The sequence below is a fragment of the Runella zeae DSM 19591 genome (genome assembly GCF_000423565.1).
GTDB lineage: Bacteria > Bacteroidota > Bacteroidia > Cytophagales > Spirosomataceae > Runella > Runella zeae.
In genome coordinates this window covers 1-230,686 of record NZ_AUIF01000010.1, presented here as the reverse complement: position 1 = coordinate 230,686, position 230,686 = coordinate 1, and the positions used below count along the sequence as shown (strand labels likewise).

Genomic DNA, 230,686 nt, shown 5'->3' with positions numbered 1-230,686 from the left:
TTCGTCCAAAAGCTGTTGGTTAAAGTCAATTGCCAAAACTTGGAAGCCAACCTCCGCAAGTGGAATACTTTGAAGTCCGTGTCCCGCTCCAAGGTCAATTGCGATTTTGTTTGATGTCGGTCTTATGAAGTTATCGGTAAGCAAACTTTTGAATTCGTTTGTCTTTGTATGAAAGTCACCTGTCATCCAAGAATAAAAGTGTCCAAGGTGGTTGTCATAATGTTCTTTTACTGTCATATTTCTACTTAATTGTTGGTCGTCCTAAAATGGCACATAACACAATATAGACGCAACCATTGCGCCTATACCCCAAATATACCCACTTTCAATAAAATATCCCTAGCGATATTATGCAAATTTTTCCCCAATTTGGGTAAAAAATAAAGAGACATAGCGTTTTTAGGGTAAAATCGCCATTTTGCTATTATGGGGTAGTTGAAAAAGTGTAGCTTTCAGCTAAGAATTTGGGGAAGATACTATAAAAATTTTTGCTCAGGAGTGCAAGCTTTATTGAGTAGCTACAAACCAAAAGTTTTGCGGATAGAAGTGATTCGGGATTGGAGGGAGTATTCCGCTATTAAAGAAAGAGAAGAAAGTGGCAGGATTGTGTTTGTGGATACTAGGGGGTTAATCCCTATTTTTAAGCAAAAGGGTTTAATTCAAATTCAGAATAATAGCAAAGCTATCATTCTGAATTTGAATTTTTGTGATTCCTGCGGTGATGTATTTAATGGCTGTGTATTGGGTTGAAAATCATTAGGTATTTTGGGACGATAAGCCCGCTAAGCAATACCAAGGGAAGATTCTATAAAAAATGATTTCAAACGGATGAATTTTTTCTTTTTATGTTGCGATACGGGGCCATTTCCATGCATAATGGATAATTAGACAAAGAAGAACGACTTGTATCACCGCGCCAACTACCATGTGTATCCAAGCCTCGCCTGCCAAATTAAACAATATAAAGGGAATATTTACCGCCGCAGCAATGATATTTGTCCAGCGATTTACGTTAGGCGGCAGGGCTACAGAAAGAAAAATCATCAGTGCCGGAATTGCCACTAAGGCGAGTGCTACCAACAAAAATCCTTGCGTAATATCAAATACAAACACCCTCCCTTTCAGAATATCGTCTATCTTACTCGGCATATATAAGTGGAAATAATCAAGATAGATAATCAGAAACATTAAACTCGTCCACAGCGTAGCAAGTTTCAATTTTACGTTGACTTTGATATCTTCCAATGAGTTTTGCGTATTCATAAATCATCATTTAAAAATTAAACCCAAAATGAAAACCCGGTTCTCCCAAAACAAATTTTGACCATTTGTCGTCTAGCTGCTTAAATCCTGCGGGCAGGGTAGTGTGATAAGCACGGTGGGTAATTGCAAGGGAGGGCTGAATAAAAAATCTATCCTTAAAAAGTTTGATGTGATAACCCACGCGGTAAGTATTGAAAATCTGAAATCCATTGTCAATTTTTTTGCCGTCATTATTTACAAAAATTTGCCAAGTAGGCATTACATTAAGTTCGGCATAGATACCTTTCCACAAAAACCGTTGGTAAGCCACCGAAACACCATATTCACGCACATACCCAGGAAATTTTTCTTCCGTCTTTCCGTATGATTTGTTGAAAAACGGGTGAATACCATTCGGCCAAGCATATTTCCAAGTTTTTGGTTCTAAGGTGATTACATCTTTTCCGGTAATACGATAACCTACGTTGAGCTGAGCGAAGTTGGGGGGATTGGTAGTAGCCAAATTGCCCAATAAAAATACAGTGCTGCCCACAAACCACCGTTTGTAATCACTGTCTTGTTTGTCATATTGGGCGTTTGCTTGTACACTACTCGCCCATACGAAGGCAAGTGCCATCCATAAAATACTCTTTTTCATGTCTGTTTTAATTGATGTTAAACGATGCTACAAAAGTAGATTAGCCATACGCTTAAAATCGTTCACTTAAGTTAAGAAAGGATTGGAGCCTTTGTGCTTGGTTGAAGGCTAAGGTTTGATTCTAAAGCTATCCTTGGAGGCCTGCTTGAGGTGCAGCCCGTATTGGCGGTAGGCTTATATTTGCATAATTTGAGTAGTCTTGCTTCGTATATTGTCAATGTCCTCAAAAAATGGTATTAAATTGGGGTCAATCCATTCAATCAAGTTGTAGATTGTAGTTCTGATTTGCAAAGCTTCATTGCAATTAATATTATGCCCCACAAAGCAGATGGGTTCACAGTGATTAACCCTGTTTCGGAAATCTTTTATTTTATCCAATTTGTCATAAATACTAGCCCTATTTTCGTTGGCGGGCTTGTTCGGAAAAATATGTATTGGTTGTCCTCCTACTAATGAGTAATGATGCGGGAGAAAAAACGCTAACCAAAATCCAAAAGTTTGATCTGATATTATTTTTCCGCTTGTTGAAGGAATACCTCGTCTTTGTAGCTTTGTTTCAGTTTTTTGCACACAAGTCCTCAAGAAGAAATGAGAGTTTCGCAACGAATTGTCTCGCATAAAACCTGTTTTCTGATTTATTATCCAGTCTGGATCAGTAAAGTGTGCAGCCAGAACAATGTTCAGCGAATTTCTTAGGACAACTTCAAACTGACTTAATATTGGGTGAAACGCCTGTGCCAATCTAATATTAGCAGTATAAAGCCTTTTCGCCCTGTTTTTGTTATTGTTAGTTGCTGTCAAATACCGATTGTATCTTGGTCTTGATAGATATTTACCTCGTAATTCAATTTTCATACTCGTTTGGAAATATCGGAAATTCTTGTTACATTTGTTCCATATAGACTTGGTCAAGCCTCTTTCTACGTCGTAGAAACGTAATCAAGTAAAAGAATCAAGGGGAACTCATTTATAAGTTCCCTTTTTTGTTTACTTAATTGGTTAAATAGTAGGTTCTCAAAAACTTACTGTCACCACAACATAGACGAACCTCTTTTCGCCTATCCCCCAAATATACCCACTTCCACTAAAACCTAACCAATATTTTTTAGGGTTCTTGTGGGGTTTGTTTTTCTAATGGGGTAAAGGCTAAAGAGGCATAGTATTTTGATAGCAAAATCGCCGATTTAGCTAATGATTTGGGAAAAATACCATCAAAAAATTCATTAAAAGGATTGAGGACTTATTGGTGGGCACTGACAAGCCTGCCCTACTAGAGTAGAGACGAAAAGAAAATTTGCTACTGACCCACTCCCTATTTAAAATAAAGCAAAGGGCGTAGTAAGACATCAAACTGAATATCCTCTTCTTCCTGCCAATGTCGCGCCTTTTGCTCTTCTTGCGCTCTCAGATGTTGCACAATTAATATCATTTCGTTGCCTTTTTTGCCTTGCTGTTCGGGGGGAAGTTGATTGTATTCTACTTGTTTGGTCCAGGAGAAAAGCTCTGTTTTGGCGTCGTAAACGCCTATCGGGATTTTTCGTTTACTGCGCACACATTTTTGTACAACCGTATCGGCTTCCGCGCGTGTGGCATAAGACATTTGATGGTATTTTCCTTTGGTTTTATATAAAATTGAAAAACGGTTCATGACGATGAAAGTTTTGGATGAGAATTTCCAAACAAGGCACCCAACGAGCATATCGCCAAGGCGTATTACAAGCGTGTGCTGATAAGTTTGGAATCAAATAAATGAAAAGAGCGTCCTAGATTTCTTGAAATAAATACGTGTTTTAGGAGCTTAGTGAATGAGAAAAGAAGGCTATCTCAGTAAGTAAAAAATGTAAAAAATAAAGAAGTCTCTATTTTTAGATTGTTTTGATGAATATATGTAAATATACGATTTTTGAGGGTATATAGTTCTTTTAGAGGTATTTTTTTTAGATGTATTACTGTTTTGTAATAAAAAAAGGAGTAAGTAAATATAAATATTCTTGTATTTTATTGAGATGTATGAATAACAAGGCTAAGGCCTAATAAAAAAACCTTGCTGATTCATAAATCATCAGCAAGGGAATAGAATGAGTTCCAATTCTTAATCGTCGATAGATTGATAAATCATCTGACGGAAAAGGTTGTTGAGGTTGTCGTTGCTACTTTGGGTTTGTTTCATAATCACACCGATGACTTTTTCTTTGGGGTCGGCAAAATAGTTGGTGTTGAAATAGCCACCCCACTCAAAAGTACCGGCGCTACCTTTGGCACCTTTTTCTTCACCGGCTTTGTTGAGAAGTCCAAATGCCAAACCATGGGAAGAGTTGGCTTTTTCTCCCCCTAAAAGTTCACCTACTTGATTGCTCAAAATGGTCTCGATGGTTTTGCGGCTCAAAAATCTTTTGCCTCCCAATTCGCCACCGTTGAGATACATCAATAAAAAAGTAGCATAATCTTTGGCAGTACTCGACAGACCAGCTCCTCCTGAGAAGAATGTTTTGGCGCCTTTGATAGGGTAGTCGGTATCATAAAAAGTATTGGGATAGCGCACCCATTTGCCATTTTGAGGCTTTTGGATAGCTACTAGCCGTGAAGCCTTAGAGTCGGGCAGATAAAAATAGGTGTCGTTCATGGAAAGAGGCTCGAAAAGGCGCTTTTTCAGAAACTCATCAAAAGGCATCCCCGACATAATCTCAATAAAATAGCCTAACACGTCTAGTCCTTCCGAATAAACATATTTTTCGCCCGGATGATGATGTAAGGGCAGTTTGGCTAGTTTCTTGATATTATCACTGATTTTGACGGGAGCAGTCGTAAACAAGTCCACAATGCCCGCTTTGTGATACAAGGCTTTGAATTTTTCGTCACTATCAATCACTCCATAGCCCAGGCCGGAAGTATGCGTAAGTAGGTGCCGTATCGTGATTTCCGATTTGACGGGCTCAGTAGTATATGTACTGTCTTGAAACTTAAAGGTTTTAAGAACAGTCTGGTTTTTAAATTCGGGAATATATTTTGAAATGGGGTCGTCGAGTTGGAATTTTCCTTCTTCCCAAAGCATCATCACGGCAGTAGATGTGATGGCTTTGGACATAGAGGCAATCCGAAAAATATCGTCGCGTTTGAGCGGGCGATTGGCTTCATTGTCGGCCATGCCAAATGCTTTGTGATACACAATCTTTCCATTGCGAACAATCAAGGCCACCACGCCGGGCACATTGCCTTGGGTGACGCTGTTTTGCAACACACCGTCGAGGCGCGATAATCTTTCAGCCGACATGCCGACGGTTTCGGCGGCGGCTTCAGCAAGGGGAGCAGAATTTTTGAGGGATTTGGTTTGGGCAAATACTTGGGAAGTAGCCACAAAGATACAAGACAAAAAGAGGGCGGAACGCTTCATAGTCAAGGCTTGAATATTTATAAAACTATCAAGTATGGGATGCCCTAATTTTACTGATGATGTGGGTAAATCTCACGGGATTGTGGATAAGTCTTAAAAAGAAATGGATGCGTAATCGCTACGCATCCATTTTTGATTATTGAAAAAGCCAACGAATTAGTATTTCGCTGGTTGATTGGGCTTAGGAGTGGATTTTTTGATAAACTCCCGAATATCTTCGTTGGCAGTTTGAAGGTCTTCTTTGCGCAGATACATCATGTGGCCGCTACGGTAGCCTTTCCAACTCATACGTGATTTGAGTTTGCCACTTGGGTCCATTTGCCACATATTGTACTGGGCATTGAAATAGTCGCAAGCACCGTCATAGTAACCCGACTGTACCAACAAATGCAAGTACGGATTTTGGGCCATTGCTTGGCGAAGGTTCTCGCCTGTTTGGTCGTTAGAGCGGTCCCAAGGACTTACAGGGCCAAACATATAGTATTTCAAATCTGTTTTGTAGTTTAGCTCATTGCGCAAATAGCTGTTGATAGCAGGTGTAAACGAATGTAGCCAAGAAGTAAGCTCGGAATTGAAATCGGGTTTATCACCGGCGTCTTTGCGGTCGATTCCTTTATAGCGTGAATCCAACCGGCCCACGGTGTAGCCTTCCTCGCGCAGCAGTTCTTTCCAAAAATACTGCAACGGCACGCTTAAATCATTTTGAAGAACTACTTTTTCCGAAACCCCAATATAGCGCGCCAACTTAGCGGCGATGGCTTTTTTCTTGGTAGGGTCTAAAAACCCGCCCATGCTCACGGCAGGCAGCAACTCATTGACGGCAAAATTTTCGACTTCAGGCAAAAATGCTGTCAAATCTTTTTGTTGAAGCTCAGGGCTAAGTTTTTTATGATACCATGCCGTAGCTGCACAATAAGGCACTCTGAGTGCCGCTTCGGATGCAGGTCCACGGTCGATACCGAGCGTAGTAGGTGATACAAGTATGACCCCGTTGATGTACATCCATTGGGCGCTTTGGAGTTCGAGAGCCAAGCCTGATACCCGAGTGGTACCGTAGCTTTCGCCGATAAGATATTTGGGTGATTCCCAGCGGTTGTTGCGAGTCACAAACGTCCGAATCCATTCCGCCAAATACTTGATGTCGGCATTGACCCCAAAAAATTTGGAAGTAGGAATGTCTTTACTCGTAGGGCGAGAGTAGCCGGTATTGACAGGGTCGATAAAAACAATATCGGCCACGTCCAAAATAGAATAAGGGTTTTTCTTATAACCGTATGGTTGTACAGGATAGCCTTCGTCGTCGATATTGAGAAGAGCGGGGCCAGTGTAGGCTAAGTGCATCCACACAGAGGCGGTTCCGGGGCCGCCATTGAATGAAATTACCAGAGGGCGGTTAGCTTTATCTTTGACGTCGGTTCTTTCATAATACATATAAAAAAGCCCCGCCATTGCTCTACCGTTTTCGTCCCACACAGGCATCATACCGGTAGTCGTTTTGTAAGGCACTTTTTGACCTTTGACAGTTACGTCATTTTCGGTTACTACAAAAGAATCTGGATTGAAAGGAATCGTTTCAGATGATTTTTCTTCTTTGGCGGCGGGGGCGGCTGCCGAGGGTGGTGGTGGAGCTTGTCGTTCAGATTGACGTTGTTGGGCATATACCCCCAAAAAATTGAGGCTGATAAGGGCGGAAAAAAGTAACGTTTTTTTCATAAAGGATTTAGTTTGTGAGTAAATTTTTAGGTAGAAATCGTTGATAATGAAGTTAGATGAGATTTTAAAGTTGCAATAAAATACACAAACTATCAAAATAAAAATGATATAGCCTTAATTCCAAAAAATGCCTTTATAGAGTGTTTTTGACGCGATTAAAGCAATGATTTCGTAGGGCGTTTAGCAGAGAAAGCCTACTTTTGTAGAATCTTTTTTTAGGGTTACAACTATGCAAATATACGACGTACTTATAGTAGGAGCAGGGCCTTGTGGATTGGCGGTAGGGATTGAAGCGGCCAAAGCAGGTCTGAGTCATTTGATACTGGAAAAAGGAAGTATTACGGAGTCGATTCGGCGCTATCCCAAACGGATGCGTTTTTTTTCGACAGCCGAAAATATCGAAATAGGGGGCATTCCTTTTCCTATTTCGGATGTAAAAGCCAATCGGAGCGAAGCTTTGCAGTACTATCGCAAGGTGTCGGCTTATTATCATCTCAATTTTCAGCTTTTTACGGAAGTCTCTCATGTAGAAAAAAAAGACGATTTTTTTGAAGTCTATACCTTACAAGGAGTGACTTACTATGCCAAAAAGGTGGTCATTGCGACGGGCTATTTTGATTTTCCTCGGCATTTGGGAATCTCAGGGGAGGATTTAGCGCATGTATCGCATTATTATGACGAACCCTTCTTGTATTCTTTTTCAAAAGTAGTCATCGTAGGAGCGGCCAATTCGGCAGTGGAGGCAGCATTGGAGTTGTATCGTCACGATGTAGATGTGACGATTGTTCACCGAGGAGAGGATTTTCGCCCAACAGTTAAATATTGGCTAGTACCTGATGTCAAAAATCGGGTGAAAGAAGGAAAAATCAAGACCCGTTTCAATAGTCTCACCAAAGCGATTGAAAATAAGCGTGTTTTGATTGAAAATACAACTACGGGTCAAGAAGAATGGCTAGAGGCGGATTTTGTGCTGATGCTTGTGGGTTACGTGCCAGATGCCTCGCTGTTAGAGCGCTGTGGTGTAGAGCTACAGCAGCCGAGTCTTGTACCGGTGTATGATTCCACTACTTACGAAACCAACGTGCCTGGGCTGTATTTATGTGGTACCGTAGTAGCTGGGATACATACCGAAAAGGTATTTATCGAGAATGGGCGTGACCATGCTGCTGCTATTGTGGATCACATAGCAGGACGCGAAATCAGAAAAGTAAAAGAGTTGATTGACCGAATTTAATAAAATCCTCCTCTGTCTAAAATAGGGGAGGATTATTTTGTAAAGTCTTCTACGAGTTGTTCGGCTTTGGCAAGTGCAGTGGGTAGGTCGTCATTGACCAAAATCACATCAAAGCGGTCTTGAAAAGACATTTCAAACTTTACTTTGAAGAGTCTTTTAGAAAGACTATCGGGGGTTTCGGTACCTCGTGCCATCAGGCGTTCTTTGATAGCTTCTTCGCTAGGAGCTTTTACAAAAATAGCCAAGGCACAATCTCCAAAATACTCTTTGAGTTTGAGGCCTCCTTTTACATCTACATCAAACACCACGTGTTTCCCTTCTGACCATAGCCGTTCGATTTCAGACTTGAGCGTTCCATAATATCCCCCAGGATATACTTCTTCCCATTCCACAAATTCTTTATTGTCAATTTTTTGTTTGAATTCGTCGGGAGTTAAGAAATAATAATCCTTGCCATGTATTTCGTTGCGACCGCGACGGTCGCGGGTACAGGCGGAGATTGAAAAGCCCAAGTTGTTGTACTTTTGGAGGAGGTGTCTTACGATAGTGGTCTTACCAGACCCTGACGGTGCAGAGAAGATGATGAGTTTGCCTTCCAAAACCTAAGAGATAATGTTGAGTTTTGATTTGATAGTAGCAATAAGATTGTCGGGACAAAGCCTTTTATCAACTTTTGCTTGAAGAGCCTCTTTGACGCATTTCTCAAGGTGATACATTTTGATACAATGCAGACAATCGTCCATATTTTCTCTAAAATGTTCTTTTTCGGCTTCTGAGGCTTCCCCGTCCAATACCGCCTGAATTTTTTTCAGACACTCTGTGTGATGTTCACAGTATTCCTTTTGATACTTCTTGTTTTCACCGGTGGAAGCTGACGCATGCATATCCAATACCATTGTAAAGGTTCAATTTTTTCTTTGAATCTTACTATTAAGATGTTTTTATGTAAAATACTTTTCCTACAAAAAAAGTTCAAAGAGATGCCCTAAATAAAATAATTGGAGCTCATCGAATCAACTTTCTCTTCACTAGTACTCATCAGTATTGTAGCCCATTGAAGAAGCATACACTTTGAGTTTGTCTTTGAGGAGATTCCGAGCGCGGTGCAGACGCGAGCGAACTGTACCAATCGGGATATCCAGAATCTTTGCCATTTCTTCGTAAGTAAAACCTTCAATGTCGCAAAGGATAATTACTGTACGAAAATCGACGGGCAATGAATTGAGCGCAGTGGCTACTTCATCGCCAATCATGTCTTGAACAGTCTCAACGCGTAAGTCGGTCGTATGGTCTACTTCAGCGGCTTCTTCCGAGTTGTAGGTAGTTTCTACTTCTTGGTAATCTACTTTTGAAGGTTCTTTACTACGCTTACGGTAGTCGTTGATAAAACTGTTTTTCAGGATTCTGAACAACCATGCTTTGGCATTAGTTCCCCGTTCGAAGGAAGAAATAAAGCGAAAGGCTTTTAAGTAGGTATCTTGGACGAGATCATTGGCGTCATCTTCGTCCATGGTGAGCCTAAAGGCAAAGTTGTACATGGAGTTTATGTGAGGCATAAACTCGCGATTGAATATATCATTTTTCTCCGCGTCGTTGTAAGACGTTTCTGAGGAGGCTAAAGGTATTTCTTCGATTTCTTCTGACATAATGACTGACATGGCTGCCGTAAATTTACGAATTTTAACAAATGACTTCCCTTCCTCGCAAATCTTCTTTCATCAATCAACAAAATCAACCTATGAAAGGTAATTTTTTTGGGATTAGTTGTACGGCACTTTTTCCCAAGTTGATTTGTTTAATATATACGACAAAAATCATTCCATTGATTTTTGTCATCTTTTTTTGGACAAAATGTCAGGATTGTGGATTAATTTCCTCTACCGAGAAAACATCTGAGCTAAAATCAAACTGAAGGTAGTGAAAATGACGCTACAGGCAATCTTGAGGAGAAGATAAGGCAATAAGTTTAAATTTCCGGTCTCAAGAAAAAATAACACAATATGGTGAACAGAAACCAATAACACGGTATATGACAAAAATGCAGACAGACCTAATTCTTTGATTGAAATTCTGAATCGCCCTTCTGCCAATTTTTGACTTAGTTGGTAGCGAATCACTATGGGTCTTAAATAAACCAATAAAAGGGTAGGGATAGCGTGTAAACCAAGGGTATTTCCAAAAGAATCGATAGTAATACCCGTCAAAAAACCAATAAATAAGAGAGCAGTAGTATTGATTTCGACTGGTAAAAACAACACGGCCCCCACATAGATAAAGCAAAAAGCGTAGTCGAACAATACCAAATGCCGTGCTACAAAAATGTGTAGTAGCACATACATAAGCCATTTGAGCACACTTCGAGCGATGTCGTTTGGATTCATTTACGTTTGGTATTCAAGCTTTCTTGAATGGATTCTTGTTGACTTTGGAGTTTGTTTTCTACAATATAAACGTACGACAGTTTTGAAAAATCTGTGGCAAGTTCAAGGTCTATATCATAAAATGCTTGGTCGGCCGATACTTTGAAATTTTTGATTCTACCTACTGCCACACCTGGAGGGAATACAGCATTTTGGTCTGAAGTGACGGCGGTGTCTCCTTTCATAATGGTTTTGTAGCGAGAAATATCCTTTAATTGGATAATCCAAGGAATGCTACTGTTTTCCCATTTTGCGGTTCCCATATCTCCGCTTCGGGGGAGTTTGGTAGAAATCATAAATTGGGAGTGAAGAATTGAGGTCACAACCGAATATTTTTCTTTACAGATTTTCACTTTTCCTACCACACCGGTTGAAGATACGACGCCCATGCCTACTTTGACGCCGTGTGCGTAGCCTTTGTCGATAGTAAGATAATTGTCGGCACGACGGATACTGCCGTCAATAACTTTAGCAATCGTAACGTATTTATAGCGGGCTGCAAAGGCAGAGTCGGCTTTGTAGCCTAGGGGTGCGTTGGAGGGATTTTGTTGTTGGAGTTTGATAAGAGTTTCGTTGAGGCGTCGGTTTTCTTCCACCAAATCCTCATTTACAGCCCTTAGGTTGGTGTACTGTTTTAGAGAATTTGAAATCTCTAAAGATTTAGCAGTCAGTGTATTGGCTGTATTAAAGTACTCTACACTCCAATAGTTGTTGTCATTGACCAGCAACCAAAAACTAAACACTTCGAGCAAAACGAAGATGATAAAGTTACGATTGCGACTTATAAACTCGAAGAGTTGGAGCATTGGGGTAGCAAGTAGATACTATTGGATATTGAGTATGATGCCCCATACTCAATATCCAATCATCCAAGCGTTATTATTGAATCAATACTGACTTGTACAGTTCTAGATTTTTGAGAATTTCACCAGTTCCTTTCACAACAGCCTTGAGTGGGTCATCAGCTACGTGAATAGGCAATTTGGTTTTGGTTGCGAGGCGTTTGTCTAAGCCGTGCAGAAGCGCACCGCCGCCTGTGAGGTGAATACCGTTGGTATAAATATCAGCCGAAAGTTCTGGAGGAGAAATTTCGAGCGCTTTCATGACAGCTTCTTCAATTTTAGAAATAGACTTGTCGAGGGCATAAGCGATTTCGCTGTAAGTTACCTTAATCTCTTTGGGGATACCAGTCATAAGGTCACGTCCTCTGATTTCAAAATCGGCAGGAGGTATATCAAGCTCAGGGAGAGCAGATCCTACTTCGATTTTGATTTGCTCTGCCGAGCGCTCCCCAATCAACAGATTGTGCTCGCGGCGCATGTAGTCTACGATATCTTTAGTGAAGACATCGCCTGCAATCCTGATAGATTGCTCACACACTATCCCCGATAGGGCAATGACGGCGATTTCGGTCGTACCTCCACCAATATCGACAATCATTGTGCCGTTGGGCTGAGTGATATCAATCCCAATCCCAATGGAGGCCGCAATAGGCTCATGTACCATGTATACTTCCTTCGCACCAGCGTGTTCGGCTGAATCTTTTACGGCTCTCTTTTCTACTTCGGTGATTCCAGAAGGAATACAAATAACCATGCGGTGAGAAGGCGTGAAGAAACGGCTATTAGGAGTAATCATTTTAATCATACCCCTAATCATCAACTCGGCTGCGGTAAAGTCGGCGATTACACCGTCTTTGAGCGGGCGAATTGTTTTTATATTTTCGTTTGTTTTTTCGTGCATTTGCATTGCTTTGTGACCAATCGCCAGCACCTTCCCGTTGTTCTTGTCCAAAGCAATGATTGATGGCTCATCTACCACAATTTTATCTTTGTGGATAATCAGCGTGTTGGCTGTGCCTAAATCAATTGCAATCTCGCTCGTTAAAAAATCAAATAATGCCATGATGAATGCTTTCGCAGAGTGATTGAAATTTTGTGAGCCGCAAAATTAAAGGAATTTATCGGCTTTTTGGCAGAATAGCGAGTAAGTAATTTTTTAATTAAAACCTTGAAAATGAGTCAAACGTTTTGATCCCTTTTACAAAATATGCCCAAATAATGCTTTTTCGTACGATTGGTAGTGGTCGTTGCTGTTTTTGGAACGGTAGATTTTGCTGGATTTTTTTTCGTTTTTGAGGAAGGGTTCCTAATACCCATTCATAAAATTTGAAATGAGCTTTGATTATTGCTAAAATATCTTTCCATTGTCCTTTAATAAGAAAACGAACAGACGATATCCCGTCTAGAACAAGTCTCAAAAAAATTGTTGACCAAAGATGTCTATCCAAATTTTTGTAGAGCATCGCGAGGCTATTGCGGTAGTTGAGGTAGGTTTTGAAAGGGCTAGAAGCAGGTAAGGTGCCACCACCTACATGCCACACTTTAGACAACGGATAGCAATACACTTGATAACCCACATGATGTAATCGCCAACAAAGGTCTATTTCTTCCATATGAGCAAAAAAATCCTCGTCAAAACCACCTACTTCATGAAATGCCGAAGCTCTAATAACCAAACATGCTCCTGATGCCCAAAAAATAGGGATGATGCTGTCGTATTGACCAGTATCAGTTTCACAAAAATCAAAAATTCGACCACGACAATAAGGATAGCCTAGCCAGTCTACAAATCCCCCACAAGCCCCTGCATATTCAAATTGGTCGGGGTTGTGATAAGCCAAAATTTTGGGTTGACAGGCGGCTATTGTAGGGTTTTCATCCAAAAATTGCACCATAGGAGTCAGCCACTGAGGCGATACTTCTACATCCGAATTTAACAAAACATAATAGTCTGCCGTGATTTCTTTTAAAGCTTCATTGTATCCACCGGCATATCCTTTGTTGGTAGAAAGCTGGAGAAGATGGATTTGGGGGTAATGGATTTTAAGCCATTGTACCGAATCATCCGTGGAAGCGTTGTCGGCTACGTATATCAAAAAGCCAGCTGAATGGCTTATAACAGACGGGAGAAACTTTTCAAGAAAGTTTCTCCCGTTATAATTAAGAATGACGATGGCGGTTTTAGACATATAAATCGAAGAAAACGAATAACGAGATCTATTCTAGGAAATACTCCCTATTAGTCTTGTTTGTTACTTCATAAATTTACTTAAGTCTAGCCCCGGGATATTGGGTAAAAGACCATCCGTTGATTGTTGAATATGCGCCTTTATTTGTTCCTCAATATTTTCGAGGGCTCTATTAGTGGCTGCCACAATCAAGTCTTGGAGCATTTCTCGGTCTTGAGGCTGTATAATATCTGGGTCAATCGTAAGGCTAATGATTTGTTTACGACCATTTACCGTCACTTTTACCATACCAGCTCCAGCTTCTGCCGATTCGGTGAGCTGCCCCAAACTTTCTTGTGCTTCTTTCATCTTCGCTTGGAATTCTTTCACTTTTCCAAGCATTCCCATCATATCTCCAAACATAAGTAGTTGTGTCTAATTTTCGTTTAGATGCAAAATTAAACAATTATCGCCAGTATGGCATTTCTGCCCCATTAATTAATAAAACACGATTGCTTCCATTGACATCGATCGTATAGATGCTTCGTGGCGAGGAATCATCGTTGTTGGTATTGGTAAGGATTATTTTGGCACCGGTGGGCGAAAAACGAGGTTCAAGGTCGTTGGTTCCCGCAGGCTTAGTTCCGGTTATAGTGACCGTAGTACCTGTACCTGTGTTAGCACCTGCTGATAGATCAGTAAAGGTATTGGAGGCAATGTCCATTAAATAAATACGGGAGTCTAGCATACGACCTTGAGGGTTTTCGAAGGCGCGAGCATCGCGAGTAAAAAGGATCTGACGACCGTCTACTGAAAATACGGGGTTCCCAACTCTACCCGATTGACGGTAGGTACGGATCGTGTCGGCATTTGATTCATTGTAAACAATAATTTGGTTATCGTAAATGCTACCACCGGTGGTTCTGACTACAAGGCGGCCGTTTAATTGTGCGGTCCAGTCACATCCTGCAAACAATCTACCCGCAGCTGCTTGATATACTACCCTAAGCCCCGTACCGTCGCTTCTGACCGAATAAAGACGATTATTGCTAGGATATAGCAATTGTGAACCATCTGGCGACCAGCAGAAAGAAAGGTCGGTAGGCGAAAGGCCTGCAATGGGTACGGTGGTTACTTTTCGAAGCCTAGTACCATTGACGCTCATTACATAAATATGTAAGTCCGTTTCGATATTAGAGATAAAAGCTATTTCTTGGCGATTAGGACTTACCACAGGACGCCAATTGCTACCATTTTGGGTTAATTGAAATTCTTCCACCCCATCTTTAGATGTAAAAATTTGGTATAGACCGTTGATTTTTTTACTGTAGACATAGGCTAAATCAGGGAATTGACGAGTCTTAAAAGACCAAGTTTCCCCGTATACATTGGTGTATCTATCTTTAACTACTACTTGCCAGTAGTAGGTGGTTTCGAAGCGTAAATCTTTAACCTGTAAAGAGTCTTCTTTGAGATTGGCGGCAATGAGCGTAGAAGGCTGCCCCTCTCTAAAGAAATAGACATCATAAGTAAGGGAGCTATCGGCTCTGTCGGGGTCAGTGGACTTCCAGCGTAATGTGATATTATTAGTTACATCGGTGGCATTGGTGAGTGGGTTGACTACCGATGGCTTAGTGGGCGGACGATTTTGAGTTTGATCATCGGTCAAGAAAAAATCAATAGTAGAAGTCCGGCTATCTTCGATATCGACGGTAGAAGCTTCTAATCGAAAACCTGATTTGGATGCTTGAATGGTATATTTGCCTACCAAAACGCTATCAAAGCTATAAAAACCTTCATTGTTGGTTTCGGCGGTACGCCCTGTTGGACTTAATCTAACAACCACATTTGAGACCGGTTGCCGGGTATCGTACAACACGACATTACCTTGCAGCTTTCCATAAAGTTTGGGTGTTACGAAAGTCTCTTCGGCGCATCCTAATAGTCCTGCTATACTTGCGGCGATTCCTAGCAGCGTCAGTAATAGTTTGGGAAGGAATGCGGTTTTGGTGATTTTCTTTATTGATTTAAACATTATTGTAATCTTTAGTGCTATAGTAACAAATGGGAAAGAGGAAATTAAGGTTTGACTTTTTTGGTCTTATTGATAGGCTTTCCTAAGTAAATAGAAAGTCCTAGATTAGCTTTCCAATAAAAATCATTGAAGGCACCGTACACCATTCCATCTAGCTTATCATTAAACATTTGGTGATGACTTAGCGATAGGTTGATTCCTATATTTTTGTTGACAAAATACTCTAAACTCCAGCCCACATTCCATTTGTAGAGGGGAGTATCCTGAAAACCAAAAGGAGAATTGCCTCGTTGAAAAGTAGCTCCAAGACCTCCAAAAAAAACAGGAGATAGTTTTTCAAAAGGCAAAGGGCGGAAGAGTGCATTTCCTTCAACAAAAGAGATGTTCTTTTTGAAAAAACGCTCACTGGCAAGGGTTCCGGCACCCACATTGGCTTCGATTCCCCATTTAGGTTTAAAATAATACTGTATTCCAAGACCATATGCGCCTTTGATGAGTGGCTGAGCGTAGTCACCTTTGTATCTGAGTATTCCTCCATAAGGCTGAATAGATAAAGCTGGACGTGTTACATTATTGATAGTACCTACCCAGTCAGTTTGGCTCATTTCTTTTTTTTCTGCTTCGTAAGCCGCTAAGATTTCTTTGGTTTGTGGGGATGTTTTTTCATCCGCTTGCCATAGGCCATCTCTGATACCTTCAATTACTAAGGCATAAATAGATTTTTCGATAGCTTCCGTGACAGCCAACTGAGACGGTTCGGTGGTAGTAAAACCTGTTTCGGCTTCAAGCAATCTTTTGAACTTTACATATCTAAAAATCCCTGCATTGGTAGATTGGGAGAAAATAGTTTTTGAAGTATAAACTGTTTTAAGGATTTTGCCAGATTTAGTAGCTACCGCCCTCAAGTATACTGTTACGCGGTCTTGGCGATACTGAGTAGAACCGCCACTGCCAAAATACCGTAATCCTGCTCCACCAGTGATAGTATTTGCGTCGTATGAGATAATACCTCCCTCTAGGATAATTCCCGCAAACAGCAGCGGAGGGAGATTTTCGGCTTCACTTTTAAACTGTGTGAGGCTAGAGCGAACAATTTTGCGTTCGTTGAGTAAGTTACTGACATTTTCCCGTTCGATTGGGATAAACCAGTTACTTTCTTCCATAGCCTTAATCATGATGTTGGTGGCTCCTTGCGTCACGGCAGTTGACCAGTTTGCTCCTGTTTCAGAAGGTTTGTATTGACCCGTCTGATCACGAAATTTGTAAACAGCAGCTACTAATTTTTCTTTAGGTACGGGTAGTTTTCGTAGGTCAGGTGTGATAGTTGTTTCTTCTCCTAAGCGTGCTCTTTGAGGTTTGGTGGGCTGGTGAAGAAAAGCACTACATCCTTCAAGTAGGAGAGCCGTAGCCAATAATCCTATTCCAAGAACACTTCTAAAAAATGGAATCATCTTTGGTTATATTAATTGATAATATCTTACTCTTTTAAAGAGGAATAGATGAGTAAGAAGAGAAAATACGAATTAGGAAATCTTTAAAAAGTTAATAGTAAGGGACGGTTATGACGGTCTCTCCTCCTTTATTGTCCACAATCTTGATGACTAGCCCATCGGCTCCTGGGTCAACATTGATAGTGAGGTCTCCATACTTGTAAGTGCCTGCTTCCAAAGAACCTTCTCCAAACTGATTTTGGGTGAGTTGGCGGGTAAGTTGGCTTAGTGTTTGACGGCTCAGTGTAGCCGCAAAATCAGCGACGGGGTCGGTAGTGGTTCGGGTGGTACTGGTCTGGTTTGGGTCCTTGTAGGTATCTTGTGCTTGAGCAGAGCTGAGCATCCATTGGTAATTGAAGGTGTTTCCACCAAAGGCCGGGTTCATGGGGCGATAGATAAATCCTTGGCCCATACAAAAAATGGGGGCAATGCCTAGTAGTAAAGCAAAAAGTAGTATTTTTTTCATCTGTTTAAATGGTTTGAGGTCAATAAACTCCCGTCCCTTTCTGATCTTGACTTCCGAGTTGATTTTGTATTTCTTGATAATTTAAAATGTATTGCAATACTGTTTCGTAGGCATTTTCGGCAAAATACTCTAAGGCGTCCATGCGTGGCTGCATGAATTGTTGCCATAGCAATTGATCATTTACCGAAATTTGAATGAGATTTGAGAGGCCAGGAGAAGGGAGCTCTTCAATCATGATGGTCAAATCATCTAATTGATTGAAGGCAATGGTGCTAGTTTGTGTAGAATCTAATTGACTAGAGTTCCATCTTTGATAGAACAGTTCGTAAAAGTCTCGACCTAATTTGGTACGACTATTGTCTAGCACTAAGCCAAGGCCAGCATCTTCGCCAATGGCTTTTTCTTGTAGCAATAAATTATTTGTCTCAGCTAGCCCTTCATCATTGATATTCTGTGCTAACCCCCTCATCTCAAACAGCCCCATACCGCTGAGCATCATCAATAAAAAAAGAAAGACACGTTTCACATTAATAATTATGAGTAATGCTAATTTGCATACCGCCTGATTGTTCAATCTTTAAAGGCAATACAGTGGGAGTAATAGTACCTGAACTCACGAGGCCGTTGTTATTGCCTAGTTGAGTTACTTCCAGGTTAGATTGATTAATATTGTTTGATAAAAGCAGGGAGTTGCCCGAACCTACTTGGGTTAAACTAAGGCCCCCATTACTTCCTATCAGATTAACATCCATATTATTACCCGAACCCTGTTGATAAGTATTTATTGTTGAGCCGGTGCCCGAAGTAGAAACAGAGAAGTTATTGTTACTCCCGTTTTGCAAAATATGAAACTCATTTTGAGCGGTTGGTGTAGAAGGAACAGAGCCTAGCTGATTAAGACCTAAGACAGCGGTTTGCTTATCTGTAGGGGTATTGTTTTTAATAAAATCAGACCATGATGCTTCTGACTGTGCTTGCGCCAAAATAGGTAGTGCAAAAACAAGGGATAAAAAAAACTTTTTCATTTGTATCCGAAGGATTGGTATTAGAATGATGGGAATATTATTTTAGGAGTGACTGGTCTGTTTAATAACCACTCTATTGTTATTGCCTATTTGATTGATAACCGCTTTGGATTTGCCATCATTACTAATGATAACCTGCGTATTGCCATTATCATCAATGAAGGTTTCGGTCGTCGTCTCTTTCACGCCGTCCTTGTCGATAGTCGTTTGAGTGACTTCGGCTATGTTTTTGTTTCCGGATTGTTGTATCTCTATCATGGCTTAAAAATAATATTAAAATATTATATCTACAGCATTATATTTCAACAATTTAGCTGCCCAAGCACTTTAGAACTTACATAAAAAGCTCAAAAAGCACTTAGGCAGCTTTGGGGTAACCTTTCTTTTTTAAGTATTCTTTTATAAAAAGAAAGGATTAATATCCTAATTTTTCAACTTTGAGGCTTAATTATATGCCATTTTGGGTGAAACCGCTTAAAACGTTACCATTACCAGTTTGGGTACTGTTAAAAGTATTGCCCGAGCCATTTTGGGTACCACTAAGAATATTCGAGTTACCATTTTGAGTAGCCGTGATGCTATTCATACTACCTAGCTGGTCGATTTCTGAGAGGTTCAAATTACCGGTTTGGGTCATCGTTAGGGAGTTCCCTTCGCCTTCTTGGAGGTATGTGGCAGCATTCTCGTTACCTTGTTGAGTTAGTTCAATTTCGTTAGAAGCCGCTGACCCAGTTGCAGTCTGAGAGGTACCGGCAGTATTGTCATCTCCAAATTGACTAATCGAAACATAATTGATAGCTTCAGAGGCAGTGGTATTTTGTCCTACAATTGCTACGTTACCATCACCCACTTGGTCAATAGTGGCTCCATTGGAAGATGTAGCAACTCCATCTTGTATGATTGTGGCATTGTTTAGGTCACCAGTTTGATAAATATCTGCGTCATTACTTGCCGAAGAGCCAGGCCCGTTGAAGCCTTGTAGTATAGAAGCAATATTAGTTTCTCCGTTCTGAATGGTAAGCGCGTCATTTATGGAACTCACATCGTCTGAAGTCTGAGTAATAATACTTTGATTAGACGTCCCTTTTTGTTGTACTTCAGCTATGTTTTGTCCCATGCTAAAAGATGTCTGAACGACTGTTGCCTCATTGAGGGTCACTGTTCCACCATCTCCGTCTTCTTGTTTGATGATAGCACTCTGCTGATATCCTCCCAAACTTATTCCTAAGTTAGTTTGAATTACTGTCGCGGTATTGCTTACGCCATCCTGAGTAATTTCTATTCCGTCTACCCCTACACCTGCTCCAGTTTGCGTAACAATTGCGATGTTAGTTTCTCCAATTTGATTAATAGTAGCATCATGACCACTTTCACTGATACCACTTTGAGTAATTACTGCTTCGTTGCTTGTACCGTTTTGAGTCAACGTAAGAGACTCAAATGCTGAGCCAGAAGTATTGTCAGAAGTTTGATCTAAAGTTACTTTGTTGGTATTGCCAGTGATAGTGATAGTAGCTTCATTGTTGCCTAGCAATGAAGACGTTTGGGTAGTAGTAAGCTGGTTTTCGTCGCCTGATATAGTAATATCAAGATTACTTTTTACGCCTGTTTGTGTGTGTGTGCCAATGTTCCCGGAACCGGTAATGGTGGACGTACCTGTGTTCTGACTGTAAGCAGCTAACGTAGTCAACAACGCTGCTACAGTAATAAAGACGTTTTTCATAGAGATGAGATTTTGCGTGAGTTTAACAAAGAAACAGAAAAATGATTAAACAAACTATTAAATAATATGCAAATATTAGACCTTCGAGGTTAGTACGCTAACCAAATATACGTAATATATACCAAAATGTATTGAATAATCAGAGCACTAATACCAATAATGGGCAATAATCAAGATGAAGTAGGATAGTAAAGACCCTCAAAAATAGGGCTAACAAAAATAAGAAATAATATCTGATAAAAAATACCAAAAAGACATTAATTTATCAAACGGTACAACACAGATGATTAATAAACAGTGATTTTTTGGTTGATTACTGGATATTCTTTGGTGTTTTGGACTCTAATTATGTAAGTGCCAGTAGGATAAGATGAGCAATCAAAAACAACGGGTGATGAGACGTTTAGAGGTTTAGATTTTAGTATAATTCCCTGAACATTACACAAATACGCTGTTCCTAATTGCTTTAAACTGGGGTCAGAGGATTTACCATTAATGATATATATATTGATACCTGGCTGTTCTAGGTTTATTCGGATGCCTTCACAGGGATCGATTACTTCAACAATATTTGAAAATGTGATTCTGCCTGTTAAATCTACCTGACGAATCCTGTAAAAAGTTTTGAGAGCGGGTTCGGTATCTATATAGTTGTAAGTTTGAGTAGCACCTGCTCCAATCACTGGTACACGTCCATAATCTTTATATTCAGTTCCGTCGGTGCTTTTTTGTACTATGAAGGAGGTAACTATACTAGTGGCTGGAATACTCCATGACAAACGTACTTGACATTGATCCATCTTGGCTGTTAGATTATTGACAATAACAGCATTAGACTGCCCTCGGCAGGTGCCGGGCGCATCCAACCGACGAAAACTCGGGGCGGACCCAAAATAAATATCATCTACGGTGAGTTGGGCCGCGTCTCCGCCACATACCATCAAGAAAAGGAGGCGGAATTTCCCACTTGCATCGTTAGCAATAGATGAGGTGTGATTGACATTATAAACACTCAATGCTTGTTTGGTAGGGTCAGAAGGGTAGGAAAATTGGTAGATTGATTTGCGAGTATTTTTTTCTATATCCCACAAATAGATCTGTATCTTTCTTGGACTATTTGATGCTTTTAATAACTGAAACTTAAATTGTAAAGTAATTTGCTGACCTACTGGAATTGCAAAGGCAGGAGTGGTAGCGGTGGCTGTATCCGAAACTTGAGGGCTAGTAATAAGGGCGCAATTGGCAGAAGCACTACTGCTAACTGGAGTAACATTGCAAGCATTGAATATCCAGCAATCTGCTTCAAGTGGGACTCTATCACATGCGTCAAAACCTTCAATTAGCTGGGCGATTGCTAGTTGACTGGAAAGAAAAAACAATATGCAAACAAGACGAGAAAACATTGGTGTGTCTTAAAATACAATATCAACAACGTATCAAAAATAAAAAAATAATCACATAGGTTTATGAACTTCTGGCCTTATTTATTGAACGGTGTAGCTTTCTCAAAAAAGAAGCACCGATTTTTTGAGATGTATCGGTGCTTCTTTAGAATTGAGAGAGACTTATTTATTCTGCTTTTTGATTTTGATTAGCAGAGTCAATGGCATATTGCTTTTCGGCTTCTGCGTCGCGAGCAGCGGCTTGAGGGGCATGCTCTTGGGCATACTTCTCATAATTAAGCTCTTTTTCGGCTACTGTTGTGGTCACAGGCTCCAATACCGCTTCGGCATTTTTCTCTACCGTAAATTTAACCGCATCCACCGCAGCTTGAGTACGTAGATAATACATACCTGTTTTGAGTCCTTTTTTCCAAGCATAGAAGTGCATCGAGGTCAATTTGCCAAAATTGGCATTTTCCATGAAGATATTTAATGACTGAGACTGACAGATGTAAGCTCCGCGATCAGCGGCCATATCCACGATGGTTTTTTGTTTAATTTCCCACGCTGTTTTATAAAGGTCTTTGAGGTGTTGTGGAATCTCGGCGATTTTCTGTACTGAGCCATTGTGAGCCATAAGTTTGTTTTTCATAGCATCATTCCAAAGGCCTTCTTTTACTAGGTCTTTTAACAAGTATTTGTTGACCACCACAAACTCTCCTGACAGTACGCGACGAACGTATAGATTGGAAGTAAATGGCTCAAAGCACTCGTTGTTGCCCAGGATTTGGCTGGTCGATGCCGTGGGCATTGGTGCTAGCAATAGAGAGTTACGTACGCCGTATTTTACAACATCCTTACGGAGTTGCTCCCAATTCCAATTGCTGCTTTTGGGGGTAATGCCCCACATATCAAATTGGAAAATACCCTGTGAAATCGGTGAGCCTTTCCAAGTTTCATAAGGACCGTATTGTTTGGCCAATTCCATAGAAGCACTCATAGCTCCATGATAAATCGTCTCATGAATATCTTCATTGAGGCGACGGGCTTCTTCTGACTCAAAAGGCATACGCATCATCAAAAAGGCATCAGCCAAGCCTTGAATACCAATCCCAATAGGGCGGTGGCGTTTGTTGCTACGCTCTGCTTCTACTACAGGATAATAATTAAGGTCAATGATTTTGTTGAGGTTGCGTGTTACTACTTTCGTAATTTCAAACAACTTCTGATGGTTAAAATGCAAGAATCCATCGGCGCCTTGCTCTACAAACTTGGGCAATGAAATAGAGGCCAAGTTACATACAGCTACCTCATCAGGAGAAGTATATTCCATGATTTCGGTGCACAAGTTAGAAGACTTGATGGTGCCTAGATTTTTTTGATTTGACTTGCGATTGGCATGGTCTTTATAAAGCATGTAAGGGGTACCTGTCTCAATTTGAGACTCCATAATCGCAAACCACAAATCTTGTGCTTTGATGGTTTTGCGGGCTTTGCCTTCGCGCTCATATTTTTCATAAAGCTGCTCAAACTCTTCACCGTAAGTATCTGGCAAACCGGGGCATTCATGAGGGCAGAAAAGTGACCACGTATCGTTTTTCTCAACACGCTTCATAAACAAGTCTGGAATCCACATGGCATAAAACAAATCGCGAGCGCGGAGTTCTTCTTTGCCGTGGTTTTTCTTTAAATCCAAGAAATCGTGAATATCAGCATGCCAAGGTTCAAGATAAATCGCAAAAGAGCCTTTACGCTTACCACCTCCTTGGTCTACGTATCGAGCGGTATCATTGAATACACGAAGCATGGGCACAATACCGTTAGAGTTGCCATTGGTACCTTTGATATAGCTTCCAGTGGCACGAATATTATGAATGCTTAGACCGATTCCACCCGCTGATTGTGAAATAAGTGCACACTGCTTAAGGGTATCATAAATGCCTTCGATACTGTCTTCTTTCATGGTGAGCAAGAAGCAGCTCGACATTTGGGGCTTGGGTGTTCCGGCATTGAAAAGCGTAGGAGTAGCATGAGTAAACCAGCGCTCCGAGAGGAGATTATAAGTCTCAATAACCGCGTCGATGTCGTCTAAGTGAATACCTACCGCTACACGCATAAGCATGTGCTGAGGTCGTTCGGCAATTTTTCCGTTTATTTTTAGAAGATAAGACTTCTCTAGGGTTTTGTACCCAAAATAGTCATATCCATAATCTCGGTCGTAAATGATAGTTGAATCAAGGAGTGCCGCATGTTTGCGAATCACATCGTGCGCTTGCTTTGAAATAAGGGCGGCATTTTCTCCAGTTTTAGGATCTGTGTACGTATAAAGAAGCTTCATCGTCGCTGAAAATGACTTCAGCGTATTTTTGTGCAAATTGGAGATAGCGATTCTGGCTGCTAAGATAGCATAGTCGGGGTGCTTTGTCGTCATAGATGCGGCTGTTTCGGCGGCTAATACATCTAATTCGGCAGTGGTGACACCATCATAAATACCGGCTACTACTTTTTTGGCTACCTCAATAGGCTGAACGTAAGCCGCTTCTAAACCATAGCACAACTTTTCGATGCGGGAAGTAATCTTATCAAATTTGACCGATTCGCGGCGGCCATCGCGTTTTATTACGTACATACAGCAAAATGTTTATGGGGTGATCAATCTATCTTTTAGGGTAAAGCAATATCAAACACAATAATATTCAAAGACACTGTTAAAGCGTGTTTAGCAGTGCCGTACAGTCTACAAAATTAAGAACCTTTCTGGTCTCCTTCCAAGTTAATGTGAGCCATTGATTGAGACGAAATTTGAAAAGTCTAATCAACGTATAATGTTAAGAAATCGTTAACGAATTTGTCCTTAGTGTTTTACACTAACTGACCACAGCTTGAGGTTCGTCGAAAATTTATAAGAAAAATTATCAAGCGTTATTTCCTCAAGCTCTTCAATTCAAAAGTAGGAGCAAGATATAGAATAATTGTTTACAATTGTAAACAAAGAATTCGGCCTCTCAAAATTTTTGCTAAGCTTTTTTTTAATTATTTATCAAACGGTATTTTAATTATCATACAATAAAATCATATCGCCAAATCGGAAGAATATCGCCCTTAAAGAAGGTGTTTCGTTCGAATGGTAGTTCTATAAATCCTTGTGAGTCAGTTAGATTGGCAAAGTCTCCAGAGCCATGTCCAGTGCTTGGTTTAGCCATGAGGGTTGCACCTTCTTGAAACAGTTTTACCTGTAAAAAGTAAGTAAGTGGAGAGTTGTAGGTATAATCTTCACTCAAAGCGGCATATATATTATCCAATGCGGGCAGACCGAGTGACTTGCGAAGCCAGGGGATAAAGTACCGACGTGCACACAAAAAAGAAGACACAGGATTGCCGGGCAGAGCAAACACGGTTTTGTTTTCTTTTTTTCCAAACCAAAAAGGTTTACCAGGTTGTTGGCTCACTTTATGAAAAATTTTTTTTACGCCTTCGGCTTCGAGGGCGTTAGGAATAAAGTCTTTCTTCCCTTGTGATACTCCGCCGCACAATATTAATACATCGTATTGAAGAAGAGCTTGCCCAATAGTGACTTGGGTTTGGGTGAGATTGTCGGGAATATGAATAAAATCAGCCTCAATCTGATAAAATTTGAGAAGGTCGGCGATACAATATACATTCGAACTTCTGATTTGATGAGGCAAAGGCTCTTGCGAAACAGGCACTAGTTCATCGCCTGAAGTGATGATTACGACCGAGGGCAGTTTTTTTACAACAACCTTAGAAGCGCCCACACTTGCTGCAATCGCAATCTCCGAAGGACCCAAAAGAGTGTGAGTACCGACGATTGGTTTGCCTACTACTCTATCTTCTCCCTGATAATGCACATTTTGACCTTTTTTGAGGCTATTAGCAAGATACGCAATCCCGTCTCTGATATCGAGGTCTTCATATTTTACTACTAAGTCTGTATTGATAGGCAATGTACTACCTGTCATCACTTCTATACAAGCATTAGGGTCTGAAAGAGTGTGCTGGGCTTCACCAGCGGTTTGAGTACTTTCAATTCGAAAATCACGTTGGCCGTTTTCGTAGCTTTCCCACCGAAGGGCGATTCCGTCCATAGTGACGCGGTCGAAAGGTGGGAAATCACGGTCTGCGATAAGGTCTTGAGCTAATACTCGGCGGTGCGCTTTTTCGAAGGAGATAGGTTCGGTTCCGAAATCTAGGGTATTTTCTAGAATGATGTTGGTAGCCTCAGTAACAGACGTTAGTTTCATCGAATCAATAGGGGTGCATTATGGGTTAAACAACTTAAATAAAGAACGGAAAATCTTCGGCTATTTAGTCTCTTTCATGAATAGGTGCCAACCGTAATCTGAGAGCAGAACCATCTCTATCCGAAAACACTGCTCTGATTTCGGCAACGATAGAAAGGGCAATTTCTTCGGGCGATACTGCGCCTATGTCCAGGCCCACTGGAGCATGGATACGTATCATATCGGCGTCGGTAAGGTGTATGCCTTCTTGGGCTAGCTCATTAAAGATTTTTTCAGACCGCACTCTTGGCCCCAACATTCCGATGTAAGAGGCCTTTGTTTGGAGAACTTTAGGGAGGTTGTATTTATCGGTTTTATAATCATGCGACATCAAAATGATAGCCGTATGGTTGTCAATCAAAATAGAATCAAAGTCGGCAGGTGCTACCAGCGCATCGGCAGTAGCAAAGAGTTTTTGCATCACTTTTTGAGGATTGGCTACCACAGTAGCTCGCCATCCGATTTCTTTTACTAAACGTGCCAAAGGAAGTACATCATATTGATGGCCCATCAATACCAAATGCACTTCAGGTGGGAGGATTTCAATAAACAACTCCATAGCTACTCCTCCCTCTAACATGAAAGATTTGGGGCCAGATTTGCCTTTTTGGAGTTGCTCTTGAATAGCCTCTTCTATTTCAAATTGTATTGTGCCAAAAACATTCAGACTATCAGAATCAGTATAGCGCACCACCTGTCCTGCTCCTAAACTCTCCCAACTTTCTTCTAGTCGCATGATAGTGAGCAAAACATGGGTCTGCCGGCGCTCGTTCATACAACTTTTCAGGATTTCGACAGGATTGTTGGAATCGCCTATTTTGAGGGGCGTAAGCAATACATCAATCACTCCATTACAGCCTAGTCCGACGCCGATTTGGTATTGGTCATCTTGGGTAGTATCGTAAGTCACCAAGCTTGCTTCGGATTTGGCCATGGCAAGGCGAGCTCGCTTTAGGGTATCTCCTTCAAGGCATCCACCACTGATCCCCCCCACCCATACACCATCGTCGGTGATGAGCATGCGCGCGCCAGTGCGTCGATAAGAAGAACCTTCTACGCGTACTACCGTGGCAAGGGCAGCTTTGTTTTTGGTCGGGTCAATGTGGTCATAAGCATTGATGATAGCCTTAATTTCTTTCATCTTAGTTGAGAAAATGTATTTTGGAAAAGGGAATTAATCGCCTTATATAACGCTTCAAAGCAAAAATAGGTTTTTCCGAGGGCTATCCAAATGACGAGTGTTAGTAATCTCAATTCCGTTAGCGATATTTGCGGCTAAAAGTTTATTTTTTTCCAACAAACATGAAATCAATCGTAGTGTATTGCGGCTCCAATGCGGGCAAACGCCCTGAATACCTTCAGATGGCAAAAGAAGTAGGAGAGGCTTTGGCTCAGAGAGGTATCAACTTAGTATATGGAGGCGGAAATCTCGGCCTGATGCGTGCCGTGGCCGATGGAACACTCTCTGGAGGAGCACAAGTGACGGGTATTATTCCTAATTTTTTGGCTCAACTTGAAGTAGCTCACCAAACTTTGACCGAGCTTCATTTTGTGGATACCATGCATGAGCGTAAAGCCAAGATGGTATCTCTTTCGGATGGGGTCATTAATTTACCCGGTGGCTATGGTACCCTCGACGAAATGTTTGAAATTTTGGCATGGGCACAGCTAAAAATTTTTCATGGACCCGTGGGGGTTCTTAATTATAAGGGTTTTTATGACCATTTATTGGCCCACATAAACGTAATGGTAGAAGAAGGCTTCTTAAAACCCGAAAACCGAGATTTGCTTATTGTCGCTGACAATATCGAAGAACTTCTTGATAAAATGCAGGCTTTTGCTCGTCAAGAAAGTAAGTTGGAGTTGAAAAACATACAGCAAGGGTAGGGCTAGAAATAGCCTTTCGCTGAACCTTCTTTTTTATATTACAAAAAGCCAAGAAAATGTCAAAAATCCTTCAAGAGATACTGGTGGGAATTGAAGTTTCTACTATTAAAGGAAGTCTCACCACCGAAATCAAAAATATTGAATTTGACTCGCGAAAAGTTACTGCTGGAAGCTTGTTTGTAGCCCAAAAAGGGACGCAAGTAGATGGACATCAGTTCGTTCCGAAGGTAATTGAAATGGGGGCGGTGGCTATCTTGTGTGAAAATCTTCCTGCGGAATTGTCCGAAGAAGTCACTTATATACAAGTAGCTGATACAGCACGGGCAATGGGTAGGATGGCGAGCAATTTTTATGATAATCCTTCCTCTAAACTAAAGCTGGTAGGGGTGACGGGAACCAACGGAAAGACTTCTTCTGTGACGCTTCTCTTCAAGCTATTTCGCCAACTTGGGTATCATACAGGATTGCTTTCCACGGTTCAAAATCAGATAGATGAGGAGGTGATTCCTTCTACCCATACTACGCCCGACTCGGTCAAAATCAATGAATTGTTGGCGGAGATGCTTAGGAGAGGTTGTACGCATTGTTTTATGGAAGTAAGCTCTCATGCAGTGGTGCAGGAGCGCATTGCAGGATTGACATTTGCGGGAGGTATTTTTACCAATATTACCCACGACCACCTCGATTTTCACAAAACGTTTGATAATTATATTAAAGCTAAAAAAGGTTTTTTTGACCAATTGCCAAAACACGCTTTTGCATTAGTCAACATCGACGACCGTAGGGGTGGGGTGATGGTTCAAAACACCGCTGCCCGTAAAGAAACTTATTCGCTACAGACGATTGCGAGTTTTAAAGGGAAGCTCTTGGCAGATAGCCTTTTTGGCCTTCAAATGGAAATCGATGGCAAGGAGGTTTGGTTCAAACTGATCGGCAAGTTCAATGCTTACAATTTACTGGGAGTCTATGGCGCTGCCTTGTTATTAGGCGAAGACCCCGAGCAAGTGCTGTTGTCGCTTTCGGCGATTATGCCGCCTCCTGGGCGATTTGAACAGGTAATGAGTGCCAACGAAATCGTGGGTATTGTGGACTATGCCCACACGCCCGATGCGCTACAAAACGTACTTGAGACAATCAATGACATCAGGGAAGGAGATCAACAAGTGATTACGGTGGTAGGCTGCGGAGGCAATCGTGATGCTGCTAAGCGCCCCGAAATGGCACGCATTGCTTGTGAATTGAGCAGCAAGGTGATTTTGACTTCCGACAATCCTCGTAATGAAGACCCGCTGTTGATTTTGGAACAAATGCAGGCGGGGATTTCGCCGATTGATTTCAAAAAGACCAAAACCATTGAAGACCGGCGTGAAGCTATCAGATATGCGGTGTCATTGGCGCAGCCGCATGATATTATCTTAGTAGCAGGCAAAGGCCACGAAACATATCAAGAAATTAAAGGTGTAAAACATCATTTTGATGACCGGGAAGAATTAAGAGCAGCGTTTGAAAATAGTTGATTGAGAGGGATGTTATCAGGGTTTCTGATAAAAAGTTAAAAGTGTCAATAAAATTGAAAAATTATAAAACTATTTTTCTGGTCGCAAACTATTTTCCTCCCTTCATCGTTTATGTGTTATAAGTTTATTTGCAAAAAGCTCTGACTCTCCCAAGTCAGGGCTTTTTTGTTTTAGGGCTTGGCACCGAAGGTCAAGTATGTCGGTTTCTTCAATCAAATTAGCATAACATCCCTAGAGGACTTAAATTTGTGCTTTCGCTGAAGATTTCGAAAGCTCACCAATGACTCACCTACCACTTGCTGATTTAGCTACGCGCCTCAAAGGCGAACTCTATTACGATACTACCATGCTGACGCTTTATGCTACTGATGCGTCGGCTTATCGCGAAATGCCACAAGCCGTGGCGATTCCCAAAGATTCAGAAGATATAAAAACCCTCATTGCTTTTGCTCGCGAGCATCGCACTTCCCTGATTCCCCGTACGGCTGGTACGTCGTTGGCAGGGCAGGTTGTGGGAAACGGAATCGTCGTAGATGTATCGCGTACCTTTACTAAAATATTGGAAATCAATTCCGAAGAACGCTGGGTACGCGTACAGCCGGGCGTAATCCGCGACGAACTCAACATGGCACTTAAGCCGTATGGACTGTATTTTGGCCCCGAAACCTCCACCGCCAATCGAGCTATGATTGGGGGAATGGTCGGCAATAATTCCTGTGGGTCTAATTCGGTCGTGTATGGCTCTACTCGCGAACATTTGCTAGAGGTAAAAGCTATTCTGGCAGATGGGAGTGAAGCGGTATTTAGCCGCATAAATTCTAAAGAAGGAGTCTCTACCTTTCCAACTCATGGACTAGAAGGGGCTATTTATGCTAAGACGGCCGAAATTCTTTCAAATCCTGAAAATCAGGAAGAGATTCGTAGAAACTTTCCCAAAAAGTCGATTGAACGGCGAAACACAGGCTATGCACTGGATATGCTACTGGATTGCGAACCTTTTACGGAGGGAGGGCCTGATTTCAACATGTGCCGTTTGATAGCGGGTTCGGAAGGTACGCTTTGTTTTTTGACCGAAATCAAACTCAATATCATTCCTCCGCCGCCCAAAGCACAGGGATTAGTATGTGTGCACTTCAATAGTATCGACGATGCGCTTCATGCGACGATTGTGGCCCTAAAATATAAACCACAGGCGGTAGAGTTGATTGATAATTATATTTTGGAATGTGCCGCCGAAAATGCCGAACAGCGTAAAAATGCCTTTTTTGTACAGAAAAAAATAGATGGTTCCTACCCTATTATATTGGTAGTAGATGTATCTCAAGCTACCAAAGAAGAAGTAGAAAAAGTGGCTGCTGCCTTGATTGAAGATTTGAAAGCTCAACATATGGGCTTCCATTATCCCCTGCTTCATGCCGAAGATACCAAAAAAATATGGACGCTTCGCAAAGCGGGGTTAGGGCTGTTGGGCAACTTGCCCGGTGATGAAAAAGCAGTAGCTGTGATTGAAGATACTGCCGTGGATGTGCACGACCAACCCGCCTTTATTCGTGATTTTAATCAGATTTTGAATAAAAACGGAATGTCGGCGGTGCATTATGCCCATGCTGGCTCGGGAGAGATACACCTACGGCCTATCATCAATCTTAAGACTCAAGAAGGACATAAGCAGTTTCGGATGATTGCGGAAGAGATTGCAGATTTAGTAAAAAAATACGACGGTTCTTTGTCAGGAGAGCACGGAGACGGGCGTTTGAGAGGCGAATTTATTCCCAAAATGGTGGGACCTAAAAACTATGCTTTGTTTAAAGAAATCAAACAAACATGGGATCCCTACAATATCTTTAACCCCAATAAAATCGTTGAAACACCCCCGATGGATACGTTTCTGCGCTATGAAGCTGAGCAGAAAACCCCCGAATTTAAGACTTATTTTCGATACCCTGACCAAAATGTGCTTCAACATGCCGAGCAATGTAATGGCTCAGGGGACTGTCGAAAAACACACTTGAGTGGGGGTACGATGTGTCCGAGCTTTATGGTAACGCGCAACGAAAAAGATACCACTCGCGCCAGAGCCAACGTATTGAGAGAGTTTTTGACTCGCTCCGACAAAGCCAATCGCTTTGATCATAAAGAAATCAAAGAGGTATATGACTTGTGTTTGGCTTGCAAAGGATGTAAAGGCGAATGCCCTTCTAATGTGGATGTGGCCAAACTCAAAATGGAGTTTTTACAGCAGTATTACGACACGAATGGTGTGCCATTGCGGTCGTGGTTAGTGGGCAATTTTTCAAAAATGACAGGAATAGCTAGCTATATTCCTTGGGCTTATAATCTTATTTTTAAAAATGCCCCTTTGCGTCGCATTGCCAACCAAGTGGTAGGCTTTCACCCCGACCGCACCATGCCTTTGTTGCACAACACTACATTGCGTGCTTGGGCAAAAGCCAGAAATGCTACTGTCCAAAATCCCAAGGCTAAAGTTTATTTTTTCTGTGATGAATTTACGAACTATAATGACGTTGAAATCGGGAAAAAGGCGATTCTATTGTTAGAAAAACTTGGTTATGAAGTCCTAGTTCCTGAACATGCCCCAAGTGCTAGGCCGCAGTTATCAAAAGGGTTGTTGAAAGATGCTAAGAAAATTGCGGAGCAAAATGTGAACATGCTTAAAGATTTGATAACAACCCAGACTCCTTTGGTGGGTATTGAGCCTTCAGCGATTTTGACCTTCCGCGACGAATATCCCGACTTGGTGAGTGAAGAACTCGTAGTAGCTGCCAAAGAGTTGGCGCAAAATGCCTTGCAATTTGATGAATTTATTGCCCGCGAAATCGACAATAAACGCATCACAAGTGCACAGTTTACGGCTCAAAGCAAAAAAATCAAATTGCATGGACACTGCCAACAAAAGGCTATCGCATCATTAGTACCTATGAAAAAAATGCTTTCCTTACCCAAAAATTATGAAGTACAATTGATTCCAAGTGGCTGCTGTGGTATGGCAGGGAGTTTTGGGTACGAAAAAGAGCACTATGATATTTCTATGAAAATTGGTGAATTGGTGTTGTTTCCGACGGTACGAAGTCAGCCAGAAGAGGTAATCATTGCAGCCCCGGGTACAAGCTGTCGTCATCAGATTCACGACGGAACAGGCCGAAAAGCGCTTCATCCAGTAGAGATTTTGTGGGAGGCATTGGCCTAAAAAAACGTGGGCGAGGTTTTACACCTCGCCCACGTTTGATATTTCGGGTAGAAACAAAAAAAGGCAAACCGAGAATCTCACCGCTACGACCGCCTACCCTTGCTTCGGTCAAGACCTGGGGGATTCAGCAGGAGCTGGTAGTTCCGATTTGCCGGTGCAAAATTATGAAATTGTAAATTGATAAGCAATATCTTTACCATTATTAGTTGGGGGACATTGAGTAAATGGCTGATAAATAGGTGTTAATATTTGAAAATAAACTCAAAATTTAGTAATTAAAACATGAAATCATGGCTTGAAGCGGCGCGTTTGCGCACATTACCGTTAGCATTATCGAGTATATTGATGGGCTGCTTTTTGGCGGCAGCCCATGGGAAGTTCAGTTGGATTATTGCGATTTTATCTGTAACAACCACGATTCTTTTGCAGGTTTTATCCAATTTCGCCAATGATTATGGAGACGCTGTCAATGGCAAAGATACCGAAGCGCGTCAAGGGCCTAAGCGTGCGGTACAATCGGGTGCCATCACCCCCGAAGCCATGAAAAAGGCCGTGATTTTGTTTTCATTACTTTCATTGGTAAGCGGAATAGGTCTTTTGTATGAAGCTCTAAAAGATGCTACTTGGCATACATTTGTGGCTTTTTTGGTATTAGGGATTTTGGCTATCATTGCGGCAATCACTTACACTGCCGGAAAGCGCCCTTATGGATATGTAGGCCTGGGAGATTTGTCAGTATTGATTTTTTTTGGTTGGGTGGGAGTATTGGGCGTTTATTATCTTCATACTCAAACCTTAGATTGGACTTTGCTTTTGCCTGCTACTAGCTGCGGCCTGTTTGCGGTAGGTGTATTAAATATCAATAATATCCGCGATATAGAATCAGATACATTGACAGGTAAGCGTTCGGTGCCGGTACGTATCGGAAGAGAAAAAGCCGTAATATATCACTGGAGTTTATTAAGTATTGCGATGCTTTGTAGCGTGCTTTATTTAGCCTTTCAGTCAGCTACTCTTGTACAATGGCTTTTTGTGTTGAGTTTTCCTTTGTTTATTCGTAACGGATGGGCAGTTAGTCATCTTACCAATCCTCGTGAGCTTGACCCTTATCTTAAGCAAATGGCTCTTTCTACTTTGTTATTTGTATTGCTCTTTGGAATAGGGTATTGGGTAGGATGATATGCCTTTTAGCATAAAATAATTTTACATCTAAGTTGGCAAGCCGTTTAAAATTAGGTAGTTTTGGCCTCCCAATCCCATATTCATTTAACTCTCCTCAAGAATTGCTATGAAGCAAAGGTCAATTTTTTTGTTTGTTTTTGTTATCCTACTTGGGCTTTCCTCATGGTCAGTTGCCCAAAAAACTGCCGCTGAATATTTTGAAGAAGGTGTAAATAAGAGTAAGGCAGGAGATTTTGTATCAGCCCTTCAAGCGTTTAATATGGCTATTACAATGAGCCCCGACAACGCCCCGAGTTATTATAACCGTGCAATGGCCAAAGCCAATTTGAAAGATAACCGTGGCGCTATTTTGGATTTTGATCGCTCAATAGAACTAAATCCCAAATACTCAGATGCGTATTTGTACAGAGGAATTAGCAAAGCAAAACAAGATGATTTTCGGTCAGCGATTCAAGATTTTTCGCGTGCCATAGAGCTTAACCCTGATGATGCTCAAGGGCATTATCAACGAGGCATTAACCGTGCTAGGGTAGAAAACTATAGAGGAGCATTGCAAGATCTCAATCGTACGGTCGAATTAGAACCCAACAACGCTGGAGCATTGTATGCTCGTGGTAATGTCAAACTAAAATTAGAAGATTATCCTAGTGCTTCGGCTGATTTTGGAAGAGTCATTGATCTCACGCCCAAAAGCCCACTTGCTTATTCGGGAAGAGGATATGCCAAACTGAAGTTGAATGATTTTATAGCAGCAGTGGCTGACTATTCAAAAGCACTCGAATTGAAGCCCGAAGATTCGGACGCATTTTATAATCGGGGATTTGCGCGTAGCAAACTGGATAAATTTGAAGAAGCAATTGGAGATTTTGATCAGGCGATTCGGATTGACCCCCAAAACTATCAGGCTTACTATGGAAGAGGTTTTTGTAAGAGCAAACTCGGAGTCCAAAAAGAAGCGATTTCTGATTTGACTAAGGCCGTAGAAGTAAACAATACTACTGCTCAGGAAGGCAAAATCGTATATGCTGGCAAAATCAATCGTAATGTATTGGATCAGTTGAGAGAAGTGGTTCAGGAAAAGGGTAAAATCACTGAATTGTCAAATGAGCGCTCAGAAGCATTTTTTGCACGTGGCGTGGGTAAAAACAAACAGGGAGATGGCAAAGGTGCCATTACAGATTTGAACAAAGCAATTGAGTACAATCCTACTTATTTTGAAGCATATTTTACCCGTGGAATGGTTAAATCTGCTTTAGGTGATCAGCGTGGAGCGATTCAAGATTGTACGAGTGCTATCAAACTAAATCCTAAACATGCCGAGGCATATTATGTGCGAGGGCTTATCAAGCATAGCTTAGGTGACGAAAACGGCGGATGCTTAGATTTGTCAAAAGCAGGTGAATTAGGATATACTCAAGCCTATAAAGTGATTAGCGACTATTGTAACTAAGCGACGAAAATACTAACAAAAAAGCCCCAAAACGCGCGTTTTGGGGCTTTTTTGTTAGTATGGTCAAGGCTATTCAAATCTTAAGTGTTTGACCGACTCGCCCGAATTGGCTAATTCTACCAAAGAATCGATACCGATTTGAAGGTGTTTTTCTACAAACTGAGCCGTCACTTTTTTGTCGCTTTCTTCCGTTTTGACTCCCTCAGGTACGAGAGGATTGTCTGATACCAACAAAAGTGCCCCATGCGGAATTTGATTGACAAAACCTACCGTAAATATCGTGGCTGTTTCCATATCGATAGCCATGGTTCTGATTTCCTGTAAATATGCCTTAAAAGTTTCGTCATGTTCCCAAATTCGGCGATTAGTAGTATAAACCGTCCCCGTCCAATAGTCGAGTTGGTGTTGTTTAATCATCGATGAAACCGCTCTCTGCAATCGGAATGAAGGCAAAGCCGGGATTTCGGGGCGCATGTAGTCGTTGCTAGTACCTTCGCCCCGAATCGCCGCAATCGGCAAAACCAAATCGCCGATTTGGGTCTTTTTGAGACCGCCACATTTTCCCAAAAATAAAACGGCTTTTGGAGAAACTGCCGATAGCAGATCCATCACCGTAGCCGCCATAGCACTACCCATTCCGAAGTTGATGATGGTGATGTTGTTGGCGGTAGCGGTCTGCATGGCACGCCCTTGTCCCAAGATTTCTACTTGATACTTGTCCGCAAACATCTGTACATAATTGATGAAATTGGTAAGTAAAATATATTCGCCAAAAGTTTCGAGCGGGGTTCCGGTATATCGTGGAAGCCAATTTTCTACAATTTCTTCTTTGGTTTTCATTTGTTTTGTGTTGATTTTTGAGGAGAATAGGTTAAAAAAAAGATTTGTAAGAACGAATGCATACCGCAAACCTTACAAATCTCCCTCCAAGTATGGTCGAACTTAATTTACCACCTTTTGCTTACAAAGTTACGAAAATTGATGGTAAACCCTTCATATTCGATGTGATACGGCGCAAATACGTCATGATTACTCCCGAAGAATGGGTGCGTCAGCATGTGTTTCATTGGTTGACAGGAGAGCATCAATACCCCAAATCACTCATTAGAATTGAGACGGGGATGCATTATAATCAGCTTTTGAAGCGCACGGATATTGTAGTATATGATAGAGAAGGAAGCCCATTTTTATTGGTCGAATGTAAGGCACCTCATATAAAACTTACAGACAATGTTTTTGATCAAGCGATTCGTTATAATGCCGTTTTGAAAGCCAAATACATACTAGTAACCAACGGACTCGAACATTTTACTTTTGGAGTAGAGACGGGCGAAGCTATTGCCTTAGGGCAAATCCCTATTTATCCCTAAAATTCCTACAATGTTAGAAGGAGTTGTTGCGTTTGTATACAAGCTAATGAAAACAACCAATAAAAATCCTAAAAACGAAAACGACTTATGAATACTCAAGAAAGCCTACCTTCGATGGACCGTAAAGATTTTTTTCGACTGGTGGGAGTTAGTGTGGGAGCGATCATACTCCAGCAATGCCTGTCGGGATGTAGTACCGGAACCAAAGATCCTGAGCCAGATCCCACCCCCATTTCGGATTTTAGTTTCAATATCAATGGCTCTAACGCCGCTCCTTTGAAAAACCTAGGAGGCTATATTTATATAAATGGCATCATTGTAGCGAGGGCTTTGGATGGTAGTTATTTGGCAGTGGCGCAGGCCTGTACTCATGAAGGAACCCGCCTCAACTACGAAAGCTCTACCAATACTTTTGTGTGTCCTAATCATGGCTCTGTTTTTTCTAACCGTGGGGTTGTACAAAAAGGTCCCGCTACCAAAGACTTAGTAGTATACCGTACTGAGTTCAACGCTTCTACCGGCGACTTTCGGGTATTGGTCTAGTTGGCCGTAAGTGATATGTATTTTAAGATTATTCCTCAAGATATTTTAGAAACTCCTCCGCCATCTGATGCGTATTTTCGGCAGGCGTGGGAGTTTTGTCGATTATGGGCTTTGGGAGAGCAAGCTTTTGTATTACACACATCCGGGTCTACGGGAGTGCCAAAACCTATTTCTCTTTTACGCACCCAAATGCAAGCGAGTGCGCAGCTTACTCAGCAGGCATTAGAACTAAAATCAGGCTATAAAGCTCTTGTTTGCCTCAATGTAGCCTATATCGCTGGCATCATGATGCTCGTACGAGGCATGGAAATAGGAATGGAAATGTATGTAGTGGCTCCAAGTTCATCCCCATTAGACGCTATACCAGAGGAGATTAACCTAGATTTTGGGGCGTTTGTGCCACTCCAATTGCAAACCATGCTAGCCGCCAATCAAAAAAAACGCCTCAATACCTTCCAGACTATTATCGTAGGAGGAGCCGCAGTATCGCCGTCGTTGCTAAGCCAGATTCATGAGTTAGAGGTGCCTGTTTATAGCACTTATGGGATGACAGAGACTGTCTCTCATATTGCATTAAAACGATTAAATGGAACATCCGCCTCGGGATTTTATGAGTTGTTGGAAGGAATCGATATAGGCGTAGATACAAGGGGATGCTTGAAAATATGTGGTAGTGTGACTAATCATGAATGGATTCAGACCAATGATGTAGTCGAATTGAAAACACCGCGCGTATTTGGAATGATAGGTCGGGCCGATAATATCATCAACAGCGGTGGTTTAAAAATACAACTTGAGAAAGTAGAGCAAGCTATCGGAAGTTTCTGGGAAGGTACAGAGCGATACTTCGCTTGGTGGAAGCCCGATGAGCGTTTAGGACAAAAACTCATTTTGATCTTCGAAACTACCCAAGAAGTAAGCTTAGATTGGATAAAAACAAGATTGAATGCTTTGTTGAATCCCTACGAAATTCCCAAAGAAATATGGACAATTGAAAAATTTGCAGAAACTCCCACGGGGAAAGTAGATAAACAAGCTACCTTTGCAATCCTCCCTTAAGAGGGGGATTGTTATTCAAACGCTAAATTTTTCTGTTGCCAATGGCTTCTTTTCGCCAACTAACCATTCATTTTGAGACTTCGGCGCAGCTACCTCCGCCTTATTCTTATCAGTATGAACTTAGGCTAAAGCCTTCTTTCCAGTTTCTCCAGGCACAACTCAAGCTCTCTTATACCCACCGTGAAGAGTTGGATATGGATGAGATTGAAGCAGAGGGATTTACTCCCAACGATGATTATGAATGGGAAGGTAATCTGGAAAAAGTGTGGCGCGATGAAGTCGAAAAACTACTCAACAAAACCAAGGTTGAAAAAAACAAACAACCCGACGAAGAGGCAGATTTGTTGGCTTTGGCTTGGGAAAGTGACCAAACCATAGAAGGGACTCCTCAAAACTTGGAAGATTGGTACTATCTCGCCCAAGAATTGTTGCAGGCGATTTATGAAACCTCTGGCAAAGAGCGCGCATTCGAACTGCATCTGCTTGATATTACTTCTCAGGAGGTAAAAGAATCAATCTTGACGGCGTCTTTCCAGACCCGAACTGCCCAAATCAAAAAAATAAGTGGTGGAAAATCGGCCCTCCGTTTTTATCCGTGGCACGAGTTACCCCATCTTATGGAAGTCCTGTATGCCCCCAATTGGCTCAGCGAAGGAGCACACGAACAAAGACCGAAGCGGAATGGACTGTATTTCAGTCCGGGGGATGGCATATGGTATGAGTATGGAAAACAAATCGTAGAACCAGGAAAAGGAGCCGCTACTCTACCAAAGCTGAAGCAATTTGTGAATCGGCTTTTGAGCTAAAAACGATAGCTTTCTATGAAAATTCGTACCAAAATAGCACTTCAATTTACGCTGATTATTGCGCTAATTTTGGCGACTTTTTCGGCTTCCTTTTATTACATAGCGGAGCAAAATCGAAAAGAAGAATTTTATAAAAACCTATTAGACCGCGCCCTTACGCGTGCCGATTTGTTGGTCAAAAATCAAAAAATCACAAAGAGTCTTCTCAAAGTGATTGATAAAGAAACACTTTCAAAACTGTATTCAGAGAAGGTGTTGATGTTTAATGCCGACAATAAGATTGAATACGCAAGCTACGACCCCGATAGTAGTATGATTTACTACTATTATAATGCCGATTTGTTGAAGTCGGTTCGGCAAAGAAAATATGTCGAAACTGTCAACGGCAATTTGCTAGTAGTAGGGGCTATGTATCCGCAAGATACGGTCGGTAAATATGTCTTGATGGCTTCGGCTGAAGACAAATTTGGCAATAGTCAATTGAGCCAATTGCGCGAATCCCTTGCGTATAGTTTTCTTTTTGGGGTACTGATTACGACGGTTTTGGGTTTCATTTTTGCAGGACAATCGCTCAAGCCCATTGCCGGTATGAACAAAGAGATTAGCACGATTACGGCCTATAGTCTTCGCAAACCTCTTAATGAAGGCAACGGGCAAGATGAAATTGCTCAGCTGGCCATAAACTTCAATCAAATGCTCAATCGCCTTGAGCAATCGTTTGACTTACAGCGAAGTTTTGTCTCCAATGCTTCTCACGAACTCCGAACCCCGCTGGCAGGTATTAAGTCTGAAATCCAAGTAGCTTTAGAAGAAGAACGAACCCCTGACGAATACCGCAAAGTGCTGCGGACATTGCTCAACGATACCCAACGGCTCGTCGAGCTTACCAATAGCTTGTTGCAATTGGCTCAATCGGAGAAAAAAGAAAGAATGATTAATTTTCAGGAATTTCGACTCGATGAACTGATTTTTCAAACCCAAGAAGAGCTTCAAGAGCAGCACCCTCATTATCAGATATACATTGATTTTGACGGAATTCCCGACCGAGAGCAAGACATTACCGTGTCGGGCAATCTAGTACTCCTCAAAACCGTATTTAGTAACCTCATCGATAATGCTTGTAAATATTCGTCCGACAAACGGGCCGAGGTAAGAATTGGGTTTGATAAAAAAACGTGTTCCGTCCGGGTGATTGATAAAGGAATTGGGATTCCTGAAGACGAAACGCAGCGTATTTTTGAGCCGCTTTATCGAGCCAAAAACGCCACGAGTTTCCGAGGATATGGCATAGGGCTTTCTATCTGCCGCCGAATCGTGGATATGCACCGAGGCACGATTCAAGTCAAAAGCCAATTGGGGGTGGGAAGTACTTTTGAAGTCACTTTGCCCCATGTGTGATTAGAAATGCGGGCTTTTGCTCTTTATCATTCAAATTGATTTTATTTTCATAAGCCTTAAACCACCTTTTATATGTTTCGTAGAGATTTTGTAAAATCTGCTCTTACAGCTACTAGTGCTACCCTCATGGGAGGTGCTGCTGTAGCAGCCAACCAAGCTGCGCCTATGACGGGCAAACACACTTTCAAACTTGCTTATGCGCCTCATTTTGGGATGTTTCAAAATAGCGCAGGCAAAGACCCTATCGATCAGCTCAAATTTATGGCTGATATGGGTTTTACTGCTCTTGAAGACAATGGTATGATGGGCAGGCCCGTAGAATTACAAACCAAAATCGGTGAAACTTTAGCCAAACTAGGCATGACGATGGGGGTGTTTGTAGTAGACAAAGGTGGTAATTCTCAAAATACCCTTGCAGCTGGCAAACAAGCGCACGTTGATATATTTTTGGACGGCTGCAAGCGCGCCGTAGAAGTAGCCAAAAGATGTAATGCTAAGTGGATGACGGTAGTGCCGGGGGATTTTGAGCGCAATTTACCCATCGGTATTCAGACAGGTCACGTAATAGATGCCCTCCGTCGCGGTGCCGAAATTCTCGCACCCCACGGATTGACGATGGTGCTCGAACCGTTGAGTGATAGCCCCAATTTGTTTTTGCAAACTTCTGATCAAACCTACGAAATCTGTCGGGCGGTCAATAGTCCCGCTTGCAAAATCTTGTTTGATATTTATCACATGCAAAAAACCGAAGGGCACATCATCCCTCATATTGATTGGTGCTGGAGCGAAATCGGGTATTTTCAAATTGGTGATAACCCTGGCCGTAAAGAACCTACCACGGGCGAAATCAACTACAAAAATGTATTTAAACACATCTATACCAAAATGAAGGCCAACAACCAAAACTTTATTTTTGGAATGGAACATGGCAATTCTAAACCTGGTAAAGAAGGTGAAGAAGCCCTGATAAAAGCTTATGTAGAGTCAGATAGCTTTACGGTGTAAGCTTGCTACAAAAAACTTTGCAAACGCTGGAGGTTGGATATTAGAGAACAGACAAATAGCTTTGTGCTATCGTCGAATCTCTTATCGCAAACCTTCCAGCGTTTTTTCATTGAAAACATTCCTAAAAAATATAGTCGGCCCGTCGGGACGAAAAAAACTCCGAGCACTTCAGGCTTCGGCCAGAGCCACAGTTTATGGCTTAGGAAACAACGTCGAATGCCCTATTTGTGGAAGTACTTATAGTCAATTTTTGCCCTTCAACCGTCCCAATGCTTTATGCTATACCTGTAAGTCGCTGGAGCGGCATCGGTTGGTTTATTTATACCTGAAAAATCGCACTGATTTTTTTGAGGGCACAAAAGAGATACTTCACTTTGCTCCTGAAAAGTGTTTGCACGATGTGATTCGCACTTTCCCTAATTTACATTATCAAACCGCCGACCTTATGACTACCTACATGGATGTCATCGGTGTGGTGCCTGATTTGGTAATGTCGGTGACAGATATTCAGTTTGCTGCTGATACTTTTGATGTCGTAATCTGCAACCATGTTTTTGAACTTGTACCTGACGATGCCAAAGGAATGCGCGAAATCTACCGCGTACTCAAGCCTGGAGGCTATGCGATCATTCAGGCGGCGGTCAACAATGGAATAGAAAAAACAATCGAGACCAAGGATTTGAGTGCAGACGAACGTAAGCGTATTGCGGGGGCGCATCAGCATGTGCGTCGATACGGAAAAGACTATCGACAACGATTGGCCGCCGCAGGGTTTGAGGTCGAAGTAAGTCAGTATGTGAAAGAACTTGATTGGAAAAGATACGGTCTTATGGACGATGAAGATCTATATATATGTCGAAAAAAATGACAGAGCTTCACAAAGATGAGTTTTAAGCATTCGGTTCGGGATAGTTGGTTGGCTGCATCTTATGCCGTGGGTGTAAGTGAACTATATAAAAAGCTGTGGGGCCGAAAGCGGGGCATTATTTCGTATCACAACGTACTTCCTCTTTCAAACCTTCCTCCTTTTGATACCTACAATGTGGACCAAACGGTGGAGGTGTTTGAAAAACAAATCCAATTTCTTCAAAAGCACTTTCGGATTCTTCCTATACAGGAACTGAGCAATCCAAAAGCAGAGGGTTTTTTTATCACTGTAGATGATGGAATGGCCAACAATTATAGTGTTTTGGCACCCATTCTGGATAAGTACAATATCAGGGCGCTTTTTGCAGTATGTCCTGCTTTGGTAGATGGGCAATATCCCCATATTTGGCGCGACCACCTGTTTTTGTTGCTGCACCAACACCAACATCAGCCTATTTGGTTGCCTTTGAATGATCATCGTGAGCCTTTTCAAATTGGTACCAATGACGAAACGCTCAATGGACTTACCCGAAAATTTAAAAAGTACGTATATGAGCATCAGGTGGCAGATATCTATGGGTTATTGAAAGAAATATGCAAAAAAAACGCATGGTCGTATGAGTTGTCGAACCAAGAACCACTTCGGTATCAATTCATGAATTGGAGCCAAATCCAAGACTTGCATCAGCGTGGGCATAGCATCGCTTCTCACACCATGACGCATAGAGTGCTGAAATTTTTGCCGGACCACCAAAAACAATATGAGTTAATAGAATCAAAAAAGCGGCTTGAAAAGCAATTAGGAACATTGGTAGATACGATAGTATATCCTTATGGAAGCCTTGCCGAAATCGATGAGTCTACTATTGCCATCGCACAAGAGGCGGGCTATCAGCGAGGCTTGATGAATATCCAAACTCATTCGCTTTCCCATCCCACGCTCGCACTTCCTCGATTTGCTTTTCCGCCTATTGATACGCCTGCTCATTTACACGCGATTGTGTCGGGATACAAGTTTTTGTTTCGATAGCGATTTGGCTATATTTACCTTCTCAAAGCTCGTTTATCATGCAAAAAGTGCTGTTTGTATTTATTTTAGGAATAAATGCTGTTCTGGCTCAATCTTCCTCCCAAAAAGAAATAAATGAACAAGTGTGGAAACGCTTTGTAGAATCCTATAATGGACAAAATACAGAGGCATTTATGGGAATTCATTCTTCAAACCTAGTACGAATGCCGATTGGCGAAGGTAAAATATCAAGATTTGAGCAGTACAAAGTTCAAAATGAGCAGAACTTTGCCTATCAAAAAAATACAGGTACCAAAATCAGTATAGAGTTTACATTTGCTTATCGTACCGTCACAGGTAGCGTTGCCTACGAAATCGGGTATTACAGAATAACAAGCCAGAAAGACAACAAGACGAATTACTACTATGGTATGTTTAATGTGATATTGCGTAAAGAAAATGGCACTTGGAAAATTTTATCTGATGCCGATACTGGTGAAGACGTAACTGAAGCAAAATTCAAATCTGGTAAAGATTGGAGTTATGTTTTTTAATCAACAATGACCAATCTCTTCTTTCTTGTCTTGTGCCTTTCGTTTGGGGTATTTCTAAAAAAAATCCCCGCATTAAGCAAAGATGCACATCTTGTTATCAACAACTTACTGTTGTATATATGCCTTCCAGCAGCTACCCTGCTTTATACGTCTACCACCCAATTTAGCTCCCAATACGCCCTACCTATTCTGATGCCTTGGTTGTCTTTTGGGTTTTCTTTTTTGTTTTTTCATTTTTTAAAAAGATTCGTAAAATTTCATCCTCACAGTGAAGCGGTTTTGATTCTGACGGCCGGTATTCCGAGTGTTTCTTTTGTGGGTTTTCCGATTTTTGAAATGCTCTATGGCGACGAAGGAATGCACATCGGGGTATTGATGAGTCAAGCAGGGTCATTTTTGGTTTGTAGTACAGTGGGTATCGTTACGGCGGCGTATTATGCACACGCCCAAGCCCAAGGCTTAGGTTTTTTGAGAGATGTTTTGCGTTTTCCTACGTTTTTGGCTTTTTGTGCGGCCATTGTTATCAATGTATCAGGTGTGGAGTTGCCTTCTATGATGGTCGAATTGCTACGAAAATTTTCTTCGCCTTTTAGTTTTTTAGCCCTTACTTCGATAGGAATGCAGATTGAGCTACGGCCCAAAAATATCAATTGGAAAGCGCTAGCGTGGGGTTTAGGTTATAAATTGATTCTGGCACCGGTCTTGATTTTTGTGCTTTTCGTGTTAGTTTTGAAACAGAGAGGTATTGTAGCCGAAATGTGTATTCTTGGCGCAGCTTTGGGACCGATGAATACCATTGCAGTAGTGGCGTCCAATTATCGACTCAATCCGACCCTTGCTGCTCAGATGGTAGGCGTGGGTATTCCTTTATCGCTGCTAGTAGTAGCTTTGTTAAACCTTTTGATACACCTTTTATAAATGAAAAAACTCTTTACGAACCTTACCTTTTGGGTATTGACGGCTATTACGTTGGGGGTATTGCTAGGGCATTATTACCCTGAGGTTGCGCTCAAAACTATATTAGACAAACCTATCAAGTTTAATTTGTGGATTTCAGAATTTGAAATCAAAACTACTTTTAGCGAGTTTTTGAGTAGTATTTTTATCAGTATTGTGAAACTCTTTATCAATCCTATCATTTTTGTGACCATCACGCTGGGCATTATCAGCATGGGAAATCTCAAAAAAGTAGGAAAAGTAGGAGCCAAAGCCCTGATTTACTTTGAAGTAGTGACGACGATAGCCTTGGTGATTGGGGTCTTGGTAGCCAATATCATACAGCCTGGCACGGGCGTAATGACCGAAGCAATCAAAGGCGGCGATATTTCTAAATACACCAAAAGTGCGGGAGATTTTAGTTGGTGGAAGTTTTTTTGGGATAATGTCACGCTACAGGTATTGGTGGTGGCTATCACATTGGGAGTAGTAGTGAGTAATTATTCGGTTCGGGAAAGAATCGTAGAATTTTTGACCCCTATTTCCAAAAAAATCTTCTGGGGCTTGCACAAAGTCATGCTCATGGCTCCCATAGGAGCATTTGGCGGAATGGCCTATACCATTGGCAAATACGGCATCCATACTTTGTTACCTTTAGGCAAACTCATGCTTACTGTTTATATCACAATGGCGCTGTTTGTGTTTGTGGTGTTGTATTTTATACTACGGTACTATCAGGTCAATTTATTTAAGTTTTTGCGTTATATCCGTGAAGAACTACTAATCGTTTTGGGGACTTCTTCGTCGGAGGCAGGGCTTCCTTCGCTTATGGAAAAACTCGAACGCATGGGCTGTTCCAAATCGGTGGTGGGCTTAGTCGTTCCGGCGGGCTATTCTTTCAACCTCGACGGTACTACCATATATCTTTCGATGGCGGTGATATTTTTGGCGCAGGTTTTCAATGTTCATTTAAGCCTTACCCAGATATTGACCATTATTGGGATTTTGATGGTTACGTCCAAAGGTGCCGCAGGAGTGACAGGAAGCGGGTTTATTGTGCTAGCAAGTACCCTTACGGCTATCAAAGTGATACCCGTAGAAGGGCTGGCGTTGTTGTTGGGGGTAGATAGATTTATGTCCGAAGCGCGCGCCATTACCAATTTTATTGGCAATGGTGTGGCTACTATCTGGATTGCCAACAACGAAAAAGAATTTGACCGCCGCAAAATGGGCTATGCGTTTGGACACGTAGAACATTTTGAAGACATCAAAACCGATAATCTGCGTTAAGCAGGACGAATCATAATCACGTGTGGGATACCGTCTTCGAGGTATTCTTCACCTGTTGATTGAAATCCAAACGACTCATAAAATTTTAAAAGGTATTTTTGAGCACCAATCTTGATTGGATGAGTGCCGTAGAGGTTTTGGCATTGCTCTATTGAATAAGCCATGAGTTTTTGACCAACTCCTTGCCGTCTGACTTTGTGAGAAGTAGCTACGCGCCCGATAGAAGTAAAACCTTCGAAAGACAAATCTACGTCAAAAAGACGGGTATAAGCCACCAAATCTCCTTCTGTATCATAACCCACACAATGCCATGCGACAAAATCTTTTCGGTCGGCGTCGTGGAAGGGGCAGTTTTGTTCTACTACAAATACATCAATTCGAAGGGCTAATATATCATATAGCTGACGAAGGGTAAGTTGATCAAAAGGGAGGCATTGAAAAGAGATATTTGCCATGACAATTAAATTTTTAATAACTTTGGCAAAGTTCTAAAACTTTGTCAAAATTGAGGCATTTACTTAATTTTCATACCCATACTTTAGCTAAAGATGAAAGTGAAAACAGTATCTATAATCTTATGATTCAGGATGCTGAGGCGGTAAATAATGTGCGTCATCAATGGGTATCAATAGGGATACATCCTTGGTATGCTTCGGCTACGGATTGGCAAAGTCAAGTAGAAGTAGTAAGTGAAATATCCAGATTGCCTTGGGTACTGGCTATCGGCGAATGTGGCCTTGACCGCCTCATTGAGATGCCTTTGGATACTCAAATGAAGATTTTTGAAGCACAAGTAGCCCTTGCAGAGCATGTACAAAAACCCGTGATTATCCATTGTGTAAGAGCTTTCAACGAATTGTTAGGCTGGAAAAAGAAAACCAAATTGACGATACCGCTTATTGTGCATGGATTTAATAATAATTCTCAGATTGCAGCGCAGTTGGTACAACATGGATTTTATATATCACTCGGTGGTGCGTTGTTGAAATCAGGCTCAAACGCACAAAAAGCCCTGACAAATATCCCTTTACATCGCTTGTTTTTGGAAAATGATGACAAAGATATTTCGATTTTTAGTCTCTATGAAGCAGTAGCGCTAAAGTTAGGAATATCAATTTCTGCATTGGAAGCGCAAATTTGGCGTAACTTTGCAACGGTTATTCCCTCGGTAGCCCCGTTTATACCATAGGGAGGGATTAAATAAAAACTCAAAATTTATAATTTTTATGTCTGATCTGGCTTGGCTTTCGCGTACGCAGCTTTTGGTAGGAGAAGAGGGGGTTAATAAACTTCAAAATGCTCACGTGCTAGTAGTAGGGTTAGGAGGAGTGGGGTCCTTTGCGGCGGAGTTTATAGCCCGTGCTGGCGTAGGTACTATGACTATCGTGGATGGCGACGTGGTCGACCCGTCTAATCGTAACCGGCAGCTGCCTGCTTTGGCCACCACTCACGGGCTTCCCAAAGCTGACTTGATGGCGGAGCGTCTGACCGCTATCAATCCTGAGTTGAAATTGAAAGTAGTAAAGGAGTTTTTGACTCCTCAGAAAGTGCGCGAAATCTTAGAGGCGGGTCCTTATGACTATGTCATGGATTGTATTGATAGTATCACGCCAAAGCTTACGCTATTAGTAACGGCGCTCGAATACAAATACCCGCTCATTAGTTCGATGGGAGCCGGCGGTAAGTACGACCCCACTCAGCTGAAAGTAGCTGATTTGTTTGATACTTATGAATGTTTGTTGGCGCATTATGTGCGCAAGCGCCTTAAAAAATACGGGATTTTATCAGGCATTAAAGTCGTCTTTTCGACCGAAAAAATGCAAAAAGACTCATTGATGCTGACCGATGGCAATAATTTCAAACGCTCTGCCTATGGCACTATTTCTTACATTCCGGCTACTTTTGGAAGCGTTTGCGCTTCGGTGGTAATTAGGGAGTTGTTGGGCCAAAAAGTAGAGCTACATAAAAATCCGTTGAAGGAATTAAAGAAAAAACAACGAAGAAAAAAGGCCAATAAACCACAATAAAGACTAATTTTGAAAAAAGTACCCGTCTATGTCTTTCACTCTTCTATTAAACCACGACGCCAAAACCCCTAAGTACAAACAGATTGTGAAATCTGTGATTGGCTCCATAGAGAGGGGCGTCTTGAAGCAGAACGATCAGCTGCCGTCTATCAATGAGCTGAGTGAAGAATATTACCTAGCTCGCGATACGGTCGAGAAGGCCTACAAAGAACTAAAAGCCTTGGGGGTGATTGATTCAGTGCGCGGAAAGGGATACTACATCTTGAATGAGAAACCCACGCAGTTGAGGGTGCTTTTGGTAATGAACAAAATGAGTGCTTACAAAAAGGCCATTTATGAGGCTTTTGTGAGTACATTGGGAGACCGAGCTACCGTAAACTTGCATATTCATCACGGCAATACCCGAGTTTTTAAAGATATTATTAAAGAAAGTTTGGGGCATTATCATTACTATGTGATTATGCCACATTTTTATAGCGAAACGGATTCAAATGCTTTATTAGGTATTCTTCGGCAGATTCCGCCCCAGGAATTGATTTTATTGGATAAAGATTTGCCTGATTTATTAGAAACGCACCCAAGTGTATATCAAGATTTTACGCATGATTTGTACGATGCTTTAGAAGCCGGAAAAGAGCTGCTGGATAAGTATGAAGAGCTCGTGCTGGTATTTCCGCAGGATGTAAAGTATCCCCCTGAAATTGTAACGGGTTTTCGCAACTTTTGTGCACATCATAAAAAAGCAAGTCGTATAATATCCACTGCCAAAGAAGAAAATGACCTTGCGGGGCGTGCTTACGTAGTTTTTGAAGATTCAGACTTGGCCGAACTTGTCAAGAAGTCTAAGCAAAAATCGCTGGTGCTAGGTAGTAATATGGGGATTGTTTCTTTCAACGATACACCGCTTAAAGAAGTACTTGCGGATGGTATTACGGTAGTTTCGACTGACCATGAGCAGATGGGAACCTCTGCTGCAAAGTTGATTTTAGAAGCCAAAATAGCCAAAATCAAAAATCCATTTGGGCTTATTCCCCGAAAGTCTTTATAATCAGAAGATTTTGTGATGATAATTCTTCAAAAATCAGTGAATAAGTTGTAAAATTGGTAATCAATCAACAATCTACAACTGATCAGTATGCTGCGAATTCTGCTACTTTTTACTTTTTTGTGGGCTTCTTTTGCCTCCGCCCAAACTCAGTTTTCGGTTAGTTTTCCCAAATCCAAGGGAAGTACTTTTGACGGGCGTTTGATGTTGTTTTTGGCTAAAGACAACAAATCCGAACCTCGTTTTCAAGTAAACGATGAGCCAAGTTCTCAACAACTATTTGGCCAGAATGTCGATGCTTGGCAGGCTGATAAACCCGTAGTGGTCGCGACGTCGGCTTATGGATACCCCGTCAAATCGCTCAAAGATTTTCCCGCAGGTGAATATTGGGTGCAAGCTCTTTTGCACAAATACGAAACTTTTAAGCTTAAAACAGGCCATACCGTAAAACTGCCTATGGATCGAGGCGAAGGCCAAAACTACCGTACAGCCCCGGGTAATTTGTATTCAAAACCCTTCAAAATCAAATATGACCCCAAGGCCAAGCAAGTAGTAAAACTTGTACTTGACCAAGAAAATCCGTTGCTACCTGAACCCAAAGACACGAAATACATCAAACACATCAAAATTCAAAGTAAGCTTTTGACCGAATTTTGGGGACGTCCGATGTACTTGGGAGCGCATATCCTCTTACCGCACGGTTTCGACGAGCACCCCGAAGCTAAATACCCTATTTGTATCAATCACGGACATTTTCCAGCCGATTTTGATGGGTTTAAAGAAACGCCCCCTCCAGCCGACATGGATACGACCGACTACATTGCGCGCTTTGGGATATATGGGTACAAAAAATTTGTTTGGCAAGAAGCCTATAATTTTTACAAACAATGGACCAGCAAGGATTTTCCAAGAATGCTCATCGTCGAAATCCAGCACGCTACGCCTTATTATGACGATTCGTATGCCGTCAATTCGGCCAACATGGGGCCTTATGGTGATGCTATTACGTATGAGTTAATTCCTGAGATTGAAAAGCGTTTTAGAGGTATCGGCCAAGGTTGGGCGCGGTTCCTTTACGGAGGAAGTACAGGAGGCTGGGAAGCACTTGCTGCACAAGTTTTTTATCCTGACGAATACAACGGCTGTTTTGCCGCTTGTCCCGACCCCATTACGTTTGAGGCTTATACCGTCATTAATATTTATAAAGACGAAAACGCTTATTTCTTGCCAAGCGATTTTAAGAAAACGCCTCGCCCTGGAATGCGCAATTATTTGGGGCAGGTCAAATGTACCATTGAAGAAATCAACCACCGTGAATTGGCGATTGGCGACAATTCGCGCTCGGGCGACCAGTGGGATATTTGGCAAGCGACTTACTCACCTATGGGTGAAAATGGATATCCCAAACCTATTTGGGACAAAGAAACGGGCAAAATCGACCATAGTGTAGCAAAATACTGGTCTGATAACTACGATTTGATGCACATTCTCAAACGTCAATGGGCTACAGTGGGCAAAAAACTTCAAGGCAAAATCCATATTTACTGCGGTGATATGGACAATTATTACCTCAACAACGCGGTGTATCTGATGGAAGATTTCTTAAAAACAACCAAAAATCCTCACTACGACGGCGAAGTAAAATACGGTGATCGATTTGAACATTGCTGGAATGGCGACCCCAACGTCCCCAACTACGTATCGCGGCTTCGCTACAATACCATGTACATTCCCAAAATCCTGAAGCGTATCGAAGCGGAAGCACCCGTAGGTGCTGATTTGAAGAGTTGGCGGTATTAAGAAATGTTTTTTCTCCCGAAATTTAAACAATTGGTTTTGGGAGAAAAGCCATTAAAGGCTAGGTATTTCATCCATCGAAAGCCCCGTTATTTCGTGTATTTCTATTGCTGACATTCCTCGTTCTTTAAGTGAAAGGGCTATTTCTCTTTCTCTAGTAAGTTTCCCTTCAATTACCCCTTGGCTTCTCCCGTCATCAAATGCTGTTTCACGTGCATAATCAAACACGGCTTTATTGTCCCTGAAGATTTTTAAGCTAGCTTGATATTTTTCTAAATCAGGTAAGCGCATATTGGCAATCTCGGCTTTTTGGAAAGCTTTTTCAAATACCTCGTCTCTAAAAATGGAGGGAATTGTTTGGAAATCTTCTAGGTTTTTAATGAAGTACAACCATTTGTCTAATCGAGTGGTAAGCTCGGCTTCACTTTTCGAAAAATTAGGCATCTCAAGGTAGATATAAGTCAACTTTTCGTAGAAAACCTTATTGTTTTGGTTTTTCAATCGAACAGTATGAACCACTTCACTACGTTCGGGTTCGCTTTCGTAATCGTCAAAAGTGAAGTCTAATATCCCAATACAGTAAACGGCTTTTAAATTATAGCTCCAGTATCCTTTTTCGGCCTGTTCTTGAATAGGAAAGGTTGAGTAATAAATCGTTCGATCAATGAAATAATTTTGCTTTGCCTTTTGTAATTCAACAATAAACTTCTCGCCTCGGTCATTTTCACAATAAATATCATAAACAGCCTTTCTATCAAACTCAGTCAAACCAAGGTGTTCGGTATTTTTGAAGGTCAAGTCAATAATTTTGCTCTGTTCGGGTAAAAGCGCATTCAAGAAATCAATTAGTAAAGGTTTACTTGCATCTTCACCAAATATTTTCTTAAAACCGAAATCAGTGTAAGGATTTATGTATTTTGCTTTCATAGTCGTCTGTGGTAGTTGTACAAATTTACAAAAAACAACTTGCAATCTAAATGTCAGTTTATTAAACCAAATTCATGAAACGTTACTGTAAAATTTTAATTAGTTTGTTCATTTTTATCAGTTGTCAACGTGCCAACAACGCCCCCAAACACAATCCCTATTTTTCGTTGACGGACACCACGGAGGTACGCCTATCAAACAGTGTTTGGGAAGAAATTCTGGACGACGGCGTCTATACCGTCACACGGGAGGGCTCTACTGAGGCTCCTTTTACTAATGAGTATCATGATTTTAAAGGCAAAGGAGACTACCACTGCGCCGCCTGTGGCAATTTGCTTTTTCATTCGGCCCAAAAATACGACAGCGGTACGGGTTGGCCCAGTTTTTGGCAACCTGCCACACCTAGTTGCCTTTTATACAAACGAGATTTTTCAGAACGAGAAGAGCGCATAGAAGTGCGGTGTAGGCGGTGTAATGGGCATTTAGGCCACCTTTTTTACGACGGTCCTTCGCCCACTAGACAACGGTATTGCATGAATTCGCTGGCGTTGAAGTTTGTGGAGGTGCCATCAACAGAGCAATGAAATGTCTTTTATTATTCACAAAAAAAGCCGCTCCAAAGGAACGGCTTTTTTTTACCAAGCTTCTCTAAACCTTCAAAATTCTTAAATTTCTACTTCTTGTTCTACGTGATTGCCATTGCCGTTGGCGGTGCCATTTGAGAATGAATAGGCAGGTTGCTCGGCTGGCTTTTTGCTCAAACGAGCCTTCAAACGTTCTACTATCCAGTACATTGTGGGTACTACAAGTAGAGTAAGGGTCGTGCTGAAAATCAAACCGTAAATGATGGTGTAAGCCAATGGTCCCCAAAACAAGGCACTAAAACCTCCAATGAAGATTTGGGGATTGAACTCCGTAAACAACGTCACAAAGTTGATGTTCATCCCTAACGCCAATGGAATCAAACCTAAAATACAAGCCGAAGCGGTGAGCAACACAGGGGTCAAACGAGCCGCTCCTGCTTCGATAAGTGCTTGACGAGTAGGGTATCCACGTCCTTTGAGCTCGTCCGTAAACTCAATCAACAAGATACCGTTTTTAATTACAATCCCGGCCAAGGCAAAGATACCAACCCCGGTCATGATGATAGACATGGTTTTGCCAGTAACCATAAATCCTAAGAACACCCCAATCAAACTAAACAATACCGTAAAGAAGATAATGAATGGCTTGCTGGTAGAATTGAATTGAGTTACCAAAATTAAGAAAATCAACAAGATAGCACCCAAAAATGCAACACTTAAAAATTGCATTGATTTCATTTGTTCTTCTTGCTCACCTCCTAAGCGGATATTGTATCCTTGTGGGATGTCGAGGCCGTCCACTACGTCTTTGATTTGTGCATTGACATCGTTGGCATTGAAACCTCCCAATACATCTGATGACAATGTCACTACGCGTTCTTGGTCTTTGCGGTTGATACCACTGTAGGTAGTGGCATAGCGGATGTTTGTGAGGGTACTCAAAGGAACTTGGCGCAATACCCCACCCAAATTCATATCACGATACACCACGTTCATACTCAAAAGCTTTTCAATCTGATTGCGATCACCTTCTTTCAAACGTACCATGATAGGATAATCGTCTTTATCATCGCGGAATTTTGAAACCTCTGTTCCAAACAAAGCTCCTCTTATCTGCAAAGCGATTTGAGCTGTACTGATACCTTCGCGGGCGGCTTGTTCGCGATCGATATCAATGATGATTTCAGGCTTGTTCAATACCAAATCTGACTTTAGTTCTTCAATTCCTTGGATACCAGATTTGATAATCGCATTCTTCACAGTAGCGGTCACATTGACAAGCTGGTCAAAATCCTCACCTGCAATCTCAATCGTTACGGGTTTTCCGGTTGGAGGTCCATTACTTTCAGGCTCGGCGGTGACTTGAGCACCAGGAATCCCTTTTACTTTTTCCCGAACTTTAGCCAAAATATCGGAAGTCGAAACACCATGATGTACCCGCTCTTCCACACTCTTAAACGCCACGGTGATTTTTCCTTTGTGCGGTACCACGGTGCGGTCGGGGTTGAAGGGGTCTCCTGCGTTGATACCAATGTTGGTAATAACAGAAGCTACTACGGGACTGTTTTTGCCAATGACACTATACACGCGGTCTTCTAGTTGCTTCATGACCTCGTTGGTTTTTGAGGCATCTGTTCCTTGGGGCATTACACAATAAACGTATACAAAATCTGGGTCACCACTTGGGAAGAAGACGGATTTGGGTGGGAAGGCTCCCATCAATACAAACGTTCCGATCAACAATCCAATGACCGCCGCGAATACTCCGTACGGACGCCGCCCCGTAATAACCCAAGCGATGAGTTTCCGATAGCCATTTTTAAGACGAGGAAACACATTCTCTTGGAATGGTACGATGATGTGAGGTGTGAGGATATAGTGATTGAAAATATACAAAAGTGTGATGAGGGCAAGCAAGTTGCCGATACCGAAATTGATAATATAACCCACAATCGATACCCCTGCCAAAATCAGAACAGGTTTGAGAATCGCTCTGAAAGATTTGTCTTCATTGGCGTGTTCTTCTACTCTTTTGAGAGAGGAGGATGCAAACACAGGGTTCATGACATAGGCTACAAACAACGACGCAAAAAGCGTAATAATGAGAGTCAATGGTAAAAATTTCATGAATTCACCCACAATACCCGGCCAGAACAAAAGGGGTAAGAAAGGTGCAATCGTAGTGAGTGTACCCGACAATACTGGTACAAATACTTCGCCCGCCGCATACGAAATCGCCTCATTACGAGTGAGTTTTTTGTCTTCATTATAAACGCGGTGAGCGTTTTCGATAACCACAATCGCGTCATCTACCACAATCCCTAGCCCTAATAAAAAGGCGAAAAGAACGATAGTGTTGAGGGTAAAAGTGATACCCGTAGCCGAAGCAATCACTGGAAACAATACAAATGCTACCAACGTAGAAAGAGGAACCGAAAGCCCTACGAAAATCGCATCTTGGACTCCCATAAAAAACATCAACACCAGTACCACGAAGATAAAGCCCAAAATAACCGTATTGAGCAAGTCGTTTAGCTCTACTTTGGTACGTTCGGAGCTGTCGTTGGTCAAGCTGATTTTAAGTCCATCAGGGAATTTTGTTTCTTCGTATTTTTTCAAAATAGCCTTGATTTCATCGGCTGCCGAAATCAGGTTTTCGCCGCCGCGTTTGATGACGTTAAGGGTAATTACCGTTTTTCCGTCCAAACGTGCGTAGCTTTGTTTTTCGGCAAAACCGTCTTTTACTTCGGCAATCTCGGCCAAGCGGAGAGTAGCTCCTGTAGAAGAGCGAACAATGATATTTTCTAACTGACGAGCATCTTTAAACTCACCCACTACGCGCAGGTTTCGGCGGACATTGTCAACGTTGAGCTCTCCACCCGAGACATTGATATTTTCTCCCTGAATCGCATTTTGGATTTCATAAAATGATACCCCCGCTGCTTGCATTTTATACAAATCCAAGTTGATTTGGATTTCGCGGTCGAGCGCTCCTACGATGTCAACACGCGTGATTTCAGGCAACGACTCGATTTCGTCTTTCAATTGTTCCGCATAGTCTTTCAATTTTTTCAACGAGTAGTTACCTGCCAAGTTAATGTTCATGATTGGAAACTCCGAGAAGTTTACTTCCTGTACCGCAGGGTCTTGCTTGCGGTCGGTGGGGAGATCTACCAAGGCTTTGTCAACAGCATCAGCTACACGCTGCTTGGCTTCTTGAGCTTTGATGCCGGTCGAAAACTCAACCGTAATAAGAGAAAAATCTTGAATCGAATTGGATTTGATTTTTGTAACGCCACTCGCCGCTTTGATTTGCTTTTCGATAGGTTTGGTAATAATCGTCTCAATATCCGAAGGGCTAGCACCCGGATAGATTGTCGATACAATCACCGTGGGAACGGCGATTTCGGGAAACTGCTCTTTGGGCATGGTGAAATATATAAACAAGCCCGCCAACGAGATAATGGCTGTAAAGAGATATACCGTAGTCTTGTTTTCTAAGCACCAACGGGTAATTTTAAAGTCTTTTAGGGTTGTCATAACCTTACGGTTTAGGTTAATCGTTGTTAGTTAATGGCTAGCCGTATCTTTGAGATAGCCAAAATTAACGAATAACAATTAACGGTTTGTTAGAAACTAATTGCCTGTCCATCCACTAAATCCTGATAACCTTCCGTCACAATCAAATCTCCAGCTTGGAGTCCTTCCATGATTTCGATTTCGCCGTTATATGACACTCCCGTTTTTACTTTACGAGCTTTTGCTATTTTTTTGTTGCCTTCGGTCTCTGCTACATATACGACATCTCCAAATTCGGTGCTTTGAATATAATTTTGAGGAATCACCAAGGCGTTGGATTTGTTGATGTCAGCGATGTTTAATACAGAAAGCATATTGGGCTTGATATCACCGCTTGTAGGAATCGAGGCTTCAATTTTGAAGGTACGATTGGCGGGGTTTACGAGCTTACTAATAAACGTAATACGAGCGTTGATTTCGCGATTTAAATCAGGCAAAAGCACCTTTACCGCATCTCCCATTTTGATATTGCTCACGTATACGTCAGGCACATTGGCAGTAGCTTTGAGACTTCCAAGGTTTACAATGCTTGCAAGAGGCATACCCGGAGCGGCTATTTCGCCTGTTTTGGCCATTACTTTCTCTACTGCACCACTGATAGGAGCGTATACATTATACATGTCTATTTGGGTATTCAATACCGCCAAGTTTTTTTCCAAAGACTCTTTATTGTTTTTGGCTTGTAAGTACTGAATCTCCGTACCGATTTTTTGATCCCAAAGTGATTTTTGTTTTTCAAAAACCGTGTTTGCTAGTTCAAGTTGTTGTTTGAGAGCGGCGATTTGGTCCATCAAAATTGCATTGTCTATCTTCGCTAACAGCTGTCCTGCTTTTACACTTTGGCCCTCTTTTACGTATACCGTAGTATAAGTCCCCGCCATACGAGGAGTGGCTGTGGCCGTGTTTTTGGTTTCGACAGTACCCTGAATTTCAATAAAACTTTTGAAGTTGCGGGTTTGAAGCGCAGTCGTTACCACGGGCATTACTTTTTCGGCAGCCTTCATAGTGGGGTCGGCGGCCTTGAGTTCGGCTTCAAGAGTGGCTATCTTTTCAGTGAGTGTTTTGGCTTCGGCTTTCAATTGGGCCAAGGCTTCTTTTTTTTCTGCTACTGTATTGGCTTTCTTTTCGCCTCCGCAGGCAGTTATGAGCAATGTGGCTGTTAATAAAAGAATGTATTGTGTTTTCATAATGACGATATGGTTTTGATTTTCTGTCTCTTATGTTTGAAAAAAGTTAAAGCTTTTCCAAGACAGACGATTTTTAGTAGTTTAATTTCCCTTTGGCTTTGTCTAAGTCTATTTTTGCCAAAAGCAAATCATAGAGTGAGGCAAAATAATTGGTTTGCGCTTCTTTGAGAGCCGACTCTGCATTGATAACCTCAATGTTTGAGCCTGTTCCTGATTGGTATTTGATTTTAGAGACCCGCACTACTTCTTGGGCCAAATCCAGATTACGCTTTTGAGTTTTGAGGGTTTCGAGGCCATTCAAAATCGTAATGTTAGCACTACGGATTTGTAAATCAATGGATTGCTCTACCAAGCTCAAACTCTGTTTTACTTTGTCAACGGTAAATTTTGCTTGTTGGATTTTGTATTTTTTTGCAAAACCGTCAAAAATTGGAATGCTGATATTAATTCCAATATTTGAGTTGTTGAACCAAGGAGAGCTAAACAATTCTGAAAATTTGTTACGACCCGTGTTGTACCCATAACCCGCAAAAGCAGCTACTGTAGGATAATACCCCCGCTTGTTGTTTTCTACATCCATTTCAGAGAGTAGTAGGTTACTTTTGAGGATGGAGTAATCGATACGTTGGTCATAACTGAAAGGAGTGCTGTTTTCGGCTTTTACATCTGATTCGATGCGGGCTACCTCGTTTTCGTTGATGCGGTCGGTAAGTTCGATTGCTTCATCTAGCTTCATACCCATCTGAAATTTGAGCATGTAGTAGCTTAAATCTACTAGATTCTGAACCTTAGAACGTTCCGTTTTGAGGTTGTTGAGCGATACTTCCAAACGATCTACATCGAGTTTTTCCACAAATCCTTTTTGGTTCATAGCACTCATTTCGCGAGTGAGGCTATCCAAACGTTGGATATTCAAATCCAAAAGTTTAGCTCTTTCTTCGGCTACTAAAACACTGTAATAAGCTTTTGCGACATTTTCGGCTACTTGAATCTTGGATTGTGTTACGTTTTTAATAGCCAACTCTCGATAAGCTTGTGCTGCTTTTAGTCCCAGCAACCATTGAGCGTTGAAAATGATTTGATTGAGCTGAGCTGCGGCCGTGCCAGAGTATTTTACACCAAAGGGAATAGCCACTGGAGGATCATCAGCCGAACCTCCCACAAATGCGGCTGGTAGAATCGCCTTTTGGATAATTAAGTTGTCTAGAATGTTTACGGATGCACTTACTTGTGGCAACCCCACCGACCGAATCTCACCGATGCGCGATTCGGCGCTTTGTGCGTCGGTTTGGGTATTTTTGACGTTGATGTTATGCGTTATGCCATATTGAATAGCTTCTTGAAGACTATAACGCGTTTGGCTGTAGGCAGGAAAGAGAGGTAACAGAAGCATTACCAGCCATTTCCATTTGAGTTGAAGGTGTTGCATATAATGTTTGAGAAATTGGATTGTTAAGAAATTGGGCTGTTATTAGAAGATGTATAGTGGTTTGATAATCATAGTTTTAGAGGAAGTTAAGTAGTGAAACAATTTAAGATAGCTGTTAATAGGTACTTTTATTGTTGAATAAGTGAGCGGTAGATTGGGGTAAGGTAATGTGTGTTTTGTTGTATTCTTCATACAAAATCAGTCCCTCATCCGTAACGATACCTCGCAAAAAATGGTCAAGCAGCTCAAGCTGAGTCTCTAAAGGATTGAATTGACCCAGTGGAAAAATGTAAGGGTCAAGACCCATTTCGATTTGTTCGAGGCGTAGGCGTGCAATCACTTCTATGTTGATATCGGCGCGGTAAAGCCCCATTTCAATGCCTTTGTTTAGATTACGGCGGATTAAGTCAAGTACAAATCCTTTTTTGTATTGTGAAAACATATCCCAAGCTTGGGGATAATACTTCTTAATGTCAAAAATCGCCGAAGGATTCAATCCTGACATCGTTTGGCGCATCATTTCGGCCCCCATTACCGCTTCGGCGATCGGATTAGGGGCTTCGTTGTGGATTTGTTCCGAAATAAAATGGTCACATTCAAAATGATGTTTTACTCCCGCACAAACCATCGAATTTTTGTCTTCAAAATGCTGATAAATGGTCTTCTTCGATATTCCTAGTTCTCTAGCAATATCGTCCATTGTTACACTCTTTACCCCAAACCGAAAAAACAGTTCTTGGGCTTTTTCAAGGATTCTTTCTCTCACTATCTATTTTCACTTTTTTTAGATGAAAACTTTGGAAACTACAAGAAAGTTCAAAGTTTCCAAAGTTTTTTTGTGACTTTATTCAAAGATAATATTTGGAGAAAGGGCTGTTAATAGGCCAAATATTTACTACAAATAAAATATTGTACACTGACAACGGTATGTCAGTAGTGATTGGCTCAAAGAAAAAAACTTTTAAAAACGCCAAAATAGCGATTTGAGGGGTTTTTGCTTTGGTACTTTTTTAAGAAAAAATTGTTTTTGCTGTTTCTCTTAAAATAAGTATTACAAATGTAAATGCAGTGCTTTAGGTAGGCTATTGAAATAGTGCGAACTGGGAAAAAAAGCGGACAAAAGGGAAGAATCAGGGTATAAAAAAGAACAAGAAGAGTTTAAAACTCTTCTTGTATCTGTGGCTCCGCTTTGATTTTGTTGTTTTCTTCATCTACAAGTCGGTTAATTTCTTTGATAACTTCAAAAAATATAACCAATTTTTCAAGGGGGATTTGTTCTCGTAGCATCGTATTGAAAGAAATTACTCCTTCGCGAGCCATATCCCGTTTTATCCGACCTTCTTCGGTCAAAAATACTTTTACAAAACGTTTGTCATTTTCATCGATTTCGCGCCTAATCCAGCCTTTTTCTTCAAGGGTTTTAAGCGTTCGGGTAAGGCTGCGAGGTTCCATCCCAATCGAAGGACCAATCTTGGTAGCAGGAGTACCGGTTTCGGTATCAATATTGAGGAGCACATACCCGATAGCCATCGTCATCCCATAGCGACGCGAAGCGTAGGTGTTGTACATGCGTGAAATAGCATGCCATGCCCATTTGATGTGAAAGTCAACAGTTTTTTCTTTGCGCATTGCCTATATTGGATGTCAAATGATATGTCTTAAAGTTAATAAAAATATACTATTAGCTTCAAGAAAGTTGACACAGATCAACTAGGCAAATATAGTTCTTAATCTTGATATGTTTATATAGCGTTTAAGTAGTTAAGACTTTACGCTTTGATAAATATTGACGCATCACTCTGCCAATGATCATACCACCAATCATCCCAGGCATAATCCAAGTGGCAATATACACACTACTAGGTGCCTCAGGAAAAACATAGCGGACATTGACCAACGCAAAAGCCGTAAATGTAGCGATATAAGAGCCTCCCATACGCTCAATATGAATAAAAAACCACTCTTTGGAGCCATATTTAGCAGAGGAGGGTTGGAGGTATTTCCGAAAATCGTAACGGGCATTGGTACCGCTAAAAATCCCAAATACAATGAAGAGAATACCCATCATATCAAAAGTTTGTTGGGCGAGACTTCGAAAAAGCAAGCTACTCCCGTAGGTAATCATGGCTAGGGCAGTAATAGCCATAAGTCCCGAAATACCCCAATCATACCAACGGGTGGGTGTTCCGCTGCGTTGTTTTAGGGATCTTTTACCCGTAAAGCATAAGTAAAAACTAAAAATAGCAATACCTGTCAAAAACAATCGGCCGTCGTTGAGTGGGGAAATGACTACCAAAAGCAATGCTGTAATAGCCACAATGACCATAGACCAGTAATAGATGAGGCCGGTGACGTTGTGGAGGCGCCCTCCTTTCTTTGAAAACATAGGGATAAGTCCTACGGCAAGTGCTACAAAACCAATGAATACGTGTAAGAAAATGAGAAAAGGTTTCATGTCTGTAAAGGTTTAAAATGATGAACCAAATCTCGTGAAGAGAGAAGTATAAAACAGGGGATTTCTGATGAAGCTACATCAGGGAAGAGTCAGGAATCAGAAGAAGAGGTTGAAGCGGGATCGCAAAAGAGGGTTTTATTGCTTAAAAACTTCTTTTATAAATAGCTAGATGCAAACTCATGGCAAGCACTGCTTAGGTTGGCTATATCTTCGGTGGTATGCCAGGCGCTGAGTACAATACGAGTATTGGCTTTGTCGGTAGGTTTGGGGTAAGAAAAGCTATAAATGAGGATATTTTTCTCCAGTAAAAAAGAATACAACTCATCGTGAAGGGTATAAAAAACAGGGTAATTGTCTATAAAAGGAAAAAGGGACAGTGATTTTACGGACGACGAAAACTGCTGCAGGTTTTGTTGTAATTGAAGATAAGCTGCTTCGTACAAAGAGGTAGCATGAAGGTAGGCATATAAATTGGTAGGAGCGATAGGTGAACAGCCGCCAAAATAGGCCGAATAACGAATGCGCTGTAGCGTATCACTATCCGAAAAAATCACTCCCCCTGCCAACCCCATCCCTTTAGCTAAAGAGGCCGTAACGATTTTTCGGATGTGAGGAAGTTGTGGGAGTTTTTGCCAAATACCTTTGCCTTCGTTGCCGCTGACCCCAAGCCCGTGAGAATCGTCTACTACCAAAACAATGTCGTGGGTATCAGGAAGCTGATATACCCATTCAAAATCATAAGATCTTCCGCGTAGAGCATCTACGGAATTGGTGACAATCGCCACTTTGGAACCTGAAATAGCCGCCAATATTTGAGTAATAGACTGACTCCATTCTTCAAAAGAAATGGTAGGGATTTCTACTTGAGGCACATGCCAAACCGCAGGATGGGCATCAGGCGAATACACAAAGGTGTAGCCCTCAAGCATGAGTTGGCGAATGGTAGCTTGGCCAGCCAACATCCCCGACGATAAAGTCAAAGCTTGGGGAGCATACGCCCAATTTGCTAATTGATGCTCAGCTTTTTCGTAGATATCCAATTGTAAATTGCCATTACGAGAACTGCCATATACGTTTCCATAATCATCCACGCCCTCTTTGATAAGTGCCTGAAAGTGGGGGTTTTGGGGGAGACCCAAATAAGAGGTGCCACTGAAATAGAGGTATTCTTTCCCCTCAAGTAAAATAGTGCGATTGGGAAGATGAGTTGTTTGATAGAAGTGGTTCACGTTCAGAGTTTTGCCTATATGATAGTTTTTAAAGAAGCCCCTGTGCCATTTTCGTTGGCAAAGATTATTTTGCCATTGTCAAAAGTGACTCCCGTGGCGGGGTCGTTGGCGATGAGTAGTGTGCCATCCATGTCTACATAGTCTAGCAGGGGCAACAAGTGAGCAATTGCCGAAATCCCCACGCTACTTTCGTTCATACATCCTACCATTGTTTGCATTCCTAGGCTTTTGGCTTCTGCGAGCATCCGACGGGCTGGAGTAAGCCCACCGCATTTGGTGAGTTTTACGTTTACTCCATGAAAATACCCTTCACATTTTGCTACGTCGCTTTCTACAATACAACTTTCATCAGCAATGCACGGTAATGCACTTTTAAGGTATACTTCTTTCATCCCCTCCCAATCATGAGCGGGGAGTGGCTGCTCGATAAATTCTATCCCCCATTTTTTAAGTTCAAAACTATATTCTATGGCTTGGGGGGCATTCCACGCACAATTGGCATCCACTCTAAAAACCGCATCTGTGTGTTTTCGTAGTTCTTTGATAATCTCCAAATCATGAGTAGTACCAAGTTTTATTTTATAAAGCGGCCAAGGAAATTCGCTCATCTTGGCAATCATCTTATCAATACTGTCTATCCCAATGGTATAATCAGTAACGGGTATTGAGTCTAGCGAAAGGCCCCACGCATCATATAGTTTTTTCCCTTGTTTTTTTGCCCATAAGTCATGCGCTGCTTCATCGAGTGCGCATTGCGCAAAGGGATTGTCTGACAAAAAGGGGTGAGTATCTTCCCATAATTGTTCGGGAGATGATAGCGAATGGTTTTCGATAAGTTCACGTATATTTTCCAACGCACTTATCATGCTATCGATAGTGATACCATAGTACTTGTTGGACGTAGCTTCTCCAAACCCGCTGAAGGCTCCATCTTTTAATTCAACAATAAGCGTAGGCTGTGAATCGCGCGAGTCGTGAGCGATGGTGAAAGTATGACGAAGGCGTAAGTCGAATTGATGAAAGAAAAGTTGCATAGCAATAATATAAAAAGCCTACCCAAGGATAGGCTACAAGGTCAAATACAAACTTAGTATTATTTTAATAAGTCGAAAAGCCGGGTGGGCAAATGATGGAGTAAAAAGTATAGCTTATCGTAATCGACGTGTAATAATACATGTCTTTGGTGGTTGGATTTCCTAGCTGGGTTTTTTGCGATAGAGGAACATTACTCCCCAAATCATCTAAATAGTCTGTAAACAGCTTACGAGTTCCAAACTCAAACTCTAGGCTCCAGGGACGTTTAAATTCCCATTTGATACCAGCACCAAAAGGAATATTGAGTTGGGTGGTTTTATAATCACTTGTTTTGGTACGAGGCTTGAATTTGTAAAAGCCCAATCCTCCAAATAAGTAAGGAGTCCAATTTTTGGCCTTTCTTTTCTGGCTATAATTCAAAAAATTATACTCCGTAATTAGACTTCCTTCTGTAATACGGGATCTAAAAGAAGCATTTCGCGCTTGATTGAAAGGATCTGATGAGCGGCTGTCTTTGGCCCCAGTGATACCCAATGTCCCGCCTGCTCTCAGCGATACCGAGGGACTGATGTTGTAGCGAAAAAAGGCGTGTCCACCTGGCAAGTAATTTTGTACATTAAAAGCAGGTGATAGGTCCCCTTTGTAGTTAAACCCGCCTAAACCAGCACCTATATTGATACGTTGAGCGATTGTTCCTAAAGAAAAGGCTCCCCACAGGAAGCCAATAAAGAGGATTTTTATGCTATACTTCACGGTTTTATCTCGTCTCTTTTGGTGATTATCAACGAATAGGAGGACACTTTATTTTACTCGGTATCACGTAGCTAACCGTAATACTAGACAAAAGATATTGATCTTTGCGAGAAGAACTACCTCTATAATCACCTTGTTGATACCCACCTAAAGGTTCGGCAAAAGGATCGACTGAGGGGTCAGCATTTGGTTGGGTGATTCTCCTCACCATTTCAGTACGATCTTTGCCGGTACGTGCTGATACACGCTCTAAGGTACGATTTGACATGGCACGAGCCAAGTCGTTTTTGAGGACATTAGGATCTGGATATAGACCACCTATATCATCAAGATAATCAGAACCACTGAAGCGAAACCCGCCTTCAAAACTGATGTTCCAGTGCTCGTTGTATTTCCACGAAAACCCTAACCCAAAAGGAATAGAGTATGTGACCAATGAGTACGGCTTGGCATAGCCAGGCTGTCCTTGTCCTTCGGTACCTAATGGTTGGAGGGCGACCCACTCATTATTAAAAGGTGCTTCTTTAGGGCTTTTGGCTTTAGGATTATGCGCCGCGACAGCGATTCCACCAAACAAATAAGGCGTAAAAGTAGCTCGTCGATTAGGGCTACGGCCATCCCCTCTGAGTTTATAGATACCCACTAAGCTGAGTTCTTTAACATCGTTACGGAAATGTAAGTTGCGTACATAAAAACTAGGGTGGGGCTCTCCTCCTCGATTGTAGTATTCGTCATCTCCCGCAATACGTGCCCACGTAAGACCTAGCCGAGCTGCCAAATGAGGTGTAAAATGCCTGGTATAGCCCGCATTTACATTCCAACGCATCATCTTAAATACAGTCCTAACGGGAGTGCGATAAGGCGCAAGTTCGCCCATATACGAAGCCGTACCTATACCAAAATTGACGGTAGAATATTGTTCAAAAAGATTTCGTCGACGGCGCTGGGCTTCGGACGTGTACGTCAATAGTAGCGTAAACAACACAGAACCTAAAAATACTTTGACTTTCATTCGCTTTACTGATTGATGCGTGACTTTTGCTTTCAACGCATAAATGAACACATTTATTGAATACCCCTACAAAAATTGCGCCGAGAATTAATTTCGGGCATCCAAACCCCAATGTAGTTTTGTACGTAATGTCTCCACAAAGTTATCTTGGTTGAGTTTGACCAGACGGGCATTGAAATTTTCTCTTTTTACCATCAAGGTCACAGTTTCGTCTACGATTCGGAAGCGAGAATCAAGAGATACCAGAAAATTGCTGCTACGACTTTCTACCCTAAAACTTAATTTACTAGCATCAGGGATAATCATGGGGCGCACGTTGAGATTGTGAGGGCTAATAGGGGTGATAATGAAAATGTTGTTGGTCGGTAATACCACCGGCCCTCCACAGCTTAACGAATAGCCTGTAGAACCAGTAGGAGTAGACACAATCAGACCATCAGACCAATAGGAGTTGAGAAATTCCCCATCTAGATACGCATGAACGGTAATCATTGATGACGTATCGGTTTTGGTAATGGTAAAGTCATTGAGGGCAAAATTGTAATCTTCAAACAAATCTGCGCTTGAATGCAGGCTCACAAGAGTGCGATCTTCGATTTGAAATTGTTGATCAAAAAAAGATTCAAGGGCTTTTTGGATACTAGCGGGTGATACCGTAGCCAAAAAACCCAAACGCCCCGTATTGAAGCCCAGAATAGGAATTTGACGAGAACGAGCCTGCATGACACATTCAAGCAAAGTACCATCTCCCCCGATACTAAAGATAAAATCAGTGTCGGGCGCTCCGTGGGGGTGAAGATAGGTTTTTTTAGAATAGGAGTTAATACCTACGCTTTGAAGAAATGAATAAAACGAAGACGAAATCGAAACTTCGACCTGTTTTTGATGGAGATTATCAAACAGGGTTTGTACAAAAGGTGCCGTCTCTAAGGCAAAATTACGTCCATGAATGGCGATTTTCATCTTTATCGCTTCGGGGATAGATTTGGACGCAAAGGTATGATATTACTCTTTCAAACAATGCGTTTGCGCACAATCTCCTCGCAAAAGACTCTTTAGAACAGCCATTGGGTATTAAAATGATAAAACTAAAAAAACTTGTTGTGGCCTGATACAAAAGAAAAAGCTCCTTGAGCGGCTAGGTTTCTAAATATCTCATCAATAAATCCAACCGATGACGATCTGGACTATCAAAAGGAGTACTTCCAAATACGTTTTCGACGGTGTACCCAAAACGTTCGAGTGTAGCTACTACTGCCGAAACTTCGGAGTGGTTGAGCTTAAGGGTTAGGGTAGCTTGGTCGAGTGAGCCGTATTCTGAACCAGAAAAATAAGTGCTTATAATTTTAGTATTATTTGATTCAACAAGTCGGCTAATGTCGGTCAATGAATAGTCGCGGTTGGCCATTTTCAGAACTACAATAGCCCCTGTCTCTTGGCTACCAAGTAACGTGGCAAACTTAGCCATCATATCACTGACCAGAATAGTACCCGCGTATAGATTGTCTTCGTCCAAGACGGGTACTGTATCAAGCTGATATCGATTTGCAATTCCTATCACTTCATAGATATGCTGAAATAGATTGGCATGGATAGGATTAGGAGGTAAGTTTAGCTCCGAAAGTGTTTGTGTATCGTCAAGAAGGTTTAACAAAGTATCCTCACTTAGCAAGCCTTTGTAGATTTCTTCATCTACTAAAGCGAGCTGTCTTGTACCGTATTCGTCCATTAAGTCAACGGCTTGCCCTACTGAGTCAAATGGTCTCAGTATCGGGGTGGTAGGGTTGATGAGTTCTTCGGCAAGCATGGGTGATAAGTGTTTTTTTTGAAAACTTAGAAAAGTTATTTAAAGTTTCCAAAATTATGGAGTGAATTCTTTGATATTAAGCGCATTTTAAATTTTGACTTACAAAAATCATACCTTATGTCTACGAAAAATCTATTTTAAGATTATAAAAACTACATTTTGATAATGACAAATTCGACCCTACGATTGCGTTGACGCTCGCTTTCCGAATTGCCTTTTGTGACGGGGCGCGTTGGCCCCAAGCCTCGCGCTTCTATGCGGCTTGAATCGATTCCTTTACTCACCAAATATTTTTTGACGGCGTTGGCACGATTTTGGGAAAGTTCCACATTTTTGTCAAAATCTCCAAGATTGTCAGTGTGCCCTTCTACTCTGATTTCCATATTTGGATTTTCCTTCATCAACCCCAACAAATTGTTAAGCTCAGCAGAAGAGGCAGGAAGAAGGTCATACTTTGCGACATCAAAATAAATATTGTTGAGTGTAATCGCTTCACCTACTGCAATCGGAGTCAACAAAATATCGTTGCTTATTTCTTGGCCTCCTTTGGTTTGAGTCAAATCAAAAGCTCCATTGGCCGGGAAATACCCTTTGGCAGACGCAGAATAAGCATATTTGTTGCCCGCATCCAAGCTGATTTTGAATTTCCCCGAACTTGCCGATAGTTGCATAGAGTCTAGCCCGTTGTTTTCACTTGGAACTATATAGCTAATTTTAGCTGCAATCGGAGTTTTGGTTTTGGCATCTATGATGTTTCCTTTTACCGTCACTAAAGTTAGGGCGGGTGTTTCGACAGCAGGCGGTGGAGGAGTAGTTTGTGGCTTTTCCACCACTACAGGTGGTTCTTCTTTTTTAGCTTCGGGTTGGGGTTTGGGCGTGGCAGGAGGGGGCGTTTTGGGGTTTCGGATGTGAATTCCATAAAAATTCCAAAACTGCTGAGAGCCACGGTCATCGCCTTCAAACATATCAAAAACTTCAATACCGGGGTCAAGACGTCGAAAATAAACCCTAAATTTTACTTCCATCCCGGGCTTGACTACCAAAGTATCAGGACTAATAGGAATCCCTTCAGCTCTTACAAACCGAAATTTTTTGGTGGCATCACCGGGTTTGTAGAGACGACTGCGTGGGTCGATATGTATCCACTCAGTAGAAGTGCCTCGTTCCATCAAACCCCTAAACTCAGGAAAAACTTTGTAAAGTTCTTCCATATCTCGGCCACCTCGGCGATTAGAAATACTGCGCGTATTTTTGTAGGTGAAATGCATAATGGTGTAACTATCAGTGAGTTCTACTTTAGTGATAGTTACATAAGCCTGAGATTGCCGCTCTACGTAAGGACTAAGAGTCGTGATTTTTTGGGAAAAAGCCCCAACGACCATCAGGCAAGAAATGGCAAATGAATAGAAAATTCGTTTCATGGTCAAAAGGAGTAATTACTCTCTCGCCCAATAACGCGACTGGCAAGTGATTAGTGCGAGCAGTTTGTTAAAAATAGTTAATAATCGGCCTTTCAACATTCCTTTTGACCAATTACCTAAAAATTATTGAATTTTTCAAATCAATAATTAGATATTTGTCTAAATACTTAAATAAAATGAATACACTTTTTCGGGCATTGAATGACCCAACCCGCCGCCAAATCCTAGAAATACTGCGTGAGGGAGACCTGACCGCAGGCGAGATTGCCGAACGTTTTGAAATGACTAAACCCAGTATCTCGCATCATTTGGATTTGCTCAAACAAGCGGCGTTAGTGGTGGCCGACAAACGTGGGCAATTTATTTATTATAGCTTGAACACTACTGTTTTAGATGAATTAATGTCTTGGATTTTTAACCTCAAACAATCATGAAAAAGAACCTTGCCCTTTGGACTTGGGGTGTAATTGCTGCCCCTCTTGTGTATTTGGCTTTTGTCTGGAATCAGCTGCCCGCTATAGTCCCGACTCATTTTGGGCCGAGTGGCGAGCCTGATGGATTTGGGCCAAAATGGACGTTGATGATTTTGAGTGCGATTTCGGTTGGGATGTATTTTTTTATGAAATATGTTCCTAAAATAGATCCTCGCCTCGACCAAGCTCAGCTTTCGAAGCACTATCCTAAACTTATATTACTTATTCTAACTTTTTTGAGTGCTGTACACGTGTTGGTAATTCGGTCGGCTATCCAAAGAGTAACCGACGAACTGTTCATTAACTTGATATTTGTCGGGGTGTTTTTGTTGTTGGCAGGAATCGGCAATTATCTCAACAATATCAAATCAAACTATTTTGTAGGAATACGTACCCCTTGGACTTTAGAGAGCGAATCGGTTTGGCGCAAAACCCATCAAACGGGCGCTCGTCTATTTTTTGCCATCGGTATTGTAGGGGCGTTAGTGGTGGTATGGCTACCTGGAGTTTGGAAGATTGTCTGGACAGTAGGCCTTACGATGCTGACTACGTTTGGTTTGTTGATTTATTCGTATGTGGTATACCGCCAAGAGAAAAGTAATTAAACTTGATTCATTCAAATGTCGTACTCATGAACTCTAAATTCAAATATTATTTTCTCCTCCTCACATTTTTAGTGAGTTGGTCGGCCTCTTCTCAAGAGCTATACGAAGGAACGCTAACTACGCTGAAAGTGGGGTTGGAGCTTAATGCAGCTAATGGGGAGGCTCTCCTTTATATTCCTGAGCAGGGGGTGTTTGCGCATGATATTCAAAGCCCTGTTTTCCGAAATGATAGTTTGATTGCTGATTTAAAGGCTTTTAATACAGTATTGACGGGAAAAATAAGCGATAATACTTTTGAAGGAAGCTGGAAACAAAATGGCTATGGAATGCCACTCAAACTTCAAAAAGTGGCTAGTTTGTCTTTTTTGAAGCGTCCGCAGCATCCTGTTGCTCCTTATCCCTACGCGGTAGAAGACGTAAAATTTACGAATGTTGACAAATCAATTACGTTTGGTGGAACTTTTACTTACCCGTCTATCAATCATCCCTTAACTACGGTGATTTTGATAAGTGGGTCGGGACAGCAAGACCGCGACGAAACTATCTTTGGGCATAAGCCTTTTTGGGTACTTGCCGACCATCTAAGTCGCAACGGATTTGCAGTTTTGAGGGTCGATGATAGAGGCGTGGGGCAAACCACAGGGGCTGTAGGTACGTCGGCTGATTATGCCAAAGATGTGCTTGCGGCTATGGCCTATCTCAAGACTCGCAAAGAAGTAAATCCCCGAAAAATAGGCTTGATAGGACATAGTGAGGGAGGAGTGATTGCGCCTATGGTAGCGCAAGAATCCAAGCAAGTGGCTTTTATGGTATCATTGGCGGGAGTGGGAGTGAAAGGGTATGATTTATTGCTCCAACAAAACGATGATATGTTGAAAAAAACAGGAGTGGGAGAGGCTTTTAGGGAACATTATCGGTCGCTCAATTCGGCCTTGTATGATGTAATACTTCGTAATTCTTTAGAAAATGACCTCAAAGATAGCTTGCAAATCGCTTTCGATAATTGGCTCCAAAAACAACCCGACGCAGTGCTAGGGCAAATGGGATTTAAGAGCGAAATAGGTAAAAAATCAGTAACTCGGCAATTTGACACGCTCAATTCCAAATGGTATCGTTATTTTTTAAAATACGACCCACAGCCCGTTTTGACCCAGCTCAAAATTCCGGTATTGGCACTCAATGGCGGCAGTGATTTGCAAGTGTCGGCCAAAGAAAACTTAGCAGGGTTTGAGAAAGGGCTGCAAGCGGCTGGCAACAAAAACTTTAAAATAGTAGCGCTGGCCGGGCTCAATCACCTCTTTCAGAAATGCCAAAAATGTACCGTTGCCGAATATGGCCTTTTGGAAGAAACCTTTTCAACGGAAGCGTTAGACCTCATTACGGATTGGCTCAAAAAACAGTAAAAGCTATTTCAGAAATCCATCCCATAGTAGCTTGAGCGCCACAATAATAAATACTAGGCCCGTGGCGATGTTGATATAGTGAATCACTTTGACCGTAATCATTCCCCGCAGGCGGTGCGCATAAACAGCAAGTGCAGATTCGGTACCGCCTACGCCTATGAGACTCATTCCAAAAAACAAAATCATTTCGCTCAGGTCGTAGCGGCCTTTGGTACGGAGATAAGTAGCAATGGCCGCCCACGACATAAAATTGACGGGATTGAGGGCATTGAGGGCTACTCCTTTGAAAAAATATTTGAGATGGGAGCGGCGACGGCTACGGTCGTCGCTGTGAGGTTTGGGCTCTAAAGAGGGGATTTTAAAGAAATTTTTGATACCCAATATTACCAAAAAGACAATCCCTATGGCACTAACCCACTTATCAAAATGACTGATTTGAGGTAAAAAAGAGGTTCCAAAAATAGCGGTAAATATAAAAAATGCATCGCTTGCTACTACTCCCAAGGCGATTTGGACGCCGCTCCGGTAGCCTCGTTCGATGCTAGTTTGAATCAATGCAAAAAAAACAGTCCCAAAAGTAAGACATAACAAAATCCCAGCAATGAGACCATATAAAGCGGCTAAAAACATGCTATAGGTTTATCATTAAAAACATTAAATTCCTCTCAAACGGGCTACTTTTAGCAAACCCATGACACTCAACGAATCGGTGATTTCGGAGCGCATCACCATCTCAATGGCTTCTTGGAGAGGGATACGAGCTACATGGAGCTGCTCGGTATCTTCGGGCTGTTGTTGGGCTTGGGTGAGGTCTTCGGCTATGTACAAAAAACCTTCCTCATCGCCTACGGAATTGGAAAGGTGTACACGGGCGATTTTGGTCCATTTGGCGGCCACTAAGCCCGTTTCTTCCAAAAGCTCCCGTTTGGCCCCTTCGAGCGGGTCTTCGTTCATGGGGCCGCCTCCTTCGGGGATTTCCCACGAATATTCTTCTAATGGATAGCGATATTGGCCTACCAAATAAGTATAACCTTGATCGTCGATAGGGATTACTCCAATGGCCTTGTTTTTATAGTGAACTACGCCATAAATCCCCGGACCCCCACTGGGATTGAGTACTTCTTCGTGTCGGACTTGAATCCACTTATTGTCATATACTACATTGGAAGTCAGGGTTTTCCAAGGATTGGTATGGTCAAAAGGTAATGACATAATCGTAAAAATGAGTAATTGCTTCTAAATAACTTCGTAACTTTGGGCTTCATCACCCCACTTGAAAAGCTGTGCAAGTTAGCCAAAAATCTAAATTTCGTTGGATAATCGTTTCCCTTACTCTAAGTATTGTCTTGATGATTATTAAGTTTGGGGCCTATTATCTGACTCATTCCAACGCCATATTGAGTGATGCTTTAGAATCTATTATCAACGTTATTGCGAGTGGTTTTGCTTTTTATAGTATCTATCTTTCATCTCAGCCCAAAGACCACGACCATCCCTATGGGCACGGTAAAATCGAATATTTTTCTTCGGGTTTTGAAGGGGCTTTGATTATCATTGCGGGCGTTTGGATTGCGGTCGAAGCTATCCAACATTTTATTCATCCCCAGCCTATTCAGCACTTAGATTGGGGTGTTTGGCTTATTTTGTTAACGGTGGTTCTTAACGGTGGAGTGGGTTATTATCTTCAAAAAGTAGGCAAGCAGACCCGTTCGGAAGCGCTGATTGCGGACGGCAAACACCTCATGACCGACAGCATAAGTAGTGTCTTGATTTTGGTAGGATTAGGACTTTTGATGCTCACAGGACTGCAATGGATAGATAGTGCTGCTTCGCTTGTATTGTCGATGATTATATTTTATAATGGATTTAAGCTTATAAGGCGGTCGGCGGCAGCCCTCATGGACGAAACCGACCCCGAATTGATGGAGCACATAGTAGAGCTAATCAAAGATCACAAAAAGGAGTATTGGATAGACGTGCACAATATGCGCATTCAGAAGTATGGTTCTGATTTGCACATCGATTGCCACTTGACTTTGCCTTATTATTGGGATTTAAAACAAGTACATGAAGCGGTACACGAATTTGAAGATGCACTCGAAGCTGACGCCGAAGGAAATGTAGAGCTTTTTATTCATGCCGACCCTTGCTTGCCAGCTTGCTGCAAGTATTGCCGGGTGGCGGAGTGCCATGTGCGTACCAAGGCATTCAAAAAGGATATTGATTGGAGTATTCACAACCTCGCCAAAAATCAGAAGCATTTTGTGGAGGTAGAGTAGGGTAGAGGATTTTATTTAATTTTTTTAATAAACTTTTTAGGGTTTAATGGGTTGTAATACAGGAGTTTAATGTTTTGGATATAAACTTTCTTAAAATTTAACATGAAGTTTTGGAATCGGATTTCTTAACTTTGTGTTAACAAATCGTCACACACTTCATACTCCCTGATGAGCGACGTCATAAAGCACGAATGCGGTATCGCCCTCATTCGACTCCGCAAGCCGTTTCAATATTATATTGACAAGTACGGCACACCCCTCTACGCAGTTTATAAGTTGCACACTTTGATGGAAAAGCAAGTCAACCGAGGCCAAGATGGCGCGGGTGTTGCCAACATCAAGCTGGAAGTCCCGCCCGGACACCGCTATATCAGTCGGTATCGGTCGGTTGATCAGCAACCTGTGGCAGAGATTTTTAAGAAGGTTCAGAAGAAATTCAAAAAAGCCTTCAAAGAACTCAAAGGCGATGACAAAGATCTTCGCTACGATGCCAAGTGGTTACAAGAAAACGTTGCTTTTACGGGCGAGGTTTGGCTTGGACACTTGCGTTATGGGACCCACGGTGCCAACGAAATCGAAAACTGCCATCCGATGTTGCGCCAAAATAGCTGGCGTAGTCGCAATCTGGTAGTAGCCGGAAACTTCAACATGACCAATGTTGATTCACTTTTCGACAAGTTGGTGTCATTAGGTCAGCATCCCAAAGACCGTGTAGATACGGTCACGGTGATGGAAAAAATCGGGCATTTCTTGGACGAAGAAAACCAACGCGTTTTTGACCGTTTCAAAGGAATCTACGAAAATCCAGATTTGTCGGATGTCATTGAAGACAATATGGATATGGTACGCGTACTTCACCGCTCTTGCCGCGATTTTGATGGCGGCTTTGCGATGTGTGGTATGACAGGCTCAGGACAGGCTTTTGTGGTAAGAGACCCTTCGGGTATTCGCCCGGCTTATTATTATGCCGATGATGAAGTGGTAGTAGTGGCTTCCGAAAAGCCCGCTATCAAAGCGGCGTTCAATGCCAATTATGCTGATATTAAGGAGATTAATCCTGGTCATGCCCTTATTATTGACAAATATGGTGAGTATGACCAACACCAGATATTGAAACCACTCGAAAAACGTTCGTGTAGTTTTGAGCGTATTTATTTCTCCCGTGCTTCTGACCCTGATATTTATCATGAGCGCAAGATGCTCGGTAAATTATTGATTCCTCAAATTTTGGAGGAGGTAGATTACGATCTTGAAAACACTGTTTTTTCGTATATCCCCAATACCGCCGAAACCGCATTTTTTGGACTTATCGAAGGTTTGGAAGACTATTTGGCAAAACAGCGTAAAAGTGCAATCCTCAACCGAGACCTTTCTCCCGAAGAATTGGAGAAAGTGCTTTCGTTCCGGCCCCGTATCGAAAAACTGGTGTCGAAAGATGTAAAGCAGCGGACGTTTATCACCAACGACGACGCTCGCGAAGAAATGGTATCGCACGTGTATGATATGACGTACGAAGTAGTCAGAAAAGGAGTAGATACGATTGTGGTAGTAGATGACTCTATCGTAAGAGGTACTACTCTAGAGAAAAGTATCTTACGCTTGCTCGACCGACTTGGACCTAAAAAAATCGTGATTGTATCGTCAGCTCCGCAAATTCGCTACCCCGATTGCTACGGTATCGATATGTCTAAAGTCAAAGATTTTGTGGCGTTTAGAGCGGCTTTACAGCTCCTAAAAGAAAGAGGTTTAGATAATCTTCGCGACGAAGTGTATGCCCAATGTGTGGCTTCGTTGGAGACTGGCAATGCTACTCAGCAAAATTTTGTGAAGGCATTGTTTGACCGTTTCACACCCGACGAAGTATCTCGAAAAGTAGCGGAGATAGTACGCCCTAAAGATTTGAAGGCTGAACTATCTATTATTTTTCAAACAGTGGAAAACCTCCATGAGGCTTGTCCCAATCACAGCGGAGACTGGTATTTTACGGGTAATTATCCCACTCCTGGTGGCAATCGAGTAGTAAACAAAGCTTACGTCAACTTCTACGAAGGTAGAGGCATTGTAAGAGCTTATTAATAAAAACTTTTTTTGTTTAATCCGGCTAAAAGTCAAAGCTTTAGCCGGATTTTTTTTGCTTATATACCAGAAAATTGGTTATAAATCAATGTTTGTAGGCTTCTACAATAGGTCTCAAATGTATCTTTATGAAATCAATTTCGCGTCGTGTTTTTTTACAATCTTCAAGTATGATTGCAGGGGGGGCTTTATTGCCATCTATGAAGGGCACAGGGCAAGCACTGCGACTAGGTGGGCCTATTTTTCTCAAAACAGAAGACCCCGTCGAACTAGCCAAAGAGCACCGGAGATTGGGATACAGTGCGGCCTATGTACCCAAAGTGGAATTGAAAGAGACCGACCGAATAGCAGCGTTGCGTAAGGCTTTTGCCGCCGAAAACGTAATGATTGCTGAAGTAGGAGCGTGGGTGAATATGCTCGATGCAGATGCTCAAAAAAGAAAGAAAAATCTCGATTATGTGACCGAACGCTTAGCTTTGGCCGAAGAAATAGGGGCTTTGACTTGTATCGATATTGCAGGTTCGTACAATCCCAAAAGCTGGGATGGCCCCGATGCGCGCAATCTCACCAAAGAATTTTTTGAGGCAACGGTCGAAAACTGCCGTAAGGTGATAGATGCCGTCAAACCCAAAAGTGCTAAGTTCTCTTTAGAAATGATGGGCTGGAGTTTACCCAACGATGCCGATTCGTGCTTGCGATTTATCAAAGCCATTGATCGGTCTGCTTTTGCGGCTCATGTGGATATTGCCAATATTATCAACTCTCCCGAGCGTTTTTACAACAATACGGCCCTTATCAACGATACTTTCAAAAAACTCGGGAAGTGGATTGTGTCTTGTCATGCCAAAGACGTGGTAGGCAAAGATGTGCATTTTGCAGAAACCATGCCTGGTCGCGGTGGAATGGACTATGTGGCGTACCTGCGTAACGTAACTGCGCTCCCGCGCCCGGTACCATTGATGCTTGAACACCTACGTACTCCCGAAGAGTACGACGAAGCACGAGGGTATGTAATGAAAGTGGCCAAAGAAACCCAAATCCCACTTGCTTAAGTTTTTAAGGGACACGCTCAAATTTGCTCCTTGCGCCGATTTTACATACATCCAAGATGAAAGAATCATCGGTGAGGGCAATATCCCATACATCACAACCGATACAATCTACTAAAAAACAGGTGGGATTCACGGGTAAATTTTCCTGTGGAGTGATTTTGTAGTTTTCTCCGTTGATATTAAGAGAAATAGGGCCGCAGCAAACAGGTAGGTCGTCTTCTTGTAAAATGACTCCGTCAAAACGGAAAGAAATAACGTAGGATTGCTTGCCAGCATTGCGCCATATTTTTTGTCCGTTTTCGAGGTACTCATTGGCTACCAAGCGCCACTTCCCTACCAAAGGCTTCAAAAGAGGGGCTGGAATATGAGTTTCTTTACAACCAAGGGTCACTACAAAAATCAAAAAGTAAAAAATTGTTTTCATATCATGACGCGTTTTTGTGGCTATACGAGAGTATTTGTTTTATAAGACGCTTTATAGAAATATTTCGTTGTAAATCATCCCATTTTTTGAGGGATTCGTCACAGATTTTCCACATCGCTTGGGCTTTCGGGTATTTTTGGATTGTCTAACCTAAAGATAGCCTTTTTTGTACTATGATTACACTCGCCCGCTTCCGTCAAATTGAGTTTTGGTTTATTACCTCACTCGCCCTTTTATTTTTGATTATTCTGATTGCTGACAATTACAGTCATTATGCTCAAATATTGGTACGTATCGACGGTTTGGAAGAAGAACGTATCTTTTTGCGGTACAATTGGTGGCAAAATGGCTGCTGGCCCTTAATAAGCGTTTTTCTTACTACCTATGGCTGTTGGTATGTGCTAAACAATGTCATTTTTCCTCGTTTTTGGCCCCAAAAACCATTTCATTTATTGGCTTTTTGGGGGCTGATAGGTGTTTTTTTACTGACTGGCGTTTGGAATTACTTGTACTTTAGCAAAGAACTTGCATTGCGGCAAGACAGTAATTATCAAATTATTGGAGCTAAAGTAGTATCTAATTATAGATTGTTGTACGTGGTTGTGAAGGCCGTGGCGTTTTTTGCGATATTATCCGCTTACACCATTTTATCACAAATGTATCAGTGGACTTTACAACTATCGAATGACCAAAAAAGCCAACAAACCAAAGTCATGGAAGAGGGAAGCTGGTTAGCGATTTTGGGCTTTTGGGTAGTGTTGGCCTTTGGGTTTTTACGAAATAACAGCGGACAGGCAGTACTATTGCTTTGGATTCAAGGGGCTTTTATTCATGCGTATTTGTTTCATAATCAACTGATAGAATGGCCTTTTCGCACCAAGCGCACAGATCTCAGACCTAAGCAAATTTTTGTTTTGGTAGTTAGCTTAGTGAGTAGTTTTGGCGCGCTTATTTTTTCTCAATTCTTCAATATTTTGAATGGCTATCGTCGAATTTATTATTTCATGTATTCGGTAGGAGCCGATGATGTGTTTGCCTTTTGGTCTATATCGTTGGCAGGGGCCGTGGTGGTGACGATTATTCGGCAGTTGCTGATAAAACCCCTAGAAGTAAACTTGAGTCGCAATCAGGCTGAACTCTCGGCGCTAAGGGCGCAGATTAACCCTCATTTTTTGTTCAACGCCATGAATACACTGTATGCGACGGCTATTGAAGAAAAAGCCGAAAAAACGTCGTTGGGGATTCAGCAATTGGCTGATATGATGAGGTTTATGATGCACGAAAACAACCAAGACCAAATTGACATTAGACAAGAAGTGCAATACCTGCGCAACTACATTGATTTACAAAGGCTTAGAATTTCGGAGTCCGATAAATTTGAACTCAAAATTGATTTAGATGATTCGCTTTGCTTAAAGTCGGTAGCACCTATGATGCTGATTCCGTTTGTCGAAAATGCTTTCAAACATGGCATAAGCCTACGCAATCAATCTTGGATTTTTATAAAGCTGAATTGTGATAGTGAGAGCTTGCATTTCAAGGTTCATAATAGCCTGCACCCTCGCCACGACCAAGACCCCGAGAAACATTCATCGGGGATTGGGCTAGTCAATGTCAAAAAAAGATTAGAGTTGCTTTATCCTCATACCCATCAGCTTTTGATTCATCAGACCGAAAAAGAGTTTTCGGTGCATTTGGTGATTGATTTTCGAGGAAAAAGAAAGCGAAAAAAACTGGATCCAGTGTTAGTTAAGTATAATGAAATGACTTGATAGTATAGATAACCACGCTTTTCTGAGAGCGTGTTTATTTTTATATTTAAGTAAATTTATTCGTTTTAAGGGGTACTTTGTTCCTCTGTTTTTATACTATTGAAAGAAAAATGTATGATTGCTGTTGCTATTGATGATGAGCCAAAAGCGTTGGATATTGTGCGGGTTTTTGCCGAAAAAGTCCCTTTCCTTGATTTGAAAGCTACCTTCCAAGATGCTTTTGAGGCACTGGATTTTCTTCAAAAAGAACCCGTTGACCTTCTGTTTTTGGACATCAAAATGCCCGATATTTCTGGTTTGGAATTTTTGAGGGCGCTTCCTAATCCTCCCTTGGTGATTTTTACAACGGCTTATGCCGAGCACGCCGTGCAGAGTTATGATTTCGACGCGGTCGATTATTTACTCAAGCCTTTTGCCATAAGCCGCTTTTTGAAGGCCTGTACCAAAGCGCATGAAGTTTTTAAAGTAAAAGAATTAAGCACCTCCGCTTTCACGCCTGCCTCTGAGAGTATTTTTGTTAAAAATGGATACGAACAAGTCAGGGTAAGGCTAGAGGATATTCTGTATTTGGAAGCAGGCGGAAATTATGTATTGTTTGTCACAAAACACCAAAAAATAGCTTCTCGCATGACCATGAGTGAAGCAGAAGCGATGCTTGCGCCCGAGCGGTTTGTGAGGATTCATCGCTCTTATATTGTGGCCAAAGATAAAATAGAGCGATTTGACCGTTATGAGGTAAGTATAAATGGACAACTTATCCCTATTGGGGCTAATTATGGGCCTTTGCAATTAGCGAAAAATTAAAAAAACATACCGACTTAAACGGAGCATGGCGGGTATTTTTAGTCCTGCCATGCTTTTTTTATTATTATTGCAAAAAATCAAAAACCCCCTTAACCAATGTCTAAACCTTCTAACCAAAATTCCCTTTTTGGGCTTCCCGTAATTGTGGCCGCACTTGGCTATTTTGTTGATATTTATGATTTATTATTATTTGGTATTGTAAGGGTACCAAGTCTCAAAGATTTGGGACTCAATGAGCAACAAGTGTCGGAAGTAGGGGCATCTATTCTCAATTGGCAGATGGGTGGGCTGCTGCTAGGAGGGATTTTGTGGGGTGTTTTGGGCGATAAAAAAGGACGTTTATCGGTTTTGTTTGGCTCGATTGTGACCTATTCAGTGGCAAATATTCTTTGTGGATTTATTCAAGACACTAGCTTTTTACCTGCTACAGAGCTTTATAAGTATTTGCGTTTTGTGGCAGGGATCGGTTTGGCAGGGGAACTTGGCGCGGGGATTACTTTGGTTTCGGAGATTTTGCCCAAAGAACTACGAGCCATAGGTACATCACTCGTCGCAGGAATTGGGCTTTTCGGAGCGGTAGTAGCCTATTTTACGGTCGAAGTTTTTGGGGATTGGCGAGTGGCTTATTTTGTAGGTGGAGGGCTTGGTATTGGGCTATTATTATTGAGAATTGGCGTTGTGGAGTCGGGGATGTTTAAAGGTGTAACCGAACAGAAGCATATTGCCCGAGGCGATTTCTTATCTTTCTTTACCAATGGAGAGCGTTTTGTAAGGTATCTAAAATGTATTGGGATTGGCTTGCCTACGTGGTTTGTGATTGGGATATTGGCTACTTTCAGCAATGAATTTGGCAAAGCTTTGGGTATAGAAGAACCCATCAAACCTGGATTGTCTATCATGTGGTGTTATGTGGGTTTGGCAGGAGGTGATTTAGCGAGTGGGTTTATCAGTCATTATTTTCATTCTCGTAAAAAAGCCGTGGCACTTTTGATGGCTTTTGCGGGCGTGTTTAGTTTGATTTATCTTTTTGCGGGCATAAAATCAGCCACAATGCTGTATGTGCTTTGTTTGGCGATGGGCTTCGGCATTGGGTACTGGGCTATGTTTGTGACGATTGGTGCTGAGCAGTTTGGTACTAACCTTCGCGCTACTGCCGCCACCACGATTCCCAATATGGTGCGCGGAACAGTTATCTTCATGACAGGGCTTTATGGTTATTTCAAACCTTCTGTGGATGTGATTTATGCAGGTGCTATCGTGGGGCTTATTTGCTTTGTATTAGGGTTTTATTCAACGCTTACAGTGCCCGAAACCCACGGTAAAGACCTTGACTTTATCGAATCCTAACTCACGGGGACTGCTTATTATTCATGAAAAACTCTCCTTACAGCGCGCTTTTTCGATTGCCGGTGATTGTTTCTGCGCTTGGTTTTTTTGTGGACGTATATGATTTGCTAATATTCAGCATCGTACGAGTTCCGAGTTTGCAGTCATTGGGGTATTCTGAAGCAGAGGTTTCCCAAATTGGCACTTTTATCTTCAATTCTCAGCAAGCTGGCTTGTTGGTGGGTGGAATTTTGTGGGGAATTGTGGGAGACAAAAAAGGGCGGCTGTCTGTTTTGTTTGGCTCTATTATCATGTACTCTACTGCCAATATCGCCTGCGGATTTGTAGAAGACCCCAATATGTACGCTTTGCTGCGGTTTGTGGCGGGGATGGGCTTGTCTGGAGAGATTGGCGCGGCGATGACCCTTGTAACGGAAATTATTCCCAAAGAAATCAGGAGCCTCGGCCCTACCTTAGTGGCGGGCGTGGGGTATTTGGGGGCGGGTGTCGCTTATTTGACCCAAGAATGGTTTGATTGGCGAACGGCCTATTTTGTGGGAGGTGGTATGGGGTTGATGTTATTGTTTTTGAGAATTAAGGTCTTTGAGTCGGGATTGTTTTTGCAGGTGAAAGAGCAGGGGATAAGTCGAGGCAATTTCCTGTATTTTTTTAGTACTTGGCCGCGATTTATCAAGTACCTGCGTTGTGTTATGATAGGCGTTCCTACTTGGTTTGTGGTAGGTATTTTAGGCACTTTTGGCAACGAGTTTGGTAAGGCATTGGGGATTGAGGAGGGGATTTCGCCGGGCAAATGTGTCATGTTTATTTATTTTGGACTTACGGCGGGCGATTTTTTTAGTGGGCCTTTGAGCCAATGGCTGCGTTCGAGGCGCAAAGCTATTGGGTATTTGATGTTTTGTGGAGCTATTTTGGCAGGAGTTTATTTGTATGGCAATGTCTCTACTGCGGTAGGGTTGTACGTCGTCTGTTTTTTGTCGGGATTGTGTACGGGCTATATCGGATTGTATTTGATGATGGTGGCCGAATTGTACGGAACCAATCTTCGAGCTACTGCTACTACCTCAGTGCCGAGTGTTGTGCGTGGCATGGCAATTCCGATGACACTTGCTTTTCAAGGCTTCAAGCCTTCCTTCGGCACCCTCGCAGGGGCGGCTTTATTAGGCGTGATTTGTTATGGAATCGCTCTTTTTTCGCTTACCAAAACCGACGAAACTTTTGGTAAAGAACTGGATTTTGTAGAAAAATAAACCAACAAGATGCAAAAGCTTTTCCGCTGGTTTTTTGATAAACCTTATTTGGCGATTGCTTGGACGGCACTGCTATTGATACTTTGCCTGATGCCAAAAGACCAAGTTCCGACAGGTCTTGGGTGGGATAAATTACATCATTTTGGGGCTTTTGGAATATTGGCGGCTTTATGGTACTGGAGTACTCTCAAAGTATGGCCGGTGATTTTAGGAGGTGTTTTATATGGTGTTGGTATCGAAATTGCCCAAGGAAATATGGGAGTTGGGCGGGCTTTTGATTGGTATGATGCCGTGGCCAACTCGTTGGGTATCATCATCGCTATTCCGATAGCAAGGTGGGTAAGGCGTTGGGTGATAGGCACTTAAAAAAGAAGCCCTCCTCTTTATGTTTGAAAAGGAAGGCTTTTTTGATATTTTTCAAAAAACTATCTCAAACTTACTTCGCCGTATCTCGACACAATTTTTACTTTCGTACCATTGCCTTTACCGATTTTACCTACGTATTGTTTGGTCATACGAGGACCACGGTGTTCGTTGTCTTTGCGTTCGTCGTCGTTTTGGGTAAATGTAATTTTGCGGTCGGTGGGGTACTTAAATCCACCATAGCTTACGGTGACATCAAAATCGCATTCGTTGCTTTCGAGAGGCATAATTACCGATGAGTAGTTGGCTTGAATGTCCACATTATCAGCCGATTGATTGAGCTGGTCTATACGAAAACCCCCAGAGAAATCCAGTTTGATTTTGCTAGAACCTTTGAGCAATCCGATGCGCCCCCCCGAATAACTAATGCGTCCGTCAAGCTTATCAACTTCCCCAATTTTCATTTTGCCAAACTTATTATTAAGTATGATGCTATTGGCTTTGTCAAGTTCTAAGGTAGAATAAGCGATATCGAGGTTTCCGTTGATTAATTGCTGAATTTCGGCTTTACCAAACGAAACGTCAATATCATTTCTACTACCTACGAGTTCGTCAGCTCTAAAACTGCCGTGTTCAGATTTTACGGTAAGTGGAGCTTTGAAAACAGGGATGTTAGTGGCACCAAATTTGTTTTTGACATTCAGAGGCATGTTTTTGGGCATAGATACTTGATAGTCGATTTGGACAAAATTTTTCTCACCCTTGCCACTTTTCCAGCTCCAATTAGAGCTTCCATTTTTTCGGATAATAGTCCGAACCGAAATTTGATTCCCGTCTTTTTTATCTTCAATCTCTACGCCGTCGAGGTATTGTTGGGCGCGTTCGTCAGTATTGGAATTGGCCGTAATGCTGATGTCAATCCGCACTTCGTTTTTATCCCAAAGGTTGATTTTTACTTGCCCAAACTGATTTTCGATGTTTAGATTGTCTTTGGCTGATACATCATAAATCTTGATGACCGATTTTTTCTTTTCGATATTGCCCGATTCTTTGGAATGGGCAGCAAAAGTGAGCAACAACACAATGACCGTCAGCCAAAGGTTATTGTACTTATGTGAGTTTATTATTGGTTGCATGGTTGTTTTTGCTTTTGATGCGCTGGATAATATCCAGCTGTTGGTTCAATAAATCAATCTGCCATTGCAGGTTTTGGATCATAGCCTGAATCACCGTTTCTTGATTGGGGTTTTTGGGAAGGTCGGCTTTCAGGTTTTGGTATGAGCGCTCAAGTTCATCCAATTCCACTGCAAATTCTTTGTATAAGGCGGGGTCACTTTGGGTCATTTGCCGCAGTTCGGCCCGTTTAGTGTCTATCAAATGGGTATATTGACTGACTTGTTTGGCATAGTCTGTGGAAGTAGAAGAAGCTACCTCTGTCGGTATGGAAGGCGTTTGGTTTACTTTGTATCCTATCCATCCAAGGCCCATGACCAAGGCTATAGAAGCCGCAATACGCCAATTCAAATTTTTCCAAGTTTTAGTAAAGAAAGACGAATCGCTACCTCCTTTTTGAGGAGTTGTGTTAGTTATGGTATTTTCTTCACTAATTGTTGAACTTTCGATTTGGGGTAATTTTTCACTCAACCGACTCCAAAGGTCATCAGAAGGCTCATGCACATCAAATGCCTCGCGGTTGTCTCTGACGAATCGTTGCAGTTTATCTTTCATTGTATTGGTATTTTGTGGAAACGTAAAAGGCTTGTCGTATGTTTTAGACGCTCTACGTCTCACTAATGTTTAATCATTTCTAATAATTTCTTTTTTCCTCGCATGTACTGAGTACGAGAGGTACTTTCACTGATTCCCAAAATCTCCCCGATTTCTTCGTGGTCATACCCTTCAAAGAGATATAAAGAAAGCACGATTCTATATCCTTCGGGTAGCTGTTCGATTCCTCGGCGGATACGTTCTACGTCCATTTGAATACCTTCCTCATCCAAAGACTCCTCATTGGCAATGTCGGTGTCATTATCGCCAGAGCCATAGCCTTCGATGTCTACGAGTTGCATTTTTCGTTGTCGAAGGTGATTGATGGCTTTATTGACCACAATCTGCTTCAGCCACGCCCCAAACGTGGACTGCCCTCTAAACGAATGAAGATTGCTAAAAGCATCCAAAAATGCTTCTTGTAGTACGTCTTCGGCTTCTCCATTGTGGTTGACCACCCGCATACACACGTTCATCATGGATTTTGAATAAAGCTTGTATAGTTCATACTGAGCTTTTCGTTCTCCTTGTTTGCAGCGTTCTACGAGTTCGACGTGTTTGTCTATGTAAAGTCTAGGTTCCAATTGGCTGTAATTTCAGTGTAATGACAATGAACAAAAAGGAATGTTGCATCTACATCAAAAAAAAATATATGTTTTGACAATTTTTTTGGTAGCATTTTACAAAATACAGTACAAAATCTACAAAATCGGCGTAAAATCCTAAAAGCAATTGGCTAACTTTGGCACAAATGAAGTAGTAAGTGGTATGGTCAGGATATATTATCGTGAAGGAAAGCAGATCAAACGTGAGACGGATGTGCGCGAAATAAGCCATTTGAAGGCTATTTTATGGATAGATTTGCAGTCGCCTTCTCAAGAAGAAGAAGAATGGGTAGAAACCAAATGTGACATTAGTTTTCAGACACCCCAAGAGATTGTGGAGATTGAAAGTAGTTCGCGGTATTTTGAGCAAAACAATACCATCAATGCCAACTCAAATTTCTTAAAAATCAATGCTGATGGCTACGGGATTTATCCAGTATCTATTTTGATTAGGGAGGGGGTTTTGTTTACCTATCGTAGCGGCGATTCTAAGACTTTTGCGGATACAGTTCGGAAGATGAAGGTAAGTCAAGAAACCTTCCAAAGCGGAGTAGATATGCTGTTGTTGTTGCTTGAGACCCGTATCGAAAGCGATGCCGATGTACTGGAAGGCTTGTCGCGCGATATTTCTAATATCAGTAAGGACCTCAACCGCGAACAAAAAGCCAAGCAAGAAATCCTCTTGAAAATCAATATGATGCAAGAAAATACCATGCTTTTGAGAGAGACTATCATCGACAAGCAGCGCGTATTATCGGGGATTTTGCGTAGTCAGTTTTTTCCAGAAGATAGAAAAGAACGATTACGGATTGTGTTGAAAGACATTAGTTCTTTGCTCGAATACAGCACTTTCAATTTTGAGCGATTGGAGTATCTTCAAAATACCTTTATGGGTTTGATTAACCTTGAGCAAAACCAGATTATCAAAATATTTACGGTCTTTACTATCATCTTTATGCCCCCTACGCTGATTGCGGGGATTTTTGGGATGAATTATACCGTACTACCTAGCAGTTCTCATCCTTATGGCTTTTGGTTTTCACTGCTGCTGATGGCCTTTTCGATGGCGGGTATGTGGTTTTTCTTTAAGCGAAAGCATTGGATTTAAAAGATAAAGAGGCTGTCTCAAAAGCCTAGTATCACCAAATTATCTTCGGTCTCTGTTCAACCTCACCCCCTAAATCCCCCTCTCCTTTCTGGAGATGGGGACTTTGAAAGCCCTTCTCCTGGCAGGAGAAGGGTTGGGATGAGGTTGAAACCAAAGAATATTTTGTAACCTGTTACTTTTGAGACAGCCTCTTTATCTTTAAGGTAATACCTTTATTAGTTTTTCTTAGCAGGAGTTGCAGGCTTGTTAGCTGGTGCAGGGTTGGTAGCAGGAGTTGTAGGCTTTTGCTGTTGTTGCAATTGTTGAACGGCAGCTTCAGCAGCGGCTTTCTGTTGTTTTTCAACTTCTGCGGGATCTACCCCCAATTTTTTCAACACAAGGTTGCTTACATTTAAGTCATCAGAACCAGCATACAAAATGATAGGGGTAGTTTGAGCACCACCGTCCATGTTGAGGATGTAGGTATAATTGTTTTCTTTTCCTACTTCATCAATAGCGGTATTGATTTTGGTCAATACTGGTTGAATCAACTGTTGTTGTTTTCTTTGCAAAGATTCTTGTGAAGTGCGTTGAAACTCTTGGAAATCTTGCTCAAGACGCTGAAGTTCTTTTTGCTTATCTGCTAGGATAATCTCCGACCATTTGGTAGCGTTTTGTTGTAGTGCTTTATACTTGTCTTCAAACTCTTTTGATTTTTCCTGCATCACTTTTTCGATTTGTTGCTGCTGAATTTGGAGCTCGTTTTGGATTTTTTTGCTCTCTGGCAAAACAGACAAGATATAATCTACATTGGTCCAACCGATTTTGAGGGCGGCGGCCTGCTGTGCTTGGGTCTCTTTTCCGATTAAAGCTAGAATGGCCATAACAGCCACGATCAATTTGCTTTTCATTTTTATTTACTGTTTTGGTTTGATTGTTTTGTTATTAGGAGTATTTGTGGTATTGGGTTTGGATGCAGGCGTATTAACGTTTTCGGGGGTGGTTTTATTATTTTTATTGTCAGTACCTAGCCCCAACTCTTCTAATACATAGTCTGTATAATCATGAACAGGATTGGCATAAATAATTACAAAATTGCTAGATTTGTCTACAAGTAAGTCAAGTCTCCGCTGACGACAAACGCGCTCACTAGCTTTGTATACTTGGTCGGTGATGGGTTTGATGATTTCTTTTTTCTTCTGAAATAGCATTCCTTCAAAACCGAATATTTTATTGTTATATTCTCTTGCTTCTTTTTCTTTATCGATGATTTCTTGCTGACGTTTACGTTTCATATCATCTGTCAACAACACTTCTTCGGCTTGATACAAGCGTTGAAGTTTATCTATTTCGGCATATTTATCCTGAATTTCTTTGGCCCATCTATCCGAAAATTTGTCTAATTCCGATTGAGCTTTTTGATAATCAGGCATTTTGCTGGTGATGTATTCCAAATCCATATAGCCCCATTTTTGGGCTGATAATGAGTGCGTTATCAAAACGAACTGCAAAAGTAGTAAAAGCCAACGGGTTTTCATATTTCTTTTGGTTTTTGGATATAAAGATTCGCCATTGGTTTTGGATGCCAATGGCGAATATACCAAATCTCTATTTTATCTGATTTGTTGCCCGATTGTGAAGTGGAATTGAGGTCCGCTCCGTTGGGTTTGGCCAGGAACGGCATCAAATCCATATGCCCAGTCGATCCCGATAAGTCCAAAAGCTGGCATGAAAATACGAGCTCCTACCCCCGCCGAACGTTTAAGATCAAAGGGATTAAAGTCTTTGTATTTTTTTTGAGGCGCATCAGTGCCCCAGTTATTACCGGCTTCAGCAAATACTAACCCGAAAATAGTAGCAGAAGGATTGAGTGAGAGTGGATAGCGAAGCTCCATGACGTACTTGCTAAATGCAACCCCCCCAAGGCTGGATGCACCTGTCAAGGTAGAGGTAGTGCTTTGAGCTGCGTCGGTTGCGCTGAGGGTATTGTATATTGGTACTAGCGAGCGGTCTGTATAGCCTCTGAGTCCGATGATGTCTTGCGCTAATGCAAACATACCATAGCCAGCTAATCCAGAGCCACCCAACACAAATCGTTCGAAAGGACTAATGGATAGGTTTTTATTGTATCTTCCTAAGAAACCTAAGTGTGCACGTGTACTCAAAACCAATTTGCCTGCTACAGTTTGGAACCAACTAGCATCAAACATCCACTTGTGGTATTCTACCCATTTGTAGCGATCTTCATTGGTAGTAAAGCTCGTACGTCCCGTAATAGCGGAGTAAGGTGGGGTAAAAGTACCGCTCAAGGAGAAAGAAGAGCCTAAGCGAGGGAATTGGGGGTTGTCAATGGTATTGCGAGAAAGGGTAAGGTTGAATGTCAAGTTGTTTGATACACCATTGGGATAACCAATACCAAATAAATCAAGGCTATCCATACGGTATCTCTGATACGACAAAGCTGAACTCAACACAAAGAAGCGATCGGGTACTTTGAGGCGTTTTCCTAAAGATATGGTTACGCCAGTATTGTGGTAAGCACCCAAAAATTCGAGCTTACCGTTAGAGCGAGTATATAAACTAAATTGATCGACGGTCCGATACACCGTCCGGCTCAAGTTAACTCCAAAAGTGACAGGTTTTTTACCTCCGAGCCACGGCTCCGTAAAACTAATAGAATAAGTCTGAAACTGACGACCACTAGCTTGGAATCGGACGGCGAGCTTCTGGCCATCGCCAGCTGGAAGAGGCTTCCATGCTTTAAGGTTGGTGATGTTTCGGGTGGAGAAGTTGTTGAACACTAATCCCAATGTACCTACAAATCCGATGTAGCCACCCCAGCCACCAGAAAGTTCAATTTGGTCGCTTGGTTTTTCTTCTACTGTATATTCAATGTCTACGGTTCCGTCTTCGGGGTGGGGGACAGGATTGATTCCGATTTTTTCGGCATCAAAATACCCTAACTGGGCTAATTGGCGGTTGGTATTGATGATCTCCGTTTTACTGAATTTTTGCCCAGGCAACGTAAACAGCTCCCGCATTACTACGTGGTCGCTCGTTTTGGTGTTTCCGTTAAGGATAATTTTGTTGATAGTAGCTTGCTTTCCTTCAAAAATCCTCATTTCAATGTCAATCGAATCACCTTCGACGGCTTTTTCGACAGGACGGCAGTTGTAGTAAAGATAGCCGTCGTCCATATATTGTGAACTTACATCTTGTCCTGGATTAGCCTCTAAGCGTTTTTGAATTTCTTCGGGATTATAGATATCACCTTTTTTAAGACCAAACACTCTCCCCAATTGCTCATCGGTGTAGAGATAGTTGCCTTCCCAAGTCACATTTCTTATGTAGTACTTAGGGCCTTCTTCTATATTGAGAACTACATCGATTGTTTTGCCGTCGGGGTTATGAATGATTGAGTCTGAGATGATGGTAGCATCTCGAAAACCATTTTTATTATAAAAAGCAACAAGCTTTTCTTTGTCTTCGTCATATTTTTTGGGAATAAACTTGGAAGGAGTAAACAAACGGCCAAAACGCATTTGTTTTGTACTTTTCATTTTATTCCGAAGTTTTTGCTCATAGATTTCTTCTCTACCATTAAATACAATTTGACGAATTTTTACTTTGGGTCCTTTTGAGACAAATATCTTGAGGGTGGCATTGCCCCGTGCGGTATCAGCGATTTGGGCAATTTTGACTTTTACATTCAAGAAGCCTTTGTCCATAAAAAAGCGTTTCACTGCCAACTGTGTGTTTTTCACCATAGTATTGGAAATGATACGTCCTTTAGGAAGTTTGATTTTATCGTTCAAAGATTCTTGCTCACCTTTACGAATGCCATCAAATGTTACCTTGAACAAACGAGATTGTTCTTTGATTCGTAATTCCAACCAAATTTTGTCGCCTTCTATTTTTCGAGCCAAAATCTCAACATCTTCTAAGATTTTTTGATCCATCAATTTCTTGATGGCTGAGGTGATAGCATCGCCCGGGATTTTGATTTTATCCCCTACTCTCAGACCCGACATCGAAATCATGGAGTTAGGATCAAGGAATTGATTGCCCGTTACGATAATTTCTGCCAAGACGTAGTCTTTGGGAGCAGCATAACTAAGCAAATCCTCGTTGGTCTGGGTGGAGGTGGAAGGAGTAAGACGACTTCCCAAGCCTAATTGTTGGGCTGATGCAGATATAGCAATACTTACTAACAAAGCAACGAAAATTGCTAATCTGGCAGGTTGGTTGAATTTTTTCATAGGTTCACGGTTCTTTCCCACAGGGTATAACGCAAAAAGAAGGGGTTTATTTCGCTTCACTTAGAATCTGTTCACTGGTTTTTCCAAAGCGGCGTTCGCGGTTTTGGTATGAAAGGATGGCTTCATAAAGATGTTCACGACGAAAGTCTGGCCAAAATACATTGTCGTAGAAATAAAGCTCTGCATAGGCAAGTTGCCACAAAAGGAAGTTGCTAATACGATGATCGCCACCTGTACGAAGCATAAGGTCGACTTCGGGACGGTCTGCCGTATTTAGTTTAGTATTGAATAAGTCTTCAGTAATATCTTCTGGGCGCAATTCCCCAGCCTGTACTTTACGCGCGATTTGCTGAGTAGCTTGTACAATATCCCACTTACCACTATATCCCAAAGCCAAAATTAAGTTAAGGCCAGTATTGTGTTTGGTGCGTTCTATTGCTTGATTAAGTTCGCGTTGGCAAGAAGAAGGAAGACTTTCTGTATTGCCGATAGAATCAAGTTTTACATTATTTTTTAACAATGTAGGTAGCTCATCTCCAATGGTATATACAAGCAACTCCATCAAAGCCCTTACTTCGGCCTCAGGTCTTCCCCAGTTTTCGGTGGAGAAGGCATATAATGTCAAATATTTGACTCCTAATTCAGCACAGCCTTCGGTAGCTTCTCTTACAGCTTTGATGGCATTGCGGTGTCCAAAAACTCGCATAGCCCCACGCTGTTTGGCCCAACGACCATTGCCATCCATGATGATGGCGATATGTTGAGGGAGTTTAGTACGGTCTATTTGTTCTTTCATTCGCACGTAAAAATGGGCAACAAAGTTAGAGAAATTATCAGTGATTCAAAAGGATACGCTCTTGGCATAAGCATTAAACCTTTTTCATTTTCCATTTTCCTCTTTTAAACAGGATAACTCCAATGATTGCTAGTAGAGATTCACTAAAAGCTACTGAAATATAAACACCTTCGGGTCCCAATGCTAATTTTTTTGCAAGTAAGTATGCTAAAGGTATTTCGATGGCCCAAAAGCATACCAAATTCATCAGGGTAGGTGTAAGGGTATCGCCTGCTCCATTAAACGACTGACTGATGACCATACCGTAAGCAAAAAACAAATACCCAAGACATACAATGCGTAAACAATTGACCCCCGTTGCCACTGCTAGTGGGTCATTGTTAAACCACGAGATGATTGGTTTTGCAAATACAAAGAAGATAATAGCAACTGCCGCCAAAAATAAAAAATTAAAAAAAGCGGCTCGCCATACCGATGTTTCAGCACGACTGGGTTCGTTGGCTCCTAAATTTTGGCCTACAAGGGTTGCTGCGGCGTTGGCCATACCCCATGAAGGTAAAATCGTAAACACAATAATGCGGATAGCAATGGTATAACCTGCGACAATAGAGGGCCCAAAATCTGACAAAATACGGGTCAGAAATACCCAACTTGCCGAAGCAATAATAAACTGCCCCGTACCTCCTGCTGCTACACTTATGAGATTGCGAATGATTGCAAAATCAGGTCGTAGTTGAGACCTCAGGACTTGGACTGCGCCTTTGCTACTTGCCAAAGCAGATAATTGATACAAGACCCCTGCACTGCGACCAATAGTGGTCGCAATCGCCGACCCTGCTACGCCAAAGGCTGGAATAGGGCCCCACCCGAAGATAAATAAAGGGCATAAAGCGATGTTGAGGCCATTGGCAATCCAGAGCGAACGCATCGCCACAGCCGCATCGCCACCACCACGAAGTACTCCGCTGAGAGTATATAGTAAAATGATAGCGGGGCTACTTGCAAAAATAATACGGGTAAAGTTGCTACCCGAAGCAATAAGCTCTTCACTACCGCCCATGGCTCTTAGGATACTCTCAGCACCTAAAAAGCCACTAATTCCTACGACAACCCCCAATATCACCGAGACCAAGATTACTTGTGCTGCGGCATGACCTGCTTCTGCCAATTGTTTCTCCCCAATCCGACGAGATACAATCGCCGTGGCGGCTGTGCTGAGGCCAATCGCTATTGAATAAACGAGCGTAAGCACAGATTCTGTAAGCCCGACTGTGGCTACGGCATTGGTATTGATTTGGGAAACAAAAAAAATATCTACTACTGCAAACAATGATTCCATGACCATTTCCAAAATCATGGGCACAGACAATAGAAAAATGGCGCGGTTGATACTTCCTGTAGTATACTCTTGTTCTTCTCCTTTAAGGGCTTGTAATAATAATTGGAAAAATTTTTTCATGGCTGGCTGTCAAAATAAAGCGCTCAGAAATATAGAGTTAAGAGAATGGATGAGCGTTTGAAAAACAAAGTTACGAACTTTTTATGGACCATACCGAAATTCGTTTGTCGTCGCTACCCGAAACAAGCTGCTGCTCATAAGCCGTCCACAATAATTTATTGACTGATGTACCGTGCCCAGCATGACGAGCACGGTCGATGACTTTTTTGAGTTTGAAAGTATCGGCTTCCCATATTTTGATAGACTTATCCATGCTGCAAGTGGCAATCCACTGTTGGTCGGGGCTATATACGATGTGATTGATAGCAAACAAATGCGCTACAATATCTTGATGAAGTGCGTAGTTGTTTTTTACTCCCCAAATTTTGAGATGAGCATCGCGACTACCCGACAATAAAAACTGGCCGTCTGGCGAATAACAAACCGTAAATACAGAATTGGTATGAGCTTGTAATGTGTATTTGAGAGAAAAATCGTCTGTATCAAATATCCGAATAGAATGATCACTATAGCCGACGGCTATTTCTCTTGAAGAGGCATTTACTGCAATACATCTGGCACTTTGGGTGCTGGCTTTGATATGTTTGCGTACTGCTAAATGAACCTGATCCAAAACCAACAGAATCCCATCAGAAAGTGCTAAAAATGCTTTATCCTCAAAAAACTGAATGTCGAAGATAGCGGCATTGGTGAGATTGATAGAGCTTATAATTTGCTTATTTTGAGGATTGATAATTTGTATCCCTTCATAATTTTGGCCTATCCATAGATGCCCTGTAAGGTCGTGATACGAAAGGGCGTAAATGGAGGCGGGCACTTGTGCCACCACTTCTCCCCAATCAGGGCGGGTCAGGTCCCACTGCACCACAAGCCCATCGCCTCCTGCCGAAAAAAAACGCTCAGCTGTAAAGGTGGGCTGGAGGGCATATACACTGTCTCTATGCCCCGAAAAGGTATCTATTTTTTGGACTTGAATCATTGTTGTCTCTTTCTATTGAAAATGGCACAAAGGTATAGTTTTGATAATCAGTCAAATTTGGCTGATAGAATGCTGATTTTGACGGCTTTTCTAAATTACTTCGCTATCAAATGCTATTTGGGTATTTTTGCGCAAATTTAATCATAACATTGCTTCTATGCCTATCGTTCGTGAGTGGGGCGTTTTTGAGGATTGTAAAATTCTAGTTTGGCAAATCGCCGAAAATATCGAAACCCTAAAACAAGACATTGTAGTCACCTCGGAGGAGTGGCAAGAGTACATGACTATTTCACATCCCCAAAAACAACTTGAGTGGTTGACGGGGCGCCGGGCTATGCAAGCTTTAGTCCAAAACCAAGGGCTTCACTATGAAGGTATGGTTAAAGATGAGTATGGAAAACCACATTTGCGTAATCGTGTAGCCGAAATTTCGCTTACCCACACGCTTCGATATGTAGTGGCGAGCTTGTCATTTTCGGCACCTTTGGGCGTAGATTTAGAGCGAGTTGCGCCAAAGCTTTTGCGAGTCGCACCCAAATTTTTGTCGGAAGAAGAAGAAAAGTACGCTTTGACTGATTTTAGGAAACTTTGTACTTATTGGTGCGCCAAAGAGGCTATTTATAAACTATATGGCACCAAGCAATTGAGTTTTAAACAAGAGATATTCATACATGATTTTACTGACCAAACCGAATTTTGGGAAGGATATATATGCCACCGTAATCAATCACAGCGATATTATTATCGCTTGCATCGGTTTGAAATGGAGGACTTTGTAGGAGTGTTAGCAGTCTAAAGCGTTTGGTCTTCCAAAGGCTCATTCAAAATAGCAGACATCCGTTCAATTTCTTTGATTTTGTCGCTATCGCCGGTTTTTTCAAAAGCAAGTGCAAGGTTTCGCAAAACTCTTTTCAAAATATCAAGATTACTACACGGCTGATAAAATGTTTCATTGGATTTGATATTAAGTTGAGCAATATAGTGGTCAATATCAGACCGCATAAAAACCAGGCCTTTGTTGAACACATTGATATAAAACTGAATGCTATCTTGCTTGTAAGTAAGCACAAAAAGATTGGGTAAGTTGACACCATATACTGGCATGTTGAGCCGCTGGGCTATAATCATATAAATACAGCAAAGCGAAATGGGGTTTCCTTTTCGGGTGTCGAGTACTATATTGAGCATAGAGTTGCCTGCCGAATGAAAGCTTTTGGTGTTTGAGCCAAATTTTAGTTTAGTAAAAAAAACATGGTTTAAAGCCCGAATCTGGTCTATAGGGTGCATATCTACTTTAAACTCAAGCCATGTTTCATAATAAAACTGCTCAAATTCTTTTTTTAGCTTTTCAAAAGGCAAGTCTGGGTATTGATAGGTAGCCACAATCCACAGACCTTCTAATAAATCAATCGCCCCACCTTGATGCCATAGGGCGAGTCGTTCGAGGGTTTGTTCATATTGCAATTCATGAATTAACTCCTCTATACGGCGCTGAACGGCAGGGTTAAAGCTTGCACTTTCCCACTCATTTTCCAAAAAAGGAATAATTTTCTCACCTTGCCTCTTGATTTCCCCCTCTACCAATCGCGACACTTCCTTGTCGTCGTCGTCAAGAAGAGAAACTAATGCTTTGATTTCTTGCTCTTTCATGAGATTGTATCGCTATTCTGAGCTTTAAATAAAAACAATTTTTTTTCAGCACCCAAATTTTATAGTTTTGTCACTCATTCTTTCTACACACTGCATGAAAATTCTAGTTACCGGCGGGGCTGGATTTATTGGCTCCCATACAGTTGTTGAGCTCTATCAATCAGGATTTGAGCCAATTATTATCGACAATTTTAGCAATTCTGAAGAAAAAGTTTTGGAGGGTATCCAAAGCATTATTGGAAAATCGGTGGTTTGCTACAAAGCAGATTGCAATGATGCCGAGGCGCTACGCCAAATCTTTCAAAAGGAGCAATTGGCGGGAGTGATTCATTTTGCGGCAAGCAAAGCCGTGGGCGAATCGGTCGAAAAACCGTTGATGTATTATGAAAACAATTTAGGCTCGACCGTCCTGCTACTCAAAATTATGCGCGAGTTTGGGGTGAAAAACTTTGTATTTTCCTCGTCATGTACAGTGTATGGTCAGCCCGATTCTCTACCCGTGACCGAGGCCACACCTCGCCAAGAAGCAGCCTCTCCTTATGGAAATACTAAGCGTATTTGTGAGGATATAATCAGAGATGTGGTAGTTTCTAAAGCAGGGTTAAAAGCAATTGCTTTGAGATATTTTAATCCTATCGGAGCGCACGAGTCGGCTGTTATAGGTGAGCTTCCTAGGGGAGTTCCTAGCAACTTGGTTCCTTTCTTGACCCAAGCTGCGGCTGGCCTTCGCGAAAAGCTGACAGTATTTGGCAGTGATTACAATACCCCTGACGGTACTTGCATTCGTGATTTTATCCATGTGGTAGATTTAGCTAAAGCCCATGTAAAAGCCCTTTCGCTGTTGGCGGGAGTGGATACAGAGGATTACTATGATGTCTTTAATGTAGGAACTGGGGAAGGAGTGACAGTTTTGCAGCTTATTCAGACCTTCGAAAAAGTCAATAATCTTACATTGAATTATACAATTGGGCCACGTCGCCCCGGTGATATCGAACAAATCTACGCCCAAGTAGACAAATCAGAAAAAGTAATGGGCTGGAAAGCCGAAAAAACTTTGGAAGATTCTTTGCGCGATGCGTGGAGATGGCAACAGCGTTTGTCAAAATAAACTAGAAATATTGATTTAAAAATATGCAAAAAATACTCATCACAGGTGGAGCTGGATTTATTGGCTCACATGTAGTACGGCGGTTTGTTACCCAATATGCGGATGTGCAGATTGTCAATTTAGATGCCCTTACGTATGCTGGCAATTTGGCTAATTTGACCGATATTGAATCTGCGCCTAATTATACTTTTGTGAAAGGGGATATTACGGATGCTGCCTTTATCGAAAATCTATTTAAAGAGCACGATTTTACGGGAGTAGTTCATTTGGCTGCCGAATCACACGTGGATAGATCTATTTCTGATCCGATGGCTTTTGTCTTGACCAACGTCATCGGGACTGTTAATCTACTCAATGCTGCACGGGTAGCTTGGAAAGGCAAAGAAGAAGGTAGAAGGTTTTATCACGTGTCTACCGATGAAGTTTACGGGGAGCTTCATGACCCTAAGGAGTTTTTTGTGGAAACTACCAAATACGACCCTCGGTCTCCTTATTCGGCTTCCAAAGCTTCTTCTGATCATTTTGTAAGAGCTTATCATAATACTTACAAACTTCCTGTAGTGATTTCAAATTGCTCTAATAATTATGGCCCCAACCACTTTCCCGAAAAATTGATTCCTTTGATGATTAACAACATTCGTCACAATAAACCATTGCCAGTGTATGGAAAAGGCGAAAATGTGAGGGATTGGCTCTATGTGGAAGATCATGCCCGAGCGATAGATTTGATTTTTCATAAAGGTGAAAATGGTGAAACCTATAATATCGGAGGCTGTAACGAGTGGAAAAACATTGATTTAGTGCACCTCTTGTGTAATATCATGGACGAAAAATTAGGTCGTTCTCAAGGTACATCGGCACAGTTGATTACCTATGTCACTGACCGTGCAGGTCATGATTTGCGCTATGCTATCGATCCTTCTAAACTTATGAATGAGTTGGGATGGAAACCTTCAGTTACTTTTGAGGAAGGGCTGGCTAAAACCGTGGAATGGTATTTAAGCAATCAAGAATGGCTTGATAATGTTACTTCTGGAAATTACCAGAAATATTATGAAGGAATGTATGTAAACCGTTGATTATAAGGTAATAAAAATACTTCATAAAACAAAAATAGGTGCGAGCAATCGCACCTATTTTTGTTTTATGAAATCTGGTATGTTTTACTTTATAGCCGATTTCGATTTGGAGATAGTGAACGGGATACAAATGTTTTCGGGGCAGCAATTATCACCTGGTTGGATGATAATGGGACAACATCCTTCCGTTGGGCAGTTGTTGTTGCTTGCAGTGAAAGTATAGTTACCCGTCTCACTAAATAACACAGTATTACCAGCGTTGACGGGTTGTCCGTTGAGGAACCACTGCACATTGGTATATTTAGCCGGAACAGAAGCTTCTACCACTTCACCCGGACACAGTTTGACCGGCACAGTAAAGCATTGACGGTCGATATCATCCTCGTTTTCGTCATTATTTCCTGGGGTAGAGTCCTTGTCTTTTTCGTTGGTTTTAGAAACCTGGGCGGTATTGAAATGCAAACCTTGGGATACGGCTTTGATTTTGTAAGTCAAAGTGACAGTGTCTCCGTTAGCGGCGATGTTTCCGATGTTCCAAGTGATGACATTGTTATTGAAAGAAGCACTCCCTCTTGAAGCGACAAAGGACCCATTGACAAAGGCGACGGTATTAGGCAGAGAGTCAAGGACTTCGACGCCCGTGGCGTTGTTGTTGGCTTGATTCCATACTTTGATAGTAAATACTAGCGTATCGCCGATGGCTGCTATTTTTTTGTTAACGAACTTTTTGAGGGTAATATCAACTTCGCAGTCAATGGCTGCCACTACTACAGGGACTCTATCTAAATTAGTACAAGGCGTTGTGGAGCTATTAACTTGGACGTAGAAAGTGTCATTTTGAGTAATGAGTCCAGCAGGCTTGAAAGAAAGTCCCGTACCCAGTGCCGTTCCTCCGGTACTAGAGCTATACCATTCTACAGTAGCACCGTTGGTGTTTGAGCCGACGAGACTGACTTTGAGCGTAGGCAGCGTATCGCCAATACACGCGGAGGCATTTGGAGTGAGTGGTAATACTTGTGGACAGCTACAATCTGGTGCCGTAATCGTCGTATCAAAAACGCAGAAAGCATTTAAACTATCAGTGATGACGAGGTTAAAGTTGTTAGGAATGGTAGTAACAGAATAAGGATTACTACCAGTAAGGGTTCCGTAGTTGGTTTTGATGATACCGTTTTTGTTGTTTACAAAAAAGGATACCGAATAAGTCTGTGATTGAGGAGCACAGGCTGCTGGCGTCGTAATCTCCCAACTTGGTTGCTTACAAGGATTTACTAGCCCCGCATCAATCGTTGGGTTGTCTTTGTTGATACCCGAGCCTGTCGTAGTGATAGTGACGGTTTGGCTAAGGCCATTTGAGTCGAAATCTGAATCAAGACTATCAGCTACACCAGCGGCGTTTTGCAAAGGTGAAATTAGGCAACTGTCTGGCAATGAACTTAGTAAAATTTTGACTTGATACGCCCCAGACGATAGATTACTGAAACCATACTTACCATTGGCATCAGTCGTGTCGGTTGCGATGACGTTGCTATTTTGAAGGAGTTGCACAATCACTCCTGCTACACTCGGCTCGAGCGCATCTTGTTTTCCATTGTTGTTGAGATCTTTCCATACAAAATCCCCAAGGCTACCTTTAGGAGAGAAAAGCCCCGCATCGATAGTTGGGTTGTCTTTGCTGATACCCGAGCCTGTCGTAGTGATAGTGACCGTTTGGCTAAGGCCGTTTGAGTCGAAATCTGAATCAAGGCTATCAGGTACACCAGCGGCGTTTTGCAATGGTGAAATAATACAACTATCTGGCAATGAACTTAGTAAAATTTTGACTTGATACGCCCCAGACGATAGATTACTGAAACCATATTTACCATTGGCATCAGTCGTGTCGGTTGCGATGACATTGCTATTTTGAAGGAGTTGCACAATCACTCCTGCTACACCCGGCTCGAGGGCATCTTGTTTTCCATTGTTGTTGAGATCTTTCCATACAAAATCCCCAAGGCTACCTTTAGGAGAGAAAAGCCCCGCATCAATCGTTGGGTTGTCTTTGTTGATACCTGACCCTGTCGTAGTGATAGTGACGATTTGGCTAAGGCCATTTGAGTCGAAATCTGAATCAAGACTATCAGCTACACCAGCGGCGTTTTGCAAAGGTGAAATTAGGCAACTATCTGGCAATGAACTTAGTAAAATTTTGACTTGATAATCGCCAGATTCAAGGTTTGAAAAACCATACTTACCGTTGGCATCAGTCGTGTCGGTTGCGATGACGTTGCTATTTTGAAGGAGTTGCACAATCACTCCTGCTACACCCGGCTCAAGCGCATCTTGTTTACCATTGTTGTTGATATCTTTCCATACAAAATCCCCAAGGCTACCAACTGGTTCAATAACGCCAATGTCGAGGGTGTGGTCATTAACACCTTCGCTGCCTGTTTTATAAACAATAGTTCCATCAGGATTGACATCGCTGTCAGCCACATCAGCTACGCCGGCGCTAGGGGCATCTTTGATAGAGAAAGCCGCACAAGTAGCCAGCGCCCCTGTTCCCAGAGCGGTTTTTACTTTAATGGTATAATCAGTATTAGGGATGAGGGTAGTATCAGCACCTGTACCTGTCCAAGTTACGCCAGCCGCGTTTTTGTCACTAAAATACCACTGACCACCATTAGCGGTAGTAGCAGTAGCAATAGGGCTACCGGTAGCCGACGTACCTTTGTACAATTCAATCTCCACCCCATCTACTCCGACTTCATCACCATCTTGGATGCCATTTTTGTTGGTATCTTTCCATACGCGGTTACCGATTTGGATAGGGGCCAAGTCACAAATAAACTCAATTTCACCTAACCCGTAAGCTTTCCCAAAGGGGAAATTACCTCCTGTAAGAACGGTAATGGCCTTAGTATGAGTTACGCCTGTAGTGGATAAATCATACCAATCAATTCCATTGGAGAAAGCAGCAGTACGAGGATCCATAACGGTAGCTACGAGTCCATTGCTTCTCAATAGTACTCCAAGTCCTCCCATTCCTGTCTCTTCATGATAATAGCCCTGTACTGGACCATAATTATCAGTTCCAAAAACAGGCTCTGAAGTACCACTTGCTGTGCTAGGATCCGTAAAATTGGCCATGTCGATAGTCCAGGAGTTTTCACCATCTGTAGTAGCTTTCAAAAAGTCTCCAAATGCATCTCCTCTACGAAGCGTGAAAGGAGAAGTAGGCTCAGCGGAATTATTTCCTTCTTGTTCGCCAAAACGGTCTCGGAGTCCCAAAATCATATTGCCAGCGGCATCAAATTCAATATCAGACAAAATAGGCTGTGGAAATCCTTGCTCACCCAGACCATTTACTGTGGGGGTAGGGCGAGTATTGGCATTGTGCCAAGGTTGCCAATTGGCACTTCCATAGCAAGTAGCGTTTTGACCAAATCCACAACCACGATTGTAGTTAAGAGAAAAATCTAATTTCTTTTGGAATGCGCTATTGGTAGGATTGAAAGTATAAACCAACCCTCTTAGAGCGCCTCCTTCTTGCCCATTTGTCACAAGCCCAATGTACAAAAGACCTTTATAATATTTTAAAGCAAAAGGGCGGAGTTCGGAATTGTTGGAGATAGTAGGTAAATCTGGCAAAGGATTACCAGCATCTGCCAATGGCACTACCGTTACTTCGGCCGACGAACTAGGAGGCGTAGGGTTGGTAGGGTCATTGCCAAGTGGAATAATGTACAACGAGCGGTCGTTGAGGTTGATACCATAGAGGGTACGCTCATCAGACGAAATATCAAGGTCTCCAAACGAAATCCTTGTTACTTGATTGTAAGAATTAGCATCGATAATATCTCCCCCCCCTGTCAGTGTAGTGAAATCATGCGGGTCAGTACCAAATACGTTGGAACCAAAAAGGGTGTTTAAATCAACAAATAATGAACCTGAGAGTGCTCCATCATAAGGATTAGAGATTTTATAGATAGCTCCAGAACCATTAGGCCCAAAACCAGTATATCGCTTCATGTAAGCAGATGCAAAAAGAGTTTTGGAGTGTCGCTGATATGCCAATCCATAAGTAGTACCGATAGCACTTGCTACCGCTTCGTGAGCTACTAATACAGCATCACCGGCGTCGTTAGCAGTGGGGGTTGAGTTGTAGTGCATCGAAATTAAGACATCATCATTGCCTGTGTTGGCTCCCTCCACAAAACAGCTAGTGACAAACTTAGGGGCTGCTTGGCAATAAAAGTCAGGATTGGTCAAGGCAAGGTTGATATTACAGCTATTGGCCGCTGCAAACTGTACCGAAGTGCCATTGTTGGTGCCTGCAAAAGATTGTTCATGTCCTGCGGGAAAATTGCTAAACTCAATTCGATAGCTAGTCCCTGTACTTAATTGAGCACTTTCTATAAGATAAGTACCATCAGCAATTGAAGTAGCGGTGCCAACGGCTACATTGGCACTATTGTAAGCCGTAACTGTGACTCCGGCGATAGGTTGGTCGATGTTTGTAGTAAAAACCCCGTCGTGGGCATAATCTAAAAACACTTTCCCACCTATATAAGGATTAACAACATTGGAGGGGGGACAGACTTGAGCCAAGGCAGGTATTGATGCAAGGCTCAAAACTAGATAAGCCAACAGCTTAGTCCCCACCTGAGAAAAAAGAGAGAATACTCCCTTGCTAAAAGGAGCCTCTTCATTCTCAGAAGCAATAGAGCTATTTTTCATAATGTTAATAAAATGAGGTTGAAAAAGGAAAATTATTGAAAAGAGGAAAACTGATCTTGTTCTAAAAATCAATACGGTTGACTATTAACTATTTGTTCTATCTTAAAAATCTAGTTTTGATAAATTATCCACAAAAGTTAAAAATGTGAAAATGATTTTTTGGGATAGTTTATTCCTTGATAAATAGGGAAAATGACGATATTGATAAGTTTTTTAAAGGATTATGAATAGACTTTAGGATACTTCACTACGATTTGGCACGAAATATTCGGTGTCCTAATTTTATTACTCTCAAAAAATATGCCAATCGGATAAGTAAATAGTCTTAAAAGTTTTTATAATTGTTGATTATGGATATAAACAAACAGGTAAAACTGAAAGACTTAGCTTGTCTTTTGGTTTTACCTGTTTGTTTAGTAGGTCGAAATTATGACCTTACATAAATGCTTATCTTTATTTCGATTTGGAGATAGTGAACGGGATACAAATGTTTTCGGGGCAGCAATTATCACCTGGCTCGATGATAATGGGACAACAACCTTCCGCAGGGCAGTTGTTGTTGCTTGCAGTGAAGGTATAGTTACCAGTTTCACTAAATAAAACGGTATTACCAGCGTTGACGGGTTGTCCGTTGAGGAACCACTGCACATTGGTATATTTAGCCGGAACAGAAGCTTCTACTACTTCACCTGGACAGAGTTTGACTGGCACAGTAAAACATTGACGGTCGATGTCATCCTCGGTTTCGTCATTATTTCCTGGAGTAGAGTCCTTGTCTTTTTCGTTGGTTTTGGACACCTGAGCGGTATTGAAATGCAACCCTTGGGATACGGCCTTGATTTTGTAAGTCAAAGTGACGGTATCTCCGTTAGCGGCGATGTTACCGATGTTCCAAGTGATGATATTGTTATTGAAAGAAGCACTCCCTCTTGAAGCGACAAAGGAAGCATTGACAAAGGCGACGGTATTGGGCAGAGAATCAAGGACTTCGACGCCCGTGGCGTTGTTGTTGGCCTGATTCCAGACTTTGATAGTAAATACTAGCGTATCGCCGATGGTTGCTATTTTTTTGTCAATGAATTTTTTGAGGGTAATATCAACTTCGCAATCAAGGGCTGTTATGACTACAGGTACTCTCTCAAGGTCAATACAAGGGCCAGTAGTATTGTTGAGCTGAACATAGAAAGTGTCATTTTGAGTAATGAGTCCAGCAGGCTTGAAAGAAAGTCCCGTAGCGAGTGGCGATCCTCCGGTGCTAGAGCTATACCATTCAATAGTGACGCCGTTTGTGTTTGACCCCGCCAGACTCACTTTAAGAGTAGGAATAGTATCTCCGATACACGCAGAGGCATTTGGGGTGAGGGGGAGGACTTGTGGACAGCTACAATCTGGAGCGGTGATAGTAGTATCAAAAACGCATGAAGCGTTGAGGCTATCGGTGATGACGAGGTTAAAGTTGTTAGGAATGTTAGCCACAGAATAAGGGTTACTACCAGTAAGGGTTCCGTAGTTGGTTTTGATGATACCGTTTTTGTTGTTTACAAAAAAAGATACCGAATAAGTCTGTGATTCTACGGCGCAAGTAGCAGGTACGGTGATTTGCCAACTTGGTTGTTTACAGCAATCCTTGACATTGATACTGACGGTATCAAGGCAATAGAGTGTAGTATCTACTAAATATACAAATTGATATATACCCGGTGTATTGAGACCTGTAATCGCTCCTGTAGAAGGGTTTATGACTACACCGGGGTAGTTTGAAACGCTCGCCCAATTTCCACCCGATACATTCACTGCGAGTTGGGCATTGCCTTCATCGGCACAGACCTCAGCGTTTTGGGGAGATGTAACGGAGATTTCGACATTTGTACGGATGGTTACATTGACTGTATCGGAGCAAGTAGATGCTCCTTCATACAACAAAATGAAAGAATAAGTACCGGGAGTATTGAGGGCTGCACCTGTGATAACTCCTGTAGTGGCGTTGATGCTCAAAGGATTACCAGAGGCAGGAATCCAACTTTCGGGAGATACCACACTTTTTAACTTGATTGAGGATACACCAGCACAGGCACTCGTATCATTGCCAGCATTTGGTTTAACACATGCAATAAAACCAGCATCTATTTTAAAATCGTTTTCGCCAGCACCTCCTGTAGTTAAAGTAAATTTGAGGTCACTATCCTCAATCTCAAAATCAGAATCAATATTGTCAGTACCTGTGTTTGCTGTGCTAGGGATGCAGTTTAGAAGAGCGGTTTGGGTAGCGTAGTTTTCTATTTTAATAATATACTTCGTATTGGTTTTTAAGGGAACTTCGTATTGGACATAAGCCGGCCCTCCAGAGGTATTGGCCGAAGAAAAATAATACTGACCTCCGTTGGCAGTTTGTACCGAAGAAATAATCTCCCCAGTAGAATCACAAAGTGTGACTGTTACGCCATCAATACCCGGTTCGTTGGCATCTTGGATACCATCTTTATCCAAGTCTTTCCAGATGCGGTTTCCAATTTCGATAGGTTGAGGAGCACACAGGATTTCCAAATCACCTACTCCATTGGCTTTGCCGTAGCCGAAAGCATCACTTGCATACAATACTACACCTCCATTTGTATTGACTGAAGTTCCGGTAGCGTTACCGTCTTTATTTCCGTTTGAATTGATGAGACGTTTGATACCACCAGTATTAAAGACATCCGTAGGGTCTACTGCGGTCATGGCTAGTTTACCACTTCCCGCCAATATTGCTATACCGCCTTGCGAACTCATACGGTGATTGTCTCCATTTTGCACGCGGTCTCCCCAGTAGTATTTCCCGTTGCCGGGGCCATTGGCAGCGTTTTGGTTAGAAGAAGGAGTACTACCACATACAGAGCCATTTTGCTCAATAAGCCAAGTGCCATTTGGGCCACAGGGGCCAGCTCTCAATACTTCTCCGGGGGTAATTCCGCTTATAAAATCAGGGTCGCCTTGGATAGGTTTCCTGTTTTGGTAGCCTACTTGATCGCCAAAACGGTCACGGATGCCAAGAAGCATAGAACCATCTACGTCAAATTCAATATCTGTCAGCCAAGCTTGAGGGAAACTCACCGGCCCTGTGCGATCTGGATTATAATCTTGAATCCAAGGGCGCCACAGTTCTGCTCTGGCAATGCCTGAAACATCGGCATTACTTGCACCTTTAACATAAGTAAGAGGAAAATTTAGAACAGGTGTAAACGTTCCGTTTTCGAAAGCATAGACCGTGGCCGCTAAACCTGAACTGTCAGTTTTACTGGAAGCATCCTCACGTGTACAAACAACACCGACGTAAATTTTGTTACGGTAAAATTTAGTGGCGAAAGGACGGTAGCTTTTACCATCACAGGGGTTGGGAATCGTATATGATACTGTATCTTTGGTAGCGATGTCGAGTGAATACAATTTTCGGTTGGAGAGATTGGTAAGCCATAGGGTTTTGCCATCATCCGAAATATCAATATCTCCCAAACCCACCTTTCCGACTGCATCATAAGCAGGAATATCATAACTGTCTAGTCTTCCACCGCTTAGTTCGGTAGGTACGTCAGTATGCATATCTACTCCCGCGACAGTTCCGAAATTAAAAAATTCAGTAGTAGTGGTATCTAAACTGCCAATATTTGTAACAAAAATAGCACCAGGCCCTTTGGGCGTAAATCCAATATGACGTTTTGTAAAAGCTGTTGAAAAGAGTTGTTTTGTTTCTCTCTTATAAGTTAACCCCCATGCCGAGCCAATATCATTGACGGTAGCATAGTGAGAGATGACTTTGTTTGCATCTGTTGCATTGTAAGCTGTCCCTACCAAAGCATCACGATCTCCTAATGAAGAACTCCCTATTGCAGTGTTGACGGCCACAAAACAGGTCGTTACCATTTGTGGAGTTTCTGTTTCACAATAATTAGCTGGGTAATTGATACCTAAATTTACGCCTATAGTTCCTCCGTTGACGAATTGTACAGAAGTGTGGCTTCCTGAAACAGCAAAAGGACCTTCAAAATCACCGATTAAAAAATCTTTGAATTCGATACGAAAAGCGGCTGTGCTACTTACTGTAAGAACATAGCTACCATCTGAAGCGGTACGAACAGAGTCTGCCAAACTACCATCTGCTCTAAATGCACTAACCAAGATATTAGGCACACCTATTTCATTGAAAGTGGAGGTATTGGTGATTTGCCCATCCGCATTAAAATCCCTAAAAACAGTTCCTTCCACAGTTTGCCCAAAGCTCTTTCCTAGGAAACCTAAAAGGAACACTATAAGAATAGTGAATGTGTTTTTGGGAAAGTAAACTACATTGACTAAAAACGTACGCTTGTAGAGAGTGTACATAATCTTTTGAATAAGTATGCTAGTGAATAGATTGACCGGATTATCAGAAGAAATAGAGAGCCCATTTAATATGATAATGTATCTATTTTGGTTTCAAAAAACATACCAATGTGTTAATCAAATAGCCTTAAAAGGTAAATAAAAGTAAAAGATGTGATGTGTGTTTTTGTTAAATACTTGAATTGCAGTGCATTATGGATAGCGTGCTTTGTGAGAAAGTAGCTGTATGAAGCACTATTGGGAATTGTTTTGTCTAAATGGGCAATAATTGAGCCAAAAACAAATATTTTTTTTTAATAGGTATATAAAACAACATGACCCCGCTCCAAAGGAGCGAGGTCAATGCTACACACTTTACCCTACTTTGAAAATATTTTTATAATGCTTTAAGGCTGTTTTTGTATGCCTTTCAAGACAACTAATTTCTTCTTGAATACTTCGTTTTGATTTGGGCATTTTTTCTACTTCCAAATCAATGCTCGAAGGTACAAGGAATTTTATACAAGTTATATGCCCTTTTTTAGATGAATCGGTGAAATCTAACTATTGGACGGTGAAATGACTATAAATGCCGGTGAAATGACTATTTTGCCCGGTGAAATGACTATGAACTTTCCTGAAATAAGGGTGAAAAAAGCTCCAAACGCAAAAAATCTCCAGCATTTAGGAGATTTTTTGCGTTTAGTGTCTTAGAGATAAGCTCTAAATGAGAATTTCTTGCCTAACAAGTTCTTGAAAGATAGGTTTGCCGAGTACTCGAACAGGATTGACGAAAGGAGATTTCATCAAATATTTTCGAAGACTATCTGATATTTCGTAAGTCGAATAAAATCTACGATCAAATAAAACGGCGGCATCTTTCAATTCGAAAATGCTATAACGGCTAAAGTTGAATTCATAGCTAGACCGTTTGTAGGCTGCCGGAGGAGGTGCTGCGTGTACTGTTTCGGGAGTGACTATTGCATTTTGTATGTAATTCCAGCCTTCCCATTGTTCGGGGTGGGAAATAAGATACTTTGCAAAGAAATCAAACAACGACTGTAATGTAGTGTTTGAAAATTCTTCTCTTGTAACTGTCTTATCTGGCGAAATAGGTTTCCCTACGTACATTATATTGCTATAGTCAGGCTGACGATAAGATACCACAGGTACCAATGGCACTCCAGATATGTAGCTGAGGTAGGTCATCCCCTTTCTTGCGTTGATTTTTTGGCTTAAAAAGTTAACTTGGTCAAAATTATCTTCTCCAGACCCAGTGTTTCCATCTAAATAAACCAATACTGATCGCCCGTTTTTAAGCTCGCGGGCAAGTTTGAGCACAATGCTTGGATCTTCGGAATTAAGCACTCTTACATCACTTTCGGTATCATACCTTTCTTTCATTCGAGCTGTATAACTCATCATCGATTCAAGCTGCTGAGTATATACATCTTTCCGAACAATAGTAGAAAAGTTGTAACCAAGGCGAATGAGCAAATTAGCAATGATACGGTATGAACCTAAATGAAAAGTACAGAAAATTTTAGGTGTCGTCGGCGTGCTAAGTACAGATTTATCTCCTTGTATGCTGCATAAATCACCAATATTCAATACATTGCGGTCAAAACTTTCAAAAGCAAGGTTTACTAGCAATTTTTTGAATAAAGAAGCGTGTTCATCTAATGGAATCTCAGGGAGGAAATTGGCGAGATTTGCTGAGAAAATAGCAAACCTCACCAGATAACCTTCTTCTTGAAGCAGATTTACTCGGTCAAGCGCATCTTCACAATCAAGAAGAGCACTTTTGTACTTAGCAAAATCCGAAGAGTTCATATACTTGCTAATATTTACTGTACAACTAGATTTTTCTCAGCTTGCGAATTGATAGTAATGCCCCAGCAAGATGCATATGGATCTTTGTCGCCGAAGTTAAGTACTTTGCTGAATTCATTTTTGGCATAGAATTTGCCATCACGGATAAGCGTATCCAAAGATTTTTTTGCCTTGATTTCAAATGATTTTTTCATGATTTTTATAAATTTTTAATAAGTGAAACATGAGATAGTTTGAGTGCACACAAAAGGATGATGAAAGCGCAACTTGTTGTTTGTTAGACATTTTCAACGATACAAAGGTACACCACCTGTGTATGCTAGGAAATCCGCACTAATGGCTATATTTGAAAAGGTTTGTAGTAATAATTGACTAATTTGTATCTTTGCAAAGTGATTTTATCAGCTTAAGCCTGATAAGAAGGTTGTTTAGAGGTTAAGAATTTTATGTTATTTGAGGAGCCATGAGGTCACTGGTACTTACACGCTCGTTTTATAGAAGCCCCCAAAATGGATTGATTTTCCTTTTGGGTGTAGTATTGTTTTGCGAAATTATAGGGTGGGCAACCTCGCCGGAGACAAAATGGTACGTGTATAGCTCTTATCAGACGCTCTTTGATTATCTCAAAAATCTGTTCTTAGGGATTGTAGCTCCCGAACTCTTTACATTATATATATTGGTGTTTTTGATTGACATTTTTCACCGATTCATGGGAATTAGGCAAGTCAACACCAACTTCTTTTCTCTTATCAAATACGAGGCTAAGTTTTTACCTCTTTTTTTGATAGCATTCTTTCTTTTTTTTCCTATTACTTTACACGTTAGGTTCTTGTTGAGAGAGTTTCCTAACTATTCTTTTAATAGGTACTTAGATTTGTATATCTTCAATGGATTTACTTTTCAAACTTATTTTTTATACTTACCCTTTGTCACTTTGTTGGGGTATATACTGATCAACGTATCCTTGGTAAAGGATTTTTTAGAGAGTAATGCTTCTTTGAAAAGTATTTCAAATAACGTGTCATTTTTGAAATCTGAAACAGAAACAGCCCCTGCGCCTTCCAAAGTTGAGATAGCTACTCCCAAAGCTTTGCCTAAAATAGAGAAAGTGGAGGCCGTAGTGCCGCCTCGTTCTGAAAATTACTTACGTTTGATTGAAGCCAAAACTAGCACGGGTGAACTTTATCTTAAAGTAGAAGAGTGCTATTTCTTCGAAACTATTGAAGAGAGGTACTATGTAGAGCACCCTAAAGGGCGTTTTAGAATTACAAAATCGCTAACGATTTTAGAAGAAGAACTTGACCCACTTCATTTTTTTAGAGGCCATAGGAGTTTTATTGTCAATCTAAGCCTTTTAGACAGTTACTTGTATTGGGAAAAAGGGAAATACATTCTTTATATCAAGACACCCACTGAAGTGCGTGAGCTAGTCATGTCTAGAAATCGTTTCAATACTTTTAGAGATGCGTTCACAGCCAACAGAATGAGGCTTTAAAAATCATACTTCCCTTTTTCAATAGGCTGCTTTTAGATACTATCTAAGTAAGATTTAATCTGTAATCCAAACTTCAATAGATGGCGGTTGCTATCAATACCTAATTTTTGAATTAAGTTTTGTTTGTGATTTGCTAATGTTCGATAACTTATACAAAGCGAATCCGCAATCTCATATCCTGTAAGGCCTTCTGTCACTAAGTATAGTATTTGCTTTTCTCTTTTTGTGAGAGATTTGAGCCTCTGCTGCGTGTCGCTATCTATTTCTTTAAGGCCTAATTTCTTCATTAAATCTTTAAATCCATCACTATAGTATTTAGATTGTGTTTGAATATAAAGTAGGCATTTGTAGAGTTCATCGAGCCGGTCTTCCGAATATAGATAACCGTGAAAGTTTGCATCGAGCGCCTTTGACAATTCCTTAGAATTTGATGCATTAAAATAAAGTACTAACTTAGGTGGGTTGGTAGTACTGGCAAGTTCTTTCAATAAATGATTCGTTTCCTTTCCAATAAGATTGGCTTCAACAATAACACATTTAGGTTTTTTTGTGTGGATTTTTTGGATTAGATCATCTAGCTCATTTGCTCTGCCCACTACATCAAACCCTTCTCTTTCAAGGAGCTTACTAAGTACCTCACATGAAAAAGGCTCTTCTTTGGCTACCAATACTGAGGAGTCAAGTTTGCGAATTCGCATCTCATTATTTTTCATAATTATTTATGGGGATATGTATAAAATGTGTGGAATGAAGATACACCACAAATGCCTACTCAAACAAGAAATTTCCGTGAATCCTACTTTTTGACCCGTGAAATGACTATAAAATTGATGTTCCACGAAAAGTTAACAAAAAAAGCCTCCATATCAAAGAGGCTTTTTTGAAATATTTTTTGAATCAAGAAACTAGAATTGCTCTGTCTGAGAAAAATAAAAACTCCCTTCGATAGCGGCATTTTCGTCTGAGTCCGAGCCATGTACGGCATTGGCTTCTATCGACTTAGCAAATAACTTCCGAATCGTACCTTCAGCAGCTTGGGCTGGATTGGTAGCTCCAATCAACTGACGGAAGTCTGCTACTGCGTTTTCTTTCTCTAAAATAGCCGCAATAATAGGGCCCGACGACATGTAAGCACAAAGGTCATTGTAGAAAGGACGAGCTGCGTGGACTGCATAAAATTCACCAGCGCGTTCTTTGGTGAGTAAGGTTTTTTTCATGGCCACGATTCTGAATCCTGCCTCTTCAATCATTTTTAAAATCGCCCCTGAGTTTCCTTCTGCTACGGCATCGGGCTTAATCATTGTGAATGTTCTGTTTGTGCTCATTTTAGATTTGTCCGTTATATATTATACGTTTACTATAGTAATGATTGGCTCGTTTTCTTGAGACTCAAAATCTACGACTCAAAAGCTAACTCACAGCTTTACAACCCCAGAAGATTCCAAAAAAACGTCTCAAAATTAGGAAGTCTGTTTGGCTTTCCGAAACATTTCGATGAAAGTTACTAACTTTGCAAACTATGCAACAGTGGAACGCATTTTACGAGCTTATCAATTCGGCCTCTAAGCGCTTTGTGATATTGACCCATCAAAACCCCGATGCCGATGCTATAGGGTCTTCATTGGGGTGGAAAATGTACCTTCAAAAAAAGGGGCATACTGCTACGGTAATCATCCCAAACGAATGCCCTGCAAATCTGAGGTGGATGCCTCAATTTGATGAGGTAATCACTTATGATGCTAATGTATCTAGTCAACTTCGCTCAAAAGAACTATTGCAACATGCAGATGTGATTTGTTGCCTTGATTTCAATGCCTTACATCGGATCAAAGATTTGGGAGCCTTAGCTCAGAATGCACCGGCCACTAAAATATTGATTGACCATCATTTAGAGCCTGAAGATTTTGCCAGTTTTGTGTTTTCGGATACCTCCAAGGCGGCTACGGCTCAATATATCTTTGAAATCATAGACCAACTTGGAGACGGTATTTTGGTAGATGAGCCTATGGCTGAGTGCTTGTATGCGGGGATTATGACTGATACAGGGTCGTTTAGGCATGGTAATACTACGCCTGAGGTACACTTGGCGGTGGCAGAATTGATGAAAACGGGCCTCAATGTGAATCATGTTCATCGGTCGATTTTTGATAATAACTCCTTAGGAAGAACAAGGTTGTTAGGATACGTATTGTCTGAGAAATTGGTGGTATTGCCAGAGTATCGTACCGCCTACATGTCGCTTTCGATAGAGGAACTCAAACGTTTTAACTCCGAAATGGGTGATACCGACGGAATAGTAAATGTAGGGTTATCGATCGAAAATGTCGTCATGTCAGTGTTGATGATTGAGCGCCGCGACGAAATCAAACTATCTTTTCGCTCAGTAGATCAATTTTCCGTGCGAGATTTGGCTCATAAATACTTTGCGGGAGGAGGCCACAAAAATGCCTCGGGAGGCCGTACACAACTTACTTTGCCCCAAACCTTAGAAAGGTTTTTATCTATTCTTCCTGAATACCAAACCGAACTTTTGAACGTTGAAAAATAATCGGCTTGGATACAAAAGGAAGCAGTTTTTTTATTATAAATCAGTAAATCAACTAAATATAAATAAAGAAGTAACAATTAAATGTGCAATAGCACCTATTTCATGAAATTTAAAACCATTCTTTCTGTCTTTGTCGCAGGCGCTTTGCTTGCCGCTTGCAACAACCGCGTGAGTGTTAGCGATACAGGTTTAAAATATCAGTTTCACGACAAAAATGATGAAGGTCGCAAACCTAAAGTAGGCGACATCCTAACCTTTCATTTGGTTTTGAAAAACAGCAAAGACTCTGTCTTGCGTGATACTTACAAAGAAGGACGCCCCATGCAGATGATGCTTCAGACGCCTCCTTTTAAAGGAAGTTTTGAGGAAGGATTGGCGATGTTGTCAAAAAAAGATAGTGCTTCGTTTTTTGTAAGTGCCGATTCGCTCTTTACTCGTATGATGCAGCCACTTCCTCCTGGCATTGCCAAAGGTTCGGATATTCAGTTTACCGTAAAATTGATTGAAGTTCAAAACGAACAAGAATTCCAAAAAGCACAAGCAGCGGCTCGGGAAGGCCAAGTGAAAAAGGATGCTAAAATCATTGATGATTATGTTGCTAAAAATTCTTTGAAGGTAGTTGAAACGCCATCGGGGCTAAATTACGTAATCGTAAAAGAAGGTGATGGCACCAAACCCGTAGCGGGCAATATGGTATCTGTTCACTACGTTGGAAAATTATTGGACGGAAAGGAATTTGATAGCTCTTACAAAAACCCACAAAGTGGCGGTAAACCCGTAGATTTCCCAATTGGACAAGGTATGGTGATTCCGGGCTGGGAAGAAGGTATCATGAATATGAAAAAAGGTGGCAAAAGCACTTTTATTATTCCTTCAACTTTGGCATATGGAGAAACAGGTTCGCCGGGTGTTATTCCGCCAAATTCGGTTTTGGTATTTGAGGTGGAATTAGTAGATGTGAAAAAAGGACAAACACAACAATAAAAAGGAAGGAGAGTCGCAGAAATGCTACTTTGTGACTCTCCTATCACACATAATTTCAATCAATTAAGAATGAGGGGGAAATTAATATTAGGAGTAATCGCGAGCTTTACGGTCACGATGATAGCTTGTGAACAAACCGAAGAAGCCTTTCAGGATCGTAAAACCCGTGAAAACAAAGCCGAAATTCGTGCCTATTTAGAAGCAAATCAAATTGTAGCAGATAGTTTACGAACGGGCTTGTATTATGCCATCACAACGGCTAATCTGACTGCCCAAAAACCACAAGTAGGCGATGAAGTGACTTTTAGCTATGTGGCTAGGCGGCTCGACGGGACGATTGTTGATAGTAGTCAAGTAGGCAAGAGTGATGTATTTATTCGCTCATACAATTCGAGGAATATTTCTACCTCAGACTACGCCACTTCGATGGCTTTTCGGTTCAATCCAGTTCCTTCTTTTGAAGAACTATTAGCACCTCCTCAAGAGAAGGTAAGAGAAGGAGACAAAGTAACACTTTTTGTTCCGTGGTCGTTGCGCGGTACAGGCGACGTGTCACTTTTGGCCCCGCTTTACATTCCTATTCGCTACGACATCAATATCCTCAAAGTACGTACTGAAGAAGAACAAATCGACGATTTTGTGACAACCCAAAAAATCCAAGGGCTAGAACGAAATCCTGACAATGGGTTGCGATTTTTGCGTACGCAAGCTTACCCTGACTCCGCCACAATTGCCTTTAATACTACCGTAAGTGTAGTTTACACAGGGCGATTGGTAAGAAATGGCAAGCAATTTGATGCCGGTACGATTGATGTAAACGTAGTAGATCCCAACGGTACGGCCTCTGGGGGAGTGGTAAAAGGTTTCAATGACGGTATTGCAAAACTAAAGTATGGTGAAAAAGCCATTGTTATTTTTCCTTCTACTTTGGGATATGGTATCAATGGTACTTCTTCGAGTACAAGCGGTGCGGTACCCATACCACCTTATTCACCGCTTTATTTTGAGATAGAAGTTAAACGTAAATAAAAAATCAAAGCGGCCTCAAAAGCCGCTTTTTTAGTAAAAATAGTCATGCAACTTTGTTTTGCTACCAACAATGCCCATAAGTTAAAAGAAATCAAGGCTCTTTTGGGTGAAACATTTAGCCTTAAAACACTCCAAGAAATCGGCTGTAACGAAGAGCTTCCTGAAACCACCGATACAATCGAAGGTAATTCGGCCCAAAAAGCGGAATATGTGTGGGAACATTACCATGTCAACTGTTTTGCAGATGACTCGGGGCTAGAGATAGAAGCACTCCATGGCGCTCCTGGCGTTCATTCGGCTTACTACAGCGGCGAGCGCAATCATGCCCGTAATATCGAACGTGTTTTAAGAGAATTAGCCAATGAAACTAACCGAAAGGCGCGCTTTAAAACCGTTATTACCCTTACGCTCTCAGGAAAAAGTCACTCTTTTGAGGGAGTCGTTGAAGGAATCATCATTGATACCCCACGAGGTACCGATGGCTTTGGCTATGACCCTATTTTTGTACCTGAAGGCCATGACCAAACTTTTGCCGAAATGACCTTGGAACAAAAAAGTAAAATCAGTCATCGTTCACGGGCGTTTGCTAAATTGGTGCTTTTTCTGAAAGATTACTCATAAAACCCCAACTCTAGACAGGTATATTCATACACATTGGTTTGAATAGTGATGATAACTTTGGCATTGGTAGATTTTTACAAAACTATTGGCCTTGACCTTATCGAGTGGCATGTTTGTAATGGTTGAAACAAAGTTCATCCAAACCCATAATCGCACCGATATGTGAAATTGGCGCAAAAATCATAAAAATTGATAGAATATTTTGGGCGTTACAATCGCACAAATATATGAAGATATGCTTTTCCTCAGGATAACTGTTGGCAATTAGTCACATTGTTTTTTACCAATATGTATCTCCTACGGAGCATTTTTGTAACTCTCTTTTGTCTGCTTTACCGATGCCCCGTAGGGGCATTTTTTTGTAATTGTTGTTGTTTATTTACTAGTGTTTAGCTCCTATCTCGCTAGGAAGCGGGAACTCTGGGAAATTTGAGTGAATAGGTGTAAGGGTTAGGCCATAAAAAGCAGTATAAAAGTTTTTTTTCATAAAGAATAGGTATCTGCCAAATGGTGATTTAAAGGCACCAAATCGTTAGAAAAAAGCCGATTTGGTGCTATTCGTCGTATCTTTTTAGTATTTTTACTATTCTTGAAATAGATACCACCTACCGTTTCGTGCGGTTTTACTGCTTTCACTATGCATTATCGCCTGTTTTGCCAAACCCCCGAAAGTCGTTTTATTGAAATTGAATGTCGTATAGAAAATATTGTTGAAGAGGTAGTTGAAATTCAGCTTCCCGCTTGGCGGCCCGGCAGGTATGAACTACAGCACTTTGCCAAAAATATCCAACAATTTGGAGTTTTTGATAAAAACAACCATCCACTTACTTTTCGGAAAATCACGAAAGACCGCTGGAGGGTGGAAGTGGGCTTTGAAACAGAAATCACTCTGCGCTACAACTATTATGCCAACGTGCAAAATGCGGGGAGTAGTTATGTGAGTCCTGAGTTTTGGTATATCAATCCCATTAATTTATGTGTATATGCCGAGGGGCGGTTGGATGAAGCTTGTACGTTAGAATTAGATATTCCAGACGATTTTCGAATCGCTTGTGGTTTAAGAAAACAGGGAAAACAGCTTTTAGCGAAAGATTACTATGAGTTAGTAGATAGTCCTTTGTTGGCGTCGGCCACGATTCAGTGCCAATCTTATGAAGTAGAAGGAGTGAGGTTTTTTGTATGGATGCAGGGCAATATTAAGCCAAATTGGCAGCAAATTTTAATAGATTTTGAGAAATTCACCCGCTCTCAAATCGAAATGATGGGAAGCTTCCCCGAAGCTGAATATCACTTTTTAAACCTCATTTTACCCACGCCCTACTACCATGGGGTAGAGCACCGGCACTCGACAATGATTGTGCTTGGGCCTGATGATGAAGGCGAAGGATTATATACCGATTTGTTGGGAGTAAGTTCTCATGAATTATTTCATGCTTGGAATATTATTCGTATTCGCCCGCAAGAACTACTGCCTTATGATTTTACCAAAGAAAATTATTTTTCTACTTGTTTTGTGGCAGAAGGAGTTACAACTTACTACGGGGATTTGTTTTTGAGACGCTCAAGAGTATTTGATGATGCGGCCTATTACCGTGAGTTACAGGTATATATGAAACGTCACTTCGAAAATAGCCGTCATGCGGCACAGTCACTTACGGAGTCTTCTTGGGATTTGTGGCTAGATGGATATGAAAAAGGAATTCCTCAAAGAAAAGTATCAGTATATCATAAAGGTGCCTTAGTAGCGTTGATTTTAGACCTTACCATTCGAAAAATCCATCACCATCAACGCTCGCTAGATGATGTAATGGGTATTTTATGGGATCGTTTTGGCATACCTTTTGTGGGATATACGCTCGAAGATTATCGAGCCGTTGTGGAAGAAGTAGCGGGAGATTCTTTAGAATGGTATTGGAATGATTGTATTGTAGGAAATTTACCCCTTGAAAATCACCTCAACCACGCGTTGGTATGGGTAGGACTTCAACTGGTGTCATTTAGCGATGGTACGGTTCATTTACAAGAATTAGAAAATGAAAGAGCTACTTTGCAACGTAACAAATGGTTAAATCCTTAATTTAACCAATAAAAACGAGCGTTTTAATTGATTTTTTATAATTTTAGCACCTAATTATTAGGTATATAATCAAACAAGCAAATGAAAATCACGCCGATTGAGATTCGCCAGCATACTTTTCAAAGGGTATTAAGAGGGTTTGACGTTGAGGAAGTAGCCGCTTTTTTAAGCTCTCTATCCAATGAGTGGGAGCGCGTCCTGAATGAAAATAAAATGCTTAAAATGCAATTGGAAATCGCGGAGAAAGAATTGAGTAAACTTCGAGAAGTGGAGCTTACGATGTTTCGGATGCTCAAAACAGCCGAAGATACTAGCGCTCAAATGACCGAGCAAGCCAAAGTAGCGGCGGAGGTGTATATCGAAGAAGCACGTCAAAAAAGTGAAGAGTTGGTAAATGAGGCCCGCAAAAAAGCGAATATGCTAGTAATGGATGCCGAAAACCAATCTAAATATGTGCGGGAAGAAATCATGGGAGAGTTCAAAAACCATGAGCGTGATTTTAAAGCTATGGAAAAGTACCGTGATAATCTTATCGTACAACTCAAAGCATTGGCCAACAATACAGTGGATAGCATCGAACGTTTTGAAAAGAAATTTTCTCAAACTACGGTGATAGAAAAATTTGAAGACTTAAAAAGCCAAGTAGAAGTATCACTCAAGACAGGAGAAGAAGCTAAAAAAGCGAGACTCGAATCGGAACAAGTAGTAGAGGAAGTAGTAGCCGGAACAGCCGATGAATCACTAGCAATCACAAGCAGCGAAGTAGAAGAGAATGAGACTCCAGCTGAGGCGGCTGCTATAGTAGCAGATGTGGAAGCCACTCCCGTGGCCGAAATCCCGGCAAAAGAGGAGACGGTAGAAGAAGAAAAGAAAGATAAAAAAGGGCAAGAAGAAGGCTCGTTTTTTGATCAAATTTAATATCAATACCTTTTGGGAACCGTTGCGCTTGAAGGAATAGAGTTTTTCGCTTATCATGGAGTATCTGACGAAGAACAAAAAATAGGTAATAGATACACGATTGATGTAAATATCACCACCGATTTTACGGAAGCAGCACGCTATGATCGTTTGGAAGGAACCGTAAACTACGCCATAGTGTACGAAATCGTGGCTAAGCAAATGCAAAAGTCAACTCGCCTGCTAGAGCATATTGCTCACCAAATTATTGAAGAATGCCGAAAAGTATATCCTGACATAGAGACCATAGAAGTAAGTGTCTCTAAACACAATCCACCCATTGGGGGAGTATGTGCGAAATCTAAAATTACCATAAAAGGTTAGTCTATAATTCACAAAAAAGCTCGTTTCGAACCCCGAAACGAGCTTTTTTGTGAATTATAAATTTATACTAGCTTCCAACCATCACGGTATTGGCGAGTTACAAACTGATTGGCATCATCGAAGTTGGTAATCTTCATGTTGGTGCCATCCCACAATAGCTTCTTGCGGCCATAATAATCAAAGCCATTTCCTTGTGGTTTGCGAAGCATATAGCTACGAATCGCTAAGTTACCCATCAATACTGTTTCGGTAAGAGGGCCTGAGTAATCAAAGGATGAAGTCAATGCTTTGTGTTTATCGCTACCAAAGCCAGCTTTACATGCTTCAGTCCAGTAAATTTGGTGACCATATTCGGGCAAATTCACTGGTGCAGCGTATTTGCTATCCTTTGCCATTACTACTTTATCACCATTTTTATAGTAAATTTTAGGATTGTTGCCATACATATCGCAAGCAATGATTCCTTTGCTACCAATCATCAATACCCCATTGGCTCCGTTGCCATCGGTGCTGAGTGGTTCGTTGGCAGGAATCCAATCTGGGTGGAAAGGACGCAAGCCACCATCCATCCAAATCATTTTCATCGGAGATTTGTTTTTGGCAGTGGCTGGGAATTTAATTTCTACAGCTGCCGAAGGAGGGCATCCTTCTGGAATCCACTCAGGGTTCCAATCTTTCAAGAATACCGAACCGATGCTACATTCTACTTCGGTGGGGTAGTTGAGACCCAACACACGGAAAGGGGTATCGATGGTATGGCATCCGATATCGCCCAATGCGCCCGTTCCAAAATTCCACCATCCGCGCCACTTGAAGGGATGGTAGCCTGGATGATAATCGACCCACTGAGCAGGTCCTACCCATTGCTCCCAAGCGATGCCTTCGGGCATATCGGGCTTACCGCTTGGTACCGGAATACCCTGTGGCCATACGGGGCGGTTGGTCCATATCTGAACAGTATGTATAGGGCCTACCAAACCTTTGTTAAACCACTCCACCATTTGAAGCTGTGCGGGGTTTGAGGCACCTTGGTTTCCCATTTGAGTCACTACTTTGTATTTACGAGCTGCTTCAGTGAGCATACGAGCTTCGTAAATATTGTGTGTCAAAGGTTTTTGTACATATACGTGTTTGCCCAACTGCATGGCCGCCATTGCAATGATAGCATGGTTGTGGTCGGGAGTAGAGATCGTGACTGCATCAATATTTTTCCCTTCTTTTGAAAGCATTTCCCTCCAGTCTTTGTACTTGGTAGCATTCGGGAATCTTTCAATTGATTTAGCCGCTTGTTTATAATCTACGTCACAGAGTGCTACTACATTGTTGGCTCCGTTGTTATAGGAGTTGTAGATATCGCCTGTTCCTTTTCCACCTGCGCCTATTGCGGCTAGGTTGAGCTTATCAGAAGGCGCGGTATAGCCTTTCCCTATAACGTGGCGTGGGACAATGAAAAAACTACCTACGGCCATCGCACTTTTTTGCACAAAATCGCGCCGCGAGACCGATAAGTTTTTGTTTTTGGGTTTCATTTTTCTCTAAAAGGTTTGAATGATACTAAAATTTTAGAACAGATGACTACAAAAGCATCGAATAGGGGCGTAGTTACCCTTGCCTAAAGCGGTTTTTTAAAAATATACACAGAAGTTATCTCTATTTTTGAGTTTTGGCAGTTATAGATAAAGCATACAGGAAGCATTTAATAGAGAGAGCTAGGGTTTTTTCCAGAGATTTATCCGTAATTTGTAACTTTTGAAGAATTCTAAAAAATTATCAATGACTTTCAAGAAAACGTTGACTTGCGTCAAAACAATCATTTTTGGAGGAGGAGTCTTACTTGCTTTGTCGAGTAATGGGCAAAAAAATAAGGTTTCGTTAGAAGAGAAGTTTATTGCGCATGGCTTGGTCGATATTCAGAAGTTAGACCCTAGTATTTTGGTTGAATTGAAATACTCTACTACCGACAATTTTATCAAAGAAGACGTCTACGGCGACTTGGAGCGGGCTTATCTTCAACCTATGGCGGCCGACAAACTCATCAAAGCAAATCAGTTTTTGAAACAAGAAAAACCAAAATATACGCTTTTGGTATATGACGGAGCCCGCCCTCGGAGTGTTACAAAAATATTTTGGAGTAGAATGAGCCACATGCCCCCCAATCGTCGCGAAGATTTTGTAGCCAATCCTACCAAAGGCTCTATTCATAATTTTGGCTGTGCCGTAGATTTGACCATCGCCGACGATAAGGGCCACCCGCTCGACATGGGTACTATTTTTGATTTTTTTGGTGAAGTGGCCGAGCCGCGCCGTGAAGCTGCAATGCTCAAAGCTGGAAAACTCTCAGCTCAGCAGCTTGAGAATCGAAAACTTCTTCGGAGGGTCATGCTGAAGGCGGGTTTCACCTCTATCCAAACAGAGTGGTGGCATTTCAATGCTACCTCACGCGAGAAGGCAAAAGCAAAATATGGGTTTATTGAGTAATATATGCTTCTGATTTCGCTCTTTCATGCTTGTTGGATGTCGGTTTGGGGTGGTACACCTGACACGACCCAGAAGGTTGTGGTCAGGCAGGTTCAACTTATTGGTAATTTTCGCACCAAAGAGCGCATCATTCGTCGTGAAATGGATGTGAAAGGAGGCGATACTCTTACCGTATTTAAATTGGATTCTCTGCTTGAATACGACCGTCGAAAAATCCTCAACACTAATCTGTTTCTTTCGGTAGAGCTTAAAAAGAAGGTAGTTGTCGATACCACTCAGCTCCCTTTTTATACCGCTGATGCTAAATGGATGGGCGGCCTTGCTATGGTAGATATAGAGGTGGTACTGAAAGAGCAGTGGTATTTGCTGGCTTTTCCGGTATTTGAGCTAGCCGACCGCAATTTCAATGAGTGGTGGTATGAACGAGGGCGTGATTTGAGTCGAACGATTTATGGCGTGTATGCCCTGCATCAAAACCTTACTGGCAACAACGACCGCCTACGCTTACGAGCTGAATTTGGTTTTATACCTCGGTTGGATATTTATTATTCAATTCCTTATTTAGACAAAAAGCAGCGTACGGGTATTACTATTGGTATCTTAAGGATCACCAATCGCTCTTTGGCTTATCGTACCAATCGAGACAAACTTTCTTTTTTGGGGAGCGACGAACGAACCCGTGAGCGAATTGTACCTTACTTGACGCTTACACACCGTCCAAAATTTTATGGCTATCATTCTTTCTCGGCCCAATATTCCATGACAAATGTGACTGATACCATTGCTCGCCTCAATCCCAATTATTTTTTGGGAGGTAAGAGTCGCCAACGGTATCTGCAACTCTCCTATTCACATTTTTATGATCGCCGCGACCGAGGGCAGTATGCGCTCAGAGGGTATATTTATGGGTTTTATGTAAGCAAAATAGGCGTATTACCTTCCGATGACGTTGATATATTGGAAGCCACTTTCAATTGGGGGCAATACATACCTTTGGCTAAAAAACTATATTTTAGTTATCTGACCGAACTTAAAGTAGCTACGCCTGCTCGGCAGCCTTTCTTACAAACTCGCGGTATGGGATATGGGGGTGATTTGGTACGTGGATATGAGCTGTATGTAATTGATGGGCCTCATTATAGTTATCTCAAGACCAATCTTCGGTATCAGCTGCTCAATCGAACCTTCAATCTAAGCAAGTTTATCAAGCTTCGACAATTCAATGCTTTGCCAGTCGCTATTTATCCCAACATTTATGCCGATGTAGGCTACGTCCGCAACCCTTATCCTGAACTTAACAATAGTCAGCTTGCCAATCGTCCCTTGTTTGGGTTTGGGGTAGGAATGGACGTAGTGACGTGGTACAATTTTGTGGGACGTATCAATTATTCTTTCAATCATTTGGGCGAAGCAAGGCCCTATTTTGCCATAGGAAGAGAGTTTTAGTATATTCCAATTCGCAAATTACCTCATTTTAAAACTACACTATCATCATAATTGACACAAAACTCCTAACTTCGCAAGAGTATCATTTTTTATAACTATGACTATATCATATACTAGATTGGTGTTGGCGGTGATTTTTATAGCTTCTTCGAGCATTTTGTTGTTGTCGTGTGGGAAGAGTACGGAGCAAACTACCGAACAGCAAGGCACTCAAAAAGACAGCGTAATATCTAGTACTGAGCCTATTGTTAGTACCAATCACTCACAATTGTTGACCACAATCATCGGACGTCAAGGAGGAATTTTTCGGGGTTTTCAACTAGGAGACCCTGTTAGTAAAATCAAGACAGAGGAGACATTTGAGCTTTTTGAAGATACCACAAACCATGTTGGTTTTACTTACGAAACCGAAAATTTTGAGGCAATAGACGTACTTTATTATTTAGATAAAAACAAAAATCTCAGTGGCGTAAAGATTGATGTGTATCTCAATGATAGCACTGCCGTAAAAAGTCTGCTTGAGCAGTTTGATACTTATTTGTCAGGCAAATATACCCCTGACAAAAAAGCTAATACTGACAAAACCCGCTTTTGGAAAGGAAAAGGGGGAATATTGGTAAGACTCGAAGATGTGAGCAAAGGCAAAGATTTTGGTTTACGGTTGAGTATAGGGCCTAAAGGAAATCCCGCAATGGCGATTTGAATGCTCACCGATATTGTAATTGGTGATTTTTGTAAAACTTGAGTCTTCATGTTGCTATTGGATAAGCAGCTCGAAGCTAGTCTGTTTCAAAGCAGGCTATTTTAGGCAATGACAAATGACTACTTTTGAACAATTACTTATCACAATTAAGACTGCTTTAAGCTGCTGTTTATGCGTATTGTTATTGTAGGAAACGGAATTGCTGGTATCACGGCTGCTCGACACATCCGAAAACAGAGCGATGTTGAAATTGTGGTTATTTCCAAAGAAACAGACCATTTCTTTTCTCGTACGGCGTTGATGTATGTCTACATGGGGCATCAGCAATACCATCATCTCAAGCCTTATGAGGATTGGTTTTGGGACAAAAATCGTATCAATCTTTATAGAGCTACGGTAGAAAATATTGATTTTTCCCAAAAGACAATAACGCTCTCCGCAGACAGCTATCAAGTGACCTATACGCCTTCACTATTAGAACGACTTACCAAGGTAGCTCCTAAACATACGAATAAACAGGCTATTACCAGTAAGGTCTTAACCTACGATAAACTCATTTTGGCGACGGGCTCGGTGCCTCGTATGGGTGATTGGGAGGGACAAAGCCTGAGTGGTGTGCAGGGATTGTATAGCTACCAAGATTTGGAATTGCTCGAAAAAAATACCGCAGGTATTTCAAAAGCGGTGATTGTAGGTGGAGGTTTGATTGGGGTGGAACTTGCCGAGATGCTGCACACTCGCCATATTGAGGTCACTATGCTTGTCAGAGAAAAAAGCTATTGGAGTAGTGTATTGCCCAAAGAGGAGTCTAACCTTGTGACCAAACATATTCAAAAACGTGGTATAGATTTACGTTTCAATACCAAACTCAAAGCAATCAGAGGTCAAAGATGCGTAGAAAGAGTGGAAACATCGCAAGGTGAGCGTATTGATTGTCAGTTGGTTGGGCTAGCTATTGGGGTAGTACCCAATATCTCCTTTCTTTCTTCAAACACTACTGCTCTATACCTCAACAAGGGAATTGTGGTCAACAAATACCTTGAAACAAATCTCTCTGATGTGTATGCTATAGGAGATTGTGTAGAGCATCAGCAGCCCCCAGAGGGGCGTAAATCAATCGAACAAATTTGGTACACAGGCCGTATCATGGGCGAGACCGTCGCTCAAACTATCTGTGGTAATCGTACGGCTTATCAACCAGGGGTATTTTTTAATTCTGCTAAATTTTTTGATTTAGAGTATCAAACTTACGGAGAGGTACCAGCCTCTTTACCTGAAGGTGTAAGTACTTTTTGTTGGCAACATCCTACCAAAGAAGTGCTCATCCGCATCAATTATGATTCAAAAAGTGGTGCTGTGTTGGGCTTTAATGCTTTGGGTACTCGCCTTCGTCATGCGGTGTGTGAGGGATGGATTAAGGAAAAAAGAGCAATTGAGGAAGTATTGACCAATTTTCAACAGGCTAATTTTGACCCTGAATTTTTTGAGAAGTATACACTTTCTCACACTAGCCCCAGCTTATAATGGCTTAGCGTCTTCGACGCTTTTTTTGGAGGGCGTCGGAGACGCGATACCCTAAAAGTCCCGAATTGTACTTCGGGACTAGCTGAAACTAGCCCCAAATTATAGTTTGGGGCTTATAATGGCTTAGCGTCTCCGACGCTTTTTTTGGAGGGCGTCGGAGACGCAATACCCTAAAAGTCCCGAATTGTATTTCGGGACTAGCTGAAATTATAGTTTGGGGCTTATAATGGCTTAGCGTGTCCGCCGCTTTTTTGGAGGGCGTCGGAGACGCGATACCCTAAAAGTCCTGAATTGTGCTTCAGGACTAGCTGAAATGTGCTTTGCGGTTTTTTATGGGTTTGCGATTTCTAGCCCTCTATAAAGCTGTTTGAGAGAAAGCGGACATTGCTGAATAGCGTACAAAATAGCAGTGGCATCTTCGCCGTCGTAGTCGCGGACAATCCAGGTGGCATCGAGTTGTTTGGTATAGACCACCGATACGTGTTTTCGGTCTTGATGCACCAATACGTACTTTTTGAAACTTGGAATGGTGCGGTAATACTCGTATTTGAGGGTTCGGTCGTACTCTTTGGTGGAGTCGGATAGTACTTCTACGACGACTAAAGGGTTGGTGATTGTATCTTTTCGGTTTTGATAAAATGCTGGTTTTTCACAAATCACCACCGCATCGGGATACACAAACTTGTTGTACTGCTCAATTTGGATTTTAGTGTCGCTACCATTGACCAAATATAGCAAATCGTTTTCCTCTAAAAAAAAGGTGACCAGTGTGGTGATTTTTGTTGATAAATGGCCGCTTATGAAAGTTCGAGTTTTTATTTTCTTGACAATTCCGTCGTGGTATTCATGTTTGTAAACGGATTTTTCTTCGGCCTTAAAATATTCCTCAATAGACACCTTTTGAGGGGGCAGTAGTGCTTTTCGACGAGAGGTTTTTGTTAACATGGTCAGTTTCTTTAAAAAGTATCTTCGGTAAAGATCAATAAAAAACCCTGAAAAAGGTAGATTACTCTTTCAGGGTTTTTAATGGTAGGTAAAAACGTGGAGACGCTATACCGTTGGAGTCCCGAATTGTATTTCGGGACTAGCTGAGTTAAGCTAAAACGCGAATTTCTTTGCTCAACGCTTCTAAGAATAAATCAGCTTCTTCTTTTTTGAGGGCAAGCGACGGCAACAAACGAATGGTGTTTTTACCTGCTACGCCCGTGAATAATTTATAGTCGAACAACAGCTTATTGCGGAGGTCTTCGATGGCGAAATCGTATTCAATACCAATCATTAACCCACGTCCGCGAAGCTCTTTGTAACCTCCGATTTCCACAATCCCTTTCATCAAATAGTCGCCAATTTCGACGGCGTTGTCCATGAGGTTTTCGTCTTTCATGATGTCGAGGACGGCGATGCCTGCCGCACACGCCAAATGGTTTCCACCGAAAGTAGTACCCAACATGCCGTATTTGGCTTGGAACTTAGGCGAAATCAATACACCCGCGATTGGGAAACCGTTACCCATGCCTTTGGCGGTGGTGTATAGGTCGGCGTGAAGGTCGGTGTAGTGTTGGTTCGAGAAAAATTTCCCCGAACGTCCATAGCCGCACTGTACGCTGTCCAAGATAAAGGTAGCGTTGCTTTCGTCGCATTTCTGACGGATTGCCCGCAAAAACTCTTCTGATGCTACTTGGATACCCCCCACACCTTGAATTCCTTCTACGATGATGGCACATACGTCGGTCATGTCGTGTTGACGAACGGCTTCGGCGTCGTTGAACGGCAAAAACGTGACGTGCTTGTTGTAGTTGACGGGTGCAACAATCGACGGGTTGTCGGTCATCGCAACTGCCCCTGCCGTGCGGCCGTGGAATGATTTGGTAAAGGCAACTATTTTGCTGCCACCGTTGTAAAAAGAGGCCAACTTAATGGCATTTTCGTTGGCTTCGGCACCTGAGTTGCACAAAAAGAGCGTATAATCTGGATAACCAGCCAAATCGCCTAATTTTTGGGCCAATTCATCCTGTAACGGTATCCTGACAGAGTTGGAATAGAAGTTAATTCGTCGCAACTGTTCCGTCAGTTTTTCGACGTAATGGGGGTGACAATGACCCACCGAAATCACGGCGTGACCGCCGTAAAGGTCGAGGTACTTCTCGCCTTTGCTGTCCCAGAGCCAAGAGCCTTGCGCTTGGACGGGTTCGATGTCGTAAATCGGATAAACGTTAAACAGGTTCATGATACTAAACGAAATAAAATTTTGCAAAGATACCGAATCTGGCGGAGAATGTGGCGAAATGCGGAAGTTGATTTCAAACACCTACTGCTCTAGAAATGTGTCGGCAAAAAATGCAAGAAAGTTAATGCGTACAACCCCCTTAATATATACCCTCTTCCTATTTTCAGTAGCGGCTTTTACGCTGCTCATGTTTTCCAAAGTAATACCTTACCTTAGCTTCGAACCAGAAATTGGATTTTTAACAACAAAAACCAATACCGTTTTACGCAAAAAAGCTTTACCACAGCATTTTACGTACATATCCTGAGCAGTGCGTGGGCAACACCTATCGGAATATTTCAATTTATTCCTTTTTTCTTAAAAAAATATCCCAATTGGCATCGCCTCCTTGGAAAAATTCATGTATTTTCGATGTCGGTTTTTGCACCTCTAGCGGGCTTAGTCTATAGGATACTAGACCAATGGGGGCTTTCTGCAAAAAATGATGAATGGTGGCACGACAACTCCGCAATTCAATGAAATTTCCCGAACTTTTTTAGTAACTTTCGCATTAACTCAAAACCATAAATTCATAATTCACTCCCAAATATCTCATGGCAACTTTAACATTAATGGAAGTTTCAGAAATGCGTGTGAAACTCAAATCCCTTGAAAAACAAATAGTCTCTGGCGAGCTTTCACTCTTTGAACGCTGCGAAATTGAAGACGAAATCCTCGAATTGAAAGAACAACTCGGTGATTTTGAACGCAGTGTAAGAGATGATAGCGGCGAATGTATCAACTGCTCAGGCTAGTTGTAGGACAAGGTTTCAATCAATTCTTTTGTTAGGTATTAATTCTACTTACATGAAAATCAAATTTTTAGCCCTTTTTTTAACCTTTTTTGCCTTTGGCGCTATGGCCCAAAAAAACGACAAAGTACTACGACACGTGGTGTTGTTTAAGTTTAAAGACAATACTACCCCAGCCCAAATAAAACAAGTAGAGGATGCGTTTAGAAAGCTCCCTACCCAAATCAAACAAATCAAAGGCTTTGAGTGGGGTACCAACAATAGCCCCGAAGGCCTCGCCCAAGGATTTACGCATTGTTTCTTTTTGACTTTCAATTCTGAAGAAGACCGCGCCATATATCTACCGCATCCTGACCACAAAGCATTTGGCAAAGTGCTAGGCCCCTACCTCGACAAGGTATTGGTGGTTGATTATTGGACACAAAAATAATATTAGCTCTTTGGTAGTTTTTGTACCAAAGAGCTAATCTCCTCAACAATATATGATAGCTTATCTAAACGGTAAACTTGCCCACAAAGATCCCGCATATCTCATCATGGATGTAGGAGGAGTAGGCTATGAAGTAAAAATTTCTTTACAAACCTACAGTGCATTGCCCAACCTTGGCGAAGTCTGTAAAGTATTGACTTACCAACAAATCCGGGAAGACGCCCACATTTTGTATGGATTTGCAGAACTTACCGAAAAAAATCTCTTTCTAGATCTTATCAGTGTATCAGGAGTAGGCTCGGCTACGGCACTTATCATGCTTTCTTCGTTGTCGGCACCCGAAATCAAGCAAGCTATTGTCGGAGAAGATGTTCGCCTTATTCAAACTATCAAGGGGATTGGTAGTAAAACAGCCCAAAGAGTGATCATAGATTTAAAGGATAAAATCAAAAAAGAAGGACTCACGGCTCCTCAACCTAGTATATTCTTGGGAGCCAACAGCCAAATCCGAAACGAAGCAATTGCCGCTTTGGTAATGCTGGGCATTCCAAAACCTACCGCCGAAAAGAGCGTCGATACAATTCTCAAACGCGAAGGCGACCAAATCACCGTAGAGCAACTGATCAAACTAGCTTTGCGCTGAAAAAGCTAGCAGACAAGCTTTTAATCTTCAAATTTATCGTTTATGATTTGGTCTTTTCAAAGAAAGACCCTAATTTTGCACTCCCATTTTTGGGGTGGTATATCCATTTTTCTCATAATCAGTAATATATAATGCCAACTATTTCACAGTTAGTACGCAAAGGACGTGAACAAATGACGTGGAAATCTAAGTCTCCGGCTTTAGATTCTTGCCCACAACGCCGCGGTGTATGTACGCGTGTATACACCACGACCCCGAAGAAGCCAAACTCGGCTTTGCGCAAAGTAGCGCGTGTACGTTTGTCAAACATGAAGGAAGTCAACGCTTACATTCCAGGTGAAGGTCACAACCTCCAAGAGCACTCAATCGTATTGGTGCGTGGTGGTCGTGTAAAAGACCTTCCAGGGGTACGTTATCACGTAGTTCGTGGTGCGCTTGATACTGCCGGTGTAAACGGTCGTAAACAAAGCCGCTCACTCTACGGTGCAAAACGTCCGAAACCAGGTCAAGCAGCACCAGTAGGAAAAGGTGGTAAACCAGCTCCAGGTAAGAAGAAGTAATCCGTCCTTTTTGTTTGCGTAAGACAGTACAATAGCATAAAAGGGTAGTAATTCCGAAGCTAGTTCGGGATGAATCAGTTAAAATCAGCAATCAAGCTGAACAAAACGAAACCTCCATTGATTAACAACTCAGTACAATGAGAAAAGCAAAACCTAAAAAAAGATACCTATTACCTGACCCTAAATACAGGGATGTAATGGTAACCAAATTTGTAAACAACTTGATGTTGGAAGGTAAAAAAAGCATCGCCTATGATATTTTCTACGGTGCTTTGGAAATTGCCGAAAAACGCCTCAACGAAAACGGCCTCGAAATCTGGCGCCGCGCATTGAACAACGTAATGCCTGCCGTAGAAGTAAAGAGCCGCCGTGTAGGTGGAGCTAACTTCCAAGTTCCTACCGAAGTTCGTCCTGATCGTAAGGTAGCTTTAGGTATGAAATGGATGATTAAGTATGCTCGTTTGCGCGGTGAAAAAACCATGCGCGATCGCCTAGCTGCTGAAATCGTAGCTGCCTCAAAAGGTGAAGGTGCTTCTGTAAAGAAAAAAGACGATACCCACCGTATGGCCGAAGCCAACAAGGCGTTTTCGCACTTCCGCTTCTAGTTTCAAGCGATTTTTATATCATTCAAAAAAGAGCCAACCACAAATTGGCTCTTTTTTTGTTTTTAGCTGTAACCTTTTCATAATCATAAAGTATATATCCGTAGCATTCCTTCTTATTAATTTCTATATATCTAACATTCTTAAATATATTTTTATTATTTCTTGACAATAAACTAAATCATTAGTACGTTTACGATTCAATAGCCGTATTGAGAAATACACCATCTAACCACATTCTTTAAACCTCTATTCTAACAACAGCCATGCGAAAAATTCTCCTCCTGGCATTATTGTGGCCATGCCTGAGTGCATTGTATGCCCAAACCACTCCAAGCCGTTTTCAGATTCAAGGTATGACTACCGATACAGTAGCCAATCCATTAGGCTCAGCCACTGTAATGCTCTTACAAAGAAAAGATTCATCACTTGTCAACTTTTCTCGTACCAACGAAAAAGGAGCATTTTCTTTTCGCAATATCAAAAAAGGGGACTATCTCCTCAAAATCACTTATGTAGGATTTATCCCACTCGAAAAAGACATTGTTTTTGGGGATAAAGAACTCATCGATTTGGGCACGCTTAGGCTCAAACCTATCACCAAAGAGCTTTTTGAGATAGTAATCAAAACCGCTCGCGCCCCCATGAGTATCAAAGGCGATACCATCGAGTACAATCCTGCTTCTTTCAAAGTACCCCCAGGGTCGACGGTCGAAGACCTTCTACGTAAACTACCCGGTGTACAAATCGACCAAAACGGCAACATCATCGCCCAAGGGCAACAGGTCCAAAAAGTAACCGTAGATGGTAAACGTTTTTTTGGAGATGACCCCAAAATGGCAACCAAAAACCTTCCTGCCGAAGCAATCAATAAAGTCCAGATTTTCAATGATAAAACCGAACAGTCGAAAGTAACGGGAGTAGATGACGGAAAGCAAGAAAAAACCGTAAACCTTCAACTGAAAGACAGCTTCAAAAAAGGTGGTTTTGGAAAAGTAACCGCTGGTGTGGGACTTGACGGTAACAATAGCGCCAACCCACGCGGCGAAATCAAAGGAAACTATAATAAATTTGACGATAAAAATCAGTTTTCAATCATCGGCCTTACCAACAACACCAACCAAACAGGGATGTCGTGGGATGATTATCAGGATTTTAGAGGAAGTGGTTCTTTCAATCAATGGAACGACAACGGCGACTTTGGTTTTGGTGGTGGAGGGTATTATATCTCTATCGGTGGTGACGACGACGGCGGCCTGAGTATTCCAGTAGGCGGTGGGCTCAATCGCGGATACTCCAACAATATCGCAGGGGGGATTAACTACAACCGTAACACAAAAAAAATCAAGACCAACGCTAGTTATTATTACAACTCTAATCGTCAAGTTTTTGATGCCTTACGTACCCGCGAAAACTTCCTTCAGAATGGTTCGTTCCAAACCAACGAACAAAGTAATCAAATCAATTTTGTAGGAAATCACCGATTGTCTTTTAGACACGAGCAAACTATCGACTCGCTCAACACACTGATTTTTAGCAACAATAGTAGACTAAACGCTGGAAATACGCGCTTGAGTAGCTTTACGGAATATTTGAGAAGTAATAATTTTAAATCCAACGAAAGCACCATTAACAATTCTACTTTGGTGGACAAAATCGAGACAGCTAACACTCTTTTGTATCGTCACAAGTTTAAGAAAAAAGGGCGGAGTTTTGCCGTAAGTGCTTCCTATAACTTCACAAACAACGACGGAGTAGCTGACCAAAATTCACTCAATTTATTTTACAATGCTACTAATCCCGACGACGTTATTAGACAATTGCTAGACCTTACCAACAATACCGGTAGCCGTGTCAATTTGTTTAAAACAAGCCTGCTTTTTGTGGAGCCTTTTGCTAAGCGTTTCTTCTCCGAAACTTTTGTCAATTTGAGTCACCGCTCCGATTTCGTAGATCGTAATGTATTTGATTTGGCCAAAGAAAATGGGCAACGTATGCCAGTAGATAGCCTCAGTAGTTATTACAAAAACAATTATAACTACGCTCGCCTTGGTACCAGTATCCGGTATTCGTACAAAGGACTCAATTTCTCAGGCGGTTTGGCGGTTCAGACCTTTCAAATCGACGGTAAATTTGGTCTTGGGCAAGAACCCAATACTTTTATTGATGTGAAGCGAAACTATACCACCTTCATCCCCAATGCTTCATTTAGCTATGACCTCAAAAACAATCGTTATTTCTGGTCGGGTTATAATGTGAACGTCAATCAACCCAATACAAGAGACCTACAGCCTATCATCGACAACAGCAACCCGCTTATCATTCGTCAAGGTAATCCTGACCTATTACCGTCGCTATCACACAATATCAATTTGGGATATAATATGTTTAATCCCGCTAGCTTTACGAGCTTCAATGTAAACCTTTATTATTCTTACAATGTAAATCAAATTATTTATAATCAGCAGATTGACCCTGCCACACTGATTACAGTCACTAAGCCTGTTAATATTTCAGGTGGTCAGAATTTGGGTTCTTACATTGGTTTTGGATTTCCTTTGAAAAAAACCAAAGCGACTATCAACTTCAATGCTAGTCCAGGCATTAGCAAAAACTTAACGCCTATCAATGGTGTCATGAATGAGACCAATACCAATAGCCTCCGTTTTGGAGTACGTCTCGACCTCACCCCAAGCGATGTGTTTACGTTTTATCCCAATGCCAACTGGAGCATAGGCAACACCAAGTATTCTATCAATACTACACAAAATCAGCAGATTGTGACCCAGACCTATGGAGGTACAATGAATATTCGCTTGCCTAAAGATTTTTATATCAACTCCAATTTCAATTACCAAATCTACACCAACGACCGATTTGGGTTTAATCAGCAAGTACCTGTTCTGAATTCTTCGATTTATAAGGTTTTAGGAAAATCCAAAAAAGCGGAAATCAGACTATCCCTTTACGATGCTTTCAATCGTAACTTAGGGGTAAATCAGTTTGCCAACCAAAACTACGTATCGCAAGAGCGTATCCAAACATTGGCTCGCTACTACATGCTTAGCTTTACTTACAATATGCGCGGTATGAATACCAACATCAAACGTAGAGGATGGTACTAAACCCAGACACAAAATACTTTCAAATTCATTTTTTATTCGACTTTTCGAGAATCATGAAAAAAACCTTCTTTTCACTAGCCATTCTTTGTTGTGTAGCTTTAGGAGCATTTGCCCAACAAACCGAGGGTATCGTTACCTACGAGCACAAATACAACTGGATTAAGGTAAACTCGCGGCTCACCTATCTCAGCAAAGAAGAAAAAGACCGTATGCAGCTCACTTGGGGTAACGAAGATAATGGCCCCGGCACTAAAATGAAGCTGATTTTTAACGATAAACAGAGCATCTATACTTATGGCAACGAGCAAGGCCAAACCGAGGACGGTAGGTATTCGTGGCGTCAAGAGGAATATCTTGTTTATCGAAATTTTGAAAAAGAAAAGATAATCGAGCATTACGAAATGCTCGGAAAAACTTTCTTGTTGGAAGATTCATTGATGAGCTACAACTGGCGTATCCAAAACCAAATCAAGGATGTGGCAGGCTATGTATGTATGAAAGCGGAAACGTTTGACCCTATCAAAAACCACAAAATCACGGCTTGGTTTGCGCAAGATATTCCCGTACCAGCAGGGCCGGAGCGTTATTTGGGCCTTCCTGGTGTTATTTTAGAATTGGACATCAACGACGGTGATGTTATTGTTTCTGCTCAAAAAGTAGAACTCAAAAACGTTGATAAAGACTTGACCTTACCTAAAATGAAAGGTAAGAAAATCAAAAACAGCGACTACGACCAATTACTCAAAAAACACATTGCAGATAGTATAAAAGCCCAACGAAACCCTTATTGGTCTATTAGATACTAAAGACCAAGACTATGAGGACTTTACGTTGTAGATTTATTGTCGTTTGGGTGCTTTGGGCAACCGTGTCATTGGCCAATCCTCCCAAACGACACACCAAAGTTAGCATCAAAGGGGAGAAGTTTTATATCAATGGAAAACCCACGTTTCCTAAGCGAATATGGCAAGGATACAGCATTGAAGGATTACTTCCTAATTCGCGGATGGTACAGGGGATTTTTGATGATACAAACCCCGACACTCGTACTCAATGGGCTTATCCCGATACTCAAAAGTGGGATGCCGACCGTAATACCAACGAATTTATAGAAGCCATGCCCGTCTGGAAACAGCACGGGCTTTTGGCTTTTACGCTCAACTTACAAGGTGGCAGTCCTCAAGGATACTCCAAAGACCAGCCTTGGCACAATTCCGCCTTCAATGCCGACGGCTCGTGGAGTCTTTATTATTGGAATCGTCTCAAAAAAATTCTTAATAAAGCCGACGAGCAAGGTATGGTCGTCATCCTTGGCTTCTTCTATTTTGGTCAAGACGAACGCCTCCGCGATGAAGCCGCAGTGGTACAAGCGGTAGACAATGCCACTAAGTGGATTTTGGAAGAAGGCTATGGAAATGTAATCATCGAGGTCAATAATGAATGTAACATTCGTTATGACCATCCTATTTTACAACCCGAACGAGTACATCAACTCATCGTTAGGATTAAAAACACTAAGCACAAAGGCAGGCGATTGTTGGTAAGTACCAGCTATGGAGGTGGTGCTATTCCTCGTGAAAACGTAGTAAAAGAAACAGACTTCCTTCTTCTTCATGGCAATGGCGTAAGCGACCCCGCCAAAATTGTAGAAATGGTGGAAAAGACCCGCGCTTTGCCGAGCTATCGCCCTATGCCTATTGTTTTTAACGAAGATGACCATTTTGATTTCGACAAACCGATGAACAACTTCGTGGCAGCTACAAGTGTATACGCCTCTTGGGGATTTTTTGATTATCGCATGAAAAACGAAGGTTTGGAGGAAGGCTATCAATCCGTGCCTGTCAATTGGCAAATAAGTTCGCCCCGCAAAAAAGCCTTTTTTACTAAACTCAAAGAAATAGTAGGATTATAATCCCGAAAATGGAATAGTGTAAAATAACCTGCAAGACGTACCAGATAGAAGCAGGAGATTGTTTAGGTTTGTTTGACTTCTCCGAAGTCTTTGGCGTCAAGCTCAAACCTCATACTACAAAGGTTAAGCTTCTCCGAAGCTATTCCTCGCTAATAGCATTCTCATATTATGCTTCGGAGAAGCGCAAATGTTTGTAGCTAACAGATTCTCCACCCAAAACAAACCACTTCGGAGAAGTCAAACATAAGCTTGCTGGAGGAGATAATCCAAACACATTTGTAAAAACGATAGCTGCAATCACTACTATGACAAGCACAAAAAAACCTTCCATTTACATTTGAGAGTTTGCGTCTACTCAAATACAAATCAGAAGGTTTTTTGGGGAATCATCTACATTCGAGATGATTCATGTTTATGATTCTTGATTACAGCTTTCTAACCCAAATGTTACGGAATTGGGTCTTGTTTCCGTGATCTTGGAGGTGAAGAACATCATCACCATGCGCTTCAGGATAGTGGTGCAAACCGATATAGAGCGTTAACCCATTGATAGTAACGTTGTTTTGAACCAATACTCCATTCAAAAACACAGTGATGCGCGCGGGATAATCCAAACGTCCATCAGGCTTGAAACGTGGCGCTGTATATACTACATCATATACATTCCACTCAAGAGGGCTACGCATAGGATTGACGAGCGGTGCATGGTCTTTATAAATACTTCCCGCCTGACCATTGCGATAGGTACGGTTTTGGTATGAATCCAAAATTTGGAGTTCATAACGGTCTTGGAAAAATATCCCACTATTGCCACGACCTTGGCTAGCGCCTTCTACTTGGTCGGGTGCACTAAATTCGAGGTGAAGTTGGCAATCACCAAATTTCATTTTGGTTTTGATGTCACCGCTCTTGGGGACTACTTCCAAATGATCACCGTTTACGATTTTCCAAGGAGCCGGCCCACCATCTCTAGCCGAAACCCACTGAGAGAGGTCTTTACCATTAAACAACACGATGGCATCCGAAGGCGGGTCACCCGCATTTTTGCCCGGAGTGACGGTAGGCACTTCTGGTTCCCAAATTTCGGTCATTTCGGGTTTCATAGGCATTGGCGAAACCGCTGGAGGTGTACCACCTGGTGTTTGTGCAAACCCGGCTGCTGCGCAAGCCAACAAGGAAAGGGTCAAAAACGTCTTCTTCATCGTAGTTTTATAATAATTAAAAGTTTGGTTACATAAATTTTGATGACTTCTTACGAAAGAATAGATGAGCGTTTTTTTAACGTATCAAATCTACTAATCGCACACAAAGATGCTCAAATAATCGGGAGATGATGAAGTGATTTGCTTTAGTGTCAAGGTTACATCTTGGGGCAATGCCTCCGACAAACGCTTCTGAATCTGATTAGCCGCCTCTTTTTCAATGACTTCGTATCTGATTTGGCTACTTTTAATTTTTAATTCTTTTTTCTTAGTCGACCCCAAAAGTGTGATTTTAGCATCATATTCTTGATATTTTCCCAGTTTTCTCGCTAGCTCTTCGGCGAGCGGTTGGGCTCCGGCATCATAAAATATCTCTACCTTCCACACTTTAGGAGGAACAGCTTTCTTTTGAGTATAGGCCAAATTCGACGATTTAATAGGCTTACGGTTTGGCTTAGGCGCTACATCGGTCGGATTCATGATAGCAGCAATGCCCGATACTACCCCCAACACCAACGCCAGTATCATAAACATGCGGATAGAACGCAACATTTCGGGGCGAGGCTTGGTGCGGCTACTCTCTCGGCTCAAAAGAAAAAACGACAGGATAAAAGCAATCGCACTTAATCCAGAAATACCGTATTTGAGAAATTCCGCCAGTTCACTGACTTGGAATTGGGCAATAATCATTTTAAATTGATTTTGTCATACCGACGATGCTACAACGGCCCATCGGTATGACAAATAACAGGCTTTTAAGCCTTTTTTACAAAACAGATTTCACAAAGGCTATCATCCATTGGGCCATCAAAGTACTGTGCAGTGGCTCTGATAAACTTTCCAACCCTGCTTCGATTTTTGGCATCCCAATACGCTCTACTCTCGATAGCATCAATTCTTTCTCATAAGCCAGCGGAAACTCTGGATGCGCTTGTACGCCTAGCATCCGCTCGCCTACCCTAAACATCGCAATGGGGCAATCTGAGGTGGTTGCCAATACAAGACTATCGGGCGGCAAAGTATGAACTTGGTCTTGGCACATCATCAGCAAATTGAGCGTGGGCTGGGTAGGTTGCATCCATTTTTGAGGCTCAATAATGGTGAGCTCATGAATACCCACGCACCATCCTACTGCCGATTTTTGTACCTTCCCTCCCAATGCTTCTCCAAGCATCTGATGCCCAAAGCAAACACCAAGGTATATTTTCTGATGAGCATAAAGCTCTCTGACAAATGCTTTTAAGGTTTCTATCCAAGGTTCTTGGTCATATACCGAAAATTTGGAACCTGTACAGATATAGGCGTCGCATTCATCAATAGATACTGGAAAATGGTGATTAACAACATCATAAAAGGTAAACTCCCAATCACTCGCCAACGGCTTAAATAAAGCAGGGAACATTTCGCGATAATCGCCCGCAATATGACGAAAATCGTCTCGCACATGGTCACATTCTAAAAGACCAATTTTCATATCAGGTATTTTTGAATTTTCTAATTTTAATACCCTGCTACTCTCAAATGAAATGACTTAGGTCTCGTAAGCGCTTCGTAACCTAAAGCTGAAAGAGTACAGCCACGCCCCGAATCTTTGACGCCTGTCCAGGCCAATTCAGGATCGAGATAGTCGCAGCGATTCATAAACCAAGTTCCGGTTTCGATTTGATTTCCGATGTGTAAAGCGGCATCGGCATCACCTGTCCACACCGAAGCAGTCAGACCATATTCGCTATCGTTCATCAACTGAATTGCTTCTTCGTCGCTACTTACTTTCATGATTCCCACCGCAGGCCCGAAAGTCTCCTCAGTCATAATACGCATACTATGATTCACATTGACCAAAAGCTGAGGGGCTAAATAAGGTGTACCGGCTTTATCAAGAGCAAAAGAAGTAGAATCGATAAGTGCTTGTGCGCCTTGAGTTACGGCTTCGCTGATTTGTCCTCTTACAAACTCAGCCGCTGAAGTGCGAACCATCGGCCCTAAATGTACACCTGCATCCAGAGGATTTCCTAGGATGTACTGATTGACCAACGCCACTGCCCCTTGCACAAAATCATCATAGACTTTTTCGTGGACATAAATACGCTCAATACCACAGCAAGATTGACCTGAGTTGAAAAGCGCCCCGTCCACTAAGTTTTCGACGGCAAATGCCAAGGGAGCATCAGCGCGGACATAGGCGGGGTCTTTACCACCTAGCTCTAAGCCAGTGGCGATAAACCGCTCGGCGGCTGCCCGCTGCACAGCATGACCACCCGAAACTGAGCCAGTAAATGCCACAAAATCAATCCGCGAATCGCCAATGATGCGCGCCACGTCGTCGTGGGTAGTATGCAAATATTGAAATACTCCTTCTGGCAGACCAGCGGCTTTAAAGGCTTCAGCGTAGCGTTCTGCACAAAGAGGCGTTTGTTGGGCATGTTTTAGAATCACAGTATTGCCCGCCAACAAAGCCGGAATAATCACATTTACGGAAGTCAAATAAGGATAATTCCACGGAGCTACCACAAATACAGTACCGAGGGCATCGCGACGAATAAAACGACGAAAACCTTCTTTTTCCGAAACGGCCACCTCGGCTAAAGCTTGCGGAGCTGCTTGCATCATATAACGGGCCCGCTCCTGAAAACCCCGACGGATTTCATTAGGTGTATAAGCGATAGGCCGTCCCATTTGCCAAGTAAGCTCTTCGCCGATAGCATCGGCATGAGCTAGAAAATACTCAACGGCTCTTTCACAGATGGCTATTTTTTCGGAAAGAGGCACTTTTTGCCAAGCTTTTTGAGCAGCTTTGGCCGTTGCCAATAAAGTTTCTATTTGGTGGGAAGTGATGTATTCACGCTCAATATACACTGAGCCATCTACAGGAGAAATAACTTGAAATGTTTTCATTAGTTTGAGAGACAATAAGTCCGAAAAATACGGCTATTTTTTTAAATTTTAGAGTTTGGTATCAGATATGGGTCTTTTTATCGCTACTGTTATTGAATACAGTTTCTAAGAAAAAAAGGCTATCCTTCTCTCCTTTTTTGCAAACGTTTTTTAGTAAGTTTGAATTTCATCAACTTCATTTTTATGAAACTTCCTCTACACCTTATTTTGGGTTTGTGGTTGACCACAAGTCTGTACGTGTGGTCTCAAAACGGCCTCCCGCTGCAATCTCTCAAAGCTTACCCTTTTCCCAATGAGCTTGCCGCTGCCGCTACGGGTACACGCATTGCTTGGGCTATCAATCAAGAAGGAAAACGGAATATTTATGTAGCAGAAGGGCCTCTTTTTCAAGCCAAACGTCTCACTAACTACCTCCAAGACGACGGACAAGAACTCAGTAGTGTGTCGCTATCAGCAGATGGTAAGTGGATAGTATATGTACGAGGTGGAGACCACGGTTCCAACTGGAACGATGACCTACCCGTGAATCCGACCTTTATGCCAACTCCCCCCAAAGTACAAATTTGGAGTATACCCTTTGAAGGAGGCAATCCTCGTCTTTTGGGAGATGGCGAAACGCCCGTCATCTCTCCCAAAAGTGATAAAGTGGCTTTCAGTAAAGGGGGGCAAATATACACCGTACCTATTGACGCCTCCCAAGCTGCGACTTTATTGTTTTCGGCTCGGGGTAACAATAGCTCTCCCGTATGGTCACCCGATGGTAGCCGTTTGGCATTTCAGTCCAATCGTACCGACCATAGTTTTATTGGCGTTTTTACAGATTCCCAAACTCCCCTTATTTGGGTAGACCCTCAATATAAACGTGATAGCTCCCCAAGGTGGTCACCTGATGGTAAAAAGTTGGCGTTTGTACGTACCAATGGACTGGGTGGAAAACCCGATTCCGTTTTAAGCCGCCGATTAGTGCCGTGGCACATCATGAGTTCCGACTTATCCACCAGCGAAACAAAAACATTGTGGAAATCTCCCAATAGGCTCAACGGCTCGCTGCCCACTACTCACGGAGGTACCAATTTGCATTGGGCGACCAATCGCATCGTTTTTTTATCTTATCATGACGGTTGGCCGCATTTATACTCTCTTCCCGAACAAGGCGGGAATCCACTTTTACTGACACCCGGTAATTTTATGTGCGAGCACATCAAACTTAGTTCGGATGGCAAATCCCTTGTTTTTTCGGCCAACGCGGGCCATACCTCCCAAGATATCGACCGTCGTCACGTAGTAAAAGTATCGGTGGATAAAGCTGATATGCAAATACTCACTCCTGGAGAAAGCTTAGAATGGTCGCCTGTGGTACTGGGCGATGCTCAGTCGGTGGCTTATATCAGCGCCACAGCGCAGCGCCCACCTTTGGTGAGTATTATTCCTTTCAAAGGAGGGGTCTCTCAAAACATTGGTTCGGAGCTCATTCCTGCTAACTTTCCTACCAACGATTTGGTCATTCCAAAACAGGTTACTTTCAAAACTCCCGACGGGTTTACTATTCACTGTCAACTTTTTGAAAAAACAGGAGGTGCATCCAAAAAGCCAGCAATCGTCTATATACACGGTGGACCTCCACGTCAGATGCTTTTGGGGTGGCATTATTCGGATTATTATGCCAATGCTTACGCCATGAATCAATACTTGGCAAGCAAGGGATTTGTGGTACTTTCGGTCAATTACCGCTTAGGTATTGGTTACGGATACGAATTTCACCAACCCAAAAATGCCGGTTCAAACGGTGCTTCCGAATACATAGACATCAAAGCTGCGGGCGAGTGGCTTGCCAAACAGCCACAAATTGACCCCAAACGCATAGGCGTATATGGAGGCTCTTATGGTGGTTTTCTGACTGCCCTTGCCCTAGGTCATGATTCAAAACTATTTGCGGCAGGCGTTGATGTACATGGGGTACACGACCGTACTATCGAACGTACCCGCAATCTGATGTTGCCCGACCAATATGAGAAAGCCCCCGATGCAGCCCGTGCGCTAGAAGTAGCTTGGAAATCGTCGCCCATAGCGTATGTAAATACTTGGAAATCTCCGGTTCTTTTTATTCACGGCGACGACGACCGCAATGTCCGCTTTAGCCAAACTACCGACCTTGTCAGACGCTTAGAAGATCAAGGTACTCCTATCGAAACGATGGTGGTAGTGGATGATACGCATCATTTTATGCTACACGCCAACCAAGTCAAAGTCAATAAGGCAATTGCGGCGTTTTTTGAGAAGAAACTCTAGCACTAACCCCGGCGACGTTTTAAACGTCGCCGGGGTTGTTCAAAACGTCGCCGGGGTTCACTTACTTAGAAGTAGGCGAAAACTTTAGGATGTAGCCGTTGCCATTCCCTCCTTCACTTGCAATATACAAAGTACCATCTGGCGAAAACGCAATGCCTTCTGGTTGCTTCAAAAGCTCTTTATCCAACTCAATATTTTGTAAAGGCACCCCGCTACGACTCATAATGATGAGACGATGCCCCGCCGAACTGATCAAATACACTTCGCCCGTTTGAGGATGAAACGCAACTCCCGATGGTTTAAACTCTTTCCAATCTTTACCTTTGAGTCTCGCATTCTCAAATTGTTGTTCTTTGAGTTCGAGCTCCGTAAAAATCCTTCTGCTTTTCAAATCAAAAGAATATATCAGCTTGTCGTCGCCTTTGGCTGCTTTTTTGGAAGGATCTTTCACGGCCAACCAAAGCCGCTTGTTGACTTTATCATAGGTCAGCCCTTCAAGGTCATTTTTTCCGGGCAAACTCGTTTCAATTTCTCGTGTTTCTTTATCGCCAAATTTAAAACTAAGGAGCTTGCCATCGCTGCGCATTACGTAGATTTCATCTTCTACTTTCTCAATGCCTTCATAGTCGTCAGGCGGGCCAAATTGATGTTGAGCCGTGACTTTTTTCTGATTGAGATCATAAACAAACACCTCTCCGTCTTCATCTTGTACGCATACAAGCTGCCCGTCGGCATAAAAAGAGATGCCCGAGATTTCTTTTAAAACCTTGGGCATCTCATATTTTTCGTCAGATTTAGTAAAATCATACGAAAAGGTAGCAATTGTATCTTCGGTGCTAGCCTCTTCTTTTTTGTCGGTTGGACTGCAAGCCCAAAAGCTCGCCAACATTGCCGTTGCTAATACTCTTTTAGAAATGGTCATATATGTGCGTGTTTTTTTCTCAACTAACACAAAGTTTTTGAGACAACCAAACCCGTGACCATTCCTTTATCCAAATCTCAAGGCTTTTTTAGAGACTTGCCAAAGGCTTAAATTTCTCCGGCACTGGATTTTTGATAGGCTTCAACGACATTAAATAAGTATAAATAGCCCCTAAATCTTGCTCCGTCATTCCGGCGTACATCATCCAAGGCATGAGCGTTTGCATTTCTTTAGGACCTACCTTGTGAGGAGTATAAGTGCTATCCGAAAAAGCCTTAAAACGCGCCACAAAAGCATCCTTGGTCCAATTTCCGATTCCGGTTTCTTTGTCAGGGGTGATATTGGGCGTAATCAGCGTACCGTTGGGAAGGGCAAACTCACGCCCGCCCGCAAACATTTTCTCAGCGATAATTTGTCCTTTATCGGCTTGTGTATGACATTCCACACAGCCTGCGATATTGACCAAATACTTGCCCGAAGCTAGTACATCTGTATCAGCAGGACGCTTGGTAGGTTGTGCTTTTTTAGGAATAGTATTTAGAATAAAATTAAACGGAAAATCAGCTTTCGACTCAGCAGGCTTGTTTTCGATAGGTTTTAGGGTACGCAAATAGGCGATGATACTTTTGGCATCTTCTTCGTCCATACTCCCATAATAAGGATAAGGCATCACTGGGAAAAAAGCGTGACCGTCGCGACTAACACCCGTCGTGATGGCGCGGTAAATTTCGCCATCAGTCCAATCGCCAATGCCATAGGGAGTGATATTTTTGGAAGTGAATGCCCCGGGAAAACCAGCCCTTTGATCAAACAGCTCGCCACCCTTGCCGAGGGTACCGGGTACCAAGGGTGCCGAAAACAAAGTATAATCTCGCGTACTGTGGCAATCCATACAAACATTGACGTGATTGGCAAGATAGTCACCTCTTTTGATACGCTCAGGAGTGAGCTCGACTTTCATATCAGGCGCATCGCCCACATTAGGAAGGGCCAATTTAACATACGCCATAGCGCCCAAAAGGCCAACAATACCGATACCTAAAACGATACCGACGATTTTGAAGAGTTTTTTCATGTAGTTGAGGTTTTTTGTGAATGAGTTACGCATCAAAGATACCGCAAAGCAAAAGCTAACCTCCTGACTGCAAGTTTTTTTTATTTATCGTTTGTTGCTTCCATTACATCAAAATATCCCTTTTCATTAAAGCCCCTAGCCTTACCGCTTAACCCGTCAAAAACTCCAATTATCCTCAATCACTTGAAACTGTAGCCACGAAGGCTGTATTTTCCCATCCTAGTTTACACTCATTGACTACGAAATACCATCACAGAGAGCTGTTTGTTCTCTTTTATCTTCTTAACCTTAAGCCATATGTCCAATATTCTCGAAGCTCACAACATCGTAAAACAGTATGCCACGCATCGCGCCCTCGACAACGTGAGCGTGAGTGTTCCGAAAGGCAGTATTTTTGGTTTACTTGGGCCCAACGGCGCCGGAAAAACATCACTCATTCGGATCATCACGCAGATTACCGCTCCCGACGAAGGCTATGTACTTCTCGATGGTCAACGCCTCAAACCTGACCATATCGAAGATATAGGCTATCTGCCCGAAGAACGAGGCTTGTATAAAAAAATGAAAGTAGGCGAACAGCTTTTGTATTTAGCTCAGCTAAAGGGACTTTCGGAAAAACAAGCCATGGAAAAACTCAAAATTTGGTTCAAAAAATTTGACATCAAAACATGGTGGAACAAAAGCATCGAAGACCTCTCAAAAGGTATGCAGCAGAAGATTCAGTTTGTGGCTACGGTCATGCACGAACCCAAACTCATTATCTTGGATGAACCCTTTTCGGGCTTCGACCCTATCAATGCCAACCTCATCAAAGATGAAATCTTGGAGCTTCGCGACCGTGGTACTACTATTATATTTTCGACCCACCGTATGGAATCGGTCGAAGAGCTTTGTGACCATATCGCACTCATCAACAAATCCAAAGTGATTCTTAACGGGAGCAAGAGTGAAATCAAAAATCAGTTTAAAGAAAATAGCTACGCCGTAAGTTATCAAGGCACGTTAGAAAGCTTACCAGCTGATTTTGAGATTGTTTCCCAAAAAAATATTGAAAACAATCTCAACCAAGTCAATATCCGATTGGTGGGTGATGCTTCCGTCAATCAACTCATCGGAAATCTGATTAGTCAAGTAGAATTGGTTTCATTCCACGAAAATATCCCTTCTTTCAATCAGATATTTATCAAAGCTGTAGGCGGAGAAGTGCCCGACGAGGTAAGCAGTGTATCCTAGACTTGCTACGTTTAAAAACATATGAGGTACAAAAGCTTGCTATCCAATTACTAACATTACGACCAAATTATGAAAAATATATTCCTTGTTCTCAAACGCGAATACCTAGTCCGAGTACGCAAGAAGTCATTCATTATCATGACTTTCCTGACTCCTATTCTTATTGCAGCGTTTTATGGTATCATTGTATGGGCTGCGGTAGGCTCTTTCAAAAACGAGCGCAAAACTATCCAAGTCATTGACCAGAGTGGATTGTTTAAAGACAAATTTAAGAGTGATAAAAACACCACTTTTGAATTTATCAATCAGCCTATCAGCGAGGCGCAGAAAAAACTCAAGGGCAAAGAAGGCAACCTGCTCGTTTTTATTCCTGCCAACATCATGGAACAACCTAAGGGGCTACAGATTTATTCTGAAAAAAACATCGGCCCTATGCTCCAAGGACGCATCGAAAAGATTGTGCAGCAGGAACTACGCAACATCAAACTATCGAAGGCGGGAATCACGCAGCAAGTAATCGAAGAGGCTAACCAAAACGTAGATGCGCAAACATTCAACCTCGACGATGAAGGCAAAACCCGTTCGAGTAGTACCATGGCTGCTTATGTAGCGGGCTATGCAGCCGCCTTTTTGCTCTATATTTTTATTCTGATTTATGGCGCGGGTGTGATGCAGGGTGTGATGGAAGAAAAATCAAACCGTATTATCGAGGTCATCATCTCGTCAGTAAAGCCTTTTCACTTGATGATGGGCAAAATCTTGGGCGTCGCCGCAGTGGGCCTTACACAGTTTTTGCTTTGGGGAGTCTTGACGTTTGGCGTTACAAGCGCTACCCAAACGCTCTTTGGTTTTAATCGATTTACTGCTACCGAGGAAGTCTTGAATCAACAAACCGCCCAAGCCGACCCTGAACTCAAAAAGGAAATTGAGAAAAGTCAAAGTAACACTCTCAAAACCATCAATGATTTCTCTGCTTCAGCGCAGTCGTTACCGCTTGTTCAAATCTTCGTTTGTTTTCTATTCTATTTCTTAGGAGGGTATTTGCTTTATAGTTCGCTTTATGCTGCGATAGGGGCCTCGGTCGAAAACCAACAAGAAGCGGGACAATTTACGTTTCCGATTATGCTGCCTATCATTGCGGCTATATTTTTTGCGCAGTTGGCTATCAATCAACCCGACGGGTCGTTGGCTTTTTGGACTTCGATGATTCCTTTTACCTCACCCGTGGTGATGATGGCACGTATTCCTTTTGGAGTACCTGCTTGGGAAATTGCCCTTTCGATGGTGCTGCTTGTATTAGGTTTTGTCGGTACTACATGGTTGGCTGCGCGCATCTACCGAGTGGGTATTTTGATGTACGGCAAAAAAGTCAATTACAAAGAATTGTCTAAATGGATTTTCTATAAAGGCTAATTAGCTATCTCTGCAAGACCTACCAAGTTTTGAAAACTTTGGTAGGTCTTAATGCTCACCGATAAGTTATAGTAGCCTGTTTAAAGTTACCTTACTTACTATGAACCCAACGCCCTCCGCCACTGCGCCGCCTCCCAAAAAAAAGAAATCTGCTTTTAGAGAGTGGATAGACTCTATTGTTTTTGCCGTAGTGGCAGCCACCTTTATCCGTTGGCTGTTTTTTACGCCCTATGTTATTCCTTCGTCGTCGATGGAAAAGACCTTGCTGGTGGGAGATTTTATTTTTGTCAGTAATCTTCACTACGGTGCGCGTACTCCCGTGACGCCCTTGCAAGTACCGCTTACGCATCAGACTATTTGGGGAACACGTATCCCGTCTTTTTCGACTTTGATTCAGCTTCCGATGTACCGCTTACCGGGCTTTACTGATGTCAAACGCAACGATGTAGTGGTCTTCAATTATCCTGGCGACCCCGATGAGCCTTTTGAAGATGTGATAAGAGGTGACGGGGGCTACAAGCATTTTCCAGTGGATTTGCGTAACAACTTCATCAAACGATGCATAGGTGTCAGTGGCGATGTGATAGAAATCAAAAATGCAGTTGTGTACGTAAATGGTCAACCGGGCGCCGTTCCGACTCATGCCGAATTTTATTATCGTTTAGAATCTTCTGATGCTCTTGATGACCGTTTTTTCGAAAATGAAGACATCCAAGACCACGGTGCTTACCCGGCGGATTCTTCAAAACCGAATTTGTTTTTGTACCAAATTCGCACTACTCCCGAAATTGTAGAAGGTTTAAAAAAACATGATTTCATAAAAAATATTGCTCAAGTAACAAGATACGCTTCTGCGGCGTCAAGCCCCGAAATGGGTATTTTCCCAGCGGCGATAAAACAAAATCAGGAGTTTTGGGGGCCACTTCAAGTACCCAAAAAAGGCTGGACGATTCAGCTAGATTCGGCCAATGTGGCTAAATACGGTAACGCTATCAAATACTTTGACCACAATGATACCGAAAAGGTAATCATCGCCAATGGCAAAATCAGCATCGACGGCAAACCTATCAATAGCTACACTTTCAAACAAGACTATTATTTTATGATGGGCGATAACCGCTACGAATCAGCCGATTCGCGCTTTTGGGGATTTGTACCTGAAGACCATATTGTAGGCAAAGCTATTTTTACGTGGATGTCTATTGACCCCAATCCAAAGTCATTTTTGCACAAAATCCGTTGGAATCGTCTGTTGAGGCCCATCAACTAATTTTCCCATCAAGAATAGCGCCCAAACTTCCCAAGTTTACCACAAAAACGATTTCAAAACTTGGGAAGTTTTAGCAATCACTTAAACCAAGGCTGCCAGTCTAGTTTATACTTTAAACTGCTTTTTCGCTCTCCCACTATTTTGGCGGGTACGCCCGCTACCATCATCATGGGAGGGACATCTTTGGTCACTATACTACCAGCACCCACCACTGCACCGCGACCAATCCGTACTCCAGGCATAATCGTGGCCCGTGATGCAATCCAGACATAATCTTCAATAATCACCTCTTTGCCCCATACTTTATGAAAATCGTCGTGTGGGTCGTGGGAGAGTGTCCAAATATTGACTTCTTGCGCTATATCTACGTGATTGCCGATAAGCAGCTTGCCGCCACGACCATCGAGTAGCGTCTGCTTATTGATAAAGCACCCTTCCCCAATCTCAATATTTTTCCCATTTCTAAATTCGACATTCATCATTACAAATCCTCCCTCGCCTAGCTTCTTCACGGTTTGTTTGATAAATATCCTACGAAAAGCATAAAAAGGGAATTTCATTATCCATTCGCGAAACAAATAATCTTTGAAACCTAAAAACGCCGTATAGAAATTGATTATGGTCTTCTTCATGCGTCAAAATTACTGAGTTTAATCTAACTTTGCAGTACACAAAACGCAAAATTACATTGGAGAAAATATACGACATTGCGGTGATTGGAGGAGGAATAGTAGGACTCGCTACGGCTCTGAAAATCAAGGAGAAAAACCCTAAACTAAGCTTAGTAATCATTGAGAAAGAGCATGAGGTAGCCATGCACCAAACGGGCCACAACAGCGGGGTGATTCACTCGGGGCTTTATTATAAGCCTGGTAGCCTCAAAGCCACCAACTGTATCAATGGTTATAAGATGTTGGTGGATTTTGCCCAGAAAGAAAATATTCCGTTTGAACTCTGTGGAAAAATTGTAGTAGCTACTCGTCCCGAGCAAGTTCCTATTCTCGACGGTCTGTATGAAAGAGGCCAACAAAACGGTCTGACTGGTCTTAAAATGCTTGACCTTAATGGCCTACGCGAATATGAGCCTCATGTACAAGGACTTAAAGGTTTTTTTGTTCCTCAAACGGGTATTATCAACTACAAAGTAGTGTGTGAAAAATACGCCGAAAAAGTGCAGAAACTTGGGGGTAAATTGGTTTTGGGGCAACGTGTCATCGAAATTCGGCAAAATGAGAAAATCTCGATGATAATCACCGAGCAAAACTATTATGAAGCCAAATTGGTAATCAATTGCGCAGGTTTATACTCCGATAAAGTGGCTCAGTTTACCCAAAAAGAACCGATTCATTTACGTATTATTCCTTTTAGAGGGGAGTATTTTGAGCTAAAACCTGAGAAGCAACATTTAGTCAAAAACCTTATTTATCCCGTACCCGACCCCAATTTCCCTTTCTTAGGTGTACATTTTACCCGAATGATAGGAGGAGGGGTAGAAGCAGGGCCCAACGCCGTTTTGGCTTTTAGACGCGAAGGCTACGAAAAGCTCGACATTCATTTCAAAGAATTATGGAAAACCCTCACGTGGCCCGGCTTCCAGAAAGTAGCTGCCAAATACTGGAAAACAGGTCTAGGAGAAATGTACCGTTCGTTTTCGAAAGCGGCTTTTACGAAAGCACTGCAAGAGTTGATTCCCGAAATACAATCCTCTGATCTTATCCCTGGCGGGGCGGGCGTCAGAGCACAAGCCTGCGACCGCGAAGGAGGGCTTTTGGATGATTTCAGCATCATTGAGCGTCCACATGCTATCAATGTATGCAATGCTCCTTCGCCCGCCGCTACGTCTTCACTGTCGATTGGGCAAACCGTAGCAGAGCTTGCCCTTAAAAGATTCTAAAAAAAAACGCTGGCGACGTTCTGAACGTTGCCAGCGTTATGAAAGACCATCTAGAATATTTTTCTATTTCAAAACTTCTACTTCAAATACCAAAGGCGCATAAGGCATGATAGTCGTGCCTGAGCCTTGAGTTCCGTAGCCCAAGGAAGAAGGAAATATCAAAGTCGCTTTTTCGTTGTAGCGCATTTTACTTACCCCTTCATCAAAACCTTTGATAACACCGCCGCCGCCTACACGTACCTGAATTTCGCCCGAATCAAACTGCTTATCATTCAAGAGTTTGCCAGTGTATTTCACTCTCACCACTTCTCCTGCTGCCACTTTATTCTCAGTAGTAGTAGCGGTACGAATAAAACGAAGCCCGGTAGACGACAGTTCTGTCACTGTCAGTTGTTTGCTTGTGATATAATCGTCAATCCGCTGGTCTTCAGTACGTATACTCATTAATTCCAAATCAGCTCCTACCGCTGAATAGGCCGAAAGTATATTGTCAGACTGACTACCAAAAGCTAACATATGGTTCATTAGAAGTAGCATTCTATCACCCGTACGCATAATTGACATGGCCTCATCCATACCAGCAATTAGCGAGTTGACCCCATAAATATAAGTCAGAGGCTTGTTGGCTACACGCTCTGTACTATCAAACTTTACATCTTGAAGCGTAAAAAGTGTATAATGAATCGCTACTTCATCGCCTATTTTGGGTTTGGTACCGCTAGGATTAGATTTCAAGTAAGTATAATAAAGCCCCGAACCAGAAGGGCTTTTTTCCATTGTGAGCTTTTTGGAAGTAATATAATTCTGAATTGCTTGTTCGTTGAGCTCAAGGTTCTTCTGCCCTTCATTGTCCAATATGTTTTGACACGATACTAAAAACACTGCGGCTATTACCGCCAATACAATTTGCTTCATTCTTTTTAAGTGTTTGTACACCAGTTAATTATTACTCAATTTAATTGGAGATTACCCTACAATCACGCGTTGCAATTCATTCCATTGCCAGTATTCACGCGCCATGTTTTGAATCTCCTCTGCTGTTACGACGCGTAGCCGTTGGATATAGTTGGAATAGAAATCAACATCCAATCCTTCTAACACCATCAATCTAACCCTATCTGCGATTTCGAAAGGGGTATTGAGGGACCCCGCAAACTCCCCAGCCATATAATTTTTAACTACTTCCAATTCATCAGCCGGCACAAGTTCATTTTGGAGGGTGGTAATTTCTTTTTGTATTTCATCCAAAGTAGCTTGGGCAAACTCCTTCTTTACATCTGTCCCGATCACCCAATATCCTTCTTGCCGCATCGGTACCATACTCGCCGAGATACCATAAGTAAAGCCTTTGTCTTCGCGAATGTTTTTCATCAGGCGTGATCCAAAGTACCCTCCTAGGATTTCGTTGGCAACTATCATTCGATAAAAATCAGGGTGCTGTCGTTTGAAAAGCTTACGCCCTACTCTTATTGACGACTGTACCGCCCCTTCTTTTTCTAACCATAAGGGTTCGGTTTGAGGAATGATGTCGCGCGAGGGTAGCTCAAGTATAGACTCAACTACTTTTTGTTGCCCCAAAAACTGATTCACAAGCTCAATCTCTTTTTCTCCCACCTGCCCAGATAAGAATACGCGAAAAGGACGACCTTTGATGCGTTGATGGTAGAAATTTTGCAAATCCGAAGTTAATAATGCCTTTATAATTTCTTCGTTTTGGCTACGCCCGTAAGGGTGTGCGGCACCAAAAAGACGCCTTTTAAATTGATGAGTAGCTACATACGCATTTTTTTCAAGATTGATTCGGAGATTTTGAAGCGTAATATTCCGCAAATCATTAAATTCTTTCTCAGGAAAGGTTGCCTCTTGGAGCATTTCGGATACCATCTCCAAAATAGAACCCAGATGCTTGGTAAGCCCGTACACCATGACATTGGCGCGGTCGGGGGTATGGCTCAAATCTACGAAAGCTCCAATTTTGTCAAAATGCCCACTAATCTGCGCCGAACTAAAGTTTTTGGTACCTTCAGTCATCATTTTTATTGTAAAAAATGATGCTCCTTCGGTTTGTTCGTGCCAAGTTCCTGCTTCAAAAAGCACCTCAAGCCTCACCACCGGCTGCTCTCCCACATTGACTACGTATAGCGGCTGACCATTGTCTAAAGTCACGACTTGAGGAGTAGGAAATTGAACCGATTCAATGGTGCGAAAATCGGGCGCTTGAGTTCTATCTAGTTGCATACTGTATTGGTGGTCAAAATTTAAGAGTGCAATATTACGGACTGTTTTTGTTTAGATGAACGTTTTTGCTAAAATCGCGTTCGTAATCTTCGACTTCCTTCCGAACTTTCTTACCCAACACCCACTATTTTTGTTTACTACGATGATTTACTTTCTACTTGCTGTCGCTTTTACTGTGGCCTTGTACTTGATAATGAGGTCTTTTCCCAAATATAAAGTCAACTCACTCCATGCGGTGATATTCAATTATTATACTTGTGTGGCGATGGGGCTACTGCTTATGCCCGACCGCGCCCAATATACCCATGCCGCATGGACAAGCACCCCTATTTTACTTACATTGGCATTGGGTATTATGTTTGTGGTAGTATTTGTATTGATAGGCTCCACGACTACCCAAGTGGGCGTTACAACAGCCGCATTAGCCAGCAATATGTCATTGGTGATTCCTGTGGTGTTTGGATTGTTTGTGTTTAAAAACAACAATAAAGACTTTACATTCTTCAATTATTTAGGGTTATTGCTTGCTTTGGTTGCTCTGGCTCTGAGCACGCTCAAAAAAGGAGAAACAAAAACTTCAAGCGGTGGCCTACTTCTCTTTTTACCTGTATTGCTATTTTTAGCGAGCGGTACCAACAATACCCTCATCAATTATATCAGTGCCACTTTTTACGAGCCTTCCCAATCGGCCCTTTTTACGGCTATTGCTTGCACAGGTGCTATTTTGATTGGCACTATTTTCTTAATCATCAAAATACTGACCACCAACGACCAACTTACCCTAAGGAGTATTGCAGGAGGGCTTATTTTAGGCTTACCCAATTTCCTTTCTTTTTATTTTTTATTAAAAGCCCTCAGTGCTTTTGGCAACAGTGCAGCCTTTGTTTTCCCGATTTACAATGTGTCAAGCATGTTGGTATCGTCATTTTTGGCATGGCTATTTTTCAAAGAAAAACTACAGTCTTTCAACAAATGGGGACTGCTAGTAGCGGTGATTGCCATTTTACTGATTTCGTACCAAGAGATTTTAGCCTCCTTCTAAAACTTATTTTATTTGTGTGAACAATCATATTATCCATTTCGTTATTTACAATACAGTTTTCAACTCTAATCCTTATCTTCATAATGGCTACTATCAAAACCGTGTTTGTCATGCTTTTGTCACTCATTACAGGCATTTTTGCCAACAAAAAGGAAGTCAAAACTAACTCCGAAAACATCAAACCTGCCGCTTCTGTGTATGATTACAAGATGAAAGCCCTCATGGGCAATGACGAAATTTCTTTGAGCAAATACAAAGGCAAGAAAATTGTGTTGCTCAACGTAGCCTCGGCTTGTGGCTATACTCCTCAGTATGCTGATTGGCAGAAGTTTCATGAACAATACGGCGATAAAATCGTGGTATTGGGTTTCCCTGCTAACAACTTTGGTTCGCAAGAATCAGGCAGTAACGACGAAATCGCTACTTTTTGCAAGAAAAACTACGGTGTAACTTTTCAAATGTTTTCTAAAATCGACGTTGTGGGGGAAAACCAACATCCGCTCTACAAGTGGTTGTCTAACAAGTCACTCAACGGCTGGAACGACAAAGCACCTACGTGGAATTTCTGCAAATACGTGGTGGATGAAAATGGAAAATTGACGCACTTCTTCGCTTCGAAGATTAAGCCAACTGACGCAGAGTTTAAATCCGCGGTAGGTATTTAATCCATATAATCGTAGGGGCACGCCTTGCGTGTGCCCCCTGATCCGCGTTATTGACTGACATAAATAGGGCAGACGCAAGGGCAGACGCAAGGCCTGCCCCTACGGAATTTTAAATCATATTTGCTAAAAAAGGGGCAATAAAAGTTATATTGACTTTTATTGCCCCTTTTTTGATAACTATTTCTTTAAAAGAGGCGGTCATTAAAACAATTTTGCAATTTTGTTTTTTTCTACAACACCACCTTCATTTCAGAAATGCGACATTTTCTTTCGGTACATGATGTAACCAGCATTGATGCCCTTGTAAGCGAGGGACTTCAACTCAAGAAATCACCATTTTCATACAAGCACCTTGGTGAAAACAAAACCATCGGGTTATTGTTTTTCAATCAAAGCCTCCGTACGCGACTGAGTACACAGCGCGCCGCTCAAAATCTTGGCATGAACACCATGGTCATGACCGTAGGGCAAGACAGCTGGGGGTTGGAGTTGGAAGAAGGGGTAATCATGGACGGTGGTAATGCCGAACACGTCAAAGAAGCCGCTGCCGTCATGGGCAAATACTGTGATATTTTGGCCGTTAGGGCCTTTGCAGGGTTGCAAGACCGTGAGAAAGACTATGCCGAGTTGGTCATGAACCAATTCAAAAAATATGCTGGTGTTCCTATCGTCAACCTTGAATCGGCGACGCGCCACCCGCTACAATCACTAGCCGACTGCATTACTATAGAAGAATACAAAACTACCGCACGCCCCAAAGTAGTGCTTACGTGGGCGCCTCACTTCAAAGCACTTCCGCAAGCCGTGGCTAATTCGTTTTGCGAATGGATTACCCGCCGCGATGTGGATTTTGTAGTAACTCATCCCGAAGGCTACGAACTGAATCCTGAGTACTTGAACAATGCAAAAGTGATTTATAATCAAGACGAAGCGTTTGAAGGTGCCGATTTTATTTATGCCAAAAACTGGTCGTCGTACGAGCAATACGGCAAAGTATTGACCAAAGACCCTTCCTGGATGATTACCCAACAAAAAATGAACTTGACCCACAATGGCAAGTTTATGCATTGCTTGCCCGTCCGTCGCAATGTCAAAGTAACCGACGAAGTTATCGACGGACCGCAGTCTATCGTAGTGGAGCAAGCAGGCAATCGCCTTTGGTCAGCCCAAGCGGTATTGAAGCAAATATTGGAAGGCTTAAGTTAAACCAAATTTTTTCTAAAAAACCTCTCTCAAATCTCTGAGAGAGGTTTTTTGCTTTTTTAGCATTCAAAATTTTATTTCTCTCAAAAAAAAACATCCACTTTTGTAACCTTCTCCTCATCACTCAGTAATCTCTCCATGAAAACCCAAACAGTTCCATGACCGACGAACAGGCCATGTATGCCGTAAGTCAGGGAGATTTAGACAAGGCAGCTATCTTGTATGAACGCTACAAGAAGTCGCTCCTCAATTTCTTCCTTTATAGACAACACGACCGTGAAAATGCCCGTGATTTGACTCAGCAGGTATTTCTCAGGATGTTGCGTTATCGGCATACTTATCGAGAAGGTGCTTCGTTTCGAACGTGGGTATTGGAGATTGCTCGAAATGTGTTTTTTGATCATTTAAAACAAAATCCTACATTTTCGGATTTGACAGAAATACCTGATGTAGGAGATACCTACGACGAAGCCGACGAACAACACCAATATTTGCACCAAGCACTGACACAGCTGCCCGACCAATATCGTGAAGTATTGGTATTGAGCAGATTTCAGAATATGAGTTATGAAGAAATAGGACAGACCTTAGGGCTTTCGGTAGCCAACGTAAAAGTGAGGGTATTTAGAGCCATGCAAAAATTGAGAGATTTATACTTTGATGTAAGTAGTAAATAAAATTCAGAAAGACGATGCTAAACGAACAAATCATCACCGACTATCTGCTAGGACACCTCTCGGAGGCAGAGCGTGTCGTTTTTGAGCAGCGCCTCTCTACCGATCCCGTCTTGCGGAAAGAAGTGGAAGAGTTGAAGCAAGTTTGGCAAATGCTCCAAAATACAGAGGCTGATACGGACTCTCAAATGGACGAGGCTTTTTATAAAGCTTTGCAAGGAGAAAAAATCCTTGCTACTACCGTAGTTAAACTTTCTCCTAGCCCTTGGCGGCAATATTTTAAATATGCCGCAGCCGTGGCAGGTATCGCAATTACGTTTTGGATAGGCCGTCAGACGGCCCCTATACAAATTGAGTACCGTACTATTGCGGCTGCTTCTACCCCATCCACCCCGCCTCCTACCCATACCGCCTCTTTGCAAGAAGCCGAATCAACTGAGGAGGACTTTAGTAATACCAAAATTCCGCATAAAAAAGGCAAACAAGAGTCGATAGATCAGCAAATAGCGTCGTTGCGCAAAGAAATGAAAATGACGCAAGAACTCGTGATTTTGAGTTTATTGAAAGAACGTTCTGCCTCAGAAAGGCTCAAAGGTCTTAATTATGCGGCGGCACTCAACAATCCCAAGCCGGCCGTCATTCAGGCTCTTATCAAAACCCTGCGCGAAGACGAAAGCCTCAACGTGCGCTTATCGACTATCGAAACACTCGAACGATTTAAACAAACCGATGAAGTCAAAAAAGTACTGGTCAATCAGCTAGCTAGAGCCGACGAACCCATCGAACAAAGTACGCTCATCGAAACCCTCGTAAGGATGCGCGTTAAAGAAAGTTTGCCCGTCTTTGAACAAATCCAAAAAGACGAAAAAGTGGACGAGTCTGTAAGAATTTTGGCTAAAAATAGTATCGGAGAACTTTCCATGATTACCGAATAACGTATTAAACTAACCTCACAAATACAAAACAATCTAAGAGCCATGCGCAAATACATGCTTTTTCTGGGTGCGCTTGCCATTGCAAGCAGTACTTATGCCCAAACATACAAAACGAAGTTTAGCGGAGCCAACAAACAAGTAGTGATGGATATGGATGCTAAGCAGCTTGATATCGAAGGTTACAGTGGCGACGAAGTAATCATCGAAGCCTCCGACCTACCCAAAGTTCCGCAAGAAGCCGACGGTTTACGACCCTTATCGGCGGGAGGAGTTGACAATACCAACATCGGTCTATCGAGCAACCTCAACGGTGATATTTTGAGAATCAACGTAGTGTTGAAAGGCAAAGCGACTTACAAAGTTAAAATGCCTCAGGACTTAAACCTCATCATCAAAAAACGAAACTCCTGCTCATGCAATGAAAACGGAATGTCGATTTCGGGCATCAAAGGGAGCATCGAAGTCAATACCAACTACGAAGATATTACTCTCAACAATGTATCGGGTCCGATTGTAGCCAATTCTAGCCAAGGTAAAATCAAAATCGTTTTTGATGATAAAATGCCCGAAAAACCGTCATCAATCGTCAGCTATAGTGATAATGTGGACATCACCGTTTCCGAAAAAGCCAAGGTGCTTTTCAGTATCAGTGCTTCAGACGGCAATATGTTTACTGATTTAGACCTCAAACCATATACTCCTGATCCTAAAACAATAGAAGAAGAGAAAAAAGCCTATGAAGAAGCGCGAATCATCGGCCGTAAAGCGATGGAGTCAGATGCCGCCAGAGCCGCTTCAGATCGAGTGGCTATTCGGAGCCAAAGTTCAGGGACGGCTACCACCTACGCACCAGGCAACAGAGCCTATATCAGTCAGTCGGGAGAGGGAAACAATGTGGTCATAGGTAGCACCAATGGAGTGGTATATTCTTTTTCTGATGGTCAATATAGATACTGGGATAGTGACCGCAATGCCCCTAAATACGTCTTGAATGAGCCTCAAACCAAAATTTCGATTCGCTCAACTCGCGGCAATGTGTATTTGAGGAAGAAGAAATAATAGACGCTTTTAAAGCAGTTTTTGTTAACGGTAGTAGATTTATAAATGAAATCTACTACCGTTATTATTTTTATGGCAATACAAAATCTCTCTTTCCACCCGTCTTTGCAATGAGACGGGTTTCTTTGATAACAATATGCTGGCTCATGGCTTTGCACATATCATAAATAGTGAGAGCTGCTACACTTGCCCCAGTCAGTGCTTCCATTTCTATGCCTGTTTTTCCTGTCACGCTAGCCGTACATTCAATCACAACCTCCCTTGCTTCATTGACTTTAATTTCGACCTGACAGTTTTCTAATCCTAAAGGATGACACAACGGAATGAGCTCCCCTGTACGCTTGGCCGCCATTACTCCAGCGATGATTGCGGTCTGAAACACGGGGCCTTTTTTTGTATTGATTTCGTTGTTTTCTAACAAATCCATGATCTCATCTCCCAAAACTACTATACTACGGGCTTTGGCTACACGTTTCGTCACTGCTTTGGCCGATATATCTACCATGCTTGGATTGCCTTGGGCATCTAAATGAGTAAGAGACATATTTTCTTTTGTTTTAAATACTAATAACGCAAAGTAACACGAAAGCTTCGCGTAGTTTCACTTAATTTCTAATTTTTATCATTTTATGGTACATCCCCATTGGCTACCTTGTAACTTTGTAATCAACAATTGAACTCATTTATAGTTAATCAAATGTGGTTTACAAAACTTGACAAGTTTTAACCATTCATGTACAGCTTGCCAAGGTGTTTTTTTACAACCTTGCCAAGTTTAAATACCAAGACATCTGTATGTTAGAACAGCTTAATAGTCTTCTTTGGGAAATTCTGGACGACCACCTCACCGTAGCCGAGGCATCTTGGCTACAAGAGCAAGGCAACGCAACACCCTTAGAATTAATGACTGCCTTTGTGGCAGCACCTCGTTTTTTGGCCAAACGGACCACCAAGCCTACCGTAGCCCAAAATATAGAATTGAATGAAATCTTAGAAGGATTTTCGGTAGAAGATTGGGGAATTGTGCGATTGGGTCGCGTATGGTTGTTGAGTTGTTTGGATAGTACCCATAGAGAAGAATACTGCCGGCACATCGAGACGCTCTTTGACACCGCCGAAATGAATGAATTGGTGGCTCTGTATTCAGCATTGCCTCTGTTGGCCTATCCTGACCAATGGCTTTTCCGCGCCACCGACGCTGTGCGTTCAAATATGGGCGTAGTATACGAGGCAATTGCGCTGCGCAATCCGTACCCGTATCATCATTTTTCCGAATTGGCGTGGAATCAGTTGGTATTGAAAGGAATTTTCAACGATAAGCCTCTTCACCTCATTTATGGGCTTGAAGAGCGAAGCAATGAAAAACTCGTGCTTACTCTTTCCGATTTTGCCCATGAGCGCTGGGCCGCGGGCCGATGGGTCGCCCCTCAAGTATGGCGGTTGGCAACGCGCTTTTTGAACGAAACCTTACTCGACGACATGAAACACTTGTTTGAGTCAAGTTCCGAATACGACCAGCAAGCGGCTGCCCTTGTATGTTATCACTCTAATCACGAGCCTGCATTGCAATTATTGGCCAATTATCCACATTTACAAAAAGTTGTCAACACCCACCACATTACGTGGGCTAATCTTGAATTTTCTGACTTGAATACCTATGTGTCAAAACCATAAAGAATTTGAACAAAATCCTTCTCACTTCGAAGAATCGGAGGAGGTAGTTTCCCAAACCGATTTGAGTTGGGAATCGCATCGCAGCCTTATTGAAGGAATGCGCTTTTTTGACCCCCACATCCACATGGTATCGCGAACGACCGACGATTATGAAGCCATGCGCGATGCAGGTATCGTTGCGTTGATTGAACCAGCCTTTTGGGTAGGACAGCCCCGGACGGGTCTTTCTACTTTTAAAGACTATTTTAGCAGCCTTGTTGGTTGGGAGCGTTTTCGTTCGTCGCAGTTTGGAATTAAACATTACTGCACGATTGGGCTCAACTCGCGCGAAGCCAACAACGAGCCACTCGCCGAACAAGTGATGGAGATTTTGCCCTTGTACTTGTACAAAGAAGGCGTAGTAGGCGTAGGAGAAATTGGATTTGATGACCAAACGGCAGCGGAAGAAAAATACTATCGTTTGCAGTTGGAATTGGCAAAAAAAGCAAAATTACCCGTTCAGATTCACACGCCACACCGTGACAAAAAACGCGGCACCGAACGCAGCATGGCGATTGCGCTCGAACACGGCATTGACCCGTCGTGGGTGATTGTGGATCACAACAACGAAGAGACCGTCAAAAGTGTACTCGATCAAGGTTTTTGGGCGGCGTTTACGATTTATCCGTTCACTAAAATGAGCAACGAACGCATGGTAAAAATCGTTGACCAGTATGGCCCTGAGCGCATTATGGTCAACTCAGCGGCGGACTGGGGGATTTCTGACCCGTTGGCAATTCCGAAAACGGCCGTTTTGATGAAACTAAATGGAATTTTGGACGAAGCGATTCGATTGGTAACTTACCAAAATGCAATTGACGCTTTTGCCAAAAGTGGCCAAATCGACGTTAATGACTTTGAAAACGGTCTTACCATTGATCAAAGTCAGAAATTTAATGGTAATACGATTTTACGCGGAGGCCAAGAACCCGACGCAAAAAAGAAAAATACGCTTTTAATCAAGTAAGCACTCAAGACTTTCCAAGTTTGAATACTAAGAAACCAAACTTGGAAAGGCAAAAGTTAAGAGACCTTCCAAGTTTTGGACACTTGGAAGGTCTGTCATTTCAAAATTTTGAAGTAGCCGCAACGTGAGTAACTTTAAGCCCTATTTTCAACTGGCTCGCCCAGCTAATATCGTCACGGCAATCGCTGATATACTGGCGGGGATGACTATTGCCCAATTTATTTTTGAGCCTTCTCCCAACAGCGCCTACTGGCTGATCCTAGCTACTATAGGCTTGTACGGGGGCGGTGTAGTCATGAACGACGTCTTCGATGCTCAGCTTGATGCAGTCGAGCGGCCCGAACGGCCCATCCCAAGTGGGAAAGTCTCAGTTAATGCAGCTGCTCTTTTGGGAATTTCCCTTTTGGTAATGGGCATTATAGCCGCAGGAATGTTCAGTCTTTTGAGTGCTCAATTGGCCCTAATCATCGCTGCTTTAGCGGTGATTTATGACCGCTATGCCAAGCATAGCGCCGTTTTTGGTCCTATTACGATGGGGCTTTGCCGTGGTGGTAACTTGCTCCTAGGCATGAGTGCCGTGAGCCAATCATTGATAGAATGGGGCTGGCTGGCTTTGGTACCGATTGCCTACATTGGTGCTATCACGCTAATCAGCCAAGACGAAGTACACGGTGGTAAACGTCGTTCGCTGTATATTGCAGCTTCACTATATATGAGTGTCCACGCCATCCAATTCATCGTCGCATTCCAGCAAGGCAATGGTTCTATGGCTTTACTTCTAATCACCTTACACGCTTTGTTGATAGGTCGCCCATTGTGGAAAGCTTTTCAAAACCCCATCGGTCCCAATATCGGCAAGGCCGTCAAAGCAGGAGTTCTTTCGCTCATTGTCATGAACGCCGCCTGGTGCGTAGCTTTTGGGAACTGGCCTATCGCGCTTGTTGTTTTGTTACTATTGCCACTTTCCATTTTATTAGCCCGTGTGTTTGCGGTAACTTAGCGTTTTTTAAAATTATGCAACCCCTAAAACAATCTTTTCAGGTCTCTTATAGTTATTCCATATTTTTTACCCAAGACCTGTTTCATCTTGCCAACGATACCCTAGGCGCATTTTTTCGTTCTTTTGGCGATGCTAGTTTCCAGCGCAAAGCATTATGCGTGATAGATAGTGGCTTTGCAGCTCACTACCCACATCTTACCCAAAATATTCTTACCTATTTTGCGACTTTAGAAGAGTCCGTCAAATTAGTACCCTCTATTCTGTTGCTGCCTGGGGGAGAAGAAGCCAAAAATGACCCTGCGCTCTTTGACCAAATTGTGGAAGCAATTGACCAATATGGTATTGACCGTCATTCGTTTGTGATTGGCATTGGCGGAGGTGCTATTCTTGATTTGGTAGGTTATGCTGCTGCTGTATCGCACCGAGGTGTTAAACACATCCGAATTCCGACGACGGTTTTGTCTCAAAACGATTCAGGGGTGGGAGTCAAAAACGGCATCAATTACCGAGGAAAGAAAAATTTCTTGGGTTCATTTGCTCCTCCTATTGCGGTTTTTAATGACCTTACTTTCTTGCATAGTCTCGACGACCGCGATTGGCGTTCGGGCATTGCCGAGGCTATCAAAGTAGCGCTTATCAAAGATAAAGTTTTCTTTGAGTGGATTGAAGCTAACGCACAAGCCCTAGCTCAACGCAACGAAGAGGTTATGGCCTATTTGATTCACCGTTGCGCTGAAATGCACGTAGAACATATCCGTAGCGGTGACCCCTTTGAGTTTGGTTCTTCACGACCGTTGGACTTTGGGCACTGGGCTGCTCACAAACTGGAGTATCTCACCGATTTTCAGATTCGTCACGGAGAAGCCGTAGCGATTGGAATTGCGCTAGACAGTGTGTACTCGACCAAAGTGGGCAAACTCCATGCAGAAGAATTAGAACGAATCTTGGCCGTAATTCAAAAGTTGGGTTTTGATTTGTATCACCCCAAACTCGCCGAAAACGATAAAATCAACCTTCGCAACGGCCTCCAAGAATTTAGAGAACACTTGGGCGGTCGCCTGACTATCATGCTCCTCGACCGCATTGGCAAGGGCGTTGAAGTCCACGAAATGGACGCTGACCGGATTGCCGAATCGGTGGATTATTTAGAAGGACATTTTTCGAGTTTGTTAATCAATTAAAAAACTCCCTCATACTTTCTTAGGCCAAAAATTCTTATGACAGGAGGTGGGGCCGAGGAAAGTATTTTTGTTTGGAAAACACCTTTTTATATAAAACGATGTTTTCCAAAAAGATTTTTTTCTACACTATTCACCATAATGAAAACTCCCTACGGGCACCTCACTTATTGTAGCAATATTCACCCTGGCGAACAATGGGAGAATCATTTCCAAACCTTGCGCGATAACCTTCCTTACATAAAATCAAAACTCTCACCCAACGAACCTTTTGCCTTAGGGCTTCGGCTCGCCAATGATGCTTCTATTGAGCTATCGGAGCCTGAAAAGTTGGCAGAGTTTAAAGAATGGTTGACCGCCAACGGTATCTACGTTTTTACCATGAACGGCTTCCCCTACGGAGGTTTTCATGCCACGCGTGTCAAAGACGACGTTCATACTCCCGACTGGACCACCAACGACCGTACTGAATATACCAAGCGTCTCTTTAGGATTTTGGCACAACTGCTTCCCGATAATATGGAGGGAGGCGTTTCTACCTCTCCATTATCGTATCGCTATTGGTGGCAAACCGAAGAAGAGAAACAACAAGCCATCAAAACAGCCACTGAAAATATACTGAATGTGGTAGAAGAGTTGATAGCTCTCCGCCAAGTCACGGGCAAACTCATGCACCTTGACATTGAGCCTGAGCCTGACGGAATTTTGGAAAATGGGCAAGAGTTTATTGAGTGGTATGCTGATTATTTTTTACCCAAAGGGATTGCTCATTTGCAAGAATCCCACGATTTGACACCCGAAGAGGCCAAAGAAACATTGCTTACTCACATCCAACTTTGCTACGATGTGTGCCATTTTGCGGTCAGTTATGAAGAACCACAAGTCATTGTTGACCAGCTCAAAGAACTAGGAATCCGAGTCGGAAAAATTCAGATTAGTTCGGCCGTAAAAATGACATTGAACGACCAACGCGCCGAAAAATTAGACGCGATTCGAAGCTTCGACGAACCCGTGTATTTGCACCAAGTCGTAGCCAAAACCAACGAAGGTACTTTCCAAAAATTCCCTGATTTGGCCGAAGCCATCCAAGCCGACTCAAGTACCCACAACGAATGGCGGATTCATTTCCACGTACCGCTGTTTATTGATTCATATGGCTTACTTGACTCAACACAAGCTGAAATTGTGAAGACGCTCAATGTACATAAGGCTACGCCGTTTACCCAACACCTCGAAGTCGAAACTTATACGTGGGGTGTCTTACCCACTGATATGCAAAAACCCATTGGCGAGTCAATCGTCCGCGAAATGCAATGGGTGAATGAACAATTAAAATGAACAAAACTGTCGTCATAGATATTGTTGGCCTAAGTGCCAATTTGATTGGAGAACATACTCCTTTTTTGAGCGAGTATGTTAAATCTCGCCACATCACGCCGATTAAGCCCGTGCTGCCTGCCGTAACCACTACTTCGCAGAGTTGTTATGTAACGGGCAAATGGCCTTCGGAACACGGGATTGTGGCCAACGGCTGGTACGACCGCGAGGATGCCGAAATGAAATTTTGGAAGCAATCCAACAAGTTGGTGAAGGCCGAAAAAATCTGGGATGCCGCCAAACGTCAAGACCCGTCGTTTACGTGTTCAAAGATGTTTTGGTGGTACAATATGTACTCCACCGCCGATTTTTCGGTCACACCTCGCCCCCAATACCACGCCGACGGAGTAAAAGCTCCCGATTGTTACGCTTATCCTGCGTCGTTGCGCGATGAACTTCAGCAAGACTTGGGGCAATTTCCTCTCTTTAACTTTTGGGGACCCAATGCCAATATTAAATCGACGAAGTGGATTGCGGATGCTTCCGTATGGGTTGACCGCAAACACGACCCTACGCTGACGCTCATCTACTTGCCGCATTTGGATTATTGTTTACAAAAATTTGGTCCTGATTTCTCTAAAATTAGCAAAGAATTAAACGAAATCGACCAAGTGGTAGCCGATTTGGTAAAATACTACGAATCCAAAAACACCCGCATTATTTTACTTTCCGAATACGGCATCAACCCCGTTCACCGTCCCGTTCACATCAATCGTATTTTGCGGGAAGAAGGGTTGATTTCGGTACGTACAGAGCGTTGGTATGAGCTGCTCGACGCGGGAGCTTCGAAAGCATTTGCCGCTGCCGACCACCAAATTGCCCACATTTATATCAACGACCCCGCCGTAAAAGCGCGAGTAAAAAAACGCCTCGAACAAACCGAAGGTATCGAACTTGTACTGGACGAAGAAGGTAAAAAAGCGCACCATATCGACCACGAGCGGGCGGGCGACTTGGTCGCAGTAGCCAAACCCGACAGTTGGTTTACCTACTATTATTGGCTCGACGACGCTAAAGCGCCCGATTACGCGCATTTGGTGGACATTCACCGCAAACCAGGCTACGACCCCGTTGAGATGTTTATGGACCCCAAAAATCCATTTATCAAACTTCGAGCAGGATACAAATTAGCACGTAAGTTGCTCGGTTTCCGCTATTTAATGGACGTTATTCCGCTAGACGCTACGCTCATTAAAGGCTCACACGGGGGTATCAGTGCGCCCCGCGAGTTTTATCCCATTTGTATTACGGACGCTCACCTCACCCAAGCCGAACTCCAAGCCGTAGATGTATATGACGTGATTTGGGGGCATTTGTTTGAGAATGAATAAGCTCGTTTTCAACCCTTTCTATGAAGAACTTCTTACCACTACTTTTCTTCTTAACCTTCGGCCTCTTCACCCTCAATAGCTGCCAACCCAAAGAAGATGCTTTGCCCGCTCCCACCACTGAAGGGCTAAATACCTTCGGCTGTAAAATCAATGGGAAAGTTTGGATTGCAAACGGCATTCGCAACGACCAAGGGACTGCCGCCAAGGCCATCGAAGTTGAGTTTAAACAATTGAGCGCTACTACTTTTTATTTGTTTATCCATACCAATGCCAGTACCAAAGACCGCGTTCAGCTAACGCTACCCAAAGGAGTGGTGGGTACTAATTTATTGGAAGATACGTATGACAAACCTTTTGGAATTTATTACGACAACAATTTCAAGATTTTTAACACCAAATCATCCAATCCTGGGCAAGTCGTCATTTCTCGATTAGACACGGTCAGCCGAATCGTCTCGGGAAGGTTTGCATTCGATGCTGAATACATTGTTACCAAAGAAACGGTAAAAGTCACCGAGGGGCGGTTTGATGTTAAGTATGAGTAAATGATTTTTACGACTTTTTTTTATCCAAGATAAATTAATACCCAGCACCTCTAGCATATCATTAATCCGTTGTTGAAGTACTTTATCTAAGTCAGTATTTGCAATAAAAACGTGCAATTGATTGTCATACTCCAAAAGCCTAAAAGGGTCATAGTCGTTCAAATCGGGTTTGAGGATGTAATCTACAGCTTTCTCTCTTTTATGTTTATCATTGATGTCTTTCGAAACCATAAACAAATTACTCCATAGCCATCCTTGCGTTGGTTTTAAATTAGGATCAAAATGGTCTAAAGCACCGCTAAATTCTGGTTTTTGGGAAGAATATTTTCCATTATTCCAAAGCTCAAATTGATAATAGTCATCATCACATAAACTAATTTCACTGTAAGCACATACTCCTTTTTGACAATGGAATAAATTCATAACTACATCATAGTAGTATTTGCCATTCGAAGAATTATAGGATGGATGATTGGGGCCGCACCCTTCTTCCCATTTTTTATAAACTGTTGAAAAGATTTGTGTTTTATCAATTTTCTGCATCGTATTCCCAATCTAATAAATTCGCCAATTTTTCAAATTGGGCTTGCAGCTTTTGTTTTTCTTCGACCGAAAGCTTACCGTTGGCTTTGTGAAGTTTGCTACGTAATGTTGCCAATTCCATCAACTTACGCGTACGTGCCTCGTTACTGTCATTATCTAAATCAAATATCCGAGTCAAAATAGAATCCCAACGAAGATAGCGGGGGTCTATGGTATAATTGTCAACGTGATTTTCCTTTTGTGAGTCATAGTATAGCTCTCTGTACACACTGCCATCGGGTTTAAATTTGAGTTCGATGATTTCCCAAGGCTCAAAACAAGAAGCAATCAAGGGAGAGTGTGTAGCAAAAAAGAATTGACAATCAGTGGATAAGCTTGTATAAAAATCTATGATTTTAGTCTGAATATCTGGGTATAAAGAACGTTCTGGTTCGTCAAATAGAATAATTGTTTTGGTAGGCTTTGAAGCATACAAGGGAAGTGTTGTTAAAATAATCTGTTTGGTACCAGTGCTCAATAAATTGTTTGGAACTTCTTTTCCCTCAATTGTCTCAATTTTAATAGTCTTTATATCCTCTGTCTTTTTAAAATCTAAGCTTTGCCTTACTCTCAAATGAAATTGAGAGAGAAGTTTGTCTAAGTAGTTGTCTGCTAAATCTTTGAGAGGGTTTGGTCGGCTTTTTTGCCATTCGTTAAATTTGTCAAGTTCGGCCTGAAGTAGTTCTTGATTTGTAGTAACTAATTCTGCTATTTCTAATTTTTTTTGAATTTCTTGTTCTCTAAAAACAATTATATCTTTTATTATATCTTTCCAATATTGTAAATTTTCTCCTAAATCTTTCTCACCGGTATGAGCGTCAATCATTATAGGCAAAGAATACCGTGATTGTGAGGATTCAATTCCATTCTTATAAACTAAATAACCATTGTCGAATAAAGTAAACCGAATATCACTGTCGCTATTGACATATTTTATAAAACTTGAATTTTTATTATTAAAATCTAAGGGAGTAGTAATCTGATTATTATTAATTTGATCAGATTTGGTAGTAGGTTCTGAATAATAGATTTTTTCAGCTGGCTTGGCAAGCTTATTTAACAAACTCGTTTTCCCTGTGCCGCTTTGACCGATAATACAGACTTTATCCAGCGGTTTACCTGCTTTGGGGTGCCCCGCTGGATAAGTTAAGTCCAATTCAAAGTCTTTAAATTGGTGATTGTCTTTTATGTAAATATGAGAAACTTTCATTTTACAAATACTTCATATAGGTCGACAAGTCCTTGTCGCCGCGTCCGGAGAGATTGATGACGACTGTTTCGCCGGAAGTAGCTTTCAAATACGACAACACAGCCAAGGCATGAGCACTTTCTAAGGCTGGAATGATGCCTTCTAATTTGGAAAGCTCCATCGCGGCTGTTACGGATTCATCATCTGTAATGGCATAAAACTCCGCCCGATGCGTATCGTGCAAATGTGCATGAAGTGGCCCGATACCTGGATAGTCCAAACCCGCAGAAATAGAGTGTGGCTCGACTACTTGCCCGTCTTCGGTTTGCATCAAAATACTTTTGCTGCCATGCAAAACGCCCATCTTTCCTAAAAAAGTAGTGGCCGCCGACAGCCCAGAAGTAATACCATGTCCACCTGCTTCGGCCGCAATGAGTTTGACGGAAGTATCATCTAGGAAATGAAAAAAAGCACCTGCGGCATTGGAACCTCCCCCTACACATGCAATGACATAGTTAGGAAGTTCGGAGCCTGTTTTTTCTAATAATTGTTTTTTGATTTCTTCCGAAATAACCGACTGAAAACGTGCCACCATGTCGGGATAAGGATGTGGCCCTACTACCGACCCAATGATATAGTGCGTATCGGTTGGGTTGTTGATCCAATGTCGCATGGCTTCGTTGGTAGCGTCTTTGAGAGTTTGTGAGCCACTTGTAGCCGGGCGTACCTCTGCTCCTAACATGCGCATACGAGCCACATTAGGCGCTTGGCGTTCGATATCAATCGCACCCATATATACGATACATTCCATGCCCATCAATGCACATACAGTGGCAGTGGCCACGCCATGTTGGCCGGCTCCTGTTTCGGCCACGATTTTGTTTTTGCCGAGGCGTTTGGCAAGCAATATCTGACCGATTGTATTATTTACTTTATGAGCACCCGTATGGCAAAGGTCTTCACGCTTGAGATAGATGTTGGTATTGTATTTTTCAGAAAGTCGTTTTGCAAAATATAAGGGCGTAGGGCGGCCTACATAATCGCGCAACAACCCCTGAAATTCTTCCTGAAAATCAGGCTGGGCAATGATTTGGAGGTAATTTTCTCGAAGCTCTTCCACGTTAGGATATAGCATTTCGGGAATATATGCCCCACCAAACTGCCCGTAGTAGCCGCGCGTATCAACTTGGAAAGGGGAGTTTACTAACGTTGTCATGGGATATACTCTATTAATTTGATTCTAAAAAAGTGATAAAACGAAGTTTGATTTTGTGGGGAGTTGCCGAATAAATAAAGCTTTAGGCTTCTACTTCTTCGGCGGCAGGTCTAACCATCTCCATGAGCTGTTTGAGTTTTTCAATATCTTTGAGGGCTGGTTCTGTCTCAAACTTGCTGTTTACGTCTAAACCAAAAATGGGGTTATCGAGTTTAGAAACCTCTTCGATATTTTCGAGCGATAGCCCTCCGCTCAGAAAGAAAGGTTTGTCGTTGTCGTAGCGCTTGAGAACTTCCCAGTTAAATGTGATACCATTTCCGCCTGGCTGAGTGCCTTTGGCATCGAAGAGGAAAAAGTCGCAATGAGGTTTGTAATTGTTGAGGGTTGCGAAATTGAAGTTTTCATCTACCGAAAATGCCTTTATGATATTAGCGCCCCGCATTTTGAGGGTTCGACAAAAATCGGGTGTTTCGTTACCATGCAGTTGTACAAATTGTAAATCGTACTTCTTAACATTTCTGAGGATAAAGTCAGGGTTTGCGTTGACAAAAACACCTACTTTTTTGATAGGTTTTGGTATATTTTTGACAAACTCTTCGTCCAAGATTTCGCCCACAAAACGAGGAGATTTGTCATAAAAAATAAACCCTATGAAGTCAGGTTTCAACTCAAGTAGTTCAGCTAAATTAGCTGTGTCGCGCATTCCACAAACTTTAATCTTCATCATAGTAGTAGGTACTTTATGGTTGTTAGTTGATGCTCATTTGAAACTTATCAATGAGGTTTTTGAGCGCAAGTCCGGGGTCGTCAGTAGTCATAAACGATTCTCCAATCAAAAAACCTTGATACCCTACTCCCCGAAGTTGCTGAATAGTGTCTGCATTTTTGAGCCCACTTTCGGATATTTTGACGAAATCATCTGGAATAAGTTGCGCTAATTCCACAGAAGTTTCGATAGAAGTTACAAAAGTTTTAAGATTTCGATTGTTGACACCTACCATATCCACATATTCGCATATACTTTGCTCCAATTCTTCTTGGTTGTGGACTTCTAGCAATACCTCTAATCCTAAACTTTGTGCTTTTTGACCCAAATGCCGAATTTCGGCGGGAGTAAGATTGGCCGCAATGAGCAAAATCACATCGGCCCCAATCGCCTTGGCTTCCCATAGTTGATATTCGTCAATCATAAAATCCTTGCGAAGCATAGGAGTGTAAGGATTAGCCGCACGAGCTTTGGCAAAATCATCAAAAGTACCCCCAAAAAAGGCCGTATCGGTCAAGACCGACAAGCCATTAGCCCCTGCTTCTACGTATCCTTTGGTGACGATTTCGGGCAAAAGACGGTCATTGATAATGCCTTTGGAAGGTGATTTGCGCTTAAACTCAGAGATAATCCCCGACGCGCCTTCTGCTTTAAGGGCATTTTTAAGGGAGAGGGTCTGACGCGTGAAGAGAGGGGCTTTTTCGAGTTGTTCGAGGCTTACTTTAGCTTTGGCCGCTTCTACTTCTGTGCGTTTGTGGGCTATTATTTTATCTAAAATATTCATTAAGGTTCAAAAATTTTACTGACAGATATTTCAAGGTTTGGAATCACACTGGATCTAATAATGTCATTTTCTGTATAAGGGTGCAAACCTACATACTTCCCTTCCTCATTAAGAACATACACAATGATGACGTTGTCGTTGGGTTCGACTAACCAATATTCTTTTACCCCATTTTCTTCATAAACTTGAAATTTGTCGCTCATTTCTTTTTTGGTATTGCCTGGCGACAAAATCTCAACAATTATATCAGGGGCACCTAAGCATCCGCGATCATCAAGTTTTGTGGGGTCACAAATCACAGAAATATCAGGTTGTACGACGGTATAAATCTGATTGTCAGTGTGTTTGTTTTGTCGTTGGGTAAGTCTAACATCAAAAGGAGCCGCATATACTTCACATGTGTATCCATCCAGTAAGATACTGATAGGAGTAAATATTCTTCCTAAAATTTTTTGGTTTCGTCGGGCAGGGGCAGGCGACATATTGAAAATTTTTCCCTTGATGAGTTCAATGCGTTCATCGAAGGTCCATTTCAAATAGTCGGCATAAGTATAGATACCGCTTGGATTTAAATCTTTTATACTTATTACACCCATATCAATCTTCAATTAGTTTTTTGAAACAAGCCAGTGCTTTTTTGCTTTCCAATGATTCGCGAGCAGTAGCAATGGCCTCCGACAACGATAGAGATGGATTAGCGGCATATAGCGCCAAACCAGCATTGGCCAATACTGCTTGTTTTTGGGCAGGAGTGGCCTCATCTTGAAGTACATTTAAGAAAATATCAGCGGATTCTTTGAGGCTATTTCCTCCCGATAATTCGCTAGGCGCAAGAATGTCTAAGCCGAGGTGAAGCGGCGAAAGAATTTGCTCGCTTTGAGCTGTAGTTATTTTAAAATCACCCGTTAAAGACACTTCATCATAACCGTCTAAAGCGTGAACAATCACATAATGATGCTTGGATTGCTGGTAAAGATAGGCATAAAGTCTGGCTAATTCAAGGCTAAATACTCCGACCAACTGTTTTTTGGGAAAACTAGGATTGGTAAGAGGCCCTAGCATGTTGAAAAATGTTTTGATACCTAATTCTTTCCGAATAGGCGCGACATACTTCATAGCGGGATGAAAAAGTGGCGCGTGTAGATAGCAGATATTGGCAGTTTCGATTTTTCGGGTGAGATAATCTACATCGTTTGAAAACTTAATCCCCAAATATTCTAGAACGGTAGAGGAGCCTACCAAACTCGATACGCCGTGGTTGCCATGTTTGGCAATGCGCTGACCCGTGCCGGCTACCACAAAAGCTGAAAGAGTAGAAATATTGAAAGTATCTTTGCCGTCACCGCCTGTACCGCATACATCCATCGGGTCAAAAGCCGAAAAATCAAGGGGAAGACACAGCTCCAACATGGCATCCCGAAATCCTCTTAGTTCTTCTACCGTAATTCCTCTCAGCGCAAAAATGGTGAGAAAACTAGCTATTTGAGAAGGGTTAAATTCACCTTTTCCTATGCCGAGCAAGGTTTGATAGGCTGTTTGATGGTCGATAGTTTGGTAATTGAGGAGATGATTGAGCGTAGCCTTCATTGGTGGGGTAAAGGTCAAATTTTACTGGTTTTGTTTGATTTGGGCTAAAATATCAGCCGCGCCTTGGGTCAAAAGCGATTCGGCTAGTTGAGTTCCTATGGTTTCGGGCTGAGAGTGTGAGCCATTGATGGTCTGTTTGAGCAGGGTTTTTCCGTCCAAACTTACCACTCCTCCTGTCATTACGAGGGAGTCAGTTTGTAAAGTAGCTAACCCAAAAACGGGTACACTACATCCGCCCTGCAAACGCCGCAGAAACGCCCTTTCGGCCAAAAGACAGGTTTCGGTATCTGCATGATTGAGTAATGATCTTATTTTATCACGTTTGGCAGGGTCGAGGGTTTGACTACATTCAATAGCCACGCTTCCTTGGCCTACCGCAGGTGTAAATTCGTCTAAAGAGAGGTGTTCAGCAATCAATTCGTCATATTCCATCCGATGAACTCCCGCAAATGCCAACAAAATAGCATCGCATTGGCCTTCGTCTAGTTTACGAAGTCGGGTTTGCAGATTGCCACGCATATCGACTGTGCGGATATGGGGATAAAAGTGTTTGAGCAAAGCTACTCGACGCGTAGAAGAAGTGCCTACCGTAAAGCTATCGCCACTTCTGAGAGAAAGTGAAGTATTGCGACTTACCAGTACATCGTTGACTCGTTCGCGCTCAGTAAAGGCAATGATGCTTAGGTCATCATCAAGCTCTGATTGTAAATCTTTGGCACTATGAACCGCAATATCGATACGGCCATCACGGAGCTGGTCTTCAAGCTCTTGGGTAAAAACGCCCTTACTACCGATTTTGGACAACGAACGGTCAAGAATTTGATCACCTTTTGTCTCGATGAGTACGATTTCGGTCGAAAGTCCTCCCTTTTGCAATATATTTTCGACATAATACGCTTGCCAAAGTGCTAAACGGCTGCCGCGTGTTCCGATTTTGATAGGAGTCATGGAAAAAATGGGTATAGCTGCTTGATTACTCCAAGCTCTTTTTTGCTTCTGATTTTAGGGTCTCTTTGTTGATAGGTACTACGCCTACGTGCTCGCATACGAGCCCTCCACCAAGGTTAGAGAGTTCGGCGACGATATTGGGTGGGAGCTTGAGCGCAAGGGCGCACGCGGCAATGCTGATAACTGTGTCACCCGCGCCTGACACATCCGCAATTTCTCGTTCGTGAGCAGCAATGCGGTGTTGTTGGTCCGAGAAATCAATATAAACGCCTCGTTCGGAGAGCGTTACAAAAGCCCCTTTGGCGTTTAGTTCGTGACGTAATTTTTTGACAACTGCTTTGAGCTCGTCTTCTTTTCTTACATCAAAATCTACTTTTAGGCCCTCTTTAAGTTCTTTAAGATTGGGTTTGAAGAGGGTTACATTTTGGTAAGCCAAGAAATTTCGCTTTTTAGGATCTACTACCGTCGGGATATCGTGAAGATTGGCGTAATCGGTAAGTTCTTTGATGACATGGGGGCACAAAACCCCTTTGTCATAATCCTGAAACAAAACTACGTCACAGTTGTTCATCAATTCCTTCGCTTTGTCAATGAGCTGTGCTTGTTCTTCTAAAGTGATGACTTTATCAGTTTCGGTATCTACTCTGACAACTTGCTGTGAGCTGGCAATGATGCGTTCTTTGATAGTAGTGATACGGTCGGGGCTTTGGAGGATACCGTCGGTTCTTAAGCCTCTTTTTGTTAGTTCTTCCAACAAATTTTGACCTTGGGTATCATTACCAATCACCGAACAGATGATAGGCTCAGCGCCTAGCGCATGCACATTCAGAATGACATTGCCAGCACCGCCCAAACGATATTCGCGGTGATGTGCCACTACCACAGGTACAGGAGCCTCGGGCGAAATACGTTCTACTTTTCCCCATACATAGGCATCCAACATTACATCGCCCACAATCAGTACTTTTAGCTTGGGAAAAGAGTCAAATATTTGATCAACTGTCATTTTATAAAAATCAAATTTGATAAATAATCATTAAGAAAGGGGATTGTGTTAATTAGAAGATTTAGGATGATCTTCCTAAAACCTGCCACTTCAAGTAAAGCCTCCGTATTGTGTTTGGAAAGGGATTGATACCTATGTCAAAAAGGTAAACAAATAAAAATGAAAGTAAGTCGGAGGGTATTTACTTACTTCTATCATTTGTGGTAAAGTTATCCTCAGATAGCGAGCCAATTTTGCAACATTTGTTTGCCATGCTCTGTCAGTACCGATTCAGGATGAAACTGTACGCCTCTTACGTCATAAGTATTATGATGAAGCGCCATTACTTCCCCGTTTTCGTCGACGGCGGTGATAGTCATGGTATCAGGAACGGTCGCACCTACGACGGTCCATGAGTGGTATCGACCTACTTGAAAAGAGGAAGGAAGCCCCTGAAAAAGAGGCTCAGAAGGGTCAGTAACGATTGCTTTATCGCTGATTCCATGCAATACGTCCGACATATTGTTGAGGGTAGCGCCAAAAACTTCTCCAATCCCTTGATGTCCTAAGCATACTCCCATGATGCTCTTAGTGGGAGCGTAGGTCCGAATCAAATCCTGCATGATGCCTGCCTCTGAAGGAATGCCAGGGCCAGGAGAGAGAAGAATTTTATCATACTGAGCTACCTCATCAAGAGAGATTTTATCGTTGCGATGCACTTCTACATCGTCGTGCAGCTCTCGTAAAATATAGACTAAATTATAAGTAAAAGAGTCGTAATTGTCAAGGACTAAGATACGCATTTGGTGGATTTGTAAAAAGTGAGTGAGCAAACAAACAAGTTTATCTTCAATTGAAAACACAAAAATACCATTTCCTATCGTACCTCAAACCTTCCTTTGGAGATAAGCATCATAATCCGGCAAAATGCTCTCGTAAGGCTGACTCATCAGTGGAGAGGTCATTAGAAAATCGGCGGAGGCGCGGTCGCAGGCAATCGGTATATTCCACACTACTACAAGGCGAAGCAGGGCTTTGATGTCGGGGTCGTGTGGTTGTGCCGACATGGGATCCCAAAAGAAAATCAAGACATCAATCCGGCCTTCGGCAATCATAGCTCCGATTTGTTGATCTCCGCCGAGAGGGCCACTCAAAAGCCGCGTTACGGGAGTATCCAAAGCCACTTCGAGTAGTTTACCGGTGGTGCCTGTGGCATACAATTCATGAGGCGTAAGGAGGGCTTTGTTTTGTGAAGCCCATTGGATAAGGTCCACTTTTTTGTGGTCATGGGCCACCAATGCGATACGTTTGCGAGCGGCAAGTTGACGAATGTGCATTTTGTTGATAGTTTTAGAAAAACTTTTTGATCTCTTTAGGTTACAACTTTAAAACCCAATTTTGCCTTTGCGCCCTTTGGTGGATTTTCCTTCATAATAGGCTTTCAACTCTTCCAATTCTTTTTCAAAACCTCCTGACAAAATCGGGAAACGACACCAAGAGCGTGGATCGAGATTGAGGTCATCGAGGTGGAAGCTCGGGGCATAGCGCTCTCGCTTCCATTGATTGCGACTCCACAATTTGAAAAATCTATCTACCGAAGTGAACAACATCTCGCGGGAGTATTTTCCTTCAAAACGTACCTCCATGAATTTGAAACAATCGATGGGAGATTTTTTGTCGCGGATAGCTACTTCTTCGATAGCATCCAATACTTCATAAGGCATCAAATCTTTTTCGTCGGTTTGCATTTTGTCTTTAGGGCGTAGCTCGGCCGTTGGCTGAAGGCTGTTTACTTTTTTCAAACCTTCTATTTTGATATGGTGACCTTTGACATGGCAGCCGATAGTTTCGAGCCACACAAGCCACTGACGTAGCCAATGCTTGTCGATGCCCGCAATAGGACTAATACTCCCCGCCGTATCGCCGTCCATCGTGCAATAGCCCACAGCTACTTCGGAGCGATTAGAAGTTGCCAATAGCAAGTGCCCATAAAGATTGGTCAATAACCATACACTTGGGGCACGTACCCTTGCTTGGATATTTTGAAGCGGAATATCGTCTTGCTCCCAAGTCAAATCTCTTCCAATCTGCTGCTCAATAAGTCCTTTGTAGGTGTCGACGAGTCCGTTGATATTGACATTATAAAAGGTAGCACCAATCGATTCAGCCAAGCTTTCGGCCGATTCGTAAGTATCTTTGGAGCTATTTTCAGTACCTTGGTAGATGCTGTGAATCAATTGTTTAGCGATGCCTTCAATTGTGGTTTCAGCCTGAATTTTTTTGATATAGCTTAGCTTTTGTTTGAAAGCATCCAGACCTATGCTTTCGTCGGCTAGTCGAATCATCAAACCACACAGAGCCACGCAAGCGCAGGAATCAGCCCCACCTGAGAGCGAAATCGTAAAACCTTGCGAACGAGATTTGCGCAAGTAATCAAACAAAGCCAAACATACCGCTCGCGCAAATTCTTCTTCTTTCAAAAAACCACCTCTTTCAAAGGGTTCTAATTCTGCTACTTGGTAAGCAGGGCTGGTTTCTGGCCATGCAAAAGTATCGGCGACCTTCCAATTGCCCGTTGGAAGAGAAGACTTGATTTGGGAATGAGAAAGACGTGTGAGGTCAGTATCAACAACAGCCGCAGTAAGATGATAGTCGGCGTACCCAAATCGCGGACTTGAAGCCAACAGTGTACCATCAGACGCAATCATCGCATCTCCGTCAAAAATAAGGCGGCCCGATTCGTTGCCAAGTAAGTTGGTATAGACATAGCTGCACGAAAAAGAACGGGAACCATCAATCACGAAGCGTTCGCGGGTCATGAATTTATGAAAAGCAAAAGGACTTGCACTCGGATTAAGAATAATATCCACCCCGCGCTCAAAATGAGAACGACCCGGTCGTAATGCTACCCAAGCATCTTCGCATATTTCAAAGGCAATCCTGACGCCAGAAAGGTCAAAAACCAAATCGCCAATAGGATAACTAAAATCACCCACCTTGATTTCTTCTCGTGCGCCACTTGGCCATCGATGAAACCAACGATCTTCATAAAATAACCCATAGTTGGGAAGATGCTGCTTGGCCGTGAAACCCAGGATACGTTTGTTGGCAATCAAACAAGCTGTGTTATAAATTTTATTGTTGAAACGCAGCGGCAACCCTACCGAGACCACTATTCCACTTGTTTGATTTACTATTTCGTGAAGGCTTTCAAGGGCTTGATTAAGTGTGTTTTGACTATAAAAAGCATCGTCACATCCATAGCCCGTGATGCACAATTCGGGTAAGCACAACAGACTGATGTTTTGTTGACGCGCTTCCTCTATGGCATCGATGATACTCTTTTTGTTTGATTCCCACGCCAAGGGTGTGGTATTGATAGTTCCTGCGGCTACTTTGAGGAGTGGCATGTTTGAATAGGAGTTTGTTTGGTACAAAATTGAGATTTCCGACGGAGAAAGCCAATCTATCCGCTTGAAACCTTTTAATCGGTGATGATGCAAGGTAAGTATCCCTCGCGCGTTAGACGTTTATTTGGTATATAAGTCACATTTTTTGGGATGTATTCTTTTGGTTCTAGGTATCTTGTCTCCAATTTGTTTCTCAGTTTAGGAGGGATTTTATGAACGTAGCTGTCATTTTTCGCGCGTTAGACGTTGTTTAGGTATATAAGTCACATTTTTTGGGGTGTTTTATGAGAAATATTTTTTTAATAGTATCTTTTATTAGTAAAAAATGGCGTTAAAGTGTTGATAGTTAGGTAAAAAGAAAAAGATATAAGATTGTTTTTGAACAAACTTATTCAAGCGAAAAGATTTTATAATTTTGGAGTATAGTAAACAGATAATCTGAACGAAGCCAAAAGGCATACATCAAAATAGTAGCAGCCATTTTTATCGCTTAGACTTGTGATTGGTATATAAGTAACCAGTTTGGAAGGTGTTTTTATTAGATTTGTGCAAAAGCCGCGACTTGTTCATAAGCATTAATGAGCATTTCCTTTAAGTGAAAAGACACTTGTATCGCCTTTTGTTTTCGTTGAAGCACTTCAGGAAGGGTTAGTTTTTCTAAAAAAGCCTGCACTTGTTTATTGATATCGCCATTTTCATCAATATACCATCCTGCCTCCTGAAGCAAAGCCCATGTATCTGCTTCTTTGCTTCCACAAAACAAAATACTTCCGCCTGCCCCTATCGAACTCATAGCTTTGGAAGGAACCGCAATGTGTGTCCATTGGGTAAGAAGACTGACAAGGTGTATGTCAATAAAACACAATTGGCTACGAGGGATATTTTTCAGAATGGTTATTCCTTCTTTTTGTTGAGCTATAGATAGTACCTTTTCGGCTTTTGTGCCATACAAAGCCAAAATGAGATGATGTTTTTGGGGGTTGAGGTGCTGTATGAGTGCTAAAAGAAAAGTATCAGAATGAGCATCTCCTAGATTGCCAGCATAGCCCAAATAAATTTTATCGTCGTTGAGTCGCCATGAGGGGCGGTTGGGGTCAAGGGGTTGGTTGAGAAGCACTCCGCATGGTATAATAGTAGTAGGGATCTTCTTACCATAGCTATTTTGGACATAAGATGCTTGATTGGGACCCAAAGCAAACAGGGCAGAAGGAGCAAAACGATAAGTGACCCAATGCACGAACCGATAAATAGGGTTTGAGGCTTTGATGACACCATCCGCTGCAAAACCTTCGGGAAATAAGTCCATCGACCATAGTGCCCATCGCGCTCCAAACATTGGGAAAAGCCAAGAAGCCCAAAAAGGGAGAAGTGGAGGGCTTGTCATGCAGAGAACAGGGCCGCGTCGAACTTGTAAGGTTTTGATAACCAGAAAAAATCCGTCAAAAAAACCAGCGACAAGTTTTAAAAATCCTTTTTTGCCTTTATAAAGGGTTGGAATAGAGAATGTTTTGCCAATAGGCTCACGTACAGCTCCACCCCCTAAGTCACTTCTTTTGACATGGACAATGCGGACTTCAAAGCCATGATATTCGATTAAATATTGAGCCAAATCCCAGGCTGATTCTCCCGTGATGCCAGGGTTGGGTGGGTAATGACGATTGACAATTGTGAGAAATTTGTTAGGCATTCCGCAAACTCAGTAAAATAAGCTGGAATTACAAAGGTTTGTGTTTTGAATGAATCTATCACATTTTAAGAATCACAAAATTTTTGCGGGTGCTTTTTTTCGATTGATAAGACACCCCACCGCTTCTGTTTTGTTAGGAGTGATAGGCTCCCCCTTTATAAGTGCTTCTAAGGCAGTTTTAAGATAAAATTCGGTGGTTTTTGGGCGATATTTTCCTAATCCAAAAAACTGATTATCGATTGCACCACGGTATACTTCTTGATTTTGTGCATTCAACAATACTACTTCAGGGGTAGTTTTGGCGTCATATTGTTCGACGAGCTTATGTTTTTTGTCAATCACATAAGGGACGGAGAAGTTGTACTCTTTATTAAATTGCTTTACGGCAGATTTTTTAAGGGTTTTGGTCGAAAAAACGACCTTAAACGCAACATTTGTGTGGTATTTCTCGTACATTTCTTGTAGTCTTTGGGATGATTTTTGACAGATGGGACATTCTGTATCAAAAAAGATGAATACTTGTCCTTGGGCTTTACTTATGACTGGCAATATCAGTATACCAAGCAGCAAAATGAGGGTTGAACGAAGTGTCATTTTTTGGGTATATTTTTAGATTTGGGTATCAGAAAGGGGGCTTGATAAAACAATCACCCTCTTGTTTCGTTTTTAAATTTGCAAATAATTTGGTAGAGTATCATTTGAGCCAAATTTTTTCTCTAAATTTTCGACCTAGAACCACACACCTACAAAAGCTCTTTTAGAAATTCCTTATATTTTCAAAATTTTCATACATGAATCATTCGTTACTTAAGTATTGTGTTACTGTTTTTTGTGCGATGCTTTTGAGTGTGGCAGTTGTAGCTCAAACGCGTACGGTGACCGGAAAAGTTACCTCTGCCAATAGTGGGGAACCGATGCCAGGCGTAAACGTGACCCTCAAGGGAGCTACCACGGGAGCGAGCACTGACATTGAGGGCAACTATCGTATTACCATTCCAAGTGGCAAAGCTACACTGGTTTTTTCATTTATTGGGATGCTCCCCCAAGAAGTAAACATAACAAACCGTACTACTATCAATGTGGAATTGGTAGAAAACCCTACTCAGCTCAATGAAGTGGTTGTGACGGGTTATAATTCCACTCAAAAGAAAGATATACTAGGGTCAATTACTTCTATTTCTACCTCCAAATTTAAGGATATTCCGGTGGCGGGTTTTGACCAAGCGCTGCAAGGTCAGGCGGCTGGCGTACAAGTGACACAGTCTTCGGGTACGCCGGGTGGAGGAGTTGCAGTGAGGATCCGAGGAAATACCTCTATCTCTGCTTCCAATCGGCCACTTTTTGTAGTTGACGGAATTCCCGTAATGGATGATGCGGTATCGGGACGTAGTTTTGGGGGACAAAACGACAATACACTATCGTTTATTAATCCCAATGATATAGAGTCGATGCAAGTCTTGAAAGATGCATCGGCCAAAGCGATTTATGGCTCAAGAGCGGCCAATGGGGTAGTGCTTATTACGACTAAACGAGGAAAAGCCAATTCACGTACCACGGTAACTCTTGATGCACAACGAGGTATCGTAGATATCATCAAAAAGGTTGATTTGTTGAATTCCAGCGAACTACTCGCTTTACAAAGAGAGGCGGTCGTCAATGCGGGGCAAGATCCCGACCGGAGAGGACTGATAGCTGGCGTGACAGACGGAATCAATACCGATTGGTTGGATGCGATTTTGCGACGAGGTATTTATCAACAATATCAAGTTTCGGCAAATGGAGGTAACGATAAAACTCGGTTTTATTTAAGTGGAGGATTTAGGGATGAAGAAGGCGTGCAGCTCAACAACCGTTTTACGCGTTATTCTGGGGCGTTGAATTTAGACCATAAAGCTAGCAGTAAGTTTACCATTAGTTCAAATTTGGCTTTGACCTTCACTACCAACGACCGGGTCAAAGGAGACAACTTCTTGGATGGGGTGTATTCGGGAGCTATCAAGAGTCTCCCTTATTACTCACCTTACAATGAGCAAGGGCGACTTTACGCGCCGGGTGATGCTAATTACCCCGGGTTTCCTAATTTCAATCCTGTTGCACAAGCTGTTTTGCCTCGTTTCAAAACCTACGGAACCAAAATCTTAGCAGGCGTAAGTGGTCAATACGAAATTATTAAAAATCTAAAGCTCACTAGCAAAGTTAGTTTGGATTACAACAACTCCGAGGAAGATCAATATGAGTCTTCGGCTACGGCAATTGGTGGTTTTTTACCAGCAGTGGGTGGGCAAGGCTATGGCGTGTATAGTACTAATACACTTTATACACTTCTCAATTCGAATACCCTTACTTATTTATTTAATATAGGCGAGAAACATCATTTTAATACACTTTTGGGAGCTGAGATTTTGCAAACCAAAAATCGTAGCTCTTTTGCATCAGGAAGAATTTTTCCAAGTGATGATTTTACTTATATCAATTCGTCGGGTGTACAAGATGCCGCAGGTTCTGGATTTGCCCAAAATGGCCTAATGTCGGGTTTTGGGGAGGTTCGGTACGATTTTGAAGAAAAATACTTGGCCACCTTTACGGCGCGTTATGATGGTTCATCACGCTTTGGACCCAATCGCCGCTTTGGCTTTTTCCCCTCCATATCGTTAGGATGGCGCCTTTCTGAGGAAGAGTGGCTTAAATCTTGGGACTTTCTTCAAGATTTAAAAGTGAGAGGTAGTTTTGGATATACAGGAAATGAGCGTATCGGAAACTTTACCTATTTAGGTACATGGGCGGCCTCAACCTACAGTGGTGCCACGGGAGTAAGTCCTAACAATCTCAACAACCCCTTATTGCAGTGGGAGCGTACCCGTGAAGCAAACGTTGGAATAGATGCTTCTTTTTGGAGTGGACGTTTGAGTGTCATTATAGAAGCTTATGACAACCTTACCGATAACCTACTCTTTAACCAACCTCTCCCGCTTACTACGGGGTTTGGTGGTTTTCAGGGTAATATCGGGTCTATCTCCAACCGTGGCTTAGAATTTACCCTTTCTACTGTCAACATCGATAGAAGTGGAGATGGAGGGGTACGTTGGAATACTGACTTGAATCTTTCCCACAATCAAAACAAAGTAGTTCAACTCGTAAATGATCAACCACTATTTCGTGGTTATACAGCCAATGGTGTAAGTGCTACCAACGTGATTTTGCCGGGACAACCTTTGGGTACATTTTGGGGTTTGAAATTTTTGGGGGTGGATGTAGCTACGGGCGATGCGCTTTATGAAGACTACAACAAAGACGGCAGAATTAGTCCTGATGATGCGCAAGTAATCGGCACAGCTCAGCCAAAGGTCATTGGTGGTTTTACCAATCGTATCTCTTGGAGAAATTTTGATTTAAGTGTCTTTTTTCAATTCACTTATGGTAATAAAATTCTTAATTTCTCTAATACTACTTTGCTAGATAATGGTGCGAACCTAGAAAACAATCAGGTAAGGGCTGCTTTGAGACGTTGGCAAAAACCTGGAGATATCACGGATGTACCTCGCTATGAGTTGGGGAACACCTATAACAATTTTCATAGTAGCCGATTCATAGAAGATGGGTCTTATTTGCGCCTTAAAAATGTGGCATTGGGCTACAACTTACCGCAGCAGTGGTTGAGTAAAGTAAAGGTCAGAACTGCACGCTTGTATGCCACGGGCATTAACCTTTGGACGTTGACCTCCTACTCTGGGGCAGATCCTGAAGTAAGTACTTTGGACGGTTCTACCTCGGCTCAAGGAATAGACTTCTTTACATTGCCTCAAACCCGTAACATTACTATAGGACTAACCGTTGGATTTTGAGAGGGAGAGTTTTTTTAAATGTTTCAACCGAAATTACAGATGAACAAATATCATATTTCATTTACATTAGTAATGGCCTTGTGGCTAAGTAGCTGCCGAGAGATATTAGAACCCAAACCTATTGATATTTTGGCCGATCAGTTTGTACTCAATGAAGCAAAAGATGTACAAACGGTGCGCTTAGGGGCTTATGCTGCTTTTCGTAGCACTGCTGCTCCTAAGGTGATTGTGGGAGATTTTACGGCTGATTATATACAGCACAATGGCACTTTTACGGATTATCAAGAGCTTGGAAATAAGCAAATCACTTCGGCCAATGGTGTGGCAGGAGCTTTGTGGGGGGCTGTTTTCAATACAATTTATGTATGTAATTTTTTGATAGAGAAGCTCCCCACGGTGCCAGGTGTACGTGAGGCTGATAGAAAATCAGTCACTGCCGAGGCTCGTTACTTACGCGGAATGGCCAATTTTATCGGGGCAACTACCTTTGGTGGAATTCCCAAAGTAACCACTACTGATATAGACGCTAATAAGGTAATTGCCAAAGCTTCTAAAGAAGAGATATTGGCGAGTGCTCTTGCCGATTTTCAAGCTGCCTTGACAGACTTGCCCGAAGGTAATGCTACCCAAGGGCGCTCGGTCTTTGCTGGGTATGCTACCAAAGGTGCTGCACGGGCCGCTTTGGCACGGTATTATCTATACCAAAAACAGTGGACAGAGGCCGAAAACTACGCTACTTTGGTCATCAATTCTGGAAACTATGAGCTGGTAAATTACATTGATATAGTTGCTGAAGATTTTAATAATGAGTCTATATTTGAAGTAGGTTATACAGCATCAGATGACCCTGGAACAAGTGCTTTTGGCTTGAACAACTTACTCGTAGGTCGGAGAGAGGTTATTCCTTCAAACCAGTATATTTCTCAGCTTATCACCCGTGACGCTGGCGAAAGACAGCAAACTGTATCGTTTGATTTCAATGAACAAGGTGGTGGTGATAATGGCTGGAGAGTAGATAAGTATGGCACACCCGATGAAGACAACAACAATATCGTTATTTTCAGACTAGGTGAGATGTACCTTATTCGGGCAGAGGCTCGGGCTCAACAAGGACGAGTAACAGGTACCAACGGGGCGTTGAGCGACATTAATGTGCTTCGCACTCGGGCTGGCAAAAATTTAGCAAACGATCAAAAACCCCTTTTAGTAACAGCGGCCTCGCAATCGGAAGCACTCTTGATTATTGAAAGAGAACGATTGTACGAATTGTCTTTTGAAGGGCACCGTTGGTATGATTTAGTACGTACGGGGCGAGCACAGGTGGTGATGTCTGCCTTTTCTCCCAATTGGACTCAGAAATATGAACTTTGGCCAATTCCTCAGACTGAAATACAACGAAATCCTTCGCTGGTAGGTCAACAAAACCCAGGGTATTAGGTTAAAAAAATTGAAACGAATTAGTATTTGGTAAAATACATTCCTTATGAGAAATAAAAAATATTTGTTTAACGGGACCGTAGCGGTATTTTTCTTACTTTTTATGGTGGCAGCGGGCCTTGGATTAGCGGGGTGTGAAGAGCAGCTAATAGTGTATGACGGACCCAACTTCGTGAGATTTTCGGATACTACCTTGAGCTATAAGGAGAGTTATCCCAAAGCGATTAAGATAAGAGTCCACAATGGAGGGCCTATTTTGAACGAATCTATTAATGTATCTTATACCGTAGGCGGCACAGCTCGTGAAGGTCGTGATTATCGTATTGAAGGTAATAAAGGGACGGTTATTATTCCGATAGGTCAAAGCTTTGGGGAGATTACATTGTATCTTCTTAATAATTCCAATAATATTTTAGAATCAAGTTCCATAGAATTTACCCTTACTTCTGTATCTCCAAGCGATAAGATAAAAGTGGGATTTGGCGAAGGAGGATTAGGTACAAAAATGATCTTTAATATACGCGATGCTTGTATTATGGAAGGATTATTTACGGGACAGCTCCCTGTAGGTGGAAACCGGGTATATCAAGTAACCGATATCGATATTGCTAGCTCAGATTGTAAGCGATACACCGTTTCAAATATCAACATTGGTTTGCTAGGTTTTCCTCAGTTTTTTAATTGGGATGCTCCCGTAGGATTTGAAGCTGAGCGCCCTAAGCTTGATTTTATAGATAATGGCAACAATACCCTGACGATTCCTCCTCAGGTAGTGTCGGGATTAGCTTCTGGCTACGACACGCTCTCCGGAACAGGTGTATGGAATCCACTTAATAAGCGTATTACCCTCAATATCAGATGGAAGATTTATCGCTTGGCCGACGGTAAAGATAGTGTTGTTACTATTCCGTTGACTTATATTCCTCAGTGAGGTTAGTTGCTATAAACCATCTGATTAGAAAAAACTTTTAAAAAGAGGCATATGAAATCAATTTTAAATGTTATCGTTTTTGGCTTAATGGTAGCTATCGCAAGTAGCTGTTCGGAAAAACTGGAGCCTAAGCCTATTACATATTCTCAGCTCTTGACAGGTACCGAAAAAAAGTCGTGGGGGCTTACATCTGTTACTATTGTGGATCAGAAAGATCCCTTTGACCTTCCCGGTAATCAGGTTCTTAACCCTTGTGCCTTGGATGACCAATTTGTGTTTTATGCCGATGAAGAGAAAAAGATGGAGTATACCAACGGAACTCTCAAATGTAGCGCGAGTGAGCCTGCCACTCTTATTACTGACACTTGGCAATTGACGAATGCTAATGCTACCCTCGAAATTGGTATTCCACGTATTTTTGGGGGAGTGAAGTTACCATTCATAATCAAAACCCTAACTGAAAATACAATGGTGCTGGAGATATTTTTTGATGATATAGATGCCAGTTATCGTTTTACTTTTAATTCAAGCAGCAAATAGCATGTTAAAAATATTTACGCGTATCCTGTTAGCTTCGTTTATGTTGGTGGTGAGCTGGGTGCAGGCTCAGCGTCGTCCAGAGCAATGCGCCACTATGGAGATGGATAGCTTGTTACGATTACGGCATCCTGAAGAAGGATCACTCACTGATTTTGAGCGAGATTTGCAGCGGAAAATGATACAAATCAAAGCTAAAATGGCTGCAAATAGAGGTACTGCCGAGGTGATTACGATTCCAATTATAGTTCACATTGTACACAACGGTGAAGCGATAGGCACGGGGCGCAACATTAGTCAAGCGCAGGTGCAATCTCAAATCGAAACGCTTAATGAGGATTTCAGAAGAAGGGCTAACACCAATGGTTTCAACAATGATCCTCGTGGGGCTGATATAGAAATAGAGTTTTGTTTGGCCCAGCTAAATCCACAAGGTCAACGGATGGCGGAGCCAGGCATTGAGCGTATCAATGGCAATCGAGCCGATTGGACGCGTAATGATATTGAAGGAAGTCTCAAGCCTACTACTTCTTGGGATCCCAATAAGTACTATAATATTTGGGTGCTTGATTTTGGTGGGCAAGATGGAAATCTTTTAGGATATGCCCAATTTCCGAGTAATTCCAACTTGTCAGGGATTCCCTCAGGAGGAGGAGCTGCTAGTACGGATGGTGTAGTGGTTAATTTCGCTAATTTTGGAAATGCTCAAAAAGGTAGTTTTCCTATTTTGGCCGCGCCCAACAATCTAGGTCGGACGCTTACTCATGAAACAGGTCACTGGTTGGGCTTACGTCATATTTGGGGAGATGCTTCTTGTGGGGATGATTTTTGTGATGATACCCCTCCACAAGCCTCCGAAAGCCGTGGTTGCCAGAAAGGAAGGGTAAGTTGTGGCTCTACTAATATGGTGGAAAATTACATGGATTATTCCGATGATGGCTGTTTTAATATTTTTACGCGTGACCAAAAAACAAGGATGCGAGCTGTGATGGAAATAAGTCCACGTCGTGCTATTTTGCTTACTTCCAATGTGTGTGGGCAAGTGGTGGTGTCGCGTCCTGTTCCCGAATTTCAGGCCGAAAATCGGTTTGTATTACTTGGTGGTCAAGTAAAATTTACGGATCTTTCTTCTAGTTTCCCCACTGCGTGGCAATGGGAGTTTGAAGGAGGTGACCCCGCTACTTCTACTCTTCAAAATCCGACAGTCACTTATAAATCCCCCGGTAAATTCAAGGTATCGCTGATTGTATCTAACTCAGTAGGAGCTTCTGCGCCACTCGTCAAAACAGAATATATTGAGGTAATCAATGCAGGGCTTTGTACTAGCATAACCAATTTTGTGGGAACTGGCACGGTGATAAAGCAAGCCCCTGGTACAGGCTATGTGGCAGGACAGAATAGCCGACGTACAAAGGCGGTGGCAGAATTGTTTGAAAATGTATTAGGATACACTAATCTTCGAGGTGCTTCTTTGAAATTTGGAGTGGCAAAAGCCGCCCGTGGTAGTGCCACCGAATCGGTGGTGAGGGTAAAAGTATGGAATGCTCGGGGTTTTCAAGGAGGACCGGGCTCGGAGCTTACGGTCAAAGAAATCCCCCTTAGGCGTATCATAGAAGATGTTACTAACAACCGTGCAACAAGCGTGGTTTTCGATCAAAATATTGACCTATCTCGACAAAACAACCTTGCATTTTTGATAGGGGTGGAGTTTGACTATGTGGCAGGGGATACGGTGGCTTTGGTCACTACCAAAAATGGTGAGTCGCTCAATGCAACTTCTTGGGAGCAAGATGTGAACGGGAGTTGGGATCGCTATATTGTACGAACAGGGCTCAATGTAGCTCATGCTATCACGGCGCAAGTAGGGATGAAACCATCCGTACAAATACAAGCGTCTGCCCAATTTATAGACCCTGGGCAAGCCGTGACACTTCAAGGTAGGGGTGCGGGAATTATCAACTGGTCGCCTCCGGAAGGATTGAGTTCTACGCTTGGCCCCCAAGTAGTGGCTCGCCCTACCCGAACTATCACGTATTCTCTCAAAGGTACAGGCTCGGATGTATGCGTAGATTCGGCAAGTGTAACCTTGTATGTCAGAAACACGCAGGTGCTATCCAATGAAAAACTGCCTGAAAAAGACTTTACTCTTACTCCTAATCCGACCAATGGATTGGTAGAAGTAAGTTTTACAAATGCGCTGAGAGGAAAAGTAAATGTAAGATTGCGTAGCATAACAGGTGCCGAAATCTGGAAAGGAGACTTCGAAAAAGAAAGCGATGTGTTCAAGCACACTCTCAATATGCAAGGATATCCGGCCGGCTCTTATTTTATCGATATTCAATTAGGCGAATTTGCCGACCGAAGGCGTTTGGTTAAATTCTGATACGGAGAGGTGTCAGTGAATGCCTCATAACGAGATGTGATAACTTTTCGTTATGAGGCATTATTCTTTTTTATTATTACCAATTAGGATTTTCGCTCATAATCACCCAAATTTGCATAACAATACTAATTCAATAGAATATATTTATCTATAATCTATTTGCATAGAAGATAAATAGGATTGTATTGATAATCCCCCTAAGGCCTCAAAAGCCTTCTTACATTTGAATTAAAAAATATAAAATCGATAGAATATAAGGATATGTCAATTCCATTCTCACCTAATGTTAGTGAAGCCGCACGCCGAGATATACTTGAATTAGAAAGCAAAATCAGTGTATTTCGTAGCGGTGATGTACCCGAAGAGGCTTTCCGTAAGTTTCGTTTGGCCCGTGGAGTATATGGGCAACGCCAACCTGGCGTGCAGATGATTCGGATTAAATTGCCTTATGGACGAGTGACCGCCGACCAATTGGTAAGAATTGCTGATTGCTCAGACAAGTATGCTACTGGCAATCTCCATGCTACCACTCGACAAGATATTCAACTTCACTTTGTGAAATTGGCCGATTCGCCAGCGCTGTGGGCAGAGTTAGAAGATGCTCGTATCACCTTGCGCGAAGCTTGTGGCAATACCGTTAGAAACGTAACTGCTTCTGCTAAAGCAGGTATTGATCCTGATGAACCATTTGACGTAACCCCGATTACTCACGCTATTTTTGAATATTTCCTTCGCAACCCCATTTGTCAGGATATGGGGCGGAAATTCAAAATAGCTGTTTCTTCTTCAGAAAAAGACTCTGCTTATGCTTTTATGCATGATGTGGGATTGATTCCTCAGACTCGTATCAATGAAAACGGTGAGTCTATCAATGGCTTCAAAGTATTGATTGGAGGAGGCTTGGGTGCGCAGCCTTTATTGGCCAAGCAAGCCTACGAATTTTTGGAAGAAGAAGCCGTGATTCCTTTTATTGAAGCCGTTATCAGAGTATTTGACCGCTACGGAGAGCGCGTTCGTCGTCACAAAGCACGGATGAAATTCTTGTTGGCTGATATTGGTTTAGAAGAGTTTTTGAGAAGAGTTGAAGAGGAAAGAACCGCCGTTAAAAACAAGCAGTACAGTATTCCTACGCCTGCTTTTTTGGTCGATAATGCCCTCTATCAGAGTGAAAGAACGGATACAATCACTAAAGAAGAATTGATAGCCCAATCCTTGACTGAGGGAGATAACCAATATACAAATTGGCTGAGAACCAACGTATTTGAACAAAAGCAAAAAGGATGGTATGCTGTACAGCTTCGGGTATTATTAGGCGATTTTCATTCTTCTATAGCCCGCCAATTAGCTGACATTGTACGTCAGTACGCAGCAGATGATATCCGAGTTACGGTCAATCAAGGTTATTTATTGCGTTTTGTAAAAGCTGAAGATTTGGCCGCAGTTTACCAGAAATTGAATGAATTGGGCTTGGCCGAACCAGGGTTTGACACTACCGCCGACATCACTACTTGCCCCGGAACCGATACTTGCAACTTGGCGATTTCGAGCAGCTACGGAATCACCCGCGTCTTGGAAAGTATGATGAAAGAAGAATTTCCAGACCTTATCTACAACAATGACATCAAAATCAAAATCAGTGGCTGTATGAATGGCTGTGGGCAGCACAGTGCCGCTAACATTGGTTTTCATGGTAGCTCCCTCAAAAACGGTAAACTTGTTTTACCAGCTATTCAGGTATTGTTGGGTGGGGGATTCAATGGCGCAGGCGAAGGGATGATTGGGGATAAAGTCATCAAACTTCCCGCCAAACGTGGCCCTCAGGCATTGCGTGTGTTGTTGAATGACTATGAAAACAATGCCTATGAAGGTGAGTATTACAACGATTATTTCTTGCGTCAAGGAAACAAATATTTCTATGCGTTGCTCAAGCCTTTAGCCGATTTGACTTCTCTTGTAAGCAGCGATTATGTGGATTGGGATCATGATGAGCCTTATCAGACTGAAGTAGGGGTAGGAGAGTGTGCAAGTGTGTTGATTGACCTAGTAGCCACTACCATCATCGAAGCACAAGAAAAACTAACTTGGGCTTCCGAAACCCTCACCCAGGGAATTTGGGCCGATGCTATCTATCATGCTTACAACGTGTTTGTGACAGGTGCTAAAGCCCTATTGGTAAGCAAAGGAGTATCTACAAATACTCAATATGGTATTATCAAAGATTTTGAAGAAAATTTTGGAACTGACTTCAGTGAAGGAGAATCGTTCAAAGAATTGGTATTTAGTATCAACAAAAACGAGCCTACTGAAGCTTTCGCCCAAGATTTTGTGAGTAAAGCTACTGGGTTTTTGAAAAAAGTTAACGAAATTAGGAAAGCCCAATTGGCCGAAGACGACGAACCCGAACTGTCTTTGGTAGAATTTGGAAAAGATAGTTAATCCTATGACCAAAGTGACACTTATCGGGGCTGGCCCCGGCGATCCCGACCTCATTACGCTCAAAGGTCTAAAAGCTTTGCAAGCAGCCGATGTGGTATTGCACGATGCCTTAGCAAGTACTGAGCTGTTGGCACATTGCAAGCCCTCTTGTGTGATTGTGAATGTAGGGAAGCGTTTTGCCCAGCATAGCTGCAATCAAGATGTTATAAATCATCTCATTGTGGAATATGCCCAGCAATACGGCCACGTAGTGCGTCTGAAAGGTGGCGATCCTTTTATTTTTGGCCGAGGCTATGAGGAGCTAGAGTTTGTACAGCGTCACGGAATAGAAGTAGAGATTGTACCGGGTATTTCGAGTAGTTATGCCGTGCCCGCTTTGGCAGGAATTCCGCTTACTAATCGCGGTATGAGTGAAAGCTTTTGGGTCATTACAGGTACTACCAAAGACCACAAACTTTCGGCAGATTTACAACTTGCTGCTCAATCTACGGCCACTGTGGTGGTACTAATGGGAATGCACAAACTGGGCGAGATTGTAGAAATATACGCTCAGCTCGGAAAAATTGACTTACCGGCTGCCATTATCCAAAATGGAACACGAGCCGACGAGAAGATTGTGACGGGTAAAGTAGGAAATATATTACAATTGGCTCAAGCAGCGGGCCTTAGTTCTCCGGCGATTATTGTGCTAGGAAATGTAGCACAACTAGCCGATAAAGTTCATCAGATTTCTCAATTTGCGATTAATTAACCCACCCTTTAATTCGGTTTCCGTTGTCAGAGAGGCTTTTTGAGTAACCCTCAAAAGCCTCTTTTTGTTTTTATAGAAAAAAACATGAGTCATCCCAAATGTAGAGATGACCCACGTATCAAGGAGGGAGGATATTTAAAGAGGCTTGGCTTGAAAAACTTTAATAACACCGTCGTTTTCACTACTTACTACTATCAAACTTTGCTTTGTAGGGCTATAAGTGGCTGAAACAAAGAGTACTCCTTCTGGCGCATCACCAGATTTAAGAAGTTGCAAAAATACAGGGACTTGTGGATTGCTGACATCATAAATAGCGACGGCATCCGAACGCTCAAGGCCCACAAAGATTACTTTTTTAGCGCCTACTTGCCCAATGGCAATGCCTTCTGGTTCTACGCCTTTGTCGTCGCTGCGCCCGTCATCATACAATCCAGCGGCGATGTTGCGGACTTCAAGGTCATTTTGACTATCGAATACCAAAGCGCCACTATTGCCATTCCACACACTAAAAGAACGAGCACCAAAAGAGTACAGCGCGTCATAATCTTTATCGCCATCAGTGTCACCGAGGGTAGTGGTGATATTAAGACGGCCTAGTTGTGCCTCTTGTTTGAGCGTACTAGCGTTGGGAAAAATAGTAGGGTCTAACGTCACAGCATTGGCTCCGATGCGGCGATTTTCGGCAAAACCAGTATATTCACGTACATCACCTTCATTGGCAGTAAATAGGTAAGGCACACCATTGTGCGTATAAGTGGCGATGGCATCGGGCTGATAAATACCATATACAGGCCATGCATTAAGCGAAATCGCATTGTCGCGGTCACTCGGGTCTATCCCTGTAGGCGATGTATTATAATTTTTGAAACCTAGCGGAAAAATCCCAGTAATGGTTTTGCTGACAAGGTCAATTTTGGCAATAGCATTGTTTTCTTGGAGTGTCACCCATGCTGTTTTTGAGTCTTCAGATACCGTGATATATTCGGGCTCGATGTCTTGAGCAAAGCTAGCATTAGGACCAAAAATTCTCAAACCTTTTGCCATCAATGCGGCTTGTTGGCTGGCAAATGGACTAAAATCTAAGTTGACTACGTTATAATTGTCCTTGACAGAGATAATAGACACACTGCCCACAGGGTCTACTGAATAGGCATCGTTGGGCTCTCCTTCGTTGGCAGTAAGGATAAAATTACCGTCTTTTGAATAAGTAACCATATCGGGCAAAGCACCCACTTCTACCACTTTGATTTCGGCATAGGTGGTAGTATTGAACACTACTACTTTTCCGGGGTTTTGTTTATTCAGAGATTCAATAGCGGCGGCCAAATGCCCATTAAAAGTACTGAGGCTATTGACTGCTCCTCCGTAAGGCGCCATACTGATACTCCCGATGACCTTCATCGCCGAAGGATTGCTAAAATCCACTATATCAATTTTGTTTACCGTACCATTGTTTACCACAAAAAGTCTCTTTGTGATGGGGTCATAGGCGGTGATTTCGGCGGCACCTACGTCGCCTACGTCAATCATGCCTATTTCACTGAATGCCGATGCATCTTCGTTGACAAAATCGAGGTTGTGGTCAGCACAACTAAAAAATAAGGTAATGAATACAAGAGGTAGTAATTTTTTCATAAAGTTTTTTTAAACAAATGTAGATATGGTGTGTGATGCAGATATGACCCAAAAGTTAAGCAGAAGTTAAATGTTGCGTATTTTTGGAACTTTTAGATAGGCCATATTTTTATATTATTTTACTCCTAAATTGGGTTTATAAATGCTATCTGCTGAAGAACTTCGCCGCTATAGTCGTCATTTGCTGATTCCCGAATTTGGAATAGAGGGGCAGCGGCGTCTCAAAACCGCCAAAGTGCTCGTAATAGGGTGTGGGGGCTTAGGAAGTCCTATTTTATTGTATTTGGCGGCGGCAGGAGTAGGTACTTTAGGTATCGTGGATGGTGATAGGGTAGATGAAAGCAATCTACAACGACAAATATTGTACGGCACTGAGTCGGTAGGGAAGCCCAAAGTGGAAGAAACGGCCCGCCGTTTACATTCATTGAATCCGTCGATACAGATAGAGCCTTATTTTGAACAACTTAACTCCCAAAATGCTCTTACTATATTAACACCATACGATGTAGTGATAGATGGTTCTGACAATTTTCCAACGCGATATTTGGTCAATGATGCTTGTGTCTTACTCAACAAGCCACTGGTGTATGGTGCTATCTATCGATTTGAAGGACAAGTGGCTATTTTTAATTACCAAAATGGCCCCAATTATCGCGACTTATTTCCTGTGCCTCCTCTTCCAGAACTTGCCCCTAACTGCGCCGAAGCGGGAGTGTTGGGGGTTTTGCCCGGAATTATAGGATGTTTGCAAGCCAACGAAACCATTAAACTCTTGACGGGTATCGGAGAACCTCTTACGGGAAAGCTCTACGTGATGGACGCGCTTACGCTTCTGTCTCGTACTGTCAAAATTCCTCGTTTGCCCGAACGCCCCGTGATTGATCAACTTATTGATTACGACGAATTTTGTGGCATCAAAAAAGAAACCCCTGATGATGAAAATATAAGCCCGAACAAGCTAAAACTGTTGTTGGAAGAAAAAGCAGATTTTCAGCTGATCGATGTAAGAGAACCTCACGAATACGCTATTGATAACTTAGGGGCTACGCTCATGCCATTGTCTCAATTGGAGCAATGGGTAACGCAAATTGAGCGAGACAAATGGGTAATTGTTCATTGTCAGAGTGGTATGAGAAGCCAAAAAGCGATCCAACTCTTACGGGAAAAATATGGTTTCACAAACCTAAAAAATTTGGAAGGCGGAATCGTCGCTTATCGAAAACTGGGGTAATTTTGAATGCTAAATCTAGCAGTTTGCTATAAATACTTTTTGTAATGACTACTCAACTCGTTGTTACGGCTGATGGTTCGCATACCTTATTAAACGAAGCGCTCAATGTTCATTACCATTCGATTCATGGGGCTTTACAAGAGTCGCTGCATATTTTTATAGATTTAGGCCTCAAAGAAGCCTTCAAACAATACACACCCCAAAACGGCCCTATTCTGGTCTTTGAAATGGGGTTTGGTACGGGACTCAACGCATTTCTTACTTGGTTAGAAGCCGAAAAATCTCATATTCCAGTTCATTATGTAGCTGTTGAGGCTTTTCCAGTGGCTATTCAGCAGCAGCAGTTGCTCAATTATGAAGGAGTGCTAAATGCCGCCCATTTCTCCCAACTTTTTGAAGCACCTTGGGGAGAAGCAGTCCAAATTTCTCCTTTTTTCTCTTTGGAAAAGCATCACACTACTTTACAAGCGTTTCAGACTACATGGAGGTTTGATGCAGTTTACTATGATGCCTTTGCCCCGTCGGCGCAGCCTGAACTTTGGACGCAAGATATATTTGAAAAACTAGTTCAATGGCTTAAACAAGGCAGCAACCTAACGACTTATTGTTCAAAAGGCTATGTGCAACGTAACCTGAAAGCGGCTGGTTTTGAAATACAGAAACACCCCGGCCCTGGACGCAAGCGTGAGGTACTGAGAGCTATCTTTTCTGATTTTCAAGTATAAACACTAAGGTAGCTTTGAAGCGTGGCAAAATACCTTTTAGGTAAAGAAATCGTAATACCATCAACAGTACATTTTAGTGAGCGACTCATCAAAAAATGAGTTTCATGGAGGTTTTTTAACACACTCCATGGAAACAACAAAGGAGGATGCCCGATACCAAAAAGAGACATGACATGTAGGTATAGGCCATTTTCGTTAAACCCTAAACGTAAGATACCGTTGTAACTTACAGAGCCGATGCGCCCTGAGATACCAGTATAAAGGCTCTTGCTTTGGAGAGGAGTTTTGTATTTGAGGGCTAAGCGCTGCCATCCACTTAGGTAAGACATCAAAAAAACAATCCCTGACCATAAAGCTGAAACTAGCACAATACCCCCAGTACTGAGACCCACTATCATCAAAAACTCTTTCATCGGATGTGGAAAGGCTTAGGGTTAGATAATCGTAAAATAGAATATTCAACTTGCTAAACGAGGAAGGAGAGCAACTGCCTGAGCGTATTGTTGAAAAAAGCCCTTGCGTTTGCGGCGAGCTATAGGTAAGCAAATCCCGTTGTGAAGACGTATTTCATGGCCTGTATAGTTGCAGCTTTCAATCGCGCTTAGGTTTACTAGATATGATTTGTGGATACGGCCAAAGAGAAGAGGGTCTAATTGGTCATTGTATTCCTTAAGAGTTTTAGCAATCAAAAACTTACGGCCATCTCGCAGATGGACATAACAATAATTGACGTCGCTTCTGATGTACAAAATCTCAGTAACAAACACCGATATAAAGCGATTCATGAAAGGTAAAATGATTTTTTGATTTGAAAATCTACTACGATGAATTTGTAAAAAATGCGTTGAGTTAGAAATTGAATTCATGAGACTGGGCTATGGTTTAATTAGAAGGATTAGTCAAAACTAAGACTTAATATTTTTTCCAAAAACAACCGATGAATAACTGGCAGCTTCAATAAAAAGCTGGCAGGCTTTGATGTATTTTTGGTAATTACGTACTTTGACTTACACTCCTAAAGCCCCTTTTAAATGCGCTATTGGTCACGGATTTTTGTAGGCTACTTTTTAATAATGATCCCTTGGGTGGCGTGGGGGCAAGTATTTCAAAATGTATGGGTCGAGAATTTTGATAACCGAAACGGACTTACCCAAAATACCGTTTGGGATATTCTTCAAGACCACTCGGGTTTTTTATGGCTCGGTACGGATGATGGCTTGCTGCGCTATGACGGCTATCAGTTTAAGGTATATAGGTCGGTAATTGGGAAAATTCAAAACGGCTTGGCGAGTAATAGTGTTAGGTATTTGTACCAAAATCAGGCAGATGTTTTGTGGATTGGCACTCCCAATGGGCTTTCCCGTTTGCATCTACCCACCGACTCGCTCAGGAGTTTTTTGCGCAATGTCCGGGTGAGGCGTATTGCTTACAGAGATAGCTCTAGCTTGTGGCTTGCAACAAACAAAGGTCTTTACTATTTCAATACTACCAACAGTACTTTTTTTTGTAAAGCTCCTAATCTCAACGTGCTCAATGTCATATACTTAAATCCCAAAAGATTGCTTTTTACTACTGCCGAAAAAACGTGGGTGTTGGATTTGACTCAAAATCGATATTATCCAATTTTGAAGGAGCTTCCCGAAGATCCCAATATCAGACCTATTATTTTAGAGAACAATGTTGTTTGGATAGGTGTCGAAGATTTTGGACTATGGAAAGTAGATGCCCATACTCTTAAAATAGTCAAAAAATATGATTTGCGGGAGTTGTTTCCTAAACTCACTCGCTTTCCCGTAAGAGAGGTTTTTAAAGATCGTGCTGGAAAGATATGGGTGAGTATTCATGAAGGAATTTTTTGTTTTAATCCCACTAGTGAAAAACTAGAGTTCTTGGCTTCAGATTTGGATTATCGGCGTCTCAATAGCCTCAAAGGAGCACCTCTCAATAGTATTTATGAAGATAAGACGGGGTTGTTTTGGGTAGGAAGCAACAACAGCGGTCTCAATAAAATCAATTTGCGACTAGGAAAATTTAGGACAATCAACCAAGACCAAGGGCTAAACTACAATTTTGTCCTGTCTTTTGGAGAGTTTGGCAATCAGCTTCTGATAGGAACAGATGGAAAAGGAATCAATTTATGGAATCGCAATACCAATCAATTTGAAGTAATACAAACCTCCGAACAGCAGCAAAATCGGGTGTTTTCGATGGTAGAAGGAAGTCATGGTGTATTTTGGTGCGCTACGGCTAGAGGTTTGATAAAAGTGGATGTTTTACAAAAAAAAATCCTTTCGCCTCTTCCACATGAGAGGGAATTGTTTGAGTATTTATCCCAATCTCATCTAAGAACCCTATACAAAGATAGCCGTCAACGACTGTGGGTTGGCTCGGTCAAAGGGCTTGTTAGCTACGATTTTAATACGCATCGGCTGCAATTATGGCCCCATGCTAATCAAGCGGGAGATATAGTCACTTCTTTTAAAGAAGACAAAGAAGGAAATATGAAGACAAAGAAGGAAATATATGGATAGGAAGAGGAATAGGATTGCAGAAGTATGTGGCTAAGTCGGGACTGATAGAGTCAGTTCCGCTGATGCTGCCCAAAACTCAAAGTAAATTTGAAGACCTAAGTGATGTAAACATTCAAGGCGACTCAATACTCTGGCTGAGTAGTTATCGAGTAGGGTTTGGCAAATACAATCTACACACCAAACATCTCAAGCTTTATACGCCCGCCGAAGGTTTGGCCAATAGCATTGTTTATGGCTCATTGATGGATTCCCAAGGCTATGCATGGATCAGTACCAATACGGGGCTTTCGCGCTTTGACCCTGTCCGTGAGACTTTTACTAATTTTGATGTATACGATGGCCTTCAAAACAACGAATTTATTGGAGGTTCGTTTTTGCTCTTAAAAAATGGTGAAATGGTGTTTGGGGGAGTCAATGGCTTCAATATCTTTCGTCCACAAGGTTTGCAGCGTAATAGTAATCAGTCGCCGGTAGCAATTACGGATGTGAAAGTCATGAACGAGTCGGTAGGGTTTGAGAGGGACTTGCCTTTGATTATTGATTATAAAAACAACTTTGTTTCTTTTGAATTTGCGGCCCTTGATTTTGCCGCACCTCAAAAAAACCAATATGCTTATCAATTAGAAGGTATCGATAAAAAGTGGATTTATAGCGGCAATCGTCACTTTGTGAGTTATTCACAATTGCCTGCGGGCAACTATATTTTTAAAGTAAAAGCAAGTAATTCGGCAGGTGAATGGAACGAAACCCCCACTACTTTACGATTGAGAGTAGTCTCTCCTTTTTGGGTAAAAGATTGGTTTAAAACCTTAATGATTGTTTTGGGTGTGATCGGCATTGTATTTTTCTTTACCAATCGCATCAGATTTATTAAAGAGCGTGAAAAAGAAAAAATTAACCTCAATCGACAAATTGCCGAACTAGAAATGAAAGCACTACGGGCGCAAATGAACCCCCACTTCATTTTTAATTGCCTCAATTCTATCAACAATTTCATTTTACATGACCAAAATCGGCAGGCTTCCAAATACCTCACCAAGTTTGCAAAATTGATTCGTCAGATATTAGACAATACCGATACGCCTTTGGCTTCAGTGGAGCGTATCGTCAATTTTATGAATCTCTACATCGAACTGGAGCAAATGCGATTTGTGAACAATCGCTTTGATTTTGAGATAGAAATCGACCCCTTAATCAATGCGCACGAAACGGTTTTTCCGACGATGATGATTCAGCCGCACGTCGAAAATGCGATTTGGCATGGATTGATGCACAAAGCTGAACGAGGGAAAATTTCGCTCAAATTTTGCCGGGAAAACAAAGAATACGTGTCGTGTATCATCGAAGACAACGGAATAGGCAGAATCAAAGCACGTGAAATAGCGCAGGATCTTTCGCCTAGTCGTAAATCGAAAGGAACTCAGAATGTATTGGATAGTATTGAAACTTTCAATCGGCAACACAATACAGAGGGTGCAAAAATTATCATTGATGATTTGTATGATACGCAACAGCAACCCACAGGCACGCGCGTGAAAATAATCTTGCCTGACTTGGCACAGCAAGGTTTGAAATTGGTAGATAATGGATTTTAGGACAGATACTTTAGATACTCAACGTTATGTTAAAAGCACTCATTATTGATGACGAACTGATGGGCTGCCAAGCCTTAAAAAAAATGCTAGAGCCTTTTAGTTCTCAGATTTTTGTGGCGCAGTTTTGTCATTCGGCCGATGAAGGGATTCGGGCTATTCGGGCACTTACGCCCGACTTGGTGTTTTTGGATATTCAAATGCCGGGTAAAAGTGGCCTTGATATGCTCAACAGCTTGGGGTCTATTCCTTTTGAGGTCATTTTTACGACGGGTTTTGACCATTATGCCATCAAAGCTTTTAAGATTGGAGCCGTCGATTATTTATTAAAACCTATTGATATAGATGAACTTGAAACGGCGGTAGAAAGGGCAATTGCCCGTATCAAGGGCAAAACCAGTGCTGTTCCTAACCTAGAAGTTTTTTTACAGAATTTGAGAGGGGGGCAAGCCGAAACGATGCAGATTGCGCTACCCACGCAGGAGGGTATTTTTTATGTGCCTATCAGAGAGATACTTAGATGTGAGTCGGATGCCAATTATACCGTTTTTTATATGGTAGGGCGCAAAAAAATCATGGTTTCTCGCAATCTCAAAGAGTATGAAGAATTGCTATCTCCTTATCATTTTGTGAGGGTTCACAACCAATATTTAGTCAATCTGAAGCACGTAAAAAAATACATCAAAGGAGAAGGGGGCATCATCGTGATGAACGATGACACCCAAATCGAAGTAGCTCGTCGGCGAAAAGAGGATTTTTTGAACGAACTTGCTAAATTAATTATCAAATAATTTCCTAACTGATTCGGCTCCAGTTGGTTTCTTCTTTGCGAAGAGAATCAATATGAGTTCTGATAGGTTCGTTTTTGGGTAAAATCAAATCAGAATCTTCTTGCAAAATCGCTTCGGCAGCGGCGCGGGCGGCTTTCAAGATTTCGCCATCTTTGGCCAAATCCGCAATCAGCAAATCGAGCAAACCACTTTGCTGCGTACCCGACAAATCCCCCGGCCCGCGTAGTTTGAGGTCTACATCCGCAATCTCAAATCCGTTGTTGGTCTGGCAGAGGGTATCAATTCGGAGCCTCGTATCCTTGCTTAGTTTGACACCTGTCATCAAGATACAATAGCTCTGCTCGGCGCCCCGGCCAACACGCCCTCTGAGCTGATGGAGCTGAGAAAGCCCAAAACGCTCGGCACTTTCAATGACCATCACGCTGGCATTGGGTACGTTGACCCCTACCTCTATCACCGTAGTAGCTACCATGATATGGGTTTCGCCCCTTACAAACCGCTGCATTTCGTCGTCTTTTTCGTAAGCCAGCATTTTGCCGTGTACAATACTTACGTGGTATTCGGGAAAGGCGCGCGTCACGCTTTCGTAGCCATCCATGAGGTCTTTATAATCTAGTTTTTCTGACTCTTCGATGAGGGGATAAACAATGTAGATTTGACGCCCTTTTTTGATTTCTTCCTTCAAAAACCCAAATACCGTAATGCGGTGCTGGTCGTAGCGGTGTACTGTTTTGATAGGTTTGCGCCCTGCCGGAAGCTCATCAATGATACTTAAATCTAAATCCCCATAGAGAGTCATGGCCAAAGTGCGCGGAATCGGGGTCGCTGTCATGACCAAAACGTGAGGCGGAATCGTAGGGTTTTTAGCCCAAAGTTTGGCACGTTGGGCCACGCCAAAGCGGTGCTGCTCATCGATGATACACAGCCCCAGATTTTTGAATTGGACGGAATCCTCAAGCAGTGCATGGGTTCCGACGATGATATGAATGTTTCCTTCGGCCAAATCTGGCAAAATCAACTTTCTGCCTTTTTTTGTCGTAGAGCCTGTCAGCAGGGCGATGTTGAGTCCAAGGGCATCGGCAAATCCTTTCAAACCGCGATAGTGCTGGTCGGCCAAGATTTCGGTAGGAGCCATGATACAGGTTTGGGCACCATTGTCGATAGCCATGAGCATCGCTACAAAAGCCACAATCGTTTTTCCACTTCCTACGTCGCCTTGCAGCAAGCGATTCATTTGTTTACCTGTTTTAAAATCTTCATGGATTTCGCGCAAGACTCGTTTTTGGGCGTTGGTAAGCTCAAAAGGCAACAGGCCACCTTGATAAAATTGTTTGACCAAATCTAACTTCTGGAAGATTTGACCCGGATATTCGATTTTGTGAAGAATTTTGTTTTTCAACAATCGCAGTTGATTGTAAAACAACTCTTCAAACTTGAGTCTTCTTAGGGCTTGATTGAGCGCTGCGTCGCTATCAGGCAAGTGGATATTCCACATCGCATCGGTTTTAGAGAGCAGGCGAAACTTCCGAACAAGTTCTTCGGGGAGGGTTTCTCTAAAATGTGGAGTAGCGAGTTCGAGCAAATTACGCATGATTTTGCTCAAAAAACGACTATCTAAATGCTTCTTGCGGAGAGTTTCTGTAAGGTTGTAGATAGGCTGAAAGTATCCGCCATTTTCGTTTTCAGGATTGAGGGTTTCGATTTCGGGGTGGCTAAAATTGATGCGTTGCCCGTAGCGTTGGGGTTTTCCGTAGGCAATGTATTCTCCCCCTTCTTTGAGGTGCTTTAAGTGCCAATCAATACTCTGAAAATACACAAACTCTACCACGCCCGTACCGTCCGTAAATTCTACCGTAAGGCGGCGTTTGTGGCCTTCACCTACCACCACCATTCCTCGGATACGACCCTTGAGTTGAGCCGCGGGCATGTCTTCGGTGAGTTCGTTGATACGGTGAAAGCGACTACGGTCTTCGTAGCGAAAAGGATAATACTGAATAAGTTCTCCGAAAGTAAAGATATTAAGTTGTTTGTTGAGGGTTTCGGCGCGTTGGGGGCCTACCCCTTTCAAAAATTCAATTTTAGTTTCGAAGAAATTGGTGGTAGTTCTTGTTTGACTCATGGATGTTTATCTCGCTTATCTGGCATTGTAAGCCTTTCCCTAGGCGGGAGCTTCAAAGCCGATAAAAAACTCAGAAGATAGATTTTTTAGTAAAAATAACCCATTAAGAGTATTTTTCCAATAAAGTTACGTTTTATCAAAAACTAGATTTTTATTCCAAAAATGAAACGCCGAGAAGCTCTTGTTCACTTGCCTGTGGTTGCGGCCTCTTTGTTAGGTGGTACCACTTTGTGGGGACAACCCACCAAAAAAAAGTATCATTTAGGAGCATGTGACTGGTCGCTGCATCGAGCCTGTAATCCAGAAGTATTTGCTTTTGCCAAGCAAATGGGTCTTGAGGGAGTACAGTTGAGTTATAATTCGCGCAAAGACGAAACCTACCTTCTACGGCCCGACAGCCAAGAAGCAATGCGCGCGGCTTCTGTGCAAACGGGAGTGAAAATCGCCAGTTTGGCCATCGGCGAATTGAATCGAGTTCCGCTTAAATCAGAAGCGCGTACCGTAGATTGGGTGAGCGGAAGTATCGATGCCGCTCATGCCTTGGGAGTACAGGTAGTGTTGTTGGCTTTTTTTTCGCAAGGTGATTTGCGCAAAGACGACGAAGGCAAAAAAGTAGTGATAGAACGGCTGCGGCAAGTAGCTCCAAAGGCCGAAAAACAAGGCGTAATATTGGCGATAGAATCTTACTTGAGTGCCAAAGAACACTTAGAAATCATAGAAGCAGTAGGCTCGCCCAATGTGCGTGTTTACTACGACCCTCGCAATGCTGCCGATGCAGGCCACGACCCTTATGCGGAGATTTTGATGCTCGGAAAACGCAAGCTCATCAGCGAAATACATCTGAAAGAAAATGAATTTTTGCTAGGACAAGGCTCTATTGATTGGAAGCACGTAAAAGTGCTTTTGGACGAGATTGAATATAAAGGCTGGGCTCAAATCGAAGGGGCTGTGCCCAAAGGAAAAACCGTGGAAGAGGCTTATCCCCAAAATGTGAAGTTTGTACGTGAAATATTTGGCTAGGGGTAGCTTCTGTAACTTGTCTCTGAATCACCATAAAAAACAACATTATGAACCGTCGTCAATTTATCGGAACCACCTTCGTAGGAAGTACTTTAGTGCATGAGGTGCTCCAAGCCCAGCCTACTCAACTAAGTCAGCAGAAGATTTTTGTTTTTTCTAAGATGTTTCAATGGATTGACGACTATGAGCAGTTGGCCCAAACGGTGGCAAGCATTGGTTTTGATGGCCTTGATTTGACGGTACGACCAGGCGGGCACGTATTGCCTGAGCGCGTAGAGCAGGATTTGCCTAAGGCGGTAGAGGCTTTTCGAAAATATAAGTTAGAAATCCCTCTTATGGTAACGAGCATATTGGAAGCCGACGCCCAAACCGAGCGAATCCTGAAAATGGCAAAGTCGCTGGGTATCAAGCATTATCGTATGGGGTGGTATCCTTACAATTTAAAACAAAACAACATAGCCGAGCAAAGCGTAGCTTTTGGGCAGAAATTGAAAGCAATAGCGGCGCTTAATGAAAAATACGGAATCACAGGCCAATACCAAAACCATTCTGGTAATTATTTTGGAGCGGCGATTTGGGATTTACATTCACAACTCCACGGCATCAAACCCACGGCACTGGGGTCGCAATACGACATCAATCACGCTACTGCCGAAGCTGGAGGCTCATGGGAAGCAGGCTTTCATTTGATTGCGCCTCATATTCAGTCGATTGCGATTAAAGATTTTTATTGGACCAAGAAAAACGACAAGTGGGGTAAGCAAGGGTGTCCGCTAGGGGAGGGGGTAGTCAACTGGAAAAAGTACTTGGAAGTGCTGAAACCTTATGACTTTAAAGTGCCCATCACGATGCACTACGAATACCCGCTCGGAGGAGCCGAAAACGGCGCCAAGAAGCTCACTATTTCTAAAGAAGAGTTGGTGGCGGCGATGAAAAAAGACTTGAACCTGTTTAAACAATGGCTCGTAGAGGCCAAACTTTAGTGGGAAGAAAGACAAGGATTTTTCTTAAATACTTTGGTAACACTGCGTTTAGTTGTGACCTTTGCCCCCGTTTTGATTAAAGTTTTATTCATGCAAATACTTATCAACCAACTGGGCAAGCGTTTCAATCGTGAGTGGATTTTTAGGGAGTTAAATCTCGAACTGCAAGCCGGGCAAAGCTATACTTTTGTGGGACCCAATGGAAGCGGAAAATCGACTTTGCTGCAAGTGATTTCGGGAGTGATACCCTCTACCGAAGGCAAAATGGAATATCGCATTGGCGGTCAGGCCATTGAAGAAGACAAATGGTATAAGCAGCTCATTATAGCGGCTCCTTATTTAGAACTGATTGAGGAGTTTACGTTGCTCGAATTGCTTGATTTTCATGCGGGCTTCAAACCTTTCAAAACGCCCCATGCCAAGGAAGAAATTTTAGATAAACTAGAACTAGAGCCTTCTAAACATAAAGCCATCAAAAACTTCTCTTCGGGCATGAAGCAACGGGTTAAATTGGCATTGGCGTTTTATTCGGATGTGCCTGTGGTGATGCTCGACGAACCTACCTCCAACCTCGATGCGCGCTGGTCGGCTTGGTACCGCGAAGAAGTGCAGCGCCTTGGGTCAAATCAATTGTTGTTGATTTGTTCAAATATTCCTGCCGAATACGATTTCGCTGATACTGTAATCAATGTGGGTGACTATAAACCAAAAGGTAAATAGCAAACAAGGACAGAGCGCACCAAAAAACCTCTGTCCTGCTTAGTATTAGTTCCAATAATTGCCGATTCCGACAATCACTACCGACAAAATTACGGTGGCAATTCCCAAAATAATGGTTCGATAAGTAGGAGTTGATACGCCTTTCCATTCTTTGAAATAAATCCCCCACACGTTGGACACAATGATGATGCAAGCCATGTGCAAAATCCACGAACTTGCGCCATTGCCTAGCTTGCTCTCACCCATACCGTAGAAAAAAAACTGTAGAAACCAGGTTGTACCTGCAATAGCCGAAAATATATAGTTGGTTTTGAGAGGAGCTTTAGCGTTGGTATAATCTCCAAAAGTACGATTGCGGGCATTGAGAAGTATACACCAAATAAAATTGGTAGTAAGTCCACCCCAAAGCAGGGGTACAAAAATGACGTTGTTTTGGAACAAAGGATTACTGCCATTGACAAGCGCAGCGTCGGACATGCTTTTGCCGGCTTCGATACCGAAGTTGAAACAAGCACTCAATACGCCCGAAATAGTAGCTACGATAAGCCCTTTCCAGAAGTCAAATTCTTTGACACTTTCTTTTTTTGCTTCTTCCGAAAGTTCGTTTTCTTTCATGACACCCGCTTTGCCGCAGATATAAATCCCCAGAAGACATACTGCCACGCCCAGCAAAACGATTTGACCACCCGTACTTTGGAGCATACTCGAAAAAGTGCCGTGGGTATCGTTGGTAAGCAAATCGCGATAAATGGGCGGAATGAGTGCCCCAAAAGCCGAACAAAACCCCAAAACAATAGCCATCCCAAGCGACATCCCTAAATAACGCATGGTAAGCCCAAAAGTAAGTCCGCCGATGCCCCACAATACTCCCAATATATATACCCAAAATAGAATGTTATTATCGGTATTTTGAATAATGTCCATGAAATGGGGAACGGTCAAAAAAGCCGCTAAGAAAGGAGCTAACAGCCAAGAAAAAATCCCTCCCACAATCCAATAACTTTCCCACGACCACTCACGGACTTTTTTGTAAGGTATATAAAAACTTCCAGAAGCAAAGCCACCTATGAAATGATAGATGACGCCAAATAATACCTGCATCGTGAAAAAAATTAAAAAAGTTTTGGGGCGAAAGATAAGAGTTGATAGCTCTGGCTTGTACCCTGTACTCACCTGTTTCACGATGCAGGTATTAGGTTCCTAACGTTTGATGAGCTTGGTAGCTGCCAAAAACCAAATAATCATTCCTATGGTCATGTAGTTTTTGTTTTCACTAGAAGAAAGGGAGCCATTAAATACCATAATGGCAGGGATGATAGTAAGTCCTAGACCTAGGCCACCCAATAGATACCAGAGAAGTTTCATGATATTTTATTTCAAAACTTTGCTTAAACCTACATACAATCCAGTAGCTACAAACCAACCTGGCAAACCTAAAAAGAATATTTCGATACCTACCAACAAGTTTAAAGCTAAACAAAAAACCAATGTCAGAATCCAAGTAAGACCCGCGGCCCAATTGACAGCTAATTTTTCTTTTTCGGCTTTTTCAACCTTTAAGTTGAGTTTTGGCAAAAGATATACATCCGCAAAAATCACGGCCCCCATAGGCATAAGCAATAATCCATACAAGGCTACAAAATCAAGTAGCTTCATAACAAGCGCCGGAAACAAAGCAGCAATAGTAGTGATGAGACCCACTATAAGCGTAACTTTCCAGGTTTTCCATTGAGGAGAAAGGGATTGTAATGCCAACCCTGCTCGATAAATCGTGGGATTGGCGGTAGTCCATCCCGCCACAATCACGCACACAATGCCTGCTACACCAGCTGCATAATAAGCAACCGGACCCGGTGCAAAGGCCAACTTGTCGGTAGCATTGAGTAGAAATATAGAATACAAAATGCCCGAGGCAGTCCAAGCGATATAGTGCCCCAAAAACATCCCCGATACGGAGCCTAAGCCCGCTTTCCAGCTATCGGCATAGCGCAATATACTCATGTCGGCCATTCCGATGTGCATGGCCATATTACAAAACCACGAAAAAAACATGACATGCCAAAAAGTAAACTTTGACTGTCCCTCTAGTGGAGTGCCGGTCCATATTTTGGTATTGGCGACATCCCAAAAATCACCCAAAGAATGAACACCCAACTCAGGCAAAACGGCTAATGCAGCGGCTACAAATACCAAAAACATCCAAGGCGCGGCCAAGTTGGCAACGTAAGAAATGAGGTTATAACCTAGCATTGCTACTAGGGTAGTTACCAAACCTATCACTAAAACGATGATTACCCACGTGGCACTGTTGGGATAAAAATCAGTGAGTTTGGGAAGAGGCAAATCAAACGGAATACCCACTGCCGTAGCAGAAACCGCAATCATTGAGCCTGCCAAAAAACAGAACATAAGCCCATTGACTACATTGTAGGTTTTGGTGAGGGTAGGGCCACAGATTTTTTCTAATTTATAATAAAGCGTAATACGCTCTCTAACCGCAATAGGCGCGCACAACAAAGCCCAGCTTAAAACCGCCAAAATATTGCCTACCAGAAGCCCCCCGAGTAAGTCGCCTGTACTCACGCCATGCGCCACAAACAACGGGCCAATTACAAATTCGGTGCCAGCAGTATGCTCGCCCGCATAAAGTCCAAAAAAACTAGTCCATTTTTTGATAGCTTTGGGCGGAATAGGTTCGCGTTCAAACTCTTCAACGGAGTTGAGCTGTTCGGTAAGTTCGGTTAGCTTCATGTTAGGTTATAGGATTATTATTCTTCGAAAGATAAATTTTCCATTTTTCTACCATGACCCGTACTCTCCTGTATCCTTAGGATTTCTATTTTGAAACTACTTTCTAAATAGTATAAAAACTCAATTTTGTTTCTTTTTAGATATTGTTTTTAGTAATTTTTTACGATTTTATTTCTAAACTTAATTTCTATCACAAACCCAATGAAAACCAACGAAACTTCGTCTTTAGGGCGTCGCAAATTCTTGAAAGGGAGTACTTTAGCGGCGGCAAGCTTTATGATTGTACCTCGACATGTACTAGGCAAAGGGTTTGTGGCCCCGAGCGATAAGCTCAACATTGCCGCCATAGGATGTGGAGGAAAGGCAGATGTGAATATTACGTTGGCATACAATAATGGCTCCGACAACATCGTGGCGCTCTGCGACGTGGACGACCGTCAGTCTAAAAAGTTTAGAGAAAAATTTCCTTCCGCACCCTATTACAAAGATTACCGTAAGATGCTGGAGAAAGAAGCCAAAAACATCGATGCGGTCATTGTGACTACTCCCGACCATATGCACTACGTCATTGCCAATGCAGCAATGCAGATAGGCAAGCATATTTATCTCGAAAAGCCACTGACACACGATATTTGGGAAGCAAGGATGCTGACCCAATTGGCTCAAGAAAAAAAATTGGTGACCCAAATGGGCAACCAAGGCTCAAGCGGTAAAGGAACCCGCCAAACCGAGGCTATTGTACAGTCAGGGATGATTGGTGAAGTGCATACGGTAGAAGTCTGGACCGACCGCCCTGTGTGGCCTCAAGGGGTAAAATCTCCCAAAGATAAAAACGAAACCATGCCGATTCCGGCGGAGGTAGATTGGGACTTGTGGCTAGGAACTGCTCCCTACCGCGAATACCACGAAGCGTATATGCCTTTTCGGTGGCGTGGATATTGGGATTTTGGTACAGGTGCTTTGGGCGATATGGGGTGTCATTTTATGGATGTGCCTTTCCGCACGCTCAAACTCGGCTATCCTACTTCGGTAGAGTGCTCGGCAAGCTCGGTATATGGCGACTTTTTCAAGGAATCATTCTTTCAGGACATTGGACCACAAGCCACAGCGGTGCACCTCAAATTTCCGCATCCAAGTTCCAAAAAACTAGGCGAATTGAGTCTATCATGGTATGATGGTGGTATCAAACCAAAGCTCCCTGATGGTTGTGATTACGAAAAAGTATTTGCCGACAACAACGGTGGCGTGCTTTTTGTAGGAACCAAAGGAGTATTGGCTTGTGAGCTTTTTGGCAATAATCCCAAACTTTTTGTGAAAGGACAGCTACAAGATGTGAAGTTTCCGGCTCCCACTCGCCCCCTAGTAGAAGGAGATACTGCGGGGCATCAACAGCAATGGGTCAAAGCTTGTAAAGCGGGTTTTGGCACTTATACAAGCTCGTCCTTTGCAGAGTCAGGGCCTTTGACCGAGATAGTTTTGATGGGCAATTTGGCTGTGCGCAGCTATTTGCACCGCGAAAATGGCAAATTCACAGGCCGCAAACGTCTTTTGTGGGATGGGCAAAATATGAAAATTACTAATTTTGACGCCGCCAATGCTTTCGTAAAACGTCAGTATCGGGAAGGTTGGACTTAGCAAGATAGAGCACTTCCTTAAATAATCAGATTAAGGAAGTGCTATTTAAAGATTTTAGTTGTAAAAAAACAGTCATGAGAATTAAAGTGCATTTTTTGTTGATTTTGCTTTTCGCCGTTCATAGTCTATTACCTCTATTTGGGCAGACGAATGGTATTCGTTTCAACCAAGGGGATTTACAAAAAATAAAATCCTTGGCTAAAGGTGCGAAAAAGCCTATTTTTTTGGAAATATATCTCAATGGATGCCCGCACTGTGAAGCGATAAAACCGATTCTAGCGGAAAAAGAAGTGGGGAATTTTTATAATCCAAGATTTATTAATTGGAAAGTAGAAGCAAATTCGGCGGAATCGAAGGCTTTACAAAAAAGCTTGGAAATCACCTATCCAGAGTTTCCAATGTTTATTTTTTTGGATGCAGAGGGTAAATTGATTCATTTTGCAACGCCGTCAGAACGTAGCTCAAAGCAGGATTTTGTGGAAGAAGTAATCTCTCATGGCAAAATCGCTCTCAATCCTTCATTACGTACCGAAACCTATGCTGAGCGTTTTAAAAAAGGAGAACGGGATTTGATGTTTCTTATCAATTTTGGTAAATATGCTAAAATGCGAAAAGATAATCAGCAGCTGTTAGCCATCAACGATGCCCTCGCGCAGATCATCACTCAGCCCTCGGATATGACTAGCCAAGCTGGTTTTTATGTTTTACAGCGTTTGGTTAATGATTATGAAAACCCTTTGGCCCAGTACTTTTTCAATCATTTAGATGAATTTCGCGCCAAATATCCCGCCAAAGATGTACAAGAAACTGGTGAGAGCATACTTTATCAATCTTTGTATGGTCCTAAAGCAGATACCTATTCGGTCAAGTTGATTCAGCAAATGCGAGAAAGCATGGAGAAATTAGGGGTTTCTCCCCAAGCTGCCGCTTCAAGGACATTACTGAAAGAATTGGAAGCCTATTTTAGGTCTCAAAATACCCTAGGAGCCGTGAAGCGCTTTAATGAATATCGCAAAAGTGGCGTTACGGTGGGAGCCGCTGATTATGCTTATTTGATGCGTTATTTCAACGAAAAAGCGACCGAATCAGTCTATTTACCAGAGATGCCTCTTTGGGCTGTCGATGCCTTGAATGCCGTTTCGACTCAAGAACAAACAAGTGCTTTGGTGGCGGATATTTATTTAGAACTATCGGTGGCGTACCAAAAAATGAATAAAAAAGAAATGGCAATTTCTAGTATTCAAAAGGGACTAGAAATTGCCAAACATGCTAAAGTAGATACAAAAAAATACGAAGCACAATTGCAAAAACTTAAAATGCTTTAATTACTTAGTCTCACGGGTATTTCTATGGAATAATCACTGCTACACTCACCTACCTGACTACGTGCTTTGTAGATACCCGGTGCGACATCATATAATACATGCCCACTGCCATAATAACGGAATTCGCCATTTTCGTTGAGGCGAACCCAGATAATAGAACCTTCTCCTTGAGCTTCAAGGATAGAGCTATAGATAGAGTAAATAGTAGGGATAGATATTTCTGCTTTAATATCTATTTGTATGTTTGATGACCATTCACTATAACAACTACCCTTTTTGGCTCTTACCCGAAATATTCCGCCTTTAACAATTGCTTTGTTAGGGCTTTCCTCCACAAAATATCCTTCGTAAGCTCCGTATTGCCACTCTAATGTAGCACCCTCATCGTAGTTTTGGGCTTTTATGGTGGTAGTCATACCAGCGCAGAGGAGAGTAGTAGTATGATGAATCCAAGGGGTGGATAGATTACAAATTTGCACCTCGCGTTCAATTTGAATGGTATTGGAAAAACCGCTACTACATTCCCCTAGTACCGCACGGGCTTGATAAGACCCTATATCTACATTGAACAAAACATTACCCGAGCCCACATAAGAGCCGTCTTTGGTCCAAATGATGGTAGATTGGCCATCACCATTGGCATAGAGTGTCGTAGTTTCTCCCCACAACAATCTAGTGCGGTCAGCCGAGATAGAAGGATTAGAAGGCGCGCTTGTTTGACTAAACGTCACTGGTGCCGACACTTTACTACGGCATCCGTCTTTTTCATAATAGACGGTGTAGGTGCCAGCACCTACCGTAATATCGGTATGGTTACTGCCATTGGACCAGTATATGGTTGCACCTGAGGGATAATTTCTGATGGCAATGTTTTTGGAAATATTGCCGCAAACATTGATAGGTTCAGTATAATAAATCCAAGGGTCGGGGAACGAATTACAATCGGGAGGTAGTCTATTGACTTGGGTGCTAGCCGTGCTGCTGTTGCTGCCGCAATCATTGGATACGGTGCAAGTGGCAGTGTAAGTACCTTCGTTTTGTACCCAAATAGATGCCTCCCTTTGTCCTGTATTCCAGCTAATAAAACCGTTTTGACAACCCGTAGCCGTTAAGGTTCCACCCCCTTGCCCCGCTTGTAAAGTTAGCTGAGTGACCGATATGGGAGGGGCAGCGGGGGGGGGAGGATAGCAGCCCTCTACTTTCACATTTCCGGCATCACTACTATTACTGGTACCGCATTCGTTGGTTATCATACAAGTAGCCGTATAATTGCCAGCTTGGTAGATGGTGATGCTTCTACCTTCTTGCCCATTGTTCCATCGAATATTCCCCCCATCACATCCGGCGGCGTATAGGGTTCCTGAAGTACCTGCTTGAATCGTAATATCATCTACCGAAATGGTAGCCACGGGGAGACGGCATTCTAGAACCGTGACTGTGGCTTGGTCGCTACTGCTATTGACGCCGCATTGATTCGACACGGTACATGTGGCAGTATAAACTCCCGGTTCGCTTACAATCAGAGGGTTGTTATGAGAGCCGTTATTCCACGTAATAAAACCTCCTTCACATCCACTTACGTTTAAGTTGCCGCTGCTCCTAGCAGCAATCGTGATATCATCTACCCTGATAGCAGGAGCGGAAGGAGGATTACAATCTACTCCCACTGAAATACTAGCTTCTCCACTTTCACAACCTTGTCCATTTCGGCATTTGGCTTGATAAGTAGTCGTTTGGTTAGGGGTATGGTTTCCACCATAAAACCCACTTGGTGCCAGCCAAATCACTTCTCCCTCACCACAATAAGCGGCTATATTTACGTTTTCGCCTCTTTGTATACTTGTACGACTAGCGGTGAGTTGAGGGGCTGATAACGTCCTTACGGTGACTGTTAGAGGGGAAGAAGAAGCACTCGTGCAACCATTGAGGGTACAGGTAGCGGTGTAAGAAGTAGTAAAAGTAGGACTCACCATCGCATTTCCGCTTGACCATTGCAGGGTTCCGCCCTCACATCCACTAGCCGATAAGGTGACGCTTTGTCCTGCACAAATGGTGATATTTGCTCCTACGACCGGTGGAGAAGGAGGGGTACACCCTACTTCATTGACGGTGACGGTGACACTAGCTTCTCCACTTTCACAGCCTTGTCCATTTCGGCATTTGGCTTGATAAGTAGTCGTTTGGTTAGGGGTATGGTTTCCACCATAAAATCCGCCTGGTGCCAACCAAATCACTTCTCCCTCACTACAATAAGCAGTTATATCGACGTTTTCGCCTCTTTGTATACTTGTACGACTGGCGGTGAGTTGAGGGGCTGATAACGTCCTTACGGTGACTGTTAGAGGGGAAGAAGAAGCACTCGTGCAACCATTGAGGGTACAGGTAGCGGTGTAAGAAGTAGTAAAAGTAGGACTCACCATCGCATTTCCGCTGGACCATTGCAGGGTTCCGCCCTCACATCCACTGGCCGATAAGGTGACGCTTTGTCCCGGACAAATGGTGATATTTGCTCCTACGACTGGTGGAGAAGGAGGGGTACACCCTACTTCATTGACGGTGACGGTGACACTAGCTTCTCCACTTTCACAACCATCTGATACCCTACATTTAGCACTATATTTGGTATCAGCCAAAGGCTGATGGTTGTTACCAGTAAAATTGGAAGGTTGCGTCCATACTACTGTTCCTTGAGCGCAATTGGCGGATATATTTACTGATTCTCCTTTTGAAATAGAGTTGCGATTGGCTGAGATAGAAGGAGGAGTAACCGTGCAAGGAGGAGGCGTGCGGGAGGTTTGTTTGTTGGCGATATTAGAATAACTTTTATCGTATCGATTGTGCGCTACGACTTGATAATAATACGTAACTCCTTCGGCAAGTCCACTGTCAAAATAAGAAGTAGTATTGGCTCCTACGCTGGCTATTTGTACAGGATTGGAAAAAGAAGCGTCTAACGAACGATAAATTAAAAATCCGTCTTCATTGTTGGCTTGGTCTGCCCAAGTCACATTGATAGCGTTTGTTCCAATCAAGTCGAGTGATAAGGTGGGTGCATTGGGGGGAAAAAACAGCACTTGGATGGTAATATTACTTTTATTCTGACTTTGACACCCCGTGGTATTGTCTCTACAATAGGCCGTAAAAGTGGTAGTGCTATTCAAAGAAATGATTGGCTGTGACAGATTTTCCCAGACAATACTACCGTTTGCGCATGTTCCGTCCAAATGTACGCTTCCGTTGCGATCAATTGTATTGTTGGGAGCATTGGAGAAAAGAGTGGGGGCAGTAGGTTGAGGGTGTACTGAAAGGCTGAGCGAATTAGTGGGACTAAAACAACCATTTAAGTTGCAACGGACTTCATACACAAAATTGGCTGAAGTGCTGAGATTGGGAAAATAGGCGGTTTGTGAGTTAGAACCTATCTCTTGAAAAGTACTTTGATTGGGCAATTTCCATTCTAGTTTACCTACGCAACTACTCGCTGTCAGGGTAGCACTTTCGCTTGCACAAAAACGGGTTGAAGTGGAGGCTAGCGTTGGTCTTTCAAGTGACGTATATACTTTAATGGTGAGCTCTTCGGATTCTTCCTGAACGCAGAATTTATCCTGACAAGATACTTTGTAGGTAGTCGTAGTAGTGGGACTGATTTGAAGGGTTGATACATTTTGTTGACCGCTTGACCATTGAGTTGATAAACTTTCACAGTTTTCTACGGTAAGGGTAGTAGTGTGCTTTTCACAAATACTATTGTTGTAAGCAGGAGTGGTAAGGCGTGGTTTTTTGGAAAGCGAGGACTTGAGAACAAAATTGTCGTTTTCTACGCTAAAAGTAAGCGTAGATCCCGAAGCAAGACCCATACCAGTGCTTAGGAAGCGAGTACTTCCTTCTTCCTTGATACGGGCTTCGTATTTTTGACCTATTTCATTATAAACAAGTTGATAATCAATTAGTTTTTGGGATGAGTTGGTGCCTTTACAATTTCCCATTCGGATTTTTCCCTGCATCATTACCATGGTTTCGGCTTGTCCACATCCCATGACTGCCGATAGGGATTCCAACGACATATCAAACTTATTGAGTTCGTCGGTATAGCCTTCTTCTAGTGAAAATATATTGGTAGCCGTGATGTTTCCGATGAGTCCATTGGCGTCCCAAAAAAGATTTGAGCCTTGCCCTAGTAGGGTTTTGGGGCTTCTCAATTTGAATAATTTAGGTAAACGTACTTGAAAGCTTTCGAAATAAACCCCTTGCCAGCTTTGATTGAATTGACTGCCACAATTGGGCAAATTAGGAGGGCTTTGGAATTTACTTAAATCAATAAAAATTTTGGCAGATTCGGGGAAATGAAACCCTAAGTCTTTGTAGCCAGTACTGTGGAAACCTCTTGACACACTTGCTTCAAAGTACATATCTTGCCAGTCGAAGATTTGCTTTTCTGCCCAAAAAAGTGTGAGGAGTTTGGTATCCGCCAGCGTTCCTCCTGTTTCGCTTTCGCGTTCTATGCCTTGGGTTATTTTCAAGAAGCCGCCCAGGGTAAATGTCTTAAATTCACCACAAGTGACGCTCATTTTGGAGCTTTTGTTTAATCCTAGCGTAGCTTTACCGCCCAATATCGCCACTTCCGCAAACTGCTTTTCTCCTTTCAATCGGCCTTGGGGATCGTCAATGTCGGAGGGAGTAGTTAAAGAGCCTTCTAAGAGTGGTAAATCTACATTGAAACCACTGCTAGCCGATACCGCTACATTGTGACTTCCAAAATAAATAGCCGTTTTGGTGGGTGAATTTGGAACATAAAATCGACTCCCTACCGATAAAACCGAGCCAGTAGGTGTAAAACTCATTTTATAAACTGTGACATCATAGTTCCAATTTGAAATCACCGTACGAAATGTAACGGGTAAACTAGCCAGCTCTTTTAAAATAGTGGGAATGTTTGCCCCACCCGGAGTGATCACAATCACCCTTCCTTGTGCCTCGGCGGTTTGGGCCGCCGCTTCAATTTCTCCTATGGTAGGCTGATTGGCAGTTGTTTCAACCTTTCTTGTAGGATTACTCCCAGCCGTTTGAAAAAAGCTGAATAGCCAAAATGCAAGCATCAAATAGGCATATTTTAAGTAAAAATGGTTCATAAATATTGACTCTGTAAATAGGTAGGACCTATAGATGTTATTGGTTTAATTATTTTTTTCTTATTTATAGTGACGTACACTTTCAAATTTCGTCACTATAATATTGACACATATTTAGGCAAGGAAATTATAGCGCTTGTTCCTTGTGTGATTTATCAATTTTTCTATATTCAAATGAGGTCATTTTATAAGAATTTTTTGGGGCTGATAGGCGTGATTGTGCTGAGTATTGGTTGCCAAAAGAAAGAAATATTATCTTCAGAAAAATGTATATTATCTTTTAAGATTAGTGAAAATGCTAGTGTTATTGCCCAAATTGATGATAATTTAGGCGTTATTAGGCTTTCTGTGCCTTATGGTACTAATCCCAAAAAACTGACCCCGCTGCTTACCGTTAGCGACAGAGCCAGCCTAGTGCCTGCCTCTGAAGTCCCCCAAGATTTTTCAAAACCAGTCTACTATACGTTGACGGCCGAAGACGGCTCTAAGGTGATCTACACCGTTAAGCTATCGGTAGCCCCTCAACCTGCCCCCATTCTTACTAACTTCGATAAGGATACCTTAGATGCAGGTCAAAATCTCCGTATAGTAGGGAAGTATTTTGGTTCTTTTGTATTGGATGTGGCGGTAAATTTGGTTAGTAGTACAGGACAAAAAAGCATAGTTTCTGTCAAGGAGATGGATTCCACATTTATCGTTGTTGAAATTCCGATAGATACACCTCCTGGCAATTATCGATGCAATGTCCAAGTAAAAGAGCTTTCGTCGGTTTCGCCACAGGCTGTGGTGGTGGCACTTCCCGTTCCAACGATACGTAGCGTATCGAAATTTCATTTGCTGCAAGGTGATACCTTATGGATAGGCGCCTCCCATACCGATGTGGCTAGTTATGCTTATCAGCTTTACTTGCAGGCTTCAGCTCGTGATATGGTGATTCCTTTGGCTAAAGAAATTACTTCTTCTCAAAGATTAGGGTTTGTGATTCCGAATCAGATGCCTCCTAATGTTTATGGTATAAGTCTCTTCAATCAAACGCAACAAAAAAAGTCGTCAACCTACCCCACTACTGTTCAAATCTATGACGCGCAAAAGGCTTTTATCCGCGACATTGATAGCCCTAAAGACAGCTATATCAAAGGAGAAACCCTTTCCTTCAAAACATTAAATATGGCTACGACCAAGGCAAGATTGTTTCAGGTGGGAATCGTCGGTAAAAAACAAACCTACTTTAAGAATGCGATCTACGACGCCAAAAGTCGTTTGCTTGTGTGTCAATTGCCGGAAGAAATAGTGGCTGATACTTATCGCTTGAATGTGACCTTTTTGCACGACAACCCTCTCGAAGATTATACCGTTACGTTGGATCGATCTCTTGTGATACGCTAGTAAAACTTTTCCCTCTCCTCACAGATGCAACAATTTTATCAACTATTAACAGCCCTTTGTATATACATTTCTATGGCTGACGTAGCCATAGCCCAAGATACACCAAGCTCTTTACAAAAATCTCAAGCCAATCAGCTGTTTATCAATCCATTGCCTTTTACTAATCGCATAGTAAGAAGTTATAACATGGTCTGTACCGATCCAAGTCAGATTCATTTTACGCTCAATGGGCAGCCATTCAATTATACCTCTGGTTTTTTTGGGTATGGTTTTTATGATATTGAGTTTCCGTTTGGCTCCATCAAACCAGGCGATGTTTTAAGAATAACGGATGATTGCGGCAGTACGCCTTTTGAAAGAACCGTTACGGACGATTTTGTCTATGTTGAAGTACCTAATGGTAGCTCTTATACGGGTAATGGTATCGGACCCACCGACGAATTTTCGCCTTATTCTAAGCTAGTCACCCCGGTCAAAATAGGTAAATGCGAGCCTATCGCCATCAATGCCCACGTACTTTGTCCTATTACCCTTTTTAATCAATCTACCAGTACGCCTACGGGCGCATTTTTGGTCAATGGGGTTCCCATCAAAGTTTCTGATTTTAATATCAGTTTCAATGGCCAACAAAACGTGAACTATACGGTAGGAACGAATGGCTCTATCCTTACCGACGGCAATTTACGCATGGATGGCATTCCGCAGTTTTCGGGTAGCTCCACGGTGACCTTAGAGTATCGTCACAATGGGACGGTCATTGGCGGTGACTTTATGATGGCCATTGGGGGGGTAAGGTTTCGTAGGGTTCGTAACAATGAAGTTACGATTGAAAAAAGCACTTATACCAACGATTTTCAAGACCGAACCATCACTGGAAACTTTACAAATTCCGTCTTCAAAATCACGTTCGACCAAGCCTACTACCGCATGTATATTGATAATGTGTTGGTGGATGAACTCAAACGCTTTGTTGTTTACAGTGCCTCAGGCGGGGTGATTTCTAACACCAATCCCCTTGATTATCGCACGGGGGTGACTTACACACCTACTACCACTGGCACGCACTGGGTAACGGCTGTGGTGGATGGTGTAAGGTTTGTACAACAAAAATTTCAAATTGCTGACGACATTACTATCAACGAATCGGTGGTAAACATCGCTTGTAGCGGTGGTAGCTCGGGCAAAATCACCGTCAATGTCACGGGTGGTCAGCCAGGTTATACTTACGCCCTCAACAATGGAGCCTATGGTAATTCCAATGTTTTTTCAAACCTAGCGGCGGGCTCTTATACCATCAAAGTCAGAGATCGGTCGGGATGTGAAATGTCCAAAACAACGTCGATTAGCCAAAGTAGTTCGGTAGAAGTGTCTATCAGCAGTCAATCTCCAGTAACGTGCGGAGAGGTGGCCAATGGGAGTGTCACACTCAGTGCAAGCGGGGGCGCTCCGCCTTATAGTTACTCTAAAGACGGTACCAATTACGGCAGCAGTGCGTCATTTACGGGGCTTGCCGAGGGAAATTATACCCTTTACGTCAAAGATGCGAGTGGTTGTGCCAAATCCATTGCAGTGAGCATTGGTTTACAAAGCAAACTCATTGCCTCCGTGAGCGCTCAGCAAAATATAAGCTGTTTTGGGGGCAACAACGGCAGCATTACCATCAACACCACCGGCTCTATTTCTTCGGGGGCTATTCAGTATTCTTTAGATGGTATCAATTACCAGTCAAGCAACCAATTTGGGGGCTTGAGTGCCAAGACCTATCAAGTAAGGGTCAAAGATAATGTGTGTCAAAAAAGCATCAATGTCACCCTTACCGAACCATCGGCTATCGTACTGACGGCTACGGTAAATCAACACGTGTCTTGTTTTGGAGGCAACAACGCCCAGATAAACGCCAGTGCTTCAGGGGGAGTGGGCGGTTATCAGTATTCTATCAATGGTGCTACTTATGGCAGCAGTGCTCAGTTTAGTTCTCTATCGGCCAATAACTACAAAATTTGGGTCAAAGATGCCAATGGCTGTATCAAAGAGTCGGGGATTGTCACCGTGACTCAGCCTTCTGAACTCATTCCCAACGTAGTAAGCGTATCGGCCGTCAAATGTTTTGGGGGAAATGATGGCAGTGTCCAATTAAGTGCTGCGGGCGGCACTGCACCCTATGAGTATGCCAAAACGGGCGGAAATTATCAGGCTTCTAGCAATATCAGCGGTTTATCAGCAGGGGCAAGTCAGTCGTTTACCATTCGTGATAGCAAAAATTGTTTAAAAACCGTCACCGCTACCATTGCTCAACCAGCCGCGAGGTTGGGGGTAGCGGTAGTCAGCAAATCAGATTTATCTTGTTTTCAAAACAATACGGGAAGAATAGAGGTCAATGCCAATGGCGGTACCCCAGGGTATCAGTTTTCGCTAGACGCGGGGGCCTTCCAAGGCTCGGGTGTTTTTGGAAGTTTACCCGCTAAAACCTATAACATCACCGGAAAAGATGCCAATGGCTGCACGGCCAATGTGTCGGTTGTGTTGAACCAGCCTGCGTTGTTGGAAGGCAATGTGAATATTACCAACAATTTGTGTTTTGGGGATCAAACTGGTAAACTCTCCGGGATTGCTTCGGGCGGCACGACTCCTTATCAGTATTCACTCGACGGTCAAAACTATCAATCAAGTACCTCTTTCAACAACCTAACCGCTGGTAACTATACGGTACATTTTAAGGATGCTCAAAATTGTAGATTTTCAAGAAATATTACAGTTTCACAGCCCACTCGCTTAGAAGCTAGTGCCAACGTGACCCAGCAAGTTTCCTGTTTTGAAGGAAGCAATGCCGTCGCTATCATCCAAGCCAAAGGAGGAACTACCCCCTACTTCTATTCTAAAGATGGCACCAATTATCAAAACAATGCAACCTTTACGGGGCTGAGTGCCACTACTTATTCGATGCATGTGAAAGATGCCAACGGATGTGCTTTACAGACCAACTCTATCACACCTACCCAGCCTACGAATCTCATCCCCAGCGTGGTAGAAGTCTTGAATGTAAAATGTTTTAATGGAAGCGACGGCTCAATACAATTGGCGGCTTCGGGAGGGGTGGCTCCATATCAATATAGCCGCGACAACACTTCTTATCAAGGGAGTAGTCTTTTTGGCAACTTACCAGCAGCAACGTATCAGCTTACTGTCAAAGATGCAAACAGTTGTACCAAAACCCTCACAGCTACGGTGACGCACCCTAGCTTGTTTACCCTTTCTCAACAAAGCAAACAAGATTTGACGTGTTTTGGTAATAACTCAGGACAGATTCAAGTGACCGGAAATGGTGGAACGGGGCCCTATCAGTATTCGCTCAACAACACCGACTTTCAACCATCGGGTTTGTTTACAGGTTTGGCTGCTCAGGGCTACACCATTTTTGCCAAAGACGCTCACAACTGCGCCACGCAACTGACCACTTCATTTAACCAACCCAGCGAAATCAGTCTTACGGTACTTTCAAAAAAAGACATTGATTGTGAGTACTATGCTCGTGGCGAGTTCAAAGTGGTGGCTTCGGGCAGTTTGGGCAATTTTACGTATTTATTGTCGGGTACTGATTTTACCCAAAATCCCGTTGCTGGTGCTTCCAACAATGAGGGGGTATTTTCGCAACTAAAAGCTGGGAATTATACCATTACGGCGCGCGACCATACGGGCTGTGCCAAAGATTTCCCTGTCACTTTAGTACCCAAAAACAGCCGCATTCGTTTTGAAGTAGCCAAAAATCATCCCACGTCTTGTACTTCAAACGACGGGTCGGTGGCCATTACAGTCGCCAATGGCGGTCGGCAGCCTTATACCTATCGCATCAGTTCTCAAAACCATTTTTCTACCAATAATACCTTTTCTAATCTTACGAATGGAACTTATTATGTAACGGTGGCCGACAGTCTTTGTGCCTACACTGAGTTGGTGGATTTATCTTTGCCGGGAAGTATCAGAGCATCTTATACTATTTCCCCCATTAGCTGCGCTACGCCCAATGCAAATTTGTCGATTGATAATACGACGGGCGGTACTGGAAATTATACCTACGCCATAGATGGTAATAGTTTCTCGCCCAATCGTCAATTTAATAACCTCAAACCCAACCTTTATGCCATTACGATTCAAGACAACCCTTTGTCTTGTAAGTCGGTAGTGAGTGTTGAAATCAAGGAACAAAATCGCGCCGATTTAAAAATTGCCGAACGCAGAGATGTATCTTGTTTTGGCGGAAACAATGGCTATCTCAAAGCCTTGGGCGACAACAATACGGGCCCTTTTACCTTTGCCATCAACAATGGCTCTTTTAGTTCAAGTCCCGAATTTCATAACCTTACGCTAGGAACTTATAAAATAACCGCCCAAAATCGCCTAGGATGTATTGATAGTATTCGGGTCGTAATTACCCAACCCACCCCCCTAACGGGTAATCATACCACCCGGCCAAACAACTGTTTTGGAGACCAAACTGGACAAATCACCGCTAGTAGCAGCGGCGGCACCCCTCCTTATCAGTTTTCTATTGACGGCAATAATTACCAAACGCCCGTGGAGTTTAACAATCTTTTTGCGGGACAATATTCGCTCAACATTCGAGATGCGTTAGGCTGTATTTTTACCCAATCAGTCAATCTCACCCAGCCTAGTTTGGTCGTACCAACGCCGGTCGTACTCCAGCACGTCAATTGTTTCGGTGGGCAGGACGGAAAAACCCAGTTGAATGTGCAGGGGGGGATTGCGCCTTATCAATATTCCACCGACGGTACCAATTATACCAACGAAAACAGCTATGCCAATCTCAAAGCCAATACCTACGCCTATTGGGTAAGGGATGCGCACGGTTGTACCAAAACTACCTCTATTGAAGTCACTCAGCCTACCGATCTGATCCCTAGTGTCGTCAGAATTGAGGCGGTAAAATGCTTCGCTGGAAGCGACGGCGCCGTCGAATTGGCCGGGAGTGGAGGCGTACCGCCCTATCAATATAGCCGAGACCAAACCCAATACCAATCTCAATCGGTCATTTCGGGATTGAAAGAAGGAGCAAACCAGGTTTTCTACGTCCGTGATGCGCACAATTGCCTAAAATCCATCACAGCCACCGTGACGCAGCCTGCCAAACCTGTTTTTGTGAAAGTGGCTAGTAAAAAAGATTTGTTGTGTTTTCAGGACAATACAGGCCAAATTGAACTTCTGGCCGACGGTGGCACGGCACCCTATCAATACTCGCTTGATAATGCTTCTTACCAAAGCAGTACCATTTTTGACCGCCTTGCTGCGGGACCTTATCGCCTCTTCATCAAAGATGCCAATCAATGTCCTTTTGAAGTAACCACTACCCTAACACAACCCGATTTGCTGGTAAGTACTTTGACTCCCAAGCACAATGATTGTTTTGGTGACAACACGGGTCGAATCAAAGTAACAGGAAAGGGCGGGACGCTACCTTATCAATATGCCCTCAATGGCGGCAACTTCCAAGCACCCGATGAATTTGGCGGATTGGTGGCCGGCGAATATTCGGTCCAACTCAAAGATGCTCATGCTTGCCTAGTGACCCAAACTGTCGCGGTGATTCAGCCTACCTTAGTTCAACTCAGGCCTATCTACGCGGATACCGTACGCTGTTTTGGAGAAAGCAATGGAAGTGTACGTATTATAGCGAGTGGCGGTACGCCCGGCTATGTGTATTCCAAAGACGGGACCAACTATGTAGCCGACGAAACCTTTAAAAACCTTAATGCAGGACAATATCAATTTTGGGTGAAAGATGCTAATCAATGCCTGCACAAAACCCAAATTGCCGTTACTCAACCCACCGAACTACAGTTGTCGTTGACCGAGCGCAAAGACCCACTCTGCGCGGGCGACCAAAACGGACGGATTCAAGTAAAGGCAAGCGGGGGCAACAGCAGCTATATCTATACCCTAGACAATGCCATTCATCAATCAGTTGGGCTTTTTGAAGGATTGACCCAAGCCGACTACACCTTGCTCGTAACCGACCGCAAAGGGTGCATAGATACCATCACCCGCGTGCGCCTGAATTGGCCCCGACCGATGTTTGCTAGTTTAAACTATACCACACCTACCTGTGTGGGTCTGGCCAATGGCAGTATTCAATTGCAAGTAGCCGGTGGCGTGCCTCCTTTTAAAGTGGGGCTTAATAATGCTTCCTCCCAAACGGTTCAAACCAATACCACCTTTGCCAACCTAAACGCGGGAATCCACCGCGTCAATGTGGCTGACCAAAATGGCTGTTTGCTAAGGCTATACGCAGATATACCCGCGCCGGTGGGTCTCAACCCCATTCAACTAGGCGACTCAGCAGTGGTGTGTAAAGAACAGATTGTGCGATTGAAGGCCAATAACGTGGGGCAAGAAACGCAGTGGTTTTTCAACAACCAACCCCTTTCTAAACAAGACGCTATCGAAGCCGTAGCGCCGGGGGTGTATCGGGTAGTGGTACGAAATCCTACGGGCTGTGAAGTAACGGGGAGCTTTAAGCTCATCAACAACAACAAGGCCATGAAGGCTGATTTTTTGATGCCGGTACAGGCTTTTGTAGGAGATACCGTATATGCCCTCAATATATCGAGTCCTACCCCTGATGAAGTAAAATGGGAGTTTCCGCCGCAAGCTTATGGCATCGAAAAAAATCTCCAAAGAGGTGCCTTTGTATTGACCAACTCAGGCAAGTATACCATCAAAATGCTAGCTCGTAAAGGAGAATGCGAAAATGAAAAACAACGAGACATTGAGCTGTTTTTTCGCAAAGATATAGATCAGACTGAAGACCAACTAGGTTATAAAAACCAACAAAGTATCGAGGAGGTCATTGTATATCCTAACCCCAACTACGGCAAGTTTCGCCTTGACATAAAACTCAAAAAGAGCAGTGATGTAGAAGTACTCATCACGCGTTTTACGACCGCTTCTTTGGTGTATCAAACCAGCGGCAAAGCGCAGCAGCAATACACTTTTGAAGTACAGTTGCCCAATGTCGTCCAAGATATATATATCATCACCATTCGAGCGGGGACGGCTTCTTATTCTCAAAAAATACTGGTCTTGAACTAACCCCTTCCTCAACTCCATGCAAACATTTACAAAACTTCTGCTATTGGCACTGTTCGTAGGTATTTATGAGGGCTGGGGGCAAAACCCTACGCCAGTGCCTATGCAGTCATTGGCCCCCAAAAACTTACTCCAAAAGGGCGTTTCGCTCACGGGTATGCTCGCTGGCAATCACGTATATTATACCGCCGATGGTATTCCTAACCGCACCGTACCCTTCAATGTACTCTACACGGGCAACCTGTCCGTTGATATTTTGGGTAAAATCAAAATGCCCATTTCTTTTAGTTTTTCTAATCAAACGGTTCAGTTTGCCCACCCTTTCGACCGCACCTATCAATTTCGACAGCCTTTCAATCGGCTGTTACTAAAACCTACTTACAAGGGTTTTACGCTCCAAGTGGGTACTTGTGCCATGCAGTTTTCGCCCTATACCGTCGCGGGACATCGCTATGACGGCATTGGTTTAGAATATAAAAACCCCAAGAAGCCTTTTTATGCCAGTGTGATGGCGGGTAACTTGCAACGTGCCGTGCGTCTGGATACTTCCTATCAGACCTTCAACAATCGACCTTCTTATAAAAGAAGTGGTCTGGGGCTGATGGCGGGCTATAAAAAGAAGGAAGACCGGGCCGAGTTGATCTTTTTTACCGCCGCCGATCGCCTTACTTCTTTACCTTATACCCTCGATGAACTCAATATATTGCCCCAACAAAACGCGGTAGTCGTTTTGAAGGGCAGTAAACTAGTGGTTAAAAAACTACTTCTCAGCGCTGAAATCGCTTTTTCGGGCATTACCAACGACCTGCGAGCACCCGAGACCACGCGCTCCACCAATATCATCCAAACTTTTTTGGGAACCTTCTCCCCTAAAACCTCCACCGATTTTCGGAAAGCGTTTAAAACTGAACTCTTGTACCGAGGCAAAAAATTCAATACGGGCTTGCAGTATAGCCGCGTTGACCCCAATTATCGTACCCTTGGGGCGTACTTTTTTGTGAATGATTTAGAAACCATTGAAGGTAAAATAGCCACTCAACTTTGGGATGGCAAACTTTCGGTAGGGGCCAATTTGGGTATCCAACATGATAACGTAGAACGTCAAAAATTAAAAACCAATCAGCGCACGGTGGGTATGCTCAACTTGCAACTCACGCCCAATCAGCAATGGAATGTGATGCTCAACTATTCCAATTTTAGTAATTACTCCAACATCATCCCCGCCTACGCTTACTTGACGCGAGTGACCCCCTACAATGCCTTGGATACGCTCAACTTTCGCCAAATCAACCAGAATCTAATGGCGATGGTGACTTTCAACTTTCCTACTACTTCCCAAGAGCTCCTTCAGTCGATTGTGTTTAATGGGATATTTCAAAAAGGGGATGACCAACTGGGAAACGCGGCTACGCAAAACAATCTCTCCAATGTGAGCCTCGATTACAGCCTCAATCATACGACCAAGAAGCTGATGCTTACGACTTCTTTCAATTTTAGCCAAAGTCATTTCAATAACTTACCCAACACCCAATGGGGCCCGGCGCTCTCTTTGCACAAAGGGTTGGGTAAAAAATGGCGAACGAATCTAAGTAGCCTCTATACATGGGGTAAAACACCCGCCACCGATGCCCTTGCCTCGCGCGAACGAACAATCAACGCCCGTTGGGGACTGACGGGACAAGTGTCGTCTCAGTTCAATCTGATGTTGAACCTGATTTATCTAGATCGTAAAGTAAACAGCGTAGCAAGAGCCGCCCCGTCGTTTCGGGAATTTACGGCCACCTTGGGTTTTTCGTATCAATTCAATGCCAAACTATGGGCTCCTAAAAAGTAGCCTGTAACCTCCCTATTGTCTCATGAATCTTCGTTTACCAATTTCCTATACCACTGCTTTTCTTTCTAAGGTTTCAATCCTCAGCAAGGTTACATTGTTCGTGTTTGTGTTGGGTTTTTCTTGGGGGCTTCAAGCCCAAACCACCGACAACTATCCCGTACAGACGACGGCCTACTGCGCGGCCCCTTTTTCGCAACGTCTGTCGGATTATTTTTCGTCCGACAAACGGCTCATTGTCAATCTGCTACTAAAAGATTTGACCAAGCCTTCGGTGCAGGTGTATTTGCGGTGGCAGTTGGAAGGGCCGGGGATTCGGATTGGTTCAAGAGACGGTTTTGTTCCTGCTTCTTTTATCAGCTTACAGCCGGGCGTGCCAAGTAAACTTTCGGGGGCCGATTTGGCGGGAGCTTATTTCTTCCCCGCCGCCCTACAAGCCGAGGGCATGGATGTGGTGGATGCCTACAATCTGTCTTTACCAGAAGGCTTTTATACGATTTCGGTGCAGGCTTTTGAGGCATCTACGGGTCAGGTGGTTTCCAACACGAGTGTCACCTTTTTGGTACTGACCTCCCCCCAACCTCCGATCCTGAATCTGCCAGCGATAGGCTCTCAAATCTCGGCCACGAGTTTGCAAAAAGTGGTTTTTCAGTGGACACCTCGCCATTTTGCGACGGCCGAATCGCAGGTAGTGTACCAATTGAAAGTATGCCAAGTACCCGATGATAGCGAACCCAACGAGCAAATCATGCTCTCTTGTACCGAACCACGTTTAGAGCTGACGGTTCCAAACACCACGCTAACGGGCGACATTACGCAATGGATAAAACCGCTGGAGGTAGGTCAACGCTACGGGGTGCAAGTCAGGGCGATTGATTTGGCGGGTCAACTCAACAATTTTTCCAACGAAGGTTACAGTCAAGTCAATTGGTTTCGGTACGGTCAGCCCTGCGTTGCGCCTATTTTTAGCATCAAGTCCGTATCATCTGACCGGGTACAATTACAATGGCAAGCCTTGGCGCAGGCCCAATCGTACCTAGTAGAATACCAAGCCGAAGGGGATGTATCGTGGACAACCCTGAAAACCACGGCTACGACGCAGGTGGTGAGTGAGCTATTGAGCCGTCAGACGTATTTGTTTCGTATGCGCACCGATTGCGGGAGCTTAGTGCCCAGCGAAGCGAGTGAAGTGCAGCGGTGGAACATCGCCGAGGAAGCCCCCGAGCCCAGCCCTCAACTACCGATAGAACTGCTAAACCCTGAACTCATCAAGGTACAGACCAGCGGCGGGGTCGCTCAAACGCCGACTAGCTTACCAGATTTGTACCACAACTTTCCGGTGAGTAACAGTGCTCAACTGCGGATTGCGGCTTTTTCGGCTCCGACAACGACCACGCTCCAAATCCCGGACTGTGCCTTGGCGTCGGGCTCTTTTGCGGATTGTCAGCGACCTCACCCGAGCGTAGGATTGCCCACGGGAGGGGAGGAATTGGGGAGTTTGAAGGTGGGGGATGTGCTGGGGATTTATGATTTTGCGGTGTTTGTGACGAAAGTAAAATCGGGTCCGGGTTTGGCGGGCGAGGGCTTGGTGCGGCTGCCTTTTTTGGGCAACGCGATGACGTTGGTAGAGTTTGAAGGGGTGAAAGCCAAGAAAGCCCAACCCAGTGACAACGGGGGCTGTGTGTATGAAGTGAGTGGATTTTTTCGGGTGAAAGCCAATGTAACGGCGCAAGAGTTGGCGCAACAGCAGCAAAGCTTGGTGGAGCGTTTGCTGAAAGAAAGCGACCCGACGGTTTTTGCGGGGACGTTTGAGCAAGCCCTGACGCTTTACGACCAAACGGTGGCGAAGTTGGGCACTCAAAGTCTGACGTCGGTGCAAGCGCAGCCATTATTGATTCAATATTTGGGGGCGATTTTGCAAGGGAGCGAGCAGCTCAAGCAGCAACTGAGCGAGCTTGGCAGTAGCAACCCGGCAGTGGTGACGCTGTTGGGGGACTTACAAAAGCTAATGGATGGCCTACAAAGTCAGTTGACGACGCTGAAGACCACGACCCAGACCCCGACGGTGGCGGGTCTTGAGGTTCAGTATGAGGCTATTTTTGAAAGAATTAAGCAGCTAGGCCATACGCCCGAAGTTCCGATTGAAACGCCTCAATCGGGTCAGCTTAGCAATGTGGAGGTATCGAAGGTAAGTTTCAATTCGGCGCATTTGTCGTGGCAAGGCAGTGGGAACATCAAGCGTTATGCGGTGGTATATCAAATCCCGACGTTGGGGGAGTTGACGCTCAACACGACGGATTCTCAAGTGGAATTGAGCAACTTACAGGCGGGTTCGAATTATACGTTTAGGGTGATAGGTTATGGTGCCGACGGGCAGGTGTTGGACAGCTACGGTCCGGCACTTTTTGCGACGCCAGCGAAGACCTTACCCGCCCCCGAAAACTTGACTTACACGGTACTTGACGATCATAGTGTAAAAATCAGTTGGGCCAAAAACAGCCTACATCAGCGATTTAAGCTGAGCTACCAAGATGCCAATGGTGAGACCCGTACGCTGTATCCTTCGACCAATTCGGCGACGATTACGGGCTTGGATTTAAGTCAAAATTACAATTATGACATTGTAGCCTACAATAACGAACAATTAGCTAGTGAAGCAGCTATTGGTAATATTTTAAGCACATTTTGCCTTTTATCCATAAAAGCAGAGAAAAGTACGATTTATCAAAATGAAACAGTTTCATTGATTGCCTTTGGATGTCAGCCTCAGTACATCACATGGAGTAATGGCCAAAAAGGGACGAATATTATTATTGTGAGCCCCCTTCAAACCCATGTTTATTTTGCAGTTTGTGAAGTACCAGGCAAAAGAGCATGCTCTAATTTTGTAGAGATAAAAGTGGCTGATGATAAGTGCAAGATGTTTACGATAGAAGCTTCCGAGACAGAAGTAGCTCCTGGCATGGCCGTAACATTGACGGCACAAGGCTGTAGGGGACAAATAACTTGGGATAAAAACTTAGGGACAAAACCCGCGATTAGTGTTTCTTTAGTGAAGAATATGGAGTTTACAGCTACTTGTGCTATGGGCTCTTCTATATGTGAAAAAACGATTCAGGTAAAAGTAAAATGCGATATTATACTTAAAGTTTTTCCTGAATATAAAGGTGGTTTTTTGGGGCTTACTTCTGACAAAAAAATAACTATTAGGGGTTTTTGTACTCATAGCCCCTTATTTATCAATGGGAATGAATTTAAAGAAGGTGAAGGAAGTGTTGAATTTGATGGAGACCGAGATTTAAGTGTGATTGCTACTTGTGGAGAAGGTGAAAATGCTTGTTCCAAAACCCTTGAAGTAAAAGCCGTTAGTAGAAAATGTAAAGATTTTTGGGTGGGTGGATGGGAGGAAAAGGCAGGTTTTCTTACACTGACCGCATATGGATGCAGTGAAGGAAATACGGTTAGATGGGATAATGGTATGGAAGGGAGCAAAATAATTATTCCAGTGCCCTCACAAGCGACAATATATAAGGGAACTTGTGGTAAAAATGGATGTGAAGCTTATTATACCTACACAGACAACCTTGAAAATGAATATTTTTCTATTGAGGTAGGGAATGAGGGAAGGTACCCTAGAACCCTAACGCCAAGAGGATGTTCAGGGGAAGTTAGATGGGAAAGTAACCCAGCTACTTCGTTGAATATTGAATTGAACACCCGATACCCTTCGATTACCATAGAAAAACAACCTTTACAAACAACTACTTACATAGCTACTTGTAGGGCTACAAGCAACGAAATTGTTCAAAAAACATACCAGATTCAGGTTGCGCCTGCTTGTATCTCGATTCGGGGACCAGCGGTTGCCGCTAAAGGAGAATCGGTTACTCTTAGTGCTATTGGATGCTTAGGCAATGCTGTTTGGAAAAGTTCTAAAGGAAATCTACTCAGCCAGTCGGTGACTATTACGGAGATAGCACTTGAGAAGGTAGATTATGAAGTGAGTTGTGACAGACCTTTATGTAAAGCCAAACATTCGGTTGAAATAAAACCCTGTGCTTTTGTGGTTACAGCCCCAAAAAATATCCTAAAAGCAGGGGAAGAAGCAATACTTACGGCCGAAGGATGTCTCAATGGAACCGTTCTTTGGAGAGATCAAGCGCAAGCTCTCATAGGGTGGGGAACTCAGTTGAGTATACGTCCTCTCAAAACCCAGACCATAAAAGCTATTTGTGATGTAAGCCAATGTGAAAGCTCTATTAAAATCGAAGTACCTGCTAGCAAGATAAATCCAATCATTTGTGAGACTCTCACTTTAAGTGCAAGCCCCAGTACTCCTATTTTAAGTGGCGAACCCAATACCGTTACTCTTACCGCAAGCGGATGTACAGGAGGTGTGGTCCTTTGGAAAGGGCCTTTGTTAGAGGAAAATACCCAAACCAGCTACCCTAATCATCAGATTACGATTACGAACCTACAACAAGCCGCGACTTATACCGCTAGTTGTTCAAAAGTTGCATTGCCTTCTACTGAAGCAAGTATCACCATAAAGGCCGAAATTCGGTTTACGCTCAAAGCTACGCCCCAAGCAGTGGAAAGTGGTAAAACTACTACGCTTACCGCAGAAGGTTGTATAGGAGGCCAAATATCTTGGACAAAACCTTCTGTGCCTTGCCAAGGTACTCCTTGTACAATTACGAGCCCTGCCATTACCAGCCCAACGACTTTCCAAGCCAATTGCTTGATTGAGGGCAAAACCATTGCTAGAAGTATAAATATATACCTAAAGAATTCTTATGGCTCAGAAATTTATCAACAAATATGTAGTGATTTTTGGGCATCCTATAGTGCTAATATTCAATTGCCTTACCCTATCCCTTCTGGCTCCAAAATTACATTGCAAGCAGGGGGATGCGACAAAGGAACCATTAAGTGGACGGCTAGAGATGGCCAAGGAATTGTACGTACTCTCAAGGCACTAGAAGATGCCCCTACTACTTCTACTACTTACATAGCGACTTGTGAAACTAGCGGCACTATTTGTGCTCAAAAACAATTCTTAGTAGACGTGCACGAATTCAGCTGTGAAAGTTTTGGACTTTTAGTTGAGTCGCAATCACCGACCGGACAGTTAGGGGGCGCTAAAACGGGAGAAATTTCATTTGTAGTAACTTACAGCGGTACTGCTCATCGAATTACGGCTACGGGCTGCATCAACAAAGAAGTGCCAGGTGCTGAAGAATTGAAGGCAAGCTATTATCCCCTGCCCAATTCATCCTCGCAAGCCGTTTCTAACAATACGTCATTTTATCCCCAACAAGGTTCTAAGATTGAAATCAGTTGTAAACCTAGTATCGCTTATCCTAATGAAATATGTAAGTACACCGTTTATTTTGATTCCAAGGGCATTCGTACCGAAAACAACTCCAACGCTCGTATAGGTGATACTACCACCTCAGGTGAATTATCGCAAACAAGTTCGGAAACCACAACTACTGTTTCGGGCTGTACGGCTGCATTGCCGCTGAAAAGCCTCATGGCCGATTATTTTACCACGCTACTTTGTGCCAATATCAATGCTTTTTATGACGAGTACGGGCAGTTTTCGCGGGAGAAAGCGGCGATATTTTTGACTGCTACCGAAACTCAACTTCGAAACAATAGCTATTTTAAAAGTTATAAACTTGATTTTCCCGCAGATTACACCGACATTATTGACCAAATCGAAGCCCTTGACGGAGATTGTGAGGGGATGACAGATATTGCCAAAGCCCTTACCGAAGGATTGAAGGAAACCATGTTTGTAGATAGTTATAATGAAGCGGCTTCCAATAGCTATTCCGCTATCGAAAACGCCGCACGTGACGCACTTACTGCGGATGATGGTGGTCAAGAGCAATTGTTAAAACAAATTAAGCTTTCGACGGATGCCACTTCGACAAAGTGTATTCCGTTGGCGGTGTTGATTTATGCCCTAAAATCGACGATTCTCTACAAACAGAATCTTCATTTGTACGATTTACCCGCCAACTGCCTTACGCTGGAAGAAAGCAATGTGATAGTCAATCCTGCTATCAACGAATTGACGTTGCCGCAAGTGAAGGCGCAGTTTTCGACCTCGTTTCAATCCAC

Annotated in this window: 194 protein-coding genes (1 of these 194 cut by a window edge); 97 read left to right on the top strand and 97 right to left on the bottom strand. The window is 42.5% G+C overall.

Annotated features, from left to right (window positions below):
• The 7 genes from G563_RS0103135 to G563_RS0103100 all read right to left on the bottom strand — a co-directional run.
• Positions 1-237, bottom strand: partial view of a class I SAM-dependent methyltransferase gene (locus G563_RS0103135; RefSeq protein ID WP_028664022.1) — the beginning only. The gene continues 486 nt to the left of window position 1, outside the view; the window shows 237 of its 723 coding nt (coding positions 1-237); the start codon lies at positions 235-237; its stop codon lies off the left edge, out of view.
• 606 nt (positions 238-843) lie between these two features.
• On the bottom strand, positions 844-1,263 hold the full coding sequence (locus tag G563_RS0103125) for a DUF6326 family protein (protein ID WP_028664020.1): 420 nt from the start codon (positions 1,261-1,263) through the stop codon (positions 844-846).
• Between the two features lie 10 nt (positions 1,264-1,273).
• Positions 1,274-1,900, bottom strand: a complete 627-nt coding sequence (locus G563_RS0103120; protein ID WP_028664019.1) for a hypothetical protein — start codon at positions 1,898-1,900, stop codon at positions 1,274-1,276.
• A gap of 174 nt (positions 1,901-2,074) precedes the next feature.
• The gene (locus tag G563_RS0103115) at positions 2,075-2,755 is read right to left on the bottom strand and encodes a hypothetical protein (RefSeq protein WP_028664018.1); all 681 of its coding nucleotides are present in this window, start codon (positions 2,753-2,755) and stop codon (positions 2,075-2,077) included.
• Positions 2,756-3,212: 457 nt separating this feature from the next.
• Complete coding sequence (locus tag G563_RS33590; RefSeq protein WP_037325825.1) at positions 3,213-3,548, bottom strand: hypothetical protein; 336 nt, start codon at positions 3,546-3,548, stop codon at positions 3,213-3,215.
• 444 nt (positions 3,549-3,992) lie between these two features.
• Positions 3,993-5,291, bottom strand: coding sequence for a serine hydrolase domain-containing protein (locus tag G563_RS0103105; protein ID WP_028664017.1), 1,299 nt, complete (start codon positions 5,289-5,291; stop codon positions 3,993-3,995).
• Between the two features lie 156 nt (positions 5,292-5,447).
• On the bottom strand, positions 5,448-7,004 hold the full coding sequence (locus tag G563_RS0103100) for a S10 family peptidase (RefSeq protein WP_028664016.1): 1,557 nt from the start codon (positions 7,002-7,004) through the stop codon (positions 5,448-5,450).
• A gap of 229 nt (positions 7,005-7,233) precedes the next feature.
• Here G563_RS0103100 and G563_RS0103095 point away from each other — a divergent pair, with 229 nt between their 5' ends.
• Positions 7,234-8,238, top strand: a complete 1,005-nt coding sequence (locus tag G563_RS0103095; RefSeq protein WP_028664015.1) for a YpdA family putative bacillithiol disulfide reductase — start codon at positions 7,234-7,236, stop codon at positions 8,236-8,238.
• A 32-nt stretch (positions 8,239-8,270) separates the two neighbouring features.
• Here the strand turns inward: G563_RS0103095 and gmk are convergent, their stop codons facing one another.
• The 19 genes from gmk to G563_RS0102995 all read right to left on the bottom strand — a co-directional run bounded on the left by gmk (position 8,271) and on the right by G563_RS0102995 (position 27,231).
• Positions 8,271-8,837 (bottom strand): guanylate kinase, encoded by a 567-nt coding sequence (gene gmk, locus G563_RS0103090; RefSeq protein WP_028664014.1) that lies wholly within the window; start codon positions 8,835-8,837, stop codon positions 8,271-8,273.
• A 3-nt stretch (positions 8,838-8,840) separates the two neighbouring features.
• Positions 8,841-9,122, bottom strand: coding sequence for a hypothetical protein (locus G563_RS33585; protein WP_063828377.1), 282 nt, complete (start codon positions 9,120-9,122; stop codon positions 8,841-8,843).
• 144 nt (positions 9,123-9,266) lie between these two features.
• Positions 9,267-9,896, bottom strand: coding sequence for a sigma-70 family RNA polymerase sigma factor (locus G563_RS0103080; RefSeq protein ID WP_028664012.1), 630 nt, complete (start codon positions 9,894-9,896; stop codon positions 9,267-9,269).
• Between the two features lie 219 nt (positions 9,897-10,115).
• Complete coding sequence (locus G563_RS0103070; protein ID WP_028664011.1) at positions 10,116-10,619, bottom strand: hypothetical protein; 504 nt, start codon at positions 10,617-10,619, stop codon at positions 10,116-10,118.
• A complete protein-coding gene (gene mreC, locus G563_RS0103065; RefSeq protein ID WP_028664010.1) occupies positions 10,616-11,464 on the bottom strand; it encodes a rod shape-determining protein MreC in 849 nt (282 codons plus the stop codon). Before mreC ends, G563_RS0103070 begins: the two co-directional genes overlap by 4 nt.
• A gap of 73 nt (positions 11,465-11,537) precedes the next feature.
• Positions 11,538-12,563 (bottom strand): rod shape-determining protein, encoded by a 1,026-nt coding sequence (locus G563_RS0103060; protein ID WP_028664009.1) that lies wholly within the window; start codon positions 12,561-12,563, stop codon positions 11,538-11,540.
• A 97-nt stretch (positions 12,564-12,660) separates the two neighbouring features.
• Positions 12,661-13,689 (bottom strand): glycosyltransferase family 2 protein, encoded by a 1,029-nt coding sequence (locus G563_RS0103055; RefSeq protein ID WP_037325824.1) that lies wholly within the window; start codon positions 13,687-13,689, stop codon positions 12,661-12,663.
• A gap of 63 nt (positions 13,690-13,752) precedes the next feature.
• Positions 13,753-14,091 carry a YbaB/EbfC family nucleoid-associated protein gene (locus G563_RS0103050; protein WP_028664007.1) on the bottom strand — a complete coding sequence of 113 codons (339 nt, stop codon included), beginning with the start codon at positions 14,089-14,091 and terminating at the stop codon, positions 13,753-13,755.
• 43 nt (positions 14,092-14,134) lie between these two features.
• Positions 14,135-15,703 (bottom strand): carboxypeptidase regulatory-like domain-containing protein, encoded by a 1,569-nt coding sequence (locus G563_RS0103045; protein ID WP_051210726.1) that lies wholly within the window; start codon positions 15,701-15,703, stop codon positions 14,135-14,137.
• 44 nt (positions 15,704-15,747) lie between these two features.
• Positions 15,748-17,154: a CsgG/HfaB family protein gene (locus tag G563_RS0103040; protein WP_028664005.1), complete on the bottom strand. Its 1,407-nt coding sequence runs from the start codon at positions 17,152-17,154 to the stop codon at positions 15,748-15,750.
• A gap of 91 nt (positions 17,155-17,245) precedes the next feature.
• Positions 17,246-17,659: a curli production assembly/transport component CsgF gene (locus G563_RS0103035; RefSeq protein ID WP_028664004.1), complete on the bottom strand. Its 414-nt coding sequence runs from the start codon at positions 17,657-17,659 to the stop codon at positions 17,246-17,248.
• Between the two features lie 19 nt (positions 17,660-17,678).
• A complete protein-coding gene (locus G563_RS0103030; RefSeq protein ID WP_028664003.1) occupies positions 17,679-18,185 on the bottom strand; it encodes a CsgE family curli-type amyloid fiber assembly protein in 507 nt (168 codons plus the stop codon).
• 1 nt (position 18,186) lies between these two features.
• Positions 18,187-18,684: a hypothetical protein gene (locus G563_RS0103025; RefSeq protein WP_028664002.1), complete on the bottom strand. Its 498-nt coding sequence runs from the start codon at positions 18,682-18,684 to the stop codon at positions 18,187-18,189.
• Positions 18,685-18,726: 42 nt separating this feature from the next.
• Complete coding sequence (locus G563_RS0103020) at positions 18,727-18,942, bottom strand: hypothetical protein (protein ID WP_028664001.1); 216 nt, start codon at positions 18,940-18,942, stop codon at positions 18,727-18,729.
• A gap of 190 nt (positions 18,943-19,132) precedes the next feature.
• Positions 19,133-20,407 (bottom strand): beta strand repeat-containing protein, encoded by a 1,275-nt coding sequence (locus G563_RS0103015; RefSeq protein WP_028664000.1) that lies wholly within the window; start codon positions 20,405-20,407, stop codon positions 19,133-19,135.
• Between the two features lie 287 nt (positions 20,408-20,694).
• Positions 20,695-21,810 carry a hypothetical protein gene (locus tag G563_RS0103010; RefSeq protein WP_028663999.1) on the bottom strand — a complete coding sequence of 372 codons (1,116 nt, stop codon included), beginning with the start codon at positions 21,808-21,810 and terminating at the stop codon, positions 20,695-20,697.
• A 166-nt stretch (positions 21,811-21,976) separates the two neighbouring features.
• Positions 21,977-24,418, bottom strand: coding sequence for a ribonucleoside-diphosphate reductase subunit alpha (locus G563_RS0103005; protein WP_028663998.1), 2,442 nt, complete (start codon positions 24,416-24,418; stop codon positions 21,977-21,979).
• Positions 24,419-24,848: 430 nt separating this feature from the next.
• Complete coding sequence (locus tag G563_RS0103000; RefSeq protein ID WP_028663997.1) at positions 24,849-26,051, bottom strand: molybdopterin molybdotransferase MoeA; 1,203 nt, start codon at positions 26,049-26,051, stop codon at positions 24,849-24,851.
• A 64-nt stretch (positions 26,052-26,115) separates the two neighbouring features.
• Positions 26,116-27,231 (bottom strand): XdhC family protein, encoded by a 1,116-nt coding sequence (locus tag G563_RS0102995; RefSeq protein ID WP_028663996.1) that lies wholly within the window; start codon positions 27,229-27,231, stop codon positions 26,116-26,118.
• A gap of 161 nt (positions 27,232-27,392) precedes the next feature.
• Here G563_RS0102995 and G563_RS0102990 point away from each other — a divergent pair, with 161 nt between their 5' ends.
• The 5 genes from G563_RS0102990 to G563_RS0102970 all read left to right on the top strand — a co-directional run bounded on the left by G563_RS0102990 (position 27,393) and on the right by G563_RS0102970 (position 35,334).
• Positions 27,393-27,977 carry an LOG family protein gene (locus tag G563_RS0102990; protein WP_028663995.1) on the top strand — a complete coding sequence of 195 codons (585 nt, stop codon included), beginning with the start codon at positions 27,393-27,395 and terminating at the stop codon, positions 27,975-27,977.
• A 56-nt stretch (positions 27,978-28,033) separates the two neighbouring features.
• Complete coding sequence (locus G563_RS0102985; RefSeq protein ID WP_028663994.1) at positions 28,034-29,494, top strand: UDP-N-acetylmuramoyl-L-alanyl-D-glutamate--2,6-diaminopimelate ligase; 1,461 nt, start codon at positions 28,034-28,036, stop codon at positions 29,492-29,494.
• Positions 29,495-29,774: 280 nt separating this feature from the next.
• Positions 29,775-32,702 (top strand): FAD-binding and (Fe-S)-binding domain-containing protein, encoded by a 2,928-nt coding sequence (locus tag G563_RS0102980; RefSeq protein WP_028663993.1) that lies wholly within the window; start codon positions 29,775-29,777, stop codon positions 32,700-32,702.
• A 282-nt stretch (positions 32,703-32,984) separates the two neighbouring features.
• Complete coding sequence (locus G563_RS0102975) at positions 32,985-33,881, top strand: 1,4-dihydroxy-2-naphthoate polyprenyltransferase (protein WP_028663992.1); 897 nt, start codon at positions 32,985-32,987, stop codon at positions 33,879-33,881.
• Between the two features lie 109 nt (positions 33,882-33,990).
• On the top strand, positions 33,991-35,334 hold the full coding sequence (locus tag G563_RS0102970) for a tetratricopeptide repeat protein (protein WP_028663991.1): 1,344 nt from the start codon (positions 33,991-33,993) through the stop codon (positions 35,332-35,334).
• Between the two features lie 69 nt (positions 35,335-35,403).
• On the opposite strand, the gene G563_RS0102965 is transcribed toward G563_RS0102970, so the two are convergent.
• Positions 35,404-36,174 (bottom strand): AMP nucleosidase, encoded by a 771-nt coding sequence (locus G563_RS0102965; RefSeq protein ID WP_028663990.1) that lies wholly within the window; start codon positions 36,172-36,174, stop codon positions 35,404-35,406.
• A gap of 92 nt (positions 36,175-36,266) precedes the next feature.
• On the opposite strand from G563_RS0102965, the gene G563_RS0102960 reads away from it, so the two are divergent.
• The 11 genes from G563_RS0102960 (at position 36,267) to G563_RS0102910 (ending at position 46,171) form a co-directional block, all read left to right on the top strand.
• Positions 36,267-36,704, top strand: coding sequence for a type I restriction enzyme HsdR N-terminal domain-containing protein (locus tag G563_RS0102960; RefSeq protein WP_028663989.1), 438 nt, complete (start codon positions 36,267-36,269; stop codon positions 36,702-36,704).
• 87 nt (positions 36,705-36,791) lie between these two features.
• Positions 36,792-37,247, top strand: a complete 456-nt coding sequence (locus G563_RS0102955) for a Rieske (2Fe-2S) protein (protein WP_084650742.1) — start codon at positions 36,792-36,794, stop codon at positions 37,245-37,247.
• A 15-nt stretch (positions 37,248-37,262) separates the two neighbouring features.
• Positions 37,263-38,306, top strand: coding sequence for an AMP-binding protein (locus G563_RS0102950; RefSeq protein ID WP_037325823.1), 1,044 nt, complete (start codon positions 37,263-37,265; stop codon positions 38,304-38,306).
• Between the two features lie 41 nt (positions 38,307-38,347).
• Complete coding sequence (locus G563_RS0102945; protein ID WP_028663986.1) at positions 38,348-39,112, top strand: hypothetical protein; 765 nt, start codon at positions 38,348-38,350, stop codon at positions 39,110-39,112.
• Between the two features lie 15 nt (positions 39,113-39,127).
• Positions 39,128-40,510 (top strand): sensor histidine kinase, encoded by a 1,383-nt coding sequence (locus G563_RS0102940; RefSeq protein WP_028663985.1) that lies wholly within the window; start codon positions 39,128-39,130, stop codon positions 40,508-40,510.
• 72 nt (positions 40,511-40,582) lie between these two features.
• A complete protein-coding gene (locus tag G563_RS0102935) occupies positions 40,583-41,515 on the top strand; it encodes a hydroxypyruvate isomerase family protein (protein ID WP_028663984.1) in 933 nt (310 codons plus the stop codon).
• 109 nt (positions 41,516-41,624) lie between these two features.
• Complete coding sequence (locus G563_RS0102930) at positions 41,625-42,383, top strand: class I SAM-dependent methyltransferase (protein ID WP_051210724.1); 759 nt, start codon at positions 41,625-41,627, stop codon at positions 42,381-42,383.
• A 15-nt stretch (positions 42,384-42,398) separates the two neighbouring features.
• Entirely contained in the window at positions 42,399-43,412 is a 1,014-nt protein-coding gene (locus tag G563_RS0102925) for a polysaccharide deacetylase family protein (RefSeq protein ID WP_084650741.1), read from the top strand.
• Between the two features lie 38 nt (positions 43,413-43,450).
• Positions 43,451-43,945, top strand: coding sequence for a nuclear transport factor 2 family protein (locus G563_RS0102920; RefSeq protein ID WP_028663981.1), 495 nt, complete (start codon positions 43,451-43,453; stop codon positions 43,943-43,945).
• A gap of 6 nt (positions 43,946-43,951) precedes the next feature.
• The gene (locus G563_RS0102915) at positions 43,952-44,863 is read left to right on the top strand and encodes an AEC family transporter (RefSeq protein ID WP_028663980.1); all 912 of its coding nucleotides are present in this window, start codon (positions 43,952-43,954) and stop codon (positions 44,861-44,863) included.
• A complete protein-coding gene (locus G563_RS0102910) occupies positions 44,864-46,171 on the top strand; it encodes a cation:dicarboxylate symporter family transporter (RefSeq protein WP_028663979.1) in 1,308 nt (435 codons plus the stop codon).
• Here G563_RS0102910 and G563_RS0102905 read toward each other — a convergent pair.
• On the bottom strand, positions 46,168-46,626 hold the full coding sequence (locus G563_RS0102905; protein WP_028663978.1) for a GNAT family N-acetyltransferase: 459 nt from the start codon (positions 46,624-46,626) through the stop codon (positions 46,168-46,170). The genes G563_RS0102910 and G563_RS0102905 overlap by 4 nt on opposite strands.
• A 50-nt stretch (positions 46,627-46,676) precedes the next feature.
• On the opposite strand from G563_RS0102905, the gene G563_RS33580 reads away from it, so the two are divergent.
• The 4 genes from G563_RS33580 (at position 46,677) to G563_RS0102885 (ending at position 51,043) form a co-directional block, all read left to right on the top strand.
• A complete protein-coding gene (locus G563_RS33580; protein WP_063828376.1) occupies positions 46,677-47,360 on the top strand; it encodes a TatD family hydrolase in 684 nt (227 codons plus the stop codon).
• Positions 47,361-47,397: 37 nt separating this feature from the next.
• Complete coding sequence (locus G563_RS0102895; RefSeq protein ID WP_028663977.1) at positions 47,398-48,198, top strand: tRNA threonylcarbamoyladenosine dehydratase; 801 nt, start codon at positions 47,398-47,400, stop codon at positions 48,196-48,198.
• 28 nt (positions 48,199-48,226) lie between these two features.
• Positions 48,227-49,246, top strand: coding sequence for a GntR family transcriptional regulator (locus G563_RS0102890; protein ID WP_028663976.1), 1,020 nt, complete (start codon positions 48,227-48,229; stop codon positions 49,244-49,246).
• 87 nt (positions 49,247-49,333) lie between these two features.
• On the top strand, positions 49,334-51,043 hold the full coding sequence (locus G563_RS0102885) for an alpha/beta hydrolase (RefSeq protein WP_028663975.1): 1,710 nt from the start codon (positions 49,334-49,336) through the stop codon (positions 51,041-51,043).
• A gap of 51 nt (positions 51,044-51,094) precedes the next feature.
• Here the strand turns inward: G563_RS0102885 and G563_RS0102880 are convergent, their stop codons facing one another.
• Positions 51,095-51,967: an Rpn family recombination-promoting nuclease/putative transposase gene (locus G563_RS0102880; RefSeq protein ID WP_028663974.1), complete on the bottom strand. Its 873-nt coding sequence runs from the start codon at positions 51,965-51,967 to the stop codon at positions 51,095-51,097.
• Between the two features lie 74 nt (positions 51,968-52,041).
• Between G563_RS0102880 and msrB the strand changes: the two genes are divergently transcribed.
• On the top strand, positions 52,042-52,551 hold the full coding sequence (msrB, locus tag G563_RS0102875) for a peptide-methionine (R)-S-oxide reductase MsrB (protein ID WP_028663973.1): 510 nt from the start codon (positions 52,042-52,044) through the stop codon (positions 52,549-52,551).
• Between the two features lie 81 nt (positions 52,552-52,632).
• Here the strand turns inward: msrB and G563_RS33575 are convergent, their stop codons facing one another.
• The 13 genes from G563_RS33575 to G563_RS0102805 all read right to left on the bottom strand — a co-directional run bounded on the left by G563_RS33575 (position 52,633) and on the right by G563_RS0102805 (position 68,458).
• On the bottom strand, positions 52,633-56,091 hold the full coding sequence (locus tag G563_RS33575) for an efflux RND transporter permease subunit (protein WP_229598430.1): 3,459 nt from the start codon (positions 56,089-56,091) through the stop codon (positions 52,633-52,635).
• Between the two features lie 89 nt (positions 56,092-56,180).
• Positions 56,181-57,317, bottom strand: coding sequence for an efflux RND transporter periplasmic adaptor subunit (locus G563_RS0102860; RefSeq protein ID WP_028663972.1), 1,137 nt, complete (start codon positions 57,315-57,317; stop codon positions 56,181-56,183).
• Between the two features lie 73 nt (positions 57,318-57,390).
• The gene (locus G563_RS0102855; RefSeq protein ID WP_028663971.1) at positions 57,391-58,746 is read right to left on the bottom strand and encodes a TolC family protein; all 1,356 of its coding nucleotides are present in this window, start codon (positions 58,744-58,746) and stop codon (positions 57,391-57,393) included.
• 115 nt (positions 58,747-58,861) lie between these two features.
• Positions 58,862-59,512 carry a TetR/AcrR family transcriptional regulator gene (locus tag G563_RS0102850; RefSeq protein ID WP_028663970.1) on the bottom strand — a complete coding sequence of 217 codons (651 nt, stop codon included), beginning with the start codon at positions 59,510-59,512 and terminating at the stop codon, positions 58,862-58,864.
• A 392-nt stretch (positions 59,513-59,904) separates the two neighbouring features.
• Positions 59,905-60,375, bottom strand: coding sequence for a MarR family winged helix-turn-helix transcriptional regulator (locus G563_RS0102845; RefSeq protein WP_028663969.1), 471 nt, complete (start codon positions 60,373-60,375; stop codon positions 59,905-59,907).
• Between the two features lie 124 nt (positions 60,376-60,499).
• A complete protein-coding gene (locus G563_RS0102840) occupies positions 60,500-61,201 on the bottom strand; it encodes a DUF2306 domain-containing protein (RefSeq protein WP_028663968.1) in 702 nt (233 codons plus the stop codon).
• A 155-nt stretch (positions 61,202-61,356) separates the two neighbouring features.
• On the bottom strand, positions 61,357-62,430 hold the full coding sequence (locus G563_RS0102835) for an aminotransferase class I/II-fold pyridoxal phosphate-dependent enzyme (RefSeq protein WP_028663967.1): 1,074 nt from the start codon (positions 62,428-62,430) through the stop codon (positions 61,357-61,359).
• A 14-nt stretch (positions 62,431-62,444) separates the two neighbouring features.
• Positions 62,445-63,464 carry a dipeptide epimerase gene (locus G563_RS0102830; protein ID WP_028663966.1) on the bottom strand — a complete coding sequence of 340 codons (1,020 nt, stop codon included), beginning with the start codon at positions 63,462-63,464 and terminating at the stop codon, positions 62,445-62,447.
• Positions 63,465-63,528: 64 nt separating this feature from the next.
• Complete coding sequence (porG, locus tag G563_RS0102825) at positions 63,529-64,218, bottom strand: type IX secretion system protein PorG (protein WP_229598429.1); 690 nt, start codon at positions 64,216-64,218, stop codon at positions 63,529-63,531.
• A gap of 28 nt (positions 64,219-64,246) precedes the next feature.
• Positions 64,247-65,230, bottom strand: a complete 984-nt coding sequence (locus tag G563_RS0102820) for a hypothetical protein (protein WP_028663964.1) — start codon at positions 65,228-65,230, stop codon at positions 64,247-64,249.
• Positions 65,231-65,317: 87 nt separating this feature from the next.
• Entirely contained in the window at positions 65,318-66,193 is an 876-nt protein-coding gene (locus G563_RS0102815) for an NAD kinase (protein WP_028663963.1), read from the bottom strand.
• A gap of 175 nt (positions 66,194-66,368) precedes the next feature.
• The gene (locus G563_RS0102810; RefSeq protein WP_028663962.1) at positions 66,369-67,037 is read right to left on the bottom strand and encodes a CBS domain-containing protein; all 669 of its coding nucleotides are present in this window, start codon (positions 67,035-67,037) and stop codon (positions 66,369-66,371) included.
• A 152-nt stretch (positions 67,038-67,189) separates the two neighbouring features.
• Entirely contained in the window at positions 67,190-68,458 is a 1,269-nt protein-coding gene (locus G563_RS0102805; RefSeq protein WP_051210721.1) for an OmpA family protein, read from the bottom strand.
• 176 nt (positions 68,459-68,634) lie between these two features.
• Here G563_RS0102805 and G563_RS0102800 point away from each other — a divergent pair, with 176 nt between their 5' ends.
• The 3 genes from G563_RS0102800 to G563_RS0102790 are packed head-to-tail and all read left to right on the top strand — an operon-like array spanning position 68,635 to position 70,939.
• Entirely contained in the window at positions 68,635-68,892 is a 258-nt protein-coding gene (locus G563_RS0102800; RefSeq protein WP_028663960.1) for an autorepressor SdpR family transcription factor, read from the top strand.
• Positions 68,889-69,536, top strand: coding sequence for an SdpI family protein (locus tag G563_RS0102795; RefSeq protein WP_028663959.1), 648 nt, complete (start codon positions 68,889-68,891; stop codon positions 69,534-69,536). Before G563_RS0102800 ends, G563_RS0102795 begins: the two co-directional genes overlap by 4 nt.
• A 26-nt stretch (positions 69,537-69,562) precedes the next feature.
• Positions 69,563-70,939, top strand: a complete 1,377-nt coding sequence (locus G563_RS0102790; RefSeq protein ID WP_028663958.1) for an alpha/beta hydrolase family protein — start codon at positions 69,563-69,565, stop codon at positions 70,937-70,939.
• Positions 70,940-70,942: 3 nt separating this feature from the next.
• Here G563_RS0102790 and G563_RS0102785 read toward each other — a convergent pair whose 3' ends face one another.
• On the bottom strand, positions 70,943-71,569 hold the full coding sequence (locus tag G563_RS0102785; protein ID WP_028663957.1) for a LysE family translocator: 627 nt from the start codon (positions 71,567-71,569) through the stop codon (positions 70,943-70,945).
• Positions 71,570-71,593: 24 nt separating this feature from the next.
• A complete protein-coding gene (locus G563_RS0102780; protein WP_028663956.1) occupies positions 71,594-72,151 on the bottom strand; it encodes an NUDIX domain-containing protein in 558 nt (185 codons plus the stop codon).
• A 71-nt stretch (positions 72,152-72,222) separates the two neighbouring features.
• Here G563_RS0102780 and G563_RS0102775 point away from each other — a divergent pair, with 71 nt between their 5' ends.
• The 3 genes from G563_RS0102775 (at position 72,223) to G563_RS0102765 (ending at position 76,346) form a co-directional block, all read left to right on the top strand.
• Positions 72,223-73,218: a cation diffusion facilitator family transporter gene (locus G563_RS0102775; RefSeq protein WP_037325822.1), complete on the top strand. Its 996-nt coding sequence runs from the start codon at positions 72,223-72,225 to the stop codon at positions 73,216-73,218.
• Positions 73,219-73,386: 168 nt separating this feature from the next.
• Positions 73,387-75,294, top strand: coding sequence for an amidophosphoribosyltransferase (locus G563_RS0102770; protein WP_028663954.1), 1,908 nt, complete (start codon positions 73,387-73,389; stop codon positions 75,292-75,294).
• A 128-nt stretch (positions 75,295-75,422) separates the two neighbouring features.
• Positions 75,423-76,346, top strand: a complete 924-nt coding sequence (locus G563_RS0102765; RefSeq protein WP_028663953.1) for a sugar phosphate isomerase/epimerase family protein — start codon at positions 75,423-75,425, stop codon at positions 76,344-76,346.
• 4 nt (positions 76,347-76,350) lie between these two features.
• Here the strand turns inward: G563_RS0102765 and G563_RS33570 are convergent, their stop codons facing one another.
• Positions 76,351-76,770, bottom strand: coding sequence for a hypothetical protein (locus G563_RS33570; protein WP_157585026.1), 420 nt, complete (start codon positions 76,768-76,770; stop codon positions 76,351-76,353).
• A 173-nt stretch (positions 76,771-76,943) separates the two neighbouring features.
• On the opposite strand from G563_RS33570, the gene G563_RS36705 reads away from it, so the two are divergent.
• From G563_RS36705 to G563_RS0102735, 5 genes are all read left to right on the top strand, one after another.
• Positions 76,944-78,542 (top strand): sensor histidine kinase, encoded by a 1,599-nt coding sequence (locus G563_RS36705; protein ID WP_051210719.1) that lies wholly within the window; start codon positions 76,944-76,946, stop codon positions 78,540-78,542.
• 114 nt (positions 78,543-78,656) lie between these two features.
• Entirely contained in the window at positions 78,657-79,346 is a 690-nt protein-coding gene (locus G563_RS0102750; protein ID WP_028663952.1) for a LytR/AlgR family response regulator transcription factor, read from the top strand.
• 96 nt (positions 79,347-79,442) lie between these two features.
• Positions 79,443-80,693: an MFS transporter gene (locus G563_RS0102745; protein ID WP_028663951.1), complete on the top strand. Its 1,251-nt coding sequence runs from the start codon at positions 79,443-79,445 to the stop codon at positions 80,691-80,693.
• Between the two features lie 23 nt (positions 80,694-80,716).
• Positions 80,717-81,940: an MFS transporter gene (locus G563_RS0102740; protein WP_028663950.1), complete on the top strand. Its 1,224-nt coding sequence runs from the start codon at positions 80,717-80,719 to the stop codon at positions 81,938-81,940.
• Positions 81,941-81,949: 9 nt separating this feature from the next.
• Entirely contained in the window at positions 81,950-82,306 is a 357-nt protein-coding gene (locus G563_RS0102735) for a VanZ family protein (protein WP_028663949.1), read from the top strand.
• A gap of 59 nt (positions 82,307-82,365) precedes the next feature.
• Here the strand turns inward: G563_RS0102735 and G563_RS0102730 are convergent, their stop codons facing one another.
• The 3 genes from G563_RS0102730 to G563_RS0102720 form a co-directional block, all read right to left on the bottom strand.
• A complete protein-coding gene (locus tag G563_RS0102730; protein WP_028663948.1) occupies positions 82,366-83,439 on the bottom strand; it encodes a hypothetical protein in 1,074 nt (357 codons plus the stop codon).
• Entirely contained in the window at positions 83,414-84,031 is a 618-nt protein-coding gene (locus G563_RS0102725) for a hypothetical protein (RefSeq protein ID WP_028663947.1), read from the bottom strand. Before G563_RS0102725 ends, G563_RS0102730 begins: the two co-directional genes overlap by 26 nt.
• Positions 84,032-84,093: 62 nt before the next feature.
• Entirely contained in the window at positions 84,094-84,654 is a 561-nt protein-coding gene (locus G563_RS0102720) for an RNA polymerase sigma factor (RefSeq protein ID WP_028663946.1), read from the bottom strand.
• 148 nt (positions 84,655-84,802) lie between these two features.
• Between G563_RS0102720 and corA the strand changes: the two genes are divergently transcribed.
• Positions 84,803-85,783, top strand: coding sequence for a magnesium/cobalt transporter CorA (gene corA / locus G563_RS0102710; RefSeq protein ID WP_229598428.1), 981 nt, complete (start codon positions 84,803-84,805; stop codon positions 85,781-85,783).
• A gap of 215 nt (positions 85,784-85,998) precedes the next feature.
• On the opposite strand, the gene G563_RS0102705 is transcribed toward corA, so the two are convergent.
• The 6 genes from G563_RS0102705 to G563_RS0102680 form a co-directional block, all read right to left on the bottom strand.
• A complete protein-coding gene (locus G563_RS0102705; RefSeq protein WP_028663944.1) occupies positions 85,999-86,673 on the bottom strand; it encodes an OmpH/Skp family outer membrane protein in 675 nt (224 codons plus the stop codon).
• A 6-nt stretch (positions 86,674-86,679) separates the two neighbouring features.
• On the bottom strand, positions 86,680-87,300 hold the full coding sequence (locus G563_RS0102700) for an OmpH/Skp family outer membrane protein (protein ID WP_028663943.1): 621 nt from the start codon (positions 87,298-87,300) through the stop codon (positions 86,680-86,682).
• Positions 87,301-87,375: 75 nt separating this feature from the next.
• The gene (gene bamA / locus G563_RS0102695) at positions 87,376-90,021 is read right to left on the bottom strand and encodes an outer membrane protein assembly factor BamA (protein WP_037325821.1); all 2,646 of its coding nucleotides are present in this window, start codon (positions 90,019-90,021) and stop codon (positions 87,376-87,378) included.
• 46 nt (positions 90,022-90,067) lie between these two features.
• Complete coding sequence (uppS, locus tag G563_RS0102690) at positions 90,068-90,817, bottom strand: undecaprenyl pyrophosphate synthase (protein ID WP_028663941.1); 750 nt, start codon at positions 90,815-90,817, stop codon at positions 90,068-90,070.
• Positions 90,818-90,890: 73 nt separating this feature from the next.
• Complete coding sequence (locus tag G563_RS0102685) at positions 90,891-92,276, bottom strand: MATE family efflux transporter (protein ID WP_028663940.1); 1,386 nt, start codon at positions 92,274-92,276, stop codon at positions 90,891-90,893.
• A 70-nt stretch (positions 92,277-92,346) separates the two neighbouring features.
• Complete coding sequence (locus G563_RS0102680) at positions 92,347-93,255, bottom strand: WD40 repeat domain-containing protein (RefSeq protein ID WP_084650740.1); 909 nt, start codon at positions 93,253-93,255, stop codon at positions 92,347-92,349.
• 157 nt (positions 93,256-93,412) lie between these two features.
• Between G563_RS0102680 and G563_RS33560 the strand changes: the two genes are divergently transcribed.
• Positions 93,413-94,051 carry a 4'-phosphopantetheinyl transferase family protein gene (locus tag G563_RS33560; protein ID WP_051210718.1) on the top strand — a complete coding sequence of 213 codons (639 nt, stop codon included), beginning with the start codon at positions 93,413-93,415 and terminating at the stop codon, positions 94,049-94,051.
• Here the strand turns inward: G563_RS33560 and G563_RS0102665 are convergent.
• A complete protein-coding gene (locus tag G563_RS0102665; protein ID WP_028663938.1) occupies positions 94,048-94,905 on the bottom strand; it encodes a transglutaminase-like domain-containing protein in 858 nt (285 codons plus the stop codon). The genes G563_RS33560 and G563_RS0102665 overlap by 4 nt on opposite strands.
• Before the next feature lie 94 nt (positions 94,906-94,999).
• On the opposite strand from G563_RS0102665, the gene galE reads away from it, so the two are divergent.
• Both galE and rfbB read left to right on the top strand, forming a co-directional pair.
• Positions 95,000-96,013, top strand: coding sequence for a UDP-glucose 4-epimerase GalE (gene galE, locus G563_RS0102660; RefSeq protein WP_028663937.1), 1,014 nt, complete (start codon positions 95,000-95,002; stop codon positions 96,011-96,013).
• A 23-nt stretch (positions 96,014-96,036) separates the two neighbouring features.
• A complete protein-coding gene (rfbB, locus tag G563_RS0102655) occupies positions 96,037-97,092 on the top strand; it encodes a dTDP-glucose 4,6-dehydratase (protein WP_028663936.1) in 1,056 nt (351 codons plus the stop codon).
• Positions 97,093-97,176: 84 nt separating this feature from the next.
• Here rfbB and G563_RS0102650 read toward each other — a convergent pair whose 3' ends face one another.
• From G563_RS0102650 to G563_RS0102630, 4 genes are all read right to left on the bottom strand, one after another.
• A complete protein-coding gene (locus G563_RS0102650; protein ID WP_028663935.1) occupies positions 97,177-101,814 on the bottom strand; it encodes an SdrD B-like domain-containing protein in 4,638 nt (1,545 codons plus the stop codon).
• A gap of 453 nt (positions 101,815-102,267) precedes the next feature.
• A complete protein-coding gene (locus tag G563_RS39125) occupies positions 102,268-106,053 on the bottom strand; it encodes an SdrD B-like domain-containing protein (RefSeq protein ID WP_169579709.1) in 3,786 nt (1,261 codons plus the stop codon).
• 819 nt (positions 106,054-106,872) lie between these two features.
• Positions 106,873-107,982: an LpxL/LpxP family acyltransferase gene (locus G563_RS0102635; RefSeq protein ID WP_028663933.1), complete on the bottom strand. Its 1,110-nt coding sequence runs from the start codon at positions 107,980-107,982 to the stop codon at positions 106,873-106,875.
• Positions 107,983-107,996: 14 nt separating this feature from the next.
• Positions 107,997-108,176: a hypothetical protein gene (locus G563_RS0102630; protein ID WP_028663932.1), complete on the bottom strand. Its 180-nt coding sequence runs from the start codon at positions 108,174-108,176 to the stop codon at positions 107,997-107,999.
• Positions 108,177-108,445: 269 nt separating this feature from the next.
• Here G563_RS0102630 and G563_RS0102625 point away from each other — a divergent pair, with 269 nt between their 5' ends.
• Positions 108,446-109,477: a LytTR family DNA-binding domain-containing protein gene (locus G563_RS0102625; RefSeq protein WP_028663931.1), complete on the top strand. Its 1,032-nt coding sequence runs from the start codon at positions 108,446-108,448 to the stop codon at positions 109,475-109,477.
• Positions 109,478-109,509: 32 nt separating this feature from the next.
• Here G563_RS0102625 and G563_RS0102620 read toward each other — a convergent pair whose 3' ends face one another.
• Both G563_RS0102620 and G563_RS0102610 read right to left on the bottom strand, forming a co-directional pair.
• Positions 109,510-110,190: a response regulator transcription factor gene (locus G563_RS0102620; protein WP_037325820.1), complete on the bottom strand. Its 681-nt coding sequence runs from the start codon at positions 110,188-110,190 to the stop codon at positions 109,510-109,512.
• Positions 110,191-110,382: 192 nt separating this feature from the next.
• Positions 110,383-110,802 (bottom strand): nucleoside-diphosphate kinase, encoded by a 420-nt coding sequence (locus tag G563_RS0102610; RefSeq protein ID WP_028663929.1) that lies wholly within the window; start codon positions 110,800-110,802, stop codon positions 110,383-110,385.
• Positions 110,803-110,996: 194 nt separating this feature from the next.
• On the opposite strand from G563_RS0102610, the gene G563_RS0102605 reads away from it, so the two are divergent.
• From G563_RS0102605 to folB, 7 genes are all read left to right on the top strand, one after another.
• Positions 110,997-112,025 (top strand): DHH family phosphoesterase, encoded by a 1,029-nt coding sequence (locus tag G563_RS0102605; protein ID WP_028663928.1) that lies wholly within the window; start codon positions 110,997-110,999, stop codon positions 112,023-112,025.
• A 102-nt stretch (positions 112,026-112,127) separates the two neighbouring features.
• On the top strand, positions 112,128-113,009 hold the full coding sequence (locus G563_RS0102600; RefSeq protein WP_028663927.1) for an FKBP-type peptidyl-prolyl cis-trans isomerase: 882 nt from the start codon (positions 112,128-112,130) through the stop codon (positions 113,007-113,009).
• A 69-nt stretch (positions 113,010-113,078) separates the two neighbouring features.
• The gene (locus G563_RS0102595; RefSeq protein ID WP_037325819.1) at positions 113,079-114,038 is read left to right on the top strand and encodes an FKBP-type peptidyl-prolyl cis-trans isomerase; all 960 of its coding nucleotides are present in this window, start codon (positions 113,079-113,081) and stop codon (positions 114,036-114,038) included.
• Between the two features lie 45 nt (positions 114,039-114,083).
• The gene (rdgB, locus tag G563_RS0102590) at positions 114,084-114,659 is read left to right on the top strand and encodes an RdgB/HAM1 family non-canonical purine NTP pyrophosphatase (RefSeq protein WP_028663925.1); all 576 of its coding nucleotides are present in this window, start codon (positions 114,084-114,086) and stop codon (positions 114,657-114,659) included.
• 637 nt (positions 114,660-115,296) lie between these two features.
• Positions 115,297-116,736, top strand: coding sequence for a M61 family metallopeptidase (locus G563_RS0102585; RefSeq protein WP_028663924.1), 1,440 nt, complete (start codon positions 115,297-115,299; stop codon positions 116,734-116,736).
• An 81-nt stretch (positions 116,737-116,817) separates the two neighbouring features.
• A complete protein-coding gene (locus G563_RS0102580) occupies positions 116,818-117,654 on the top strand; it encodes a DivIVA domain-containing protein (RefSeq protein WP_028663923.1) in 837 nt (278 codons plus the stop codon).
• A gap of 12 nt (positions 117,655-117,666) precedes the next feature.
• Positions 117,667-118,017 (top strand): dihydroneopterin aldolase, encoded by a 351-nt coding sequence (gene folB / locus G563_RS0102575; protein ID WP_028663922.1) that lies wholly within the window; start codon positions 117,667-117,669, stop codon positions 118,015-118,017.
• Positions 118,018-118,079: 62 nt separating this feature from the next.
• Here folB and G563_RS0102570 read toward each other — a convergent pair whose 3' ends face one another.
• The gene (locus G563_RS0102570) at positions 118,080-119,546 is read right to left on the bottom strand and encodes a Gfo/Idh/MocA family protein (RefSeq protein WP_028663921.1); all 1,467 of its coding nucleotides are present in this window, start codon (positions 119,544-119,546) and stop codon (positions 118,080-118,082) included.
• A gap of 244 nt (positions 119,547-119,790) precedes the next feature.
• Between G563_RS0102570 and G563_RS0102565 the strand changes: the two genes are divergently transcribed.
• From G563_RS0102565 to G563_RS33550, 4 genes are all read left to right on the top strand, one after another.
• A complete protein-coding gene (locus G563_RS0102565; RefSeq protein WP_084650739.1) occupies positions 119,791-120,495 on the top strand; it encodes a M15 family metallopeptidase in 705 nt (234 codons plus the stop codon).
• A gap of 3 nt (positions 120,496-120,498) precedes the next feature.
• Positions 120,499-121,941, top strand: coding sequence for a BamA/TamA family outer membrane protein (locus tag G563_RS0102560; RefSeq protein WP_028663919.1), 1,443 nt, complete (start codon positions 120,499-120,501; stop codon positions 121,939-121,941).
• A 97-nt stretch (positions 121,942-122,038) separates the two neighbouring features.
• On the top strand, positions 122,039-122,644 hold the full coding sequence (locus tag G563_RS33555) for a hypothetical protein (protein WP_051210716.1): 606 nt from the start codon (positions 122,039-122,041) through the stop codon (positions 122,642-122,644).
• A gap of 171 nt (positions 122,645-122,815) precedes the next feature.
• A complete protein-coding gene (locus G563_RS33550) occupies positions 122,816-124,168 on the top strand; it encodes an NAD(P)/FAD-dependent oxidoreductase (protein WP_037325818.1) in 1,353 nt (450 codons plus the stop codon).
• A 330-nt stretch (positions 124,169-124,498) separates the two neighbouring features.
• Here the strand turns inward: G563_RS33550 and G563_RS33545 are convergent, their stop codons facing one another.
• The gene (locus G563_RS33545; protein WP_051210715.1) at positions 124,499-125,113 is read right to left on the bottom strand and encodes a Uma2 family endonuclease; all 615 of its coding nucleotides are present in this window, start codon (positions 125,111-125,113) and stop codon (positions 124,499-124,501) included.
• A 148-nt stretch (positions 125,114-125,261) separates the two neighbouring features.
• Positions 125,262-126,398 carry an aspartate aminotransferase family protein gene (locus G563_RS0102540; protein ID WP_028663918.1) on the bottom strand — a complete coding sequence of 379 codons (1,137 nt, stop codon included), beginning with the start codon at positions 126,396-126,398 and terminating at the stop codon, positions 125,262-125,264.
• A gap of 231 nt (positions 126,399-126,629) precedes the next feature.
• Between G563_RS0102540 and G563_RS39175 the strand changes: the two genes are divergently transcribed.
• The 9 genes from G563_RS39175 to G563_RS0102490 all read left to right on the top strand — a co-directional run bounded on the left by G563_RS39175 (position 126,630) and on the right by G563_RS0102490 (position 134,458).
• On the top strand, positions 126,630-126,914 hold the full coding sequence (locus tag G563_RS39175; RefSeq protein WP_084650738.1) for a DUF2306 domain-containing protein: 285 nt from the start codon (positions 126,630-126,632) through the stop codon (positions 126,912-126,914).
• Between the two features lie 74 nt (positions 126,915-126,988).
• The gene (locus G563_RS0102525; RefSeq protein ID WP_028663917.1) at positions 126,989-127,189 is read left to right on the top strand and encodes a hypothetical protein; all 201 of its coding nucleotides are present in this window, start codon (positions 126,989-126,991) and stop codon (positions 127,187-127,189) included.
• Between the two features lie 52 nt (positions 127,190-127,241).
• On the top strand, positions 127,242-127,616 hold the full coding sequence (locus G563_RS0102520; RefSeq protein WP_028663916.1) for a Dabb family protein: 375 nt from the start codon (positions 127,242-127,244) through the stop codon (positions 127,614-127,616).
• Positions 127,617-127,668: 52 nt separating this feature from the next.
• Positions 127,669-128,259: a Holliday junction branch migration protein RuvA gene (gene ruvA / locus G563_RS0102515; protein ID WP_028663915.1), complete on the top strand. Its 591-nt coding sequence runs from the start codon at positions 127,669-127,671 to the stop codon at positions 128,257-128,259.
• Between the two features lie 131 nt (positions 128,260-128,390).
• Entirely contained in the window at positions 128,391-128,819 is a 429-nt protein-coding gene (gene rpsL, locus G563_RS0102510) for a 30S ribosomal protein S12 (RefSeq protein WP_028663914.1), read from the top strand.
• A 137-nt stretch (positions 128,820-128,956) separates the two neighbouring features.
• Positions 128,957-129,424, top strand: a complete 468-nt coding sequence (gene rpsG / locus G563_RS0102505; RefSeq protein WP_028663913.1) for a 30S ribosomal protein S7 — start codon at positions 128,957-128,959, stop codon at positions 129,422-129,424.
• A 263-nt stretch (positions 129,425-129,687) separates the two neighbouring features.
• The gene (locus G563_RS0102500; protein WP_028663912.1) at positions 129,688-132,546 is read left to right on the top strand and encodes an outer membrane beta-barrel family protein; all 2,859 of its coding nucleotides are present in this window, start codon (positions 129,688-129,690) and stop codon (positions 132,544-132,546) included.
• Between the two features lie 53 nt (positions 132,547-132,599).
• Positions 132,600-133,352, top strand: coding sequence for a GLPGLI family protein (locus G563_RS0102495; protein WP_028663911.1), 753 nt, complete (start codon positions 132,600-132,602; stop codon positions 133,350-133,352).
• Positions 133,353-133,363: 11 nt separating this feature from the next.
• A complete protein-coding gene (locus tag G563_RS0102490; RefSeq protein WP_028663910.1) occupies positions 133,364-134,458 on the top strand; it encodes a hypothetical protein in 1,095 nt (364 codons plus the stop codon).
• A 166-nt stretch (positions 134,459-134,624) separates the two neighbouring features.
• Here G563_RS0102490 and G563_RS37865 read toward each other — a convergent pair whose 3' ends face one another.
• From G563_RS37865 to G563_RS0102465, 5 genes are all read right to left on the bottom strand, one after another.
• Positions 134,625-134,789: a hypothetical protein gene (locus G563_RS37865; RefSeq protein ID WP_157585024.1), complete on the bottom strand. Its 165-nt coding sequence runs from the start codon at positions 134,787-134,789 to the stop codon at positions 134,625-134,627.
• Between the two features lie 94 nt (positions 134,790-134,883).
• On the bottom strand, positions 134,884-135,660 hold the full coding sequence (locus tag G563_RS0102480) for a 3-keto-disaccharide hydrolase (protein WP_028663909.1): 777 nt from the start codon (positions 135,658-135,660) through the stop codon (positions 134,884-134,886).
• Positions 135,661-135,753: 93 nt separating this feature from the next.
• On the bottom strand, positions 135,754-136,350 hold the full coding sequence (locus G563_RS0102475) for a hypothetical protein (RefSeq protein WP_028663908.1): 597 nt from the start codon (positions 136,348-136,350) through the stop codon (positions 135,754-135,756).
• Positions 136,351-136,426: 76 nt separating this feature from the next.
• Positions 136,427-137,134, bottom strand: coding sequence for a glutamine amidotransferase-related protein (locus G563_RS0102470; RefSeq protein WP_028663907.1), 708 nt, complete (start codon positions 137,132-137,134; stop codon positions 136,427-136,429).
• Positions 137,135-137,160: 26 nt separating this feature from the next.
• Positions 137,161-138,555 (bottom strand): aldehyde dehydrogenase family protein, encoded by a 1,395-nt coding sequence (locus G563_RS0102465; RefSeq protein ID WP_028663906.1) that lies wholly within the window; start codon positions 138,553-138,555, stop codon positions 137,161-137,163.
• A 183-nt stretch (positions 138,556-138,738) separates the two neighbouring features.
• Here G563_RS0102465 and G563_RS0102460 point away from each other — a divergent pair, with 183 nt between their 5' ends.
• A complete protein-coding gene (locus G563_RS0102460; protein WP_028663905.1) occupies positions 138,739-140,844 on the top strand; it encodes a S9 family peptidase in 2,106 nt (701 codons plus the stop codon).
• Positions 140,845-140,905: 61 nt separating this feature from the next.
• On the opposite strand, the gene G563_RS0102455 is transcribed toward G563_RS0102460, so the two are convergent.
• Both G563_RS0102455 and G563_RS0102450 read right to left on the bottom strand, forming a co-directional pair.
• Positions 140,906-141,766, bottom strand: a complete 861-nt coding sequence (locus tag G563_RS0102455; protein WP_037325817.1) for an SdiA-regulated domain-containing protein — start codon at positions 141,764-141,766, stop codon at positions 140,906-140,908.
• 88 nt (positions 141,767-141,854) lie between these two features.
• Positions 141,855-142,841, bottom strand: coding sequence for a c-type cytochrome (locus G563_RS0102450; RefSeq protein ID WP_028663903.1), 987 nt, complete (start codon positions 142,839-142,841; stop codon positions 141,855-141,857).
• 297 nt (positions 142,842-143,138) lie between these two features.
• On the opposite strand from G563_RS0102450, the gene G563_RS0102445 reads away from it, so the two are divergent.
• The 3 genes from G563_RS0102445 to lepB all read left to right on the top strand — a co-directional run bounded on the left by G563_RS0102445 (position 143,139) and on the right by lepB (position 146,757).
• Entirely contained in the window at positions 143,139-144,074 is a 936-nt protein-coding gene (locus G563_RS0102445) for an ABC transporter ATP-binding protein (RefSeq protein WP_028663902.1), read from the top strand.
• 69 nt (positions 144,075-144,143) lie between these two features.
• Positions 144,144-145,487 (top strand): ABC transporter permease, encoded by a 1,344-nt coding sequence (locus G563_RS0102440; RefSeq protein WP_028663901.1) that lies wholly within the window; start codon positions 144,144-144,146, stop codon positions 145,485-145,487.
• A 100-nt stretch (positions 145,488-145,587) separates the two neighbouring features.
• A complete protein-coding gene (gene lepB, locus G563_RS0102435; RefSeq protein ID WP_028663900.1) occupies positions 145,588-146,757 on the top strand; it encodes a signal peptidase I in 1,170 nt (389 codons plus the stop codon).
• 77 nt (positions 146,758-146,834) lie between these two features.
• Here lepB and G563_RS39120 read toward each other — a convergent pair whose 3' ends face one another.
• Positions 146,835-147,389, bottom strand: coding sequence for an acyltransferase (locus G563_RS39120; RefSeq protein WP_028663899.1), 555 nt, complete (start codon positions 147,387-147,389; stop codon positions 146,835-146,837).
• Positions 147,390-147,454: 65 nt separating this feature from the next.
• On the opposite strand from G563_RS39120, the gene lhgD reads away from it, so the two are divergent.
• Positions 147,455-148,651, top strand: coding sequence for an L-2-hydroxyglutarate dehydrogenase (gene lhgD, locus G563_RS0102425; protein ID WP_028663898.1), 1,197 nt, complete (start codon positions 147,455-147,457; stop codon positions 148,649-148,651).
• A gap of 63 nt (positions 148,652-148,714) precedes the next feature.
• On the opposite strand, the gene G563_RS36700 is transcribed toward lhgD, so the two are convergent.
• Positions 148,715-149,566: an FKBP-type peptidyl-prolyl cis-trans isomerase gene (locus G563_RS36700; protein ID WP_051210714.1), complete on the bottom strand. Its 852-nt coding sequence runs from the start codon at positions 149,564-149,566 to the stop codon at positions 148,715-148,717.
• Between the two features lie 51 nt (positions 149,567-149,617).
• A complete protein-coding gene (locus G563_RS0102415; protein WP_028663897.1) occupies positions 149,618-150,889 on the bottom strand; it encodes a M16 family metallopeptidase in 1,272 nt (423 codons plus the stop codon).
• Between the two features lie 142 nt (positions 150,890-151,031).
• Between G563_RS0102415 and G563_RS0102410 the strand changes: the two genes are divergently transcribed.
• The 6 genes from G563_RS0102410 (at position 151,032) to G563_RS0102380 (ending at position 156,467) form a co-directional block, all read left to right on the top strand.
• Complete coding sequence (locus G563_RS0102410) at positions 151,032-151,931, top strand: DMT family transporter (RefSeq protein WP_028663896.1); 900 nt, start codon at positions 151,032-151,034, stop codon at positions 151,929-151,931.
• 110 nt (positions 151,932-152,041) lie between these two features.
• Positions 152,042-152,596, top strand: coding sequence for a glutathione peroxidase (locus G563_RS0102405; protein WP_229598427.1), 555 nt, complete (start codon positions 152,042-152,044; stop codon positions 152,594-152,596).
• A gap of 255 nt (positions 152,597-152,851) precedes the next feature.
• Entirely contained in the window at positions 152,852-153,802 is a 951-nt protein-coding gene (locus tag G563_RS0102395; protein ID WP_028663894.1) for an N-acetylornithine carbamoyltransferase, read from the top strand.
• Positions 153,803-153,957: 155 nt separating this feature from the next.
• Positions 153,958-154,476, top strand: a complete 519-nt coding sequence (locus tag G563_RS0102390; protein WP_028663893.1) for an RNA polymerase sigma factor — start codon at positions 153,958-153,960, stop codon at positions 154,474-154,476.
• Positions 154,477-154,490: 14 nt separating this feature from the next.
• Entirely contained in the window at positions 154,491-155,408 is a 918-nt protein-coding gene (locus G563_RS0102385; RefSeq protein ID WP_028663892.1) for a HEAT repeat domain-containing protein, read from the top strand.
• A gap of 42 nt (positions 155,409-155,450) precedes the next feature.
• Positions 155,451-156,467: a DUF4097 family beta strand repeat-containing protein gene (locus tag G563_RS0102380; RefSeq protein ID WP_028663891.1), complete on the top strand. Its 1,017-nt coding sequence runs from the start codon at positions 155,451-155,453 to the stop codon at positions 156,465-156,467.
• A gap of 70 nt (positions 156,468-156,537) precedes the next feature.
• Here G563_RS0102380 and moaC read toward each other — a convergent pair whose 3' ends face one another.
• A complete protein-coding gene (gene moaC, locus G563_RS0102375) occupies positions 156,538-157,011 on the bottom strand; it encodes a cyclic pyranopterin monophosphate synthase MoaC (protein WP_028663890.1) in 474 nt (157 codons plus the stop codon).
• Positions 157,012-157,262: 251 nt separating this feature from the next.
• Here moaC and G563_RS33535 point away from each other — a divergent pair, with 251 nt between their 5' ends.
• The 7 genes from G563_RS33535 to G563_RS37860 all read left to right on the top strand — a co-directional run bounded on the left by G563_RS33535 (position 157,263) and on the right by G563_RS37860 (position 164,578).
• A complete protein-coding gene (locus tag G563_RS33535; RefSeq protein ID WP_051210738.1) occupies positions 157,263-158,141 on the top strand; it encodes an EboA domain-containing protein in 879 nt (292 codons plus the stop codon).
• On the top strand, positions 158,125-159,147 hold the full coding sequence (locus tag G563_RS0102365; protein WP_028663889.1) for a TatD family hydrolase: 1,023 nt from the start codon (positions 158,125-158,127) through the stop codon (positions 159,145-159,147). Before G563_RS33535 ends, G563_RS0102365 begins: the two co-directional genes overlap by 17 nt.
• Positions 159,148-159,271: 124 nt before the next feature.
• Positions 159,272-160,147, top strand: a complete 876-nt coding sequence (gene eboC / locus G563_RS0102360) for a UbiA-like protein EboC (RefSeq protein ID WP_028663888.1) — start codon at positions 159,272-159,274, stop codon at positions 160,145-160,147.
• Positions 160,148-160,161: 14 nt separating this feature from the next.
• On the top strand, positions 160,162-161,328 hold the full coding sequence (locus tag G563_RS0102355; RefSeq protein WP_028663887.1) for a 3-dehydroquinate synthase: 1,167 nt from the start codon (positions 160,162-160,164) through the stop codon (positions 161,326-161,328).
• Between the two features lie 138 nt (positions 161,329-161,466).
• Positions 161,467-162,663, top strand: coding sequence for a metabolite traffic protein EboE (eboE, locus tag G563_RS0102350; RefSeq protein WP_028663886.1), 1,197 nt, complete (start codon positions 161,467-161,469; stop codon positions 162,661-162,663).
• Positions 162,660-164,033, top strand: a complete 1,374-nt coding sequence (locus tag G563_RS0102345; protein ID WP_028663885.1) for an alkaline phosphatase family protein — start codon at positions 162,660-162,662, stop codon at positions 164,031-164,033. Before eboE ends, G563_RS0102345 begins: the two co-directional genes overlap by 4 nt.
• 20 nt (positions 164,034-164,053) lie before the next feature.
• On the top strand, positions 164,054-164,578 hold the full coding sequence (locus G563_RS37860; protein ID WP_157585022.1) for a Riean_0653 family protein: 525 nt from the start codon (positions 164,054-164,056) through the stop codon (positions 164,576-164,578).
• On the opposite strand, the gene G563_RS0102335 is transcribed toward G563_RS37860, so the two are convergent.
• The 14 genes from G563_RS0102335 to G563_RS33530 form a co-directional block, all read right to left on the bottom strand.
• Positions 164,465-165,121, bottom strand: coding sequence for a hypothetical protein (locus G563_RS0102335; RefSeq protein ID WP_028663884.1), 657 nt, complete (start codon positions 165,119-165,121; stop codon positions 164,465-164,467). The two genes, G563_RS37860 and G563_RS0102335, sit on opposite strands and share 114 nt — an antisense overlap.
• Positions 165,108-166,370, bottom strand: coding sequence for an AAA family ATPase (locus G563_RS0102330; protein ID WP_028663883.1), 1,263 nt, complete (start codon positions 166,368-166,370; stop codon positions 165,108-165,110). The genes G563_RS0102335 and G563_RS0102330 overlap by 14 nt, the downstream gene beginning before the upstream one ends.
• 1 nt (position 166,371) lies before the next feature.
• Positions 166,372-167,565 carry a tryptophan synthase subunit beta gene (trpB, locus tag G563_RS0102325; RefSeq protein ID WP_028663882.1) on the bottom strand — a complete coding sequence of 398 codons (1,194 nt, stop codon included), beginning with the start codon at positions 167,563-167,565 and terminating at the stop codon, positions 166,372-166,374.
• An 82-nt stretch (positions 167,566-167,647) separates the two neighbouring features.
• Complete coding sequence (locus G563_RS0102320) at positions 167,648-168,289, bottom strand: phosphoribosylanthranilate isomerase (protein WP_028663881.1); 642 nt, start codon at positions 168,287-168,289, stop codon at positions 167,648-167,650.
• A gap of 25 nt (positions 168,290-168,314) precedes the next feature.
• Positions 168,315-169,115 (bottom strand): indole-3-glycerol phosphate synthase TrpC, encoded by an 801-nt coding sequence (trpC, locus tag G563_RS0102315; protein WP_028663880.1) that lies wholly within the window; start codon positions 169,113-169,115, stop codon positions 168,315-168,317.
• Positions 169,115-169,711 (bottom strand): Uma2 family endonuclease, encoded by a 597-nt coding sequence (locus tag G563_RS0102310; RefSeq protein WP_028663879.1) that lies wholly within the window; start codon positions 169,709-169,711, stop codon positions 169,115-169,117. The genes trpC and G563_RS0102310 overlap by 1 nt, the downstream gene beginning before the upstream one ends.
• Position 169,712: 1 nt before the next feature.
• Positions 169,713-170,702, bottom strand: coding sequence for an anthranilate phosphoribosyltransferase (gene trpD / locus G563_RS0102305; RefSeq protein WP_028663878.1), 990 nt, complete (start codon positions 170,700-170,702; stop codon positions 169,713-169,715).
• Between the two features lie 21 nt (positions 170,703-170,723).
• Entirely contained in the window at positions 170,724-171,650 is a 927-nt protein-coding gene (gene hemC, locus G563_RS0102300; RefSeq protein WP_037325816.1) for a hydroxymethylbilane synthase, read from the bottom strand.
• A gap of 25 nt (positions 171,651-171,675) precedes the next feature.
• Positions 171,676-172,656, bottom strand: coding sequence for a bifunctional heptose 7-phosphate kinase/heptose 1-phosphate adenyltransferase (locus G563_RS0102295; RefSeq protein WP_028663876.1), 981 nt, complete (start codon positions 172,654-172,656; stop codon positions 171,676-171,678).
• A 215-nt stretch (positions 172,657-172,871) separates the two neighbouring features.
• Entirely contained in the window at positions 172,872-173,438 is a 567-nt protein-coding gene (locus G563_RS0102290; RefSeq protein WP_028663875.1) for an anthranilate synthase component II, read from the bottom strand.
• A gap of 84 nt (positions 173,439-173,522) precedes the next feature.
• On the bottom strand, positions 173,523-173,972 hold the full coding sequence (locus G563_RS0102285; protein WP_028663874.1) for a methylglyoxal synthase: 450 nt from the start codon (positions 173,970-173,972) through the stop codon (positions 173,523-173,525).
• 48 nt (positions 173,973-174,020) lie between these two features.
• Positions 174,021-176,045: an NAD(+) synthase gene (nadE, locus tag G563_RS0102280; RefSeq protein ID WP_028663873.1), complete on the bottom strand. Its 2,025-nt coding sequence runs from the start codon at positions 176,043-176,045 to the stop codon at positions 174,021-174,023.
• Positions 176,046-176,583: 538 nt separating this feature from the next.
• Entirely contained in the window at positions 176,584-177,732 is a 1,149-nt protein-coding gene (locus G563_RS0102275; protein WP_028663872.1) for a glycosyltransferase family protein, read from the bottom strand.
• Positions 177,733-177,804: 72 nt separating this feature from the next.
• On the bottom strand, positions 177,805-178,326 hold the full coding sequence (locus tag G563_RS33530; RefSeq protein WP_051210713.1) for a redoxin domain-containing protein: 522 nt from the start codon (positions 178,324-178,326) through the stop codon (positions 177,805-177,807).
• A gap of 197 nt (positions 178,327-178,523) precedes the next feature.
• Between G563_RS33530 and G563_RS0102265 the strand changes: the two genes are divergently transcribed.
• The 7 genes from G563_RS0102265 to cobA all read left to right on the top strand — a co-directional run bounded on the left by G563_RS0102265 (position 178,524) and on the right by cobA (position 190,049).
• On the top strand, positions 178,524-181,574 hold the full coding sequence (locus G563_RS0102265; protein WP_028663871.1) for a SusC/RagA family TonB-linked outer membrane protein: 3,051 nt from the start codon (positions 178,524-178,526) through the stop codon (positions 181,572-181,574).
• Positions 181,575-181,613: 39 nt separating this feature from the next.
• The gene (locus G563_RS0102260; RefSeq protein WP_028663870.1) at positions 181,614-183,011 is read left to right on the top strand and encodes a RagB/SusD family nutrient uptake outer membrane protein; all 1,398 of its coding nucleotides are present in this window, start codon (positions 181,614-181,616) and stop codon (positions 183,009-183,011) included.
• A gap of 46 nt (positions 183,012-183,057) precedes the next feature.
• A complete protein-coding gene (locus G563_RS0102255) occupies positions 183,058-183,942 on the top strand; it encodes a hypothetical protein (protein WP_051210711.1) in 885 nt (294 codons plus the stop codon).
• Between the two features lie 51 nt (positions 183,943-183,993).
• The gene (locus tag G563_RS0102250) at positions 183,994-184,482 is read left to right on the top strand and encodes a lipocalin-like domain-containing protein (protein ID WP_028663868.1); all 489 of its coding nucleotides are present in this window, start codon (positions 183,994-183,996) and stop codon (positions 184,480-184,482) included.
• A 1-nt stretch (position 184,483) separates the two neighbouring features.
• Positions 184,484-186,862: a M43 family zinc metalloprotease gene (locus tag G563_RS0102245; protein ID WP_028663867.1), complete on the top strand. Its 2,379-nt coding sequence runs from the start codon at positions 184,484-184,486 to the stop codon at positions 186,860-186,862.
• 261 nt (positions 186,863-187,123) lie between these two features.
• The gene (locus G563_RS0102240) at positions 187,124-189,298 is read left to right on the top strand and encodes a ferredoxin-like domain-containing protein (RefSeq protein ID WP_028663866.1); all 2,175 of its coding nucleotides are present in this window, start codon (positions 187,124-187,126) and stop codon (positions 189,296-189,298) included.
• Between the two features lie 4 nt (positions 189,299-189,302).
• A complete protein-coding gene (gene cobA / locus G563_RS0102235) occupies positions 189,303-190,049 on the top strand; it encodes a uroporphyrinogen-III C-methyltransferase (protein ID WP_028663865.1) in 747 nt (248 codons plus the stop codon).
• A 135-nt stretch (positions 190,050-190,184) separates the two neighbouring features.
• Here cobA and G563_RS0102230 read toward each other — a convergent pair whose 3' ends face one another.
• Complete coding sequence (locus G563_RS0102230; RefSeq protein ID WP_028663864.1) at positions 190,185-191,684, bottom strand: choice-of-anchor I family protein; 1,500 nt, start codon at positions 191,682-191,684, stop codon at positions 190,185-190,187.
• A 142-nt stretch (positions 191,685-191,826) separates the two neighbouring features.
• Between G563_RS0102230 and moeB the strand changes: the two genes are divergently transcribed.
• Complete coding sequence (moeB, locus tag G563_RS0102225; RefSeq protein WP_028663863.1) at positions 191,827-192,915, top strand: molybdopterin-synthase adenylyltransferase MoeB; 1,089 nt, start codon at positions 191,827-191,829, stop codon at positions 192,913-192,915.
• Positions 192,916-192,959: 44 nt separating this feature from the next.
• Complete coding sequence (mnmC2, locus tag G563_RS0102220) at positions 192,960-193,640, top strand: tRNA (5-methylaminomethyl-2-thiouridine)(34)-methyltransferase MnmC2 (protein ID WP_028663862.1); 681 nt, start codon at positions 192,960-192,962, stop codon at positions 193,638-193,640.
• On the opposite strand, the gene G563_RS0102215 is transcribed toward mnmC2, so the two are convergent.
• The gene (locus tag G563_RS0102215; RefSeq protein WP_028663861.1) at positions 193,631-194,053 is read right to left on the bottom strand and encodes a hypothetical protein; all 423 of its coding nucleotides are present in this window, start codon (positions 194,051-194,053) and stop codon (positions 193,631-193,633) included. The two genes, mnmC2 and G563_RS0102215, sit on opposite strands and share 10 nt — an antisense overlap.
• A 45-nt stretch (positions 194,054-194,098) precedes the next feature.
• On the bottom strand, positions 194,099-194,425 hold the full coding sequence (locus G563_RS33525) for a LytR/AlgR family response regulator transcription factor (RefSeq protein ID WP_169579708.1): 327 nt from the start codon (positions 194,423-194,425) through the stop codon (positions 194,099-194,101).
• 246 nt (positions 194,426-194,671) lie between these two features.
• Between G563_RS33525 and G563_RS0102205 the strand changes: the two genes are divergently transcribed.
• Genes G563_RS0102205 through G563_RS0102195 form a run of 3 tightly spaced genes read left to right on the top strand, consistent with a single transcriptional unit; the run spans position 194,672 to position 198,554 of the window.
• A complete protein-coding gene (locus G563_RS0102205) occupies positions 194,672-196,171 on the top strand; it encodes a ligand-binding sensor domain-containing protein (protein ID WP_028663860.1) in 1,500 nt (499 codons plus the stop codon).
• Positions 196,172-196,185: 14 nt separating this feature from the next.
• On the top strand, positions 196,186-197,766 hold the full coding sequence (locus tag G563_RS0102200; RefSeq protein WP_157585020.1) for a sensor histidine kinase: 1,581 nt from the start codon (positions 196,186-196,188) through the stop codon (positions 197,764-197,766).
• A 26-nt stretch (positions 197,767-197,792) separates the two neighbouring features.
• Positions 197,793-198,554: a LytR/AlgR family response regulator transcription factor gene (locus G563_RS0102195; RefSeq protein ID WP_028663858.1), complete on the top strand. Its 762-nt coding sequence runs from the start codon at positions 197,793-197,795 to the stop codon at positions 198,552-198,554.
• Positions 198,555-198,558: 4 nt separating this feature from the next.
• On the opposite strand, the gene recG is transcribed toward G563_RS0102195, so the two are convergent.
• Complete coding sequence (gene recG, locus G563_RS0102190; RefSeq protein ID WP_028663857.1) at positions 198,559-200,673, bottom strand: ATP-dependent DNA helicase RecG; 2,115 nt, start codon at positions 200,671-200,673, stop codon at positions 198,559-198,561.
• A gap of 162 nt (positions 200,674-200,835) precedes the next feature.
• Here recG and G563_RS0102185 point away from each other — a divergent pair, with 162 nt between their 5' ends.
• The 3 genes from G563_RS0102185 to G563_RS0102175 all read left to right on the top strand — a co-directional run bounded on the left by G563_RS0102185 (position 200,836) and on the right by G563_RS0102175 (position 203,396).
• Complete coding sequence (locus G563_RS0102185) at positions 200,836-201,693, top strand: sugar phosphate isomerase/epimerase family protein (protein ID WP_028663856.1); 858 nt, start codon at positions 200,836-200,838, stop codon at positions 201,691-201,693.
• A 47-nt stretch (positions 201,694-201,740) separates the two neighbouring features.
• Positions 201,741-202,676, top strand: coding sequence for a sugar phosphate isomerase/epimerase family protein (locus tag G563_RS0102180; RefSeq protein WP_028663855.1), 936 nt, complete (start codon positions 201,741-201,743; stop codon positions 202,674-202,676).
• A gap of 90 nt (positions 202,677-202,766) precedes the next feature.
• Positions 202,767-203,396 (top strand): ABC transporter ATP-binding protein, encoded by a 630-nt coding sequence (locus G563_RS0102175; RefSeq protein ID WP_028663854.1) that lies wholly within the window; start codon positions 202,767-202,769, stop codon positions 203,394-203,396.
• Positions 203,397-203,441: 45 nt separating this feature from the next.
• On the opposite strand, the gene rhaT is transcribed toward G563_RS0102175, so the two are convergent.
• From rhaT to G563_RS0102160, 3 genes are all read right to left on the bottom strand, one after another.
• Positions 203,442-204,497, bottom strand: a complete 1,056-nt coding sequence (gene rhaT / locus G563_RS0102170; RefSeq protein WP_028663853.1) for an L-rhamnose/proton symporter RhaT — start codon at positions 204,495-204,497, stop codon at positions 203,442-203,444.
• A 99-nt stretch (positions 204,498-204,596) separates the two neighbouring features.
• Positions 204,597-204,761: a hypothetical protein gene (locus G563_RS38380; protein ID WP_169579707.1), complete on the bottom strand. Its 165-nt coding sequence runs from the start codon at positions 204,759-204,761 to the stop codon at positions 204,597-204,599.
• Positions 204,762-204,767: 6 nt separating this feature from the next.
• Entirely contained in the window at positions 204,768-206,147 is a 1,380-nt protein-coding gene (locus G563_RS0102160) for a purine-cytosine permease family protein (protein WP_028663852.1), read from the bottom strand.
• A gap of 201 nt (positions 206,148-206,348) precedes the next feature.
• Between G563_RS0102160 and G563_RS0102155 the strand changes: the two genes are divergently transcribed.
• Complete coding sequence (locus G563_RS0102155; protein ID WP_028663851.1) at positions 206,349-207,782, top strand: Gfo/Idh/MocA family protein; 1,434 nt, start codon at positions 206,349-206,351, stop codon at positions 207,780-207,782.
• A gap of 74 nt (positions 207,783-207,856) precedes the next feature.
• Complete coding sequence (locus tag G563_RS0102150) at positions 207,857-209,107, top strand: thioredoxin domain-containing protein (RefSeq protein ID WP_028663850.1); 1,251 nt, start codon at positions 207,857-207,859, stop codon at positions 209,105-209,107.
• Here the strand turns inward: G563_RS0102150 and G563_RS0102145 are convergent.
• The gene (locus tag G563_RS0102145; RefSeq protein ID WP_028663849.1) at positions 209,104-214,236 is read right to left on the bottom strand and encodes a fibronectin type III domain-containing protein; all 5,133 of its coding nucleotides are present in this window, start codon (positions 214,234-214,236) and stop codon (positions 209,104-209,106) included. The two genes, G563_RS0102150 and G563_RS0102145, sit on opposite strands and share 4 nt — an antisense overlap.
• A 174-nt stretch (positions 214,237-214,410) precedes the next feature.
• Here G563_RS0102145 and G563_RS0102140 point away from each other — a divergent pair, with 174 nt between their 5' ends.
• The 4 genes from G563_RS0102140 to G563_RS33520 all read left to right on the top strand — a co-directional run.
• Positions 214,411-215,622 carry an SGBP N-terminal domain-containing protein gene (locus tag G563_RS0102140; RefSeq protein WP_157585018.1) on the top strand — a complete coding sequence of 404 codons (1,212 nt, stop codon included), beginning with the start codon at positions 214,411-214,413 and terminating at the stop codon, positions 215,620-215,622.
• Positions 215,623-215,694: 72 nt separating this feature from the next.
• The gene (locus tag G563_RS0102135; protein ID WP_028663847.1) at positions 215,695-222,726 is read left to right on the top strand and encodes a T9SS type A sorting domain-containing protein; all 7,032 of its coding nucleotides are present in this window, start codon (positions 215,695-215,697) and stop codon (positions 222,724-222,726) included.
• Positions 222,727-222,742: 16 nt separating this feature from the next.
• Positions 222,743-224,557, top strand: a complete 1,815-nt coding sequence (locus G563_RS0102130) for a TonB-dependent receptor (RefSeq protein ID WP_028663846.1) — start codon at positions 222,743-222,745, stop codon at positions 224,555-224,557.
• A gap of 22 nt (positions 224,558-224,579) precedes the next feature.
• The coding region (locus G563_RS33520) for a fibronectin type III domain-containing protein (RefSeq protein ID WP_157585016.1) at positions 224,580-230,686 on the top strand (6,107 nt) is incomplete at its 3' end.

Coding starts and splice junctions, on each gene's coding strand:
- G563_RS0103125 (WP_028664020.1), bottom strand. CDS start 1,263: ATGAATACGCAAAACTCATTGGAAGATATCAAAGTCAACGTAAAATTG.
- G563_RS0103095 (WP_028664015.1), top strand. CDS start 7,234: ATGCAAATATACGACGTACTTATAGTAGGAGCAGGGCCTTGTGGATTG.
- G563_RS0102995 (WP_028663996.1), bottom strand. CDS start 27,231: ATGAAAGAAATTAAGGCTATCATCAATGCTTATGACCACATTGACCCG.
- G563_RS0102745 (WP_028663951.1), top strand. CDS start 79,443: ATGTCTAAACCTTCTAACCAAAATTCCCTTTTTGGGCTTCCCGTAATT.
- moeB (WP_028663863.1), top strand. CDS start 191,827: ATGCTATCTGCTGAAGAACTTCGCCGCTATAGTCGTCATTTGCTGATT.
- G563_RS0102495 (WP_028663911.1), top strand. CDS start 132,600: ATGAAAAAAACCTTCTTTTCACTAGCCATTCTTTGTTGTGTAGCTTTA.
- G563_RS0102160 (WP_028663852.1), bottom strand. CDS start 206,147: ATGAAGCTAACCGAACTTACCGAACAGCTCAACTCCGTTGAAGAGTTT.
- G563_RS0102840 (WP_028663968.1), bottom strand. CDS start 61,201: ATGAAACCTTTTCTCATTTTCTTACACGTATTCATTGGTTTTGTAGCA.
- G563_RS0102740 (WP_028663950.1), top strand. CDS start 80,717: ATGAAAAACTCTCCTTACAGCGCGCTTTTTCGATTGCCGGTGATTGTT.
- G563_RS0103120 (WP_028664019.1), bottom strand. CDS start 1,900: ATGAAAAAGAGTATTTTATGGATGGCACTTGCCTTCGTATGGGCGAGT.
- G563_RS0102890 (WP_028663976.1), top strand. CDS start 48,227: ATGTCTTTCACTCTTCTATTAAACCACGACGCCAAAACCCCTAAGTAC.
- G563_RS0102935 (WP_028663984.1), top strand. CDS start 40,583: ATGTTTCGTAGAGATTTTGTAAAATCTGCTCTTACAGCTACTAGTGCT.
- G563_RS33525 (WP_169579708.1), bottom strand. CDS start 194,425: ATGAATCGCTTTATATCGGTGTTTGTTACTGAGATTTTGTACATCAGA.
- G563_RS33550 (WP_037325818.1), top strand. CDS start 122,816: ATGCGTATTGTTATTGTAGGAAACGGAATTGCTGGTATCACGGCTGCT.
- G563_RS0102750 (WP_028663952.1), top strand. CDS start 78,657: ATGATTGCTGTTGCTATTGATGATGAGCCAAAAGCGTTGGATATTGTG.
- G563_RS33545 (WP_051210715.1), bottom strand. CDS start 125,113: ATGTTAACAAAAACCTCTCGTCGAAAAGCACTACTGCCCCCTCAAAAG.
- G563_RS0102560 (WP_028663919.1), top strand. CDS start 120,499: ATGCTTCTGATTTCGCTCTTTCATGCTTGTTGGATGTCGGTTTGGGGT.
- G563_RS0102650 (WP_028663935.1), bottom strand. CDS start 101,814: ATGAAAAATAGCTCTATTGCTTCTGAGAATGAAGAGGCTCCTTTTAGC.
- G563_RS0103040 (WP_028664005.1), bottom strand. CDS start 17,154: ATGATTCCATTTTTTAGAAGTGTTCTTGGAATAGGATTATTGGCTACG.
- recG (WP_028663857.1), bottom strand. CDS start 200,673: ATGAGTCAAACAAGAACTACCACCAATTTCTTCGAAACTAAAATTGAA.
- G563_RS0102465 (WP_028663906.1), bottom strand. CDS start 138,555: ATGAAAACATTTCAAGTTATTTCTCCTGTAGATGGCTCAGTGTATATT.
- G563_RS0102345 (WP_028663885.1), top strand. CDS start 162,660: ATGAACAAAACTGTCGTCATAGATATTGTTGGCCTAAGTGCCAATTTG.
- G563_RS0102820 (WP_028663964.1), bottom strand. CDS start 65,230: ATGAAAGTCAAAGTATTTTTAGGTTCTGTGTTGTTTACGCTACTATTG.
- G563_RS0103105 (WP_028664017.1), bottom strand. CDS start 5,291: ATGAAGCGTTCCGCCCTCTTTTTGTCTTGTATCTTTGTGGCTACTTCC.
- G563_RS0102380 (WP_028663891.1), top strand. CDS start 155,451: ATGCGCAAATACATGCTTTTTCTGGGTGCGCTTGCCATTGCAAGCAGT.
- G563_RS0102135 (WP_028663847.1), top strand. CDS start 215,695: ATGGCTGACGTAGCCATAGCCCAAGATACACCAAGCTCTTTACAAAAA.
- G563_RS0102990 (WP_028663995.1), top strand. CDS start 27,393: ATGAAATCAATCGTAGTGTATTGCGGCTCCAATGCGGGCAAACGCCCT.
- G563_RS0102985 (WP_028663994.1), top strand. CDS start 28,034: ATGTCAAAAATCCTTCAAGAGATACTGGTGGGAATTGAAGTTTCTACT.
- ruvA (WP_028663915.1), top strand. CDS start 127,669: ATGATAGCTTATCTAAACGGTAAACTTGCCCACAAAGATCCCGCATAT.
- G563_RS0102855 (WP_028663971.1), bottom strand. CDS start 58,746: ATGCAACACCTTCAACTCAAATGGAAATGGCTGGTAATGCTTCTGTTA.
- G563_RS0102730 (WP_028663948.1), bottom strand. CDS start 83,439: ATGCAACCAATAATAAACTCACATAAGTACAATAACCTTTGGCTGACG.
- G563_RS0102410 (WP_028663896.1), top strand. CDS start 151,032: ATGATTTACTTTCTACTTGCTGTCGCTTTTACTGTGGCCTTGTACTTG.
- G563_RS0102610 (WP_028663929.1), bottom strand. CDS start 110,802: ATGAGCACAAACAGAACATTCACAATGATTAAGCCCGATGCCGTAGCA.
- G563_RS0102735 (WP_028663949.1), top strand. CDS start 81,950: ATGCAAAAGCTTTTCCGCTGGTTTTTTGATAAACCTTATTTGGCGATT.
- G563_RS0102265 (WP_028663871.1), top strand. CDS start 178,524: ATGAATCATTCGTTACTTAAGTATTGTGTTACTGTTTTTTGTGCGATG.
- G563_RS0102230 (WP_028663864.1), bottom strand. CDS start 191,684: ATGAAAAAATTACTACCTCTTGTATTCATTACCTTATTTTTTAGTTGT.
- G563_RS0102195 (WP_028663858.1), top strand. CDS start 197,793: ATGTTAAAAGCACTCATTATTGATGACGAACTGATGGGCTGCCAAGCC.
- G563_RS0103015 (WP_028664000.1), bottom strand. CDS start 20,407: ATGAAAAACGTCTTTATTACTGTAGCAGCGTTGTTGACTACGTTAGCT.
- G563_RS0102415 (WP_028663897.1), bottom strand. CDS start 150,889: ATGCAACTAGATAGAACTCAAGCGCCCGATTTTCGCACCATTGAATCG.
- G563_RS0102600 (WP_028663927.1), top strand. CDS start 112,128: ATGAAATTTAAAACCATTCTTTCTGTCTTTGTCGCAGGCGCTTTGCTT.
- G563_RS0102490 (WP_028663910.1), top strand. CDS start 133,364: ATGAGGACTTTACGTTGTAGATTTATTGTCGTTTGGGTGCTTTGGGCA.
- G563_RS0102975 (WP_028663992.1), top strand. CDS start 32,985: ATGAAATCATGGCTTGAAGCGGCGCGTTTGCGCACATTACCGTTAGCA.
- G563_RS0102310 (WP_028663879.1), bottom strand. CDS start 169,711: ATGGGTGTAATAAGTATAAAAGATTTAAATCCAAGCGGTATCTATACT.
- G563_RS0103000 (WP_028663997.1), bottom strand. CDS start 26,051: ATGAAACTAACGTCTGTTACTGAGGCTACCAACATCATTCTAGAAAAT.
- G563_RS0102970 (WP_028663991.1), top strand. CDS start 33,991: ATGAAGCAAAGGTCAATTTTTTTGTTTGTTTTTGTTATCCTACTTGGG.
- G563_RS0102920 (WP_028663981.1), top strand. CDS start 43,451: ATGCAAAAAGTGCTGTTTGTATTTATTTTAGGAATAAATGCTGTTCTG.
- G563_RS0102185 (WP_028663856.1), top strand. CDS start 200,836: ATGAAACGCCGAGAAGCTCTTGTTCACTTGCCTGTGGTTGCGGCCTCT.
- G563_RS0102625 (WP_028663931.1), top strand. CDS start 108,446: ATGAGGTCACTGGTACTTACACGCTCGTTTTATAGAAGCCCCCAAAAT.
- G563_RS0102965 (WP_028663990.1), bottom strand. CDS start 36,174: ATGAAAACCAAAGAAGAAATTGTAGAAAATTGGCTTCCACGATATACC.
- G563_RS0102910 (WP_028663979.1), top strand. CDS start 44,864: ATGAAAAAACTCTTTACGAACCTTACCTTTTGGGTATTGACGGCTATT.
- G563_RS0102290 (WP_028663875.1), bottom strand. CDS start 173,438: ATGCGTATCTTAGTCCTTGACAATTACGACTCTTTTACTTATAATTTA.
- moaC (WP_028663890.1), bottom strand. CDS start 157,011: ATGTCTCTTACTCATTTAGATGCCCAAGGCAATCCAAGCATGGTAGAT.
- rpsL (WP_028663914.1), top strand. CDS start 128,391: ATGCCAACTATTTCACAGTTAGTACGCAAAGGACGTGAACAAATGACG.
- G563_RS0103080 (WP_028664012.1), bottom strand. CDS start 9,896: ATGTCAGTCATTATGTCAGAAGAAATCGAAGAAATACCTTTAGCCTCC.
- G563_RS0102785 (WP_028663957.1), bottom strand. CDS start 71,569: ATGTTTTTAGCCGCTTTATATGGTCTCATTGCTGGGATTTTGTTATGT.
- hemC (WP_037325816.1), bottom strand. CDS start 171,650: ATGACTCCTATCAAAATCGGAACACGCGGCAGCCGTTTAGCACTTTGG.
- G563_RS0102335 (WP_028663884.1), bottom strand. CDS start 165,121: ATGCAGAAAATTGATAAAACACAAATCTTTTCAACAGTTTATAAAAAA.
- G563_RS0102150 (WP_028663850.1), top strand. CDS start 207,857: ATGAGAATTAAAGTGCATTTTTTGTTGATTTTGCTTTTCGCCGTTCAT.
- G563_RS0102605 (WP_028663928.1), top strand. CDS start 110,997: ATGCAACAGTGGAACGCATTTTACGAGCTTATCAATTCGGCCTCTAAG.
- G563_RS0102960 (WP_028663989.1), top strand. CDS start 36,267: ATGGTCGAACTTAATTTACCACCTTTTGCTTACAAAGTTACGAAAATT.
- G563_RS0102845 (WP_028663969.1), bottom strand. CDS start 60,375: ATGCGCAAAGAAAAAACTGTTGACTTTCACATCAAATGGGCATGGCAT.
- G563_RS33555 (WP_051210716.1), top strand. CDS start 122,039: ATGACTATATCATATACTAGATTGGTGTTGGCGGTGATTTTTATAGCT.
- eboE (WP_028663886.1), top strand. CDS start 161,467: ATGAAAACTCCCTACGGGCACCTCACTTATTGTAGCAATATTCACCCT.
- G563_RS0102405 (WP_229598427.1), top strand. CDS start 152,042: ATGCTTTTGTCACTCATTACAGGCATTTTTGCCAACAAAAAGGAAGTC.
- nadE (WP_028663873.1), bottom strand. CDS start 176,045: ATGCCACTCCTCAAAGTAGCCGCAGGAACTATCAATACCACACCCTTG.
- G563_RS0102565 (WP_084650739.1), top strand. CDS start 119,791: ATGACTTTCAAGAAAACGTTGACTTGCGTCAAAACAATCATTTTTGGA.
- G563_RS37860 (WP_157585022.1), top strand. CDS start 164,054: ATGAAGAACTTCTTACCACTACTTTTCTTCTTAACCTTCGGCCTCTTC.
- G563_RS0102585 (WP_028663924.1), top strand. CDS start 115,297: ATGCATTATCGCCTGTTTTGCCAAACCCCCGAAAGTCGTTTTATTGAA.
- G563_RS0102780 (WP_028663956.1), bottom strand. CDS start 72,151: ATGTCATTACCTTTTGACCATACCAATCCTTGGAAAACCCTGACTTCC.
- G563_RS0102475 (WP_028663908.1), bottom strand. CDS start 136,350: ATGATTATTGCCCAATTCCAAGTCAGTGAACTGGCGGAATTTCTCAAA.
- G563_RS0102245 (WP_028663867.1), top strand. CDS start 184,484: ATGTTAAAAATATTTACGCGTATCCTGTTAGCTTCGTTTATGTTGGTG.
- G563_RS0102880 (WP_028663974.1), bottom strand. CDS start 51,967: ATGAAAGCAAAATACATAAATCCTTACACTGATTTCGGTTTTAAGAAA.
- G563_RS0102330 (WP_028663883.1), bottom strand. CDS start 166,370: ATGAAAGTTTCTCATATTTACATAAAAGACAATCACCAATTTAAAGAC.
- trpB (WP_028663882.1), bottom strand. CDS start 167,565: ATGACAACGTTAGTAAACTCCCCTTTCCAAGTTGATACGCGCGGCTAC.
- G563_RS33535 (WP_051210738.1), top strand. CDS start 157,263: ATGTTAGAACAGCTTAATAGTCTTCTTTGGGAAATTCTGGACGACCAC.
- G563_RS0102895 (WP_028663977.1), top strand. CDS start 47,398: ATGTCTGATCTGGCTTGGCTTTCGCGTACGCAGCTTTTGGTAGGAGAA.
- rpsG (WP_028663913.1), top strand. CDS start 128,957: ATGAGAAAAGCAAAACCTAAAAAAAGATACCTATTACCTGACCCTAAA.
- G563_RS0102725 (WP_028663947.1), bottom strand. CDS start 84,031: ATGAAAGATAAACTGCAACGATTCGTCAGAGACAACCGCGAGGCATTT.
- G563_RS0102205 (WP_028663860.1), top strand. CDS start 194,672: ATGCGCTATTGGTCACGGATTTTTGTAGGCTACTTTTTAATAATGATC.
- G563_RS0102445 (WP_028663902.1), top strand. CDS start 143,139: ATGTCCAATATTCTCGAAGCTCACAACATCGTAAAACAGTATGCCACG.
- G563_RS0102295 (WP_028663876.1), bottom strand. CDS start 172,656: ATGACAGTTGATCAAATATTTGACTCTTTTCCCAAGCTAAAAGTACTG.
- bamA (WP_037325821.1), bottom strand. CDS start 90,021: ATGAAAAAATTCAACCAACCTGCCAGATTAGCAATTTTCGTTGCTTTG.
- G563_RS0102500 (WP_028663912.1), top strand. CDS start 129,688: ATGCGAAAAATTCTCCTCCTGGCATTATTGTGGCCATGCCTGAGTGCA.
- G563_RS0102635 (WP_028663933.1), bottom strand. CDS start 107,982: ATGAACTCTTCGGATTTTGCTAAGTACAAAAGTGCTCTTCTTGATTGT.
- G563_RS0103035 (WP_028664004.1), bottom strand. CDS start 17,659: ATGAAAAAAATACTACTTTTTGCTTTACTACTAGGCATTGCCCCCATT.
- G563_RS0102140 (WP_157585018.1), top strand. CDS start 214,411: ATGAGGTCATTTTATAAGAATTTTTTGGGGCTGATAGGCGTGATTGTG.
- galE (WP_028663937.1), top strand. CDS start 95,000: ATGAAAATTCTAGTTACCGGCGGGGCTGGATTTATTGGCTCCCATACA.
- G563_RS0103115 (WP_028664018.1), bottom strand. CDS start 2,755: ATGAAAATTGAATTACGAGGTAAATATCTATCAAGACCAAGATACAAT.
- G563_RS0102955 (WP_084650742.1), top strand. CDS start 36,792: ATGAATACTCAAGAAAGCCTACCTTCGATGGACCGTAAAGATTTTTTT.
- G563_RS0103010 (WP_028663999.1), bottom strand. CDS start 21,810: ATGTTTTCTCGTCTTGTTTGCATATTGTTTTTTCTTTCCAGTCAACTA.
- G563_RS0102810 (WP_028663962.1), bottom strand. CDS start 67,037: ATGCTTGCCGAAGAACTCATCAACCCTACCACCCCGATACTGAGACCA.
- G563_RS0102950 (WP_037325823.1), top strand. CDS start 37,263: ATGTATTTTAAGATTATTCCTCAAGATATTTTAGAAACTCCTCCGCCA.
- G563_RS0102470 (WP_028663907.1), bottom strand. CDS start 137,134: ATGAAAATTGGTCTTTTAGAATGTGACCATGTGCGAGACGATTTTCGT.
- G563_RS0103070 (WP_028664011.1), bottom strand. CDS start 10,619: ATGAATCCAAACGACATCGCTCGAAGTGTGCTCAAATGGCTTATGTAT.
- G563_RS0102570 (WP_028663921.1), bottom strand. CDS start 119,546: ATGAAACCCAAAAACAAAAACTTATCGGTCTCGCGGCGCGATTTTGTG.
- G563_RS0102390 (WP_028663893.1), top strand. CDS start 153,958: ATGACCGACGAACAGGCCATGTATGCCGTAAGTCAGGGAGATTTAGAC.
- G563_RS0102800 (WP_028663960.1), top strand. CDS start 68,635: ATGAATACACTTTTTCGGGCATTGAATGACCCAACCCGCCGCCAAATC.
- G563_RS37865 (WP_157585024.1), bottom strand. CDS start 134,789: ATGGAAGGTTTTTTTGTGCTTGTCATAGTAGTGATTGCAGCTATCGTT.
- G563_RS0102155 (WP_028663851.1), top strand. CDS start 206,349: ATGAAAACCAACGAAACTTCGTCTTTAGGGCGTCGCAAATTCTTGAAA.
- G563_RS0102705 (WP_028663944.1), bottom strand. CDS start 86,673: ATGAAAAGCAAATTGATCGTGGCTGTTATGGCCATTCTAGCTTTAATC.
- G563_RS0102790 (WP_028663958.1), top strand. CDS start 69,563: ATGAACTCTAAATTCAAATATTATTTTCTCCTCCTCACATTTTTAGTG.
- G563_RS0102520 (WP_028663916.1), top strand. CDS start 127,242: ATGAAAATCAAATTTTTAGCCCTTTTTTTAACCTTTTTTGCCTTTGGC.
- lepB (WP_028663900.1), top strand. CDS start 145,588: ATGAACCCAACGCCCTCCGCCACTGCGCCGCCTCCCAAAAAAAAGAAA.
- G563_RS33560 (WP_051210718.1), top strand. CDS start 93,413: ATGCCTATCGTTCGTGAGTGGGGCGTTTTTGAGGATTGTAAAATTCTA.
- G563_RS39120 (WP_028663899.1), bottom strand. CDS start 147,389: ATGAAGAAGACCATAATCAATTTCTATACGGCGTTTTTAGGTTTCAAA.
- trpD (WP_028663878.1), bottom strand. CDS start 170,702: ATGAAGGCTACGCTCAATCATCTCCTCAATTACCAAACTATCGACCAT.
- G563_RS0102395 (WP_028663894.1), top strand. CDS start 152,852: ATGCGACATTTTCTTTCGGTACATGATGTAACCAGCATTGATGCCCTT.
- G563_RS0102805 (WP_051210721.1), bottom strand. CDS start 68,458: ATGAAACGAATTTTCTATTCATTTGCCATTTCTTGCCTGATGGTCGTT.
- G563_RS0102830 (WP_028663966.1), bottom strand. CDS start 63,464: ATGCAACTTTTCTTTCATCAATTCGACTTACGCCTTCGTCATACTTTC.
- G563_RS0102275 (WP_028663872.1), bottom strand. CDS start 177,732: ATGCCTAACAAATTTCTCACAATTGTCAATCGTCATTACCCACCCAAC.
- G563_RS0102385 (WP_028663892.1), top strand. CDS start 154,491: ATGCTAAACGAACAAATCATCACCGACTATCTGCTAGGACACCTCTCG.
- G563_RS0103055 (WP_037325824.1), bottom strand. CDS start 13,689: ATGTCTAAAACCGCCATCGTCATTCTTAATTATAACGGGAGAAACTTT.
- G563_RS0103100 (WP_028664016.1), bottom strand. CDS start 7,004: ATGAAAAAAACGTTACTTTTTTCCGCCCTTATCAGCCTCAATTTTTTG.
- G563_RS0102320 (WP_028663881.1), bottom strand. CDS start 168,289: ATGAAGATTAAAGTTTGTGGAATGCGCGACACAGCTAATTTAGCTGAA.
- G563_RS0102795 (WP_028663959.1), top strand. CDS start 68,889: ATGAAAAAGAACCTTGCCCTTTGGACTTGGGGTGTAATTGCTGCCCCT.
- G563_RS0102455 (WP_037325817.1), bottom strand. CDS start 141,766: ATGACCATTTCTAAAAGAGTATTAGCAACGGCAATGTTGGCGAGCTTT.
- G563_RS0102175 (WP_028663854.1), top strand. CDS start 202,767: ATGCAAATACTTATCAACCAACTGGGCAAGCGTTTCAATCGTGAGTGG.
- G563_RS0102240 (WP_028663866.1), top strand. CDS start 187,124: ATGTCAATTCCATTCTCACCTAATGTTAGTGAAGCCGCACGCCGAGAT.
- G563_RS0102620 (WP_037325820.1), bottom strand. CDS start 110,190: ATGAAAAATAATGAGATGCGAATTCGCAAACTTGACTCCTCAGTATTG.
- G563_RS0102680 (WP_084650740.1), bottom strand. CDS start 93,255: ATGATTCAAGTCCAAAAAATAGATACCTTTTCGGGGCATAGAGACAGT.
- G563_RS33575 (WP_229598430.1), bottom strand. CDS start 56,091: ATGACAACCCTAAAAGACTTTAAAATTACCCGTTGGTGCTTAGAAAAC.
- G563_RS0103020 (WP_028664001.1), bottom strand. CDS start 18,942: ATGATAGAGATACAACAATCCGGAAACAAAAACATAGCCGAAGTCACT.
- G563_RS0103025 (WP_028664002.1), bottom strand. CDS start 18,684: ATGAAAAAGTTTTTTTTATCCCTTGTTTTTGCACTACCTATTTTGGCG.
- G563_RS0103050 (WP_028664007.1), bottom strand. CDS start 14,091: ATGTTTGGAGATATGATGGGAATGCTTGGAAAAGTGAAAGAATTCCAA.
- G563_RS0102940 (WP_028663985.1), top strand. CDS start 39,128: ATGAAAATTCGTACCAAAATAGCACTTCAATTTACGCTGATTATTGCG.
- trpC (WP_028663880.1), bottom strand. CDS start 169,115: ATGAATATTTTAGATAAAATAATAGCCCACAAACGCACAGAAGTAGAA.
- G563_RS0102815 (WP_028663963.1), bottom strand. CDS start 66,193: ATGAAAATCGCCATTCATGGACGTAATTTTGCCTTAGAGACGGCACCT.
- rhaT (WP_028663853.1), bottom strand. CDS start 204,497: ATGCAGGTATTATTTGGCGTCATCTATCATTTCATAGGTGGCTTTGCT.
- G563_RS0102365 (WP_028663889.1), top strand. CDS start 158,125: ATGTGTCAAAACCATAAAGAATTTGAACAAAATCCTTCTCACTTCGAA.
- G563_RS0102770 (WP_028663954.1), top strand. CDS start 73,387: ATGAGCGACGTCATAAAGCACGAATGCGGTATCGCCCTCATTCGACTC.
- G563_RS0102260 (WP_028663870.1), top strand. CDS start 181,614: ATGAACAAATATCATATTTCATTTACATTAGTAATGGCCTTGTGGCTA.
- G563_RS0102945 (WP_028663986.1), top strand. CDS start 38,348: ATGGCTTCTTTTCGCCAACTAACCATTCATTTTGAGACTTCGGCGCAG.
- G563_RS0102630 (WP_028663932.1), bottom strand. CDS start 108,176: ATGAAAAAATCATTTGAAATCAAGGCAAAAAAATCTTTGGATACGCTT.
- G563_RS0103060 (WP_028664009.1), bottom strand. CDS start 12,563: ATGGCATTATTTGATTTTTTAACGAGCGAGATTGCAATTGATTTAGGC.
- G563_RS38380 (WP_169579707.1), bottom strand. CDS start 204,761: ATGAAACTTCTCTGGTATCTATTGGGTGGCCTAGGTCTAGGACTTACT.
- G563_RS0102665 (WP_028663938.1), bottom strand. CDS start 94,905: ATGAAAGAGCAAGAAATCAAAGCATTAGTTTCTCTTCTTGACGACGAC.
- rdgB (WP_028663925.1), top strand. CDS start 114,084: ATGCAACTTTGTTTTGCTACCAACAATGCCCATAAGTTAAAAGAAATC.
- G563_RS0102180 (WP_028663855.1), top strand. CDS start 201,741: ATGAACCGTCGTCAATTTATCGGAACCACCTTCGTAGGAAGTACTTTA.
- G563_RS33585 (WP_063828377.1), bottom strand. CDS start 9,122: ATGCATGCGTCAGCTTCCACCGGTGAAAACAAGAAGTATCAAAAGGAA.
- G563_RS0102255 (WP_051210711.1), top strand. CDS start 183,058: ATGAGAAATAAAAAATATTTGTTTAACGGGACCGTAGCGGTATTTTTC.
- mreC (WP_028664010.1), bottom strand. CDS start 11,464: ATGCTCCAACTCTTCGAGTTTATAAGTCGCAATCGTAACTTTATCATC.
- G563_RS0102145 (WP_028663849.1), bottom strand. CDS start 214,236: ATGAACCATTTTTACTTAAAATATGCCTATTTGATGCTTGCATTTTGG.
- G563_RS0102980 (WP_028663993.1), top strand. CDS start 29,775: ATGACTCACCTACCACTTGCTGATTTAGCTACGCGCCTCAAAGGCGAA.
- G563_RS0102685 (WP_028663940.1), bottom strand. CDS start 92,276: ATGAAAAAATTTTTCCAATTATTATTACAAGCCCTTAAAGGAGAAGAA.
- mnmC2 (WP_028663862.1), top strand. CDS start 192,960: ATGACTACTCAACTCGTTGTTACGGCTGATGGTTCGCATACCTTATTA.
- G563_RS0102765 (WP_028663953.1), top strand. CDS start 75,423: ATGAAATCAATTTCGCGTCGTGTTTTTTTACAATCTTCAAGTATGATT.
- G563_RS0102905 (WP_028663978.1), bottom strand. CDS start 46,626: ATGGCAAATATCTCTTTTCAATGCCTCCCTTTTGATCAACTTACCCTT.
- rfbB (WP_028663936.1), top strand. CDS start 96,037: ATGCAAAAAATACTCATCACAGGTGGAGCTGGATTTATTGGCTCACAT.
- G563_RS0102215 (WP_028663861.1), bottom strand. CDS start 194,053: ATGAAAGAGTTTTTGATGATAGTGGGTCTCAGTACTGGGGGTATTGTG.
- G563_RS0102525 (WP_028663917.1), top strand. CDS start 126,989: ATGGCAACTTTAACATTAATGGAAGTTTCAGAAATGCGTGTGAAACTC.
- G563_RS0102440 (WP_028663901.1), top strand. CDS start 144,144: ATGAAAAATATATTCCTTGTTCTCAAACGCGAATACCTAGTCCGAGTA.
- G563_RS0102860 (WP_028663972.1), bottom strand. CDS start 57,317: ATGAAAACACAATACATTCTTTTATTAACAGCCACATTGCTCATAACT.
- G563_RS0102885 (WP_028663975.1), top strand. CDS start 49,334: ATGCTGCGAATTCTGCTACTTTTTACTTTTTTGTGGGCTTCTTTTGCC.
- G563_RS0102580 (WP_028663923.1), top strand. CDS start 116,818: ATGAAAATCACGCCGATTGAGATTCGCCAGCATACTTTTCAAAGGGTA.
- uppS (WP_028663941.1), bottom strand. CDS start 90,817: ATGAAAGAACAAATAGACCGTACTAAACTCCCTCAACATATCGCCATC.
- G563_RS0102250 (WP_028663868.1), top strand. CDS start 183,994: ATGAAATCAATTTTAAATGTTATCGTTTTTGGCTTAATGGTAGCTATC.
- G563_RS33530 (WP_051210713.1), bottom strand. CDS start 178,326: ATGACACTTCGTTCAACCCTCATTTTGCTGCTTGGTATACTGATATTG.
- G563_RS0103045 (WP_051210726.1), bottom strand. CDS start 15,703: ATGTTTAAATCAATAAAGAAAATCACCAAAACCGCATTCCTTCCCAAA.
- msrB (WP_028663973.1), top strand. CDS start 52,042: ATGAAACGTTACTGTAAAATTTTAATTAGTTTGTTCATTTTTATCAGT.
- G563_RS0102285 (WP_028663874.1), bottom strand. CDS start 173,972: ATGCACATTCGTCAACTTGCCGCTCGCAAACGTATCGCATTGGTGGCC.
- G563_RS0102460 (WP_028663905.1), top strand. CDS start 138,739: ATGAAACTTCCTCTACACCTTATTTTGGGTTTGTGGTTGACCACAAGT.
- G563_RS0102355 (WP_028663887.1), top strand. CDS start 160,162: ATGCAACCCCTAAAACAATCTTTTCAGGTCTCTTATAGTTATTCCATA.
- cobA (WP_028663865.1), top strand. CDS start 189,303: ATGACCAAAGTGACACTTATCGGGGCTGGCCCCGGCGATCCCGACCTC.
- G563_RS0102700 (WP_028663943.1), bottom strand. CDS start 87,300: ATGAAAACCCGTTGGCTTTTACTACTTTTGCAGTTCGTTTTGATAACG.
- G563_RS0102450 (WP_028663903.1), bottom strand. CDS start 142,841: ATGAAAAAACTCTTCAAAATCGTCGGTATCGTTTTAGGTATCGGTATT.
- G563_RS0102595 (WP_037325819.1), top strand. CDS start 113,079: ATGAGGGGGAAATTAATATTAGGAGTAATCGCGAGCTTTACGGTCACG.
- G563_RS0102915 (WP_028663980.1), top strand. CDS start 43,952: ATGACCAATCTCTTCTTTCTTGTCTTGTGCCTTTCGTTTGGGGTATTT.
- G563_RS33570 (WP_157585026.1), bottom strand. CDS start 76,770: ATGAAAACAATTTTTTACTTTTTGATTTTTGTAGTGACCCTTGGTTGT.
- G563_RS0103005 (WP_028663998.1), bottom strand. CDS start 24,418: ATGTACGTAATAAAACGCGATGGCCGCCGCGAATCGGTCAAATTTGAT.
- G563_RS33590 (WP_037325825.1), bottom strand. CDS start 3,548: ATGAACCGTTTTTCAATTTTATATAAAACCAAAGGAAAATACCATCAA.
- G563_RS36700 (WP_051210714.1), bottom strand. CDS start 149,566: ATGAAGCAAATTGTATTGGCGGTAATAGCCGCAGTGTTTTTAGTATCG.
- G563_RS0102925 (WP_084650741.1), top strand. CDS start 42,399: ATGAGTTTTAAGCATTCGGTTCGGGATAGTTGGTTGGCTGCATCTTAT.
- G563_RS0102480 (WP_028663909.1), bottom strand. CDS start 135,660: ATGAAGAAGACGTTTTTGACCCTTTCCTTGTTGGCTTGCGCAGCAGCC.
- G563_RS0102130 (WP_028663846.1), top strand. CDS start 222,743: ATGCAAACATTTACAAAACTTCTGCTATTGGCACTGTTCGTAGGTATT.
- G563_RS36705 (WP_051210719.1), top strand. CDS start 76,944: ATGATTACACTCGCCCGCTTCCGTCAAATTGAGTTTTGGTTTATTACC.